This window comes from Streptomyces sp. NPDC048481 (genome assembly GCF_043200075.1).
Classification (GTDB): Bacteria; Actinomycetota; Actinomycetes; order Streptomycetales; family Streptomycetaceae; genus Streptomyces.
Genome location: NZ_JBICXC010000001.1, coordinates 458,650 through 689,335, shown reverse-complemented (window position 1 = coordinate 689,335; position 230,686 = coordinate 458,650). Strand labels below are relative to the sequence as shown.

Genomic DNA, 230,686 nt, shown 5'->3' with positions numbered 1-230,686 from the left:
CCCGAGCGGGCCGCCGACGCCGTCCGCGCCCTGCACGACGCCGGCGCCGGGACGGTCGTCCTGCGCGTCGTCGGACCCGGACCGCTGGACCAGCTCACGGCGCTGCTGACGCGGATCAGGTGCTGATCGCGCGGTTGCGGAACCCCCGGGCCGCGCCCGGACGTTCCCCTGCGGGCCGTCGGGGGCAGGAACGGCCCGTGCGCATCGGTGCACGCCGGCTCATGCCGGTGCACGTCCTACCGGGAAGAGCGGGTGAGGCATGGCGCGCGTACTGGTCGTCGGCGGGGGGATCGCCGGCACGGCGGCGGCCCTGGCGCTGAGGAAGGCGGGGCAGGAGGTCGCCGTGTACGAGGCGCACCCGGACTCCGCCGAGGACATCGGCGCGTTCCTCACCCTGGCGGGCAACGGACTGCGGGCGCTGGCGCAGATCGACGCCGTCGAGGCGGTGACCTCGGTCGGGTTCCCGCTCACCTCGATGCGCGTCGTGGACGCGACCGGCGCCGAGACGGCCCATGTCCCGCTCGGCGAGGCCGCCGACCCGCTGCTGCGCCACCGGTGCCTGCGCCGCGGCGAGCTGAACGCGGCCCTCCAGGCGGAGGCCGCCCGCCGCGGCGTCCCGGTCGTCCACGGCGCCCGCCTGACCGCCGTCGAGCACCTGCCGGACACCGGGGACGGCGGCGGCACACGCGACGCCCACGGCTCCCCCGCCGGGCCCGGCGCCCCCGGCTCCGTCGTCGCGCGATTCGCCGACGGGAGTTGCGCCGTCGGCGACCTGTTGCTGGGGGCCGACGGGCTGAACTCCACGGTCCGCCGGCTGACCGCTCCCGACGCTCGGCCGCGTCACGCGGGTCAGCGCGTCTTCTACGGGTACACCACCGACGCGCCGGCGAGCGGCGTCGACGAGTCGGCGTGCATCACGATGACCCGGGGCAGCGCGGCCGCCTTCGGCCATATGACGTCCCCCCGGGGGGAGACCTTCTGGTTCGCCCGGGTCGGCGCCGACGAGCCCCTCACCGCCGACGAGATCGCGCACGCCGGCCCCGGCCACTGGCGTGACCTGCTCGTCGCGTTGCTGCGCGCGGACCGCACGGCCGCCGCTGGGATCGTCGCGGCCACCGAGGCCCCCGTCCTGGTCACCGACGCGACCGAGATGCCCAACGGCACCCCCTGGCGCTCCGGCCGCACCCTGCTGATCGGCGACGCGGCGCACGCGGCCTCCCCGGCGACCGGCCAGGGCGCGTCGATGGCCCTGGAGGACGCGGTGATCCTCGCGAAGTGCCTGCGCGACATCCCCGGCCTCCCGGCCGCGCTCGCCCGCTACGAGGCGCTGCGCCGCCCCCGCGTGGAACACAACACCACCGTCAGCGGAAACATCTCCCGTGGCGTGCACACCCCCGGGCCCCGGCCGTCCGGCGGCCCGCCCCCGGCCCGGCCGGGCGACGCCGAGCTGACCGGCCTGCTGGAGTGGGGCACGCCCGTCGGCCATGACGACGGCTCCGGCTGAGGGAGCGCCGGGGGTCAGCCCGTCGTCGTCCGGCCCGGCTCGCCGGGCGTCCAGGTCCTGTCGTCGGGGGCGTCGGGGCGCGTCGCCTCGAGGTGGGCGCGCAGGGCGGCGAGGGCGGGGTGCGCGTTGTCGCGGCGCCAGACAAGTGAGTGCGGGTACACGGGCGTCGGGTCGTGCACGACGATCCGCCGCAGGTCGTAGTGGGCGGGCCAGACGAGCCGGTCGTGCTCACCGACGAAGGTCGCCAGCGCCGGGGAACCGGCGAGCGACTCCAGAAGGGCGTCCGAGCCGAAGTTGGGACCGGTCGCGTCGATGACCAGCCCGAACTCGGCGGCGAGCCGGTCGTAGTAGGCGGTCCACTCGGTTCCGGCGGCGTTGCCGGGCATCCAGATCCGCCGGCCGGCGAGTGCGGCGAGGGGGACCGCCCCGGCCCTGGCGAGTTCATGGGCCGGACCGGTGAGGAGGCGCAGGGGGTCGTCGAGGACGCGGGCGGTCGCGATGTCGTCGGGGAGCCGTCGCGGGAGCGGGGCGACGGCCCGGAAGGACGCGTCGATCGTGCCGTCCCGGACGGCGGCGACGGCGGTCTCGGCGTCGAAGAGCGTGACGACGTCCAGTTCCGTCTCCGGGTGCGCGTGGTGGAAGCCGCGCAGCAGGGCCGCCGGGGCGATCCGCCGGTTGATCACGTCGACGCGCAGGGCGCGGCGGCCGGGACGCACCGAGTCGGCCGCCCGCTCCTCGGCCCGCAGGAGGTCGCGGGCGTGGGGCAGGAACGCCTGCCCGTCGACGGTGAGCCGGGCCCCGCGCGCCGTGCGGGTGAACAGCCGCACGGCTAGGTCCTTCTCCAGCGCGGCGACGCGCTTGGAGACCGCCTGCTGGGTGATCGCCAGATCGGCGGCCGCCTCCTGGAAGCGGCCCGCGTCCGCGACGGCGACGAAGGTGCGTACGGCTTCGAGATCCACGCCGACGCACCCTAATTCACAACCGGTGGTTGTGCCCCGGGGGCGCCGCGGTTGTTTGACCTGCCGTCCCTCCGCTCGCTTAGCTCTCCCCCACGGGCCGGACCGGGCACGGGCCGCTCGGCGCGGGCCGGTCGGCGCGGGCCGGGGCCGAGGGGTTCGGACGGGACGCGGAGGGGGTGCGCCGGCATGGTGGGCGGACGGTCGTTGGGCCGGAGGTTCGGGTGGCTGTGGGCCGCGTACGCGGTCAGCGCGTTCGGCACCCGGCTCGCGTTCGACGCGTTCGCCCTGATCGCGATCCTGGTGCTGCACGCCTCACCGGCCGAGGTGTCGGCGCTCGCCGCCACGGGGCTCGCGGTGGGGGCCGTGGTGGCGGTGCCGCTCGGGCCGTGGGTGGAGTTCCGCCGCAAGCGGCCGGTGATGATCGCGATGGACCTGACCCGGTGCGCCGCGCTGCTGAGCGTCCCCGCCGCCTACGCGGCCGGTCTGCTGACCTTCGCCCAGCTGCTGGTGGTGTCCGTGGTCGTGGGGGCGGCCGACATCGCCTTCAACGCGGCGAGCGGCGCGTTCCTGAAGGCGCTCGTGCGACCGGAGGACCTGGTCGTCGCGAACAGCCGGTTCGAGTCGACCGGCTGGACCGCCACACTGCTCGGACCGCCGGCCGGGACGGCCGCGATGGGGCTGCTCGGCCCGGTGACGACCGTCCTCGCCGACGCGGTCAGCTATCTGCTGTCGGCCGCGGGCATCCGCGCCGCCGGCGGTGACGAGCCACGGCCGGCGCGCCCCGAGGGATCCGGCGGGTCCGGCGCGCGGATCCGTCCGCGCGATCTGCTCGAAGGGTGGCGGTTCGTGCTGGCCCACCCCACTCTGCGGCCGCTGTTCTTCAACACGGTGCTGGTCAGCGGCCTGATCATGGCGACCTCGCCGCTGCTGGCCGTCCTCATGCTCGGCGATCTCGGCTTCGCGCCCTGGCAGTACGGCCTGGCCTTCGGCCTGCCGTGCCTCGGCGGCATCCTCGGCTCGCGGCTGGCCCGCCCGCTCGTGTCCCGCTTCGGGCGGCACCGGGTCGTGCGCACCGCGGGGACGCTGCGGGCGTGCTGGTCGGTGTGGCTGGCCTTCGTCGGGCCGGGCGCGGCCGGCCTCGTCCTGGTCGTCGTCGTCGAGTTCGGGCTGATCGCCTGCATGGGCGTGTTCACCCCGGTGTTCGCCGCCTACCGGCTCGACCGGACGCCGTCGGACCGCGTCGCCCGCACGCTGTCGGCGTGGTCGGTCACCGGCAAGGCGACCATCGCGGCCCTGACCGGGCTGTGGGGCCTGCTCGCCGTCGCCGTCGGCCCCCGTGCGGCGATCGCCGTCGCCGGCGTCCTCATGCTGGCCACCCCCGTCCTGCTGCCCCGGCACGACCCCGCCCCGTGGCAGGAAGCCGAGCGGGCGCCGGCCCCCAGCCGGACCTGACCCGCCGGGCCCGGCGCCCCGGCCCCTGCCCTCCTCCCCTGCCCGACGCCCCGCCCTCCGCCGCTCCCCACGCATGCCGCCCGGCGTGCGCGCCCGGCGGCCGGAACGGATTGCGTACCGTCAACCCCCGGCAATGTGCGGCCCGTTGCCCTACCTTGGGCCCATGGCGCTGCATCACCACAGTGACCGTCCGTGGCGCGTGAGGGTGGACGACGCGGCAGGCGACCCCTGCGGCGCGGGAGTGCTGCTCGACGACCGGCATGTGCTGACCTGCGCCCATGTGGTCCGCTACGCCGGGGCCGCGCCCGGCTCCGGCGCCGTGCCGGGGGTGCGGGTCAGCAGCGTGGCGTGCCGCCCGGAGTGGACCCGCACCGCGCGGGTGGCCCCGGGCACGTGGGTGCACGACCACGACACCCAGCGCGGCGACGTGGCGCTGCTCGAACTCGACGAACCGGCCGGCTGCGGCACCCGGACCACGCTGTGGAAGGCCCCCATCTCCGGCGGCACGGTCCAGGTGTACGGCTTCCCGCAGGACGAGCCGTTCGGCATGGGGGCGGACGCCCGGCTGGCGGGATCCGGTCACCGGCAGGGCGAGTGGGGCCTGCTCAAGCGGATGCGCGAGGGCGACCCGTGGATCGAGCGCGGGTACTCGGGCGCCGGCGCGATGGCGGTGGGCGGCGAGTTCGACGGGCGCGTCATCGGCATCGTCGTGGCCGACTACGTCCACGGCGACGCGAAGGCGGCCTGGATGCTGCCGACGGAGACGATCCTCACGTACCTGCCGCGGATCGAGGAGTTCACCGGCGGCGACCGCAACGACGAACTGGGGCCCTCGCGGGGCGAGTTGCCCGGCGACGTACTGGGCGACCCGCTGCGGCTCGCGCTGACGCAGGAGCTGACCCGGCTGCTGGACAGCGGCTGGTGCGGGACCGTCGTCGTCGGCACGGGCGGCACGACCGCGGTGGGCGACTCCTGGCTCGTCCGGCTGGTGCGCACGGCCGATCCGGCGGCGCGGGCCACCGTCAGCGACGCCGAGCTGACCGGCGCGCCCGGGGACACCGTGCTCGGACTCGGCACCATCGACGCCGCCTACGACGCGCGTGGCCGCTCGGCCGCCGACCTCTCCGGCTACCTCACACGCCGGTTCGGGCTCCCCGGCGGGGACCCTGGCGAGGTGGCGCGGCAGCTGCTGCGCCGCAGGCCGCCCGCCTGTCTGGTGGTGGCCGGCGTCGACCGCGCCCAGGACCCGGAGGCGCTCGTCGGGGAGCTGCTGGGGCCGCTGGCCCGCCGGGCCCGGTCGCGCGGCGTGCGCCTGGTCCTCGGCTTCGAGGGCGTCACACCGGCCGGGCTGGCCCACGACGTGTCGCTCGACCCGGAACCGCTGCGCGGGGACGCCACCCGCACCGTGACCGCCGCGGTGGTCCACACGGTCGTCGGACAGCTCGCCGCGGAGGAGGACGCGGCCGCCGCGCTGCACCAGGAGCGCGGGATGCGGTTCTTCGCCGCGCCCCGGCCGCCGCCCCGCGCCGCGCCCCGGCTGCGGGTCCGGCTGGCCGTGGCCCGGGCGACGGAGCCCAACCCCGAACTCGCCGTGATCCACGAGCGGGCCGAGGCCGCCCGCTCGGTCCTGGCCCGGTTCGACCGCGACCTGCGCCGGCTCCTGTCGGCGCACGAGGACCTCACCGCCCGCCTGGAACTGCACCGGGTGCGGGCCGCGCGCTACTTCGGCGACGAGGACCGGCGCCTCGCCGACCGGCACGCCCCGGCGTTCCGCGCGCTGAAGGTGGAACCGATCGACCTCGGCGCGGCCCGCACCCTCGTCGCGCACTACATCGACGAGGTCGCCCGCCGACTGGACGAAAGACGACCGGACGCCGCCGGGCAGCCGGACGGCAGGCTGCCCGACGACGACCGCCGGCCGGACGGCAGACCGGCGGACGACCACAGACCGGCGGACGACGACAGAGACCTGGACGTCGGCAGACAGCCCGACGGCAGACAGCCGGACCACGGACGGCCGGACGGCACACGGCCGGACGGCGGACGCGCGGGCGACGACCGACAGCCGGACGGTGCGCGGCCGGACGCCGGCGGACAGCCGGACCACCGACAGCCGGACGACGCACGACCGGACGGCGCGCGGCCGGGCGGCGGCCGGCCCTACGGCGATCGCCGGACGGCGGTGGACGGTCGGAGGGAAGGTGACTGGCGGGGATGAGCGCTAGCGCTCCCGTGTGCAACCGCCCCGACTGCGGGCGCGGCCGGATCGACGACCAGGGCTTCTGCCCGGCCTGCGACCGGCCGCCGCTGCCGCGGGACGACACGGCGCCGCCGCGACCGGGCCGCCCGGAGCCGGATCCGCCGGCGCGGGCCGCGGCGGGCGTCGGTGTGGCGCACGTGCGGCCGGATCCCTGGTACGGCCTCGGCCTGGCCGGCTCCGACCAGCCTCCGGAGGTGCCGCCGAGCCCGTCGGGCCCGGTCGCCGAGGAGCACCGGTTCTGCGCCCACTCCCCCTGCGGGCTGCCGGTCGGCCGGGGGCGGGGCGGCGAACCGGGCCGGATCGAGGGTTTCTGCACGGCCTGCGGCACCCACTACGACTTCGCCCAGCCCAACGGCCTGGTCATCGCCGGGCGGTACGAGGTCGAACGCGTCCTCGGCTCCGGGGCGTACGGCGCGGCCTATCTGGCCCACGACCGCAATCTCGCCACCCGGGTCGTCCTCAAGGCGCTGCACAGGTCGGTGGCCAAGACCGCCCGGCACGAGCGGGACGTGCTGGTCGGGCTCCGGCACGACAGCATCGTGCGCATCCTGGGCTACGAGCCGGAGGGGCCGCACCTCGTCCTGGAGTACGTGCCGGGCGAACCGCTCTCGGCCCGTGACGGCGACCGGCTGGAGACGCTCCTCGCGCACGGTGTGCGCGTCCTTCAGGCGCTCGACTACCTGCACGCGCGGGGCCTGCTGCACTGCGACGTCAAGCCGCTGAACATCATCCGGTTCCGGGAGGAGGGCCCGGCGGGCGCGCTCGACCGGGTGCGGCTCATCGACTTCGGCTCGGTGCGCAGCCACACGAAGGACACCGGCAGGGTCGTGGCGTACACGGAGGCCTACGCGCCGCCGAAGACCGACCCGGAGCATCTGCGCCCCACCCCCGGCTTCGACCTGTTCGGGCTGGGCATGACGCTGCGCGAGGTGTGCCGTTCACGCTGGACGGACCGCTCCGTGCCGGGCGTCGACTCGCTGCACCTGCTGCTGGAGCGGGCCACGGACCCGGAACGGCCGTGGTGGCGGTTCGTGTCGGCCCGGCAGTTCGCCGAGCAGCTCAGCGGTGTGATCCGGCAGGTCGTGGCGGCTCCGCCGACGGGCCGTCAGGTGGCGCGGCCGTCGGCCCTGTTCGGGTCGATGGCCGGTGCGCTGCACGGCGGTCTGGGCGAGGCGCGGCCCCTCGCGCACTGGGTGGCGGCGCGGCCGGACGGGCGGGGCCTGCTGGGCATGCCCGCGCCGTTCTTTGCGCCGGATCCGGGCGACATCGCCGCCGCTCTGCCGGCCCCCCTGTCCGATCCCGACCAGCCGGCGGTCACGGCCACGGCCGGGGGCACGCTGGCGGAGATCCGGCTCGCCCTGCGCGGCCAGGACGCGAAGGCGGCGGCGGCGCATCTGCGGGCGGCGGCCCTGCCCGACTGGCACTGGCTGTCGGACTGGTACTGCGCTCTCGTCGCGCTGGCCGACGGCTGTCCGCGGCGGGCCGCCGTGGTGCTCGGGCAGGTGCGCAGGGCCCTGCCCGGCGAGCTGCTCCCGCTCCTCGGTCTCGGTCTGTGCGCCGAGTTGCGCGGGGACCGGACGCTGGCGCGGTCGCACTACGGGATGGTGTTCGGCACCACTCCCGCGCTCGGTGCGGCGGGCTTCGGTCTGGCCCGCGTCCTGCTGCTGGCCGGGGAGCGGGCGAGGGCGGTGGCGGTCGCCGAGCAGCTGGCCGGCGAGTTCCGCTACGAGCGCGAGGCGCGCGTGGCGGCCGTCCGGCTGCGCGTCATGGTCGTCCCGGAACACGGCCATCCGGCGCCGACCGAGGAGGACGTGGCGCGGGCGCGGGCGGCCCTGCCCGGCCTCGGCGTGGACGAGGCGGCGGCGGCCGCCCTGCGGGCCGAGATCCAGTACGCGGAGTTCCTGCGCACCCGGGACCGGCTGAAGCTGTCCGACGCGGTCCGCGCGCTGGGCCCGCACGCGCCGACGGAACGCGAGTACGTGGCGCTGGTGGACCTGGCCAACGGGCTGCGTCCGGCGCTGACTTGGGGGTGGCGCGGAAAGCGTGCGGAACGGTCCGTTCCCGTGTCGGAGCGGCGCCCGGCGGGCTAAGCTCCCTTGCACGTTCCGTCGTGAACGCGTGCACGCACCGTAAGGGACGCAGTCGGCGAGGCGAACGGATGGTGCCGGTGGGGGACAGGTCGCCGTTGGGGCTCGGTTTCGCCCTGGAAGTGGACGCGCCCACGGATCTGCCCTACGACGAGCGGCGCGCGGACGCCCTGATCACCGTGACCGCGGACTCCGCCGCCGGCCCGTCCGCGCGGGCGCCGGGGGCCGAGATCCTCATCATGGACCGCTCGTTGTCGATGACGGGCCACAAGCTGGACGAGGCGAAGCGCGCGATGTGGGCGGCCATCGACACGCTGCGGGACGGAACGCTGCTGGCCGTGGTCGCGGGCAACCATGAGGCGGAGGTGGTCTTCCCGGTGACGGGCGGTCTGGCCCGGGTCGACGCGCGCAGCCGGGAGGACGCCAAGCTGCGGGTGGCCGGCCAGCTCCCGGAGGGCGGTACGGCGATCGGCCGGTGGCTGGAGCGGGCCCGCGGCCTGTTCGCGACGGTGGAGTCCCCGGCCACGGTGCGCCACGCGGTGCTGTACACCGACGGCAAGGACGAGCACGAGACGCCCGAGCAGCTCGGCGAGGTCCTCGCGGCCTGCACCGACCACTTCGTCTGCGACGCCCGCGGCCTGGGCGACGACTGGCGCTACACCGAACTCCTGCGCGTCACGCAGGCCTTGCACGGCTCCGCGGAGGCCGTCGTCACCATCTCCGACCTGACCGGCGACTTCACCCGGCTGATGCGCGAGGCGCAGCGCGTCGTCGTGCCCCGCGTGTATCTGGGCCTGCGCCTCAACAGCCGTTTCCAGCTCTCCTTCGTACGGCAGACCCGTCCCGTCGAAGCGGAGTTGACGGCTCGTCAGCTACGGGGCGAGGAGACGCACGTGCCGCTCGGCGCGTGGGCTCCGGAGACCCGTCAGTACCAGGTCTCGCTGAGCGTCGACCCTCACAGCCTGACCGTGGACGAGACCCTGCGCGCCGCCCGCATCACCCTGCACGCCGAGTTCCCCGACGGGACGCGCCGCCCGTGCGCCGAGAGCGCCGCCCTGGTCGTACGCCGCCGCTCGACGCCCGGCTTCGGCATCGCCCGCTCCCCCGACCTGACCCGCGTCGAGAACGAACGCGAACTCGGCATGGCCATGCGCGCCTGCGCGGACGCCCATCTGCGCGGGGACCTCGAACGCGCCGACCGTGAACTGCGCCTCGCGCTCGATCTCGCGCGGTCCCTCGGGGACACCGCGCGTCTGCGGTCGCTGCAAGCGGTCGCCGCCGAAGGCCCCGACGGGCGGCCGCGGATGCGGCGGGACGTCGCCCGCGGCCGGATCCTCGGGCTCGGCCTGGACTCGACGAAGACCGCGAGACGGCCGGCCGAGCGGCACGACCGGCCGCCCGGGGAAACGCCGTCGCCCCGCGCGTGCCCCCGGTGCCTGTCGACGTCCACGTCGCCCAGGGCCAGGTTCTGCGAGGAGTGCGGGCACCGGCTCGGCGACCCGGACGCGGCCGGCGAGCCGAGGGACGTCCTGTGACCGTGACCGGGAGACGGCCGCGCCCGTCCCATCCGGTCGTGGTGCTGCGCCGGCTCAGGGCTGCCGTGCTGGGCGTGCTGGCCGTGACGACGCTGCTGTGCCTGGTGGTGGAGGACCGCGCCGGGGACCAGATGGCCGCCTCCGAGCGCACCCGCGGGGCCATGGACGACCTCCTGCGTGCGCACGAGCAGGCCGTGCGGGCGAGGACCGCGCTGGACGCCGTCGCCCGGGTCAGGGACCCCGTGTCGATCGCGCTGACCGGCACCGGCGCGGACTTCGCCAACGCCGCCGCCCGCATCAGCTCCCATCTCACGTCGGCGACGGAGGGCAACGGGGCGGGGAAGCGGGGACTGAGCCACATCCAGTTCGTGCAGGGCCAGTTGGCGACGACCGTGAAGATGGCCAACGCGGCGGTCCTCGACGGGGCCCCGGCCGTCGGCAAGGTCGGCGAGGCGCTGCGCGCCGGGCCGGAGCGCGCGGGGAAGCGTCCCGTCCGGTTCACCGGCGGCCTCGAACAGTCCCTCCTGGATCTCCGGCAGGTGGAGAGCGACGCCCGCGAGGTCCAGCTGGACTCGGACTGGCGCGACCACCGTCTGCTCTGGCCGCTGTTCATGACGCCTCTCGCGGTCCTGCTGCTCCTCGTCCGGGCCACCGGACGCGTCGTCGCCCGGCGCTTCCGGCGGTATCCCAGCCCGGCGCTCGCCCTGGCCCTGTCCGCCACCGCGACGGTCGACGTCCTGATGTGCGTGCTGCGCCCGCTCGACGCGGTGATCGCCCTGCCCGTGCTGGCCGCCGCCGGAGCCCTGGCCCACCTGGCCTACCGCCCGCGCCTCGCCGAATACCGGTTCCCGCGCCCATGAGAAGACCGACGGCCCTCCTCGTGCGCGGCGCCCTGGCCCTCGGGCTGCTCGCGGCGGCCCTCGCGTGCGGCGGTCCCGGCAGGAGCAAGGTGACGATCATGGTCCCCTGGTCCGGCAAGGAGTTCCAGGCCTTCTACGCGGTCGTCGAGGCCTTCGAGAAGAGCCACCCCGGCATCGACGTCGAACCCGAGGTCACCCGCGCCCTGAACGAGCAGCTCGACGCGGCCGTGGCCGCCGACGCGGAACCCGACCTGGCGGTGCTGCCCAGCGTGGGGGCGATCGCCAAGTACCAGAAGGACGGGGCGCTGCGAAGGCTCGACGTCGACACGGGCGACTACGTGCAGCCGTTCCGGGGACTCGGCACGACCGGCGGTGACGGCGTGACCGGCGAGGGCGGCGACGTGTACGCCATCCCGGTGAAGGCCGACGTCAAGAGCCTCGTCTGGTACGACGTCCACGCCATGCCCGACCCGCCGAGGAGCTGGGCGGATCTGCCCGCCCGCCACGACAGGTGGTGCCTGGGGCTGGAGTCCGGTCCGACCTCCGGCTGGCCGGGCGCCGACTGGATAGCGGACCTCCTGCTCGCCCGCTACGGCCACGACGCCTACACGGCATGGGCGTCGGGGGCCGCGCACTGGGACCGGGGCCCCGTGCACCGGGCGTGGACCGCGTGGGGGGACCTCATGGGCGACGCCCTCGAAGGCGCCGCCAAGACCGGTTTCAGGGACGCCGCCGGGAAGATGCCGGCGTGCACCATGGGCCACGGCACCCTCGCCGCGATGGACTTCGACGCGGACCGGGTGAAGAGGGGCGGATACCGGTACGTGCCTCCCCCCGGCAGGACGCTTCAGGTCTCGGCGGACTTCGTCGGGAAGTTCACCGGCAACGGCGGCGCCGACGAGTTCATCGCCTACCTGGCGAGCACCGAGGCCCAGCGGCTGTGGGTGAACCGGCCCGGCTTCGCGCTCTCCGCCGACAGGCGGGTCACGGTGGCGGACTACACCGACCGCGTCCAGGGCCGGATCGCCGCGATGCTCCACACCCCCGCGAACACCCTCTGCTTCAGCGCCGCCGACGCGATGGACCCCGACGTCTCGGCCGCCTTCTACCGGGCGGTCCTGGACTACGCGAACGGCACGGCACTGGGTCCGCTCCTGAAGGCGCTCGACAAGGTCCAGACCGCGCTGGGCCCCGCCCGCCCGAAGTCCGCGCCGCCCCTGTGCGGCACCCCCTGAACCCTGCCCCGAACCCCGCCCCGACCCGTTCCGGACACCTCCAGGAGTCGCCATGCCCGACGCCGTGCAGTTCACCCTCGACGACGGCAGCGTCGTCCTCGTGTCCCCGGCGGCCCGCACCGGCACCGGCGCCGTGGGCCTCGGCACCCGCCTGGAGAGCGCGGCCACCGGTCTGCGGGAGGCCCTCGCGCCGATCACCACCGCCGCCTCCGAGGTGATCGGCCAGTTCCGTGACGCCACCCGGCGGCCCGACGAGGTGGAGGTCACCTTCGGCGTCGTCCTGGACGCCAAGCTCGGCGCGGTCCTGACGAGCGCGAGCGTCGGCGCCCACCTCGACGTCACCCTGCGCTGGAGCGGCGCGGAACCGACGCCGCCGAGCTGAACCCGGGCGGGCCGGCGCCCGGCCCGGCCCTCCCCCGAGCGGCCTACGCCGGGCGCGTCTTCGTGGCGCGCACGCCCGGGACCAGCAGGACGGCCGTGTCGCCCGGCCGGGGCCGCAGCGGCCGGCCCTCGGTGACCGGGTCGAGGCGGCCGTCGCCGCGCACCAGGAACAGCAGCTCGCTGCCGGGCCGCGGGACCTCGTCGGCCGGCCGCGCCAGGACGGCCGCCCCGGCCTCGTAGCCGCGGGCGAACACCGGCCGGGTCAGCCGCGGCCCGAACAGCACCTCGCCGCCGATGAACGGCGCCACCGCGCCCTGGCTGTCGGCCGGTGCGTCGAGCCGGTGGACCGTGCCCTCGACGCTGCCGCGCAGCAGCAGTGCCGCCAGCGCGTTGAAGTCGTCCTCGCCGGTGAGGAGGTACACGGCCGTGATGCCCTCCAGCTCCGCGGCCCCGCCGGTGGCGGCGCCCAGCAGTTCACCGGGCGCGGGCTCGATCCCGGCCCGCCGGATGCGTTCGCGCTGCTCCTCCTCGCCCGCCCACATCAGGACCTCCAGCCCGGCCCGCTTCAGGGCCACGCCCAGATCGACCACCCAGGGGTCGCCGCCGACCAGCAGGGGCCGCGAGCGCGACGGGCGTACCACGCCGAGCCGCCGGGCGACGGGCGAGGCGGTCAGCCCGTACAGCGTCACGGTCGCCACGATGACCACGAACGTCGTCGGAAGGATCTTCGCGGCGCCGTCGATGTCCTCGGCCACCAGCCCGGCCGAGAACGTCGAGGCGGTGGCGGCGGCCACGATGCCGCGCGGCGCCATCCAGCCGACGAAGCCGCGTTCGGCGCGGGTCAGCCCGGTGCCGAGGGTGGACACGAGCGCGACCAGCGGCCGGACGACCAGCACCAGGAACGCGGCGAGCCCGAGCGCGGGCAGCCACACGTGGCGCAGCGAGTGCGGGGTGACGGTGGCCGAGATCGAGACGAAGAGCAGCCCGAGGATCAGGCTGACCAGGGTCTCGAAGAAGGGCCGGCGCGCGGGCACGTCCATGCCGCGCAGGTTGGCGACGGCCAGGCCCATCAGCACGGCGGCGATGAGCCCGGTGTCGTCGCGCAGGACGTCGCAGAACGCGGACACCGCGACCACCGCGGCGAGCTGCGCCGTGGTGCCGAGGACCTCGCCCGGCCGCAGCACCCGGAACAGCACCCACAGCACGGCCGCACCGACCGCGCCGCCCGCCACCCCGACGCCCGTGCTGGCGAGGAAGTGCGCCATCCCGCCGCCGAGGCGGTGGCGCGAGCCGGACACGACCGCGTGGAACACCAGGGCCCCCAGCACGCCGCCGACCGGGTCGATGAGGGAGCCCTCCCACACCAGGATGTGCTGGAGACGGTCCTTCGGCCGCACGAAGGCGAGCAGCGGTCCCACGACCGTGGGCCCCGAGACGACGAGGATCGCGCCGGTCATGACGGCCGCCCGCGCGGACATCCCCATCAGCGGCACGGCGAGCAGCGCGGCGAGCAGTCCGGTGACGGGGACGCCGACGCAGATCAGCCGGACGACGACCCGGCGGGTGTGGCCCTTCAGCCTCGACAGGTCCAGCCCGAGGCCCGCGTCGTAGAGGATCACGGCGACGGCCGTCGACACCAGCGGCGAGAACGCCGGCCCGAGGAGTTGTTCGGGCGCGACGTCGTCGCTGAGCGCGCCGGCGGCGAAGCCGACCGGCAGCAGGACGATGAGGGCGGGGACGCGCAGCCGGGCGGCCAGGATCTGCGACCCGACCGCCAGGACCACGATCAGGCCCATGCCGGTCAGCACCTGGTTCGTCGTCATGGGCGGCCCTTTCGGTGCGGGACGGGGGCCGGCGGCGCGCTCGCCGGTCGCGGCGCCCGCGCCGGAGCCCGCCGGGCGGGCGCCTCCGCGGCTTCCGTCAGTAACGCCCGGCGGCCGGGCGTCGGCAAGCCGGGTGCGCTGCCCGGGCGCCGAACCGCCGGGCGTCGGAGCAGACGTCCGGGTCCGTCACACGGCCGGGCTGGATGTGCCGTCCCGAACAGGCGGCTCGAAGCTGAGCGCCAAAGAAGTGAACGAAAGGGACATATCGCACGTATTCCCCTACGGGTCCGCCCCAGGACGGGTCCGCGGACCAGCCCCGCCGCCCGACGCCGGCCCGAGCGGCCCCAGCGGCCCCAGCGGCCCCAGCGGAAAGGTCGAGAAGAAGCCCCGAAGAAGCCGAACCCGGAAGAAGCCCGGAAGAATCCCAGCGGAAAGAGGAACGCCATGCACCGCGCCGCCACCCTCGCCGTGGCCGCGACCGCCGTCGCGGCCTTCGCCGCCGGATGCACAAGCTCCGGCGGCTCAGGCTCCTCGCCCTCCCCCACCGGCCCGCCGCCGGCCGGCAGCTCGACGCCCGCCGCCGGCGGATCCGGCACGCTGCAGACGCGCGACACCTCACTCGGCAAGATCCTCGTCGACGGATCGGGCCGGACCCTGTACCTGTTCGAGGCCGACACGGGCGCCACCTCGCACTGCTACGGCGGCTGCGCCCAGGCCTGGCCGCCCGACACCACCACGGGCCGGCCCGGCGCCCACGGCCTGGACGCCTCCCTGGTCGCCACGACTCCCCGCGACGACCACACCACCCAGGTCACCTACGCCGGACATCCCCTGTACCGCTTCGCCGAGGACACCCGGCCCGGCGACACGGCGGGCCAGGGCAGCACGGCCTACGGCGGCGCCTGGTACGTCCTCGGGGCCGACGGCTCCCCGATCACCGGGGCCGCACCCGGCTCCTCCACCGGCGGGCCGGGCGGCGGCAACGGTTACTGACGCCACGCCGACAGCGGCCTGACGACCGCCGGGTACGACGGCCGTCGGACCGCGCGCCTCCCGGGGATGCCGGCGGAGGCGGATCCCGTCGCTCAGATGACGCGGTACGGTCCCCAGCCGGTGCCGGCCTGGCGGCGGGGGCCGAAGGCGGTCGTGCCGGGCCTGCCGGTGCCCGGGTAGACCCACAGCGTGCCGTCGGACGCCTGGCGGGAGAGCACGTCGGTGAGGCCGTCGCCGTTGAAGTCCCCGGGACGGATGACGTCCTGGCTCTTCCACCCCGTGCCGACCTGGTAGCGGGTGCCGAGGGTGCCCATGCCGGGCCTGCCGGTGCCCGGGTAGACCCACAGCGTGCCGTCGGACGCCTGACGGGTGAGCACGTCGGTGCGGCCGTCGTTGTCGAGGTCCCCGGCGGTGACGACGTCCTGGCTCTTCCAGCCGGTGCCGACCTGGTAGCGGGTGCCGAAGGTGGTCATGCCGGTCTTCCCCGTGCCGGGGTAGACCCACAGCGTGCCGTCGGACGCCTGCCGGGAGAGCACGTCGGTGAGACCGTCGTCGTTGAGGTCGCCGGTGCGGATGACGTCCTGGCTCTTCCAGCCGGTGCCGACCTGGTAGCGGGTGGCGAAGGTCTCCATGCCGGTCTTCCCGCTGTTGGGATACACCCACAGCGTGCCGTCGGACGCCTGCCGGGACAGGAGGTCGCCGAGGCCGTCGTTGTCCAGGTCGCCGATGGTGACGGCGTCCTGGCTCTGCCAGCTGGTGCCGGCCTGGAAGCGGGTGCCGAACGTGCTGCCGGTCGCCTTTCCGGTGCCCGGGTAGATCCACAGGATGCCGTCGTCCTTGACGGCCGCGATGTCGGCGTTGCCGTCCCCGGTGACGTCGTCCGGGTTGCGGGAGAGGGCGTGTCCGACCCAGTCGCCGAGGTCGTCGACCCGGGTGTCGACGGCGCCGGTGCGCGTCTCGGCCGGGTCGATGCCGAGGCATCCGCCCTGCCAGGAACGGGAGTTGACGGCGACGAGTTCCGTGACGCCGTCGACGGTGCGCAGGGCGGGGCCGCCGGCGTCGCCCTGGCAGACGGTGGCGTCCGCGGAGCCGTCGAGGTCGACGGTCGTGGCCGCGGTGGCGGCGACGGTGAAGGCGCCGGTGTGGAGCTTGTCGGGCACCCATTCCGTCCTGGTGCGTCCGAATCCGGCGCTCTCCAGCCTCTCGCCCGCGGCGGCGGGCGTGGTGGCCAGCCGGACGGGCGTCACGGCCGGGTCGACGACCTTGGCGGCGAGCTTGACGAGCACCAGGTCGCGGTCGGCGTGCGGAACGAGCCGGACGGCCGAAAGGACGGCGCCGCCGGTCTGGGTCAGGTCGGTGCGGCCGACGGTGACGGTGGTGGGGACGAGGGGTCTGCCCGCGGGGGGCTTGCCGTCGGCGGCGAAGCAGGTGGCCGCCGTCAGGACCCACTGCGGGTCGACGAGCGTGCCGGTGCAGGCGCTCCGCTCACCGACGTTGATCTTCGCGACGTAGTTCAGCCGGGCCGGAGCCTCGGGTCCGGCGAGCGCGTGGGCGGGGGCGGAGGTCAGCACGAACGGGGCCGCGACGAGGCCGGCGGCCAGCACGCAGAGACGGGGGCGTCCGGAGAGGTACATGAACGTGGGGCTCCTGGTCACGAGGGCCGCGCGGCCGGCCGGCGCCGGTCCGTGCGGCGGGCGAGTCGGGTCGGCGTGCGGTTACTTGGAGGAGCGGATCTCGACGAGCACGTGCTCGCGCCCCTCCGGGTCCGCGGTCTCGCCCACCGCCGTCCAGGTGTTCTTGGCGACGTCGAACGACTTCTCCTCGGTGCCCACGGTCATGTCGACGGCGGTCGTGTAGTCGTTGCCCTTGATCGCGTAGACCGCGGGGACCTCCAGGGTCAGCCACCCGGAGTTGCCGGCCACCTTGAAGCAGATCCGGTCGGTCCTGTTGCGGGCCATGATCTCCAGCAGGCCGGTCCCGCCCGCGCAGTCGGCCAGGGTGATGTGCCCGTCGCCGCGCTTGAGGACGATCTTCTTCTCGGCCAGGATCTTGTCCGCCTGCGGGTAGTCGAAGTTCTCCACCGCGTAGCCGGGAGCCCCGTCCACGACCAGTTCGGTGGGGCTCTTGTGCTTCGGCGAGCCGCCGGGGACGCCCGCGGCCACCGCGATCCCCGCCACGGCGCAGACCACGGCCACGCCCAGTGCGCGCCGCGCGAGCCGCCCCCGCCGCGGCTTGACGGGCGTGTTGCTGAATTTCCTCATCGCATCCCCAAGTTCGTCGCTGACGGCCGGACGTTCATCACCGGACTCGAATTCGGGTGCGCAGGAAGGCGATATCGACATCGCTCCGCGGGGAATGCCCCAACTCCCTTGTGGAACAGTCCCCTTACCTCTCGAAGTCGAGAGGTCCCCCGGCTCGGTAAGTGTCGTCCGCTTCGCCATACCAACATGAAGCGACTGCGGGGTCGAGTGAATAAAACCACGCGTTCCGCGACATTCCGCATGAGGATCCAGTGACCTCCGTCACATGCGGCAAAGGTTGCCCGGAAGAATGTGGAGGTCGTGCGGATAGTCCCTGATGTACGGTCAAGAGTCTTTCAGCCAGAGGCTGTTGAAGTGTCGACTTGCACAACTGGCTTTTTTTCACAGAGCAGTTGATATGGTCCGGCATTACAATTGGCGCCGCCCACAGGCCACTTCGCACTCCATGGCACTCCATCCCACGGGTACGTCGGAAATGCCCTCGCACTGAGGTCCGGCACGCCTGTCGACAGCCCACGAGGACGACTCTCCTATGCAGACAGTTTTCTGGAGCCGGCGCCGCGTGCTCGGTGCGCTCGCCGCCACCGCCGCCGCAGCCTCCACGCCTTCGCTGCTCGTCGCCCCGGTCGCCGCCGCGGCGGAGGGCACGCCGCCGGACCCGGTCCCGCTGCCGGACACCGACCGGGCGAGAGCCGTCAAGGCCTGGATATCGGGCGGTTCCGGCGTCAAGGCCGCGGCCGCCCTGGCCCTGGCGGGCACCGAGGGCGAGATCCGGACGTTCCTGGCCGAGACGCTTCCGGCCCAGACCGTGCAGGACAACCGCGTCGCCATCGTCAGCAGCCTGGACCGGGCGGGCAAGGGCCTGCGCCGTGCGGCGGTCGCCGCCCTCGACAACGGCGACGCCGCCATCGCCGACTTCCTGAAGGACGGCTTCAAACCGGCCGTCCTCGAAGACCTCCAGGTGGCCACCACCATCGTGTCGGGCACCGGCGACAAGGCGGTCCAGCGAGCCGCCACCGCCGCCCTGAACACCGGCACCGAGTCGACCCTGATCCAGTTCCTCACCGACACCCAGTACGACGCCCGCCTCGAGGACGCCCGGGTCCAGGTCACCGCCATGCTGACCCAGGCCGGCCCGGAGGTGCGGAAGTACGCCGACCGCGCCCTCGGCGGCACCGCCTCCGACGTCGAGTGGTTCATCGAGACCGGGCAGCACATCGCCCGGGCCCGGGACCAGGAGTCGGCCACGATCGAGGAACTCGTCGCCGTCGTCGTACGGGAGGGCAAGCGCGCCGAGCGCGAGACGAACCTGGCCGTCGAGGCCTCCGCACGCGCCCAGACCGCCGCGGGGAAGGCGAAGGAGGCGGCCGAGAAGGCCGCCGCCGAGGCCTCCGCCGCCAAGGAGGACGTGCAGAAGTCCGGGGCCGCGGCCCGCAAGGCGGCATCCGCCGCCAAGGGCGCGGCCGACGCCGCCCGCAACGCCATCAACGCCTCCAACGCCGCCGTGTCGGCGTCCCGTCGCGCCTCCTGGGCCGCCACCGGCGCCGCCCAGGCCGCCGCGAACGCCGGCAGCGCCGCGGCCCGCGCCTACAACGCCGCGATCGGCGCCTCCAAGGACGCCGGCAAGGCCGAGGCCGCCAAGAACGCGGCCGTCGCCGCCCGCAACGCCGCCGCCAAGGCGCGCACCGCCGCCAAGGCGGCCGACCAGGCGGCCGTCGCCGGCACCAAGGCCGCCGCCGCCGGTTCCGCCGCCGCCGGAGCTGCCCGCAACGCGGCCGCCGCCGCGAACGCCGCCGCCCAGGCAGGCGCCGCCGCGGGGGCCGCGCAGTCGGAGGCCGCGGAGGCCAAGCGTCAGGCCGCGATCGCGTCCAGCGCCGCGAACCGGGCCACGAACGCCGCGTCCACCGCACAGGCCCTCGCCAACACCGCGGCGGCGGCCGCCCGCACCGCCCGGGACGCCGCCAACTCCGCGGCCGACCACGCGGACAAGGCGGCGGCCGCGGCCGAGGAAGCCGTCAAGTACGCCGGCAAGGCCGTCGACTACGCCAACCGCTCCACCGCCTCCGCCGCGGCCGCCGTACTGGCCGCCAACACGGCCACCAAGGCCGTCTCGGACGCCCTGGTGGTGGAGCAGAACGCGCGCAACGCCGAGGCGGAGACCCTCGAACAGGACAAACTCCAGGCCATCGAGGAGGTCAGGCAGCTCGCGGAGATCGAGGCGAAGGAGCTGGCCGCCTATCAGAACAAGATCGCCCAGGCCCAGCAGACCGACCAGGCGACCAAGGACCTGATAGCCGGGGCCGAACAGGCCCTGGCGGCAGGGGACATGCCGGCCGCGGCGGTCCTGGGGCGCAAGGCGGCCATCGCCCTGCTCGACTCCCGGGGCGCCTGGACCCGGCAGGCGGCCCAGTTCGCCCTCTCCGGCTCGGACGACGACGTGTACGCCTGGATCGACCTCGACCGGGTGCTGGCCCAGGGGCAGGACGACCGGGAGACCACGCTCCACGTGGCCACGATCGCCGGTCCCAAGATCGCCGAAGCGGCGCTGGACGCCCTGGAGAGCCCCTCGTCCAAGGCGGTCGGCGACTTCCTCACCAGCGGCATGAAGAAGGCCTCCGACGAGGACAACCGGGTGGCGATCGGGCGCATCCTGGGCTCGAACCCCGGCAAGGCCGTCAAGGCCGCCGCGAACAAGGCCCTCGACCTCAACACCACCGAGGCGCTCCAGAACTTCTTCGACCACGACTACCCCGAGGCGGTACGGGAGGACGACGCCGTCCTCACCCTCACGCTGATGAACACCGGGGGCGCCTTCACCAAGGCGTACGCAGAGGTGGCCATGGAGGGGCCCACCTGGATGCGCCGCAACTTCGTCTCCCTGGTGCAGTACCGCACGGCCCAGCTCGACCACGACACCGCCACCCATGTCGCCGCGATCCGCGGCGCCATCGCGGCCGCCGCGAAGATCGCCGAGAAGGCGCAGGAGAACGCCGCCCTCGCCTCGAAGGCCGCCGCCGACGCCCGCAACGCCGCCGCCGAGGCCAAGCAGTGGGCGGCCAAGGCGCTCGACTCCGCGGCCAAGGCCGACGACTACGCCGACGAGGCCCGCCGCAACGCGGACGCCGCCGACAAGTCCGCCGCCGACGCCAAGGCGTCCGCGAACCAGGCGAGCACGGCTGCGGCGACCGCCCGCGGCGCCGCCCGTTCGGCGAACTACTCGGCGAACAAGGCCATGGACTCCGCGCGCGCCGCCCTGCGGTCGTCGTACAGCGCCCAGGCCTCGGCCGCCGCCGCCCGCGCCTCCTCGATCGAGGCGGGCAAGGACGCTGCGACCGCGGCCGCCGCTGCCACCGAGGCCCGGCAGATCGCCGCGACCAAGCGCCAGGCCGAGGTCAAGGCGGCGGCCGAGGCGGCCTTGGAGAAGGCCCGCCGCGAGCGGGAGCAGCGGATCAACCCGGCCGACAAGGACACCAACGACCAGATCAACCCCAACGGCACCGGCGGGGACACCGACGAGTGGTGGAACGACGCCGGCTGGTACGCCGACGCGTTCAACGCGATCAGCGTCGGCGCAGGGTTCCTGGCCGCCGGCTGCGCCCTGGCCGCCTTCGTGTTCCCCCCGGCGGCCGCGGCGGCCGGCTTCTTCTCCGCGGTCTCGATGGGCGCCGGCGCCCTCGGCACCCTCTTCACCGGCATCGAACACGGCTTCACCAGCAGCCAGTTCATCGAATCCGCCTTGGGCACCGGCCTGAGCCTGGTCACCTTCGGCCAGTCCAAGTGGATCGGCGCCGCGGACAAGGCCGTCGGCGGCAAGCTCATCAAGCCCGTCGTCGGCAAGATCGCCGACGTCGGCGAGGACGTCGTCTCCGGGGCCACCAAGGTCCTGTCGTCCATCTTCTGACCCGCGTCACGGCCCGCGCCCGGCGTCCGGAACGGCCCCGCGCGAGAGGGCGCCGCCCCGGACGACCGCGGCCCGGGCCCCCGGCGGCGCGGGCCCGACGCCGGCGCACCCACGGGCCGGACGGGCCCCCGCGGGCCGGCCGGTCCTCCCCCGCACGACCGCCCGGCCCGTAAGGGCCGGACACCGCCTGACACCCGCAAGCGCCCGGCACCCCCGCGCGTCCGACGCACGCACGCCTGGCACGCCCATCCCGCACACGCACGTCCCGCACACACGCCAGCCCTCGACGTGCCGGTCCCCGAACCCCGGCCGCCCGCCAGCGACCCGCCGCACGAGAGGGTCGCCGAACCGGCGCACCCCCCACCCCCCACCCCTCACGCCCCCACCCCCAGCCCTCCATCCCCCCACCACCCCGAACCACCGAGTCGTCGGCGCAGTGAGCCGGCGGCGATCCACGCCACGAGGAGAGGTAGGACGAGCATGCCTGCGATACGACCCGGACGGCCCGTACGAAGACGAGCCCGGTCGACCGCGCTGGCCCTGGTGACCATGGCCGCGCTGGGGCTCACCACGACCGGCATGAGCCCGGCACAGCCGCAGACCGCCGCGCAGAAGCCGCAGGGCGCGCCCGCGGCCGCCGCCGCGGACCTGCCGGCCGGCGCGCCCCTCACCCGGACCACCGCGCTCCGGACGGACGGGGAGCACTGCGAGCCCACCCTGGCCGGGTCGAAGGAACGCCGGGCGGGGGCCGCGCAGGCGTGTGTGAGCACCAGCCCGGCCGTCGCGGCGCCCCGGCGAAGCCGCTCCGCGGTCGCGGCGGCGGCCGACACCTGCGGCATCACCAGCCCCGGCTCGTACACCTACAACCGCTTCGAGTACTGCGTGACGGGGGTGAACGTCCTCTACGTCCTGCGCGACGCCAACGGCAAGGAGATCGGGCGCGGCACCGTGCAGGTCTCGACGAGCGCCACCCTTCCCGCGAAGGGCACCGCCTGGCAGGAGCAGATCACCGCGCGGATGACGAGCGCGAGCGGCGACGTCACCGCCCTCAACGCCAAGTTCCGCGCCTCCTGCACGAGCGGCTGCACGACGACGAAGACCGCGCCCTGGTACGGCGGCGATCTGGTCCCGGGCCAGTCCGTCAGCGGCTCCGTCGCCTACTCCTCGTCGCCCGCCGCCGGCACCGCCGTGCAGTTCACCACCTCGTACAAGATGTACGTGACGTCGCCGGGCGCCACGGCCGTCGACCCGAACGCCTCGTGGGACAACCCCCGCAAGCTCCGCTGCGACGACGACGTCCGCGACACCACCGGCGCCGGCACCCCGTCGCCGGGCTGCGTCGTCCCCTCCGTCACCCCCGTCGTGCCGATGCGCGCGCAGGGTTCGCAGCCGGGCGGCGCGGTGGCCGCCTATGAGTGGGCCCAGCAGCGCTTCGACGACGGCTGGGGCCAGAAGAAGCTGCTGACCCGGCAGAAGAGCGGCGTCGCCGACCGTACGGGCCGCACCTGCGGAAGCTTCGACCCCAACACGGACCTCGTCGAGAACGACACCTGCGGTGAGTTCCCCTTCGCCGAGGCCAAGGAGGGCGGCATCGACGGCGCCCGGTGCGTCGAGTTGATCCCGAACGCCAGCAGCGGCGGCTGGGACACCTACGTCCTCGGCGACAGCCGGGACCTGGACCCGGCCACACCCTGCGTGCGCGCCCATGTCCCGCCCGCCGACAAGCAGTTCGCCGACGCGCAGCTCACGGAGGGCTTCACGGCCCAGCGCGTCGTCGACGGCGAGCAGTTCAAGGTGGCGTTCACGACGCCGGACGCCGTCCCCCAGGCGCCGTGCCTGGCGAACCCGCCCACCACCGACGGCGCGCGCCCCTCAGGCAGCGGCTGGATCAGGAACACCACCGAACCGGTCCCGCACGTCAACAAGACCATCACCCCGATGGGCCCGCCCGGCACCCGGCCGTCGACGGCGCAGGCCTGTCTGAGCCGGCCGCTCGGCACCGGCAAGCCGGCCAGCGGAGACATCACCGGCTGGCAGGACGCGCAGAAGTTCGAGGGCAACGTGCCCAAGACCGAGCAGGCCCGGTGTCACCTGATCGCGAACATTCTCGGCGGGCCGGGGCAGATCAGGGACGGCGGGCAGAACAACCTCGTCCCGTGCTGGCAGGCGGGCATGAACACCGGCACGCCCAGCATGCGGACCTACGAGGCCATGGCGCAGAACAAGGTGAAGGAGGGGAGCTTCGGGCCGAACGACGCGATCTTCTACCAGGTGACGCCCGTCTTCCGGGACGCCACCAGCACCATCCCGACCGGCGTCACGATGACCGCTACCATCGAGCGCGCGAACGGGACGACCGAGGAGCTGTTCCCCAGCGTGTACGTCCCCAACACCAAGGCGGACACCGGGCTGCTCAACCTCGGAAACTGATCACCACCACCGGTTAGTGCCTTCGGGAGCCAGTATGAGTTTCACGACCCCGCCGCGGCCGTTCGACGTCACCGCGCTCTTCCCTCGACTGGCCCCGCTGGCACGCACGGCGACCCGGTTGCATCCGCGGCCCGGGTCGCCCACGCCGCACGACAGCTCCGTCGGCGGGCCACTGCTCTGGCCCGCCGGCGAACCCTGGCCGCACTGCGCGGGACCGCACGCCTGGGACGGAGTGACCCCGCCCCTGGCGCCGGAGGACGAGCGGCAGTTGCGCCGCAACCGTGCGGCGGCGGAGAGCCGGCGGCGGCGCGGCCCCCAGGAGCCCTGGGCCACGCCCGAGGAACTGGAGGCCGAGAAGCGCCTGTCGGCCGGCCGACCGTGGCCCGAGGGCCCGGTCGCCATGCTGCCGGTCGCCCAGTTGTACGTGCGCGATGTCCCGCTCCTGCGCCCTCCGGGCGGGTCCGGAGCCGATCTGCTCCAGGTCCTGTGGTGTCCCTTCGACCACCCGGAGCACCCGAGCACGGCCCTGTTCTGGCGGACCGCCGCGTCCGTGACCGACGTCCTCGGCGCACCGCCCGAGCCACCCGCCATGCGGTTCGGCGACTACCTCCCGGAGCCGTGCCTGCTCGCGCCGGAGCAGGTCACCGAGTATCCCAACCCCATGGAGCTGGACAAGGAGCTGCGGGAGGAACTGAACGACTGGAGCAAGTGGCAGGCGGCCGGCCCGGAACTGGACGCCTCCTACGAGGTCGCCCCGGACGAGCTGTACCTGGACCAGCTCTCCGTCTCCCCCGGCTGGAAGGCCGGCGGCTGGACCAGCTGGGGCCTCACCGACCCGGTCCCCCGCATCTGCTCCGAGTGCGGCGCCGAGGCCGTCCCGCTGCTGACGATCGCCAGCACCGAATGGGACGGCGGCACCGAGAGCTGGATCCCCGAGGAGGAGCGGGCGAACCCGACACCCACCCTGCCCGGCCAGCCCCCGGCCAACTTCACCATGCTGGTGATCGCCGGCGGCTACCGTCTCCAGCTCCACACCTGCCCGGCCTCCCCGGACCACCCGCACATCGAACTGATCCAGTGAGAGCCCCCTCCGGGCGCGAAATGCCTCACGCCGGATCCCCGACGCCTGACGCCTGACACCTGACGCCTCAACGGTCGATCGTGGTCGCCTGCTGATGGATCTGCAGCGGGACGAAGAGCGGCACCGGGTCCGTCGTGCCGGTCATGGACGACCTGAGATTGGCCCGGATCACCGCCGCCCGGGGATGGGCCGGGCCGTAGGAGGCCTCGGCAGCCGCGACCGCCCGTCCGAAGTGGGCGGCCATCACGGAAGCGGCGGCGCCGGACGATTCCAGCCAGGCCAGCCAGCCGAGGTTGTTCTCGATCACGGCGATGCGGTTGTGGCCGCTGCCGTAGACGCGTTCGGAGTCCGCCAGCGCCTGTGCGGCCTGTGCCCGCGCCGAAGGGAAGTCGCCGCCGCGGCCGAGCAGCAGTGCCCATGTGCTCCGCACGGCGGCTACCCGCGGGTGGCACTTCCCGTACAGCTTGACCGCCGCTGCCAACGCCGTTTCCGCGAGGCCGCCCGCTCTGTCCAACTCGTCGGTGCGCTCCAGCGTCGCCGCGGCGTTCGCGGCGATCACCACCATTCGGGGATGGCTCGCTTCGTGCAGGCCGCGGCCCGCACTCAGAGCCTCGTCATGTCGCATCCGGGCGCCGGACAGGTCGCCGTCGTCGTGGCAGAGGGAGCCCAGACCAGTGCTGATCATGGCGATGCGCAGGTCATCGGGGAGTGCCAGTCCTTCACAGATGGCTCGGGCGTGCTCGTACTGCTGCCTGGCCCGTGGATACTCGCCCAGAGCGTGCAGCGCGGTCCCGAGGTTGAGCCGCACGGCGACCGTTCGGTCGTGATCGCGTCCGTAGACGTCTTCGAGCGTGGTCAGCGCGATGGACAACTGCTCTCGCGCCTCCGTCACCCGTCCGGCCAGGTGCAGGGCTCCGGCCAGGTTGTTGCGACGCAGGGCGACTCGGCTGTCCCGGAGGCCGAACTCCCCGATGCTGAGCGCCAGCGCATCCTCGTATGCGCTGCGGGCCTCGTGGATGTTGCCCAAGTCCTGCTGGATCCGCCCGAGGATGCCCTCGGCTCTGGCCCGGTCGCCGACCGGGGCCTCGAATCGGGCCATCAGGTCCAGGGCCTCCTGGATCCGCTCTCTCGCCGGCCCCAGAAGGCCTTCCTCCTGCAGCAGCCGGCCCATGTCGATCAGCACCATCGCCAGCAACGGCGCCGCCGCTGCCGGCCCGCTGCGCGCCGATGCCTCGATCTCCTCGTAGGCCGCGCGCGCTCCAGCCACCTGGCCGAGTTCCTGGAGCAGCCGCCCGTGACCCATCTGGAGGCGGATCCGGAAGGGGTCCGCTTGCGGCAGCCTCCGCCCGATCTCCCAGGCCGTCTCGAACAGGTCGCGTGATGCCGCCAGCCTGGCCTGGGCGTGCAGGAAGACGGCGGCCCTCTCCAGCAGGACCGCGAGGTCCCCGCGCGGGGCGTCGTATTCGGCGGCGCGGTCGCGGACCGCCAGGACGTGGGGAAGCAGGGCTTCACACAACGCGGCGTTCTCCAGCTCACCGCTTTCCACCGGGAAGACCTGGAGCAGCCAGGCGACGGCGTCCTCCACCACGTGGGCGGGCGACCAGCCGAACCCCGCTGCACGCTGCCGCACCACCCACTGGACCAGGCGGTGCAGCGAGATCTCCTCGCTCGACGTGGTGATCAGGGAGTAGCGCCGCAGATGCATCACCGCTGCCTGATAGCGCGCCTTCGATCCCACGACAGCACCCAGATGCGGCGGCAGCGCCAGGTGACTGGTGGCCAGCAGCCTGCGCGGGATCATGTCCGGCCCGAGGAAAGCGCAGAAGGTGAGCAGCCGGTACCCGTCCGGTGACAGCTTCTTGATCTGTTCCAGGGACAGCATCCAGGTATCGGCCACGCTGCGTGAGTAGCCCAGGGGAGGCTTTGCGGCAAGGGCGTCCGCGGCGCTCTCGCCGAGGAGTGCGAGGTAGTCCCCTACGGTGATGTCCGCCGCGTCGACGTAGGCCGCCGCCTGCTCCAGCGCCAGCGGCAGGCGACCGAGTCGCCTCGCGAGATCCCTGATCTCCTGAGTTCCTTCGACGGCTGCGCTGCGGATCCTCTTGGTCAGGAAGGCCTCCGCCTCCGGCCCGGACAGGACGTCCAGCGCGATCGTGGCCGCCACGGCTTCCCAGTTGGGGTTGCGGGACGTGATCAGGACATGGCCGCCACTCGGCAAGGGGTAGACGTCGTCGGGTTGCTCGGCGTTGTCGTAGACGAGCAACCAGCGACCGCGCCTCTTCAGCTCCCTGAACAGGGCATCCCGCAGGCCCGGCTGACTGGTGGTCATGCCGATTCCGAGCTCCTCGGCGAGCCGCGCGTAGCCGGACTGCATGATGGCCGGCTTCTCGGCCGGCAGCCACCAGACAAGGTCGTACGAGGCGGCGTTGCGATACGAGTACTCCGTGGCGATCTGTGACTTGCCGATGCCGCCCAGGCCGTACAGCGCCGCCTGGACCACGGTCACCGAGTCGGTCAGCTGCTTCTGCAGTCTGGCCAAGGATCCCAGCCGGCCGGTGAAGTGATGGTTGCGCGGCGGGACTTCGAAGATCCGGGGGAGTTCGGCCGGGAATCGGAGCAGCCCGGCCGAGGTGTCCCGGGCGCCTGGATACGTCACGGAAGCGGGCCGCGAACGTCCGGTGGCCACCCCTCGCCGCAAAGCCGCCAGTGCCATGACCTCATCGAGTCCGACGAGGTCGACCATGCCCAGCGGCCGCAGCAGGGCGGGAAGATCGCAGTCCTCGACGCGCAGGCACAGGAGGCGACCGCGATCCTCCTCGTTCTGCAGGAAGGCCGCGGTCCATTCCTGCCTGGATATGGGAGCGGTGAGGTACGCGTGACCGACGACGGCCAGGATACGCCGGCAGGTCTCGAGCGCCTGGTTCTTGCGCTCGATCAAATCCTCGCCCGGCTTGAAATCCCAGTCCTGGACGATGACAGAGTACGAGCTGCTTTCAAGTTTCGAGCCGATCCATTCGGCCCATTGCCTGTTGGCGGCGTGGTAACTGATGAAGAAATCTGCTCGACAGTCCGAGTCCATGGCGGAAGCCCCCGCAAGCGCCTTTTCAGACCACCAGAACCATCTGCCTCATGGTCCAGATGACAGGTAGATCCATCCTTCCCGACGCGGCCAGGTCCAAACGCTGCTGGAGTCTCTCCAGCCATTCGGTTCCGAACTCCTCGACCAGAAAGGGATCATCTCTCCACACTCGGAGATTCAGCGCGAACATACGGCCCACCTGACGGGACGTAGGGCGGACTTCGGCCACATGGTCCTCGCGCAGTACGGTGCCGGGCGGGTCCGGCATCGTACTGAGCACGCGGCCGACGTCCAGCCGTTGGCCGTTCTCCCGAAGCATCGCCTCGACCACCCGCTGGTAGTCCATGGCGACGGGATGGTCGCTCTCGACACTGTCGACCTCGTCCAGAAGCAGTCTTCCGTTCGGGGCGAGCGCCCCCACCCAGCGCCCCACCACCGACGCGGTGTCGCGCAGATGGGAGAGCAACAGCCGCGCGTAGAGGAGATCCGGCCCCGCCACCGGGAAGGGCGTGGTCGTGACGTCGTGTCTGCGGAACGCCACCGGGAGGCCGTCACCCGCCTCGGCGCGGGCGAGGAACGTCACGGACCGGTCCAGCCCCACGACACATTCCGCGCGCACTTCCTCGGCGATCAGTCTCGTCGAATGCCCCGGCCCGCAGCCCAGGTCCACCGCGAGCCTCACCGGTACGGGAACGCAGCGGGAGAGGAACGACCTGCTGCTCTCGGCAAAGACCTCGGCGACCGTGGAAAGCCGTTGAGCGGCAATGTCACTGTCCCCGAACTTGTAATCCGCGCCTGAGGGTTGCCTGCCGGCGGGAACCAAGTGGACCATGGTGAGACACCCTTGAGTCGACAAGGACCGGAACGGCTGTTCCGCTCACTGCACGGCCTGACGATACTTGCCCGGGTGGACGACTGTCCCGGATTGCTTCGAAGGAGTGATGCCTTGACATCTGGAGCGGACCGGGAGCGATCAAGATTCTTCATCAGCTTCGCCGAACCAGACCGGGGCTGGGCGGAGTGGACGGCCTGGCAACTGGAGGCACACGGCTTTCGGGTGGAATTCCGGTCCCGGGACTGGGCCGCGGGCGACAATGCCGTACTGCGGCTCAACAAAGCGCTGGATCAGGGAATGGTCGTGGCGCTGTTCTCCCGGGCCTACTTCGACGAGTCGGACGGCAACAGCCGCGACTGGTCCGCGCTGCTGGCGGCGGACCGGCCCCTGATTCCCCTTCGCATCGACGACTCCACTCCCCCCACGCTGCTCCGCCCTCTGGTCGCTCCCTCCCTTTGCGGACTGGATCAGCGTGAGGCCGGGGCGGAACTGCTGCGCGCCGTCGACGGGACGCGGCGCCCCCTCCCGGAACCACCTTTCCCGGGAGTGCGGAGAGCATCGACCCCGATCTCCGCAGCGTCCCCGGCGGCCCCTCAGGTGGTTCGACCAGCGGCCGGACCTCAGTGGCGGGACGCGTGCGCCGTGCTCGTCGGCGTGGACGCCTACGATCACCTCCGCCCCGTGCCGGCGATCGCCGACAACGTCCGCGACCTCGGTGCGCTGCTGCGGTCGGCGGCATTCGGCCTGCCCGAACATCACTGCCGTCTGCTCCGCAACCCACGGGACCCCCGCCTCGTGCTGCGGGCACTGGAGTGGGCCGGGCAGATCACGGCCCGGAGCGGTGGCACCCTGCTCTTCTATTACAGCGGTCACGGCGCCCAGGACCCCGAGAGCGGACGCCTGCTGCTCTCCGGTGCGGATTCACTGCCGCACACCCCCTACACCTACCTTCATTTCGACCGCGTCCGTGAGCAGATCACGCTCAGCCCCGCTGTACGGCGGCTGGTCGTGCTCGACACCTGCTACAGCGGCGCGGCCCTGGACCTCCTGGACGACGCCTTGCCCGTGCCCAGCGTCGAAGGCAGTTTCGTGATGGCCTCGTCGGGGGCGACGGAACCTTCCCGCGAGGCGAGAGGCCGGCGGCACACCGCCTTCACGGGGACGCTGCTGGAGATCCTGGCGAACGGCCTCCCTGGCGGTCCTCCGATGCTGGACGCCGAGGCCGTCTTCGAAGGCGCCCGGTCCGCCTGCGAGACGGCGGGGTGGCCGACACCGCGCCGCCAGGTGCGGAACTCGGGGAGCAGGATCCCCGTCGTCGCCAACCGCTGGGCGGGCGATCGGCGCTGACCCTCCACCCCCGCAGGAACAGGAGACCGTGCGTTGACCGAGAACACTGCGATCGAAACCAGCACCAAGAGTCCGCCGGCGACCCGCCGGTTGTACCGCTGGCTGACACACGACGAGTCCCTCAGGCCGGGCGTCCAGGTGAGGCTGCGGAGCCGGGCCGACTCGGCGGAGCCGCTCGACGACCTGGGCGACACGATGGAGATCATCAGCGTCGTCGTGGCGAGCGTTCTGGCGCTGCCGCCCTTCATCGCCAGCGTCCGCCGTTGGTTCAGGGACCAACCGCCGCCCGCGCCCGCACCCGTGGTGCTCCGGCACGGGGACATCGCGGTCGAAATTCCGACCGACACCGACGCCGCCGTCATCTCCGCCCTGACCGCCGCACTGGCGACCCGGCCGGACCCGCCGTCCGATCCCGTGTCCGAGTGAGCAGACTCCAACAGCCCGTCCAGCCGGCCGGACGGCACGAACCGGGACGTGCCCGACGGCGGGACCTCGGCCTCGACAGAGGCTTCTCGCGTCAGGCGCAGTGGATGGCCCGGCACCCACAGAAGAACGTTTCCGCAGGTCAAAGACCTGCAAAGGTGGGGCGGGTGGGACTCGAACCCACGGCCGACGGATTATGAGTCCGCTGCTCTAACCGGCTGAGCTACCGCCCCATAGCGGCGTGTCGCGTACATGTGTGCGCGCCGTCTGCCGCAGCATAGCCGCTCATACGATCTCACGCTCCGGCTGGCCCGCCTTGCCGCGGCCGCGAGGACAGCGCCTCTGGCCTGCGCGGTTCCACCGGCGTGACACCACATGAAAAAGGACCCTCATGGGGTCCTCGTTCACGATGCTCCCCCGACTGGACTCGAACCAGTAACCTGCCGGTTAACAGCCGGCTGCTCTGCCAATTGAGCTACAGGGGACCGAGCTCCCCCGACTGGACTCGAACCAGTAACCTGCCGGTTAACAGCCGGCTGCTCTGCCAATTGAGCTACAGGGGAATGCCTCGTTGCATCGATCGCGGCTACCTGGGTATTCGCCAGGGGGCGCGCGCTCGCTGCGACACATACATTAGCGCAAGCAGGGGGGTGCTCCGCCAATCGGTTCCCTCCGGCGCCGTGCCAGGGACCTACACGAGGGAAGGGTGGCAGTCATGCGCTACAAGCTCACGTTCGTCGTCGGGCTGGCTGTGGGTTACGTGCTGGGCACGCGGGCCGGGCGCGAGCGCTACGAGAAGCTGAAGAAGTCCGCCCGGCAGGTCGCCCAGAACCCCGCCGTGCGCAACACCGCCGAGACCGCCGCCCAGCAGGGCAGGCAGTACGCGGGCAAGGCCTACCACGCGGTCAGCGACAAGGTCGGCGACCGCATGCCCGAGTCGGTGTCCAGCCGGGTGCGCTCGCTGAAGGACCGCAGCGCCCACAACGGCGGGGCCGACGACTGGGGCAGCAGCAACACCTGAGGCCCTGGCGGCGACGTCCGCGACGGCGACACCCGGCAGCAGCGCCCGGCGGCGGATCCCGCGGCCGGGCCGGTGTCATGTGTGGCCCATGTGTCCATGGCCCGGCCCTCGGCGTCCGCCCCAGGTCGCCACGTGACCGCCCGCCCCGCTCGTCCGTCCGCCCTCCTCGTCGCCGCGCGAACGCCGCGCCCTCAGCAGTCTCCGAGGGCGCGGCGAGCCGTGTCACCTGGCACGACAGGGGCGCGCCGGCCCCGCGCCCGGCGTCCCGCGCCGCCCGACGGGCGGACCCGGGCGAAGAGTGCGGCAGAATTTTCGGCATGGGGATAGTCGCCGGGTTGGACAGTTCGCCCGATTTCACTCGTATCGTCGTCTGCGACGCGGACACCGGAGCCGTGCTCCGGCAGGGATACGCGCCGCATCCGGTGGAGGGCGCCGAGGGCGGCGGGCGGCCTTCCGACGTCGATCCGCAGGCCTGGCTGCTGTCCCTGGGCGAGGCCGCGGGCGGCGGTCTGCTGGAGGGGGTGCAGGCCATCGGCGTGTCCTCGCAGCAGAACGCCGTCGTCCCCCTGGACTCGCAGGGCAACACCGTGCGGCCCGCGATGGTCGGCGGGGACAAACGGGCCCAGGTCGCGGCGGCGGACCTGGTGGACGCTCTCGGCGGGCGCGAGGCGTGGGCGCAGGCCGTGGGATGCGTGCCGCAGGCCGCCCAGCCGGTGACCAAGCTGCGCTGGCTGGCGAAGAACGAGCCCGAGGCCGCCGCGCGGACCGCGGTGCTGCTCCAGGCCCACGACTGGCTGGTGTGGCAGTTGCTCGGACGGCCCGTGAGACGGACCACCGACCGCGGCGGGGCCTCCGGGACCGGTTACTGGTCGGCCGCCACCGGCGGTTACCGGCCCGAGCTGGTGGAGCTGGCGCTCGGTCACCAGGCGATGCTGCCGGAGGTGATCGGTCCCTCCGACGCGGCCGGCACCACGCCCGAAGGGCTGCTGATCTCCGCCGGGACGGGCGAGACGATGGCCGCGGCCCTGGGGCTGGGCATCGGGCGGGGCGACGCCGTGGTGTCCCTCGGCGCGTCCGGCTCCGTCATGGCCGTGCACCCCGAGGCGCTGGTCGACCAGAGCGGGATGATCACCTCCCTGGCCGACGCGACGGGGATGCATCTGCCCGTCGTCACCACGCTGAACGCGGTGCGGACCCTGCGCGGGGCCGCGGAGCTGGTGGGGGCGCCCGATCTGGAGGCGCTGTCGGATCTGGCGATGAAGTCGACGCCCGGCTCGCACGGCCTCGTCATGCTGCCCTACCTGGAGGGCGAGCGGACCCCGAACCTGCCGCACACCGCCGGGACGCTGGCCGGGCTGCGGCGCGAGTCGATGAAGCCGGAGCACTTCGCGCGGGCCGCGTTCGAGGGGATGCTGTGCGGGCTCGCGGACGCGCTGGACGTGCTGCGCGGCCGGGGTGTGGACGTCCGGCGGATCTTCCTGCTCGGGGCCGCGGCCGAGCTGCCCGCGGTGCAGGCGGCGGCGCCCGCGCTGTTCGGGGCCCAGGTGGTCGTTCCGCAGCCCGCGGACTACGCGGCGATCGGGGCGGCCCGGCAGGCCGCTTGGGCGCTCGGCGCCTCGCAGGGCACGCTCGACCCGCGGACCCCGCCGGCCTGGCAGGGCGCGGCGGCGCAGGTGCTGGACCCGGGCGAGGAACTGGCCGTGGGGCAGGCGGTGCGGCAGCAGTTCGTCTCGGTGCGGGAGCAGACGCATCCGGGGGCGTTCCGCGCGTAGGGGTTCCTGCCCGTTCCTTCTCTCATGCCCTCACCGGGAAGGGCGGGGCGCACCGGAGTGCACGGGGCGCGTCGGGGTCACCGGGCGCGTCCGGGTGTCGCCGTGCGCGGCCGAAAGGCCGGGAACGCACTGCTGTCGGCTAAATCGGTTGAGGTAACGCGGGGGGAGTGTCCGACGATAGGGGCCAGGGGCAACCAATGCCTCTCCCCGCCGACTCCGAGAGACATAGCGTGCTCATACGACTGCTGAGGACCTACCTCAGGCCCTACCGAAAACCCATCAGCCTGCTGGTGCTCCTGCAACTGCTGCAGACCTGCGCCACCCTGTACCTGCCCACGCTGAACGCGGACATCATCGACGACGGCGTCGTCAAGGGGGACACCGGCTACATCGTGTCCTTCGGCGGCGTGATGATCGCCGTCTCGCTCGCGCAGGTCGTGTGCAACATCGGCGCCGTCTACTACGGCGCGAGGACGGCCTCCGCGATCGGCCGCGACATCCGGGGGGCGGTGTTCGACAGGGTGCAGTCCTTCTCCGCCCGCGAGGTCGGCCAGTTCGGCGCGCCCTCGCTGATCACCCGGACCACCAACGACGTCCAGCAGATCCAGATGCTGGCCCTGATGACGTTCACGCTGATGGTGTCGGCGCCCATCATGTGCGTGGGCGGGATCGTGCTGGCGCTCGGCCTCGACGTGCCGCTGTCCGGGGTGCTGGTCGCCGTGGTGCCGACCCTGGGCATCTGCGTGACGCTGATCGTGCGGCGGCTGCGCCCGCTGTTCCGGTCCATGCAGACGCGGCTGGACACCGTGAACCGGGTGCTGCGCGAGCAGATCACCGGCAACCGGGTGATCCGCGCCTTCGTCCGGGACGAGTACGAGCAGCAGCGGTTCCGCAAGGCCAACGCCGACCTCACCGACATGTCGCTGAGGACCGGCAATCTGCTGGCCCTGATGTTCCCGGTGGTCATGACGACGGTGAACCTGTCGTCGATCGCGGTCGTCTGGTTCGGTGCGCACCGCATCGACAGCGGCGGGATGCAGATCGGCGACCTGACCGCGTTCCTGGCCTACCTGATGCAGATCGTCATGTCCGTGATGATGGCCACCTTCATGTTCATGATGGTGCCGCGCGCGGAGGTGTGCGCGGAGCGCGTCCAGGAGGTGCTGGACACCTCGTCGTCGGTGGTGCCGCCGCTCGCGCCGGTCACCGAGCTGCGCCGGCACGGGCACCTGGAGATCCGGGGGGCCGGGTTCCGCTACCCGGGGGCCGAGGAGCCCGTCCTCAAGGGCATCGACCTGGTGGCCCGACCCGGTGAGACGACGGCCGTGATCGGCTCGACCGGCAGCGGCAAGTCCACACTGCTGGGGATGGTCCCGCGGCTGTTCGACGCCACCGAGGGCGAGGTCCTCGTCGACGGCGTCCCGGTGGCCGACGTCGAGCCCACGCTGCTGGCGAGGACCGTCGGGCTCGTACCGCAGAAGCCGTACCTGTTCGCGGGCACGGTGGCGACCAACCTGCGCTACGGCAATCCGGACGCCACCGACGAGGAGCTGTGGCACGCGCTGGAGGTGGCGCAGGCCAAGGACTTCGTCAGCAAGCTGGAGAACGGGCTCGACTCCCCCATCGCGCAGGGCGGCACGAACGTCTCCGGCGGCCAGCGGCAGCGGCTCGCGATCGCCCGCACGCTCGTGCAGCGGCCGGAGATCTACCTGTTCGACGACTCCTTCTCCGCCCTCGACTACGCCACCGACGCGGCGCTGCGGGCGGCGCTGGGCCGGGAGACGGCCGAGGCGACCGTGGTGATCGTCGCCCAGCGGGTGGCGACCATCCGCGACGCCGACCGGATCGTCGTCCTCGACGAGGGCCGGGTCGTCGGCGTGGGCTCGCACCACGAGCTGATGGCGGACAACGAGACCTACCGGGAGATCGTGCTCTCCCAGCTCACGGAAGCGGAGGCAGCCTGATGGCCGGGCCCATGGGGCGCATGATGGCCGGCGGCGGTCCCGAGAGCCGCACGCTGGACTTCAAGGTGTCCGGCAGGCGGCTGCTCGCCCGGTTCAAGCCGGAGCGGCTGACCCTCTACGCGATGCTGGCCTGCGTCGTCCTGAGCGTCGGTCTCAACGTGGTCGGGCCGAAGATCCTCGGCCGGGCCACCGACCTGGTGTTCGCGGGCATCGTCGGACGGCAGATGCCGGCCGGCGCGAGCAAGGAGCAGGTCCTCGACTCGATGCGCGAGCGCGGCGACGGCGGTGTCGCCGACATGCTCGGGGGCACCGACTTCACTCCCGGCCAGGGCATCGACTTCGACGCGGTCGGCCGGGTCCTGCTGTTCGCGCTCGGGGTCTTCCTGATCGCCGGCCTGCTGATGGCGGTGGCGACGCGCCTGGTCAACAAGGCCGTCAACCGGACGATGTTCCGGATGCGCGAGGACGTGCAGACGAAGCTGTCGCGGCTGCCGCTGTCGTACTTCGACAAGCGCCAGCGCGGCGAGGTCCTCTCCCGCGCGACGAACGACATCGACAACATCGGGCAGACGCTCCAGCAGTCGATGGGCCAGCTGATCAACTCGCTGCTGACCGTCATCGGCGTGCTGGCGATGATGTTCTGGGTGTCGTGGGTCCTGGCGCTCGTCGCGCTGGTGACGGTGCCGCTGTCGGCGCTGGTCGCCACGCGCGTGGGCAAGCGGTCGCAGCCGCACTTCGTGCAGCAGTGGCGCACCACCGGCAAGCTCAACGCCCACATCGAGGAGATGTACACCGGCCACACGCTGGTGAAGGTGTTCGGCCGCCAGGACGAGTCGGCGGCGCAGTTCGCCGAGCAGAACGACGCGCTGTACGAGGCCGGGTTCAAGGCGCAGTTCAACAGCGGGGTCATGCAGCCGCTGATGATGTTCGTGTCGAACATCAACTACGTGCTGGTCGCGGTGGTCGGCGGGCTGCGCGTCGCGTCGGGTTCCCTGTCCATCGGTGACGTGCAGGCGTTCATCCAGTACTCGCGCCAGTTCTCCATGCCGCTGACGCAGCTCGCGTCGATGGCGAACCTGGTGCAGTCGGGCGTCGCCTCGGCCGAGCGGGTCTTCGAGCTCCTCGACGCCGACGAGCAGGAGGCCGACCCGGCGGCGGAGCGGCCCGCGGAGCTGCGCGGGCGGGTGGCGCTGGAGGGCGTGTCCTTCCGCTACGACCCGCAGAAGCCGCTGATCGAGGACCTGTCGCTGACGGTGGAGCCCGGCCACACGGTCGCCATCGTCGGGCCGACGGGCGCCGGCAAGACGACGCTGGTGAACCTGCTCATGCGGTTCTACGACGTGTCGGGCGGGCGCATCACGCTCGACGGCGTGGACATCGCGCGGATGTCCCGCGACGAACTGCGCGCCGGGATCGGCATGGTGCTCCAGGACACGTGGCTGTTCGGCGGCACCATCGCGGAGAACATCGCCTACGGCGCGTCGCGGGACGTCACCCGGGGCGAGATCGAGGAGGCGGCGCGGGCCGCGCACGCGGACCGGTTCGTGCGCACCCTGCCCGACGGCTACGACACCGTGATCGACGACGAGGGCAGCGGGGTCAGCGCCGGTGAGAAGCAGCTGATCACCATCGCGCGGGCGTTCCTGTCCGATCCCGTGATCCTCGTGCTCGACGAGGCCACCAGCTCCGTCGACACCCGTACCGAGGTGCTGATCCAGAAGGCCATGGCCAAGCTGGCGCACGGGCGTACGTCGTTCGTCATCGCGCACCGGCTGTCGACCATCCGGGACGCCGACACGATCCTGGTGATGGAGAACGGCTCGATCGTCGAGCAGGGCGCGCACACCGAGCTGCTCGCGGCCGGCGGCGCCTACGCGCGGCTGTACCAGGCGCAGTTCGCCCAGGCGGTGGCCGAGGTGGACTAGGGGGCGCCGGGAGGCCGGGGTCGGGGCGGGGCCGCTCGGGTCGGGGGACGGCGAGCGGCTCCGCGGGTCGCCCGGTTCAGTCCAGGTAGCCGCGGAGCTGGTCCGCGAAGGCGTGGTCCCTCAGCTTGTTCAGCGTCTTCGACTCGATCTGGCGGATCCGCTCGCGGGTCACGCCGAAGATGCGGCCGATCTCCTCCAGGGTGCGTGGCCGGCCGTCGGCCAGTCCGTAGCGGAGCTGGACGACCTTGCGCTCGCGTTCGCCGAGCGTGGAGAGCACGGCGTCGAGGTGCTCGCGCAGCAGCAGGAAGGCGGCCGACTCGACGGGGCTGGCCGCGTCGCCGTCCTCGATGAGGTCGCCGAGGGCGACGTCGTCCTCCTCGCCCACCGGGGCGTGCAGGGAGACCGGCTCCTGGGCCAGGCGCAGCACTTCGCCGACGCGCTCGGGCGGGAGGTCCAGCTGGCCGGCGACCTCTTCGGCGGTGGGCTCGTAACCGCGTTCCTGGAGCATGCGGCGCTGGACGCGGACGACCCGGTTGATCAGCTCGACGACGTGCACCGGGACGCGGATGGTGCGGGCCTGGTCGGCCAGCGCGCGGGACATGGCCTGCCGGATCCACCAGGTGGCGTAGGTGGAGAACTTGTAGCCGCGGGCGTAGTCGAACTTCTCGACGGCGCGGATGAGGCCGAGGTTGCCCTCCTGCACGAGGTCGAGCATGGTGAGCCCGCGGCCGACGTAGCGCTTGGCGACGGAGACGACGAGGCGGAGGTTCGCCTCGATGAGGCGGCGTTTGGCCATCCGGCCCATGACGACGAGCCGGTCGAGGTCCAGGGCCAGTTCGCTGTCGAGGTCGGACGCGCCGGTGAGCCTCTCCTCGGCGAACAGGCCCGCCTCCACCCGTCGGGCGAGGTCGACCTCCTCGGCCGCGGTGAGCAGCGGGATCCGGCCTATCTCGCGCAGGTACTGGCGGAACAGGTCGGAGGAGGGGCCGGCGCTGTCGGTGGTGCGGGTGCGCGGCGGGGTCTCCACGGGTTCCGGTTCCGGTCCCTCTTCGAGGGCTTCGGCGGGCGGGTCCGCGGGCCCGGCGCCGGGCTCGGCGCCGGGCTCGGCCTCTGCGCCGGGTTCCGGTTGCGCGTCGGGGTCCGTCCCGGCCACGGGTCCGGGACCGGTCTCGGGGTGGTGCGCGGCGCGTTGCTGCGGCGGGACCGCGGCCAGGGCGTCGGCGTCGGCGTCCGGTTCCGCGGTGTCGCTCGGGCTGTCGGCGGTGCGGTCGGTCTGGGTCAGGGTCTGGGTCTGCACGGGGGCGACCTCCAGGATGATCGCTGCTGAGGTGAGCGGCGGCGCTACTCCGGGGGGCCGCTCCGAGGACTCAGGCACCGGGACCAGTGTGGGGTACGACACAACCTCGCCACGAGGGGCGTGCGGTGACTTTTTGCGTTCGTCCGGTGACCGTCGCGTCGTCGCGCCCGGAAACCCGGATGCCCGCGCCCGTCGTGTTCTGCGACGATGCGCCGGTGTCCGCTTCCCTGTACGAAACGCATGTGACGGTGCGCTGCACCGGCCCCGACGAGCCGCGACGGCTGAACCGTTGGGCGGCGGCGGCCGGTCTCGGGCTGACCCACATCGTGCTGGCGCGGGGCCGGATGCGCGAACAGCCCATGCTCACCCTGTCCGGTGGCCGGACGTTCGCCGAGGCGTCGGCCGGGGCGCGGGACGTGGTGGCACGGCTGATCGAGGACGGCTTCGACCCCGTGCGCGTGAAGACGGAGTCGGCGCCGTGGGCTCCGGAGGTGCCGTCGCTGCCGTGCGCGGACGGGCGGTACTTCGAGCACCATGTGAAGCTGCGGCTAGCCGCCGACGCGGACCTGCCCGCGCTGGCCGCGCGGGTGACGCCGCACGGCGCCCATCTGTCGTGGAACGCGCGGCGGGTGACGGGCCGGGGATGTCACGAGCGGTTCGTGACGCAGCGGTGCCGCGGGGTGGACGCCGAGGGCGCGGAGCGCGCTCTGGAGCGGCTGCTGACCGAGCTGACGGGTTGCGAAGTGCTGTGCGTGGAAAGGGAGTTCGTTCTCCACGACAGTGATGTGTCGGTGGACGACGGCTGGATCGAGGAGACGGTGGCGGCTTCCGGAGCGGGCCGATGAGCGGGACCTGGCGCGGTTTCGGGTGGCGTTCGGACGACATCCCGCGTGTTCCGCTGGACGAGGCCAGCCGCGCGCGGGCGGACCTGCCGAGGACGTTGCAGTGGGTGGCGGGGGACGACGTGCGGCAGCGCCCGGTCTTCGACCCGGCGATGAAGCACCACTCCAACGCCTACCGCGCGACCGACCCGAGCTTCGCCGATCCGGCCCGCGGCGAGGCCTGGCGGGCGGCCCGTCGCCGGGCGCTGGATCTCGTGCTCGCCGCGATCGCCTCGTCGCCGTGGGTGGAGTCGCTGGTGCTGCGCGGCAGTGTGCTGATGTCCGCCTGGTTCGGCGGGGCCGCCCGCGAGCCCGGGGACCTGGACTTCGTCGTCGTTCCCCACACCTGGAAGATCACCCACGAGCGCACCGGCCGGATGCTGGCGGAGATCGCGCGGGCGGCGCGGGAGACGGCCGACGCGCACGGGGAGGGCGTCACCATCTCGGCGGACGGCGCGGTGGTCGAGGACATCTGGACCTACGAGCGGGTGCCCGGGCGGCGCATGATCCTGCCGTGGAGCGCGCCGGGGCTGCCCGGCGGCCATGTCCAGCTCGACTTCGTCTTCGACGAGCGGCTGCCCGTGGAGCCGGAACCGGCCGAGCCGGCGCCCGGCGTGGTCGTGTGGGCGGCGACGCCGGAGCTGTCGCTGGCCTGGAAGCTGATGTGGATCGTCAACGACACCTACGCGCAGGGCAAGGACCTGTACGACGCCGTGCTACTGGCCGAACGGCACCCGCTTCGCCGGGACGTGCTGCACGAGGTGTTCCGCCTCGGCGGCGAGTGGCCGGACCGGCGCCGGGAGGAGATCCTGCTGGAGGACGTCGTGGAGGCGGTCGGGTACGTCGAGTGGAACCACTTCGTCACCGAGTACCCGCGGTTCGCCGACGACGAGCGGGAGTTCGCGCGGCGGCTGGTGCGGGCCGTGACGCCGACGTTCGAAGGGCCCTCACAGGGCGGCGGCGCCGTGCTCCCGTAGCGTCTGGTCGTACTGCTGAAGCACCCACAGCTCGTTCTGCACGGCGGCCACCTGCGCGGGGTCGTCGCCCGCGCCCAGCCGGGTCAGCTGGGACTGGACGTCGCGGATGCGGCGCTCGACGGCGCGGCGGCGGACCGTGACCAGCTGGGCGCCGGCGTACATCTCGTCCACCGTCTTGCGCATGATCGCCTCGACGGCGAGTTCGGTGACCATCGCCCGTACCGCGTCGTCGGGGGCGGCCTCCCGGACCCGGACGAGGTACTCCGGGCCGTCCTGGACGCCCCACTCGGCGCCGCCCGCGTCCATGATGGCCTGGCGCACAGCGGCGTAGGGGGCGGCGGTGAACTCGTCGACGCCGTACGCGTCGAACGCCGGGGAGACCAGTTCGGGGCGTTGCAGGGCCAGTTTGAGCAGCTCGCGCTCGGTGGCGTAGACGGCGTTGCGCAGGTTGAGGGCGGGCCCGCCGGCGGCGGACCGGGGGGCGGCGTCGTAGGGCTGGGGGCCGCGGCCGGCCGGCGCGGGGCCCTTGCCGCCGCGGTCGCGCGCCCAACGGGCCAGCTGGGCCACGCGCTTGACGACGAACTGGGTGTCCAGGATGCCGAGCATCCCGGCGAGCTGGACGGCGACCTCGTGCTGGGCCCCGCTGTTCTTGATGCGGGCGACGATCGGGGCGGCCTCGTCGAGGGCCGCGGCGCGGCCCGCCGGGGTGTCGAGGTCGTAGCGCACGACGATCTGGCGGAGCGCGAACTCGAAGAGGGGGGTGCGGGGTTCGACGAGGTCGGCGACGGCCTCGTCGCCCTTGGCGAGGCGCAGGTCGCAGGGGTCCATGTTGTCCGGCGCGATGGCGATGTACGTCTCGGCGGCGAACTTCTGGTCGTCCTCGAAGGCGCGCAGGGCCGCTTTCTGGCCGGCGGCGTCGCCGTCGAAGGTGAAGATCACGCGGGCGCTGCCGTTGTCCATCAGCAGCCGGCGCAGGATCTTGATGTGGTCGCCGCCGAAGGCCGTGCCGCAGGTCGCGATGGCGGTGGTGACGCCCGCGAGGTGGCAGGCCATGACGTCGGTGTAGCCCTCGACGACGACCGCGCGGGACGACTTGGCGATGTCCTTCTTCGCCAGGTCGATGCCGTAGAGGACCTGGGACTTCTTGTAGATCGCGGTGTCGGGCGTGTTGAGGTACTTCGGCCCGTTGTCGGCCTCGTACAGCTTGCGCGCTCCGAAGCCGACGACCTCGCCGCCGATGTCGCGGATGGGCCACATCAGACGGCCCCGGAAGCGGTCGATCGGCCCCCGGCGGCCTTCCTGGGCGAGCCCCGACAGCAGGATCTCCTTGTCGGAGAAGCCCTTGCCGCGCAGGAAGCGGGTGAGGTGGTCCCAGCCCTGGGGGCTGTAGCCGACGCCGAAGTGGACGGCGGCCGCCTGGTCGAAACCGCGCTCGGCGAGGAAGACCCGGCCGGTCTCGGCCTCGGGACTCAGCGCGAGCTGTTCGGCGTACCAGTCGGCGGCGACCTTGTGGGCCTCGACCAGGCGGATGCGTTCGCCGCGCTGGTGGGAGGGGTTGTAGCCGCCCTCCTCGTAGCGCAGGGTGATGCCGGCCTGGGCGGCGAGGCGCTCGACGGCCTCGGAGAAGGTGAGGTGGTCGACCTTCATCACGAACGTGATGGTGTCGCCGCCCTCCTGGCAGCCGAAGCAGTGGAAGAGGCCCTTGGCGGGGCTCACCTGGAAGGACGGCGACTTCTCGTCGTGGAAGGGGCACAGGCCCTTGAGGTTGCCGCCGCCCGCGTTGCGCAGCTGGAGGTACTCGGACACCACGGCGTCGATCGGGACCGCGTCCCGAACAGCCTTCACGTCCTCGTCGTTGATCCGTCCTGCCACGTGGTGATTCTACGGGGGTGCGCCGACATCCCCGGCGAACGGCGACCGGGGCGCGGGCGGGAGCGGGGGCCGGGGCGGGCACGGCACGGGGGCGGGGGCCGGCACGGGAGCGGGGTCCCGCGCCCGCCCCGGGCGCCCGCCCCCCGCCCCGGTCCTAGCCTCCGAGGGTTTCCAGCGGCACGTGGGGGTCGGCCAGGGCCTCGGTGTCCACGGCCGTCCCCGAGGCGATCAGTTTCTGGATCGGCGCTGTGACGTCCCACACGTTCACGTTCATTCCGGCGAGGACGCGTCCCTCCTTGACCCAGAACGCGATGAACTCGCGCTTTCCCGCGTCGCCGCGGATGACGACCTCGTCGTACGTGCCCGGCGGGGCCCATCCGCTGTACTCCATGCCCAGGTCGTACTGGTCGGAGAAGAAGTAGGGCACGCGGTCGTAGGAGACGGTCCTGCCCAGCATCGCGCGGGCGGCCGCCGGTCCGCCGTTGAGGGCGTTGGCCCAGTGCTCCACCCGCAGCCGGGTGTCGAAGAGAGCGTGCGGGAACGACGCGACGTCGCCGGCCGCGTACACGTGCGGGTCGGAGGTGCGCAGCGAGGCGTCGACGGCCACGCCGCCGCCGTGGGCGCGGTCGGCGATCTCCAGTCCGGCCGCCTCCGCGAGCGCGGTGCGCGGGGCCGCGCCGATCGCCGCGAGGACGTCGTGGGCGGGGTGCTCCTCGCCGTCGTCGGTGCGGGCGGCGAGGACCATGCCGTCCTGGCCGACGATCTCCGTGAGGCGGGCGCCGAAGTGGAAGCGGACGCCGTGCTCGCGGTGCAGGTCGGCGAAGAGCGCGCCCAGCTCCGGGCCGAGCACGCCGTGCAGCGGGGTGGGCTCCGGTTCGACGACGGTGACCTCGGCTCCGTACTCGCGGGCCGCGGCCGCGACCTCCAGGCCGATCCAGCCGCCGCCGGCGATCACCAGGTGCCCGTTGTCGCGGCCGAGGGCGGCCAGGACGCCCTTGAGGCGCTCGGCGTGCGCGAGCCGGCGCAGATGGTGCACGCCCGCGAGGTCGGTGCCGGGGACGTCCAGCCGGCGCGGTTCGGCGCCGGTGGCCAGGAGCAGCTTGTCGTAGTGGGCGAGCGTGCCGTCGTCCCCGAAGCGGACCGTTCTGGCGGCGCGGTCGATCGCGTCGACGGTCTGCCCCAGGTGCAGCTCGACGTCGTTTCGCGCGTACCAGGCGGGCTCGTGCACGAAGACGCTCTCGCGCGCGTCCTTGCCGAGCAGGTACCCCTTGGACAGCGGTGGCCGCTCGTAGGGGTGCTCGCGTTCGTCGCAGATCAGTATCACGCGGCCGGTGAAGCCCTCCGCCCGCAGCGTCTCGGCCGCCTTGGCGCCGGTCAGGCCTCCTCCGACGATGACGAATGTCTGATCCGCGTCGACCACGTGATGCCTCCTACCCGGGGATCTGGGGAGTGTCCCCCAGATGACACTGTGCTTGTCGCCTCATGCGAGCGTCCCGCACGGAGCGGGGCGGGGGAAGGGGGACGTGCCCGATCACGGCGCGCGGGCGCTCGTTCGGGCCCGTTCGGGCGTACCGCGCGCGCCCTCGGCCGCGGCCCCGCCGCGTCCAGCCCGCGGTCCCGGCGACGCCCCCGGTCACGGTCCGGTGCGCCCCGTGAGGCGGGCGTGCAGCGAGCGCGCCGAGGCGTCGGTGAGGGACGCGATCTGGTCCACGACGACGCGCTTGCGGGCGCGGTCGTCGGCGGCCCCCTCGAACAGGGCGCGGAACTGGGGGTCGAGGCCGTCGGGGGCGCGCACGGTGAGGGCGTCGGCCAGCTCGCTGATGACGACGCGCTGGTCGGCGCGCAGCAGCGCCTGTTCGGCGCGCTGCATGACGTACCGGTCGGCGACCGCCTTGAGGACCGCGCACTCCAGGCGCGTCTCGTACGGGACGACGAGTTCCGCGTCGTAGCGGGTCAGGGGGCCGGTGCCGTGCCGCGCGCGGGTGGCGCCCTCGGCGGCGAGGCAGAAACGGCCGATGAGCTGACTGGTGGCGTCCTTCAGGCGGGCCTGGGCGGCCGCCGTGCCGTCGTAGCCGTGCGGCCACCACGGCTGGTCCTGGAGCCGGTCGAGGGCGGCCGCGAGTTCGGCCGGATCGGTGCCGGCGGGCACGTAGCGGCCGACGGCGACCCGGAAGACCTCCTCCCGCTCGGGCCCGGCGTGCAGGCAGTCGGGATCGATGTGCCCCGCGTGCAGGCCGTCCTCCACGTCGTGCACCGAGTACGCGACGTCGTCCGCCCAGTCCATGACCTGCGCCTCGAAGCAGGTGCGGGCGCCGGGGGCCTCCTTGCGGACCCAGTCGAAGACGGGCCGGTCGTCCTCGTAGACGCCGAACTTCGGCGAGGCGGGGTCGGTGGGGTGCGCGCCGCGGGCCCAGGGGTACTTGGTGGCGGCGTCGAGAGCGGCCCGGGTGAGGTTGAGGCCCACCGACCCCTCGGGCGTGAAGCGCTTCGGCTCGATGCGGGTGAGGAGCCTCAGCGACTGCGCGTTGCCCTCGAAGCCGCCGCAGTCGCGCGCGAAGTCGTTGAGCGCCTGCTCGCCGTTGTGCCCGAACGGGGGGTGACCGAGGTCGTGGGAGAGACAGGCAGCCTCGACCAGATCGGGGTCGCAGCCCAGGGCCGCGCCGAGTTCCCGCCCGACCTGGGCGCACTCCAGGGAGTGGGTGAGGCGGGTGCGCGGGGTGGCGTCCCAGGCGTCCGTGCGGGTGCCGGGCGTCACCACCTGGGTCTTGCCGGCGAGTCTCCTGAGCGCCGAGGAGTGCAGGATGCGGGCGCGGTCGCGCTGGAAGGCGGTGCGGCCGGGCCGCTTGTCGGGCTCCGCCGCCCAGCGTTCCGTTGACGGCAAGTCGTAGGGCATGCCTCGACAGTAAGCGGCCGCACCGACAATCGGGCGCCGCTCGGCCGCGGGGGCGGTGGCGGTGGCACGCCGGCCGGATTCCGGGGGCGTACCGGTTCGGGGGCCGGGTGCGGTGTCCGGGCGGGGCGTGGTCGCCTACCGGGTGCGGTGCCGGGGCGGCGTACCCGTGGGACGCACGGTGCGGGGGGGGTGAGTCGTGTGCGGTGGCTGCGGTCGCTCGTCCGCGCGCGGTGGAACCGCTGGACGGGAGCGGGGCGACGCCCAGTCGGAGGCGCGGGGCACAGGGCGCGGTCCACGGGGCGCGGGGCACGGGACGCACGGCGCAGGGGCGGCGCCGTTGCGCGCCGCCGTCCGGGCCGGCGTCCCGTCAGGCCGCGCTGCTCTCGGTCCCGGCCGCGAGCGCCCGGTCGTAGCGGTGGAGCAGCAGGTCGGCCATCGCGGGGTGGGTGCCCAGGGGGGCCGACGCGATCCAGGGCGCCGCTTGCGCGCACTCCGTCGCGAAGCGGCCGGGAGCGGTGAAGCAGGAGGCGACCGCCACCCTGTCACGGCCCCGCGCCGCCAGGGCGCGCAGCGCCGTCGTGACCGTCGGGGCCGCCGTCGACGCGTAGGCGGGGACGACCGGGACGCCGAGCCGTCCGGCCAGCAGCCGGGCCGTGCGGCGGGTGTCGAGGGCCGAGTCGGGATCGCGCGATCCCGCGGCGGCGAGGACGACCGCGCTCGCGGCGCGCTCCGCCGGTGTCATGTCGGTGCGCCAGCCCGCCTCGACGAGCCGGGCGAGCAGGGCCTCGGCGAGCAGGGGGTGCGGGCCCAGCGGCGCGGCCACGCGCGTGCGTACCCGGACCGCCGCGGCCGCCTCGGGGATGTCCCGCTTGACGTGGTGGCCGCGGGCCAGGAGCAGGGGCGCCAGGACGGCGTCCGCGGTGCCGCGGGCGTCGAGGTCGGCGAGGGTGTCCGTCAGCAGCGGCTCGTTCAGCTCGATGTGGCCCAGGCGGACCGGCAGGCCGGGGCGGCGGGCGCGCACCTCGTCCAGCAGGGCGCGGACGGTGCTCAGGGCGCGCGGGTCGCGGCTGCCGTGGGCGACGACCACCAGCGTGGGCCGGCAGGCGTTCCGGCGGGCGTCGAGCTGCACGAGGCTTGACTGGCTCATGTCTCCATCCTGGCGGCACGAGGTTGCACCCCCGTTGCCTGACCGTCACGAGTGTTTTCCGGCGGTTCACGGCGGCCCCGGCCCCGGTGTGAGACGGCGGCGCGGGAGCGGGGGTCGAGAGGGGCGCACGGCACGGGTGCACGACGAGGGCGCGCGGGTGCGCGGTGCGGCGCGGGGTGTGACGTGCGGCGCGGGCGCGAACCGGATCACCGCCGGACGCGTCTTCCCGGACCGAAGGGCCGTTCGGCCCGCCGGAGCGCCACACCCTGGGGGACGCCGTATGAACATCCGTCGGCCGCGGTTGCCGCGCACGCGCGCGGGCCGGCGTCGCTCGGTGCAGGCCGTGATGGCCGGGTGCGTGCTGGCGCTGCTGCCGGCCACCTGGCTGTACGTGTCCACGGCCGGACGGCTGGGCACCACCGCGGACGCGCCGCGCACCGAGGTCGCCGTGGTCTTCGGCGCCGGGCTGTGGGACGGCGAGCCGTCGCCCTACCTCGCCCACCGGCTGGACGCGGCGGCGAAGCTGTACCGCGCGGGGCGCATCCGGGTCGTTCTCGTCACCGGCGACAACAGCCGTGAGGACTACGACGAGCCCGACGCGATGCGCGCCTATCTCACCCGGCACGGCGTGCCCGACGAGCGGATCGTCAGCGACTACGCCGGGTTCGACACCTGGGACTCCTGTGTGCGCGCCAAGAAGATCTTCGGCGTGGACCGGGCCGTGCTGATCAGCCAGGGGTTCCACATCCGGCGCGCCGTCGCACTGTGCGAGGCGGCGGGGGTGGCGTCCTACGGCGTCGGGGTCGAGGCGAAACACGACGTGACCTGGTACTACGGGGGCGCCCGCGAGATCCTCGCGGCCGGCAAGGCGGCGCTGGACGCGGTGTTCGAGCCGGACCCGCGCTTCCTCGGTCCGAAGGAGGAGGGCGTGGCCCGGGCCCTCGGCTCCGCCGGGTGACCCGCTGCCCGGCGCAGGAGGGGCGTGCGGGACGGAGAGAGCGACGGGGACGGCGACGGCACCTCACGAGGGCCGGGAGGCGGCGGGGAGGGCACCACCACACCGCCGTAACAGCAGACGGCACAGGGCGTAACACGGCCGACGCACGCTGAAGCGCATGCGGACCGCCTCGACGCCCACCCACTGCCCGTACTGCGCCCTGCAGTGCGGGATGGCCCTGTCGCCTCTGCCCACGGGTGGCGTCGAGGTGGTCGAGCGGCCCGACTTCCCGGTGAACCGCGGCGCGCTGTGCGGCAAGGGCCGCACGGCGCCCGCGGTGCTCTCCTCCGCGGTGCGCCTGACCTCGCCCCTGGTGCGCTCGGACGGCTCGCTGCGGCCGGCCTCCTGGGAGGAGGCCCTGGACCGGATCGCCTCGGGGCTGGGCCGGATCCGGGACGAGCACGGGGCCGACGCGCTCGGCGTGTTCGGCGGGGGCGGGCTCACCAACGAGAAGGCGTACACGCTCGGCAAGTTCGCGCGGGTGGTCCTCGGCACCTCGCAGATCGACTACAACGGCCGCTTCTGCATGTCGTCCGCCGCGGCGGCCGGCGTCAGGGCGTTCGGGCTGGACCGGGGCCTCCCCTTCCCTCTGGAGGACATCCCGAGGACGGGGTGCGTGATCCTCGTCGGATCCAACCTCGCCGAGACCATGCCGCCCGCTCTGCGGTTCTTCGGCGAACTGCGCGACAACGGCGGCACGTTGATCGTGATCGATCCGCGCCGCACCAGGACCGCCGAACAGGCCGACCTGCATCTCGCGCCCCGGCCGGGCACCGATCTCGCGCTGGCGCTCGGCCTGCTGCACCTGATCGTGGCCGAGGGGCGGGTCGACGAGGAGTACGTGCGCGAGCGGACCGTGGGCTGGGAGGAGGCCCGCGCCGCCGCCATGGCCCACTGGCCGGAGTACGTGGAGCGGATCACGGGGGTGTCCGTTCCGCAACTGCGGGAGACGGTACGGATGTTCTGCGAGCCCGAGGCCGCGATGGTGCTCACCGCGCGCGGGCCCGAGCAGCAGTCCAAGGGCACCGACACGGTCGGCGCGTGGATCAACCTGTGCCTGGCGACGGGCAGGGCGGGGCGGCCGCTCAGCGGCTACGGCTGCCTGACCGGCCAGGGCAACGGACAGGGCGGACGCGAGCACGGCCAGAAGGCCGACCAGCTCCCCGGCTACCGCAGACTCGACGACCCGGCGGCGCGGGCGCACGTGGCCGGGGTGTGGGGCGTGGACCCCGGCTCGCTGCCCGGCCCGGGGCGCAGCGCCTACGAGATGCTGGACGCGCTGGGCACGGACATCCGCGCGCTGCTGCTCATGGGATCGAACCCGGTGGTGTCCGCGCCGCACGCCGCGCACGTCGAGGAACGCCTCGGCTCACTGGACTTCCTCGCCGTCTGCGACGTCGTCCTGTCGGAGACGGCGGCCCTCGCGGACGTCGTCCTGCCGGTCACCCAGTGGGCGGAGGAGACGGGGACGACCACCAGCCTGGAGGGCAGGGTCCTGCTGCGCCGGCAGGCGGTCGACGCCCCGGACGGCGTGCGCAGCGACCTGGAGGTGCTGCACGAACTCGCGGCCCGGCTGGGCGTGGAGAAGGGCTTCCCGGTAGATCCCGAGGAGGTCTTCGAGGAACTGCGGCGGGCCAGCGCGGGCGGCGCCGCCGACTACTCGGGGATCAGCTACCGCCGGCTCGCCGAGGAGAACGGCGTCTTCTGGCCCTGCCCGGCCCGGGGCGACGAGCCCGCGCCCGGCACGCCCCGGCTCTTCCTCGACCGGTTCGCCACACCGGACGGCCGGGCCCGCTTCGTCCCGGTCGTCCACCGCCCGAACGCCGAGGAGCCGGACGACGACTACCCCGTGCTGCTCACCACCGGCCGGGTCGTGGCGCAGTACCAGTCCGGCGCGCAGACCCGGCGGGTGGACGAGCTGAACGCCGCCGCCCCCGGCCCGTTCGTGGAGCTGCATCCCCGGCTCGCCGCGCGGCTCGGAGCGGCCGAGGGCGACCGGCTGGCGGTCGTCTCCCGGCGCGGGCGCGCCGTCGCCCCGGCCCGGATCACCGCGGGCATCCGCCCGGACACCGTCTTCATGCCGTTCCACTGGCCGGGCGAGGGCCGCGCCAACACCCTGACCAACCCCGCCCTGGACCCCACCTCCCGCATGCCGGAGTTCAAGTCCTGCGCGGTACGCGTCGAACTGGCCGACTAGACAGTCCCGTTGGGGCCGACGGCGATCGGCTGCGGTGTGCCGGCGGACGGGGGTTTCGGTCGGGTCACGGTTCGCGCCCTCCGTCCGGGAAGACCTGTACGCCGCCCGGCCCGCGTGATCTTCTCGGATCTCATGCACAAGCGGCCTCTGGGGAGGGGCCGCCGGGGGAGGGGGGAGCGCCGCCGTGCGCTCTGTCGAGAAGCAGCAGCAGTCGTGTCCGCAGTGCGCCGCCGTCGTCGAGGCGGACCCCAGGTTCGTCACCTGGTGTCCCGCGTGCGACTGGAATCTGGACCCGCGGCCGAAACAGCCGGACCCGGACCGGCTGCACAGGGCCCGCCGGGCGCTGGCCCGCAGACACGGCGAGAGACTCCTCGCCACGGTGACGGCGGGCCACAGCCTGCGCGCCCGGCGGGACGCCTCCTCCCTCCTCGGCTATGCGATCGCGCTCGCCGTGCACGGCCTGACCGCGGCCGTGGCCCTCGCCGGGGTCTGGTGCCTGGTGCGGGGGTGGGGCGGTTTCGCGATGGCGCCGGGAGCGGTCCTTCTCGTCATCGCCTGGGCCCTCAGGCCCCGGACGGCGAAACCGGCCGGCACGGGACCGGTCCTGCTGCGCGAGGACGCGCCCGCGCTCTACGCGCTGATCGACGAGATCGCCGCCGACGTGGGAACGCGCGGGGTGGAGCTGATCACGGTCGGGACGGACGTCAACGCGGCGGTCCTGCCCGTCGGTCTTCGCGGCCGCAGAACCCTTCAACTCGGCCTGCCACTGTGGGAGATGCTCGCACCGCAGCAGAAGGTGGCGCTGCTCGGCCACGAACTCGGGCACTACGCCAACGGCGACACCCGGCACGGTCTCGTCGTGGCCACGGCCTACCGCTCGCTCACCACCTGGTACTACTTCGTCGCGCCGGCCCTCTCGCCGACCCCGGTCGAGATGGCCGTCAACCTGCTGTACGCGGGACCGCGCCTGCTGCTGCGCGGAGTGCTGTTCGTGCTGGACCGCCTGATGCTCCAGGCGAGTCAGCGGGCCGAGTACCTGGCCGACCGCACGGCGGCGCACGCCGGGTCCACGGCGGCGGCGGTCGGACTCATGGACCGGCTTCTGGTGACGGACTCGGTCGGGCTTCTCCTGCGCCGCGAGGCCAACCGGGCGGCGATGGCCGGCGGAAGAGGCGTCCGCGAGGCCCAGGCTGGCGCGGACGGGATGTGGGAGCGGCTCACCGCCTACATGGCGTCCATCCCCGAGAGCGAGTACGAGCGGCAGCGCCGGGTCGGCGCCCTGCGCGGACACAGCGTCGACTCGACCCATCCGCCCACGCACCTCAGGCGCACGTCGCTGACGGCGGGCCCGTCGGCGCCGGCCGCGGTGGTGATGGACGCCGACCGGGAACGCCTCGTCGCCGCCGAACTGGCCGCCGCGCGCACCGCGGTGGCCCGTCGCATAGTCCGGGACGGCTACGGCGGCTGACACGGGGCACCCGCCAGGGGCAGCCGCCCGTCCGGGGCAGCGGCACGTCCCGGGCAGGCGAGCGCCGGCGGCAGGGCGGGTGTCGACGGCACGGCGGCCGTCCGTCACCGGCGGACGGCCGTCACCCGGCGCTCGTGCGTCAGGCGCCCGTCGTCCAGCCCGGGATGGTGGGGAGGACCTTTTGCGCGATGCGCAGCAGTGCCGCGTCGTCCGGGCGCATGCGGTCCTGGCGCCAGACGGTCAGCTCGTAGGAGCCGCCGCGGTCCTTGGGGTCGGGGGCGATGACGAGGGCCCGGGCGATGCCGCCGGGGCCGGACTCGGACTTGCCGCCGCCGAGGTTGAAGCGGATGGCGATGGTCTGGGTCGAGTAGAGCACCGCGGGGTGGCCCGCGATCGTCTGCGGCTGCGCCTCGCTCAGCAGGTCCGCCATCCCGCCGATCGGCATGCGGTCGTAGGACCGCGTCAACTGGACGGTGTAGGTGTCCAGTCGGACGGTCGCCTCGGGCGTCGGGATCTGCCTGCCGCCCGAGCCGACCGAACCGTCGCTGCCGTAGGCCGTCTGCGCGTGCTCGCCCGGCGTGCCGAGGAGCACCGGCAGGTCCGCACGGTTCAGGGCCCCGCACAGTTGCGTCCCGGAGACGCGGTGCGCCGCCTTGGCGACCGCGTCGGCCTTCTTGTCCGCCTCGGAGGCCGAGCAGGCCGCCGGTTCGTCCGCCGCCTTGGCGTCGTTCTTCTGGAGCACGAACAGCGCGCCCCCCAGCGCGCCGACCACCACCAGCGCCGCTATCGCCTGAGCCCACGGGTTCGGACCCTTTTCGGGCGCGGCAACTTCTTCGCTCATGTCCCCCACTGTCCCCATTGCCCCGGTGCTCCCGGCAACCCGGGACCCCCTGCTCGCGCCGGATGCGCGCGGAGGGAGCGTAACGGGTGCTCAGGCCGCGGGGAAGCGGGATTCCGCACCCCCGGCCGGGCGGGGCCGGGAGCGGAGCCCGAGGGAGAGGCGGAAGCCGCCCGCCCCCGGGCGGGGGACCGGGCCCGCTCCGGCCTGCGGCGTTTGGGGACGCTCCCCCGGGCGCCGCAGGCCGGCTCCGCTCGCGTCCGCGGGTCAGTTCACGTTGACGGCGCTCCAGGCCGCCGCGACCGTGTTGTACTCCGTGCTGCCCGCGCCGTAGAGGTCCTTGGCCGCGTTCAGGGTGGCCGCCCTGGCCCCGGCGTAGTTCGTCGAGGACGTCATGTAGACGGTCAGGGCCCGGTACCAGATCGCGCCGAGCTTGTCGCGGCCGATGCCGGTGATCGTGGAGCCGTTGGACGTCGGGGAGTTGTAGGAGACGCCGTTGACGGTCTTGGCCCCGCTGCCCTCGGCGAGGAGGTAGGCGAAGTGGTTGGCGACGCCGGAGGAGTAGTGGACGTCGAGGTTGCCGACCGAACTGCTCCAGTTGTCCGCGGACTTGCCGTCCCTGCTCGGCTTGTCCATGTAGCGCAGGGCGTCTTTTCCGAAGCCGGAGCGGACGATCTTCTCGCCGATGAGGTAGTCACCGACGTCCTGGCTGTTGGCCGCGTGGAACTCGACCAGCGAGCCGAAGATGTCGGACGTCGCCTCGTTGAGGCCGCCCGACTCGCCCGAGTAGGTCAGCTTGGCGGTCTTCGAGGTCACGCCGTGGGACATCTCGTGTCCGGCCACGTCCAGGGCGACCAGCGGGCCCATCTGGGTGCCGTCGCCGTCCCCGTAGGTCATGCAGAAGCAACTGTCGTCCCAGAAGGCGTTGTTGTAGCTGTTGCCGTAGTGGACGCGGTTGTAGGAGCCCTTGCCGTCGTTGCCGATGCCGTTGCGGCCGTGCACGTTCTTGTAGTAGTCCCAGGTCGCGTCGGTGCCGTACTGGGCGTCGACGGCCGCGGTGGAGCGGTCCGCGGCCGCGCCGGTGCCCCAGTGGTTGTCCGCGTCGGTGAACAGGGTCGCGGGGGCGCGGCTGAAGCAGATGCCGAAGATGCACAGGTCGGTCTTGTTGGCCGCGTCGCCGGTGTAGGTGTTGCCGCGCGTGGGGTCCTTGAGCTGGTACGTCGATCCCGAGGCGGTCGTCTCCAGCGGTACCGTGCCGCCGTACAGGGACTTGCCGTCGCCGGTGGCCGTCTCGATGGTGTCCCAGGCGTCGATCTGGGCGCCGGTGCGGGCGTCGGTGAGCACCGCGCGGGCGACCGGGTTGCCCAGCGAGTCGAGGCCGACGGCGTTCGTGCGCCAGGCCAGCCTCGGGGCGCCGTGCAGGGCGTCGACGACCAGTTCCGGCTTGGCCTTCACCTGCTTCAGCGATTCGCCCAGGTTGGCCGCGCGCAGGGCGTTGACGGCGACGTCGGCGGCCTTGGGCGCGGACACCTTCGGGGTGATGGTGGCCAGCGAGATCGCCGCCCTCGTCGCCCGGTCGGCGCTGCGGAACGCGCCGTCGCGGCCGAGGTGGACGACGAAGTCGCCCCCAAGGACCGGCAGCTGACGGTAGGTCCGGTCGTAGCGCACGTGCTGGGCGCCGTCCTTGTCGACGATCACGTCCCGCACGGACGTGCCCTGCACGGAGCTGAGGCCCAGGGCCGCCGCATGGTCGGCGAGGGCCGTCGCCGCGTTGTCGAGCGCGGTCGCCCTGGTCGGTCTGGCGGCCGCGTCGGCGGCCGGGGAGAGTACGGCGGCCAGGAGCGTGGCCGTGGTGGCGGCGATGCCGGCGGTGGCGAGACGGGAACCTCGGACGTGCAGCCGTATCCGACTCATCAGTGTCTCGGTCTCCTCGGGAAGGCGCCGTGGGGGGCGCGTGTGGGGCCGGCCCGTGACCGGGCCGGTGGAGGTGGCGCTGATGTCGTCCTGGCATTTAAGGGGGCATGACATGTCATGTCCATAGCGCATGCGCAACGGACCGGTGAGGAGCCCGTGAGGGGAGAGAATCGTTTCCGTGATCGCCCCCGAACTCCCCTTCTTCGTCTACGGCACGCTCCGCCCCGGCGAGGCCAACCACGACCTCCTCCTGCGCGGCCGCACCCTGCGCGAGGAACCGGCCCGGTTCACGGGCGCGCTGCTGTACGACGGACCGGGCTACCCCTACGCCGTCGAGGCGCCGGGCGCGGCGGGTACGACGGTCTCCGGGGAACTCGTGACGGCCCGCCCCGAGGAGTACGCCCGGCTGCTCGCCGACCTCGACCGGCTGGAGGAGTACACGCCGGGCGACCCGCGCAACCTCTACGACCGCGTCGCGCGCGAGGTGGTCCGCGTGGACGGCTCCGCGTCCGTGCGCGCCTGGGTGTACGTCGCCGCACCGGCCGTCGCCGCCGAGCTGCGGGCCCGCGGCAGGCCCATCGAGGGCGGGGACTGGCTGACCCGGCGGTGAGCACGGGCGGGGACCGGCTCCCCCGGCGGTGAGCACGGGCGGCGACCGGCTGACCCGGCGGCGGGCGCGGGCGGGGGCGGCCGGCGGTCGCCTCACCCGTTCAACCGCCCCGCGGAAACTTTTCCGCGCTCGGGTGCCGGTACGCCGGTGACCTGCTGAAACAGCGGCGCGGGAGGTCCGGGCTCCGCTGGACCTGACACCCATTCATCCCATTCCTGACACACCCTCAGCAAGCGCGCTAGCCGCGCGGCGACTTACCTCGGAAGGGCAGGGATTCCCGAACAGCTCGGAGGAGCACCGATGCGACGACGTACCGTCCGGCACACCCCCCGCCGTACCGCCCGTCGTCCGCTCCCCCGCACCGCCCGCCGCTCCGCCCGCCCGGCCGGCGTCCGCACGGCCCGCGTGCTGGCCGGCGCCGCGCTCGCCGTCGTCGCGGCGGCCGGGTTCGCCGCGCCCGCACAGGCCTCCGGCGTCCGCGCCGCCTCCCCCGGCGGGCAGCTGGAGGTCTACCCCGCCACCGCCGTGCCCGGCGGGCAGGTCTCGGTGAACACCGCGGCCTGCGGGGACGGCGGTTCGGCGGCGGGCGACGCCGGGGCGGTGGGCGCCGGCCGCTTCACGCTCGCGCCCGCCACGCACGAGGGCGAGGCCGTCGGACGGTTCCTGGTGCCGCCGAGCGCGCAGCCGGGCACCTACGAGCTCGTCGCGCAGTGCGCCGGTGACGGACGGCGGATCACCGGAGACCTGGTGGTCGTGCTGGCCTCGGACCGGCAGCCGGTCGCCCCGCGCGGAAGTGTCAAGACGGGGGTCGGCGGCGCTCTGGGCCCCGACCCCGCTCAGACCGCGGCCGGTGTGGCGGCTCTCGCCGTCGCCGCCGCGGGCGGTACCTGGCTCCTGCATCGCCGGGCGAGAGGCGACGGGATCTGACGGGCACCCTCCGCCGTCCGTCAGCCGGTACCGCATGTCCCCTCCCCCTCCGGGCCCGACGCCCCTCGCGGCCCGGAGGGGGCATGGGCCCCGTCCGACCCCACCACCGGCCTTCGGGAGCGAAGGCCGCGCACTCCCGGACCGGGAGCCATGCGGACGGGGAGACACACGCAGACCTCGGGACCACGCAGACGGGAGCGGCATGCGCAGGGTCGGCAACACCGCCATAGCGGCCGTCACCGCGGTCTCCCTGTGCTGCGGGGCATGGCTGCTGCACAGCGGCGCCGAGACGCACGCCCCGCCGCAGCCCTCCGCGGCCCAGGCCCGCTCCGACGGCCCGCAGCGGCCCGGCCGGTCCGCGCCGGCGCTGCCGCCCTCCGCGCCCGACCGCGTCCGCATCCCCGCCATCCACGTGGACGCCCCCCTGACGGGCCTCGCCCTCACCGCCTCCGGCAGCCTCGACGTCCCGCCCGCCGAGAAGGAGAACCTCGCCGGCTGGTACGAGGCCGGCACCACCCCCGGCGAGACGGGCACCGCGATCATCGCCGGCCACGTCGACAACGCCGACGGCCCCGCCGTCTTCTACGACCTGGGCGCCCTGCGCAAGGGCAGCACCGTGGAGGTGGGCCGGCGCGACGGAACGACCGCGGTGTTCACCGTGGACGCCGTCGAGGTCTACGGGACCCGCGACTTCCCCGACGCGAAGGTGTACGGGGCGGCGGACCGGCCCGAGTTGCGGGTGATCACCTGCGGCGGGGGCTATGCGAAGGCGACCGGCTACCAGGGCAACGTGGTCGTGTTCGCCCATCTCACCGGCAGCCGCTGAGGACCGCCCACCGATCGGCCGGAACCCTCACACCTGCGCCGGGGCCCTGCTGAGGGCAGCGTTCCTCGCGGGAAACAACGGTGATGCGGCCGGGTAACCTCCGCACCGCACGCTCCTGGACATGACCTCGAATTCGCGTGTGGTGGTGCTCGGCGCCGGCCTCGCGGGCGTACGTCTCGCCCGCCGGCTCGGCGAGCTGGGCGTGCCCGCGCTGCTCGTCGGCGACGAGGAGCACCGGCCCTACAACCGGGTCCTGCTCGCCGAGGTGCTGGCCGGCCGCTACTCCCCCGACGTCATCGCGCTGCCCGCGCCGCCCGGAGCCGTCCGCGCCAAGGTCACCGGCATCGACCGCGACCGGCGCGTCCTCGCCTGCGCGGACGGCTCGGAGATCGCCTACGGCACGCTCGTCCTCGCGACCGGCTCCAACCCGGTCCTGCCGCCCCTGCGCGGCCTGTTCACCCCCGACCACGTCCTGCCGGAGGGCGTCCACGCCTTCCGCACCATGGACGACTGCCTCGGCCTGTCGAAGGCGGTACGGCCGGGCGTACGGGCGGTCGTCATCGGCGGCGGGCTCCTCGGCGTCTCCGCGGCCCGCGCGCTCGCGGTGCGCGGCGCCCAGGTCGTCCTCGCCCAGCAGGCCGAGCGCCTCATGGAACGCCAGCTCGACCCCGGCGCCTCCCGGCTGGTGCGGCGGCATCTCACCGACCTCGGCGTCGAGGTGCACACCGAGTGCCGGGTGCGCGACGTGCGCTGCCTCGGCGGCGCCGTCCGGTCGGTCGAGATGGCCGACGGCTACGCCCTCGACGCCGATCTGGTGGTGCTGGCCTGCGGGGTCTCTCCGCGCGCCGGACTCGCCAGGGACGCCGGGATCGCCGTCCACAAGGGCGTCCTCGTCGACGACGAACTGCGCACGTCGGACCCGCACGTGCGGGCGGTCGGCGACTGCGCGCAGCACGACGGGACCGTGTACGGTCTCGCCGCCCCCGCGCTGGAACAGGCCGACGTGCTCGCCGCGTCCCTGGCCGGCGACCCGGACGCCCGCTACACCGGCACCCGCGCCCTCACCCGGCTCACCCTGGCCGGGGGCGGCGCCCTGGGCCCCGCCGGGAACAGCGCCTTCGACCTCGCCGCGTTCGGCGAGACCGAGCCCCGCCCGGGCGACGACGTCGTGCAGCTCGCCGACGCCACCCGCGGCACCTACCGCAAGGTCGTCGTCCGCGACGACCGCCTGGTCGGCGGGGTCCTCGTCGGCGAACTCGGCACCGTCGGCGCGCTGGCGCGCGCCTGGGAGGGAGCAGAGCCGCTCCCCTCCGACGGCGGCCCCCTGCTCCACCTGCTCACCAACGACGGAGGCACCTGATGACCGCCACTGAGGGGGCCACCCCCACGATCGTGCTCGTCGGCCACGGCATGGTCGGCCAGCGCTTCCTCGAAGCGATCGCCGAGCGCGGCCTGACCGCCACCCACCGCGTGGTCGTGCTGTGCGAGGAACCACGGCCCGCATACGACCGCGTGGCGCTGACCTCGTACTTCTCGGGCAGGACGGCCGAGGATCTGTCGATGACCGACATGGCGTTCATCGAGACGCACGGCATCGAGCTGTACGTCGGCGACCCGGCCGAGACCGTCGACCGCGAGGCGCGGAAGGTCGTCGCCCGCTCCGGGCGGGTCTTCGCGTACGACACGCTCGTCCTCGCCACCGGCTCCTTCCCCTTCGTCCCGCCCGTCCCCAACAAGGACGCCGAGGGCTGCTTCGTCTACCGCACCATCGACGACCTGCTGGCCATCGAGAAGTACGCCGAGACCGCGACGACCGGCGCCGTGGTCGGCGGCGGACTGCTCGGCCTGGAGGCCGCGGGCGCCCTCAAGGGCCTCGGACTGACCTCCCACATCGTGGAGTTCGCGCCCCGCCTGATGCCCGTCCAGGTCGACGCGGGCGGCGGCGCGGCCCTGCTGCGCACCATCGAGGACATGGGCCTGACCGTCCACACGGGCGTGGGCACCCAGGAGATCGTGGTCGGCGAGTCCGGCGCGGTCACCGGCATGCGCCTCTCCGACGGCTCCGAACTCGCCACCGACCTCGTCGTGTTCAGCGCCGGCGTCCGCCCCCGCGACCAGCTCGCCCGCGACTGCGGCCTGACCGTGGGCGAACGCGGCGGCATCACCGTCGACGAGCAGTGCCGCACCGTCACCGACCCGCACGTCTTCGCCATCGGCGAGTGCGCCCTGGCCGCCGACGGACGCGTCTACGGCCTCGTCGCCCCCGGCTACGAGCAGGCCGAGACGGCCGCCGCGGCCATCGCCGACGACGAGTCGGAGCAGCTGACCTTCACCGGCGCCGACCTCTCCACCAAGCTCAAGCTGCTCGGCGTGGACGTCGCCTCCTTCGGCGACGCGCACGGCACCGCCGAGGACTGCCTGGACGTCGTCTACTCCGACTCCCGCGCCGGCCTGTACAAGAAGCTGGTCATCGGCCGCGACGGCACCCTGCTCGGCGGCATCCTGGTCGGCGACGCCGACGCCTACGGCACCCTGCGCGCCTTCACCGGATCCGTGCCGCCCGTCGCCCCCGAATCGCTCGTCCTGCCGGCCGGCGCGGGAGAGTCCGTGCAGCTCGGCCCGTCCGCGCTGCCCGACGAGGCGATCGTCTGCTCCTGTCACAACGTGTCGAAGGGCACGATCCGCGGCGCCGTCACCGAGCACTCCTGCACGACCGTGCCCGAGGTGAAGAAGTGCACCAAGGCCGGTACCGGCTGCGGCAGTTGCGTCAAGGTCCTCGGCCAGCTGGTCACCGCCGAGCTGGAGGCGAGCGGCGTCCAGGTCGACAAGGGCCTGTGCGGCTGCTTCTCGCAGACCCGCGAGGAGCTGTACGAGATCGTCCTCGCCCTGCGCATCAACACCTACCAGGACCTGCTGGACCGCTACGGCCGCGACGGCGCCCGCGGCGGCGACGGCTGCGACGTCTGCAAGCCCGCGATCGGCTCGATCATCGCGTCCCTCGCCCCGAGCATCGGCGCGAGCGGCTACGTCCTGGACGGCGAGCAGGCCGCGCTCCAGGAGACCAACGACCACTTCCTCGCCAACCTCCAGAAGAACGGCTCCTACTCGGTCGTGCCGCGCATCCCCGGCGGCGAGATCACCCCCGAGGGTCTGATCGTGATCGGCGAGATCGCCCGCGACTTCGGTCTCTACACGAAGATCACCGGCGGTCAGCGCATCGACATGTTCGGCGCACGCGTCGAGCAGCTCCCGCTGATCTGGACCCGCTTGGTGGACGCCGGCTTCGAGTCGGGCCACGCCTACGGCAAGTCGCTGCGCACGGTGAAGTCCTGCGTCGGCCAGACCTGGTGCCGCTACGGCGTCCAGGACTCCGTCCGCATGGCCATCGACCTGGAGCTGCGCTACCGCGGGCTGCGCTCCCCGCACAAGCTCAAGTCCGCGGTCTCCGGCTGCGCCCGCGAGTGCGCCGAGGCCCAGTCGAAGGACTTCGGCGTCATCGCCACCTCCAACGGCTGGAACCTCTACGTCGGCGGCAACGGCGGCGCCACCCCGCGCCACGCCGACCTCCTCGCCCAGGACCTTTCGGACGCCGAACTCATCCGCCTGATCGACCGGTTCCTGATGTTCTACATCCGCACCGCCGACCGCCTGGAGCGCACCTCGACCTGGCTGGAGCGCATCCCCGGCGGCCTCGACCACGTCCGCGACGTGGTGGTGGAGGACTCACTCGGCATCTGCGAGGAGCTGGAGTCCCTGATGACGACGCACGTCGCGCACTACGCCGACGAATGGGCGACCACCATCAACGACCCCGAGAAGCTGGCCCGGTTCGTGTCCTTCGTCAACGCCCCGGACACCCCCGACCCCGTCGTCGGCTTCGTCCCCGAACGCGAGCAGATCAAGCCCGACCTGCCGCTGCTGACCATCGGCCACCGTCCCCTGGAAGGGAGCGCCCAGCGATGACCCTGGCACCCGAGACCACCGACCTGAAGGTCCAGCTCCGGCTGGAGGAGGGCGGACCGGACTGGTTCACGGTCTGCGACCTGAGCCGGCTCGTCCCCGGCCGCGGCGTGGCCGCCCTGCTGCCCGACGGCCGTCAGGTCGCCCTCTTCCGCGACCGCTCCGGCACGCTGTACGCCGTCGACAACCGCGACCCGTTCACCGGCGCGGCGGTCCTCTCCCGGGGCCTGACCGGCACCCACCAGGGCCGCCCGTTCGTCGCCTCCCCGCTCCTCAAGCAGCGGTTCGACCTGGTGAGCGGGGAGTGCCTGGACGACGACACGGTGCGCGTCGCCGTCTACGAGGTACGCACCGCGGACCACACCCCCGCGCCCGCGCTCAGCGCGTGAGGGCGTCGTAGGACACGCCGGTCAGCTGCTCGGAGGCGGTCCACAGCCGTCGCCCCGCCCGGTCGTCGAGGGTCCAGGGCGCCCGCCACGACGGTGCGGGCGCCCCGCGCCACATCGCGACCGACGGCCCGGTGAACGAGTCCGGGCGGACACCGGGCGCGGTCGCCGCGTAGAGCGTGGGCAGCGCCCCGGCCTCGGCGGGCTGGGCCACCACCCTGTTCCCGAGCGCCATCAGCCGCTCGGCGCCCCGACGCCCCTCCGCGAGCGGCCCGGCCGTCTGGAGGTTCGTGGCCGCGTACCCCGGGTGCGCGGCCGCCGCGACGATCTCCGCCCCGGCCGCCTCGATCCTGCGCGCCAGTTCGTGCGTGAAGAGCAGGTTGGCCGTCTTGGACCGCCCGTAGGCCCCCCAACGCCGGTACCGCCGCTCGGAGTTGAGATCACGCGGATCGATGTTGCCGAGCAGGTGCGCCATGCTTGAGACGGTCACCACGCGCGCCCCTTCCGGGCCCTTCGCGGCTTCGAGCAGCGCCGGCAGCAGCAGTCCCGTGAGGGCGAAGTGCCCGAGGTGGTTCACCCCGAACTGCGTCTCGAACCCGTCGGCGGTGGAACCGTACGGCATGGCCATGACCCCGGCGTTGTTGACGAGCAGGTCGAGCCGCTCGCACGGCAGCGCGTTCGCGAACTCCCGCACGGAGGCGAGATCCCCGAGATCCAGCCGCCCGAACTCCACCTCCGCGCCGGGCACCTCCTCCCGCAACCGCGCCACGGCCTCCGACCCCCGCGCCTCGCTGCGACAGGCGAGCACGACCCGCGCACCCCTGCGGGCCAGCTCCCGCGAAGTGACGTACCCGAGCCCGCTGTTGGCGCCGGTGACGACGGCGACACGACCGCCCTGATCCGGCATGTCACGCACGCTCCAGCCCGCCATGGCCGGACTCCCTCCGCAGTCTGCGGTGCAGCCTACGACCCCCTCCCCACACCGAACGGGCCGCCACCCCCGCCCCCGCCCTCACTCAGTCCCGCCGGATCAACTCGGGATCGATCCGCCGCCCGACCAGGGGCAAAGACCCCAGAGCAGCGACGACAACCACCCCAAGAGCACTGACCAGCAACAGGGGCACCCCGTCCCCATCCCAGAAGACAGCCCCGCCACCGGTTACGAGGTAGCTGGACTCGGCCATCTTCCCTGTCACCACGGCGAGCACGAGACCCATGGCCAACGGCAGCACCACTTGGACGACTTGCACGGTCCGCAGCGTCCGGGACCTGGCACCGAGCAAGGAGAGAGCCGTGACCTGCGGCCGCCGTTCCACCCCACGGTCGGTCGCGGCTACGAGGTAGGCGGCCAAGCCGATGACCAGCCCGAGGATCATGCCCACGGCGAGGAGGGTTTTGATGACGGTGATCTGCTGGAGCGCCGTGGCGTCCAGGGCGTCCGTCTCGACCTCGATCGTGGGATCGACTCCCGCGATGCCTTCCAGCACGGCGCGCACGGCGTCGGGAGCCGAGCTGCCGACAAGGGCGAGAGTGGCCCTTCCCTCCGGGCGGAACCCGGTCGGGAAGACAGAGGGGGGAAGCAGCACGGTTCCGCTGAGGGGAATCTGCCCGGGCGTTTCGTCGCGATACTGGATGGTGGCAGCCGGCACCCGGACATCGACGAACCGGCTCTTCCCTTCCGTATTCCGCAGGCGAAACGGGTAGCTCTTCCCCGGTTCGCTGAATTCGTCATAGGTGAAGCCCGAGATCATCAGCCGCGCGGGACGTCCTTCCACGCAGTTCTTCACCATCGACGCCATACGGCGCAATTGCTCGCAGGTCGCGATCACCGCGTTGATGCTTCTCGGCACCTCTTCACGCTCGGGATCAGTCCACGAATCCACGAGAACGGCATGCCCTTGGACTCCCGGAACCTTCGTGACTGCTTCTTCCGTCTCACGAGTCATGCCATCGAGGGCCATCGAGTACAGCTGAACCGGCGCGGTGTTCTTCGACACCTGGTCCAGCTCGATGAGCACGCCCTGCGTGAGCGAGGCAGCGTAGACCAGCAGAACCAGCCCGGTCGCGACGCGAAGAGCCCCGCCGGGTTCCACCTCGTTGCGGCGCATCGCCAGACCCAAGGACAGCGAACTCGCGGTTCGCGCAACCCTGCGGGCCAGTAGGCGCGAGAGGATCGGCAGGGAGAGCACCAGGCCCGCGCCCACCAGCACGACAGCGAGCGGCATCAGAATCGCCGAGAACGAGGTGTCCGTGGGAACGTGCCCGGTCGCTCCTGCGACGCAGTACCCGAAGACGATGCCCAGCCCCGGAAGGAGGGGCAGCAATCCCCAGAGGCGGGGCGGCTTCTCCGCCGCGCTACGCCGCACCGCCAGGGGGTTCGCGGCCGCCTTCCTTGCGCTGGCCCTACCCACGAACCAAGCGAGCGCCGGACAACCGACCAGGCAGACGAGGAAGGTTCTGAAGGAGAGCGAACCGTCTTCCGGGTACCACTTGAAGCCGGGCAACCCTGCCCGTGAAACCAATTGGTTGACGACCCAGTAGCCACCGAGGCCAAGAACTGCGCCCAGGAGAGCGGCAGCAACTGTCTCGGCAGCATTGACCCGCTGTACGCCTTTGCGGCTCAAACCGAGCAGGCGCAGTGCGGCGAGTCGCCTCATGCGCGAAGCGGCGGACAGCCGGGCGCATACGGACAAGAACACGGCCAACGGAAGCAGGACGACGCCGGCGAGCGTGAAGCGGAGGATGTCGAGGGTTGACGGTTCTACTGTCGGGAATCGGGTTTCTTTTTTCCCGAACTCTGACAGATGGCCACCTCCCTTGAGCGCTTCTCGACTGGCACCTACATACGCATACAGCTCATCGGGATGAGCTAGCCCTTCGGGGCCGATCACACCTGCCTCGCGGCCAGGGAGGAGATGGGCCAGGCCTGAATTCGCACGGAGGAGGTCGTGCAGCCTGGGGGAAACAATCATCTCGCCAGCGCCAGGTAGGGCACGCAGGCCCGGCGGTGCGGAAATCGGCGCGGCTCCTGTCGCCACGAAGATTCGAGTGAGCGGCTCCAGCCCATACGGATCCACCCTTGTCAGGGCCAGACCGCTCCCAGACTGCGACGCACAGATACCCAACCCATTTGAACAGTCCGGTTCACGAGCCGCCTTACGGGTATCTTGCGCGGCCAAAATGCCAGGAATCGTGAGAATTACCGCAAGGCAACACACTCCGATGGCGCTGCCCATTGCCATAAGGAGAAATCGTGCGCGGTTTCCTCGACCGCTGCCCAGCAGGAGCCTCAGCCCGAGAAGGAGTTCGTTCACGAGGCTTCACGCACCTGTTCCGTGAGCTCACCATCGCGCATGACGTACCGATTGTCGGCGCGGGCTGCAACCTGAGAATCGTGAGTAACGAGCACGACGGCCGTTCCTTGCGAGCGGGCCAAGCCGAGGAATTCATCCAGTACCGCTGAAGCATTGGCACTATCGAGGGATCCAGTTGGCTCATCGGCGAACACGACGGCAGGATTGTGCACCAACGCCCGCGCAACAGCAACACGTTGACATTGGCCGCCTGACACCTGCGAGGGGCGCCGCTGTCGGAGTTTTGCTAGGCCAAGCCTGTCCAGCACCTCACCGGCGGCAGCGAAGGCCTGAGCTTTCCGCTGCCCGGCCAGTCGCAGCGGCAGCGCCGCATTTTCCTCGATGGTCAGTTCAGGCAGCAACTCCCCGTACTGAAATACGAAGCCAAACCGCTCTCGACGGAGCGAACTGAGCTCCTCATCGCCGAGACCACCGAGAGAACGCCCCTCAAAAGAAACCTCACCGCGAGCCACGGGAAGAACACCCGCGAGACAGTACAGCAGGGACGACTTCCCGGAACCACTTTGTCCGGTGATCGCCACAACTTCGCCCCGCCCGAGGGAGATCTCGGCATTACGGACGGCCATTGTCTGACCGTACAGGAGATCCACCCCCCTGGCTGACAGAACCTCTGACGTATTGATTTCGTTCCCCAATCCTGGAGCCCGAGCCCAGTGCAACCTGGGCTCGGGATGTCAGACGGTCCTTAGCCGCGGTCCCAGTTGTAGTTGAGCAACTTGGATTGCAGACAGTTGTCGGGCCGCAAGGTGCCACGGTCACGACAAGCCCGCAACCGAGCCTCACCGGTATACCGCTGAGCGCCATTCCAGTTGGAATGGTGCAGCTTTACAGAACTCCGCTGCTTTCCGTAGTAGCGCAGCCAGTCGTGACCCTGAGCCTTCACTTCGACATAGACGTTGTGCCGGTCCGCGGCGACCGTGTCCCGCAGCCACCCCGACCACTCAAATGCGCCGTGATTGACTGTTGGCCTGTTGAACACGTACCTCCCTCCGGTGAACGCCACCCCTGTAGCCTCAAGATCCGGAATGGCGCCTTTCACCGGCGAAGCAAACGCCGCCACCGCCCCGCTGAACACCAGACCGAGCGCCGCCAGGCCGAGCACTGCCCTCTTCACACGCACCTCCGTAACCGATGGCGACGTCGTCATCGCCATGAGTAACGGACTGTAGCGGTGCGAAAGTTGACAGAAACGATCTAGCAGCCCATATCCACCACATCAGGTGATCGACTTCCGGCCAGCCACCCACCGGCCAATCCCGACGCGCCCCCACAACGAGAAGACGGCACCCCCCGCACAGGGGTGCCGTCTTTTCGTGGGCCGGGGCCGTTGCCGATCGGTGAGGGTCGGGGACCGGTAACGGCTCCGGGGTTCAGGTGTGGCCGGAGGCGGGGGCGGGGCTCAGCGGTGGTCGCTGCCCGTCGACTGGGTCGCCGCGCGGCCCGCCTCCAGTCGGGCGACCGGGATGCGGAACGGGGAGCAGGAGACGTAGTCCAGGCCCACCTCGTGGAAGAAGTGCACGGACTCCGGGTCGCCGCCGTGTTCGCCGCAGACGCCGAGCTTCAGGTCGGGTCGGGTGGCCCGGCCGGCCTCCGCCGCGGACTTGACGAGGGAGCCGACGCCGTCCCGGTCGATGGTCTCGAAGGGGCTGACGCCGAAGATGCCCTTCTCCAGGTAGGCCGTGAAGAAGGAGGCTTCCACGTCGTCGCGGCTGAAGCCCCAGACCGTCTGGGTGAGGTCGTTCGTGCCGAAGGAGAAGAACTCCGCCGCCTCGGCGATCTGGCCGGCGGTGAGGGCCGCCCGCGGGAGTTCGATCATCGTGCCGATCGCCAGCTTCAGCTCGACGCCGGTGGCCGCCTCGACCTCGGCGATGACCTGGTCGGCCTCCTCGCGGACGATCTCCAGCTCCTGCACGGTGCCGACGAGCGGGATCATGATCTCGGCGCGCGGGTCGCCCTTGGCGTTGCGGCGCTCGGCCGCGGCCTCGGCGATGGCGCGGACCTGCATCGTGAACAGGCCGGGGATGACGAGGCCGAGCCGCACACCGCGCAGGCCGAGCATGGGGTTCTGCTCGTGCAGGCGGTGCACGGCCTGGAGCAGGCGCAGGTCGTTCTCGTGGGACTCCTGGCGGGACTCGGCGAGCGCCACGCGCACCGACAGCTCGGTGATGTCGGGCAGGAACTCGTGCAGCGGCGGGTCGAGGAGACGGACCGTCACCGGGAGGCCGTCCATGGCCTCGAAGAGCTCGACGAAGTCCTTCTTCTGGAGCGGGAGCAGCTGCTTGAGGGACTCCTCGCGCTCCTCCTGCGTGTCCGCCAGGATCAGGCGCTCGACCTGTTCGCGGCGGTCGCCGAGGAACATGTGCTCGGTCCGGCACAGGCCGATGCCCTGGGCGCCGAAGCGGCGGGCGCGCAGCGCGTCCTCGGCGTTGTCGGCGTTGGCGCGCACGCGCAGCCGGCGCTTGCGGTCGGCGAAGGCCATGATGCGGTGGACGGCCTCGACGAGTTCGTCGGCGTCGTCGGCGCCCGCGTGCATGCGTCCCTCGAAGTACTCGACGACCGGGGACGGTACGACGGGTACCTCGCCCAGGTAGACCTTGCCGGAGGAGCCGTCGATGGAGATGACGTCGCCCTCCTCCACCACGTGGCCGCCGGGGACCGTCATGCGGCGGCGCTTGGTGTCGACCTCGAGTTCCTCCGCGCCGCAGACGCAGGTCTTGCCCATGCCGCGGGCGACGACCGCCGCGTGGGAGGTCTTGCCGCCGCGGCTGGTCAGGATGCCCTCGGCGGCGATCATGCCGTCGAGGTCGTCGGGGTTGGTCTCGCGGCGGACGAGGATGACCTTCTCGCCCGAGCGGGACCACTTGACGGCGGTGTAGGAGTCGAAGACGGCCTTGCCGACGGCCGCGCCGGGCGAGGCGGCGATGCCCCGGCCGACCTTCTCGACCTTCGCGTCCTCGTCGAAGCGGGGGAACATCAGCTGGGCGAGCTGGGCTCCGGTGACGCGCTGGAGCGCCTCGGTCTCGTCGATGAGGCCCTGGTCGACGAGCTGGGTGGCGATGCGGAAGGCCGCGCCCGCGGTGCGCTTGCCGACGCGGGTCTGGAGCATCCACAGCTGGCCGCGCTCGATGGTGAACTCGATGTCGCAGAGATCCTTGTAGTGGTTCTCCAGCGTCTCCATGATCTGCATCAGCTGGTCGTAGGACTTCTTGTCGATCTGCTCCAGCTCCGCGAGCGGGACCGTGTTGCGGATGCCCGCCACGACGTCCTCGCCCTGGGCGTTCTGGAGGTAGTCGCCGTAGACGCCCTGGTGGCCGGAGGCGGGGTCGCGGGTGAAGGCGACGCCGGTGCCCGAGTCGGGGCCGAGGTTGCCGAAGACCATGGAGCAGACGTTGACGGCGGTGCCGAGGTCGCCGGGGATGCGCTCCTGGCGGCGGTAGAGCTTCGCGCGGTCGCCGTTCCAGGATTCGAAGACGGCCTTGATGGCCAGGTCCATCTGTTCGCGCGGGTCCTGCGGGAAGTCGCGGCCGGCCTCGGTCTTGACGATCTTCTTGAAGCGGGTGACCAGCTTCTTCAGGTCGGCCGCCTCCAGCTCGGTGTCGACCGTGACCTTCTTCGCGGCCTTGGCGGACTCCAGCGCGTCCTCGAACAGCTCGCCGTCGACGCCGAGGACCGTCTTGCCGAACATCTGGATGAGGCGGCGGTAGGAGTCCCACGCGAAGCGGGCGTCGCCGGCCTGCTCGGCCAGGCCCTGGACCGACTTGTCGGAGAGGCCGATGTTCAGGACGGTGTCCATCATGCCCGGCATGGAGAACTTCGCGCCCGAGCGGACGGAGACGAGGAGGGGGTTGTCCGGCTGGCCGAGCTTCTTGCCCATGCGCTCTTCCAGGGCGACGAGGTGCGCACTCACCTCGTCACGCAGTGCCGCCGGCTCCTCACCGCTGTCGAGGTAGACCTTGCAGGCCTCGGTGGTGATGGTGAAGCCGGGAGGGACCGGGAGGCCGAGGTTGGTCATCTCGGCGAGGTTCGCGCCCTTGCCGCCGAGGAGGTCCTTGAGGTCCTTGTTGCCCTCGGTGAAGTCGTAGACGAACTTCACGCCCTCAACGCTCGTGGCCGGTTCGGCTGCACGGAGATCTTTGTTATCCGACACGGGTCTCGACTCCTCGAGGACGCGGTGGCTGCCCTGACGGCCAGGAACATACCCAGATCGAAGGCTCCTGGGTACGTCCACTTGCGCGTCATGCGCACGTAACCCACCGTCCGCCAGCGGATCGAAAGTCAAGGCTTGGCAAGCGCGGAGCCCTCGGTGTTTTCACTTGTTGAACGGATCAGCGCTCCATGAGCGTCACATGAGCCTCATTCATGCTCGTATGAGCGTAGCGTGACACCTTTGATTTCGATCGATGAACGATCAAGCCATGGCACTGAGTGCCACTCCTTGGAGAAGTGCAGTCGTTCTTGAACCGCTCATCTGAGCACGCTCCTCCTCAGAGGTGGCGAGAATCACGCTGTCGCAGGCCGCCCGCGTTCACCATGCGGACGCCCCGCGGCCCCGCCGGACCAGGCGTCCCTCATCCACCCCGAGCGTCCCTCAGACCCCGAGTGCCAGCAACCGCTCCTCGGCCCGCTCCGGCGCGTACAGGTGCTCCACGACCAGCGCACCCGCCCCCACCAGCCCCGCCCGCTCCCCCAGCCGAGAGGTCACGACGTCGAGGCGGGCGGTGGAGCGGGGCAGCGCGCGCTGGTAGAGCAGCTCGCGCACGCCGGTGAGGAAGGCGGTTCCGGCCAGATCCCCGGCGATCATCAGGACGCCGGGGTTGAGCAGCGTGACGACCGTCGCCAGGACGTCGCCGACGCTGCGCCCCGCCTCGCGGGCCAGCGCGGCCGCCCCGGGGTGACCGGCGGCGAGCAGGTCGCGCACGTCCGAGCCGGAGGAGGCCGGGACGCCCGACTCCGCCAGTCTGCGCGCCACGGCCCCGCCGCTGGCGACGGCCGCCAGGCAGCCGCGCGAGCCGCAGCGGCACGGCGCGTCCGCGCCCACCCGGATGTGCCCGATGTCGCCTGCGCCGCCGTCCACGCCCCGATAGAGCGAGCCGTCGACCACCACGCCCGCGCCGATGCCCGTGGACACCTTGACCAGCACGAACGCGGAGCAGTCGGGATAGCCGGCGCGCTGTTCGCCGTACGCCATCAGGTTGGCGTCGTTGTCCACCAGGACGGGGACCTCCGCCGGGCGCGCCGCCGCCCCGGTTCCCGTACCCGTGCCGGTTCCGGTACCCGTGTCGGTGCGTTCTCTGAAGGCCCGCGCGAGGCGTCCTCTTATGTCGTAGCCGTCCCAGCCGGGCATGATCGGCGGCTGGACGACCCGGCCCGTCTCGCTGTCCACCGGCCCGGGGACGGCGAGGCCGATGCCGCAGACCTCGTCCGGCCGGCGGCCCGCCTCGGACAGCAGGTCGGCGAACCAGCCGCCCAGTTCGCCGAGGACGGCGTCCGGGCCGTCCTCCACGACCAGCGTGCCGCCGTGCTCGGCCAGGATCTCGCCGGTCAGGGTCAGCACGGCCGCGCGCGCGTGCCGCGTGTCCAGGTCCGCCGCGAGGACGACGGCGTGGGCGTCGTCGAACTCCAGGGTGATCGAGGGACGTCCGCCCAGCGGTGAGCCGACCGGTCCGCCCGCGCCCTCGCGCAGCCAGCCCGCCCGGAAGAGGCGGTCAAGGCGTTGGCCCACGGTCGCCCGGGAGAGCCCCGTGGCCTGCTGGAGGGCGCCGCGTGTCGTCGCGCGGCCCTTGCGCACCAGTTCGAGCAGATCACCGGCGCCGGCAGCCTGACCTCGCCCGGTCATGCGCACCCCCTTGTGTTTCTCAACCTTGCATTACATATTGAGTTTTGCGTGTTAAATAGACGTAACTCTACGGTAGCCGCCGCCCGTCCTGGCGGCCTCGTCGTCTTCGGGGAGCCCCGAGTGGACCGGACCGCCCAGCTCAGCGGCCGTACGGCGGACGTCGCCGTCGCCGAGGCCGCCGCACACGCCCCGCACGATCCGCATGCCCCGCACGCTCCGCACGCCGAGACGCTGCGCCGCCGGGCGGTCGCCGTGCTGGACGCCAACTGGACGGGGACGTCCACGGTCCCCTCGCGCGAGCTGTACCCGCACCAGTGGTCGTGGGACTCGGCGTTCATCGCCGTCGGCCTGCGGCACGTCGCGCCGCACCGGGCACAGACGGAGCTGGAGACGCTGCTGGCCGCCCAGTGGGGCGACGGACGCGTGCCGCACATCGTGTTCAACCCCTCCGTGCCGCTCGACGCGTACTTCCCGAGCCCCGACTTCTGGCGCTCCTCGACCGCGGGGCGCACCGCGGGCGCCCCGCGCACCGTACAGACCTCCGGCATCGTGCAGCCACCGGTGCACGCGCTCGCGGCCTGGCTCGTGCACCGGGCCGACCCGGTGCTGTCCCGCGCGCGTGGCTTCCTGGCCCGGGTGTATCCGCGGCTGGCCGCCTGGCACCGCTATCTGCTGCACCGGCGGGACCTGGGCGGCGGCGGGCTGGTGTCCGTCGTCCACCCGTGGGAGCAGGGCATGGACAACGCCCCCAGCTGGGACGTCCCCCTCGCCCGGATCGCCCCCGCCCCGGCCCGCTCCTTCCGCCGCGCCGACCTCGACCACGGGTCGGCCGAGGACCGGCCGACGGACCTGGACTACGGGCGGTACGTACGGCTGGCGGCGCAGTATCGGGACGGCGGATACGCCGACGGGCGCGGGGAGTTCGCCGTCGAGGACCCCTCGTTCAACGCGCTGCTCATCGCCTCCGAGCACGCGCTCGCGCACATCGCGCACGAGCTGGGCGCGTCGGGCGCGGCCCGTCACGCCCGTGCGGAACGGCTCACCGCCGCGCTCGTGGAGCGCCTGTGGGACCCGGCCGGGGGCATGTTCTTCTGCCGGGACCTGCGCGGCGGGGGCCTCGTGACCGAGCGGGGGGTGTCCGGTCTGGTGCCGCTGCTGCTGCCCGGTCTGCCGGGCGAAACCGTGGACGCGCTCGTGCGGACGCTGCGCGGCCCGCACTTCGGCCTGGGCGGCGTGACCCGGCTGGCGCCCAGCTACGACCTGCTCGGCGAGGCCTTCGACCCGCACCGCTACTGGCGCGGCCCGGCCTGGTTCAACACGAGCTGGCTGCTCCAGCGCGGTCTGCGGCTGCACGGCCGCCGGGCCGAGGCGGGGGCGCTGCGCCGGGCCGTCCTGGACATCGCCGGCCGCTCGGACTTCGCGGAGTACGTCGATCCGTACACCGGAGCGGCCTGCGGCGCGACCGGGTTCGGCTGGACGGCGGCGCTCACGCTCGACCTCGTCCATCAGGGCATGTCAGGCAGCGGTACCGAGGGAGGGGACCTGGGATGACGGACCGGCATCATCTGCTCGTGTTCGGCGGGACGTTCGCGGCCGTGGGCGACAACGGGGACATCAGCGGCGTACGGGGGCCGGGGCCGGCCTGCGGGTCGCCCGAGGGGCTGTTCGTGCGCGACGCCCGCCACCTCAGCCGCTGGCAGCTGACCGTCGACGGCGCGGTCCCGGAGGCGCTCTCGCCGGTCGAGGACGGGGACACCGCGTGCTGCGTGCTCGTCCCGCGCGGCGGCCGCGACGAGCCGCCGTCCTGCACGATCCTGCGGGAACAGGCCGTCGGCGACAGCTCGTTCGTGGAGTCGCTGCGGATCGTGTGCAACCGGCCGGTGCCCACCACGGTGCGCCTCGCGCTCACCGCCGACGCCGACTTCACCGACCAGTTCGAACTGCGCTCCGACCACCGCACCTACGCCAAGACCGGGGTCGTCCGCCGCCGCGAGATCCTCGACGACGGCGTGGAGTTCGCCTACCGGCGCGGCGAGTGGACGTCCCGTACGACGGTGACGGCCGAGCCCGCGCCGGACGCCGTCGAGGAGACGGGCACCGGCGCCCGCCGCCTGGTGTGGCGGCTGGAGCTGGAGCCGCACGGGTCGGCCGAGCTGACCCTGCGGGTGACGGCCCGGCCGCACGGCGAGCGGCGGACGCTGCGGGTACCCCGCTCGCCGGCCTCGGTCGTCGGGCGGCTGCGGGAGCGGGAGGCCGAGTTCGCGGAGGGGGTGGCGTTGCCCGCCGGGTGGCCGGAGCTGACGGCCGCCTGTGCGCGCGGTCTGTCGGACCTGGCCGCATTGCAGGTGCCGGCGACCGGCCCGGACGGCGAGGATCTGCGCGTGCCGGCGGCGGGCGCTCCCTGGTTCCTGACCCTGCTGGGGCGCGACGCGCTCCTCGCCTCTCTGTTCGCGCTGCCCTACCGTCCCCGTCCGGCCGCCGCGACGCTCCTCGCGCTGGCCGCGGCCCAGGCCACCGGGGCGGACCCTCGGACGGTGGCACAGCCCGGCAAGATCGTGCACGAGGTGCGGCACGGCGAACTCGCCCACTTCGGGCAGGTCCCGTACGGCCGCTACTACGGTTCGGTGGACGCGACGCCGCTGTTCCTCGTCGTCCTGGGCGCGTACGTCGAGCAGACCGGCGACGCTGCGCTGGCCCGCCGTCTGGAGCCGCACGCGCGGGCGGCCGTCGGCTGGATGCTGGACCACGGCGGCCTCACCTCGCGCGGCTACCTGGTCTACCGGGCCGACCGGGGCGGCCTGGCCAACCAGAACTGGAAGGACTCCCCCGGCGCCGTCTGCTCCGCGGACGGCGTCCGCCCGACCGGGGCGGTGATGGCGGCGGGCGCCCAGGGGTACGCGTACGACGCGCTGCGCCGCACGGCGTGGACGGCCCGCACGGTGTGGGAGGACGAGAAGTACGCGGCGCTGCTCGAACAGGCCGCCGCCGACCTGCGCGAGCGCTTCCAGCGTGACTTCTGGATGCCGGACCGCGCCTTCCCGGCGCTCGCGCTGGACGGCGAGGGCCGGCAGGTCGACGCGCTCGCCTCGGACGCCGGTCATCTGCTCTGGTCCGGGCTGCTGGACAAGGAGTACGGGGAGACCGTCGGCCGGCGGCTGCTGGAGGCGGACTTCTTCTCCGGGTGGGGCGTGCGCACGCTGGCGGCCGGGCAGCCCGCGTACCACCCGCTGTCCCGTCACCGGGGTTCGGTGTGGCCGCACGACAACGCGCTGATCGCGCTGGGTCTCGCGCGCTACGGGCTGCACGACGAGGCCCGCACGGTGGCCCGCGCGCTCATCGACGCGGCGGCCGCGACCGGTCATCGTCTCCCCGAGGTCCTCGCGGGTTACGGCCGCGACACCCACGGGCGGCCGGTGCCGTACCCGCACGCTTGCGTCCGGGAATCCCGGTCGGCGGCGGCTCCGTTGGCGCTGCTCACGGCGGTCGGGGGCGCGTGACCGCTGCGTCCGCCCGGCCGGCTGCGGCGGTTTGGCGTGACGTTTGCGCGGTGTTTGCCGAGCACTGGCCCGGGGGGCTGAACGCGGGCCGGGAGCAGGCCGTACGAAACTGTGGCGGATCCGGCCCGCATCGGATCCGCCGAACCGCCGGGCTTCGTACGGAAGGACCCTCGGGTGCCAGTCACCACGCGCTCATCCCAGCAGGCTGAATCGAAGGACCCCGAGGACGACACCGCGACCACCGCGGAACCCGCGCGGACGCCCCCCACCGCGGACGGCGCGGACACGGCGACCGGGACGGACACGGCGGCGACGACCGGGACCGAGGGGACCACCGGGTCCGCTCAACCCGATGCGGCCGCCGGAACCGCTGAACCCGATGAGGCCGCCGGTACCGCCGAACCCGATGCGGCCGCCGGAACCGCTGAACCCGATGAGGCCGACGCGACCCCCGTGCCCCGGGCCGACGGCGAGGCGTCCGCGGCCGGCCCCGAGGCCGAGGCGGAAACCCCCGACGCCGCCGGACCCACCCAGACCCCCGAAGCCGAGCCCGAGTCCGCCCCGGAGTCCGAGGGGGTTCCCTCGCCCCGGGGGCTGCGGGCTCGTCTCGCGTATCTGCGGGCCTGGCGGGGGAGGCATCCGCGGGCCGCGCGGGTGGTGTGGTGGACGGCGACGGTGCTGTCGCTGGTCCTCGTGCTCGGATCGCTGCTGCTGCCGAACCGGATCAGCGGGCTCCAGGTCAACCGGTTCACGCGGCTGCCCGTCGAGGCGATCCTGGGCGCGTCCCTGCTGCTGGCGCTGCCCCGGCGGCCGCGGATCGTCGCCGCGGCGCTGGGCGGGGTGCTCCTCGGCGCGCTGACCGTGATCGATCTGCTCGACATGGGCTTCGTGGAGTACCTGGGACGGGACTTCAACCTCGTCCTGGACTGGGGGCTGCTGGACGACGCGCAGTCCTTCGTCGCGGACTCGTTCGGGCGCGCGACGGCCGTCGGGGCCGCGATCGGCCTCGTCGTGCTGATCGTCGCCCTGTTCGCGGTGATGGCCCTGGCGACGGTCCGGCTGAGCAACCTGCTGGTGCTGGACAGCCGGCGGGCGAGCCACGTGACGCTGCTCGCGGCGACCGTGTGGGTGACGTGCTCGGTGGTGGGCCTTCAGAACGCCGGGGTGCCCGTCGCCTCCTACCGGGCCGGGGACGCCCTGCTCAACAAGGGCCGGCAGGTGCGCCAGACCCTCGCGGACGAGGCCGCGTTCGGCAAGGAGGCCCGCTACGACACGTTCGGGGCCACGCCGCCCGCCCAGCTCGTGCCGGACCTGCGGGGCAAGGACATGATCTTCACGTTCATCGAGAGCTACGGCCGCAGCGCCGTGGAGGACCCGATCATGGCGCCGGGCGTCGACGCGACCCTCGCCGCCCGGACGCAGGCCCTGGCGAAGGCGGGCTTCCACGCCAAGAGCGGCTGGCTGACGTCGGCGACCTACGGCGGCAGCAGCTGGCTCGGCCACTCCACCACCTTGTCGGGCCTGTGGGTGGACAACCAGCAGCGCTACAGCACGGTGATGGCCAGCGACCACCTGTCCCTGACCAAGGCGTTCCGCAAGAGCGGCGGGTGGGACACCGTCGGCGTCATGCCGGGCGTGCAGAAGGCGTGGCCGGAGTCGAGGTTCTACGGCCTGGACAAGGTCTACAACGCGTTCCAGATGGGCTATCAGGGGCCGAAGTTCAGCTGGTCGACGATGCCCGACCAGTACGCCCTCGAAGCGTTCCAGCGCCTGGAGCACGGCCGCACGGGGCGCGACAAGCCGCTGATGTCGGAGATCATCCTCACCTCCAGCCACCAGCCGTGGGCGCCGATCCCGAAGATGGTCGGCTGGGACGACCTCGGCGACGGCTCGGTCTTCAAGGGCGTCCAGGCGGCGGGCAGGAAGGCGTCCGACGTCGTCGCCGACGGCACCGCGTCCAAGGAGGAGTACGGCAAGTCCATCGCGTACTCGGTGACCGCGCTCACCGAGTGGCTGGAGCGCTACGGCACCGACGACACGGTCCTGGTCTTCCTCGGCGACCACCAGCCCATCGCCCGGGTCAGCGGCGAGAACGCGAGCCGGGACGTGCCGATCTCGATCGTCGCCAAGGACCCGAAGGTGCTCGACAGGATCTCTTCGTGGAAGTGGACCGACGGTCTGAGGCCCGCGCACGACGCGCCGGTGTGGAAGATGAGTTCGTTCCGCGACAGGTTCCTCACCGCGTACGGCTCGACCCCGCACCCGTCGAAGGGCTGACGCCCCGCGCGCTCACGGCCCCCGCCCGCAAGCACCGGCGAGGGCCGTCGGGCGTGCCGTCAGCCGCCGGAGGTGTCCTGTTCGGCTTCCTCGTCGACGCCCGCGCAGTCGTAGGGGTCCTTCAGCCAGCCGTCGGGCAGGACGACCCGGTTGTTGCCGGAGGTGCGGCCGCGGGGGCCGTCGGCTCCGGCGGGCCAGGGCTGGCCGAGGTCCAGCTCGTCGAGGCCGGCGCGGAGTTCGGCGAGCGAGGAGGTGATCGCGAGGCGCTTGCGCATCTCGCTGCCGACGGCGAAGCCCTTGAGGTACCAGGCGACGTGCTTGCGGAAGTCGACGACCCCCTTGGACTCGTCGCCGATCCACTCGCCGAGGAGGGTGGCGTGGCGGACCATGACGTCGGCGACCTCGCGCAGGGAGGGCCGTGCGACGTCGTCGGGGCGGCCCTCGAAGGCGGCGACGAGATCGGCGAACAGCCACGGCCGGCCGAGGCAGCCGCGGCCGACGACGACGCCGTCGCAGCCGGTCTCGCGCACCATCCGCAGCGCGTCCTGGGCCGACCAGATGTCGCCGTTGCCGAGGACCGGGATCTCGGGGACGTGTTCCTTGAGGCGGGCGATGGCCTCCCAGTCGGCCGTGCCGCCGTAGTGCTGGGCGGCGGTGCGGCCGTGCAGGGCGATGGACGTCACGCCCTCCTCGACGGCGATGCGGCCGGCGTCGAGGTAGGTGAGGTGGTCGTCGTCGATGCCCTTGCGCATCTTCATCGTCACCGGGAGGTCGCCGGCGCCGCTCACCGCCTCGCGCAGGATGGCGCGCAGCAGGTTGCGCTTGTAGGGCAGGGCGGAGCCGCCGCCCTTGCGCGTCACCTTGGGGACCGGGCAGCCGAAGTTGAGGTCGATGTGGTCGGCGAGGCCCTCCTCCGCGATCATGCGGACGGCCTTGCCGACGGTGGCCGGGTCGACGCCGTACAGCTGGATCGAGCGCGGGTCCTCGCTCGCGTCGAAGCGGATCAGCTGCATGGTCTTGTCGTTGCGCTCGACCAGCGCCCGCGTGGTGATCATCTCGCTGACGAACAGGCCCTTGCCGCCGCTGAACTCCCTGCACAGGGTGCGGAAGGGCGCGTTCGTGATCCCGGCCATGGGGGCCAGGACGACGGGCGGCCGGACGGTGTGGGGGCCGATCTGCAAGGGGGTCACGGGCGTGGGCATCGCTCCATTGTCGCGTATGCGCGGAGGTGCCCGGCCGCCTGCCCGCCGCTCCCCGGCGGATCATGCATCACTCATTAGTTAGACGCACTATTGATGTCGGCGTACGATGAAACCCATGCCCGAGCTCAGCCCCCGCCGACGCCTCCTGGTCCTCGCGATCTGCTGCATGAGCCTGCTGATCGTGAGCCTGGACGTCACGGTCCTCAATGTCGCACTGCCGTCGATGCAGAGCGACCTGCACGCGTCGACCTCCGGCCTCCAGTGGACGATCGACGCCTACACGCTGGTCCTGGCCTCGCTGCTGATGCTCGCGGGCTCGACCGCCGACCGGATCGGCCGCAAGAAGGTCTTCCTGTCCGGCCTGGTCGTGTTCGCGGCCGGCTCCCTGCTCTGTTCCCTCGCCCCGAGCCTGAACCTGCTGATCGCGGCCCGCATGATCCAGGCCGTGGGCGGCTCGATGCTGAACCCGGTCGCCATGTCGATCATCACCAACACCTTCACCGACCCGCGCGAGCGGGCCCGGGCGATCGGGGTGTGGGGCGCGGTCGTGGGCATATCGATGGCCGCCGGCCCGCTGCTGGGCGGACTGCTCGTGGAGTCCGTGGGCTGGCGCTCGATCTTCTGGCTCAACCTGCCCGTCGGCCTGGTGGCCCTGCTGGCGACGTTGCGCTTCGTCCCCGAGTCCCGCGCGCCGAAGGCGCGGCGCCCCGACCCGGTCGGACAGCTGCTCGTCATCGCGCTGTTCGGCTCGCTGACCTACGCCATCATCGAGGCGCCGGAGGCGGGCGCGGCGACCAGCGTCCCCTTCGCCGCCGTCGCGCTCGCGTCCCTGCTGGGCCTGCTGTGGTACGAACCGCGTCGCGACGAACCCCTCATCGACCTGCGGTTCTTCCGCTCGGTGCCGTTCAGCGGCGCGACGGTGGTGGCGATCAGCGCGTTCGCCGCGCTGGGCGGCTTCCTCTTCCTGTCGACCCTGTACCTGCAGAACGTGCGCGGCCTGGACGCCCTGCACGCCGGGCTGTGGATGCTGCCGATGGCCGTGCCGACGTTCCTGTGCGCGCCGGTGTCCGGGCGGCTCGTGGGCAACCGGGGCCCGCGGCTGCCGCTGCTGATCGCCGGACTCGCCATCACGACGAGCGGGGTGCTGTTCGCCGCGTTCGACGCCGAGTCGTCCGACGCGACGCTGTTCCTCGGGTACGCGCTGTTCGGGGTGGGCTTCGGGTTCGTGAACGCGCCGATCACCAACACGGCGGTGTCGGGCATGCCGCGCAGCCAGGCGGGGGTGGCGGCGGCGGTCGCCTCCACGAGCCGGCAGCTGGGTCAGACGCTGGGCGTCGCGGTGATCGGCGCGGTCCTGGCGGCGGGCGTGAACGCGTCGTCGTACCGTGACACCTTCGCCTCCGCGGCCGTGCCCGGCTGGTGGATCCTGACCGGCTGCGGCGCGGTCGTCCTCGTCCTCGGCGCGCTGACGACGGGCCCGTGGGCCCGGCGGACGGCGGAGCGGACCGCGCAGCGCCTGGAGGCGCCGGACGTGCGGGAGGCCGCGGGCGTCAGCGCCTGAGCCGCCGGGCCGAAGGGGGCGGGGGTCAGCCGGCGTGGGGCCCGGCGCCGGCGCTCAGCGCGTGCGCGTACAGCTTCTCCAGCCGCTCGCGGGTCTGCGCGTCCTGCGGTGCGTAGGTCACCATGCGGGCCCCGTGCTCCGGGCTCAGCCACAGGTCGGTGTGGGTGAGCGTGAGGAGGCCGACGTGCGGGTTGCGGAACTCCTTGACCTTGCTGCGGCCGACGACGACCTCGTAGCGCTCCCAGTTCTCACGGAACTCCGGTGACTCCGTCTGAAGTCGCTTGACCAGCATCTTCCAGGCGGGCTCGGTGAGGTGACCGGCCATGGAGGCGCGGAGCTTGGCGGCCATCAGGCGCATCGACTCGTCGAGGTGGACGACCGACTCGCGCCACTGCGGATGGGTGTGGATGAGCACTATGCAGTTGCGGTCCTCGGGCGGGATCGCGTCGAGGTCGCACAGCAGGTGGGCGTAGGTGCGGTTGTAGGCCAGGATGTCGTAGCGGCTGTTCTGGACGCACGCGGGCAGCGGGTCGAGCTGGTCCAGCAGCTCGCGTACGGCGTCGGTGACGCCGGTGCAGGACGAGGCGGGGGTCGGGTCGGTCGCGCCGGCCAGCTGGAAGAGGTGGGCCCGCTCGCTCGGGTCGAGCAGCAGGGTGCGGGCCAGGGCGTCCAGGACCTGCACCGAGACGTGGATGTCCCGGGACTGTTCGAGCCAGGTGTACCAGGTGACGCCGACCGCGGAGAGATGGGCGACCTCCTCGCGGCGCAGCCCCGGCGTGCGGCGGCGCGCTCCGCGCGGGAGCCCCACCTGCTCGGGCGTGATGCGTTCGCGGCGGCTGCGCAGGAACGCGGCCAGTTCGTGCCGCCTGATCTCGGAGCCGCCGGGCGCCGCGGCCTCCGCGGTCGTCCCGGCCGTCGCGGTCGCCGCCTTCGTGGCGGTCGTCGCGGTCGTCGCGGTCGTCGCGGCGGGCAGCGTCTGCCGGACCATCGTCGTCATGCCTCCAGCCTGCCGCCTCGCGCATCCTGTTGCCAGGTACTCCTTCTACCAGGATAAGGAGACTCTGGTACCCGTCTGACGGGCGGCGCAGGCTCGGTGGCGTGACCCAGACAACCACGACCACCACGACGGCCACCGCTGCCGCCGCCTCCGCCCCGGGCCCGGTCCCGCAGGGCGCCGGGGCCGCGGAGCCGGCCCACTCCCTCGGCCCGCTGGGCCTGTTCACGGTGCTGCTCGGCGCGGCGCTGCCCCTCATCGACTTCTTCATCGTCAACGTCGCCCTGCCCACCATGGGCCGCGATCTCGCCGCGAGCGAGACCGTCCTCGAACTCGTCGTGGCCGGGTACGGGCTCGCCTACGCGGTGCTCCTCGTCCTCGGCGGCCGGCTCGGCGACCTGTTCGGCCGGCGGCGGCTCTTCCTGGGCGGGATGGCGGCCTTCGGCCTGACCTCGCTGGCCTGCGGACTCGCGCCCGACGCCTGGACGCTGGTGGCGGCCCGCGTCGCGCAGGGCGCGTCGGCCGCCGCGATGGTCCCGCAGGTGCTGGCCACCATCCAGTCCGCCACCGCGGGCACGCGCCGCGCCAAGGCGATGAGCCTGTACGGAGCGACCGCCGGACTGTCCATGGTGGCGGGCCAGATCCTGGGCGGCGTGCTCGTCGCCGCCGACATCGCCGGCAGCGGCTGGCGGTCGGTGTTCCTGGTCAACGTGCCGTTCGTGATCGTCGGCCTGCTCCTGGCCGTGCGCACCGTCCCGGAGACCCGCTCGCAGCGTCCGGAGCCGATGGACGGACCCGGCACCGTGCTCCTGGCCGCCGCGCTGCTGGCCCTGCTCGCGCCGCTCACCGAGGGCCGGGCCGCGGGCTGGCCGCTGTGGACGTGGCTGTCGCTGGCCGCGTTCCCGCTGCTCACGGGCGCGTTCTACTGGGTGGAGCGGCGGGCCGACCGACAGGGCCGTACGCCGCTGGTGCCGCCGAGCCTGTTCGCGCTCACCACGCTGCGGCGCGGGCTGACGATCATGGGTCCGCTCGCGGTGGGCTTCAGCGGGTTCATGTTCGTCATCGCCGTGGCCCTGCAGGGCGGGGCGGGACTGGGCCCGGTGCAGGCCGGTCTCACCCTCGCGCCGATGGCCCTGGCGTTCTTCCTCGCCTCGCTCGCCGGGCCCCGGCTGGTGACCCGCTTCGGAGCACGCGTGGTGACCTCCGGCGCGGTCCTCCAGGGCATCGGCGTCGTGCTCATCGTGCTGGCGGTGCGCGCCGACTGGCCGGACGTCGGCTTCGTCGAGCTGCTGCCGGGCACGGCGGTCGCCGGTGCGGGGCAGGCGCTCCAGCTGCCCGTCGTCATGCGGATCGTGATGTCCGAGGTGCCGCCGGCCCGCGCGGGCGTCGGCAGCGGTGTCATGGTGACCACCCAGCAGGCCTCGCTCGCCCTGGGCGTGGCCACGCTCGGCACCCTGTTCCTCTCCCTGGTCCCGGGCTCGGGCATGCGGGACGCCCTCGTCGTCACGCTGGTCGTGCAGCTGGCCGGGGTGGTCCTGACCGGCCTGCTCAGCCTCCGGCTGCCCCGCAAGGTGGGGTGAGCGCGGGGACGCGCCGGGGGGGGCGGCGGCCCTGTGCCGCGGGCCGCGATGACTTTCCGGCGTCCGGACGGTCGTACCGGTGAGCGGTGTCCCTGAACCGAGAAGCAGCAGCCCCACCGGAAGGCCGACGATGAGCGCACTGAGCGAGACCCTCCAGCGATACGTCGACGACGGCGCCGTGCCCGGAGCCGTGGGCCTGGTGGCCCGCGGCGACGAGGTGGAGGCGGTGAGCGTCGGCTCGCGGGACGCCGACGGCACGGCGCCGATGACCCGCGACTCCCTGTTCCGGATCGCCTCGATCACCAAGCCGGTCACGGCGGCCGCGCTGCTGACGCTGGTCGAGGAGGGGACGATCGGCCTCGACGCGCCGGTCGCCGAGTGGCTGCCCGAGCTGGGGGAGCCGATGGTGGTCCGCACGCCGTCCGCGGACGTCGACGACGTGGTCCCGGCGGCGCGCCCGATCACCGTCGAGGACCTGCTCAGCTCGCGCCCCGGCTGGGGCTTTCCGCCGGACTTCTCCCTCCCCGCCGTCCAGGCCCTCTTCGGGGTGCAGAAGGACGGCCGCGCCCCGCAGGCGTATCCCGAGCCGGACGTCTGGCTGGCCGACCTGGCGCGCGTCCCTCTGCTGCACCAGCCGGGCGAGGCCTGGCTTTACGGCACGGCGTCCGATCTTCAGGGCGTGCTGATCGCGCGGGCCTCGGGCCGCGCCCTCCCCGCGTTCCTGGCGGAGCGGATCTTCGAGCCGCTGGGCATGCGGGACACGGCGTTCGAGGTCCCGAAGGAGAAGCGGGACCGTTTCACCACCGCGTACCGCCCCGACGGCGCGGGCGGGCTGGAGCTCGCGGACACCCCCGACGGCGAGTGGAGCGGCGTGCCGAGGTTCCCGTCGGGCGGCGGCGGCCTGGCGTCCACGGCCGACGACTGGCTGGCGTTCGCCCGCATGCTGCTGCACGGGGGCGAGGCCGACGGTCACCGCGTCCTGTCGCCCGCCTCGGTGAGCCGGATGACCGCGAACCACCTGACGCCGGCCCAGCGCGAGAACGGCGCGCTGTTCCTGGAGGGCCAGGGCTGGGGCTACGGCGGCAGCGTCGACGTCGAACCGCTCGACCCGTGGAACGTCCCGGGCCGCTACGGCTGGGTCGGCGGCACGGGCACGACGGCGCACGTCGTCCCGCGGACGGGCACGGTCACCATCCTCCTCACCCAGACGGCGATGACGAGCCCGACGCCGACCCCGCTGATGCGGGACTTCTGGCGGTGCACGGCGGGACAGGCGGAGTAATCCGGCAGGAAACCGGCGAAAGGCCGCTTTACGCTCCGAATATGCAGCCTTCACGTGCCCGGCTCGGCATCATGGCGTCGCTCCTCGGTCTGGTGGCGGTCCTCGGGGCGGTGTGGCTGGTCCGCTCGGCCACGACGGACAGCCAGAGCACCGCCAGCAGCGACGGGACGACCGGCTCCGCCCAGCAGTCGAACGCCACGGGGGACGCGGACGGCGACGCGGACGTCACGGCCGACGGCGGAAGATCCCGCCCCGGGGAGGCGTCGAACGGTGCGGACGGCCACACACCGGGTGGGGGTAAGCCGGGGAAAGGGGGGCAGCGATCCGTCACCTACAACGGCCTGCATCTGGACGGCGACGCTCATGGCTTCGGCTGCCTGACGGTCATCAACGGGACGGGCACCACCGCCCTCATCAAAAACGTCTCGTTCCGGGTGTCCCCGGCGGCGTCGATCCACTCCGACAACGCTGCGCACTGTCACGACGGCGAAGGCGGCAACGCTCCGCCCTGCAACGGCAAGCGACTGGCGAAGGACCAGGGATGCCTGGCCGGCGGAGTCCTCGCGCCGGACACCCCTCCGGACTACTACACGATCACGGCCGTGGTCGAGTACGACTTCCTGTGCGACAACGTCAAGATCACGCCATGCGACGTTCTCAAGAAACGGGGCGGTCCGCCGCCGACGCCACGAGATCCGGTGCGGCTCGTCGGGACGACGTCCGACCTGCCCCAAGCCACGGTCCTCATCGACGAAAGCAACTCACCCAGCACCTCGCCCTCACCGAAGAGCCCCTCCCCGCCCGACGAGGTTTCGCCGCCGCCGGTCTCGCCTTCCCCCAAGTCGCCGCATGACAGCTCACCCGCCTCGGAGGAGGGATGACGGACGAGCCGTCGCCGCAACGCGAGCCTCCCGCACCTCCCGCCGACGACGCGTCGGCCGTTCCGGCGCGGTTGCGGCGGCTCGCCGAGGCACTCGGGCCCGCGACCCTCGCGACCGCGCTGCTGCTGTACTTCGGCTACATCGCCACCCGCGCGCGGTACGCCTACTTCGGCGTCCCCGTGGAGATGACCGGCCGCTCCAACCAGGATCTGATGCTGGACGGCATGGAGGTCGTCTTCGTGCCGGCGGCGATGATCTTCCTGGGTGTCATGCTGCTGGTCGCGATCCACGCCCTCACCCTGTGGGTCCTCTCCCGCGACACCGCCACCGGGGACGAGACCTCGGCGGCCGCCTTCCTCGCGTACGGCTTCGTCCTCGTCGGCGTCCTGCTGATCGGCAGGGCGCTGATCGGCATGTTCGTCCAGGGCTCGGACGTCAGCGTGGTGTTCGGCACCACCCCGCTGTCACTGGCCTTCGGGCCGGCGGCGGTGGCGTACGGCGTCTGGATCTACGGCCGTCAGCGAGGACGCCCCCTGCTCTCCTCTCGCCTGGCCCGCAACGGCGTCATGTGCGCGGTCGCGCTGGGCGTCTTCGGGCTGTTCTGGGGGTCGACGCAGCTGGCGTGGGCGTACGGGAAGGGGCGGGGCGAGGGCGACGTGAAGGGGCTCGGCAAGCGTCCCGAGGTCGTCGTCGACACCAAGGAGCCGCTCGACGCCCTGCCCACCGGCGTGCGCGAGAACCGCCTCGGCGGCGACGGGCGGGGCGGCCGGACCTACCTCTACCGCTACCGGGGCTTCCGGCTGCTCATGGCGTCGGGCGGGCGGCTGTTCCTGGTCACGCCGCAGTGGCGGGCCGGCCGGGACCAGACCGTCGTGCTGCCCTACGGCGACGACATCCGGGTGCAGCTCGTCGCTCAGCAGGACGCGGACTGAGCGCGCAGTCCCCGCAGCAGCAGGTCCACGACCGCCGTGAAGTCGTCCTCGACCCCCGGCCGCTCCCAGACCTCGAAGTAGCCGGGGTCGTGGAAACGGCCGGTGGCGTGGAAGACGGCACGGGCGGACGCCGCCGGGTCGGCCGTCGCGAAGGCCCCGGACGCCACGCCCGCCTCGACGATGGAGGTCAGCTGGCCGGTGAGGTCGGCGAGGTGGTCGCCGACCGCCGTGCCGCTCTCCGCGGTCAGCACCATGTACGTGGCGAACAGTTCGGGGTCGTCGCCCGCCTTGCGCCGCTTGGCCTCGAAGAGCGCCGCGAGCCAGTCCCGCAGCCGGGTCTCCGGGGGGCGGCCCTCGTCGGCGGTGATGCCGGACAGGGTCCGCGACGTGTAGTCCAGCCAGCGCTTGGTGACCGCCTCCCGCAGCGCCGCCTTGGTGCGGAAGTGGCGGTAGACGCTGCCGTGACTGACGCCGAGCGCGCGGGCCACGTCGACCACGGTCGCCTTGGCCGGGCCGTGCCGGCGCAGCACCTCCTCGGTCGCCTCGAGGATGCGTTCGGCGGTCAGGGTCTCGGAGGTCTGCGGTGCCATGGGGAGACGGTACCCGGCGGCCCGGTCAGCGCTCGCTGTCGAGGTGCTCCATGGCCGCGGCCGGGTAGCGCTCGCCGGCCGCCGCGTCGGCGGGCACGGCCGCCTCGATCGCCGCGAGGTCGCCGTCGTCGAGGACGACGTCCAGCGCGCCCAGCGACTCCGCGAGCCGCTCGCGGGTGCGGGCGCCGACCAGCGGGACGATGTCCTCGCCCCGGCCCAGCACCCAGGCGATCGCGAGCTGCGCCACGGTGACGCCCTTGCCCTCGGCGATCTTCCGCAGCGCGTCCACGAGGGTCAGGTTGTGCCGGAGGTTGTCGCCCTGGAAGCGGGGCGAGTGCGCCCGGAAGTCGTTCGCGGCGAGTTCGCGGTCGGCGGTGAAGTGCCCGGAGATCAGGCCGCGGGAGAGGACCCCGTACGCGGTGATCGAGATGCCCAGCTCACGGGTGGTCGGCACGATGGACCGCTCGACGCCCCGGCTGATCAGGCCGTACTCGATCTGGAGGTCGGAGATCGGCGCGGTGGCGGCGGCCCTGCGGATCGTCTGCGCTCCGACCTCGCTGAGGCCGATGTGCCGGACGTACCCCTGCTCGACCAGTTCGGCGATCGCGCCGACCGTCTCCTCGATCGGGACGTCCGGGTCGACGCGGGCGATCCGGTAGACGTCGATGTGGTCGACGCCGAGACGCTGGAGCGAGTAGGAGACGAAGTTCCTCACGGCGGCGGGCCGGCCGTCGTACCCGGCCCAGGAGCCGTCGGGCCCGCGCAGCGCGCCGAACTTCACGCTGGTCAGCGCCTGGTCGCGCAGCGCGGGCGGCGCGGTGCGCAGGGCCTCGCCGATCAGCAGCTCGTTGTGGCCCATGCCGTAGAAGTCGCCGGTGTCGAGCAGGGTGACGCCGGCCTCCAGCGCCGCGTGGATGGTCGCGATGGCCTCATCGCGGTCCGCTTCTCCGTAGAGGGCGCTCATGCCCATGCAGCCGAGGCCGAGGGCGGAGACCTGGGGTCCGGTGCGGCCGAGGGTACGTGTATTCGTCGTCATGCCCTCCAGCTTGGCATGACGAATGACAGATTTCAATATCTGTCAGCTGTCACCCTTCACCGCGCTGACGAAGGCCGCCCAGGCGGAGGCCGGGAAGAGGAGCGGCGCGAGATGAGGAGCCTTGCTGTCCCGCACAGGGACGAGGGAGGGGACGCCGTCGGCGACTTCGAGGCAGTTGCCGCCGTCCGTATTGCTGTAGCTGCTCTTGCGCCATGTCACGCTGCTCAGATCGGTGGCTCGCATGGCAAATCCTCCAACGTACGCAAGATGAACGACTGCGACTCGGCAGGGCCCAACGCCAGGTCACGCACCGCATCATATGTGCGGTGCAAACGCTCAACCCTGCTCGACTCCTCGATCAGTTCACCGCGCACATCGTTTTCGGCGTAGGCCACCATGCGACCGTCCCACAGCCTCAGGAACATCGTGTCCGTGTTCATCAGGCCGTGCGGGCCGGTGCCGAACGGCAACACGTGAAGCGTGATGTTGCCACGCCCGGAAGCCTCCAACAGGAACTCCAACTGCCGCTTCCACTCAGGCAGTTCACGTAACGAGTTGCGCAACACAGCCTCGGACAGGATCGCCCGGAACGGCGGAGCCTCCTCCCCTTCGAGCAGCTTCCGCCGACTCGTACGCGCCTCGATCTGCTGCTCCAGTTCCTCGCCTTTGAGGCCACCTGCCATCAGCGCCTCACGCGCGTACCCGTCCGCCTGGAGGAGACCCGGCGGGGCACTCACCGAGTACTGCCACAGACCGACCGCCTCCGCCTCCAGCAGCATGTACCGCCGATACTGCTCCTTGAACTGCGAAGGGTCGGCGACCGCCAGCTCCCACAGCGTGAGCAGCATGGAGCCGGTGCCGTAGTGCTGGTCGAGGGCCTCCACGACCTCCGGGCTTCCCAGGCTCTGGCCGCCCTCCATCTTGCCGAAGGTGGACGCGGTCCAGCCCAGCACCTCCTCCAGCTGCCGCAGGCTGTCCCCCTTGGCCGCCCGCAGCAGGCGCAGCTCCTCCGCGAACCGCCGCCGGGGTTCCTGGCTCCGCCCTGTGACCACCCGCCTCGCCGGCATCCCGTCCCGCCCCTTCCGCATTTGTGGAATTTGCGCCGCCGAACGACCACGAACCGCTCGTCGACGGCGTGTCCGCCCTCCCCGGAAGGCATCCTGACGTCAACCCCCCACCACCCAGAGTATCCCAACCTTCACATTCAGTAAGAAAGTTGGGTAAAAGGAGCGGACGACATGGAGCACGAACCCGGCACCGTCCTCTACGACCCGGCCACGGACCGGGTCGGCGAGTACCAGGACCGCTCCGGCCCCTACGCGATGCTGCGTCCGGTCGGCGGCGGCCGGGAGTGGCAGGCCGATCCGGCCGGGCTGCGGCCGGCGACCGAGCGCGAGCGGCTGCGCGCCGGGGTGCGGGCGGTGAACGCGCGGGCGCGCACCGACGGGCCGTTCATGCTGGGCCTGCGCCGTCCGCCGCGGCCGGTCCCGGACTGTCCGGAGTGCGACGGGCTCGCGTCGGCCCGGGCGAAGGCGCGCGCGGCGCACGACTACAGCGCGGAGACCGACGCCGACGTCCTGCTCAGGGCCCATCTGCGGGAGCGGCACCCCGAGGCATGACGCGAGGCCGGCCCCGACGGAAGTCCGTCGGGGCCGGCCTCGGTCTGTCGCCGGACGCGGTGGGCGGTTACGCGCCGACCAGGCGGGCGGCCAGGTAGCCCTCGATCTGGTCGAGGGAGACGCGCTCCTGCTTCATCGAGTCGCGCTCGCGGACGGTGACCGCGTTGTCGTCGAGGGTGTCGAAGTCGACCGTGACGCAGAACGGCGTGCCGATCTCGTCCTGGCGGCGGTAGCGGCGGCCGATCGCGCCGGCGTCGTCGAACTCGATGTTCCAGTTCTGGCGCAGCGCGGCGGCGAGGCCCTTGGCCTTCGGCGACAGCTCGGGGTTGCGGGAGAGCGGCAGGACCGCGACCTTCACCGGGGCGAGGCGGTGGTCGAGGCGCAGGACCGTGCGCTTCTCCAGCTTGCCCTTGGCGTTGGGGGCCTCGTCCTCGATGTAGGCGTCGAGGAGGAACGCCAGCATCGCGCGGCCGACACCGGCCGCGGGCTCGATGACGTACGGCGTCCAGCGCTCGCCGGCCTCCTGGTCGAAGTAGGAGAGGTCCTGGCCGGAGGCCTTGGCGTGGGCGGAGAGGTCGTAGTCGGTGCGGTTGGCGACGCCCTCCAGTTCACCCCACTCGTTGCCGCCGAACTGGAAGCGGTACTCGATGTCGGCGGTGCGCTTGGAGTAGTGGGAGAGCTTCTCCTTGGGGTGGTCGTACCACCGCATGTTCTCCTCGCGCATGCCCAGGCCGGTGTACCAGTTCCAGCGCTGCTCCATCCAGTACTCCTGCCACTTCTCGTCCTCGCCCGGCTTGACGAAGAACTCCATCTCCATCTGCTCGAACTCGCGGGTGCGGAAGATGAAGTTGCCGGGCGTGATCTCGTTGCGGAAGGACTTGCCCATCTGGGCGATGCCGAACGGGGGCTTGCGGCGCGAAGTGGTCTGCACCTGGGCGAAGTTGGTGAAGATGCCCTGGGCGGTCTCGGGGCGCAGGTAGGCGATGGAGCCGGTGTCCTGCGTGGGGCCGAGGTGGGTGGAGAGCAGGCCCGAGAACTGCTTGGGCTCGGTGAACTGGCCCTTGTTGCCGCAGTTGGGGCAGTTCACGTCCGCCAGGCCGTTGGCCGGCGGGCGGTTGTGCTTGGCCTCGTACGCCTCTTCCAGGTGGTCCGCGCGGAACCGCTTGTGGCAGGAGGTGCACTCGGTCAGCGGGTCGGAGAAGGTGGCGACGTGACCGGAGGCCACCCAGACCTCGGGGGCCAGGATGACGGACGAGTCGATGCCGACCACGTCCTCGCGCGACGTCACCATGTAGCGCCACCACTGGCGCTTCAGGTTCTCCTTGAGCTCGACACCCAGCGGTCCGTAGTCCCAGGCGGCCTTCTGGCCGCCGTAGATCTCACTGCACGGGAATACGAAGCCACGGCGCTTGCTCAGGCTGACGATGGTGTCGATCTTGTCGGCGGCCACGGTGCTCTCTTCATAACGACGACGGGCGACGAAGCGAGGTGCTTCCAGCGAAGACTTCAGGGTACCGGCGGGGACTCCCCCTCGACCAAATCGGGCCCCCGCTCGCGGGGGCCATACCGCAGCCCTTCGGGCTTACCGGGTCGATCCCCCTCCCCTGCCGCCGCCCCTTGCCGGCCGCTTGCCGGTCTCTTGCCGGCCAGCTTGTTGACAACGGTTTCCATATTTGTTGAAAATGAGTGTCATGAACGTACGGCGACTCATATCCGGCACGGCCGTCGCGGCGGCCACCGCCCTCGGCCTCGGCTCCCTCTCCGCGTGCTCCTCCGACAGCGCGTCCGCGGCCGGCACGGACAAGTTCGACGTCGTCGCGTCGTTCTACCCGATGGCCTTCCTCGCCGAGCGCATAGGCGGCGACCACGTCCACGTCACCAGCCTCACCGAACCCGGCCAGGAACCGCACGACCTGGAGATCAGCGCCAAGCAGACCGCCGCCCTCCAGGAGTCCGACGCGGTCCTCTACCTCAAGAACCTCCAGCCCTCCGTCGACGACGCCGTGGCCCAGTCCGGCGTCAAGACCAAGATCGACGCCGCCTCCCTCACCACGCTGGAGAAGCACGGCAACGAGGTCGGCGGCCACGCGGCCGAGCACGACGACCACGAGAACGAGGAGCTGTCCGGCCTCGACCCGCACATCTGGCTCGACCCCGTGCGGTACTCGCAGGTCGCCGAGGGCGTCGGCAAGGCCTTCGAGAAGGCCGACCCCGGCCACGCGGCCGACTACAAGGCCAACACCGCGGCCCTGGTCGAGCAACTCGGCGACCTGAACACCGAGTTCGAGAAGGGCCTCGCGAACACGCGGACCAAGGTCTTCGTCACCACCCACGCCGCCTTCGGCTACCTCGCCGAGCGCTACGGTCTGACCGAGGAGGCCATCAACGGCCTCGACCCCGAGTCGGAGCCCAGCGCCGCCCGCGTCAGGGAGCTCGAGAAGATGACCAGGGCCGACGGCGTCACCACCGTGTTCTACGAGACGCTCGTCAGCGACAAGACCGCGAAGACCATCGCCGGCGACGCCGGACTGAAGACGGACGTCCTCGACCCGATCGAGGGCATCACGGACAAGTCCCGCGGCAAGGACTACTTCTCGGTCCAGCGGGCGAACCTCAAGGCGCTCCAGACGGCCCTGGGAACCAAATGACCACCACGGAGGGCGTCATGGACGCGAAGGCCGAGCCCGTCATCTCCCTGCGCGGGGTCCGCGCCGAGCTGGGCTCGCGCCCCGTCCTGCGGGGAGTCGACCTCACCGTGCGGCGCGGCGAGGTCGTCGCCCTGCTCGGCGCGAACGGCTCCGGCAAGTCGACCGCCGTGCGCAGCGTCATCGGGCAGGTGGCGATCGGCGCGGGCGAGATCGAGCTGTTCGGCGTCCCGCACCGCCGGTTCCGGCAGTGGGCGCGGATCGGATACGTCCCGCAGCGCACCACGGCCGCGGGCGGCGTCCCCGCCACGGTGACCGAGGTCGTCTCCTCGGGCCGCCTGTCGCGCACCCGCTTCGGCGTCTTCCGCAAGGCCGACCGCGCGGCCGTCCGGCACGCCCTCGAACTGGTCGGCATGGCGGACCGGGCCGGGGACGGCGTCGACTCCCTCTCCGGCGGCCAGCACCAGCGCGTGCTGATCGCCCGCGCGCTCGCCGCCGAACCCGAACTGCTGATCATGGACGAGCCGATGGCCGGCGTCGACCTGGCCAGCCAGGAAGTCCTGGCGCACACCCTGCGCGAACAGGTCGCGGCCGGCACGACCGTCCTGCTGGTCCTGCACGAACTGGGCCCCCTGGAGCCCCTCATCGACCGGGCCGTCGTCCTGCGCGACGGCTGCGTGCTGCACGACGGGCCGCCCCCGCGTGCCGTCGGACAGCACGCCCTCCCCGGCCACGACCATGTGCACCCGCACGCACCCGCGGGCGCCGAACCGATCCGCACGGGACTGCTGAGCTGATGGACCTCCTGAACTACGCCTTCATGCAGCGGGCGCTGCTCGCCGCGGTCCTGGTCGGCATCACCGCCCCCGCCGTCGGCATCTACCTCGTCCAGCGCCGCCAGGCCCTCATGGGCGACGGCATCGGCCACGTCGCCATGACCGGCGTCGGCCTCGGCTTCCTGCTCTCCTGGTCCCCGGTCTGGATGGCCACGGCCGTCTCCGTCCTGGGCGCGGTGATCATGGAACTCATCCGCTGGTACGGCAGGACCCGCGGCGACATCGCCCTCGCCATGCTCTTCTACGGCGGAATGGCCGGCGGCGTGATGTTCATCAACCTCGCGCCGGGCGGCTCCAACGCCAACCTGACCTCGTACCTCTTCGGCTCGCTGTCCACGGTGTCGGAGTCGGACGTCACGGCGATCTGCCTGCTCGCGGCCTTCGTCGTCCTCGTCACCCTCGGCCTGCGCCGCCAGCTGTTCGCCGTCAGCCAGGACGAGGAGTTCGCGCGCGTGACCGGCCTGCCCGTGCGCGCCCTGAACCTGCTGACCGCGGTCACCGCGGCGGTGACGGTCACCGTGGCGATGCGCGTGGTGGGCCTGCTGCTGGTGTCGGCCCTGATGGTCGTCCCGGTCGCCGCGGCCCAGCAGCTCAGCCGCAGCTTCGCCGCCACCTTCGCCGTCGCCGTCGCCATCGGCGTGACGGTCACCATCGGCGGCACGGTCACCTCGTACTACCAGGACGTCCCGCCCGGCGCCACGATCGTGCTGCTGACCATCGCCGCGTTCGTCGCGCTGAGCGTGCTGGCCGCCCCGCTGGCCCGCCGCCGCGCCCGCGCGCTGGCCGCGGCGCAGCCCGCGGGCGACCCCGCCGAGTGCGCGATTCCGGCCACCCGCGCCCCCGGCGACGAAGTCGGCGTCTGACCGCGCACAGGCCGGGCTGGCACAATGGCCCGGCAAGCCGCAGACGTGAGGAGACAACGGTGACGACCGCTGGACCGCCCGTGAAGGGCCGCGCCACCCGGCAGCGCGCCGCCGTGGCGGCGGCGCTCGACGAGGTGGACGAGTTCCGCAGCGCGCAGGATCTGCACGACATGCTCAAGCACAAGGGCGACTCGGTCGGCCTGACCACCGTCTACCGCACCTTGCAGTCCCTCGCCGACGCGGGCGAGGTGGACGTCCTGCGCACCTCGGACGGCGAGTCCGTGTACCGGCGCTGCTCCACCGGCGAGCACCACCACCACCTCGTCTGCCGGGTCTGCGGCAAGGCCGTGGAGGTGGAGGGCCCGGCGGTCGAGAAGTGGGCCGAGGCCATCGCCGCCGAGCACGGCTACGTGAACGTGGCCCACACCGTGGAGATCTTCGGCACCTGCGCGGACTGCGCGGCGACCCCCACGGCCTGACCCCGGCACCGGTCGGGCGGTTCGGTCGGCCCGGTGGTCAGACGCGGCGCAGCCGGCCGTCCAGCAGGGCGCGCAGGCGGTCGACGTCCTGCGGGGTGCGGGCGCCCCGCTTGACCAGGACGATCGCGCAGTGGCCGGCCTTGTCGGGGCTGCGCAGGGCGAAGACCCGCGCCGACTCCGCGTAGCTGCCGTAGTTGGCCCAGCCCATGCGCAGGTCGGCGTGGGCGCTCAGCGTGCGGACGCCCTCCGGGCCGACGGTGACCTGGATCCGGCCGTGGTGCCGGTTCGCCCTCAGCAGCTGCCCGGCCGACAGACGCGGCGCGAAGTACATCAGCACCGGCCACAGCGTGAACATCACGCCGAACGACACCCCGCCCGCGTCGTCGCCGCGCACGCCCAGGGCGAGGACGGCGATTCCGGCCAGCGCCACGCACGCCAGGAAGACCGGCCGGTGGATCAGACCCACCCGGCCGTTCTTGCGGGACACCAGCCGGACGGCGTCCTCCATGTCCGCGAGAGCGTGCTCGTACTCCAGCACCACCGTCTCCTCGCGCACGCCGACGCCCTGCTCCTCGCCCATGGCCCCTCCCCGGTCCCGCGATGACGAGCCGTGATCGTAACGGCCGGGCGCAGGGCCGCCGCGCGCGGGGCGGGCCCCCGCCGCCCCGCGCGTGACCTGCCGCGGGACTTCAGGAGCCGGCGCCCTGCTCCGAAGAGTTCCCCTCCAGGGACAGCAGCACCTCGTTGGGGGTGGCGCCGCCGAAACGGCGGTCCCGGGAGGCGAACTCCACGCACGCGCGCCACAGATCGCGGCGGTCGAAATCCGGCCACAGGACGTCCTGGAAGACCATCTCCGCGTACGCGCTCTGCCAGATCAGGTAGTTGGAGGTGCGCTGCTCGCCGCTCGGCCGCAGGAACAGGTCGACGTCCGGCATGTCCGGGTAGTACAGGTACTTCGCGAGGGTCTTCTCGGTGACCTTGGACGGGTCGAGCCGGCCCGCCTTCACGTCCTCCGCGAGCGCCTGCGCGGCGTCCGCGATCTCCGCCCGCCCGCCGTAGTTCATGCAGAAGTACAGGGTGAGGCGGTCGTTGTCCTTGGTCTGCTCCTGGGCGACCTGGAGCTCCTTGGCGACCGACTTCCACAGCTTGGGCATCCGGCCCACCCAGCGCACCCGGATGCCCAGCTCGTCGAGGGTGTCGCGGGTCTTGCGGATGAAGTCGCGGTTGAAGTTCATCAGGAAGCGGACCTCGTCGGGCGAGCGCTTCCAGTTCTCGGTGGAGAAGGCGTACAGCGAGATGTTGCGCACCCCCATCTCCACCGCGCCCTGGAGCACGTCGAGGACCTGCTCGGCGCCGACCTTGTGGCCCTCGGTGCGCGGCAGCCCGCGCTCCTTGGCCCAGCGGCCGTTGCCGTCCATGACGATCGCCACGTGCTCGGGGACCAGCTCGCCGGGAAGCTTGGGCGGGCGAGCACCCGACGGGTGCGGCTCCGGAGTCCTGTACTCCCGACGCTGCCGCCCCAGGAACCCGCGTACCACCATGTGCCTCTCGTCTCCTTCGACTTCCGCTTGCCTATTTCTCGACGTACCGAAGGGAGCGCAGTCCGCGCTCCAGATGCCAGTGCAGATACGCGGACACCAGTCCGCTGCCCTCCCGGACGTGGCGGGCCTCGCACGCGTCCGCCGTCTCCCAGTCTCCCGTGAGCAGCGCGCCCAGGAGAACCAGGGTCTGCGGCGAGGGCACCACGCTGCCGGCCACCCGGCAGTCGGCGCAGACGGAGCCGCCGGCGGCGACGGAGAAGAACCGGTTCGGCCCGGGCATCCCGCACCTGGCGCAGTCGCCGAAGCTGGGCGCGTACCCGTTGACGGCCAGCGACCGCAGCAGGAACGCGTCCAGGACGAGGTGGGGGGCGTGCTCGCCGCGGGCGAGGGTGCGCAGGGCGCCCACGAGCAGCAGGTACTGCTGCACGGCCGGCTCGCCCTCGTGGTCGGTGAACCGCTCGGCGGTCTCCAGCATGGCCGTGCCCGCCGTGTAGCGGGCGTAGTCGGTCACGATGCCGCCGCCGTAGGGGGCGATGATCTCGCTCTGCGTGCACAGCGGCAGCCCGCGGCCGACCAGCTCGCTGCTGCCCCGCGCGAAGAACTGCACGTCGACGTGGGAGAACGGTTCGAGACGGGCCCCGAACTTCGACTTCGTGCGCCGCACCCCCCGCGCCACGGCCCGCACGCGCCCGTGCCCGCGCGTCAGCAGCGTGATGATGCGGTCGGCCTCGCCCAGCTTCTGGGTGCGCAGGACGATGCCGTCGTCCCGGAAGAGACTCATCGCACACCCCCGCCGGGGGCCCGCCGGGGCCGCCGGCCGCCGCCGGGACGCGGCAGGGCGCGCCCTGCCTCCCCCGGGTGCCGGGGGCACGGCACGGCGCCGTCGTCGCGGAACAGGCTCATGGCCCCATTCTCGCCTACGCCGGGAGGGTGGTGTGCCCGCCCGCGGCGGGCACGCGCAACCGGAGGTGCGGGCCGGGGCGTCCGTGTACAGGGAAACGACTTCTGTGTTCCCGACGGACGGAGAGAACGATCTCAGCCTCGACCACCCGCCGCACCCTGCTCACCGCCGGCGCGGGCGCCGGAGCCGCCCTGCTGGCCGCCGCCCCCGCACGGGCCGCTGCCGGTCCCGGCCACCCCGCCGGCCCCGTCGCCTCCCGTCTGCGCGACCTGGAGACCCGGCACGGCGCCCGGCTCGGCGTCTTCGCCTACAACGTCCGCACCCGCCGCCAGGTCCGCCACCGCGCCGACGAGCTCTTCCCGGTCTGCTCCCTGTTCAAGACGCTGGCGGTGGCGGCCGTCCTGCGGGACCTGCCCGCGTCGGCGCTGGACCGGCGCGTCCACTACACGGCCGACGACGTCGTGGAGAACTCGGAGATCACCAAGGACCACGTGGCCGACGGCATGACGATCGCCGAGCTGTCCGCCGCGGCGATCCAGCACAGCGACAACACGGCGGGCAACCTGCTGCTGCGCGAGCTGGGCGGCCCCGCCGCGGTCACCCGCTTCGCCCGCTCGGTCGGCGACCACGTCACCCGCCTCGACCGCTGGGAGCCCGACCTCAACTCGGCCGAGCCCGGCCGGATCACGGACACCACGAGCCCGTACGCCATCGCGCGCACCTACGCCCGGCTGGTCCTCGGCGACGTCCTGTCCGGCCCCGACCGGCGCCGTCTGACCGACTGGATGCTCGGCACGGTCACCAGCGCCAACCGCTTCCGCGCCGGCCTCCCCCCGACCTGGACGATCGCCGACAAGACCGGCGGCGGCTCCTACGGCGCGAACAACGACGCCGGCATCGCCTGGACCCCGGACGGCACCCCGATCGTCCTCGCCGTCCAACTCACCAAGCCCACCCCCGACGCCCCCTACGACCACACCCTGATCGTGGAGACGGCGGGGGTGGTGGCGGGGGCGCTGGGCTGAGAGGCAGGCGCGGGCCGGTGAACCGTTCCGGTCACTGCGCCGGCGACCGTCGGTAGGATCGCATCGGCTTGGGGAGCAGGGCCGTCGAAGGCGCACGGGGGCTGTCGCCCTCCTGCGTCGCCGGACGCAGCGAGGGGGCGCGGTCGGAGTGGGCGCATTATCGACCCGGAAGGCGCAGGCAGGCGATCTTCCGGCAGTCGCAGGGTTGTTGACGGAGACCTGCGATGCCGCGGACGTGCTGCCGTCGGCCCTGCTGACCGAGTCGATCGCCGCGGACCTGGTCCGCGTGGCGGAGTCGGACGGCGAGATCGTGGGATGTGCCGTGGCGGAGCGGCCCGCACCGGGCCACGTCCGCCTTTCGGTGATCGCCGTCCGCGCGGACCTGCGCCGGCGGGGGTTGGCCCTTCGTCTCCTGGACGCACTGTCACAGCGGATCTCGGAACTGCCGGGCCCGGTACCGCTGTTCTCGGCCGTGGTCGACACAGCCGAGCCGGCCCTGTCGCAACTCCTGCTGCGGAGCGGCTTCATCGGCACGCGCGTCATGCGCACCAGCCGGGAGCCCGACGGTATCTGTCTGCACTACCAGCACAAGAGCCGGGTCGAGTACGTCGACCCCGACACACGCTATTTGGTGCCCTTACGGGCGCGGACGCAGCTGATCGAGTCCCTCGCGCCCCGCGACCAGGCCGTGACCGCCCTGGTGTCCCTGCGCGGAGAGCCGGCGGTGGAGGTCACCCGCTTCGAACAGGACGACCCCGCGACCCTCCAGTCCGGTGAGGCGGCGGCCGGCATAGCCTTCTCCGGGTCGATCCTGGCGGCCATCACCTTCCTCCTCGGCTTCGCCTTCACCTCGACGCGCTTCCCCGACGACGTGCGTCTCCTGCTGATCGGCGCGACGTTCAGCACCGTGTTGTCCCTGATCGTCTACGCCAGCGCCTCGGGAGAACTGGCACGCATCCACTCGAACACGTTCGGGAAGATCATGAAGTACGGCAACGTCCTCTCCGAATACGGCGGCGTGCTGCCCTTCCTCATCTCCCTGCCCGTGACCTACGCCCAGGCCAGCGGAGATCCCAGGACGACCATGGTCCTCGCCGCGCTGCTGAGCGCGGGCCTCGCCTGGTACGAGTGGTCCGAGTTCTCCATCGCCCACCGCTTCCGCCGGAGTCCGGCCGAGGTCGCCCTCATGGCGTTCACCGCGGCCTCGCCGCTCATCGGCGCGGCGATCATCGCGACGAAGACCACCAGTTGGCCGTGGACGGCGGCCCTTGCCTGCGCACTGGCGGCGCGGACCTGGCTGTATCTCTACCGGCGAGGTCCCGAAGCGGGGACGGCCGGGCGCAGGCAGTGGCAGATCCGCGAGTGAGCCGGGGCGGCTACTCGGCCGCGCGGAGCAGATCGGCGGCCTCGGCGGCACATCCCCAGGACAGGGTGAGTCCGGCGCCGCCGTGACCGTAGTTGTGCAGCAGCAGCGCGCCGCCGCGGGGCTCCGTCTCCAGCCGGACCTCTGACCGCACCGGCCTGAGCCCCACACGGTGTCCGACCACCCGTGCCCCGGCCAGGGAGGGTTCGACCTCAACACAGCGCCGGACGATCTCCCGGGCGGCCGCCGGGTCGGGACGCAGCTCCCAGCTGCCCCAGTCCGAGGTGCCGCCCAGGACCACCACGTCGGCCTGGGGGTAGAGGTAGGTGAGTTCCTCGGCGTCGGGGGTGTCGTCGCAGAAGAAGGCCCGGATACCGGGATTCTCGACGACGACGAGCTGGCCCCGCACGGCCTGGACCGACGGATCGCCGGCCAGGTCGCGCGAGCCGGTTCCCGTGCAGTTCACGACGACGGGCGCCTCCGTCAGCGCCTCGTCGAGCGAGGCGTGCCGGTACCGGCGCAGCCGGCCGCCGGCGGCGGTCAACCGGTCGACGAGGTAGGCCAGATAGGCGGGCATGTCGACGACGGGAGCGCGGTAGCGCCATCCCTCGGCGTATCCCGGTCGCAGCTCGCCCGGATCGCACGGCACGGCGTCCACCCAGGGGGCCCAGGCGGGCACGTCCCGCGGCACACGCGATTCGTGCGTGCCCTCGACGAGGCGGACACCCGTCCGGGCGTCGGCGCCGAGCTCCACGAGGACTCGGAGCGTCTCCCTGCTCCAGCGCTCCACCAGGTCGGCGGGTTCGGCCAGGAACGGGTCCCAGGAGGCGCCCGCGGCGGCCGAGGTCGTGTCGGCGGGGAGCAGTTCTGCGTCGACCCGCACGTCATGGCCCGCTTCCGCGAGGAGCACCGCCGTGGTGAGTCCGATCACGCCCGCGCCGATCACTACCACTGGTGCCGGCACGCCGCCTCCTCGGGTCGGGGCCGCGGCCCCCGCATCCGCCGCGTCCGCGGGACGGCAGTCTAACCGCGGCCCGTGCCGTCGCCGGAAAGGCCGAACCGCCGCACATACCCCCGCTGCCAGGGCGTCTCCACCGCGCGGGGGTGGTAGTTGTCGCGGACGAAGCGCACTGCCCTCTCGGGCGGTACGCCGTCCAGTACCGCCAGGCAGGCGAGGGCCGTGCCGGTGCGGCCGCGGCCTCCGTGGCAGGCGATCTCCACGCGTTCGCCGGCCGCGCGGCGCCAGGCCTCGGTGAGGGCCGCGCGGGCGTCCCGGCGGTCGGCGGGGAGGCGGAAGTCGGGCCAGCGCAGCCAGCGGGACTCCCACGGGGCGTGTTCGGGGCGGGCGCCGAGCAGGTAGAGGCCGTACGCCGGGGCCGGCGCCGTCGGGTCCAGCGGGTGGCGCAGGCCGCGGCCGCGGACCAGCCGGCCGGACGGCAGTTCCAGCACTCCGGGGTCGCCGGCGCACCAGGCCCACGCGTGGTTCTCCATCACTCCATTCGAACATCGTGACGGGGGCCGGGCAACCGATTCCGTCCGACCGGTGGTCTGGAGGGCGAGGAGGGTGCTTGATGCAGGCCGAACAAGAGGACCGGTTCCAGGAGTTCGTCAGAGCGCGTTGGTCCCGGCTCGTGCGGACCGCGTATCTGCTCACGGGCGACGTCCACCACGCGGAGGACCTGACGCAGACCGCGCTGGCGAAGGCGTACCGGTCGTGGCGGCGGATATCGCGCAGTGACAACCCGGAGGCCTACGTCCGGCGGATGCTGGTCAGCTGCAACAGCGACCGGTTCCGCAAGCGCAGGGTCGTCGAGGCGCTGACCGCGGCGCCGCCCGAGCGGGCGGGCCGGGACGAGGGCGCGGGACGGGTCGAGGAGCGGGGCTCCCTGATGGCGGGGCTGGCCCAGCTCCCGCCGAAGCAGCGGGCGGTGGTGGTGCTCCGGTACTGGGAGGACCTGTCGGAGGCGGAGGTGGCCGAGGTGCTGGGCTGCTCGCAGGGGACGGTCAAGAGCCAGGCGTCGAAGGGGCTGGCGAAGCTGCGCTCGTATCCGGGGCTGACCGCCGGCCGCACCGCGTCCGGCAGCCGGACGCAGCAGCCCCCGCCCGAGCCGCGGCCCCAACCCCGGCCCAGGCCCCGGCCGCAGCAGCCGCAGCCGCAGGGAGGCAGCAGGTGAACAAGCCTTACGAACACCCTGAGTTGGAGGAGCTGATGCGTGAGATGCTCGCGCAGGACGCGTACACGATCCAGCCCGCCCCGGCGCCCTATCAGGCGATCCGCCGGCGTGGACTGGCCGAGCGGCGGCGGCGCGTGGCGGTGACCGGGGCGGCGCTGGCGGTGCTGGCCGCGGTGCCGGTGGGGGCGTACGCCGTGAACGGCGGGGGCGGGCGCGGTGACGCCGACACGGCCGCGCCGCACCCGTCGGTGAGCGCCCCGCACGACCGGGCGGCGAGCCCGTCCCCGGCGCCGGACGGCCCGGCGCGGCCCGCCACGAAGGGGCAGTTGCTCGACGGGATCACCTTCGAGCAGGCCGCTGACGGGCTGAAGGAGTGCCTGCGGGCCGAGGGCGGGCACGCGGGCGGCGCCCGTGGTCTGGGCAGCGCGAACGACTACCGGATCGTCCTGGCGCTCAGGAGCACCGGGGACTCCAACAGCCCCGGCGACGGCGTCGACGTCGTCGCGGTGAAGGCGAAGCCGGCCGGTTTCCGGGTGGTGTGCACCCTCGAGGACGGGGTGGCCTCGGGCATCAGCGTCAGTTCGAGCGACGCCGGGCCGCCGGACGCGGGCCCGGTCCTGCCCGACGTCAACGGCGGCAAGCTGTACCAGCAGTCGTTCATCGACAAGGGGCACTGGAAGCTGCCGTTCCGCTGGGGGGTCATCGGCACGGTGGAGCCGTCGGTCGCCAAGGTGACCGTCTCCTACGGGGACACCCGTACGACGGCCGTCCTGGACGGAGAGTGGTTTGTCGCCGCGGGCACGCTGAACCGTCAGGTCACCCTCGCCCCGCACATCAAGGGCTACGACACGGCGGGCAGGCTCGTCTACGACTCCGACACGGACAGCACGTACCAGCGGACGCTGCCGTAGGGCGGCGGGGGCAGCCGGAGAGCCGGACAGGCCGGCAGGCAGTCGGTGACGCGGTCGTGCTGGACGTCGGCCGGTTTCGCGGCGAACGGCGAGGCGAGCGCGAGCACGCCCGCCCACAGCGCGAGCACCAGCCAGGGGATGCTCTTCCTTGTCCCGGCCCCCAAGAGACGGGTCCTCCCTTCGTCGCTGTCGTCCGGAGGCGACGGGGGTGCGGGAGGGGCGGGGCCGGTGCGCGGGGGCGGGCGGGGTCAGAACGGTGTTCCCACCGGGGTCAGGACGGTGTTCCGGCGGCGGCGAGGAGGCGGGTCACGTCGTCCGCGCAGATCGTCAGGGCCGCGCCCACGGTGGTGAGGGCCTCGCGTTCGGCCGGGGTGTAGGGGCCGTCGGCCAGGGCGATGCGGGCACCCGTCAGCAGGATCGATTCGCGGCCGGCCGGGGCGAGGTGGGCCGCGAGCGGGTCGAGGGCCTCGTGCAGCTCTATGGCGAGACCGGGGCCGTAGGACGGGCCGTAGTTGCGGCCGGTGTCGGAGGCGAGGGCCTCGACGAGCGCGGAGAGCTGTTCCTCGGTGCAGTCGGTGAAGCCGGCCGCGCGCACCGCGCCCGCGGCGGTCTCCAGGGAAGTGCGGGAGCAGGCGCCGGCGGAGAGGACCGCGAGGGCGACCGTGTGGACGGCGTCGCGCAGCATCGCCGAGAAGCGCACGGTGGTGGGGTGGTCGAGGACGTCGGTGCCGAAGTGGCGGCGGCAGGCGGCGCACTCGACGACCGGGCCGGTCCCGCCGCGCGGCACGAGCGGCACGCCGAGGACGGTGAAGCGGCGCTGTCCGGTCAGTCGCAGGTAGTTGCGGTCGCCGCCGCAGCCCGGGCAGAAGAACTCGCCGTCGCCGACGGGCGTCCACGCGGTGCGGGTGCCCATGATGTGGGCAAGCCGGGTGACACGGCCGTCTCGTCCCCGTTCTGGCAGCACGTCGCACCTCCGTAACCCCGTGGCAACATCGCCACGTCTGCGTGATGTTAGCCACAGGGGACAGGTGTAGTCAGCACTCTGGACGAGACCTTTCCGTGACCTCCACCGGAGAGTGGCCGAAAACGGCGGGACCCCGCTCGCCGGTGTCGGCGAACGGGGTCCTCAAACCGCCGGTCGGGATGGTCAGCGCGTCGCGCGGTTGACGGCCGAGACGACCGCCTTCAGCGACGCACGCGTCGTGTTCGCGTCGATGCCGATGCCCCACAGGACCTTGTCGCCGATGGCGCACTCGATGTACGAGGCGGCCTGCGCGGAGGCGCCCTCACTCATCGTGTGCTCCTGGTAGTCCAGCAGCCGTACGTCGATGCCGACGGACTGCAGGGCGTCGAAGAAGGCCGAGATCGGACCATTGCCGGAGCCGGTCAGCACGGTGTCCACGCCGTCGACGGTGGCCTCGACCTTGAGGGTGTCCACGCCGTCGGTGTCGGTGGTCGACTGGCCGTTCCTGACCTGGATGCGACCCCAGGGGTTCTCGGGGTTGGGCAGGTACTCGTCCTGGAAGACGGACCAGATGGCGTTGCCGGTGACCTCGCCGCCCTCGGCGTCCGTCTTGGCCTGGATGAGCTTGGAGAACTCGATCTGCATCCGGCGGGGCAGGTCCAGCTTGTGGTCGTTCTTCAGGACGTACGCGATGCCGCCCTTGCCGGACTGCGAGTTGACGCGGATGACGGCCTCGTAGGAGCGGCCGACGTCCTTCGGGTCGATCGGCAGGTACGGGACCGCCCACTCGATGTCGTCGACGGTGACGCCCTTGGCGGCCGCGTCGGCCTCCATGGCGTCGAAGCCCTTCTTGATGGCGTCCTGGTGGGAGCCGGAGAAGGACGTGTAGACCAGGTCGCCCACGTACGGGTGGCGCGGGTGGACCTCCATCTGGTTGCAGTACTCCCACGTGCGACGGATCTCGTCGATGTCGGAGAAGTCGATCTGCGGGTCGACGCCCTGGGAGAACAGGTTCATGCCCAGGGTGACCAGGTCGACGTTGCCGGTGCGCTCGCCCTGCCCGAACAGGCAGCCCTCGACGCGGTCGGCGCCGGCCATCAGCGCCAGCTCGGCGGCGGCCACGGCGGTGCCGCGGTCGTTGTGCGGGTGGACGGAGACGCAGACGTGCTCGCGGCGGGAGAGGTTGCGGCTCATCCACTCGAAGCGGTCGGCGTGGGTGGAGGGGGTGGAGCGCTCGACGGTGGCCGGCAGGTTCAGGATGATCTCGCGGCCCGGGCCGGGCTGGTAGACGTCCATGACCGCCTCGCAGACCTCCAGGGCGAAGTCCAGCTCGGTGTCGGTGAAGATCTCCGGGCTGTACTGGTACCCGAACTCGGTCTCGGGGCCCAGCAGTTTCTCCGCGTACTCCATCACCAGGCGGGTGCCGTCGACGGCGATCTGCTTGATGTCGTCCCGGGAGCCGCGGAAGACCACGCGGCGGAAGACGGGGGCCGTGGCGTTGTACAGGTGGACGGTCGCCCGCCGGGCGCCCTTCAGGGACTCCACGGTCCGCTCGATCAGGTCCTCACGGGCCTGGGTCAGTACGGAGATGGTGACGTCGTCCGGGATCGCGCCCTCTTCCTCGATGATCGAGCGCACGAAGTCGAAGTCGGTCTGGCCGGAGGCCGGGAAGCCGACCTCGATCTCCTTGTAGCCCATCTTGACCAGCTGGTCGAACATCCGGCGCTTGCGCTCGGGCGACATGGGGTCGATCAGGGCCTGGTTGCCGTCGCGCAGGTCGGTGGAGAGCCAGCGGGGGGCGGCGGTGATCCGGTTGTTCGGCCAGGTGCGGTCGGGGATGTCGACCTGGTCGTACTGCCCGTACTTGTGGATCGGCATCTGGCTGGGCTGCTGGCGGTTCGCCATGGGGCGTGGGCTCCTCGGGGTGACCGGAGACTCTCCGGACGGAAGGACGGCCGACGCGCAACACCAAGCACCGCGGGGAGGGGGTCGGCCTCGACTACAGGCCCTCGCCGCGGCAGCTAAGGAGAAGCAGCCCGAAACGCATAGTGCTCCGCAGCCTAGCCGAGCCGCTCCGGTTGCGCGGGTCCGTATCAGTATGCGGGACCACCGAAGACAGGTACAGGGAAATCGTGAGAAAGGGGACGAAACGTGTCCCATACCACTCGCCGCCGGTGATCTGCCGCGTTTGTCACCGTTTTTCACCGATCATGGTTGCCTGTAGTGACAGGTGGGTAACGCAGTGCAAGGGTGCGGACATGACGACTCACGGGGGCTCCGAGCCCGTCTTCTGCACCGTCGTACCGCCGCACCTCCTCGACCGGCTGGCGCGCAACGACGACCCCGCGCTCTCCGGTCCCGCCCGGCGCACCCTGCTGCGCGACAGCGAGCTGCGCGGCCGCCGCCGGGTGACGGCCGAGTTCCGCCTGGCCGCCGCACCGGCCGTGAAGGCGCCGTCGGACCAGCCGCTGCGGACGGTCTACGACTGCGCCCACGGCACCGACCTGCCCGGCGCCAAGGTCCGCTCCGAGGGCCAGGACCCGGGCCGGGACGCGACCGTCAACCGCGCCTACTCCGGCCTCGGCGCCACCTTCGACCTCTACCTCAAGGCCTACCGGCGTCACTCCATCGACGACGACGGCCTGCCCCTGGACGCCAGCGTCCACTACGACGAGGGCTACAACAACGCCTTCTGGAACGGCGAGCAGATGGTGTTCGGCGACGGCGACGGCGAGATCTTCCTCGACTTCACCAACTCCGTCGACGTCATCGGGCACGAGCTGACCCACGGCGTCACCCAGTACACGGCGAACCTGACCTACTACGGCCAGCCGGGCGCGCTCAACGAGTCGATGTCCGACGTGTTCGGCTCGCTCATCAAGCAGTACTCGCTCGGCCAGACGGCCGCGGAGGCGGACTGGCTGATCGGCGCGGGCCTGCTCGCCCCGGACGTCACCGGCTCCGCCCTGCGCTCGATGAAGGCCCCGGGAACCGCCTACGACGACGACGTCCTCGGCAAGGACCCGCAGCCCGCGACGATGGACGGCTACGTCCGCACCGGCCGCGACAACGGCGGTGTCCACATCAACTCGGGCATCCCCAACCACGCGTTCTACCTCGTCGCCACCGCCCTGGGCGGTCACGCCTGGGAGAAGGCGGGTCAGATCTGGTACAACGTGCTGACCGGCGGCGAACTCGGGGAGAGGGCCTTCTTCAACGACTTCGCGGGGCTCACCGTCAAGGCCGCGCGCGAACGGTTCGGCGACGGCGGCGACGAGTCCCAGGCCGTCAAGAAGGCCTGGGAACAGGTCGGGGTGCGGATCCTGTAGTTCCGTACTACACAGGGACCATGCGTATTCAGGTGAGGCGCACGGGCGGGTTCGCGGGCATCGAGCGCAAAGCCGAGGTCGACACGGCGGGGCGGCCCGACGCCGGCGAATGGCACGCCCTGGCCGAGCAGGCGGTGGCCGGCGGCCGGGGCGCGCCTCCGGCCGTGGTTCCGGACGGCTTCAGCTACGAGATCACCGTGGACGGCGAGCGGGTCTACGCGGCCGACCCCCGGCTCACCGCGGAGCAGCGCACGCTGATCTCGCGGGTGCTGCGGGAAGGGGCGTGAAGGGGTGTGGACGGCCGCGGGAACTCCCTTTTCACGCCGGGGCGTTGACTTCCTTACCCAGCGGTAAGGATGATCCCGCCCATGGAGAGAGATCCGCGTGCCGCGGCCCACCCGATCCCTGCGTTCCCGGCGGACTTCCTCTGGGGCGTGTCCACCTCCGCCCACCAGATCGAGGGCGCGGCCGACGCGCGCGAGCCGTCCGTCTGGGACGCCTTCACCGCCGAGCCGGGCCGGGTCAAGGACGGCTCCACGGCCGCGGTGGCCTGCGACCACTTCCACCGGTATCCGCAGGACGTGGCGCTCCTGTCGGGGCTCGGCGTGGACGCGTACCGCTTCTCCGTCTCCTGGCCGAGGGTGAACTCCCCCGGCGGGCTGGACTTCTACGACCGTCTCGTCGACGAACTGCTCGCCGCGGGCGTGCGACCGGTCCCCACCCTGTTCCACTGGGACCTGCCGGCGGACCTGGACTGGCTGGAACGCGACACCGCGTCCCGGTTCGCGGAGTACGTCTCGACGGTCGTGGGCCGCCTGGGCGACCGCGTCACCAAGTGGATCACCCTCAACGAGCCCGCCGAGCACACCCTGCTCGGCCACGCGCTCGGCACCCACGCCCCCGGCAGGCAGTTGCTCTTCGACGCGCTGCCGGTCGCCCACCACCAGCTCCTCGCCCACGGCCTGGCCGTGCAGGCGCTGCGCGCGGCGGGCGCCGCCGACATCGGCATCGCCAACTCCCACGGCCCGACCTGGCCCGCGTCCCGGGAGCCGGCCGACCTGGAGGCGGCGGCGTTCTACGACGTCCTGCTGAACCGCCTGTTCGCCGAACCGCTGCTGCTGGGCGAGTACCCGGAGGGACTCGGCGAGCTGATGCCGGGCGACGTGGCGGCCGACCTGAAGGTGATCTCCGAGCCGCTCGACTGGTACGGCGTCAACTACTACGCGCCCACCCGGGTCGGCGCCCCGCAGGGCACGGAGATCGAGTTCGGCGGGATCACCATGCCGGCCGAACTGCCCTTCTCCGTCCAGGAGATCGAGGGCGTGCCGGTGACGGACTTCGGCTGGCCGGTGGTCCCCGAGGGCCTCACCGAGCTGCTGACGACCTTCAGGGACCGCTACGGCGACCGCCTTCCGCCCGTCGTCATCACCGAGAACGGCTGCTCCTACGAGGGCCTCGACGACCAGGCCCGCATCGACTACCTGGACGGCCACGTCCGCGCCCTGCACCGGGCGCTGGAGGCGGGCGTCGACGTACGCGGCTACTTCGTGTGGTCGCTGCTGGACAACTTCGAGTGGGCGGAAGGGTACGCGCGCCGCTTCGGCCTGGTCCACGTCGACTTCGCGACGCAGCGGCGGACCCCGAAGGCGTCGTACGCGTGGCTGCGGGACGTGCTGCGCGCGCAGCGCGCGCGGGCCCGGGGATGACGACGGCGGACAGCGTCCCGGCGGCCGCGCTGGCCGAGCCCGTCGAACGGGTGGGCCGGGGCTGGACGTCGGCCCTGTCGCTGGCCAACGGGGCGATCTGGGTGGGCTGGTACGGCCCGCTGCAGATCCTGCTTGCCTCCCAGGCCGAGGACTTCGCGCCCGGCTCGGGCATGTCGAAGGAGACGATGCTGGCCTGGGTGACGGGCGTCGGCGCGGTCGTCTCGCTGGCCGCCAATCCGGTCTTCGGCGCCCTGTCGGACCGGACGACGTCCCGCCGGGGCCGGCGCACCCCGTGGATCGTGGCCGGGGCGGCGGGCGGCGCGCTGTCGCTGCTGCTGCTCGCGGGTGTGGGCGGGGTGTGGACGATGGCGCTGGGCTGGTGCCTGGTCCAGCTGACCCTGAACGCGTCCTTCGCCGCGGTGACGGCGGCCGTGCCCGACCAGGTGCCCCGGCTCCAGCGGGGCTCGGTGGGCGGCTGGCTGGGCGCGGCGCAGATCCTCGGCGTGGTCGGCGGCACCGGGCTCGCCACGGTCGCCGGGGGCGTCGGTTCGGGGTACGCGGCCTGCGCGGTGTTCACGCTGGCCGGCGTGCTGCCCTACGTCGTGCGGTACGAGGATCTGCGGCTGGCGGAGGCGGACCGGCCGCCCTGGTCGTGGCGGGGTTTCGCGGCCGGGTTCTGGCTGAGCCCGCGCCGCCATCCCGACCTCGGCTGGGCCTGGCTGACCCGCTTCCTGATGAACCTGAGCAACGCGCTGGTGCTGCTGTACCTCCTGTACTACCTGCGCGACCGCCTGCACCACGCCGACCCCGAGCAGGGCGTGCTGGTCCTGACGGCGGTGAACGGGCTGACGCTGCTGGCCACGGTCGTCGTCGGCGGCGTCTGGTCGGACCGGGTGGGACGGCGCAAGCCGTTCGTGATCTGGTCCGGCGTGCTGATGGCGGTGGCGACGGCCGCGCTGGCGGTCTGGCAGACCTGGCCGGGGGCGATCGTCGCCGCGGCGGTGCTGGGGATCGGGTTCGGCGTGTTCACCTCGGTCGACTTCGCGCTGATGACGGACGTGCTGCCGGCGGCCGGGGACCGCGGCAAGGACCTCGGCGTCATCAACGTGGCCAACTCCCTCCCCCAGGTCGCGGCCCCCGCCCTCGCCGCCCCGATCGTGACCTACCTGGGGGGCTACCGGACGCTGTACCTGGTGGCCGCGGCCGTCGGGCTCGCGGGGGCGGTGCTGGTGCGGCGGATCAGAGGGGTGGACTGAGACACCGGCCACGGTCGCCATATCGCGGTATGTGACCGCATGGCCAGCCGCGCCGCATGACCTCCGTCGTCAGTCTGGTTCTCGACTCCGAAGGCCTCTCCGCCTGGATCGACGAGCACCGCGGAGTCGGGGCGATCATCGACTCCGCGCAGCGGGACCACACCGATCTCGTCGTCTGCGCCCACACGATCATCGAGGTCCCCCACGGCCGGACGCCCATGCCCCGGTTGCTCTCGCGCGTCAAGGTCGAACCCGTCACGGAGCGGACGGCCGAGGCCGCCGCGCTGCTGCTCGAGGACACCGGACTGCACGGCCACGAGTACGCGATCGACGCCACGGTGGCTGTGACGGCACTCGCCCAGCCCGGTCCCGTCGCGATCCTCACGTCGGACGCCGACGACATCGGGAAGCTGTGCGGACCGCGGGTCCGGGTCATCCCCCTCTGACGACGCCGGGGCCTTGACCGCCTGCGAGCCCGCGCAGCCCCTCAGCCCCCCTCAGAACCCCAGCTTGCGCAGCTGCTTGGGGTCGCGCTGCCAGTCCTTGGCGACCTTCACGTGCAGGTCCAGGAAGACGGGCGTGCCGAGCAGGGCCTCGATCTGCTTGCGGGACTTGATGCCGACGTCCTTCAGGCGCTTGCCCTTGGGGCCGATGATGATGCCCTTCTGGCTGGGGCGCTCGATGTAGATGTTGGCGTGGATGTCCAGCAGCGGCTTGTCGGCGGGACGGTCCTCGCGCGGGAGCATCTCCTCGACGACGACCGCGATGGAGTGCGGCAGCTCGTCGCGGACGCCCTCCAGCGCCGCCTCGCGGATCAGCTCGGCGACCATCACCTGCTCGGGCTCGTCCGTCAGGTCGCCCTCGGGGTACAGCGGCGGGCTGTCCGGCAGCATCGGGATCAGCAGGTCGGCGAGCAGCTCGACCTGCTCCCCCGCGACGGCCGACACCGGCACGATCTGCGCCCACTCGATGCCCAGCTCCTTGCCGAGCTGGTCGATGGCGATGAGCTGCTCGGCGAGCGCCTTGGAGTCCACCAGGTCCGTCTTGGTGACGACGGCGATCTTCGGGGTGCGCTTGATCCCGGCGAGCTCCTTGGCGATGAACCGGTCGCCGGGGCCCAGCTTCTCGTTGGCCGGCAGGCAGAAACCGATGACGTCGACCTCGGCCCAGGTGGCGCGCACGACGTCGTTCAGCCGCTCGCCGAGCAGCGTGCGCGGCTTGTGCAGACCGGGGGTGTCCACCAGGATCAGCTGGGCCTCGGGGCGGTGCACGATGCCCCGGACCGTGTGCCGGGTGGTCTGCGGACGGTTCGAGGTGATCGCCACCTTCTTCCCGACCAGAGCGTTCGTGAGGGTGGACTTGCCCGCGTTGGGGCGGCCCACGAAGCAGGCGAAGCCGGCACGGTGGGCGGACTCGGCCGACTGCTCGGATGACAGGTTGCGAACGCTCATGGCCCCCATTCTCCCTGATTCACGAAGCCCCGCCGTACACACGAGCGCCAGGACCCCCTCCGGTGAGCTCCCGGAAACCTCCACGCAACGAAACGTCACGGAAACATGTCCGTGCACAACCGGAAACGCGGGGCGGTGACCCTCTGACGAGCCCCCGCACCGTTGGAGACCCCGTGACTCTGGCCGCCGCCCACGCGAACACCGGTGACACCGCCTGGCTGCTCGCCGCCACCGCCCTCGTCCTGCTGATGACGCCGGGTCTGGCGCTCTTCTACGGCGGCATGGTCCGCACGAAGAGCGTCCTCAACATGCTCATGATGAGTTTCGTGTCGATCGCTCTGGTCACCGTGGTGTGGCTGGCGGCCGGCTACTCCCTCGCCTTCGGCGACGATGTCGCCGACGGGCTGATCGGCGGCCTGGACCACGCCGGCATGGCGGGACTGGGCCCGGACAGCCTCCACGGCACCGTCCCCACCCTCCTGTTCGCCACCTTCCAGCTCACCTTCGCGATCATCACCGCCGCCCTGATCAGCGGCGCGATCGCGGACCGGGCGAAATTCGGGGCGTGGCTGGTCTTCGTGCCCGTGTGGACGCTCCTCGTATACGTTCCCGTCGCGCACTGGGTCTGGGGCCCCGGCGGCTGGATCCTGGAGCGGCTCGGCGCGCTGGACTTCGCCGGCGGCCTCCCGGTCGAGATCACCTCCGGCGCCTCCGGTCTGGCCCTGTGCCTGGTCCTCGGCCCGCGCCTGGGCTTCAAGAAGGACGCGATGCGCCCGCACAACCTGCCCATGGTGATGCTGGGCGCGGGTCTGCTCTGGTTCGGCTGGTTCGGCTTCAACGCGGGCTCCGCCCTGGGCGCCAACGGCCTGGCGGCCGCCGCCTTCCTCAACACCCTCGCCGCCGGCTGCACCGGCCTGCTGGGCTGGCTCTTCGTCGAGCAGAAGCGCGACGGCCATCCCACGACGCTGGGCGCGGCCTCCGGAGCGGTCGCGGGCCTGGTGGCGATCACCCCGTCGTGCGGGACCGTCTCGCTGCTCGGCGCGCTGGTCGTGGGCCTGGCCGCCGGCGTCGTCTGCTCGTACGCCGTGGGATGGAAGTTCAAGCTGAACTACGACGACTCCCTCGACGTGGTCGGCGTGCACCTGGTCGGCGGCGTCATCGGCACGCTGCTGATCGGCGTCTTCGCGGTGGACACCATGACCGGCGGCGCACAGGGCCTGCTGTACGGCGGCGGGCTCGCCCAGCTGGGCCGGCAGCTGGTCGCTGTGGCCGTCGTGGCCGTGTACGCCTTCACCGTGACCTACGGCATCGGCAGACTGCTCGACGCGGTGATCGGACTGCGGGCGGACGAGGACCACGAGCACACCGGCCTGGACCTTACGGTGCACGCCGAGACGGCATACGATCACGGCGTCCTGGGCCATGGCGCCCCGGTCTCCGCGCACTCCGTCCTCTCCGCCCAGAAGGTCAAGCCACAGGAATGAAGCTCATCACCGCGATCGTCAAGCCCTACCGCCTCGACGAGGTGAAGACGGCCCTTCAGGAGCTGGGCGTGCACGGTCTGACCGTGACCGAGGCCAGCGGCTACGGCCGGCAGCGCGGCCACACCGAGGTGTACCGGGGCGCCGAGTACCAGGTCGACCTCGTGCCCAAGGTCCGGATCGAGGTCGTCGTCGAGGACGCCGAGTCCGAGCCCGTCATCGACGCGATCGTGCGCGCCGCGCACACCGGCAAGATCGGCGACGGCAAGGTGTGGGCGGTGCCGGTCGAGACGGTCGTACGGGTGCGCACCGGCGAGCGGGGGCCGGACGCGCTCTAGCGTCAGCCTCCGGCAGGCAGGCCGGCCTTCGACTGCGGCTGCGCGGGGGCGGCCCGCGCCGTTCCCCGCGCCCTCCAGAGGCTCTGTCCTCCGGGTTCTCGCCGCCCTCGCCGCCGTCTGATCAGGAATCCCGCCCCGGCCGCGATCGCCGCCACCACGACCCCCGCCACCAGCCACGGCACCGCCACGAAGGACGCCGTCGCCGACTCGTTCGTGTTCGCGGCGGTCGCCGTCAGCCTGACGTCGGTCCGGTCGAGCTGGGGGGCGCCGGCCCAGCGTTCGGTGAGGCGCACGCGCTGGCCCGGAAGCAGCTGGGAGGGGACCTTCTTCAGGTCCCGGCTGAGGAGGGTGCGGCCGAACAGGCCGCGCGCCGTCAGGCGGACGGCCGGTTCCAGCGTGACGTTGCCCGTGTTGTGCAGTGTGTAGGAGATCGTCGCCGTGCTCTCCCCGGTACCGGGGATCACCGGCTGGTGGTGGTCGACCGCCACGTTCTCGACGGCCAGGGCGGGCAGGGTGGGACCGCCGACCTGGAGGTGGACGCGGGCGCCGACCGCCCGCTGCACGCCGAGCGCCAGGGAGCCGCCGCCGTCGTCGATCCGCTCGTCGAGGGCGACGATCGCCCCCGGGTGGTCGCCGGGCTCGGCGCCCTCGGGCACCACGACGGTGAACGGCACGGTGACGGCCTTGCCGCCGGGGACGGTGACCCGGTCCCGCGAGAGCCGCGCCCACGCGCCCACGCCCCGCATCCGCTCGCCCGGCGACTTCACGGCGAACCCGCCGTCGCGCGCGGTGTTGTAGGCGTCGGCCGCGTACAGCCGGAACGACAGGGGCCGGGCCGTCTTGTTGGCGACGACGACCTTGTCCTCGATGGTCTGCCCGGGGTCGGCGGAGACGTAGAAGTAGGGCCGCGCGGCGACGGCCGAGGAGACGGGGTAGACGGACCAGCTGCCGTTGTCCGCGGCCCGGGCCGGCCCGGCGGGCAGGAGGCAGAGCGCGAACGCGAGCAGGGACAGCACGGACAGCGAGGGCAAGGCGGACAGGCGGGGCGGGTGGGGCAGGAGGAGGGCGTGCGGCTTGCGCATGGGTGCGGACCCCTCACCGACTGGGCGGACGGGCGGGTGCGGCCCCTTGCGGGGCGCCCGGCCGCCGGTGGACGTGATGCGTACGCTCAGGTGAGCGTCAGGGTCAGGACCGCGGCGTAGCTGCCCGCGGGCGTGAACGCCGGTACGTCGAGGGACAGTCGCGCGTCGGCGGTGAACTCGCCGCCGGTGGCCGTGCCGTCGGGCGTGGACGCGAGGGTCGCCCCCGCGGAGCCGACGGCGCCCGCGGAACCGGCCTGACAGGTGCTCGGGCTGCCCGCCTTGGTCGTGCACGCGGGCGTCCAGCTCAGCTTGCCGGCGTCGATCTTCGCGCCGGGTCCGCTGAAGTCGGTGACCTTGCCGGTCAGGGACCAGCCCGCGGGTCCGCCGCGGAAGTCCTTGACCGTGACGGTCTGAAGGGCGCCGGTCGAGGCGCCGCCCTGCCCGAACTGGACCGCGGACAGCTGGACGGCGTCCCCGGCCTGGGACATCGACAGCGTGCCCGCCCGGACCGTGGTGGTCACCTTCTGGCTGCCCGCCGGCACGGGATGGTCGTCGATCACGACGTACGCGACCGGCCCCGCGCCGAGGTCCGCGCTCCACGCGCCGCCCTCGTACGCCACCACACCGGTCGTGGTGAGGTCGTTGACGACGAGCGAGCCGGAGATCGCGCCCTGGGCGTTCGCGGTCACGGTCGCCGTGTCCGAGGTCTGGGCCGCCCCGGAGCGCCCGGCGAGCGTCACCGACGCGCCCGGGGTGAAGCCGCTGCCGGTGACGGCGACGGCCGCGCCGGGACCGCCGGACGCCGAACCCAGCGAGATGGCGCGGGCGTTGGCGGGCGGGTCGTCGGCCGCCGTGACCGTCTCCGACACCGGGGCCGGCGGGTCGGTCACCGTGCAGGGCGTGTCCAGTTCCAGGATGTAGCTGGTGTGGATGTTGTAGTCGCCGGGCGAGAGGGAGATCGCGCCGGGCGCGGTGACCGTGAACGTGCCGGTCATGGAGAACGACGGGAAGACGCCCTTGCCGGGCACCGGCTCGTTCTTCTTCGGGCCGGTGACGGTGACGCTGCCGGTCTGCGCGCCGCCCAGGGTCACCTTGCCCGTGGGCGTCATGATGTCGGCCGGCAGGGCGAGATCGGTGGGGTTGTTGGCGGCGGGCGTGACCACCGTGTACGTCACGGTGACGGTGTCGCCGACCTTGGCACTCGTCTTGTCCGCGGTGACCTTCGCGGTGGTGGTGCCGTCGATCGGCGGGAGGCCCGCGATCGCGGGCGGGATGCAGTGCGTGGGGAAACTGACGTCGGTCGCGGCGCCGGCGGGGCACGCCAGCGCGCCCCCCGCGGTCAGCGCGAGCGCGGTGACCCCGAGCAGCGACGCCCAGCGCCGTCTTCGCGAACCTCGGGTACTTCGGGACCTCAGGGGTGAAGCCATGGTTGCCCCCTCCTCCGGGGAGTGCGGGCGCAGCGGCTCTTCTGCGCCGACAGGGGGCATTGAGATGCCCGCCGCACGAGAAGTCAATGGAGACGGCGCGGTCAACTGATGGACCGTCAGCTTCCTGTTGCGGCAGGAAGCCGGCAGGAAGCTGACGGTCCCATGGCGCTGTTCCCGGGAGCGATCGGTCAGAACACGAACGGTCCGGGCGCCTGCGGCCCGGACGACGTACAGGTGACGGTGATCCCGAAGACGACCATCTTCAGGGAGCCCTTGTAGAAGTCGAGGCTGTCACCGGCGGCCACGGTCCCGTTGAGCGGCCCGACCACGATCGGGGCGCCGGTGGGCATGGCGGGGTTGACCGTGCCGCTGAAGACGCGGGCGGCGCCGGTCGAGTTCGCCATGGTGAGCGTCGAGCTGATGCTGTTCGCGCCGATCGGGATCGGCGCGGTGATCGCGGTGGAGGACAGGGTGAGGGTGGCCGCGGTGCCGCTCTGGGTGGCCGTGAGGGTGGCGGCGCCGCCACCGAACAGAGCGCAGTTCGCGGTCGTGGTCGCCGTCGTCGGCGTGACGGCGGCGGCAGAGGGCGCGAACGCCAGCCCGGTGACCGCGAGGGCCCCGGCCAGCAGTGCCGCACCTGGTCCGATTCGTTTGCCTCTCATGATGTTTCCGGCTCCTTCCCGGATGTGGGGAGACGGACGGCCGAAAACGGGACGGGTGGGTGCGGGCACCGGTGCCGGTGGGGATGATCTGACGGTCCGTCGGAAACGTACGGTCTCATTGACGCGGGACGGACCGGGCGACGGCAAGGCCGATTTCCGGCCTAGTTACGACGCCCGGCCCGAGAGGTCGCCCTTGTGCCCGTGCCGGTGGTCCCGCCGAGTGAGGCGGCCGCTCCGGGAGTTCAGCCGGCCGAGAGGGTGCGGCGGATCGTGCCGTCCGGTGCGGCGAGCAGGACCGGGGTTCCCGGGCCGCCGAGATCGCGCACGGCGGCGAGATCGTCCTCGGCCGCTTCCTGCGACGCCGTCACCACCGCCGCCGCCTCCAGCGACCCCGCGCCGGACGCCACCGCCATAGCCACCGCCGTCCGCAGCGCGCTCAGCCGCAACGAGGGCAGGTCCACCGTCGCGGCGACATAGGTGCGTCCCGTGTCGTCCCGCACGGCGGCGCCCTCCGGCACGCCGTTGCGGGCCCGCGCGGAACGGGCCAGGGTGACGATCTTGCGGTCCTCGGGGTCGAGCGCGTTGCTGTCGGTCATGCCCCGAGCATACGAAGGGACGGGCCGCCCGCCCGGACGCGGGGTGGGCGGGCCCCCGCCGGACGGCGTCGCGTCACGACCGGTCCAGGCGCAGCCGCTCGGCCCGCGGCAGACCCGCCACCACCAGGTCGTAGGAGTCCTCGATCAGCTCCCTGACCAGCCGGTCCGGGAGACCGCCGTCGACCGTGACGGTGTTCCAGTGGCGTTTGTTCATGTGGTAGCCGGGGCCGATCAGGTCCGGATGGTCCGCGCGCAGCCGCACCGCGTCCTCGGGATCGCACTTGAGGTTGACCTTCAGCGGCCGCTCGCCCGCCCAGCTCAGCGCGAACATCCTGCCCAGGACCTTGAAGACCGGGATCTCCGGGCGGAAGGGGAACTCCTCGGTGACCGCGTTGAAGGACAGGCAGAAGGACCGCAGCTCCTGGGGCGTCACTCGGGACTCGTCTCCTCCTCCGGCGGATCCACCGGATCGACCGGCTCCACCAGCACCGTCACGATCTTGTTGCGGCGGCCGGCCGCGGCCTCCGCCGTCAGCCGCAGCTTGCGCCCGTCGGGCAGCTCCACCTCGGAGGACGCCCCGGCGATCGGCACCCGGCCCAAGGCCTTGGCCAGCAGTCCGCCGACGGTCTCCACGTCCTCGTCGTCGTACTCCTCCAGGCCGTACAGCTCGCCCAGGTCGGTGATGTCGAGGCGGGCGGTGACCCGGTAGCGGTCGTCGCCCAGCTCCTCCACCGGCGGCAGCTCGCGGTCGTACTCGTCGGTGATCTCGCCGACGATCTCCTCCAGGATGTCCTCGATGGTGACGATGCCGGCCGTGCCGCCGTACTCGTCGATGACGACGGCGACGTGGTTGCGGTCCTGCTGCATCTCCCGCAGCAGGTCGCCGGCGTTCTTGGTGTCGGGCACGAACGCGGCGGGCCGCATCGCCGTCGACACCAGCTCGCCCTCGGCGTCGCGGCTGATGTGCGTCTTGCGGACCAGGTCCTTCAGATACACGATGCCGACGATGTCGTCCTCGTTCTCGCCGGTCACCGGTATCCGGGAGAACCCGGAGCGCAGGGCGAGGGTCAGGGCCTGGCGGATGGTCTTGAACCGCTCGATGACCACGAGGTCGGTGCGCGGGACCATGACCTCGCGCACCAGGGTGTCGCCCAGCTCGAAGACGGAGTGCACCATGCGGCGCTCGTCGTCCTCGATCAGCGACTCCTTCTCGGCGAGGTCGACCAGCGCGCGCAGCTCCGCCTCGGAGGCGAAGGGACCGCGACGGAAGCCCTTGCCGGGGGTCAGCGCGTTGCCGATGAGGATCAGCAGCGACGGGATCGGGCCCATGATCCGGGCCAGCGGGAGCAGCACGTACGCGGCCGCCGTCGCGGTGTTCAGCGGATGCTGGCGGCCGATGGTCCGCGGGGACACGCCGACGGCGACGTACGAGACGAGGACCATCACGCCGATCGCCGCGAGCAGCGCCGGGGCGGTGCCGTCGATCTGCCGCAGGCAGGCGTAGGTGACCAGCGCCGCTGCCGCCATCTCGCACGCGACCCGGACCAGCAGCGCCACGTTGAGGTAGCGGGTCGGGTCGGCGGCGATCTGCGCGAGCTTGGCGCTGCCCCGCCGCCCGGAGCGCACGGCCTCCTCGGCGCGGAAGCTGGAGACGCGCGCGAGGCCCGCCTCCGCGCAGGCGGCGAGCCAGGCGACGACGACCAGGGCGATGGCGCCGGCGACGAGGGTGGGGCTCATGAGACGGTCGGGGCCGGGGAGGGCCCGGTCAGACCCTTCTCCGCACGCCAGCCGTCCACGATGGCGGCCTGGAGGCCGAACATCTCGGCCTTCTCGTCGGGCTCCTCGTGGTCGTAGCCGAGCAGGTGCAGCACTCCGTGGACGGTGAGCAGTTGCAGCTCCTCGTCCATGGAGTGCTCCGTGGGCGCCTCCTTGCCCTGCCGCTCGGCGACCTCGGGGCACAGCACGATGTCGCCGAGGAGTCCCTGCGGGGGTTCGTCGTCGTCCTTGGACGGCGGCCGCAGCTCGTCCATCGGGAAGGACATGACGTCCGTCGGGCCGGGCAGGTCCATCCACTGGATGTGCAGCTGCTCCATGGCGTCGGCGTCCACGACGATCACCGACAGCTCGGAGAGCGGGTGGATGCGCATCCGCGCGAGCGCGTAGCGGGCGATGTCGAGGATCGCCTGCTCGTCGACCTCGGTTCCGGACTCGTTGTTGACGTCGATCGACATGGTGCTGTCTTGTCTACTTCCGCTTGGTGCGGCCGCCCTTGTGGGCGCCGTTCTCCGTACCGTTGTCGCTGTCGTACTTCTCGTACGCGTCGACGATACGGCCGACCAGCTTGTGCCGGACGACGTCCTGGGACGACAGGCGGGAGAAGTGCACGTCGTCGAGGCCTTCGAGGATGTCCTGGACCTGCCGCAGACCCGACTTGGCGCCGCCCGGCAGGTCGACCTGCGTGACGTCGCCGGTGATCACGATCTTCGAGTCGAAGCCGAGCCGGGTGAGGAACATCTTCATCTGCTCGGGGCTCGTGTTCTGGGCCTCGTCCAGGATGATGAAGGCGTCATTGAGCGTACGACCCCTCATGTACGCCAGCGGCGCGACCTCGATGGTTCCCGCCGCCATCAGCTTCGGGATCGAGTCCGGGTCGAGCATGTCGTGCAGGGCGTCGTACAGGGGGCGCAGGTAGGGGTCGATCTTCTCGTACAGGGTGCCGGGGAGGAAGCCGAGGCGTTCGCCGGCCTCGACCGCGGGGCGGGTCAGGATGATGCGGTTGACCTGCTTGGACTGGAGGGCCTGGACCGCCTTGGCCATGGCCAGGTAGGTCTTGCCGGTGCCCGCGGGGCCGATGCCGAACACGATCGTGTGCTTGTCGATCGCGTCGACGTACCGCTTCTGGTTGAGGGTCTTGGGTCTGATGGTGCGGCCGCGTGAGGACAGGATGTTCTGCGTCAGAACCTCGGCCGGGGTCTCCTGGCCGTCACTCGTCCCGTTCTCACTCGCCCGCAGCATGGCGATCGAGCGTTCCACTGCGTCCTCCGTCATCGGCTGCCCGGTGCGGAGCACCAGCATCATCTCGTCGAACAGGCGCTGGACGAGGGCGACTTCCCGCACGTCGCCGGTCGCGCTGATCTCGTTGCCCCGGACGTGGATGTCGGCCGCCGGGAAGGCCGTCTCGATCACGCGCAGGAGGGAGTCGCCGGATCCCAGCACGGTCACCATGGGGTGCTGGGCGGGAACGGTGAACTGTGCTCTCGCCTTGCCCTGCGCGGGCGTCTGAGCTGTGGGTGTCTCAGTCATAGACCGGCCCGAAGGCCTCTGCGTCCTCCCGGATGCGTCTCGCTCGCCACGAGGGCGGCCTGGCGAGTTCAAGGGTACGCCAGGGGGCTGACAACGCCGTAGTGGTTTTGTCATGCCCGCTCGGCCGAACCGGCGGCTATGCCGAGCGGCCGAAACCGATCGTCGGAACGGCCCGGCGCAGGGGCCAGGGGGCGGTGTCCTGCGTCTTCGGGAGCAGTTCCGGCAGCAGGCGGTCCAGGAAGGCGTACCGTCGCAGCGCCTCGGGGTCCTGGCCCGCGACCGACTGGACCTTGCGCCACCAGGCGGCGATCTCGGACCAGCCGGGGGCGGAGAGGGAGCCGCCGAACTCCTGGACGGAGAGGGCGGCGGTGAGGCCGGCGAAGGCGAGGCGGTCGGCGAGCGGCCAGTCGGCCAGGGTGCCGGTGACGAAGCCGGCCACGAAGACGTCCCCGGCGCCGGTGGGGTCGAGTGCCTCGACGGCGATGGCCGGGACCTCGGCGGACTCGCCGGTGCGCCGGTCGACCGCGTACGCGCCGTCCGCGCCGAGCGTGACGACCGCGAGCGGCACATGGGCGGTGAGGGCGTGGGCGGCGGCGCGGGGGCAGGTGGCGCCGGTGTAGCGCATGGCCTCCTCCGCGTTCGGCAGGAAGGCCTCGCAGTGCGCGAGGTCGGTGAGGCCGGCCAGGTCCCAGGCGCCGGTGTCGTCCCAGCCGACGTCGGCGAAGACGCGGGTGCCGCGGCTCGCCGCCTGGGCGATCCAGGGGGCGCTGCGGCCGGGGGTGAGGGAGGCGACGGCGGCGCGGGCGTGCGGGGGGAACTCGGGCGCGGGTTCCTCGGGGGGCGGTTCGTGGCCGTGCGAGACCATGGTGCGCTCGCCCTCGTAGGCCATGGAGACGGTGACGGAGGAGTGCCAGCCGGGGACCGTGCGCGAGGTGCTGAGGTCGATGCCCTCGCCGTGTTCGAGGGCGTCCCAGCAGTACTCGCCGTAGTGGTCGTCGCCGAAGGCGGCGGCGAGGGAGGTGCGCAGGCCGAGGCGGGCGAGGGCGGTGGCCATGTTGGCGACGCCGCCGGGGCTCGATCCCATGCCGCGCGCCCAGGACTCGGTGCCGCGCACGGGGGCGGAGTCGAGGCCGGTGAAGACGATGTCGAGGAAGACGTCACCGGTGAGGTAGACGTCCCAGGGCGGATCGTCGGGGGTGCGCCGGGCGGCCAGCGGGTCGACCGGGGCGGCCGGGCGGTTCTGGCCGGTGCGGCGGTGGTGTCCCTCTCCGACGGACGCGTATGACGCGGTCACGGTGCGCTCCCTGACGTGGTGCCGATCTGGCCAGTGTGCACCACGGGGCCGACAGCGGGCGGTGCGTCACGCCGGGGGCGGCCGGGCTCGGGGCCCGGCCGCCCCCGGCGGCCGGCGTCACGGTGCGGGAGGGCGTGCGGGGCGGTGGCGGGTCACCAGCGGGGGACGGCGGGGGTGACCCATCCGGGTTCGGCGGCGCGCATGGCGGCGGCGTCGTCGCGTTCCCGCAGCGCGCCGTCGTCGTCCAGCCAGCGGCGGTGCAGGAGGCCGAGCCGGTCCCGGTCGAGTTCGACGCCGAGGCCGGGCGCGTCGGAGACGGCGACCCTGCCGTCGTCGAAGACGAGCCGTTCGGTGAGGACGTCCTCGGACTGCCAGGGGTAGTGGGAGTCGCAGGCGTGGTGGAGGTCGGGGACGGTGGCGGCGACGTGGGTCATCGCGGCCAGCGAGATCCCGAGATGGGTGTTGGAGTGCATGGAGACGGCCACGCCGAACGTGCGGCAGACGGCGGCGAGTTCGCGGGTGTTGCGCAGGCCGCCCCAGTAGTGGTGGTCGGAGAGGACGACCTGGACGGCGTCGCGGGCGAAGGCCTCCGGGATCTCGGCGAACGTGGTCACGCACATGTTGGTGGCGAGCGGCACGTCGGTGCGGGCGGCGACCTCGGCCATGGCCGGGGTGCCGAGCGCGGGGTCCTCCAGGTATTCGAGGAGGTGGCCGATCTCGCGGGCGACGCGCAGCGAGGTGTCCACGGACCAGGCGCCGTTGGGGTCCAGGCGCAGGGGATGGCCGGGGAAGGCCTCGGCGAGGGCGCGGACGGCGGCGATCTCCTCGTCGGGCGCGAAGACGCCGCCCTTGAGCTTGAAGGAGGTGAAGCCGTGGCGCTCCTTGAAGCGGCGGGCCTGCTCGACCACGGAGGCCGGGTCGAGGGCGGCGCCCCAGTCGTCCTTCTCGGCGGGGACGCCTTCGGGGTGGGCGGCCCATTTGTAGAAGAGGTAGGCGCTGTACTCGACGGCGTCGCGCACCTTGCCGCCGAGCAGGGCGTGCACGGGCAGGCCGAGCGCCTTGCCGAGGGCGTCGAGGCAGGCGACCTCGAAGGCGGAGACGACGGACAGGCGCAGCTTGTCGGCGGTCTGCACGCCGCGCAGTCCGCCGACGTCGACCTGGGAGGAGGTCCGGGATCCGTCGACGCCGACGCCGTCGGCGATCGTGAACAGGCCGTTCAGGTCGCTGACCTGGCGTCCTGTCAGGCGTCGGGCGAAGGGGCGGGCCAGTTCCAGGTACTTGGTGTCGCCGTAGGTCTCGCCGACGCCGGTGACGCCGGCCGCGGTGACGACCTCGACGATCAGGCGGGGGGTGTAGGGCTGGTGGACGCCCTGGGTGTTGAGCAGGGGCGGGTCGGCGACCAGGATCGGGGTGAGGCGGACGTCGGTGATCGTGAGGTCGGGGCTCACAGGGTGGCTCCCACGAGGTCGAGGCCGGTTTCCAGGAGGGCTCCGAGGTCGGCCAGGTCGGCGGGCGAGGGCTCGGTGAGCGGGGCGCGGACGGGGCCGACGGGGCGGCCGCGCAGCCGGGCCGCCGCCTTGACCAGGGACACGGCGTAGCCGGGCACGCGGTCGCGGAGTTCGACGAGGGGGACGTAGAAGTCGCGCAGCAGCCGTTCCACCGGCTTGCCGTGAGCCCCCTCGCCGTCGCGCAGGGCGGTGAAGAAGGCGTCGGCGATCTCGGGGGCGAAGGCGTGGACGGCGGAGGAGTAGGCGGGGACGCCGACGGCGGCGTAGGCGCGGGCCTGGATCTCGGCGGTGGCGGCGCCGTTGAAGAAGAGGAAGCCGTCGGGGGCGGCGAGGGTGAGGCGCTGGAGCCGGTCGAGGTCGCTGTGGCCGTCCTTGAGGCCGATGACGTTCGGGATGCGGGCGATGCGTCTCAGGGACGCGGCGGTGTAGGCGACCTGGCCGCGCTGGTAGGCGATGAGGGGCAGCCGGGTGCGGGCGGCGAGCTGTTCCAGCTGGGCGACGAGGCCGTCCTGCGGGGCGGCGACGAGGTAGTGCGGCAGGACGAGGAGGGCGTCGGCGCCGGCCTCTTCGGCGATGCGGGCGAAGCGGGCGGCCTGGGCCCAGCCGTATCCGACGCCGGCGACGACGGGGAGGCGGCCGCCGGCCTCCTCGACGGCGACCGTGACGACCTGCCGGTACTCGTCCTCGTCGAGGGAGAAGAACTCGCCGGTGCCGCAGGCGGGGAAGAGGGCGCCGGGGGCGGTGGCGATCTGGGCCGCGACATGGGCGCGGAAGCCGTCGGGGTCGAGGGAGCCGTCGTCGTGGAAGCTGGTGAGCGGGAAGGACAGGACCCCGCGGGCCATGCCGTCCCGCAGGCGCCGGACCGTGTCCCGGACCGGCTCGCCGGTCGCGTCTCTTTCGGGGGTCACCCTCGCCATCTCCCTATGTAGACGTCATCCATGTATGGAAATGGAGGTTAGATACACGAACGGCGCTCGTCAATGCGGCCACTCCCGCCCTTACCATCGGCGCATGTCGGAGACAGGGGGCGTGCGCGAGGTGAAGTCCGCGGCGCGCACGGTCGAGCTGCTGGAACTGCTCGCGGCGCGCGCGGACCGGCCCGCGCGGCTGCAGGAGCTGGCCGACGAGCTGGGGGTGCCGCGCAGCTCGATGTACGCGCTGCTCCAGACCCTGATCGGACGGGGCTGGGTGCGCACGGACGTCACCGGCTCGCTCTACGGCATCGGCATCCACGCCCTGCTCACCGGCACCGGCTACCTCGACTCCGATCCCCGCGTGCGCCTGGTGCGGCCCTTCCTCGACGAGGCGTCCGAGGCGCTGGGCGAGACGATCCACCTCGGGCGGCTCGACGGCCGGGGGGTGGCCTATCTGGCGACGCGCGAGTCGCACGAATACCGGCGCACGCTCAGCCGGGTCGGACGGCGGCTGCCCGCGCACGCCGGCGCGCTCGGCAAGGCGCTGCTGGCGGAACGCCCGGACGGCGAACTGCCCGAGGGCCCCTACGAGGCGCTCACCCCGCACACCCGCACCAGCCGGGAGGCCCTGCTGGCCGACCTCGCCGAGGTGCGGGCGCGCGGCCACTCCGTGGACCGCGAGGAGGGCGTCCCCGGCATCGTGGGCTTCGGCTTCGCCCTGCGCTACGACGTCCCCGCCCAGGACGCGATCAGCTGCTCGGTGCCGGTGTCCCGGCTGACGCCCGGGCACGAGGAGCGGATCGTCGCGGTGATGCGGGAGATCAGGACCGCGATCGAGGCGACGGCGCCCGGCTCCGGCGGCGGCGCGGACTGGCGATAGCCGGGACCGGGCCCCGGGGGCCCATGGCGGGCTGTCCGGCCGGGTCAGAACGTGTAGGCGTCGACCTCGGCGAGACACCGGGCCCGGCGTTCCTCGTCGTCCTCCAGGAACGAGGCGACGAAGGAGTTGCGGGCCAGTTCGCGCAGCCGCTCCTCGCTCAGGCCGAGACTCGCGCGGACGGCGTCGAAGTTGTCGTCGGCGTAGCCGCCGAAGTAGGCGGGGTCGTCCGAGTTGACGGTGCAGACGAGTCCCGCGTCGAGCATGGCCGGCAGCGGGTGCTCGGCGAGGACGTCGACGGTGCGCAGCCGGACGTTGGACAGCGGGCACAGGGTCAGCGGGATCCGCTCCCGCACCAGGCGCTCCACCAGCGCCGGGTCCTCCATGCAGCGCAGGCCGTGGTCGACGCGCTCGACGCCGAGGACGTCCAGCGCCTCGGTGATGTACCGCGGCGGCCCCTCCTCGCCGGCGTGCGCCACCCGCCGCAGCCCGAGCGCTGCGGCCGCCTCGTACACCTCGCGGAACTTCGCCGGCGGATGCCCGACCTCGGCGGAGTCCAGCCCGACGCCGGTGATCCGGTCGAGGTAGGGCTTCGCCGCGTCCAGCGTCTCCAGCGCCGACTCGGCGGACTCGTCGCGCAGGAAGCACAGGATCAGCCGGGTGGAGACGCCGTGGACGTCCTCGCTGCGACCCAGCGCCCGCCACAGCCCCTCCACGACCGTGCCCATGCCGACGCCGCGCGCGAGGTGGGCCTGCGGGTCGAAGAAGATCTCGGCGTGCCGCACGCCCTGGGCGGCCGCCCGGGCCAGGTAGGCGTTCGCGAGGTCCTCGAAGTCCCGCTCGGTGCGCAGCACCGCCATCAGCTCGTAGTACAGGTTCAGGAAGGACTGGAGGTCCTCGAACCGGTACGCCTCCCGGAGCGCCTCGGTGTCGGCGTACGGCAGCGCGACCCCGTTGCGGGCGGCCAGCTCGAAGGCCAGCTCGGGCTCCAGGGTGCCTTCGATGTGCAGGTGCAGTTCAGCTTTGGGGATGGGCATCAGAGCATCGTACGGCCGCTTCAGCTGCGTTTCGGAACCGGCACCCGTTGGAGGTCGTGCGCCACGGTCAGTTCTCCCTCGAAGCCGGCCGCGCGCGCCTGCCGCTCGAACTCCGCGGGCTCGGAGTAGCGCTGGCTGAAGTGCGTGAGGACCAGGTGCCGCACTCCCGCGTCCCGTGCCGCCCGGGCCGCCTGACCGGCGGTCAGATGCCCGTGGTCGACGGCGAGCCGCTCGTCCTCGTCGAGGAAGGTCGACTCGACGACGAGCAGGTCGGCGCCCTCGGCGAGGGCGTGCACCCCCTCGCAGAGCCGGGTGTCCATGACGAACGCGAACCGCTGTCCGCGGCGCACCTCGCTGACGTCGTCGAGCGACACCCCGCCGACCGAGCCCTCCCGCTGTATTCGGCCCACGTCCGGCCCCCGCACGCCGTGCGCGGCGAGCAGTTCGGGCAGCATGCGGCGCCCGTCGGGCTCGACGAGCCGGTAGCCGTACGACTCGACGGGGTGCGAGAGCAGGGCGGCCTCCAGGCGGTACGAGGAGGCGGTCGCCAGGACGCCGTCGCCGTCCACCGGGGCCTCGGTGACGCCGACGGTCTCGCGGTAGGCGGTGGAGTAGCGCAGCCGGTCGAAGAAGCGCTGCCCGGAACGCGGGTAGTGCGCGGTGACCGGGTGCGGGACCCGGTCGAGGTTGATCCGCTGGATGACCCCGGCCAGGCCGAGGGCGTGGTCGCCGTGGAAGTGGGTGACGCAGATCCGGTGGATGTCGTGCGCGGCGACGCCGGCGCGCACCATCTGGCGCTGGGTGCCCTCGCCCGGGTCGAAGAGGATGCCCTCGCCGTCCCAGCGCAGGAAGTAGCCGTTGTGGTTGCGGTGCCGGGTGGGGACCTGGCTGGCGGTGCCGAGGACGACGAGTTCGCGTACGGACACGACGGCCTATCCGGGGGGCCAGTGCAGGCCGCGGCCGCCGAGGACGTGCGCGTGGGCGTGCCAGACCGTCTGCCCGGCGCCGGCGCCGGTGTTGAAGACGGTGCGGTAGCTCTCCAGCTTCTCCTCCCGCGCGACCTCCCGGGTCTCGCGCAGCACGTCGGCGGCGAGTTCCGGGGCCTCGGCGGCGAGGGCGGCGGCGTCCTGGTGATGCGCCTTCGGGATCACCAGGACATGGGTGGGCGCCTGCGGGTTGATGTCCCGGAAGGCGACGGTCGTGCCGGTCTCCCGCACGATCGTCGCGGGGATCGTCCCCGAGACGATCTTGCAGAACAGGCAGTCGTCCTGCGGTTCCCCTGCCATGCGGGTCCTCCTCGGACAGTCGGTCGATCGGTACGGGGCATCGTATCCGGGGGCCGCGGCGGTCAGGGCAGCTCGGGGGGCGTCATGGCGGGCGTGGTCTCCAGCGCGGCCAGCGCCAGTGACACCGCCTCGTCCAGCTGGACGTCCCGGCCGGCCGCGTGGTCCTGGGGGGCGCAGACGACCTCGACGTCCGGGTCGACGCCGTGGTTCTCCACGCCCCAGCCGGGCCCCTCCAGCCAGATCGCGTACTTGGGCTGGGTGACGAGCGTGCCGTCGACCAGCCGGTAGCGGCTGTCGATCCCGACCGTCCCGCCCCAGGTGCGCGTGCCCACCACCGGACCGATCCCGAGCGCCTTGATCGCCGCGTTGACGATGTCCCCGTCGGACCCGGAGAACTCGTTGGCGACGGCGACCACGGGCCCCCGGGGCGCGTCCTCCGGGTAGCTGGAGGCGCGCACGCCGCGCGGGACGTCCCAGCCGACGACGCGCCGGGCCAGTTTCTCCACGACGAGCTGGGAGGTGTGGCCGCCCCGGTTCTCGCGCACGTCCACGATCAGCCCCTCGCGCACGACCTCGACCCGCAGGTCCCGGTGGATCTGGGCCCAGCCCGGCGCCTGCATGTCGGGCACGTGCAGATACCCCAGCCGGCCGTCCGAGATCTCGTGCACGTACGCGCGGCGGTCGGCGACCCACGCGTGGTAGCGCAGCGCCTCCTCGTCCGCGACGGGCACGACCACGGCGTGCCGGGGCTCGCCGCCGCCGGACGGCGAGACGGTCAGCTCCACGACCCTGCCCGCGGCGCCGACGAGCAGCGGCCCGGGTCCGGTGACCGGGTCGACCGGCTGCCCGCCGACGGCGAGGATCGCGTCGCCGGCCCGCACGGCGACGCCGGGCGCGGCGAGCGGGGAGCGGGCGTCGGGGTCGGAGGTCTCCGAGGGCAGGACCCGGTCGATGCGCCAGGAGCCGTCCTCGTGCCGGGAGAGGTCCGCGCCCAGCAGGCCCTGCCGGGCGCCGCGGCCTCGGCCGCCGCGCGGCATGACGTAGGCGTGCGAGGTGCCGAGTTCGCCGTGCACCTCCCAGAGCAGGTCGACGAGGTCGTCGTGGGTCGCGACGCGCTCCAGCACGGGCCGGTAGCGGTCCAGGACGCCGTCCCAGTCGACCCCGCCGAGATCGGGCCGCCAGAAGTTGTCCCGCATGATGCGGCCGTTCTCGTCGTACATCTGCCGCCACTCGGCGGCGGGGTCGACGACGCGGCGGACGCGGCCGAGGTCGACGGTGACGTTGCCGTCGCCGTCCTCGTCGCCCGGGGCGCGCCGGTCGCTGGGGACGACCTTGAGCTTGCCGTCGGTCCACAGCAGCAGCCGCTTGCCGTCGCCGCTGACCTCGAAGCCGTCGGCGTCGGCGGCCAGGTGCTCGACGCGCCGCTGGACGAGGTCGTAGCGCTCCAGCTCGGTGTGCGGGTCGGGGTCGTCCGGGGTGGCCCGGGAGGCGCCGAGGACGCCGCGGACGGGGTGACGCAGCCACAGGACGCCGTCCCGCGCCGCGGCGAGCCCCGAGTACCGGCCGGCCTCGACCGGGAAGGGCACGATCCGGTCGGCGAGGCCTTCGAGGTCGATCCGGGTGGCCGGGGCGCCCTCGCTGTCGGGCGTCTCGTCCTTGTCGGGCGCCTCGAACGGCCTGCCGTGCCGCTGCGGGCCGAAGGGGGACGGGGTCGTCGCGGCGAGGGTGATCAGGTGCGGGCGGGCGCCGGCCACGAACGACAGGTCGAAGACGTGCTCGTCGTAGACCGGGTCGAAGGCGCGGGCGGACAGGAACGCGAGGTGCTTGCCGTCGAGGGTGAAGGCGGGCGCGTAGTCCCGGAAGCGCAGCGGGGTGGCCTCGGTGACCGACAGGTCGGTGACGTTGGCGAGCCTGAGCTGGCTGAGCGGGCGCGGGCCGGGGTGCGACCAGGCCAGCCAGGCCGAGTCGGGCGAGAAGACCAGGCCGGACACCTCGCCGTCGGGGCTGGCGTCGACCTCGCGGACCTCGCCGCTCTCCCGCTCGACGAGCAGCAGCCGTCCGTCGTGCGCGGCGACGGCGGCCCGGCTGCCGTCGGGCGCCATGGCGAGCTCCAGGACCCGGCCGAGCCGTCCTGCGGCGAGCCGGCGCGGTGCGGCGCCCGGGATCCGTCCGGTGGCGGGGGCGAACTCCAGCGCGTCCTCGCCCTCCGCGTCGGTCACCCAGACCGCCCACTCCTCGCCCTCGGTGCGGAAGGCGCGCGGCAGCCGGGCGCGGACGCCGGGTTCGGCGGCGAGCGCGCGGGCGGGCCCGCTGCGGTGGGTGACCCAGTGGACGGCCCCGCGCACCTCGACGACGCTGCCGCGCGCGGTGTGGTCGGGGGCGGCGCCGCCCAGCCAGCGGGAGGCGGCGACCGGGTGGGGGCGGCGGTCGGCGCGCTGGCCGCCGAGGCGGACGTCGAGCCGGCGCGGCTCGGCGCCGTCCAGGTCGTCCAGCAGCCACAGTTCGCCCGCCGACATGTACACGATGCGGCTGCCGTCGCCGGCGGCCTGGCGGGCGTAGAAGTCCCCGAGCGGCGTGTGGCGGCGCAGGTCGGAACCGTCTGCGAGAGAGGAGTAGAGGGCTCCGGCGCCTTCGTGGTCGGAGAGGAACGCGATCCGGCCGCCCGCCCACACCGGGCACTCGATGTTGCCGTCGAGGTCCTCGTGGAGCCGGACGAACTCCCCGTCGCCGTCCCGGTCGATCCACAGCTTGCCCGCCGTGCCGCCCCGGTAGCGCTTCCAGTGGGCGGCCTCGCGGCCCATCGGCGCGGACTGAAGCACGGTGTGCGGGCCGTGGGCGACGGCGCCGACGGGCCCGTACGGCAGGGTCTCTGCCGGGCCGCCGTCGACGGGGACGGCGCGGGCCCAGGTGCGGCGCAGGGTGGCCTGGTCGTGACTGCTGACGGCGAGCACCCGACCGTCCGGGGTCCAGCCGCGCACCCGGGTCTGCCAACTCCCCCAGTACGTCAGGCGGGTGGAGGGGCCGCCGTCGACGGGGGCGATGTGCACCTCGGGGGCGCCGTCGCGGGTGGAGGTCCAGGCGACGGTGGTCCCGTCGGGCGAGATGCGCGGCCAGGAGACGGGCACGTTGTCGGCGCTGACCCGCCAGGCGCGGCCGCCGTCGAGGGGCGCGAGCCAGATGTCGTCCTCGGCGGCGAAGGCCACCGACTCGCCGTGCAGGTGCGGGAATCTGAGGTACGCGCCGGGCGTCGCGGGCTGGGTCACCGCTTCACTGTAGGCAACGGCGGGGCGGCTGGTCAGGGGTTTGGATCACTTCCCGACAGCGCCCGCGCGCACGGTCTCGGTGACGGTCACCGTGACGGTGACCGTGGGCCGTACGTCCGGGCGCGCGGTTTTGGCGGGCCGGCCGGGCGACTGGCCCACCGGGGAGGGCGTGGCGTCGCGGCAGTCGCCGAGCCCGCTCACCCGGAACAGCTGTTTCCTGCCCACGACGGCGGTGAGGTCCCCGCGCACACAGGCCCCGTCGACGGCCCGGCCGACCTTCCCGGTGACGGTGATGTCCCGCCCGTCGCCGGTCTCGCCCTGGCAGTCGACGGAGGCGACGGCCCCCGGCCTGCCCTGGTTCTCGTAGCGTGCCGTGCAGGTCAGCCAGCGCACCTTCACGTCCCGCCGCTGGATCTCCGCGGTCGCCGCCTGGTCGGTGGTGTACGCGATGGACATGCTGCTGAGCCCGCCCGGTTCGCAGGCCACGACGCCCAGCGCGGCCGCGGCCACCGCCGGGAGAAGCCAAATCCGCCTCAAAGCCCCCATGGAGGGCAGCGTGCCACTCCGGCAGCCGGTCCGACAGCCCGAATGCGGTCATGTTCCGCCGTGCTCGGCCGAGTTGCCTCGCACAAACCGGGTTCCGGCCGGCTCCGTGCACGGCCTACCGTGTGGGCATGAGCGACCGCCGCCGCAGAACCCTCGTCGTGGACGCGACGACCGCCTACGTGTGGACGGTCCGCCACCGCCACGGGGACGGGCTGCCGTGCCGGGAGATCCTCACCCTCGGCCGGGACGGCAGGCGCACCCGCATCGTCTTCCCCGACGGCGAGGGGCGCTCCTCGGGGGGCGGCGGGTACGGGCACAGCGGCGGGGTGAGCGACCGCGAGCACTACCTCAACCTGCACGAGCCCGGCGTGGTGCGCGCCTTCGTCGACGAGGCCGTCCGGCGGGGACTGCTCGGGCAGGGCGGCGAGCTGGACGGCTGGGAGCTGTTCCCGGCGGTCGTCGAGGCGGTGGCGCTCAGCCGCGCAGCAGCAGCCACTCCTGGAGCTCCACCAGATTGCCCTCCGGGTCCTTGAGGTGGGCGACGCGCATCCGGTCGGTCATCGGCGCGGGCCCCCGCAGCAGGACCGCGCCCCGGCCGGTGATCCGCGCGCAGTACGCGTCCAGGTCGTCGACGCGCAGCACGACCAGGGAGCGGTGCCCGCTCGCCGTGTCGCCCACTTCGCCGAGGACGGCGGCCATCATCGCCCGGTCCTGAAGCGCGATGCCCGCCGAGCCGGTGACGGGGCTGAACTTCTCGTACGGCCCGTCCACCGCGCCCGACTGCGGCTTGAGGCCGAGGACGTCGGCGTAGAAGCGGTAACAGGCGGCGAAGTCGGTGACGAGCAGCCGGACTTGGGCGAGTTCCACGGTGTCCCCCCGAGGTCAGGACCAGCGGCCGGTGCGGCCGAGCAGCAGGGCGGTGGCCGCCGTGCCGGCGGTCGAGGTGCGCAACACGCTGCGACCGAGGCGGTGGGCCTTCGCGCCCGCCTCCTCGAACAGCGTCAACTCCTCGGGGGAGACCCCGCCTTCGGGACCCACGACGAGCACGATCTCGCCCGAGGCGGGGAGTTCGGCGGTTGCCAGGGCCGCGCTGGGGTAGTCGCGGTCCTCGTGCAGGACGGCGGCGAAGTCGGCCCGCGCCAGGAGGGCAGCCACCTGCTTGGTCGTCGCCGCATCGGCGATCTCGGGGAAGCGGACCCGGCGGGACTGCTTGCCGGCCTCGCGGGCGGTGGCCCGCCACTTGGCGAGCGCCTTCAGTCCGCGCTCGCCCCTCCACTGGGTGATGCAGCGCGAGGCCGCCCAGGGCACGATCGCGTCGACGCCGGTCTCGGTCATCGTCTCGACGGCCAGCTCGCCCCGGTCGCCCTTGGGCAGTGCCTGGACGACGGTGATCCGGGGCGACCCGGCGGGCTCCTCGGCCACCTCCGCGAGGCGCACCACCAGCCGGTCCCTGCCCTCGGCCGCGACGACCTCGCCGCGCGCCCAGCGTCCGGCGCCGTCGGTGAGGACGACCTCCTCGCCGGCGTGCAGCCGCTTCACGGAGACGGCGTGCCGGCCCTCGGGACCGTCGAGCACGAACGCGGGCTGCGGACCGGGGAGTTCGCCGACGACGAAGACGGGGGCGGTCATGAGCGGCCCCCGTCCCCGGCCGGGAACCGCGACAACGCTGTCCGGGCCTCGGCGAGTTCGGCCGCCAGGACCTCCACGAGCCGCCCCGCGGGCATTTCGCGGGCCATCCGGTGCCCCTGTCCGGCCCACAGCGCCATGCCCTGCGCGTCGCCCGCCGCGGCCGCCGCCTTGCGCAGCGGCGCGGTCAGGTGGTGGACCTCCGGGTAGGCGGCGGGCGCGTAGGGGCCGTGCTCGCGCAGGAAGCGGTTGACCAGGGCGCGGGCCGGGCGGCCGGAGAACGCGCGGGTCAGCTCGGTGCGCACGAAGAGCGGGTTGGTCAGGGCCTGCTTGTGCACGGCGTGCGCGCCGGACTCGGGCGTGGCGAGGAACGCGGTGCCCAGCTGGGCCGCGCTCGCGCCCGCCGCGAGAACGGCGGCGATCTGGCTGCCGCGCATCAGACCGCCGGCGGCGACGACCGGCAGCCGCACCGACTCGCGGACCTGGGCGACCAGGGAGAGCAGCCCGACGCCGCAGCCGTCGGTCTCCGGGTTGTCGCGGTGGGCGCCCTGGTGACCGCCGGCCTCCACGCCCTGCACGATCACCGCGTCCGCGCCGGCCCGCTCCACCGCGACGGCCTCCTCGACCGTGGTCACCGTGACCAGGGTGAACGTGCCGCCGCGCCGCAGGGCCTCCAGGGTGTCGCCGCCGGGGACGCCGAAGTGGAACGAGACGACCGGCACCGGGTTGTCCAGGAGCACGGCGAGCTTGGCGTCGTAGCCGTCGTCGCGGCCGCTGTCCGGGTCGCCCAGCTCGGTCTCGTACCAGGCGGCCTCGCCGGCCAGCTGATGGGCGTAGACCTCTATGGCGCCGGCGGCGGGGAGGGGGGCGCCGGGCGCCGCCTGGGAGCCGGGGTTCGCGCCGGGGTGGTCGGGCTGCGGCATGAAGAGGTTCACGCCGAAGGGACGGCCGGTCAGGCTCCGCAGCTGTTTGATCTCCTGGTACATGCCGTCGGCCGTCTTGTACCCGGCCGCGAGGAAACCGAGTCCGCCGGCCTCGGCCACGGCGGCGGCGAGCCGGGGCACGGAGACACCGCCCGCCATGGGGGCCTGCACGATCGGGTGCGGGAGGAGATCGGTCAGTGCGGAGGACATGACGGCATGTTGTCACGTCCTTTGAACAAGTCCGAATCGGCCCCGCGCCCCGCCCGCGCGGGCGCCGGGACAGTGTTCCCGACGCCCTCGCGGCACCGCTCAGCGCCCGTTGAAGGCGTCCTTCAGCCGGGAGAACAGACCCTGCTGGCCGGGCTGGAACTGGCCCGTGGGCCGCTCCTCGCCGCGCAGCTTGGCCAGCTCGCGCAAGAGCCGCTCCTGCTCCGGGTCCAGCTTCGTCGGCGTCTGCACCTCGACGTGCACGATGAGGTCGCCGCGGCCGCCGCCCCGCAGATGCGTGACGCCCCGGCCGTGCAGCGGGATCGACTGGCCGGACTGGGTGCCGGGCCGGATGTCGACCTCCTCCAGGCCGTCCAGCGTCTCCAGCGGCACCTTCGTGCCGAGGGAGGCCGCCGTCATCGGCAGGGTCACCGTGCAGTGGAGGTCGTCGCCGCGCCGCTGGAACTGCGCGTGCGGCAGCTCGTGGATCTCCACGTACAGGTCGCCGGCGGGGCCGCCGCCGGGGCCGACCTCGCCCTCGCCCGCGAGCTGGATGCGGGTGCCGTTGTCGACGCCGGCCGGGATCTTCACCGTCAGCGTGCGACGCGAGCGGACCCGCCCGTCGCCCGCGCACTCCGGGCACGGGGTCGGCACGACGGTGCCGAAGCCCTGGCACTGCGGACACGGCCGCGAGGTCATGACCTGACCCAGGAAGGACCGGGTCACCTGCGACACCTCGCCGCGGCCGCGGCACATGTCGCACGTCTGGGCCGTCGTCCCCGGCGCCGCGCCCTCACCGCTGCACGTGGTGCAGACGATCGCCGTGTCGACCTGGATGTCCTTGGTCGTGCCGAAGGCCGCCTCTTCGAGGTCGATCTCCAGCCGGATCATGGCGTCCTGGCCGCGGCGGGTGCGCGAGCGCGGGCCGCGCTGGGACGCCGTGCCGAAGAAGGCGTCCATGATGTCGGAGAAGTTCCCGAAGCCGCCGGCCCCGAAGCCGCCGGCGCCACCGCCGCCCGACTGGGACAGCGGATCGCCGCCGAGGTCGTAGACCTGCTTCTTCTGCGGGTCCGACAGCACCTCGTAAGCGGCGTTGATCTCCTTGAACCGCTCCTGGGTCTTCGGGTCCGGGTTCACATCCGGGTGCAGCTCGCGCGCGAGCCGCCGGAAGGCCTTCTTGATCTCTTCCTGCGACGCATCGCGGCGCACGCCGAGGACGGCGTAGTAGTCCGTGGCCACTTACGACTCCGCCAGGATCTGTCCGACGTACCGTGCCACCGCTCGTACCGCTCCCATCGTTCCCGGGTAATCCATGCGGGTCGGTCCGACCACGCCCAGTTTGGCGACTGCCTCGCCGCCCGAACCGTAGCCCACCGACACCACGGAAGTGGAGTTGAGCCCCTCGTGGGCGATCTCGTGACCGATGCGAACGGTCATGCCCGAATCCCCCGCCTCACCAAGGAGCTTGAGGAGCACGACCTGCTCCTCCAGCGCCTCCAGGACGGGCCGGATGGTGAGGGGAAAGTCATGTCCGAAGCGGGTGAGATTGGCGGTGCCGCCGATCATCAACCGCTCCTCGTTCTCTTCGACGAGCGTCTCCAGCAGGGTGGAGAGCACCGTCGTGACCGTGCCGCGGTCCTCCGCCTCGAAGGCGTCCGGCAGATCCTCCACCAGACGCGGCACGTCGGAGAACCGGCGGCCCGCGACCCGGCTGTTGAGCCGCGCGCGCAGGTCCGCCAGGGAGGACTCGCCGAAGGGCGCCGGGCAGTCCACCATCCGCTGCTCGACCCGCCCGGTGTCCGTGATCAGCACGAGCATCAGGCGCGCGGGCGCGAGCGAGAGAAGCTCCACATGCCGCACGGTCGAACGGGTCAGGGACGGGTACTGCACGACGGCGACCTGACGGGTGAGCTGTGCGAGCAGCCGTACCGTGCGGGCCACGACGTCGTCGAGGTCGACGGCGCCGTCGAGGAAGTTCTGGATGGCCCGGCGCTCCGGGCCGGTCATCGGCTTGACGCCGGCCAGCTTGTCGACGAACAGCCGGTAGCCCTTGTCCGTGGGGATGCGCCCGGCGCTGGTGTGCGGCTGGGCGATGTACCCCTCGTCCTCCAGGGCGGCCATGTCGTTGCGGACCGTCGCCGGGGACACGCCGAGGTTGTGACGCTCGGTGAGCGCCTTCGACCCCACGGGCTCCTCGGTGCCGACGTAGTCCTGGACGATGGCGCGCAGGACCTGAAGTCTGCGTTCACTCAGCATCCGCGCGCACCTCCAAGATCTCGTCCCCCAGTCCCCTGGGCGTCTCGTCTGGCACTCTTCACATCCGAGTGCCAGCGTTCCCCGGCCCAGTGTACGGCTGTGGGGTACACCCAGGGCAAGGTCGGCCCCTCCGGGGGCGTTGTGCAGCTAGCGTCGCGGTATGACGGTGACTTGGGAAGAGCTCGGATGGGAGCGGCTCGCGGAGGGTGTCGGCCGGGTGCGGCTGCCGGGCTGGGACTGCACCGCGGGGCTGGTCGTCGGGGCGGGCGCGGTGCTGATGGTGGACGCCGGATCCAGCCTGGCGGAAGGGGCGCGGCTGCGCGCCGAGGCCGAGGAGCTGACGGGTGCGCGTGTGACTCATCTCGCGCTCACCCACCCCCATTTCGACCACGTGTTCGGGGCGGCGGCGTTCGCGGGCGCGGAGGTCTACGGGGCGGTGGGCGCGGACGCCGTGCCGCGCGAGGAGCTGCGGGCGGACGCGGTGCGCAACGGCCTCGACGAGACGGCGGCTTCCGAGGCCGTCGACACCCTCGTGCGGCCCCGCCATCCGGTCTGCGGCGAGTGGACCCTCGGCCTCGGCGACGGCCGCCAGGTCCTGCTCGCCAACGTCGGCCCCGCCCACAGCGCCCACGACCTGGTGGTCCTCGTCCCCGGAGCCGCCGGCTCGCCGGAGGTGGTGTTCTGCGGCGATCTGGTCGAGGAGTCCGGCGAACCGCAGGCCGGGCCGGACGCCGTCCCCGGCCGCTGGCCCGCCGCCCTCGACCGCCTCCTGGAGCTCGGCGGCGAGGACGCGCTGTACGTGCCCGGCCACGGGGCGACGGTGGACGCCGCGTTCGTACGGGCCCAACGCGACGCCCTCGCGGCCCGTTTCGGCGTGTCGCGCTGACCCTGTGCCCCGCGTCCCGCGGCTTCTCCTATCGTCATCCGAATGCGCGAGTACTCCACCGACCTGACCCCCTCCTGGAAGAAGCCGAAGCCCGTCCCCGAGGTCCCGGCGGACCCCGGTCTGGTCGTGGAGGAGCCCGGCACCGGGTTCTGCGGCGCGGTGACCGGCTGCGAGGCGGGCACGGTGACCCTGGAGGACCGCTTCGGCAAGCACCGCGTGTTCCCGCTGGAGCCCGGGGGCTTCCTGCTGGAGGGCCGCACGGTCACCCTCGTCAGACCCGCCTCGGGGCCGGCGCGCCCCTCCCGCACCGCCTCCGGCTCCGTCGCCGTCCCCGGCGCCCGCGCCCGGGTCGCCCGCGCCGGACGCATCTACGTCGAGGGCCGGCACGACGCCGAACTGGTCGAGAAGGTGTGGGGCGACGACCTGCGCGTCGAGGGCGTCGTCGTGGAGTACCTGGAGGGCGTCGACGACCTGCCGTCGATCGTCGCGGAGTTCGCGCCGGGCCCGGACGCGCGGCTCGGGATCCTCGTCGACCACCTCGTGCCCGGCACCAAGGAATGGCGCATCGCCCGATCCGTGACCAGCGAACACGCCCTGGTCGTCGGCCACCCCTACATCGACGTCTGGGAAGCCGTGAAGCCCGCCTCCCTGGGCATCGAGTCCTGGCCGCGCGTGCCGCACGGGCAGGACTGGAAGACGGGGGTGTGCCGGGCCCTGGGCTGGCCGTCGGAGAACACGGGCGCGGTGTGGCAGGCGATCCTCAAGCGGGTCGGCTCCTACAAGGACCTGGAACCGGAACTGCTGGGCCGCGTGGAAGAACTGATCGACTTCGTCACCGCCCCGGCCGGCTGACCTCCGGCACCGGCAACCGCCCGAGCCGGGGACGGGGCCGGGGTCCGGGCCCGTCCGTCCTCCCGCCCGCCGCGCGGTGCTGCGAACGGCCCGCCCTGCCTAGTCCACCAGGTCGCGCACCACCGCGTCGGCCAGCAGTCGCCCGCGCAGGGTCAGCACCGCCCGCCCCTCGTCGTAGGCGTCGCGCAGGAGCAGGCCCTCGCCGAGCGCCCGGCGGGACGCCGCGAGGCCGTCGGGCCGCAGCAGCGCGAGCGGCGCGCCCTCCCGCAGCCGCAGCTCCAGCAGGATCCGCTCGACCCGGCGGTCCTCGTCCGAGAGCACCTCGCGCCCGGCGCCCGGCGAGCGCCCGCCCGCGAGTGCCGCCGCGTACGCGCCGGGATGCTTGACGTTCCACCAGCGCACCCCGCCCACGTGCGAGTGCGCCCCCGGCCCCGCGCCCCACCAGTCGGCGCCCCGCCAGTACAGCTCGTTGTGCAGGCAGCGGGCCGCCGGCGAGGCAGCCCAGTTGGAGACCTCGTACCAGTCGAGACCCGCCGCCGACATCACCTCGTCCGCGATCAGATAGCGGTCCGCGTGGACGTCGTCGTCGGTCATCGGCACCTCGCCGCGGCGGATGCGGCGGGCGAGGCCGGTCCCTTCCTCGACGATCAGGGCGTACGCCGAGACATGGTCGGGGCCCGCGCCCAGCGCCGCCTCCAGGGACGCCCGCCAGTCGTCGTCCGACTCGCCGGGGGTTCCGTAGATCAGGTCGAGGTTGACGTGTTCGAAGCCCTCGGCCCGCGCCTCCGCCACGCACTCCTCGGGGCGTCCCGGGGTGTGGGTGCGGTCGAGGACCTTCAGGACGTGCTGCCGGGCGCTCTGCATGCCGAAGGAGACACGGTTGAAGCCGCCCGCGCGCAGGGCCGCCAGATACGCCGGGTCCACGGACTCCGGGTTCGCCTCCGTCGTCACCTCCGCGTCCGCCGCCAGCCCGAACTCGTCGCGGATCGCGCCCAGCATCCGGACCAGGTCGGACGCGCCCAGCAGCGTCGGAGTGCCGCCGCCGACGAAGACCGTGCGGACCTCGCGCGGGTCGTCGCCGAGGACCTTGCGGGCCAGCCGGATCTCGTCGATCAGGGTGTCCGCGTAATTGTCACGGGAGGCGAGGACGCCGCCGGTGCCGCGCAGCTCGGTCGCCGTGTAGGTGTTGAAGTCGCAGTACCCGCAGCGGGTCGCGCAGTACGGGACGTGCAGGTAGAACCCGAGGGGACGGTCGGCGGCGCCGGCGAGCGCGTGCGCCGGGAGCGCGCCGTCGTCGGGGACCGGCTCACCGTCGGGAAGTGCGGAAGGCATGTCGCCCATTGTCCCGCACGCCGACGCGTACCCGCGTAGGCGCCGGACCCCGGGGCCGGGCGCGGGCGCGGCCCCGGGGGGAGCGGCCGAGGGATTCGGCCGGGTTTCGGCCGGGGGATTCGGCCGGGGCAAGGTCTCAGGACAGGAGGTCCGCTCCCAGGGGGCGGTCCGGGCCGGCGCCCGGCAGGACGTAGGCCAGCGCCGAGCCCCGCGTCTCGGTGAACCCGCTCAGCTCGTCCTGGGTCGCCATCCGCCGCTGCACCCGGGTGAACAGGGCGGGGTCCCGCATGAAGGCGAGGAACAGCAGACCCTGGTCGGTGGGGCCGTCGGCGTAGGAGTAGCAGCGGCGCAGCATCCTGGCCCCGGCGTCGTGCTGGGGACCGACCACGCCGACGTGGGAACGCGCCGGGGTGAGGAGGCGGCCCTTCGGGGACTTGGCGAAGACGTCGACGTCGGCGTGCTCGGGGCCGCCGGACAGCGGGCCGCCCGTCGAGCGGCGCCTGCCGACGATCTCCTCCTGGCGGTGCACCGCGAGCCGGGCGAAGTCCTCCACCCGCAGGTGGATCCGCCGGACGACGAGGTAGGTGGCGTCGCCCGACCACACCCAGCGCTCGCACTCCTCCGCGTCCGGATTGGCGCTGCCGTTCTTGAAGCCGAGCAGGTCGCGCGGGGTGCCGCCGTCGTCCGGGGGCGGCGGCAGGAAGCCGGACTGCCGCCAGCGCGGGCGCAGGGTCTCCCCGGCCAGCCGGGTGAGGGCCTCGGCGCTCTCCTCGGCCGTGTCCGAGTCGTCGGCGCACAGCTGCACGAGCACGTCGCCGCCGCAGCGGGCCGGATCGAGGCGGTCGCCGGGGAACGCAGGCAGCTCCCGCAGGGCCGCGGGGGCGGTCACGCCGAGACGGGCGGGCAGGCGCGGTCCGACGCCGACGGTGGCGGTGAGCCGGTCCTGCGGGGAACCGTCCGCCTCCTCCCCGGCCTCGGCGAGCGCGTCGGTCCACGCGCCGAGCACCTCCTTCAGCGCCCGCACGCCCGCCGCTCCGCGCACGGCGGGACCGAGGTCGTAGGCCAGGAGCAGCGCGGTGGCCTGCTGGGGCGTCGTCACACCGGCCTGGCGCACGCCGCGGGCGCCGTGACCGCCGGGACCCGGACGGGAGCCGGAGCCGGCGGCGGGCCCGGGGGCGCCGTGGTGCGGCGGACCGGCCGCCCGGGTACAGGCGGTCGCGCTCAGCCCGAGACCGGCGCCGGCGCCGGCGATCAGAACGCGTCGACGCGGAGGCGCGTCGATGGGGACATTCGTTGCCTTCGGCACGAACCGGACGATACATCCGCAGGGGCGGACAGCCGCCTTCCCTCGCCCGCCCCCCGCCGCCGCCCCGGCGAGCGCTACTCCGCCTGGAGCACCAGCAGGGCCAGGTCGTCCTCCGGGGGGTGCTCGCCGAAGGCGTGGACCAGGCCCCGGATCCGCTCCGCGATCAGGTCCGCGTCGAGGCCGGCACAGCCCGCGAGCGCGGCGGCGAGACCCGCGTCGTCGTCGAACTGCCGCGGGCCGGACCGCCGCTCGGTGACGCCGTCGGTCACGCACAGCAGCGTGTCGCCCGGCCGCAGCCGCAGGCTGTCGCACGTGTAGGCGACGTCCTCGATGACTCCCAGCAGGGTCTGCGGATGCCCCGCCGTGGCGACCGAGCCGTCCGCGCCGAGCAGCAGCGGCAGCGGGTGCCCGGCGGAGGCGAGGGTGCAGCGCACCCCGCCCTCGAACGGGGCCAGCTCGCCGTAGAGGAGGGAGAGGAAGCGGGTCTGTGGCCCCTCGCCCGGAACGACGGGCCCCACGAAGGCCCGGGCGGCCGCGTCGGCGGCCTCGGTCGCGTCGTCGAGGAGCAACTGGTTGAGACGGTCCAGGACGTCGGCCACGCCATAGCCCTCGCGGGCCAGGAGCCGGAGCCAGGGCCGCGCCAGACCGATGACCACGGCCGCCTCCGGCCCCTTTCCCTGCACGTCGCCCACCGCGAAGCACCAGCGGCCGTCCCCCGCCGGGAACAGGTCGTAGAAATCGCCGCTCGGCCCGCCCTGCTCGCGCGGCTCGTAGACGAGAGCGCTGCGCAGGCCGGGGATCTCGGCGACCGCACCGGGGAGCAGCCCGCGCTGGAGGACGGCGCTGATGGTGGCCTGGCGGGCGTACTGACGGGCCGCCCCGATGGCCAGCGCCACCCGGCGGCCCAGGTCCTCGACGAGTCCGGTCACCTCGTCGGGGAAGGCCTCCGGCCCGGCGCGCCCGATCACCAGCGTGCCCAGCGGGCGGCCGCCCGCGATCAGCCGGTAGGCGAGCGACGCGCCGTCCGGGCCGAGCGCCGCGCCGGGCCAGGGGAACGGCTCGGGCCCGGAGCGCGGACCGCCGTCGGGCGGACACGGCGGCTCCTTCTCCAGGGCCCGGCGCAGCTCCTCGATGCGGTTCTCGCTGGCATGCCAGACCCGGGCCAGTCGCGGTCCCGGCCCGCCGGCCCACTCGCCGCGTCCGCTGACCTCGTCCTCCAGCCACACCGCGCACCAGTCGGCGAGACGCGGTACGAGCAGCTGACCGGTCAGCGCCGCCACCAGGTCCTCGTCGAGCTGCCCGGCGAGCAGGTCGGACGCCTCGGCGAGGAAGGAGAGCGCGCCCCGGTTGAGCCACTCCCGGTCCCCCCGGACGATCGGCTCCCGCTGCGTCTGGGAAGGGAGGCGCGGGTGGGCGTGAGGCTGCGCGGGGGCGTGGGGGTGCGGCTGGGGAGAGGGGTGCGGGTGAGGACCGCCGTGGCCGAGGGCGACGGGATCGGGGAGGGCGTCGTGGCCGGGCCCCGCCGGGCCGCGCCCGCCGCCGCCCGAACGGGAAGCCGGATCCAGGCCCACCGCCGCCGCTTCAGGGCTCACGGCGCGGTCGAGCCCCGCGGCCCGGTCGGGCCCGACAGCTCGGTCGAGGCCCACGGCTCGGCCCGGAGCCACAGCCCGGTCGAGCACCGGGCCCTGCGCGGAAGCCGCCGGGCCGGATCCAGGGGCCGCCGGGTCGAAGGCCGGGACCGGGAGCATGGCCGTGGGCAGCAGTCGCGCCCAGACGGTCTTCGTGCCCTTGCGGTACGTCACTCCCCAGGCGTCGGCCAGGGCGGCGACCAGCCGCAGGCCGCGCCCGTACTCGGGGATCTCGCACGGGGTCTCGCCAGTACCCTCGCGCGGCGCACGAGTGGGGTGACGGTCGCCGACCTCGACGACGACCCCCGGGCAGCCGCCCGTACGGCCGGGCCCCTCCTCCAGCCGGCACACCAGCTCCAGATCGGTGCCGGCGTGCACGACGGCGTTGGTGACCAGTTCGCTGACGACGAGCACCGCGTCCTGGGCGAGCGCCTCGCCGGACTCCTCGGCCAGCGGCCGGCCCGGTGCCGCCCACTCCGACAGCGCGGCACGCACCAGGTCGCGGGCGGCGCCGGGCGCCAGGGGGCTCCCGGCGAGCGCGGCGCGCACGGACGGGAGCCCGGGCGCGTGCGCGGGCGCGCCGCCGGTCCGGGAAACGGTCTCCCGTTGCATCGGAATGGCCCCCATGCGCAGCTCCCCGGACGGTTCGGATGCCCACAGGGTGACAGACCGGGGCCGGTCGTGAGCACCGGGTCACCGAAGTGGGCCGTCCTGGGCGCGAAGCGGGCCGCGCGGGTGCACGCACGTGTACGCCTGTGTTCGATGACGCACGGTTGAGGGGCGGAATCCGAGCATGCGGACTCCGCCCCGGCCCGCGCCCGCGCGCTACGCCTCGCGCGCTCCGGCGTACATCTCGTCGATGAGGTGCTTGTACTCCCGCTCCACGACCGGCCGCTTCAGCTTCAGGCTCGGCGTGATCTCGCCGTGCTCGACGTCCAGGTCACGGGGCAGCAGCCGGAACTTCTTGATGGTCTGCCAGCGCTGGAGGCCCTCGTTGAGCTGCTTGACGTAGCCGTCGACCATCTCGACCGTCGCGGGGGCGGCGACGACCTCTTCGTACGACTTCCCGGCCAGTCCGTTCTCCTGCGCCCAGTCGAGGATCGACGGCTCGTCCAGCGCGATGAGCGCCGTGCAGTAGTTCCGGTCGGCGCCGTGCACCAGGATGTTGGAGACGTACGGGCACACCGCCTTGAACTGTCCCTCGACCTCGGCGGGCGCGATGTACTTGCCGCCGGACGTCTTGATCAGGTCCTTCTTGCGGTCCGTGATGCGCAGGTACCCGTCGGGCGACAGCTCGCCGATGTCACCGGTGTGGAACCAGCCGTCGGCCTCCAGGACCTCGGCGGTCTTCTCGGGGAGCTTGTGGTAGCCCTCCATGATGCCGGGGCCGCGCAGCAGGATCTCGCCGTCCTCGGCGATGCGCACCTCCGTGCCGGGCAGCGGCTTGCCGACCGTGCCGGTGCGGTAGGCCTCGCCGGGATTGACGAAGGAGGCCGCCGAGGACTCCGTCAGGCCGTAGCCCTCCAGGACGTGGATGCCGGCCCCGGCGAAGAAGTAGCCGATCTCCGGGGCGAGGGCGGCGGATCCGGAGACGCAGGCGCGCAGGTTGCCGCCGAAGGCCTCGCGGATCTTGGCGAAGACCAGCGCGTCGGCCACCTTGTGCCGGGCGCCCAGCCCGAAGGGGACGGACATGCTGCCGGTGCGCCGGAAGTTGTCCTGGGCGGCCTTGGCGTACTCGCGGGAGACCTCGGCGGCCCACTGGAAGATCTTGTACTTGGCGCCGCCGCCCGCGCGGGCCTTGGCGGCGACCCCGTTGTAGACCTTCTCGAAGATGCGCGGCACGGCCGCCATGTACGTGGGCCGGACGACCGGCAGATTCTCGATGATCTTGTCGACGCGGCCGTCGACGGCGGTGACGTGCCCGACCTCGATCTGCCCGGAGGTGAGGACCTTGCCGAAGACGTGCGCGAGCGGCAGCCACAGGTACTGCACGTCGTCGCCGCTGATCAGGCCGGTCGCGGCGATCGCCTTCGCCATGTACGACCAGTTGTCGTGCGGCAGGCGCACGCCCTTGGGGCGGCCGGTGGTGCCGGAGGTGTAGATGAGGGTGGCGAGTTGGTCGGAGGTGATCGCGGCCACGCGGTCCTTGATGAGGCCGGGGTCCTTCTCCAGCCGGGCCGCGCCGCGCTTCTCCAGCTCGTCGAGGGTGAGGATCCAGTCGGCGCTCTCCACGCCGGCGGGGTCGATCACGACCACATGGGTGAGCGCGGGCAGCTCGGCGCGCTTCTCCACCGCCTTGGCGAGCTGGGCCGCGTTCTCGGCGATCAGCACCCGGCTCTCGGAGTCCGACAGGATGAACGCCGACTCCTCGGCGTTGGTCTGCGGATAGACCGTGGTCGTGGCCGCGCCCGCGCACATGATGCCGAGGTCGGCGAGGATCCACTCGATCCGCGTCGAAGCGGCCAGCGCGACCCGCTGCTCGGCCTGCACCCCCAGTTCGATGAGGCCCGCGGCGATCGCGTAGACCCGCTCGGCGGACTGCGCCCAGGTCAGCGACTTCCAGTCGTCCGGGCCCTCCCCGGACGCCGCCGGCACCGGGTAGCGGTAGGCCTCCGCGTCGGGCGTGGCCGCCACGCGGTCCAGGAAGAGGCCCGCGACGGACGGCGGACGGTTCTCGATCAGTGTCTGTGTGTCGCTCACGACATCCTCCGGGGCCCGCGACGGTGCGGCTGGCTCGTTTGCGGCGTCGTTCGACGCGGCTGCTGTTGACGGTGGCTGTTGTTGACCGCGGCTGTTGTTTAACTCACGAGTAACTACCGAGCAGGGACAGAGTAGAGGGCGACTGGCCAGCGCGTAAGGGGCTCCGGACCGCCACTTTCTCCTGGATACAGCGACAGGGCCCGCCGCGCTCACGCACGACGGGCCCCGGACTCCTGCGCCGAACGGGCTATTTCTTGCCCTTGCCGCTTCCCGCGCTGTCGTCGCTGCTCAGGACGGCGATGAAGGCCTCCTGCGGAACCTCCACGGAACCCACCATCTTCATCCGCTTCTTGCCTTCCTTCTGCTTCTCCAGCAGCTTGCGCTTACGGGAGATGTCGCCGCCGTAGCACTTGGCGAGGACGTCCTTGCGGATGGCGCGGATGGTCTCGCGGGCGATGACCCGGGAGCCGATGGCCGCCTGGATGGGCACCTCGAACGCCTGGCGCGGGATGAGCTCGCGCAACTTGGCGACCAGCCGCACACCGTAGGCGTACGCGGCGTCCTTGTGGGTGATGGCCGAAAACGCGTCGACCTTGTCGCCGTGCAGCAGGATGTCGACCTTGACCAGGCTGGACGTCTGCTCGCCGGTGGGCTCGTAGTCGAGCGAGGCGTAGCCGCGGGTCTTGGACTTCAGCTGGTCGAAGAAGTCGAAGACGATCTCCGCGAGGGGAAGCGTGTAGCGGATCTCCACGCGGTCCTCGGAGAGGTAGTCCATGCCGAGCAGCACACCGCGCCGGGTCTGGCACAGCTCCATGATCGAACCGATGAACTCGCTCGGCGCCAGGATCGTGGCGCGCACGACCGGCTCGTACACCTCCGAGAGCTTCCCCTCGGGGAACTCGCTCGGGTTGGTGACGACGTGCTCGGAGCCGTCCTCCATGAGCACCCGGTAGACCACGTTCGGCGCGGTGGCGATGAGGTCGAGGCCGAACTCGCGCTCCAGCCGCTCACGGATCACGTCGAGGTGCAGCAGGCCGAGGAAGCCGACGCGGAACCCGAAGCCCAGCGCGGCCGACGTCTCCGGCTCGTAGACCAGCGCGGCATCGTTGAGCTGGAGCTTGTCGAGGGCCTCGCGCAGCTCGGGGTAGTCGGAGCCGTCCAGCGGATACAGACCCGAGAAGACCATCGGCTTGGGGTCCTTGTAGCCGCCGAGCGCCTCCGTCGCGCCCTTGTGCAGCGTGGTGATGGTGTCGCCGACCTTGGACTGGCGGACGTCCTTCACGCCGGTGATCAGATACCCCACCTCGCCCACGCCGAGGCCGTCCGCGGAGAGCATCTCGGGCGAGTTGGTGCCGATCTCCAGCAGCTCGTGCGTGGCGTTCGTCGACATCATGCGGATGCGCTCGCGCTTGTTGAGCTGGCCGTCGATGACACGGACGTACGTCACGACACCGCGGTAGGAGTCGTAGACCGAGTCGAAGATCATGGCGCGGGCGGGGGCGTCCGCGACGCCGACCGGCGCCGGGATCTCCTTGACGACCTTGTCGAGCAGCGCGTCGACGCCGAGGCCCGTCTTGGCGGACACCCGCAGCACGTCGTCCGGATCGCAGCCGACCAGGTTGGCGAGCTCCTCGGCGAACTTCTCGGGCTGCGCGGCCGGCAGGTCGATCTTGTTCAGCACGGGGATGATCGTGAGGTCGTTCTCCATCGCCAGGTACAGGTTGGCGAGGGTCTGGGCCTCGATGCCCTGGGCGGCGTCGACGAGGAGGACGGTCCCCTCACAGGCCGCGAGCGACCGCGAGACCTCGTACGTGAAGTCGACGTGCCCCGGGGTGTCGATCATGTTGAGGATGTGCGTGTTGCCCGGATCCTGAGTCGGGGCCCAGGGCAGACGCACGGCCTGGGACTTGATCGTGATTCCGCGCTCGCGCTCGATGTCCATCCGGTCGAGGTACTGAGCGCGCATCTGCCGCTGCTCGACCACACCGGTCAGCTGGAGCATCCGGTCGGCGAGCGTGGACTTGCCGTGGTCGATGTGCGCGATGATGCAGAAATTACGGATCAGAGCCGGGGCGGTACGGCTCGGCTCGGGCACATTCTTAGGGGTCGCGGGCACGCAGGGTCCTGTCTCTTGAGGCGCCTTATGCCTCGGGTCGGATCGATACGTAGGCTCCATGGTCCCACGGGCGGCGACCGGGGACCGGTTTGGGCCACTCGCGGCACCACTGGTAGTCTGGGCAGCTGTGTCTCATGCCCTCTCAGCGCGAGGCACACCTAGGAAAAATCACCTGGCCCGGGACCTTCACGGCCCCGCGCCTGAACCTGCAAAGGCTCATTCGTGGCGAACATCAAGTCCCAGATCAAGCGGATCAAGACCAACGAGAAGGCCCGGCTGCGCAACAAGGCCGTCAAGTCCTCCCTGAAGACCGCGATCCGCAAGGCCCGCGAGGCTGCTGCCGCGGGTGACGTCGAGAAGGCCACCGAGTACCAGCGCGCTGCCGCGCGTCAGCTCGACAAGGCCGTCTCCAAGGGCGTCATCCACAAGAACCAGGCCGCCAACAAGAAGTCGGCGCTTGCTTCCAAGGTCGAGACCCTCAAGGGCTGAACCCCTCAACTGATCTGAACGCCGGAGGGGTCCAGAGCGGGCCCTCTCTCATCCGCTCCCGTCCGGCACCCCGAGCCTGTACGCGGCCTGCGTTCGCCACGCGGGTACGGGCTCACCAGCAGAACAGGCAAGACCAGGCACATTCCGGCCTGTAAAGATGCATGGACCGCATGCGTCGAACGGATTGCATCGAAGGCCCCGGCCCTCGCCCTTCCCCAGGGCGCGAGCCGGGGCCTTCGGCATACCTCACTCATGACACGGACAGCACGGACAGCACGGACAGCAGGGACGGCCGGACAGCACCACGGACAGCAGGGACGGCACGGCGGGGAGCTCGACAAGGCCGACGTCATGACAGGACGGAGAGCCCGACCGGGCCGGACGTCACGACCAGAAGTCGTTGCTCGCATCCATGTCCCGCACGCACTCGTCGAGATCCGTGATCTTGTCGCCGACGATCCGGAAGACGATGCAGCCGTCCTCCTCCAGGTGCCTGCCCTTGCGGTCGGCGGTGGAGCGGTGCATCGCCACGGCGTGCCCCCGGCCGTCGACGAACACCGCGCGCAACTCGACACGCATCGTCCCGGCCGTCTCCGAGAAGAGCCTGCCGTACATGTCCGTGATCGCGTCCAGGCCCTTGAAGTCTCCCGAGAGCGGGTGGGACCCGGGCACGTGATGCGTGCAGTCGCCCGTCATCATCCCGCGCAGGGCGTCCATGTCCCCGCGGGAGAAGGCGTCGTAACCCCTGCGGATCAGGTCCGCGTGCGGGTGTTCAGCCATGTCGATCGCCACCTTTCGCATACACCGGCGACATGCGGCTGGTAGCTCCGATTCTCCTCCCCCGGGGAGGAAGAGCCAGTGGATCAGCGCGGGGCCGAGGGGGGGGTGGCTCCTAGCCGCGGCCGCCTGAGCGCGCGGCTCGGGCGATGGTCACGACCGCCTTCTCCAGGGCGTACTCGGGATCGTCGCCGCCGCCCTTCACCCCGGCGTCCGCCTCGGCGACCGCGCGCAGTGCGACGGCCACCCCGTCCGGCGTCCAGCCGCGCATCTGCTGCCGGACCCGGTCGATCTTCCAGGGCGGCATGCCGAGTTCACGCGCGAGGTCGGCAGGGCGGCCGCCGCGCGCGGACGACAGCTTGCCGATGGCCCGCACGCCCTGAGCGAGCGCGCTGGTGATCAGCACAGGCGCCACGCCCGTGGCCAGCGACCAGCGCAGCGCCTCCAACGCCTCCGCGGCCCGCCCTTCCACCGCCCGGTCGGCCACGGTGAAGCTCGACGCCTCCGCCCGCCCGGTGTAGTACCGGCCGACCACAGCCTCGTCGATGGTCCCCTCGACGTCGGCGACCAGCTGGGACACCGCCGACGCCAGCTCCCGCAGATCGCTGCCGATCGCGTCGACCAGCGCCTGGAAGGCCTCGGGCGTGGCCGATCTCCCGGTCGCCCGGAACTCCTGTCGGACGAAGGCCAGCCGGTCGGCCGGCTTGGTCATCTTCGGGCAGGCCACCTCACGTGCGCCCGCCTTGCGCGCCGCGTCCAGCAGGCCCTTGCCCTTGGCTCCGCCCGCGTGCAGCAGCACGAGCGTGATCTCCTCGGCGGGCGCCCCCAGATACGCCTTGACGTCCTTGATCGTCTCCGCCGAAAGATCCTGCGCGTTGCGCACGACCACGACCTTGCGCTCCGCGAACAGCGACGGGCTCGTCAGCTCGGCCAGGGTCCCGGGCTGCAACTGGTCCGAACTCAGATCCCGTACGTCCGTGTCGGCGTCGGCGGCCCTGGCGGCGGCCACCACCTCCCGCACGGCACGGTCGAGCAGCAGGTCCTCCTGGCCCACGGCAAGCGTCACCGAGGCGAGAGGGTCGTCGTTCGCAGTCTTCCTGGCCATCCCCGAAAGCATCCCACGCCGCACTGACAACCCACCCCCACCGCCTCCTCCCCACCCCGTCGACGAGGCTGACGCGTGGAGCCCGGCTCGACGCTGACGCGTGGAGCCCGGCCGCCCGACTTCACCCGGACCGCAGCCCTGCTCCCGTAGGGGCGGGCGCGACGCGGGCACGGTGCGGACAGCGCGGGCATGGGCGGGCATGGGCATGCGGGCGGCGCGGCGTGATGCGGGCGCGGGTGGCGCGGGCTCGATGCCGGCCTGGCGCGTGCGCGATGCCGACGCGGATGCGGGGAGGCGGCACCGCGCGTGAGTCGTCGAGCGGGCCTACGGATCCTCGCGCCACCCTTCCCACTCCGCCGCGAACCCGTCCAGCGCCGACACGTCGAGCCTCTGCTCCTCGTCGTGCAGCAGGACGAGCCACTGCGCGTCCTCCGCGTCGTCCTCGCCGGCCAGGGCGTCCCGGACGATCCGCGGCTCCTCGCTCACCCCGAACCGCTCCCCGAGCGCCTGGGCCACCGCTTCCGCCGCCTCGCGATCGGGCAGCACCAGCACATGTCGCACGTCACTCACACGGCCATCTTCCGACATGTGCGCGGAGTACCGAACCTCGGGTCCGGAAAACCCCGCAGCAGACAGGTCCGGGCGCCACCCGGACTCCGAACCCGGGGGGACCCCGGATCCCGGCCCTCGGCACCCAGCCCCTGGGCCGCCACGCCTCCCGCTGCCCGTCTCCCGTCCGCCGCCCGTCGCCTCCCGCCTGCGCCGCCTGCGGTCTGCCGTCTGCCGTCTGCCGCACGATCACCGCTGCCGCGCTGCCGCCTCCCGCACTGTCGGCACCTGCTCCAGCGTGATCCCGAACCGCTCGCGATACGCCTCCAGCACCTCCTCGTCCTTGGCCAGTTCGCTCTCCCGGCTGGTTCCGTCGGCGGCCGTCGCCTTCAGCCGACGCCCGCTGAGCGTGATCCTCCCGCCGTCCTCGGTGAGCCGGGAGCAGATCAGCGACCTCGTGAAATGCGACTCCGGCGACGACCTGTGCCACCAGGCTCCCGCCACGAAGTCCCGCAACACCCGCGGCCGCGTCTCCAGTCGGTACACCGGCGTCCCGTTCACCACCACGTCGAGATCCCGCTCCGCCGCCGAACCGGCTCCGCTCCCGGCCCCCAGCGGATACGGGCCGGCCTCGACGAGCCTGAAGACCCCGCCGGGATCCGGCTGCTCATCCCTACGTCCCCACTCCAGCGGTTGGTGACTGTGCGCCCCGAACCCGACGTCCGCCAGCCACTCCCCCGCGTCCGCCGTCCTCACCAACAGCGCGACATGGTCGTAGGGAATGCCGAGCCGTCCCTCCTCCCCGTACACCCGTGCCGCCAGCAACGTGACCTCGAACCCCAGCGCCCCGAGCAGCGCCCCGAACGCCCCGTTCAACTCGTAGCAGAACCCTCCCCTGCGCTCCTGGACGACCTTCTCCACCAACCTCCTCTCCTCCAGGACGATCTCGTCGCCGAGATGCACCGAGAGGTTCTCGAACGGCACGGCCCGCAGATGCCGCAGGTGCAGTTCGCGCAACAGTTCGACCGTGGGTGCCGGGCGAACGGGGCTGCCCCCGGAACCGAGCCCGAGGCGTCGCAGGTAGGCATCGGCCAGACGAGCGTCGAGCCCCGAACGCCCTTGGAGAGGACGATCCTCCGACTGCCCCGCACCGAAACCGGATCCGGAACCAAGACCAGGGGCGGATGCGGCACCAGCACCAGCACTGGCGCTGGCGTCGGCGTCGGCGTCGGCGTCGGACGGGGAGACGGCGTCGGGTGGCTGGGCGGCTGGGAGACGGCGGGCGGAAGGCTCGGGAACGTCGGGAGCGTCTCGGTGGGCCTTTGCGGGATCCATGCCCTCAGTCTCGCGCTACCCGTATGCCCCCGTCCTCATCCGTGACGACGGCCAGCGCCCCGTCACGGTCCGTCCGCATGACGACCGCGCCTCCCGCACGCAGCGCCGCCACCGTGCCGGGCGCCGGGTGACCGTACGGATTGTCTTCGCCGCACGAAATCAGCGCGAGCCGTGGCGCGACCGTCCGTATGAGGTCGGGGTCCTGGTAGGCCGAGCCGTGATGGGCCACCTTCAGCACATCGACTCCACGCACCAGCGCGGCCGCCGGTGATCGCGACAGTGCCCGCTGTGCCGGGGGTTCGAGATCCCCGAGCAGCAGCATCCGCAGGCCCGCCGAACGCACGAGCAGCGTCACGCTCGCGTCGTTCGGCCCATCCGGTTCCGGCGCCAGTGCCGGTGGCGGCCAGAGCACATCCCAGCTGAGAGCACCGACCCTGCGCCGTTCCCCCGCCGCGGCCCGCACCACGGGGACGTTCCGCGCCCGCGCCTCCTTCCGCACGAACTCCACCTGTTCCCGGGGCTCCTCGAAGCCCGTCGTCTCGATCGCCCCCACCGCCCGTCCACGCAGCACCCCCGGCAGCCCGGCCACGTGATCGGCGTGGAAGTGGGTGAGCACGACGAGAGGCACCCGGGTGACGCCCAGCGTGCGCAGACACTGGTCGACCAGCCTGGGGTCGGGTCCGGCGTCCACCACCACGCCCGCGCCTCCCCCGGCCGCGAGGACGGTCGCGTCCCCCTGCCCGACGTCGCACATCGCGAGTCGCCAGCCCGGCGGCGGCCATCCCGTGAGCACCCTCGTCAGCGGCGGCGGCTGCACCACCACGAGCAGCAGCAGCGCCCCGCAGAGCCCGCACAGCCACGGGTGTCCCAGCAACCGTCGCCCGAGCATCACCGCCACCGCAGTGGCGAGCGCGAGCAACAGGGCCCCGGCCCAGCTCCCCGGCCAGTCCACACCCGCACCGGGCAGCGCCGCCCCGGTCCGTGCCACAGCGGCGATCCAGCCGGCCGGCCAACTCGCGAACCAGGCCAGCGGCTTGGCCACGGGCATCGCCACGGGCGCCGTCGCCAGCACGGCGAAGCCCAGGACCGTGGCCGGCGCGACCGCGAACTCCACCAGGAGATTGCAGGGCACCGCCACCAGACTCACCCGCGCCGACAGCACCGCGACGACCGGCGCGCACACGGCCTGGGCGGCTCCCGCCGCCGCCAGCGCCTCCGCGAGCCGCGGGGGCACCCGGCGCCGGCGCAGCGAGGCGCTCCACCTCGGCGCCAGGGTCAACAGCGCCCCGGTGGCCAGGACCGACAGCAGGAACCCGTAGCTGCGGGCCAGCCAGGGGTCGTAGAGCACCAGCAGCAGAACCGCCGCCGCCAACGCCGGGATGAGGGACCTGCGTCGGCCGGTCGCGAGCGCGACCAGCACGATCGCTCCGCAGGCCGCCGCGCGCAGCACGCTGGGGTCGGGACGGCACACGACCACGAACCCGAGCGTGAGCGCCCCGCCCAGCAGCGCGGTCGTCCGCAGGGACACACCCAGCCGCGGCGCCAGGCCGCGTCGCTCGACCTGCTGCGCCAGAGCCGGCGGGCCGAGGAGCAACGCGAGAATGATCGTGAGATTGCTTCCGGAGACGGCCAGGGTGTGGGTCAGATCCGTGGCCTTGAAGGCCTCGTCCAGCTCGGGGGTGATGCGCGAGGTGTCCCCGACCACCAGCCCTGGAAGCAGCGCCCGCGCGTCCGCCGGCAGTCCGTCGGTGGCCGACCGCAGTCCCGCCCGCAGCCGGCCCGCCAGCCGCTGCACGGCCGTGGGCTCCCCCACCGTCATCGGCACTGCGTGGTCGCGCACCCGCAGGACCGCCGCGATCCGGTCGCCTCCGGCCAACGGAAGGGCCAGCCGCCCGGTCACCCGCACTCGGGTCGACGGCAGCAGCTTCAGCCACGCTGCCCCAGCGCTCTCCCCGACGTTCCCGAGGCCACCGCCCCGGACCCTGCCCCGGCCCCGATCACCTCCCACGTCCCCGCTTCCGGCTCCCTCCCTTCCGTCGAACCCTGCCGTCCCACCGAACCTGGCCCTTCCATCGAAGCTCGCCCCTCCGCCGAGCCCCGCCCTCGGCCCCTGCCGACCCCGGTCCGATCGGACGTCCACGATCACCAGCACCGGTGCCCGAGTCGCCACCGTCGTCCGCGTCGGCCCCTCGACGCTGCGCACCTCCGCCTCGACCAGAACGGAATCGGGGGTGAGGTGATCGCCTCTGACTCTCGGCCGGGCTCGCCGGGGATCGGAAGTGATCTCCACCTCTGCGGTGACAGTCGCGTACTCCCGTGCCAGTGCAGGCACCGGCCCCCGTCGCAGGTCGGCGCCGTGCAGCCCGGCCGACGCGGCAGCCGCCGCCACACACAGCAGCGAGGCGGCGACCGTGACCCGAGGCCAGGCCCTCTTGCCGCTGGCCGTGGGCTCCGCCGATTGATCCACCCAACCGGACCCGTCGCGGTGCCCGTCATCCTCTGCTCGCCGCCGCCGACCGGCCGGCAGCAGGACGCCGGCGCTCAGCAGACAGACGGCCACGAGGCAGCCGACAAGCTCCGCAGAGGCGCCCAGCGTCGACGCCGCCGTCGCCCAGGCCGCCAACGCGGGCGGTACGAGCCGTAGATCCAGCGGCCCCTCCTGCCGCGGGTGGGCCTCACCCAGCCGCTTGCCTGAGGCAGCGTGCACCGACCGACGGGCGTCGGGTCCGCGCGCTGCCCGCACATGATCGTCCAAGACCGCCCGCTGTCCTCTGCGCGGGCCCATAGCTCCTGCCCTGCCCAGCCCTCCTGCCATGTGCTCGCCGTTCTCGCCACTCCCGCGGTTGCCACCGCTCTCCCCCCTTTCGCCGCTCCCGCCCCTCTCGCCGCCCTCGCGGTGCTCGCGCCTCACGGCCGCACGAGATTTCGCAGGTCGGCGAAGCGTCGCTCGCCGATGCCGTTGACCTCGCGCAACTCGTCCACCGACCTGAAGCCTCCGTGCTGTGCGCGGTAGTCGACGATGTGCTGCGCGAGCACGGGCCCCACACCGGGCAGGGTGTCGAGCTGCTCCACGGTTGCCGTGTTGAGGGAGACGGGAGCCGCGGGTCCCGATCCAGCCGCCGGACCCGCCCCGACTCCGACCCCGGCCCCCACCCCTGTGCTTCCGGGCGGGGCCGGTACTCCTACGACGACCTGTTCTCCGTCGACGAGGAAGCGCGCGCGGTTGAGCCCGTCGGTGTCGGCTCCCGGCCGAACACCACCAGCCGCGCTCAGCGCATCGACCACCCGTGAACCGGCAGGGAGTCGATGGATGCCGGGCTTCCGCACTTTGCCGCTGACGTCCACCACGATCTCGGCCCCGGCTCCGGCACCGGCCGTGCCACCGGGGACCGGTGATCCCGTGCTACCCGGTGACTCGGCCGACGGGTTCTGCCGACCTGCCTCATAAGGAGTCGCCGCCCGTACCACCTCCGGCGCCCGGACCTGCTGGGCCCGGCCGACCCAGAAATGCAGAAAGGCGAACGCAGCGGCGGTGACCAACAGCACCGTGAGCACGAACACGCTCCTGCGTTCCAGCCCACAGCGCGTCTGCAACCACACGGGCATCCGCTCCCGCAGAGCAAGTCCCGCCCGCTCTCGCCACAGGACCACCCCACGGGAAGCAGGACGGCTGCCAAGAACACGACCCTCAGCGTCAAGAGCCGTGTCGGTGCCGGCGAGCAGTGCGTCACTGCCGTGAACTTCGGCACCGGCGTAGAGCGCGGTACCGCTACCGACTACGCCACCGGCACCGGCACGAACGCGGGCACTGGCCAGAGCACCAGCACCGCCCGTGCCCGCGACGGCTCCGCTTCCACCCTCTCCCCTTCCTTCACCCTCGTCCTCGCGCACCTCTTCCTCGCGCACCTCTTCCTCGCGCACCTCGGCATCCGCGTCCGCCTCAGCCGCCTGAGCGTCCGCGCCGACCCTGTGCCGCCATCCACCCGAGCCCACGCCCGGCCCCGGCCCCGCCCCCACAGCCGGAGTCACAGCCACGGCCACACTGGCGCTTCCTCCGCTGCTTCCACCGCCTCCACCCCCGCGATCGCCACCGCCACTCACACCGTCGCCAAACGCACCCGGCGGCGTGTCCCTGTCCATGTCCCTTTGCCTGCGGGCCCGTTCGGCGAAGAGCGCCTCCGCGCGGCGCAGGTTTTCCTCCGCCGAGGCCTGGGCGTGCCGGTGTCCGCCTCGGCCGCCGCCTGGTGAACGGCGTCGTGGGGAACGGCCGTCGGAGCCGGGAGGCCGGCCGGGGCCGCTGGTCGCGTTCGTGTCGCTTGAGCGTGATCGAAGTGCCATGCGTCGAGGATCGGGCACTTCACCGAACCGCGATGATCTTGATGGTTTTCCGGGGAAAACCGGCGGGTTGTGGATAACTCGGCCACCCGTGCGGGTGGGGACGGCGGGGGCGGCCCTACTTCGGGGAGACCACGACTCCCAGCAACCCAGGTCCGGTGTGCGCCCCGATCACCGCGCCGACCTCGCTCACGTGCAGATCGACAAGTGCGGGCACGCGAGATCGCAGACGGTCCGCGAGCGCGGATGCCCGGTCGGGAGCGGCGAGATGGTGGACGGCGATGTCGACCGGCGCGCTGCCGGCCCGGTCGGCAGCGATCTCCTCCAGGCGGGCGATCGCCTTCGACGCCGTGCGCACCTTCTCCAGGAGGTCGATGCGGCCCCCCTCCAGCTGGAGCAGCGGTTTCACGGCGAGCGCGGAGCCCAACAGGGCTTGGGCGGTGCCGATTCGGCCGCCGCGGCGCAGGTAATCGAGGGTGTCGACGTAGAAGTAGGCGGAGGTACCGGCGGCCCGCTTCTCGGCAGCCGTGACCGCCTCGTCGACGGTGCCACCCGACTCGGCGGTCTCCGCGGCCGCGAGCGCGCAGAAGCCGAGCGCCATCGCGACCATGCCCGTGTCCACCACTCGCACCGGCACGGGCGCCTCACGCGCCGCGACGACGGCCGCGTCGTAGGTGCCGGACAACTCGGCGGAGAGGTGGAGGGAGACGATGCCGGTGGCCCCGGACTCGGCGACCTTGCGGTAGGTCTCGGCGAAGACCTGGGGGCTGGGGCGCGAGGTGGTGACGGGGCGTCGCTTCTGCAGGGCCTGGGCGAGGGAGCGGGTGGAGATCTCGCTGCCTTCTTCAAGGGCCTGGTCGCCGAGGACGACGGTCAGCGGCACCGAGGTGATGCCGTGGCGCTCCATCGTCCGCTGCGGCAGATAGGCCGTTGAATCCGTGACGATAGCGACATGGCGGGACATGACCTGGAGGTTACCTGGCGTAGCCTCCGTGCGGCAGCCCGGCCCCTGGCAGCCGGACCGCCCTTGACCGAATCAAATGCCACACCTGGCGACCCCGAAACCTCGCGTCCGCGCAGCCCTCGTCAGGTGGTGCTCTCGGGGCGCGGCTTCTTCTGCCAGGGGTAGGAGGGGCGCGGCGCCGCGGGGGTGATGGCGGGCCGGGTGGGCTCCTGCGCGGTGCGGGCATCGGGAGCCTCCGGCCAGGCCTGTCCCTGCGCCGCCCCGTCGGCGGCGGCCGCCTCGGGCCACGGCGGTGTGGTGGGTGAAGTCCGGGAGGCGGGCTGCGGGGAGGGATCCGATGTGGTCCAGTGCCGCAGGGCGCCCGCCTCGACGTCGATCTGGGTGCTGAGGGAGTCGAGATCGTCCTCGGCGAAGCGGCGGGCCCGGTCGCGGGCCGCCCAGCGCAGTGAGTCCGCGGATGTCGTGATGCGCTCGGTGCGCTCCCGCAAGGAGGGAAGGCGCTGGGCGAGAGCGGCCCGGTCAGGTTCGGACTCCAGGCGCTTGAGTTCGGCGTCCAGTTCCTGCCCGTGCGCACTGAGCCGCCGGAACAGGCCGAGGGACTCCTTGAGCGACTCGTCCTCGGCGACCCCCGCGTGCAGGGCGTCCTGTGTGGCCCGCATGGAGGTGCGCAGCGCGAGCCGCAGCTGGGCGATCTCGCCGGCCGGACCGAGCTGCGCGAAGGACTTGGCTCGCAGGGTGTGGTCCTCGACCGTGCGACGGGCCTGGGTGATGGTGCGGTCGACGCCTCGCTTGGCGGCGCCGACGACCTTCACCGTGGCGTAGACGCCGAGCGCCACGAAGAGCACGAAGAGCAGGGCGACGATCGTGATCACTGCTTCCACCAGCTCCTCCTCCGGCCCGCCAGGTCTCGTCCGGCGCTCCGAGGACGCGCCGCACTTCAAACGGTAAACGAGACGGGCAGGCCCGGAGTTCCAGAGGAACCCCGAACCTGCCCGCACGTATCCCCTAGGGGCCCGGGACGTCTCAGGCCTTCAGCGCCTGAGATCCCGGACGGGGCCGGCACTCGCGAGCCCCGGCTTGCGGGCCTACGAGCCGCGGCCGTCCGTCTCAGGCCGGGACGATGTTCACCAGCTTCGGCGCGCGCACGATCACCTTGCGGATGCCGGCCCCGCCCAGCGCCTTCACGACGGCCTCGTCGGCCAGCGCGGCCTTCTCCAGTTCCTCGTCGGAGATGGCCGGGGAGACCTCCAGGCGTGCCTTGACCTTGCCCTTGATCTGCACGACGCAGGTGACGCTCTCGTCCACGACGAACGCGGGGTCGGCGACCGGCAGGTCCTGGTGGACCACCGAGTCGGTGTGGCCCAGGCGGCGCCACAGCTCCTCGGCGATGTGCGGGGCCAGCGGCGCGACCAGCAGCACCAGGTCCTCGGCGACCGTGCGCGGCACCGGCCCGCCCGCCTTGGTCAGGTGGTTGTTCAGCTCGGTGATCTTGGCGATGGCGGTGTTGAAGCGCAGGCCCTCCAGGTCCTGGCGCACGCCGTCGATCGCCTTGTGCAGCGCCCGCAGGGTGTCCACGTCGATGTCGGCGTCCGCGACGTCGACCACGCTCACCTCGCCGGTGGTCTCGTCGACGACGTTGCGCCACAGCCGCTGCAGCAGCCGGTACTGGCCGACGACCGCGCGGGTGTCCCACGGGCGTGAGACGTCCAGCGGGCCCATCGCCATCTCGTACAGGCGCAGGGTGTCGGCGCCGTACTCGGCGCAGATCTCGTCGGGGGTGACCGCGTTCTTCAGGGACTTGCCCATCTTGCCCAGCAGCCGGGAGACCTTCTCGCCCTGGTAGTAGTAGGCGCCGTCGCGCTCCTCCACCTCGGCGGCGGGTACCGCGATGCCGCGGGCGTCGCGGTAGACGTAGGCCTGGATCATGCCCTGGTTGAACAGCTTGTGGAACGGCTCCACCGAGGAGACGTGCCCCAGGTCGAACAGGACCTTCGACCAGAAGCGCGCGTACAGCAGGTGCAGCACGGCGTGCTCGGCCCCGCCGACGTACAGGTCGACGCCGCCGTGCGGCTGCCCTTCGCGGGGGCCCATCCAGTACTGCTCGATCTCCGGGTCGACCAGCTTCTCGCTGTTGTGCGGGTCCAGGTAGCGCAGTTCGTACCAGCAGGAGCCGGCCCAGTTGGGCATGGTGTTGGTCTCGCGGCGGTACTTCCGGGGGCCGTCGCCCAGGTCCAGGGTGACGTTCACCCAGTCCTCGTTGCGCGACAGCGGCGTCTCCGGGGAGGTGTTCGCGTCGTCCGGGTCGAAGGTGCGCGGCGAGTAGTCCTCGACCTCCGGCAGCTCCAGGGGCAGCATCGACTCGGGCAGCGGGTGGGCGACGCCGTCCTCGTCGTAGACGATCGGGAAGGGCTCGCCCCAGTAGCGCTGGCGGCTGAACAGCCAGTCACGCAGACGGAAGTTGACGGTGCCCTCGCCGATGCCCTTGCGCTCCAGCCACTGCGTGATGCGCGCCTTGGCCTCGACGACGCCCAGGCCGTCCAGAACGATGTCGTCGTGGGCGGAGTTGACGATCTTCGCGTCGTAGGAGGCGAAGGCGTCGTCCCAGGTGGAGGTGTCGGTGCTGCGGCCGTCGGTCGGCTCGACCACGCAGGTGATCGGCAGCTCGAAGGCGCGCGCGAACGCGAAGTCACGTGTGTCGTGCGCCGGGACGGCCATGATCGCGCCGGTGCCGTAGCCCATCAGGACGTAGTCGGCGATGAAGACGGGGACCTTCTCGCCGTTGACCGGGTTGGTCGCGTACACGCCGGTGAAGACGCCGGTCTTGTCCTTGGCCTCCGCCTGGCGCTCGACGTCGGACTTGGAGGCGGCCTGCGCGCGGTACGCGGCGACGGCCTCGGCCGGGGTCGCGTGACCGCCGGTCCATACGTCGTGGGTCCCCTCGGGCCAGGCGTCCGGGGTGAACTTGTCGGCCAGCGGGTGCTCGGGGGCCAGCACCATGTAGGTCGCGCCGAACAGGGTGTCCGGGCGGGTGGTGAAGACGGTGATCCGCTCGCCGTCCACGGGGAAGTCGACGCGGGCGCCTTCGGAGCGGCCGATCCAGTTGCGCTGCTGCAGCTTGATCGCCTCGGGCCAGTCCAGGGCGTCCAGGTCGTCCAGCAGGCGGTCCGCGTAGGCGGTGATGCGCATGTTCCACTGGCGCAGCTTGGCCTTGAAGACGGGGAAGTTGCCGCGCTCGGAACGGCCGTCGGCGGTGACCTCCTCGTTGGCCAGAACGGTTCCCAGGCCGGGGCACCAGTTGACCGGCGCGTCGGAGGCGTAGGCCAGGCGGAAGCCGCTCAGGACGTCGGCGCGCTCGGCGGCGGTCAGCTCGCCCCACGCGCGCGTGTGCCCCGGCACGGCGCGCTCACCGGACTCGAACTGGGCGACCAGGTCGGCGATCGGACGTGCCTTGTCCGCGTCGGTGTCGTACCAGGAGTTGAAGATCTGCAGGAAGATCCACTGGGTCCACTTGTAGTAGTCCGGGTCGATCGTCGCGAACGACCGGCGCTTGTCGTGGCCCAGGCCCAGCCGGCGCAGCTGGGCCTTCATGTTCTCGATGTTGGCCTCGGTGGACACACGCGGGTGCGTGCCGGTCTGCACGGCGTACTGCTCGGCGGGCAGGCCGAAGGCGTCGAAGCCCAGGGTGTGCAGCACGTTGTGGCCGGTCATGCGCTGGAAGCGCGCGAAGACGTCGGTCGCGATGTAGCCCAGGGGGTGGCCGACGTGCAGGCCCGCACCGGAGGGGTACGGGAACATGTCCATGATGAACTTCTTGGGCCGGGCGACCAGCTCGGGGTCGCCGGCCAGGTCACCCTCGGGGTTCGGCGCCGCGTAGGTGCCTTCCGCGTCCCAGAAGTCCTGCCAGCGTGCCTCGATCTCGGCGGCCATGGCAGCCGTGTAGCGGTGCGGCGCGGCCTCTGCCGGGACAGCGGCGGCAGCGGGGTTCGTCTCGCTCATGGTCCTCAAAGCTCCATCGATCGTCTCTGCCAGCGGGTTGTCGTCCAGGAAACGAAAAATCCCCTCGCACAGGAGGGGACGCCGCGCCGATTCCGAACCGTCCGTTCACCGGCGGTCGGGACTGATCAGCGCGGCTCGCTAAGCAGAAGGCGTACAGCACGCATGGCGTTAGGGTACCGCAGGCCTTGAGCAGGCTGCGACGAACTTACGTATGCATGGTCGCGACAACGTTGAGGAGGCGAGAACGGGGGGTCGAAGCTGAGCCAAGGCCAATGGTTACTTCGCGTAACAGCCGCTATAGGACATCACACCAGCCACATTGTCGTTTCATAACAACGCAATAACTCAAACCTCGTACCCATCGGTATGGAGCCACTTAGAGTTCGGCAGCGGGACCGCTTTCCCGAAACTGCTCGGAGTTGCCCCCATGAACCCTCGTCCTAGTTACAGCTCGCTCCCCAAGCCCGGCCGGTCGGCCTACGGGTTGGCGACGGCTGTCGTCCTGGTCCTCATACCCGTGGTCGTGCTGGTCGGCGGCGACCAGGTGCAGGCCTTCCTCAACTTCGGTGCGGGCGTCCTGTCGCTGGTATGCCTGACCTGCTCGGTCATCTGGGGCCTCGTCGCCCAGGACCGGCTCATCCTCAACACGCGTCAGCGGATCCTGGCCCAGGGCGTCCACCGCGTGACCGCCGTGGGCTCCATCGCGTTCCTCGTGGTGCACATCACCGTCAAGCTGGCCCTGGAGCACACCGTCCTGATCGCCGCGCTGATCCCCTTCAGCCTGGGCGTCAAGGGCAGCGCCGGCCTCATCGGCCTCGGCTCCCTGGCCGCGCTCCTCATGATCTTCGTGGGCATCACCGGCGCGCTGCGCAACCAGTTCGCCGCACCGGCCGAGGTCGCCGCCCGCTGGCGCGCGATGCACATGCTGGCCTACCCGGCACTGTGCGCGGCCCTCATCCACGGCCTGTACGCGGGCCGCGCGGCCAAGCCGTTCTTCATGATCTCCTACGAGCTCTGCCTGGTGGGCGTCATGGCCGCCCTCGCGCTGCGCGCCGCCCCGCGCCCGTTCAAGCGCAAGGTCGCCGACCGCATCACCGGCCTTCTGGGGACGCAGGACCGCTACGAGATGGACGGTCTCGAGGCGTCACGCGCGCGCGTGGCGGAGACCGGGTCCTCCTCGCTGCCCGGCTACGAGGGCCGCTCAGGCCGCTCGCCGCTGACCGACACCATGAGCTCCACGCGCATGTCGCCGCCGGCGTCGCCCATGTACGACACCCCCGCCACCCCGGAGCCCGCCAACGGCTTCGCGGCCGCCTACCGCGCCGTCAACACGCCGCCGCGCGCTCAGCAGCAGCCCTACGTGGCCGACCAGACGGCAAGCATGGGCATGCCCTTCGATCTCCAGCAGGCCACCGAGGCGATCCCGCGGACCGACAACGGTGGCAGCACCTCGGGCAGTTGGCCGATTCCGTCCCCGCCGCCGGTCGGCGAGGCCCCGCCGTCCGCCTACGACCCCCTCCAGGACACGGGATTCAACATCCCGGTCTATGGCAATTCGGGCGCCGGCGGCTACGGCTCACGTGACGTGTACGACACCGGTGAGACGAATCAGGCTTACGGCGCGTACAACCAGAACGACACGTACAACAGCGGTCCCGCCAGTGAACCATCGCCCGGCGCGTCCTTCGACGCTCCGGGTTCGGGCGAACCTTGGAACACGCCTTCCGGAGGCTATAGGTGAACGAGGCCCTGCCCGACGTCCCAGAAGTCCGCGTGGTCGGCCTTCCGCAGCTCACGTCGGGCTTCGACCTTGTCGAACGACTGGATCTGCCCATGCACCTCAAGGTGCACGGGCCGCTCGAACCCCTGGGCGGAGAGGCCCTCGCGAAGCTCTCCGAGAACATCAACCTGAAGGGCCGCGGCGGCGCGGGCTTCCCCTTCCACAAGAAGCTGCGCTCGGTCGCCGAGGCCGCGATCAAGCGCGGCGTCCGCCCGGTCGTCGTCGTCAACGGCAGCGAGGACGAACCGGCCTGCCGCAAGGACACGGTGCTGATCAACCGTGCCCCGCATCTCATCCTGGACGGCGCGCTGCTGGTCGCGGAGGCGCTGGGAGCCCGCACGCTCGTGGTGGGGGTCACCCGCGAATCCACCCAGCGGTCCATGGAGGCCGCCCTCGCCGAACGCGGCCTCAGCAACGGCCGCAGATCGGCGCTGAAGGCATTCGTCCAGCGCAACCCCATCCGCATGGTCACCGGCGCCGCGGCGTCGCTGGTCCGCTCCATCGACGGCGGCCCGCCGATCCCGCCCGGCCGCAAGGTCAGCGCCTCGCAGAACGGCGTCGGGGGCGCGCCGACGCTGCTGTCCAACGCCGAGACGTTCGCGCAGCTGGCCATCGCCGCCCGCATCGGCCCCGAGCGCTACGGCAACACCGGCCTCTACGACGAGCCGGGCACCGTCATGCTGACGGTCTCCGGCGCCGTCGCCCGCCCGATGGTGATCGAGGTCCCCACCGGCGTCCCGCTGCGTTACGTCCTGCAACTCGCCGGCGCCCCGCCGGTGCCCCAGGGCGTGCTCACCGGCGGGTACCACGGCAAGTGGATCGACGCGGCGACGGTCAACGAGGCGATCGTCTCCCGCAACTCCCTGGACGCGGTGGGCGGGGCGCTCGGCGCCGGCGCGATCCTGCCGATCAGCCAGGAGACCTGCCCCCTGGGCGAGTCGCTGCGCGTGGCCCAGTGGCTGGCCGACGAGAGCGCGGGCCAGTGCGGTCCCTGCTACCTGGGTCTGCCCGCCGCCGCGCGCGGGATGGAGGACATCCTCAACGGAGGCGGCCCCGCCGCCCTGGAGGCGCTCAAGCAGGTCGCCAAGAACGTCAAGCGACGCGGGGCCTGCTCGCATCCGGACGGTTCCGCGATGTTCCTCGAGTCGACCATCAAGGCGTTCACCGACGACCTGGCCGCGCATGTCCTCGGCAACGGCTGCGGACGGCCCGTGGAGGGCGTTCTGCCGCTCTTCGAGGCGGGCATGGCCCCGGCGGGCATCACGAGCGGCAACGCGCCGGAGGAGAGCGGCTCCAGCCGCCAGAAGATCTTCGTGGACTGGACGCTGTGCCGCGGGCACGGCCTGTGCGCCGACATCCTCCCGGAGGTCTTCCAGCTCGGCGCGGACGGCTTCCCGACGGTGGCCCAGGCCAAGGTGCCGCAGTACGCCGAGGCCAAGGCTCTACGCGCGGTGCGTCGCTGTCCGGCGCTGGCCCTGCGCATCGAGGAGGACACGCGCGCGCAGGCGCCGGCCCGCAACCTCCCGGTCCTCTCCCAGGGCCGCGGCCGACGGGCCCTGGGCCGCTGAGCGGTACACCCCGCCACGACTGAGAGCCGGGGACGAAGGACGAGGGCCGCACGCGTGTGGGGGCCGCCTGACAACAGGCGGCCCCCACACGCGTGTGTCAACGGCCCCTGAACGCAAAAAAGATCCCGCCGGATCGCATCCGATCCGGCGGGATCTGCTGTGGAGCTAAGGAGAATTGAACTCCTGACCTCCTGCATGCCATGCAGGCGCTCTACCAACTGAGCTATAGCCCCTCATGGTCGAACGGCGAAGCCGTTCATCGACCGTGTCGCCCGGTTTCCCCGGCGGCGACGCCAACATTACCGGTACGACGGGTGGAGCACCAAATCGTTTCCACCCTGCCCGATTTCGCCCTGCATGACCGTTCTGCGGCGCGGATTCCCGCAGAAGGCCGTCAGGCGGTGACGAACGAATAGAAGCGCTTGAGCGTGCAGTGCTCCTCCAGCAGACGCCCGTAGATCGGCTCGCCCTCCAGTTCCCGGTAGGTCTCGATCGGGTCGCCCTTTATGATCAGCGCCCGCGCGCATTCCTCGCACCAGTACTGGTAGTCGGGGTTGACCGGCTCCATGTCACGGACGATCGGGGTGCCGCTGCCGCACCAGTCGCACTTTCGCCTGTGTGCACCCATCGATCAGCTCCAGCTGTGGCCGCAGGCCGTGCACACGTAGGAAGTCCCGCCGTTGTCGCCGAGCACCAGGGCCACATGACCGGAACCGCAGGAGGGGCAGCTGAGCCGGGTGGCCTTGTCCCGTGTCAACGCCGCTTCGGAGAGATGGCCGACCTCTCCGAGGATGCTCGCAGGCATCGCTACTCCCTCCCGTCGGGCCGCGCCCCCTTCCGGCCGTTTGATTCTGCCACGGCCGGAGCAATACGGTCAGCGACGCCTCAGTACCAGTCCGGACACGGCACCGAGGACTGCTGTCGTAGCGAGCGCGAACATGCATGTGAGAAGCGCTTCCGCAGAGGTATACGCCGCCGGGGCCCCAAGTGACTCAAGCCGGTTGAAGAACAGTGTGCCGAAGACCGCCACACCGATCAGCTGCCCCAGCTGGGTCACCGTGGCGAGCAGCCCGCTGGCGTCCGCCGCGTCCTCGGGCCGCACCGCCGCCAGCGCCCCGGTCAGCGTCGGGCCGAAGGCGAGCGCGAGTCCGGCGCCCACGCCGGCGTACGCGACGAACAGCCACGCGCCCCCGTGGTCGCCGCCCTCGAAGGCCAGACCCACACCGGTCACCGACAGCGCGGTGAGCACGAAACCGACCGTGGCCGGCGACCGCCGCCAGGGTTCGGGCCACCTGCGCCAGGTCAGCCCGACCACCCCGAAGACGACCGCGGTCGGCGCGAACGTGAGCCCGGCGCGCAGCGCGCTGTAGCCGAGGCCGCCCTGGACGTGCAGCGTCAGCACGAAGAGGAAGCCGCCGTTGACCGCCATCACCGCCATGACGCGCAGCACGGCCAGGCCCATCCCCGGGTGGCGCAGCACTCGCGGTGCGATCAACGGGGAACCGCCGCGCCGGGCCAGTCGCACCTCGTAGCCGCAGAAGGCGACGAACACGAGCGCGCCGACGGCCAGCGACAGCCAGGACCACCACGGCCAGCCCTCGTCCTGCCCGAGCACCAGCGGCACCGTGACCAGCGACACGGCCGCGCCCAGGAGCACGAGACCGGGCCAGTCCGACCCGCGCGCCCCTTCGCGCGCCGCTCGCCCCACCGACTCCCGCCCCACGCCCCCGCCCCGCGGCAGTACGCGCCTGCCGACGGCCAGCAGGACGAGGCCCACCGGCACGTTGACGAGGAACACCGGCCGCCAGCCGGCGCCCAGCAGGTCGGCGCTGACCAGCACGCCGCCCACCACCTGCCCGGCCGCCGCGCCGACGGCGATCACCGCCGAGTAGACGCCCAGCGCCCGCACCCGGGCCTCGCCCGTGAACGTGCGCTGTATCAGGCTGAGCACCTGCGGGATCATCACCGCCGACCCGGCGCCCTGCACCAGCCGGAACACGATCAGCTCGGTGCTCCCGCCGGCCAGTCCGCAGGCCAGCGACGCCGCGGTGAACAGCGCGAGCCCGACCAGGTGGACCCGGCCGTGCCCGAACCGGTCGCCGAGGCGCGCGCCGGTGATCAGCAGCACCGAGTAGGTGATGGCGTAGCCGGCGACGACCAGTTGCAGGTCCGCGCCGGAGGCGTTCAGGTCGGAACCGATCGTGGGGGCCGCGACGTTCACGATGAAGACGTCGAGCAGTGCCATGAACTGGGCCGCCAGCACGACCGCCAGCAACCGCCGGGGCCGATTGTCAGTGGCGGGGGCTTTACTGGCGACAGGACGTGAAACGGGTGGAACGGGTGCGGGGACCGGGCTCGTCCCGGAAGTCGTCGTCATGCCGTCGAGCGTGACGAGGATCCGGTACGGGTGCCGAGAGCCCGCCGATGCTGGTACTGACAGCACCTGGCAGACGCCGGACGGGGGATCGACCATGGGGGACGTGGGGAACGTGACGACGGGGAACGGCATGGCGGGAAGCGTGACGCCGCGCATCGTGGCGACGGTGGCGTGGGCGGGCCCGGAGGCGGGGATCGCCGGGAAGCCGAGGACGGCGGCCGGAGCAGGAGGAGAGACCGGGCACCCGCCCGGCGCGGGCCGGGCACATCGCCGCAGGCCCGAGCTGGCCGCCTTCCTGCGCGGCAGGCGCGCCCGCGTGACACCGGGCGACGTCGGGATGCCGCCCGGTCTGCGGCGGCGCACACCGGGACTGCGGCGCGAGGAGGTCGCCCAGCTCTCGGGGGTGGGCGTCACCTGGTACACGTGGCTGGAGCAGGGGCGGCCGATCAATGCCTCCGCGCAGGTCCTCGACGCCGTGGCACGCACCCTGCGCCTCGACCCGCCGGAGCGGGAGCATCTGTACCACCTGGCGGAGGTGCCCTTCGCGTCTCCTCCCGAGGCGCTGGTGCAGAGCGTGGGTGCGGAGATCCGGGGCATCATCGACGCCCTGGCGCCCCGCCCGGCGGTGGTCTACAACTCGCGTTACGACATCCTGGCCGCCAACGCCGTCTACCGCGACCTGTTCATCGCGCCGACGGCCGGGGCGGCCGCACGGGTGCCGGCGAACGCCATGTGGCGGCTGTTCACCGTGCCGGAGGAGGACTGCCCGCTGCTCTTCCGGGACCGTGAGCTGCGGATGATGGTGGCCACCCTGCGGGCGTCGTACGGGCTGCATGCGGGCGAGCCCGCCTGGGAGGGCTTCATAGCCGAGCTGGCGCAGGCCAGTCCCCATTTCGCGCAGCTGTGGGCCTCCGGCGACGTGGCGGAGCCGGGCCGACGCGTGAAGGCCTTCCGGCACGGGACGGTGGGCGAGCTGCGGATGACGTCCACGTCCCTGTCGATCGACGGGATGCCGGAGTGCCGGATCGTCGTCTACACGCCGGACGACGAGGAGACGGCCCGCCGCACGGCCCTGCTGCGGAGGGAGACGACAAAAAATCCCGCCCCCTGAGGGACGGGATCTTCGTGAACCGGTCTCGGCCGGCTCTCACCGGCTCCATCGATCTTTGACAACTCAACAGAGTGTCCATCGACTGATCGAACCGATCGATCTGTGGAGCTAAGGAGAATTGAACTCCTGACCTCCTGCATGCCATGCAGGCGCTCTACCAACTGAGCTATAGCCCCTTGCGTTCTTCCCGCTCCGCGGTGCGAACAAGAAGAACTTTAGCCTGCGACCTGCCGGAAAGTGAAATCCGGCCCCCGCGGGCCGAGCGGCCGCTCAGTCGTCGTCGCCGAGCACCGGCTCGGGCAGGGTGCCGGCGTTGTGCTCCAGCAGACGCCAGCCGCGCGCGCCCTCGCCGAGGACCGACCAGCAGCAGTTGGAGAGGCCGCCGAGGCTCTCCCAGTTGTGCGCCTCCAGGCCGAGGAGGCGGCCGATGGTGGTGCGGATGGTGCCGCCGTGGCTGACGACGACGAGCGTGCCGTCCTCGGGCAGCTTCTCGGCGTGCCGCAGCACGACCGGGGCGGCGCGGTCGGCCACCTCGGTCTCCAGCTCCCCGCCGCCGCGGCGGACCGGCTCACCGCGCTTCCACGCGGTGTACTCCGCACCGTGGCGGGCGATGATCTCCTCGTGCGTCAGCCCCTGCCAGGAACCCGCGTACGTCTCGCGCAGGGCTTCGTCGTGGGTGACTGCGAGCCCGGTGAGCGCGGCCAGCTCGGCGGCCGTGTTCGCGGCGCGGGACAGGTCCGAGGCGACGATCGCGTCGGGCTGGAGGGAGGCCAGCAGCCGGGCGGAGCGGCGGGCCTGGGCCACGCCGGTCTCGGTCAGTGCGACGTCGGTCGTGCCCTGGAAGCGGCGCTCCACGTTCCAGGCGGTCTGGCCGTGCCGCCAGAGGATGACGCGACGGCCGCGCCCCGGCTCGCGGGACGCGGCGCTCCGGGCGCGGGCAGTCACCGCAGGTCCCCGAATCCGGCGTCGGCGTCCTCCTCGGCCTGCAGCTCGGCGTGCTCCTGGGCCTTGCCGCGGGTCGCCTGGGCGTCGGCGGGCAGCTCCAGCTCGGGGCAGTCCTTCCACAGGCGCTCGAGGGCGTAGAAGACGCGCTCCTCGCTGTGCTGGACGTGGACGACGATGTCGACGTAGTCGAGCAGGATCCAGCGGGCGTCGCGGTCGCCCTCACGGCGTACCGGCTTGGCGCCGAGTTCCTTCTGGAGGCGCTCCTCGATCTCGTCGACGATCGACTTGACCTGGCGGTCGTTGGGGGCGGAGGCCAGCAGGAAGGCATCCGTGATCGACAGCACGTCGCTGACGTCGTAGGCGATGATGTCGTGCGCGAGCTTGTCGGCGGCCGCCTGCGCGGCGGTCTGGATGAGCTCGATGGAGCGGTCGGTGGCGGTCACTACGTGGCTTTCCGTCGGCGGACACTTGTCCTCAAGGGTCTCACGGACCGCCGACGCCACCCCACGCGATGAGCGGACCGCGCGGACAGGCGCCCGACTCCGGCCCCACCCGGCCCTCTCCCCCAGCCCTCTTCCCCGGCCCGCAGGGCGCGGACCAGGGGGACGGCCGGTCGGCTCACCCGGTCGCGGAGGGCTTGTAGTCCTCGCCCAGGACGACCGCCACGTCCGCGTTCCCGGAGACGGCGCCCTTCTTCACGGCGCCGGCGTCCAGGCCCAGGGTCTTGGCGACCTCGGTGGCGTTCTCCTTGTCGGCGGGGTCGGAGTACAGCACCCGGGAGGCGGCCTCGGTGCCCGACGGGGTGCCGGCGTCCAGGAAGGTGAAGCCGCCGTTGAGGAGGACCACGCGCGCGTCCTCGGTGTCGGCCTTGTCGCCGCTGGCGTTCTGGACGGACACGCTGACGGCGGCGCCCTTGTCCGGGCTCTTCGCGGTGCCGCCGAGGACGTCCTTGACGACGCTCGCGCTGGCCGCCGCGCTGAGGGTGCCGTCGTTCTGGACGGGGAGCAGGGCGGTCTTGTAGTCGCCGCCCTTGGCGAGTTCGGCCAGCCGGGCGAGGAAGGCGCCGAGGTCCTTGTCCGTCAGGGAGGGATCGAGGATCTGGGCCAGCGTCTGGACCGTGACGGTCGCGCCCTGCGCGTCGGAGGACACCTTGCGCAGCACGCCCTGCATGACCTGGCCGAACCGCTGCAACTGGGCGTTCTGGGGCTCCCCCGGGGCGCGGTAGGTGGCGTAGGCGACGGCCATCTTGCCGCTGAGGGTCTGGTCCCCGCCCTTGGGGACGAGCGGAGCCTGGCCCTTCTTTGCGGCCGGGTCGGGCACGGCCGCGTCGGTGTCGACCTCGATGTTGCCGACGAGGTCGACGAGGTTCTGCAGATACGGGGTGTCGAGCCGCCAGGTGCCCTCGATGCTGGTGCCCAGCACCGTGTCCAGCGCCTCGCGCGTCCCGGCGGAGCCGTCGTCGTCGACGGACTTGGCGAGTGTGGTCGTGGCGCCGTCGTCGTTCGTGAGGACGAGGGAGTTGGGCAGCAGGACCGTGGTGGCCTGCTTGGTCGTGGCGTTGTCGACGAGCAGCACCGTGGAGGTGCTCCCGCCCGCGGTGTTGTGCAGGTGGACGACGACCACGTCACGCTTCTGCGCACCGGCGGCGGCGGTCTTGGCGTCCGGGTCCGAGGACGACGACAGGCCGGGCAGCTTGCCGGCGAACCAGAGGTAGCCCACTCCCCCGACGGCGACCAGCGCCAGTACCACGGCGAGGGCCACGACGCGGCTGCGGGCGCGGCGCTTGGCCTCCTCGCGGCGCTCGGTGCGGTTCTCGGTGAAGTTCAGCCAGTCGATGACGTCCTCGGAGTCACCGGCCTGCTCCTCCACGAACGCGAACTGCTCGGTGCGGTAGTCCGGTTGGTCCCCCGAGGGGGCGTCGGCCCTCCCGCGGGCCCGGTCCGGGTCACCGGCTTCGCGACCGGCGTCGAAAGCCCCGGCTTCGGATTCCCCTGCCTCCGGGGTCTCCGTCGCGAAGGACCCGGTGTCAAAGGCGCCGGTGTCAAAGGACCCGGTCTCGGCGGGACCGGCCTGCTGGGGGATGTACGCGGTCTGTTCGGCGGTACGGGGCTGCTCGCCCCGGGGCTGCTGTCCGCCGGCGGCGGTCTGGCCGTAGGGGTCGTACGGCGTCTGGGTGGCGGCGCCGTACGGGTCGTAGCCGGCGGGGGCCTGGCCGCCCGTGTCGTAACCGGACGCGGCCGGCTGACGACCGGTCTCGTAGGAGCCGTACGGGTCGTGGGCGGGCGTCTGCTGCTGTCCGCCCGTGGCGTACAGGTCGTAGCCGTACGGCTGTTGGCCCTGCTGCCCCTGCTGCGCCTGTCCCGCGTACCCCCGCTGCTGCCCCTGGCGGTCCTGCGGGCCCGGGTAGCCCTGGTGTCCCTGCCCGCCGTCGCCGTAGGACTGTTGCGGCATCTGCCGGGGCGGGACCTGCGGGATCTGGCGGTAGACGGGCTGTCCGTACTCGTCGTAGCCGACGAGTTCGTACTGGCCGTCCCCGTATCCCGCGTCGTGTCGGTCGTTCACCGGTACCCCTCTCGGCTCACTCGCCGCGGTACAGCTCGCGCTTGTCGATGTAGCGCACGACTCCGTCGGGCACCAGATACCAGACGGGGTCGCCCTTGGCGACTCTCGCACGGCAGTCCGTCGAGGAGATGGCGAGCGCGGGGACCTCGACGAGCGAGACGCCGCCCTCGGGCAGGCCGGGGTCCATGAGGTTGTGCCCGGGCCGGGTGACGCCGACGAAGTGCGCGAGGGCGAACAGTTCCTCGCTGTCCCGCCAGGTCAGGATCTGGCCCAGGGCGTCGGCGCCGGTGATGAAGAACAGGTCCGTGTCGGGATTGAGGGCCCGCAGGTCGCGGAGGGTGTCCACGGTGTAGGTGGGGCCGCCGCGGTCGATGTCGATGCGGCTGACCGAGAACTGCGGATTCTCGGCGGTCGCGATGACCGTCATCAGATAGCGGTCCTCGGCCGGGGAGACACTGCGGTGGCTCTTCTGCCACGGCTGCCCGGTCGGCACGAACACGACCTCGTCCAGGTGGAACTGCGCGGCGACCTCACTGGCCGCCACGAGGTGTCCGTGGTGGATCGGATCGAACGTTCCGCCCATGACGCCGAGGCGGCGCTTGCCCGGATTCCTCGGGCCGGTAGGCATGTCCTGCTCTCCCATGCGTGCAGACCCTACCGGCCCGTTTCCGGGGCTCCGGCCGGCGCCTGTCCGGAGCGTCCCGCTATGCCGTGCTGCCCGTCGCTCAACACGCGTCGTCTCAGCGGTCGCGGTTGAAGCGGGTGGTGATCCACAGCAGGAGCAGCAGGATGAGGAACGCGCTGCCACCGGTGACCAGGGGGCTGAGGCTCTCGTGGTTGCCACCGTGCTCCTCGCCCTCGGCGGCGAGGGTGACCAACTGGGCAGCGGCGCTGTGAAGGCTCATCTTCGGCAGGACCTATCCGATGGAGGTCCCCCCGCTCGGCCGGGACCGAGAGTGGGGGAAGGCGGGAAAGACGTCGGCCCATGGTAAGCGTGAGGCTCGGCGGCGATCACGCCGACTCCGCCATTGGGAACCTTCGCGACAGCTCAGTCGTCCTTCCGCTTGTAGCCCCGCAGCAGAAACCACGCGGTGAGCACACAGCCCAGAATCATCACGATCAGTACGACGCGGAGCAGATTCCCCGCCCCCTGCTGCTGGGCGGCGACGGCGGCTTGGCCGAACCAGGCGGCTGCGGGGTGGTGCTCCATGGCGCGGGACTCCTTAGGTGTGGTGCCCGTCCACGGTAACGCCGCCGGGGCCGGGTTCCGCTCGGGGGGCGCAAAGGGCCGCACAAGGGTCCGCAAAGGGTCAGGTAAGGCCATACAGACGCACTGGGGGAAGACATGTCGGACGAAGGCCACGAGCAGCACGGCGCCGGTCACGAGAAGGCGCCGAGCAGGCGGCGCAGGCGCTTCCCCGGGATCTCCTCGCGCGCGTACGAGCACCCCGCGGACCGCTCCGCGCTGGTGGCGCTGCGCAAGCTCAGCGGCTTCGACACGGTGTTCAAGGCGCTCAGCGGGCTGCTGCCGGAGCGCAGTCTGAGACTGCTGTTCCTGTCGGACTCGGTGCGGGTGTCCGACCAGCAGTTCACGCATCTCAACGACATGCTGCGGGACGCCTGCTACATCCTGGACCTGGAGAAGGTCCCGCCCATGTACGTCAACCAGGATCCGCAGCCCAACGCGATGTGCATCGGCCTGGACGAGCCGATCATCGTCGTCACCACCGGTCTCGTCGAGCTGCTGGACGAGGAGGAGATGCGCGCGGTCGTCGGGCACGAGGTGGGCCACGCCCTGTCCGGGCACGCCGTGTACCGCACGATCCTGCTGTTCCTGACGAACCTGGCCATCCGGGTCGCCTGGATCCCGCTGGGCAACCTCGCGATCATGGCGATCGTGACGGCGCTGCGCGAGTGGTTCCGCAAGTCGGAGCTGTCCGCCGACCGCGCGGGTCTCCTCGTCGGCCAGGACCTGAAGGCGTCGATGCGCGGCCTCATGAAGATCGCCGGCGGCAACCACCTGCACGAGATGAACGTGGACGCGTTTCTCCAGCAGGCGGAGGAGTACGAGTCCGCCGGTGACCTGCGCGATTCGGTGCTGAAGATCCTCAACGTGCTGCCCCGCACCCACCCCTTCTCGACGGTGCGCGCCGCCGAGCTGAAGAAGTGGGCGGAGTCCCGCGACCACCAGCGGATCATGGACGGCCACTACCCGCGGCGCGGCGAGGACAAGAACACCTCGGTGACGGACTCGTTCCGGGAGTCGGCCGCCCACTACGCGACCAGCGTGAAGAGTTCCAAGGATCCGCTGATGAAGCTGGTCAGCGACATAGCCGGCGGGGCGGGGGACCTGGGCGGCAGGGTGCGGCGCGGTTTCGGCGGTTTCACCGGCCCGGCTCCGTCGGACGACGCCTCGCCGCGCAACGGCTCGAAGGGCGGTGGCACCGACGGCGAGGACGGCACGGGCGGGTCGGACGGCACCGACGGTCCTTCGCAGACGCCTCCGCGCGACGCCACCTGAGGGCGGGCGCGGGCCGGCGGTGCCGGGCGGTCGCCCGGCCGCGCGGGCCGACCGCCGCCCCCCGCCCGGCACCGGACCGCCCCCGGGATGGCCACACCTTGGCACCGACCCCGGGCAGGTCACACCTTGGGCTGGGCGCTCGTCGCCAGGGCGCCGCACAGGGCTGTCGCGTCGTCGGTCGCGTAGGGGTCCGTACCGGCCGGGCCGCCCGCCTTCGCAGTCTGGCCGGCGAGCAGGGGCCGCAGGTGGTTCGTGGAGTCCTCGGCGCAGGAGAGCGGGCCGGCCTGGACGTAGGACACGCTCAGCTGGAGCTGGTGGGTGCGCAGGTCGACGCGGTCGAAGCGGAAGTGCAGCTCGCGTCGGACGGTGAAGAGGGAGGCCTCGGCGCCCGTCTGCGCGCCAGTGGGGCGCAGGGCATACACGAAGGTGTGGTCGGCGGTCACTTCGAGGGTGGCGGAGTCGGTCTCGGCGGCGCTCAGGGTCCCCTGGACGCGGATCCGGGTGTCGGCCAGCTGCACCCGGGCGGGGTCGAAGCGGACCAGCCAGCCGGTCGGCGCGTGCCGTCCGTCGGCGGTCGGGCGGCTGAAGCTCTCGTCGAACTGGTCGAGCTGGTCGGCGTCCACCAGGGCGCGCACGGGCCGGACCTGCTGCCCGGTGAGCACCTCCGGGTAGAGGGAGGAGTGCACGAGGTAGTCCTTGGCCGTGGTCAGGGCGGTGACAACCTGGCTGTCGGAGAAGTGCGCGGTCCGCCGGGAGGCGGGCAGCGGGATGCCTTCGGCGCCGATGCGGAACTGTGCGGCGGGGCTGTGGGCGAACAGCGCCTCCGGGGTGGCCGCCCCGGGCACGACGCCCTGCGGCGAGAGGGGGATGACCGTCATCCGCAAGGGCTCGACGGACCGGCGCAGCGCCTGGTTCTGGTAAGGACTGCGCAGGCCCATGTAGACGGCCGTGCCGAAGGCGACGGCGATCAGCAGGACGAGGATCAGCGCCTGCCGCGACAGTCCCCGGCGCAGGGGGGGGCGGCGGCGGACGGCGGGGGCGTGGTCGCTCAGGCGTTCCTCTGCCGAGTACTCCTGGATACGGGCAGCGCGGACGAACGATTCGTCGAAGACGACGGATCGATACTCGTCCTCTGCGTTTCCGGAAGTGCCGTCGGGTGTCCCCTCCGGTGGGTCTCCAGGCCCGGCCATACTTTCAGAGTAGGTCGCGTGGAGCTCGGGTAAACGCCCCGCCATACCGCAACTTCTGACAGGTACTCACCAGCATTACCGCTCTGCCGTCACCGCTCTGCGCAGCGCCTTCGCACAGCCCTGCGTCGCACAGGTGTTCAGGGGGTGCGGGGGGCCGCGGAGACGGGTGGCCGGAAAGAGTCGGCGGATGCGGAGGGGGGCGGCACACTCCCCTGTTCGAGGCCGGTCGTGGCGGGCCCCGGCACCTGGTCCCGGCTGTCCGAGGAGCCGCCCCGGTAGACCGCGGCGAAGGCCAGCGCGACCATGCCGATGCCCATCACGACGGCGAGCATCCAGGCCACCGCGCGGTGCCAGCGGATCTGCTTGCCGTATGCGCCGGGCATGCCGTAGCCGCGCTCCCAGGCTTCGGGGAGGTCGGCGTCGTCCGGGTCGTCGAGGTCGGGATCATGGCCGAAACCGCCGGTCCCGTAGGGGTCGTCGTAGCGGTCGCCTCGCGCGCGGGCTCTGCGGGCCTCGGCCTCGGAGGCCCTCGCTCTCGCCTCGGCGGCGGCCAGGAGACGTTCGACGGCGGTCGGCTCGTGCACCACGGCCGCCTGTACGAAGGCCTCGTCGAAGACCACGGAGGCGAACTCTTCGTCCGACACCCCGCGGTCGTGATCGTCGTCGGGCTCCCAGCCGTCAGGGAACGGCATACCCCCCACGTCCTCCGGCACGGTTCCAGAGTAGACCTGGGGGGTCAATTTGGGCAGGCGGTAGGGAAATTCGTCCGCCGGATGAGACGCCTGTCACGACCTTCGGGGACCGGGTCCTGCGGTCTCCGCGAGGCGGGCGCGGCGGGCCCGGTCAGCGCCGTACGTGCCCGTCGCCGGTGACGATGTACTTGGTGCTGGTCAGCTCCGGCAGGCCCATCGGGCCCCGGGCGTGCAGCTTCTGGGTGGAGATGCCGATCTCCGCGCCGAAGCCGAACTGACCGCCGTCGGTGAAGCGCGTGGAGGCGTTCACGGCAACGGTGGTGGAATCCACCAACTGGGTGAATCGGCGGGCCGCCTGCTGCGAGGTGGTGACGATGGCCTCGGTGTGACCGGAGGTCCACAGCCGGATGTGCTCGACGGCCCGGTCCAGCGAATCGACGACGGCGGCGGCGATGTCGTAGGAGAGGTACTCGGTCTCCCAGTCCTCGGGGGTGGCTTCCACGACCGTCGCCTTGGAGTCCTCGGCGTACGCCAGGACACGCTCGTCGGCGTGGACGGTCACACCCGCCTCGGCGAGGGCGTCGAGGGCACGCGGCAGGAACGCGGGGGCGATGTCCTGGTGCACCAGGAGGGTCTCGGCGGCGTTGCAGACGCTGACCCGGTGCGCCTTGGAGTTGATCAGGATGTCGATCGCCATGTCGAGGTCGGCGTGGGCGTCGACGTAGACGTGGCAGTTGCCGGTGCCGGTCTCGATGACCGGGACGGTGGACTCCGTGACCACGGTCCGGATCAGCGACGCGCCGCCGCGCGGGATGAGGACGTCGACCAGTCCGCGGGCGCGCATCAGCTCGCCGACGCTCTCGCGGCCCTCGCCGGGCACCAGCTGGACGGCGTCGGCGGGCAGCCCGGCCCCGCCGACGGCGTCACGGAGCACCCTGACCAGGGCGGTGTTCGACTCGTAGGCGGAGGACGAGCCGCGCAGCAGCACCGCGTTGCCCGACTTCAGGCAGAGGGCGGCGGCGTCCACGGTGACGTTCGGGCGGGCCTCGTAGATGATGCCGACGACGCCGAGCGGGACCCGGACCTGGCGCAGGTCGATGCCGTTGGGGAGGGTGGAGCCCCGGACGACCTCGCCGACGGGGTCGGGCAGGGCGACGACGTCACGGACGTCCGAGGCGATGGCCCGCACCCGCTCCGGGGTGAGGGTCAGCCGGTCGACGATGGCCTCGCTGGTGCCGGCCTCCCGGGCCTTGGCGATGTCCTTGGCGTTGGCCTCGACGATTTCGCTCGTGCGGACCTCCAGCGCGTCCGCGATGGCGAGCAGCGCGTCGTCCTTCACGGCACGCGGCAGCGGCGCGAGGTCGGCGGCGGCCGCCTTGGCGCGGTAGGCGGCGCGGGTGACCGGGGACATGGAGTCGTACGGCGAGAGCGTGGTCATAAGGGAAGGGTAGTGCGCCGCACCGGCCGCTTCCCGGCTCGTTCCACACCCCGAGACATCCCGAGACCTCGCGGGGGCCGAGACGTCCGGGACCCCGAGATATCCGGGAGCCGCTCGAGACGTCCCGCGGCACCCGAGGCCCCCGCCCCCGGGGCCCTCCCGGCCCGCTGGCCACCTGGCCCCCGGCCGGCGGCCTTGGCCCCTTAAGCCGTGAGCACCACCTTGCGCCCCTGAGGCACGTCCGGGGCGCCCCCGACGGGGACGGGCACGCGCACAGACGTCGGAGCGACGCCATCCGCCGGAGGCCCCGGAGACGGCAACCGACGAGATGGATCACTGGCGTGGCCGCAGGCCCATGGGGCATCGGCCCTGCGCCAGGGGCTCCCTACCCCGGGCTCCGGGCTGCGTCCACGCATCAGGGGCTCCGGGTCCCGAGCCCCCAGGACACGAGTCCCAGGCCATGAACGCCAGGCGGCGGAGGACCGCTCGACCGGGCACGCGGTCAGCAGGGTTTCGGTGGGGGTTCGGTAGGGGGCCAGAACGGGTTCAGTACGGGTGGACCCCTACCGGGGTTGCCGGGGCCGGGCCGTAGCCCTCGGCGATGCGCTGGTGGTAGGTCTGGCGGTCGATGACCTCCAGGCCGACGATCTCCCACGGGGGCAGTCCGGCGGTCTGGCGGTGCTCGCCCCACAGGCGCAGGGCGACGGCGGCCGCGTCGTGCAGGTCGCGGGCCTCCTCCCAGTACCGGATCTCGGCGTGGTCGCCCGCGTATCTGCTGGTCAGGAGGAAGGGGTGGTCGTGAGCGAGCTGTTCGAGAGCGCGCCGGACCTCCTTCAGCGGGGCCCGCTCACCCGAGACGCTGAGGGTCACGTGCCACAGCCGGGGGACGTCCACGGGCTGCCCGCCCTTCGGCTCGGCGCTCTCCCGGGCCCGGTACGTCTCGCCGGCGGCCACGCTGGTCAGGGCTCGCTCCTCGCCGGGCGCACGCGCCGGCGCGCCCGCCGTGCGCGACGCCGTCCCGCCGGCCCCGCCGGTACTCCCACGGGTCGCTGCCACCCCAGGGCGCACTCGTCTCACGACGGCCTCCTTCACGCAGCGCTCGTGCGGTCGTGTGCCGCGTGCGCCCACCGGACTCGCGCGGCCTGTCCCCGTGACGGACCCGTGGTCCGCCCCTGAGAACAAAGTTGAGCAGGCCGCACGGCTCCGTGGGGCGGTTTCACGGAACGTCCCCCACCGGTACGTTCCGTTCGAGCGGGTTTACGGGTGGAGGATCACCAGGTCGTCCCGGTGGACGACCTCGCGCTCGTACTCGGCGCCCAGTTCCCGCGCCAGTTCCCTGGTCGACCGCCCGATCAGCTGAGGGATCTCCTTGGCGTCGAAGTTGACGAGCCCGCGGGCGACCGCGCGCCCCCGGACGTCGCGCAGCTCGACGGGGTCGCCCGCGCTGAACTCGCCCTCGACGGAGGCGATCCCGGCCGGCAGCAGCGAGGTGCGCCGTTCGACGACCGCGCGCACCGCGCCGTCGTCCAGGGTCAGCGATCCCTGGGGGGTGGAGGCGTGCTGGAGCCACAGCAGCCGGTCGGCCGAGCGTTTGCCGGTGGCGTGGAAGAAGGTGCCGGTGTCCCCGCCGGCGAAGGCCTCGGCGGCGTGGACGGCGCTGGTGAGGACCACGGGGATGCCGGCGGCGGCCGCGATCCGGGCGGCCTCGACCTTGGTGACCATGCCGCCGGTCCCGACGCCCGCCTTGCCGGCACTGCCGATCTCCACGTGGGCGAGGTCCTGCGGTGTCCGTACCTCGGCGATCCGCGAGGTGCCCGGCCTGCTGGGGTCACCGTCGTAGACGCCGTCGACGTCGGACAGCAGGACCAGCAGGTCGGCGTGTACGAGGTGGGCGACGAGGGCGGCGAGCCGGTCGTTGTCGCCGAAGCGGATCTCGTCGGTGGCGACGGTGTCGTTCTCGTTGACGACCGGGAACGCGCCCATCGCGAGCAGTTCGTCGAGAGTGCGGGAGGCGTTGCGGTGGTGGGCGCGCCGGCTCATGTCGTCGCTGGTCAGCAGCACCTGTCCGACGCGGACGCCGTAGCGGGCGAAGGAGGCGGTGTAGCGGGCCACGAGCAGTCCCTGGCCGACGCTGGCGGCGGCCTGCTGGCGGGCGAGGTCCTTGGGGCGGCGGCGCAGGCCCAGCGGCGCGAGTCCGGCGGCGATGGCGCCGGACGAGACGAGGACGACCTCCTTCTCCCCTCCGCTGCGGCTCTTGGCGAGGACGTCGACGAGCGCGTCGACCCGGTCGGCGTCCAGGCCGCCGGCGGCGGTGGTCAGCGACGAGGAGCCGACCTTGACGACGATCCTGTGGGCCTCGCTCACAGCCTGCCTTGCCCCTGCCACCTTGTTCTGCGCTCCTCGCGATAGGCCACGGACGTCCGCGGCGCCATGGCTGTACATGGCTGTCCATGCCTGTCCACGGCTGCCTTTCCGGCAATCTACGCGAACGGGGGCGCGGGTCGCGCGGCGGTTTCACTGCCCGGACGGGGCCGCCCGGGTAACGGTTCGCTCACGCTTTGCGTACGGCAAAGAGAAGGTGCCGGTTCCCCATGTGATTTGAAGAGAAGACAAATTTATTTTGAAGTTTGCGTGACCTACAGTTCGGCTTGTGACGCGCATACTCCTCCGATCGGGGAAGAGCCCCTTCGACGTCGTTCCGGTGGAGGAAGCCCTCCACCGCGACGTGATCGCCACCAACGCGGGCAACCTGATCTTCAGCGACGCCGCCCACAAGATCCTCCAGGCGCCGGACACCGAGGTCGTCTCGAACGGCATGCGGACGGACGTGAGCGCGGCGGCCCGGATCAACGAGGAGTACGACGCGTTCGTCGTGCCCCTCGCCAACGCCTTCCGGCCGACCTTCGAGCCGTCGCTTCAGCGGCTGACCAGGCTGATCGGGAAGCTGCGGATCCCGGTCGTGGTGCTCGGGGTCGGCGCGCAGGCCCCCCTGGGGCCGATCCCGGAGCGGCTGAAGGCGATGGAGCCCAGCGTGCGGGCGTTCTGCGCGGCCGTGCTGGACCACAGCGCCTCCATCGGCGTGCGCGGCGAGTTCACCGAGAAGTACCTCAACGAAATGGGCTTTCGCGACGTCGAGGTCATCGGGTGCCCGTCGATGTTCCTGTACGGCGACCGCCTCCCCGTGGAGAAGAAGACGCCGGCGCTGACGGAGCAGTCGAGGATCGCCGTCAACGGCTCGCACACCGCGGTGCGCGGCGGCGGCCTGCACCGGATCATCGGCCACGCCCACGCGCGGTATCCGAACCTGCGCTACATAGGCCAGAACCTCACCGACGCGCGGCAGCTGCACTGGCGGGACGTGGACTCGCCGGCCGGCCGGATGACGCAGATGCCGACGCATCCGGACCACCCGATGTACCGCGAGGACAAGGTCCGGGTCTACGTGGACCCGTCGACCTGGATCGACGACCTGCGGGAGTTCGACTTCTCGTTCGGCTCGCGCATCCACGGCAACATCGCGGCGCTCCTGGCCGGGACGCCCGCCACCGTCCTCGCCTTCGACTCCCGCACGCTGGAGCTGTGCCGCTACTTCGAGATACCGCACCGCCTGCTCAGCGAGGCGCCCGAGGACCTCGACCCGGCGGCACTGTACGAGGAGTCCGACTTCAGCGCCCTCACCGGCAACCACAAGGGCCGCTTCGACCGGTTCACGGCGTTCCTCGACCGGAACGGGCTGCGGAACACCTTCACCCATGGTGACGGCGGGGCCGCCTTCGACAAGCGGCTGCGTTCGCTGTCCTTCCCGCCGGGCGTGCGCCCCTGGAACGACGCCGACCTGGCCTCGCTGACCAGCCGGTTCGGCTGGCTTCAGCAGCGCATCGCCGAACTGGACTCCCACAACGCCCAGTTGAAGCGCGACCTGGCCAGGAGCCGGTCCGGCGCGAAGGGAGTCGCGGGCATTCCCGCCCCCTCGATCTACCGGCGCGCCCGACGGGTCGTGGGCGGTCCGCTGCGCCGCGCCCTGAAGCCCGCCAAGTAGGACGCCGGGCCGGACGCCCGGTGGACGGCCCGAGGAGCGGGCCGTCCACCGGGCGGCGCCTCAGACGGCCGCCGTGCCGCCCGGACGCGCCGGGCGGCGCATACGGCGCACCCTGCGGCGGACCTTGCGGACGAAGCCGCGCACGAAGGTCTCGGTGCCGTTCTTGCGCCATCCGGGGTAGGCCTTGGCCTCGCGGGGCTCGGCCAGATAGATCCGGTCGGGGACGCCGGCCTCCGCGGAGCCGTAGTGCGGATAGGCCAGGTAGAGCTGGGTGCCGCGCTTCTTCAGGACGGGCTCCGGGGTGCTCTTGGCACGGATGAACTCCAGGACGTCCACGAGGAGGTCGGCGCGCCCGCGGGCCACCAGCTCCAGGCGCAGCCGTTCGTGGACCAGGAGGCGCTGGGCGACCCCCTCGTTCCAGTAGGCGTCCATCAGCGGCCTGGCCAGCTCCAGCTTGGTGCGCCGGGTCTCCTCGTCGTTTCTGAGGAAGACGGGCCCGAACTGCGGCAGCACGGTGACTAGGAACGGGCGCACCATGAGCACGTCACGCTTGGGGCCGGGCGGGACGAGCCGTTCCAGCAGGCCCATCAGGGCGCGCGCGGAGTCGAAGCGCAGGGTGTAGCTGCCGCTCTTCGTCACGTGCTTGCCGTCGGTGCGGCCCACCAGGTAGTAGCAGGTGTAGTCGGCGACCACGGAGACGCCGTCGGCCCGCAGATAGGCCTCCATGGTGAACAGGGCGTCCTCGCCGGTCCACAGCGACTCGTCGAAGCGCATGCCGTGCCGCTCCAGGAACTCCCGGCGGAACAGCTTCTGCGCGCTGAGCGTGAACTTGATGTTGGACGAGTAGACGTCGGTGCGGTCGAGGGTCTCGCCCCACATCGACCGGGGCGGCTTGCGGTTGATGCCCTCGACCCGGCCGAGGACCACGTCCGTGCCGTTGCGGTCGGCCATGGCGACCATGCGCTCCAGAGCCTCGGCGCCCAGGCGGTCGTCGGCGTCGAGGAAGAAGACGTAGCGCCCGGTGGCCTTGGACAGGCCGACGTTGCGCGGGCCGCTGGGGCCGCCGGAGTTGTCCTGGCGGATCACGGTGACGGCCATCGGGACGCGGGCGGCGAACTCCTCGAGGCAGTCCCCGGTGCCGTCCTGCGACCCGTCGTCGACGGCTATGACCTCTATGCGCGCCGGGTCCAGGGTCTGGGCTTCGACCGATGCCAGGCAGTCCACCAGATAGGGCATCGCTTCGTACGCCCCGATGACCACCGTGACGTCAGGCTGCGCAACGGTCACTGTTCCCTCTCATCACGCAACGGTTTCCCGGCACGGAAACGCTTTGGACACCCGGAAGACGACGGGTGGGCGGGACGGGTTGCCTGGCTTGCGACACGTGTTCCACATCACAGGATGCATCAAAGGTCGGGGCCCCGGAGAGTTCTCTCCGGGGCCCGAGGCGATGCGCTGCGGGGCGGTGCGCTGTCAGGCGGTGGTGACGTCCTTGGTCCGTGCGGCCTCGGCGTCCTTGTCGGCGTCCGTCTCACCGTCCGGCATGTCGTCCGGCGCGACCTGGAGGGACGCCTGACCGACGTTGCGGGCCTCGGCCTTCAGCGCGAGATCGGTGACGGCGGTGTCGAACCGTTCGCGCGAGGTGGGCTCGTCGGGCCCGAGCAGGTACTCCTTCAGCTCCTTGCGGTCCTTCGCCAGCGGGTCGCCGGCGGGGTCGCGGACGGCGTCCAGGAGCCGGTCGAGCCCGGCGGCGTCGTTGCCGAGGATCACGGCGGCGCGCACGGCGGTGTTCTGCCGCCTGAACTCCTCCGCGCCCAGCTCGGCGGAGTCCGTGACCGCGTACGGCTTGCCGCTCGCGATGAAGTCGGAGACCACGCTGGAGATGTCGGAGACCATCGCCTCGGACGCGTTGAAGCAGTCGTACAGACGCGGCGAGTCGCCGGTGATCACCCGGTGCTCGTAGGAGGGGAAGGAGCGCCAGTAGGTCTCGTTCCACTCGGCGCGCAGCCGGGCCGCCTCCTGGTGCCTGCGGACGTCGACGATGCCGTCGCGGCTGGTCACCGCCTCGTCGGCCCGCTCGTCGAAGGCGAGCGAGAGGGCGTCCAGGCGGGCCTTGAGGCGGTTCAGCTCGGCCTTGGCCCGGGACTGGGAGGCCGGGTCCGCGGTGAAGCGGGGGTCGCTCGCGCGCTGGGCGGCGGCCTTCTTGATCAGGGCGACGATCCGGCGGTGGGCGGCGCCGGCCTTGGCGTTGCGGGTGCCGGTGAAGGGGTGCGGCTTGTACAGGACGCGGACCGGAGGGTCGGCCGCGACCAGTTTCCGCACGATGTTCTCGCCGGCCAGCAGCAGCGAGGTGTTGCCCGGGTTGTCGTCCCAGCCCTCCCAGGTGGGCGCGTACAGCACGGTCGGGATCCGGTCGGCGGGCACGCCGGCGCCCGGCCTGATGGACGCCAGCTGCGGGCGGCCGACCTCGACGACGTCCTCGTCGCGGATGCCGACGTCGGCGATGGCGTAGCGGTCGCGGCCCGCGCGGCCGGCGACCCACACCTCGTCGTAGACCTTGCTGAACGGGTTGACGCTGGCGGCCTTGTCGCTGTCGCCGTGGCCGATGAAGACGTGCTTCATGGTCGGCACGCGCAGCAGGTGGATGTTCTTGCCGACGTTCGCGCAGTACAGCGCGACCCGCACCATGGACAGGTCCAGGTTCATCAGGTGCACCCCGCCGGGCACGCAGACGACCGGGACCGACGTGGGCGCCATGTTCTCCAGGATGGCGCGCTCGCGCAGGATCACCAGCGGCCGCGCCTCCATCTGCTCCATGGTCTCCAGCCACATGTTGACCTGGTAGGCGGAGTCGTCGGAGCCGGAGAAGTACAGGACCGTCTCGGGCCGGTACTCGCGCAGCCAGGCGCTGACGGCGGCCAGCACCTTGGGGGCCTTGGGCGGGAGCCGCCTGGCCCGCAGGTACGGCACCAGCGCGAGGACGTACAGCCCGCCGAGGCCGAGGGTGACGGCGATGCCGGCGAAGCCGGGGCGCACCGAGTCGGCCATCGCGACGATCAGCAGGCCCACGACGGCCGCGAGGTCGAGGTGGAGCATCTTGACCGTGGCGCGGTTGAGCAGCAGGCGCGGCGGGGCGTCCGGGATGCGCAGCCGGGAGGCCAGGTCGACGTTCCTCGTCGCGACCGGCATCTGGCGGCGCTTGCCGATCAGGGTGACCAGCGCGCCGTGCGGGGCCTGAAGGCCGAAGAACACCGTGAAGCACGCGATCGCGGCGTAGAAGACCGGTTCCTGTGAGAGGTCGAGTCTCGCCAGCAGCAGGATCAGCAGCAGCTCGCGCACCAGGAACCGGGTGGACACACCGGCTCGCACCTTGGACAGCAGTCCGATGAGACGGCTGCGCCTGCGGTGGAGATAGAGGTCCGCCAGGTAGGTCACGGCGGCCGCGACGGCGAAGGCGGGAGCGCTCGGGACGAGCGCGGTCGCCATGAGGCCGGGGTAGCCCAGCATCATGAGGACCGCTGCGGCCAGTTCGGCCGCGCTGCCCACCCGGGCTACGCGAATAGCGGTGGATATCACGGAGAAACCTGCTCTGGGAGGGGGCCGGTCATAGGTGCCTGAAAGTCCGGAAAATCCTTTTTGAAGGTTTCGGGAGTTTTACGGATTCAGGCCTCTGTGAATTCTCCGTAAATCGGGAACCACAGAGGCCTGAAAAATCGATGGCTATTTGGCCTCGATTATGCCACGCCGTCCTGTCGGTCGAGCACCCCGGCAAGAGCCTGCTCGAAGTCGGAGGCCTTGCCGGCGGCGGCCGTCGGGTCCTGCTGGCGGACGTCGACGACATGCCCGGTGAGCTCGGAAAGCAGCACGTCGAGGGAGGTGCGGGCGACGGCTTCGGAGGACAGCAGGCTGCCCGCGGGCTCCTGCCCGAAGGCCTTCGTACGCATCGGGGTCGCGGTGCGTTCGGGGTTGACGCAGTTCACCCGGATGCCGTCACCGGCCCACTCGTCGGACAGGGCCTGGGTGAGATTCACCATGGCCGCCTTGGTCGAGGAGTACAGGCTGTACTCGGCCCGGCCGCGGGTGTAGCTGCTGGAGGTGTAGAGCAGCAATTGGCCCTTGGTCTCCGCCAGGTACTTGTAAGCCGAACGTGCGATCTGAACCGGCGCCAGGTAGTTGACCTTCAGCGCTTCCTCGATGGTCGCGTTGTCGGTCTCCGCCAGCTTGCCGATGCGCAGCACTCCGGCGGTGTTGACGACGTAGTCGACGCGGCCGGTCTCGCTGTAGGCCTTGGACAGGGCGTCGTCGACCTCCTCCGGGTTCTCCACGTGCGTACCGGTGGTGGAGCGGCCGAGGGCGTAGACCCGGGCGCCGTAGGACTCGGCGAGTTCGGCGATGTCCTTGCCGATGCCGTACGAGCCGCCGAAGACGACCACGGTCCTGCCGGTGAGCAGCTCGCGGTAGACCTCCTCGCCCTTCTGCTCGGGGGTGGCGGAGGAGGCGAGCTGGAAGAGCTTGTCGGCGATGAAGACGTCGACGGGCTGAGTCACCTTCATGTTGTACTCGTCGCCCGCGACGACGTGGATCGGCACGTCCGGCAGGTAGCGCAGGACGACCGTGCAGTCGTCGGTGGCCTGGAAGTTGGGGTCGCCCGCGGCCACCTCGTAGGCCCGCCGGATGGTGGACAGCTTGAACGCCTGCGGAGTCTGGCCGCGGCGCAGCCGGGAGCGGTCCGGGATCTCGGTGATGAACTCGCCGTCCTCGCCGTGCGTGCGCGTGACGATGATGGTGTCCGCGGACGGAATGGCCACGTCGACGGCCTGGTAGCGCTCCAGGGCGGTGACGCAGTCGTCGATGACGCGCTGCGAGAGCAGGGGGCGCACGGCGTCGTGGAAGAGGACGTTGAGGTCCTCGCCCTCGGCCAGTCCCTCGCCCAGGGCGGCGATGGCGCGCTCGGTGGTCTCGTTCCGCGTGGAACCGCCCTCGATGATCGCCCGGACCTTCGTGAACCCGGCCTTGGCGACGATCTTCTCGACGTCGGGGACATAGCCGGGCGCCATCAGCACGATGATGTCGTCGACCGAGGCCGCCTTCTCGAAGGTGGTCAGCGTGTGCTCGATGACTGCCTTGCCGGCGATCTTCAGCAGCTGCTTGGGGATCGACAGACCCACGCGCTGGCCGGTGCCACCGGCCAGGATCACTGCGGTGGTACGGGGCTTGGCTATGTGCTGGGACACAGGGGACCTACCTTGGGGCGACAGGGACGGGGAAATGGTCCCACTTGCGGTTACCGCGATGCAAGGTGAGCGCCGTTCGCTGCAAATGTGCCCGCAACCCGGCATTCACCTTGCGACGCTGACGATTGTCGAGGCATCGGCGCGGCTTCCCGCGGATGCCCCTGGGAAATCCTGTGAGTTACTCCACAGAAGTAACGCATTGCCGATGCCGGGGGTGACGGGTGTGACTCTAACGGTCCCCGAGGGGTGCCCCTGCCACCGCGACCGCCCGCGGCGGCGGCGACGGTGCGCCGCAGCGGGCCTCGTCGTCGGCCCTCGGCGTGGCGGGCTCCGGCAGACGGTTCCGAAGACGGTTTGGGATCTTCACGTCCCGGCCGACGGTGCTGCACCTGTCCTTCATATGCATGACACTCCACGCCACTCCCCGGCGGACCACCCCGGAATTGGACGGGTTCCGCCGGAGGCCGATATCAGTGAATTCCCTGTCGGAATTCCTGGGAATTCCTGTGCCGGCGCCGTCCGTGATAACGCCGGGCGTTCGGGGCACGCGGATCGCCGGAAAACGCCCTCGTCCCCCTCCCGTGGCGGCGGGCCGGCGCGGTGGTCGGGCGGGAAAGCGTCGAGGCAGGCGCCCGGGGCCGGGTGCCTGCCTCGACGGTGAAGACGCGGAGCGGGGAGCGGGGATCAGAAGGGCTCGAAGCCCTCGAACTCCTGGGCCGCCTCGTCGCGTTCGGCCTGCTTGTCCCGGCGGCGCTGGGTCGCCGGACGCGGCGCCTCGAAGCGGTGGTCCTCGCCCCGGCGGCCGAGCATCTCGGCGCCGGCCGTGACCGACGGCTCCCAGTCGAAGACGACCGCGTTGTCCTCGGGGCCGATGGCGACGCCGTCGCCGCCGCGGGCGCCCGCCTTCATCAGCGCGTCCTCCACGCCGAGCCGGTTGAGCCGGTCGGCGAGGTAGCCCACGGCCTCGTCGTTGTTGAAGTCGGTCTGGCGCACCCAGCGTTCGGGCTTCTCGCCCCGGACGCGGAACAGGCCGTCCTCCTCCAGCGAGACGGTGAAGCCGGTGTCGTCGACCGCCTTCGGACGGATGACGACCCGGGTCGCCTCCTCCTTCGGCTTGGCCGCGCGTGTCGCGGCCACCATCTCGGCGATCGCGAACGACAGTTCCTTCAGGCCCATGTGGGCGACCGCGGACACCTCGAAGACGCGGTACCCGCGCGCCTCCAGGTCCGGGCGGACCATCTCTGCGAGGTCCTTGCCGTCCGGCACGTCGATCTTGTTGAGCACCACGAGCCGCGGCCGGTTGCCGAGGCCGCCGTACTGCTTGAGCTCCTCCTCGATGATGTCGAGGTCGGAGAGCGGGTCGCGCTCGGACTCCAGGGTCGCGGTGTCCAGCACGTGCACCAGGACGCTGCACCGCTCGACGTGGCGCAGGAACTCCAGGCCCAGCCCCTTGCCCTGGCTGGCGCCCGGGATCAGGCCCGGCACGTCGGCGATGGTGTAGACCGTGGAGCCGGCCGTGACCACGCCCAGGTTCGGGACGAGGGTGGTGAACGGATAGTCCGCGATCTTCGGCTTGGCGGCGGACAGGACGGAGATCAGCGAGGACTTGCCGGCGCTCGGGTAGCCGACGAGGGCCACGTCCGCGACCGTCTTCAGCTCCAGCACGATGTCCTGGAGGCCGCCGGGCTCGCCGAGCAGCGCGAAGCCGGGCGCCTTACGGCGGGCCGAGGCCAGCGCCGCGTTGCCGAGGCCGCCGCGGCCGCCCTGGGCGGCGATGTACGAGGTGCCGTGACCGACCAGGTCGGCCAGCACGTTGCCGTCCTTGTCCTGGACGACGGTGCCGTCCGGGACGGGCAGGATCAGGTCCTGGCCGTCCTTGCCGGACCTGTTGCCGCCCTCGCCGGGCTTGCCGTTGGTGGCGCTGCGGTGGGGCTTGTGGTGGTAGTCGAGGAGCGTGGTGACCGACTGGTCCACGACCAGGATCACATCGCCGCCACGGCCGCCGTTGCCCCCGTCGGGGCCACCGAGCGGCTTGAACTTCTCACGGTGGACGGAGGCACAGCCGTGGCCTCCGTTACCCGCGGCGACATGCAGTTCGACGCGGTCCACGAAGGTGGTCATCTGGGTGCCTCCAGCACTGGCTACAAAACGGAACGTACGTATCTGTCTACTGCGTAACACGCGAAAGGCGGACCCGCCTTCCCGCACGGGAAGTGAGGTCCGCCTCGCGAAAGCTTCCGATCAGGCGACCGGAACGATGTTCACGACCTTGCGGCCACGGTGCGTGCCGAACTCCACCGCACCGGCGTTCAGCGCGAACAGCGTGTCGTCGCCGCCACGGCCGACGCCCGCGCCGGGGTGGAAGTGCGTGCCGCGCTGGCGGACCAGGATCTCACCCGCGTTGACGACCTGACCGCCGAAGCGCTTCACGCCGAGCCGCTGGGCATTGGAGTCGCGACCGTTCCGGGTGGACGATGCGCCCTTCTTGTGTGCCATGTCTCCTCAGTCCCTTACTTCGCAGCCGCGGGGATCTCAGTGACCTTGATCGCCGTGTACTGCTGGCGGTGGCCCTGACGACGGCGGTAACCGGTCTTGTTCTTGTAGCGAAGGATGTCGATCTTGACGCCCTTGTGGTGGTCCACGACCTCGGCCTGGACCTTGATGCCGGCCAGCACCCACGGGTCGCTGGTCACAGCGTCGCCGTCGACAACGAGCAGGGTCGAGAGCTCGACCGTGTCGCCAACCTTGGCAGTGGAAATCTTGTCAACCTCAACGATGTCGCCGACAGCAACCTTGTGCTGGCGACCACCGCTGCGCACGATGGCGTACACGCGGATCTCACTCTCTCGCTCTGGGACGGCATCCCCGCAGTCCAGCCACCCGGGAACGAACACGGACGGCCTCTCCCGGCCACCTAGGTACCGGTACCCGGGAGGAAGAGGGTTTACGGAGATGTGGCGCGCCACTCGACACGCCGATGGTCAAGGCTACGGGGCCCGGCTTGAGGGGTCAAACCGGGCCCCGCGGCGATCCTCACCCCGTCGGCATCGCGGGCCAGGGGTCAAGCCCTGGATCCGAGTAGAGGCAGATCAGCGGGCGGTTGGCGCAGATCGCCAGTTCCAGAGCCGCCTCGACCGTGGCGCCGAGCTCCCAGATCCAGCCCATTCCCGTGGCGATCACCCTGCCGCCGGCCTCGACGAAGACGCTGGAGTAGCTGAGCCATTCGCCGATGGGAAAGTACGACCCGCCCAGAATGCCCTCCACCTCCTCCGCTGTACCGCGCTGGCCCGCTCCGGCCTCCAGTGGGTCGAACGTGAGGGGATCCTCATTGGTGAAGTTCGGTCCGACCCGGTTGCCCGGCTCGACCGTGAGGCCTCCCAAAGAAGCGAGGATCTCCCCGGCGAGCGGGTGGGCCCGAAACCCCTCGCTCTGGAGGGGCTCCAACCACTGAGCGGTGGAAACCTTCCTGTCGGGGGACCATCCTGCTTGGCGAAGCGCCGTCAGGGCGTCGGGGTGCAACGACGCGAAATCGATGGCGGACATCAGTAATCGATCTCCTGGTCGTCCAGCAGTCGCTTGCAGCGAGCACAGGGCTCGGCCACCTTGCCATGCTCCGCGGTGTTCGACGTTGGCATCTGATTGTTCCGCGTTTTCACCGTCCGCATTGAACCACCCCGGATGGCCTCCGGTCCCTCCGCCCGCTGAGCGTTGACGAGGCATTCCACTTCGGAGCATCCGCCGTGGTGGCCGGCGTCGTCCACCGCCTGCTTGAGCGGTCCGGTGATGTCCTGGCCGTGTCTGTTCTTCCCGTAGTACTTCTCGCCCGAGGGCGAGGTGTACTCGGAGGCGAACTTCGCACCCTGGTCGTTGCGCACATTGTCGGCGTGGACCTGCAGGGGGTCGCAAGGGGTGGTGTTGTGCACAAGCACCGGCACTGTCCCGGCGAACACGTAATACGTGTGAACGTCGCTGACGGTGAGGTCGTGCGTGACCTGGCGCCTGTCGAAGGAACGGACGCCTGTGAGGACGACCGTGTCCCCGACCGACGTGTGAAGGCGCATACCGGGTCTGAGAGCACCGGCCTCGACCCACGCCTGCTCGGAATCCACCCAGAACGGGTGGGTCGTCGTCGAGACGAGAGCTTCGGCCTTACCGGACTTTCCCTTGACCTTCAGGTCGACGAAGTGCTTGTCGTCCTTGGTGACGATCGTGCCGACGACCTCGCGCACCTTCGTGCCGCCGGTTCGCGGGTCGGTCACGACGACCTTGTCGCCGAGAGCCACCTTCTCTATCGGCTTGCCCTTGCCGTTGGCCAGAAGGACCCGTGTGCCCGGCAGGAAGCTGTGCGTCGGGACCGGGCAGGAACTGGCCTGCTTCTTCTTGAGGGCCGCCGCGGCCTTCTTTCTGACCTCGGCGAGTTTCTCCGCCGCCTTGGACAGGCCCAACTTGGCCCGGCCCACCGCCTTGTTGGCGTTCCACAGGCCCTTGACCCCGCCGATCATGTCCTTGACCAGGCCGGTGACCCGCTTGGCGAGCTTGATGCCCTTGGCCCACTTCCAGGGCGCCCCGTACTTGGCGAGGATCTTGCCCGCCAGGCCGCCCGCGAAGCTTCCGGCGATGTTGAGCAGGGTCTCGCCGCAGGCGCCGACGTCGCCGCTGGAGATGCAGTCCAGGGCCGCGTCCACGCCCAGGATGTCCCGGGCGATCTTGATCAGGGCCTTGCCCGCGGACTTGATGCGCTGCCGGGCGGACGCCTGCTGCTGCTGCGCCACCGCGACGTCACTGGACGCCTTGCTGACGTCGGACTGCGCCTTGGAGACTTCCGGGTCGGCATTGGTGACCGGCATTCCGCCGCGGCACTCGATCAAGCCCTCACGGCACTCCGGGATGATCATGCCGCTGGGGTCGGCGTGCGTGACCGGGGAGTTGTTGGCGTAGGCGTAGCCGTTGATCTGCTGCGGCTGGGTGTAGTCGATGACCGGGTCCACCGAGATGAACTTGCCGATCGCCGAGTCGTACTCCCGCGCTCCGAGGTGGGTCAGGCCGGTAGAGGCGTCGATGGTGCCGCCGACGTACCCCTTCTCCCCCGGCCAGACACCGGTCTTCTCGCCGCGGTCGACGCCGAACGGGTCGAAGCGGCGCTGCGAGATCGCACCGGTCACGGAGTCGATCGCCAGCTCACCGGTGCCGTGGTGGTCGGAGGCGACGAACGAGACCTTCGCCGCGGTGCGGACCGCGACGGTCTGCCCGGCGTACTCGTAGTAGCGCGTGGCCTCCTTCTTGGTGCCGTCGGCCGACAGCTTCAGTTCGGTTCCGGGCAGGTAGACCGTGGTCCCCGAGGGGTCCTTGCGCTGCACCCGGCTGCCGGCCGCGTCGTACAGGTAGCCGGTCTCCGCGCCGCTCGCCTCGGTGACCTTGCTCAGCGCCCCGGAGTCGTCCCAGGCGAGGGCCTGGGCGTTGCCGCCGATGGTGCGCTTGGTGGTGTTGCCCGCGTCGTCGTACTCGTACGACGACTGCCTCGTCCCGGTCGGGAGGGTCTCGGTGACCTTGGTGACCTGGTGCGGGCCGTCGCCGAGGGCGCCGGCGCCGCCGTACTCATAGCTGCGGGTGATGTTGTTCGCCGCGTTCAGACCGGTGTCGTGGTTGACCTCGGAGACGCGGTTGCCGATGGCGTCGGTCTCGTACGACTTCCAGTACGGGGCGGGGCCGCCGAGCGAGGTGGAACCGGCGGCGGAGTCGCACGCCGTGGGACCCGTGCCGTTGACCGGCGTCGTGGAGCCGCGGCTGCCGGAGCCGGCCGCGGTCGCCGCGGTGGCCGAGGGCGTCCAGGCGTCCTGGAGCCGTTGCCGGCTGTCGTAGGCGAAGCACTGCACGTCCGGCGTGGCGGAGTTCGCGGCGTCCGCGATGGACAGGACGTTGCCGGCCTGGTCGTAGGAGTAGGTGGAGTCCTTCGCCGGGGCGGTCGCGCCGTAGACGTCGACCAGCGACCGGGTCAGCCGGTCGGTGCCGGTCTCGTAGCCGTAGGTCTGCCAGACCTTCTTGCCGCTGCCGCCTGTGAACAGCTCCAGCTGCTGCAGCTGGCTGTTCCTGTTGTAGACGGTGTCGGTGACGTAGGAATCGCTGGTGCCCTTCATCGTCTTGGGACGCTGCAACGCGTCGTACGTGTAGGTCAGCACCTCCGCCGGCAGGTCGCCGATGGCGGGCAGACCGGTGGTCTGGAGCGTGCCGTCCCGGTTGTACGTCTGGGTGTACACGTACGTGCCGGCCAGGGATCCCTGGGAGGCGGGCACCTGGTAGGCCGTCTTCAGCGGCCGGTAGAACTCGTCCATCGACTGGACGGCCGTGGCGAAGTACTCCGTCGGCGAGGTGTAGCTCAGCGTGCCGTAGGCCTGGCCCAGCCAGCCCGCCTTGTCGTACTTGGTCTCCGTCAGCTTGGTGCCGGTGTCGGCGTCGCCCTGCCAGGTGGTGCTGACGCGGCCGAGCTTGTCGTAGACCGTGGTCGACTTCTTGTTGCGGCCGTCATAGGTGACGACCGGCCGGTCGAGTTCGTCGTACTCCGTGCGGGAGGTGCCCGCGTCGGGGTCGACGGACTTGGTCTTGCGGCCGAGCTGGTCGTACTCGTAGCGCCACACGTTGCTCTTGGCGTCGGTGACCGTCTCCAGCAGGCCGGCCGTGTTGTAGGTGTACTTGGTCGAGTCGTACGGGACGCCGGCGCCCGGCGAGGCTCCGCGGTAGTGGCGGATCTCGGAGAGGTTGCCCTGGTTGTCGGTGATCGTCGTCGTGGGCACGCCGCCGACCGGCGGGTCGACGTTCGTGAGCTCGCCGTCGTACGAGGTCGTCGTGCGCCACTGCTCGGCGCCCGAGACCGCGGAGATCTGGGCGGTGGCGCGGCCCAGGCCGTCGTACTCCAGCAGGCTCTGCGCGCCGACCTGGCTGTTGCTCACCAGCAGCAGTTCGTCCGAGGCGGCGCCGTCGGCGTTGTACGTGGAGTTGGTCTTCTTGATGTTGCCGGTGCCGTCGTACCAGGTGTCGGCGACCATGCGGGTGCCGTCGGGGCCCTCGGTCTGGATCTGACGGGAACGCAGCATGCTGTCGTACAGCTGGTACTCGGCGCCGTACGAGCCGTCGTTCTCGATCTTCTCCGTCTTGATCGCGGTGACCTTGTCCTTGCGGACGTTGTACGAGTACTTGATGCTCGGCGTCTGAGTGGAGGCCCGGTCCGCCAGCCACACCGAGGTCAGCCGGCCCAGCGCGTCGTAGGCGAGGTCCGTCCGCTTGCCGTTGGGGTCGGTCTGTCCCGCCGACATGCCCCAGGCGGGGGCGTAGTCGGTGACGGTGTTGTGCCCGAGGGCGTTGGTGACGGTCGTCCTGGTCAGCAGGCCGTTGGTCTCGACGTAGACGGTCTTCGTCTGGTCCGCCGTGCCGTACTGCTTGGCGTCCTGCTGGGACTTCGGACGGCCGTAGACGTCGTAGGTCGTCGCGCCGGTGACCTGGTAGGTCGCCGTGGTGCCGTCGTGCGCCGTCAGCCGCTCGGTCTTGGTGGCGTCACCCTTGGTGGGCGCGGCGCCGAACGCGCCGCCGTCGTACGAGGTGCGCTCGTCGCCCAGGACCTGCGTCTTGCGGTCCGGGGTCGTGGCGCACTTGACGGACACGACCTCGCTGCGGGCCGGCAGCGACAGGATGTTCTTCGCCGCGTTGTCCGCGTAGGTGGTGCGGGTGCAGGTGTCGTCCTTGGCGGTGGAGACGTCGCCCTGGTCGTCGACGGTCAGTGTGCGGCCGGTGCCGTTCGCCGTGTCGAACGTCGTCGTGGACTTCGTCTCGCTCCAGGTGCCGTCCGACTTCAGGCTGAAGCCGCGGCCGGTCTGGGTGCGCACGATCACCGCGTTGGAGGTGCCCCAACTGCGCTTCTGCGTAGCGGTGTTGTACTTCCAGGGAACGTTGATGGTCTTCGCGACGAGCTTGGGGCCGTCGTAGGTGGCCACCTCCAGCTCCTGGCCGGTGAACTCCTTTTCGTCGTCGTACGACGCTCCCGTGGAGTCCTTGACCGACACCGAGCGCGTGTTGCCGTCGGCGTCCTTGTCGCCGTTCATGCCCTGGAGGAACGTGTAGTCGACCCGTGTCTTCTGCTGGTCGGCGGTGCCGCTGGTGACCTTGACCTTGCCGTAGCCCTGCCAGCCGCCCCAGGTGAGGTACTTGTCGTCGGTGATGCCGTCCGGCTCGGCCTTCCGCCAGGCCGCGTCGCCCTGGTAGTCGTAGCGGGTGACCATGCCGTCGCTGCCGCCCGTGCGGTCGGTCTCGATGACGGCCGAGACCACGTACTTGTGGAACCAGTCCGTGATCGGGTCGACATAGCCCGGCGGGGCCCACTTGACCGGGTAGCAGCGCCTCTTCGACTCGCCGGGCCGGGGCAGCGTGGCCTTGGTGCACTCGGTGGGCGCGTAGGTGACGTCGAGCTGGGCGCCGGTCTCGCTGAGGACCATCGACAGACGGAAGCGGTAGAACGGGGCGATGTTGTCGCCGACCGCGTCGACGCGGTTGGCGAGCTGCTCGCCGAAGAGGTCGACGGAGGGCAGCTTCACGGCGGTGCCGACGCGTCCCTCGTGCTCGATCTTCGACAGCCACAGGGTCTTGGAGTCGTCGCCGTTGTCCGTGAACAGGTGCGTGAGGAGCCAGGCGTCCACGTCCTGGTAGTTCGTGGCGTCCTTGCGCATCTGCGTGACGACCGACGTCAGACGCTTCGTCGTGAAGAACGTCTGCACCGGCGAGGTGCACTTGGTGGCGGACTTGCACTCCTGGTCGACCGGGACGTCCGGCCAGTGCGAGGCGTTCGCCTTGGTGCGCTTGCTCTCGGCGCAGTCGAAATCGGAGGTCGTCAGGCAGCGTTCGGCGGTGTTGAAGACGACCCGGGCCGGGGCCTTGGCGGCGTAGACGCTGCCGTCGCGCTGGCCGTAGTCGATGCGCTTGAGCCAGCCGCCGCGGTGATAGGCGGTGCCGTTGACGTCCGTCTTGCCGTTGAGGGCGTAGTAGTTGGTCTCGCGGTCGTAGAAGTACGACATCACGTTGCCGTGCGTGTCCCGGACGTGGTCCAGGCTCCAGCGCCACGCCTGCTGGCAGTAGGCGCTGGTGAACGTGGCGTTGTAACAGGGCTCACCGGAGTCGTCGCCGAAGACCGGGGCGGTCCAGACCGAGTTGGTCTCCTCGTTGCCCGTGGCCCAGCCGGGCAGCCGGTTCAGGCCGAAGAAGTACTCGGTGCCGTCGGAGGTCGTGACCTTCCAGTGCTCGCCCTTGTCGTCGGCGCCGCCGTCGTCGCCGTTGACGGCGCCCGTCAGCCGCTCGACCTTGGAGCCGTCGTCGGACGACATGTGCCACTTGCCGGTGGTGTCGTCCTTGACCAGCTCGCCGGAGGAGCCGTTGAGCATGATCGTGGCGTTCTCGAACGCCCAGCACTGCTCGCCGGAGCCGGAATGACCGTCGTCGGAACAGGGCTTGTAACGGCGCTCGATGTAGCCGGGGTCGTAGGAGAAGCCCTCGCCCACCCAGGAGCCCTGGTTGTTCGTCGCCGAGGTGCGGCCGTCCGCCGACTGGGAGGAGTAGCCGAGGCCCACGGTGGGGGACAGACCGCCCGGGGTCGGAACCGTGTTCAGCGGGTAGTTCCAGTTGAACGCGCCGGAGGAGGTGGCGACGCTCCAGCTCGCCGACGGCGAGAGGGCCGTCGCCTTGTACGTGCCCTGGGCGCCGGAGGGGCCCGCGGCGACGGCGACCAGGGAGGTCGCGGTGCCCGCCATCGTGGAGACGCCCTCGGCGGCGGCCGGCGCGGCGGTGACGTCGGCGGAGACGGTGCCCGCCTTCACGTCGTTCACCGTGGGCAGCGCCCTGGGCAGCTCGGGGCAGGCCTTGCTGCCGGGGGTGGCGGTCGTGGCGCAGGCCGGGAGCTGGACCAGTTGCAGCCGGGAGGCGTAGGAGCCGCCGAAGCCCTCGGCGAACTCGGAGTAGTCGACGGTGAGGCGGACCTTCGCGGAGCGGTCGGCCCCGTCGGCGCGCTCGACGCCCAGGAGCACACCGGCGCCGAGTTTCGCGGCGCGCCGGGGGTCGAGGACGTCGACGCGCACCTTGCCGGCGGCCTGTGACGCCGTGGCCTTCGCCCGCGCCCTGCCGACCTTGACGGGCAGGCCGCCCGCCTCTGCGGTGGCCCCGAGCTTCACCTCTGCGCCGCCCTGGTGGGGCCACACGGCCTTGTCGAGGCCCTTGACCGCGGCCTTGCGCGCGGGGTCGGAGGGGCGGGACTTCGCTTTCGCGGCGGATCCCCTGGCGGGATCCCCGTCGTCCTGGACGCCGGGGCGGCTGGTGCGGCCCCGGTCGCCGTCGTCGAGCGCCAATGCCTGCACCGACGACGCGGACAGCGCGAGCGTGAGCCCGAGCACTGTCGCGGCGACCGCCGGTCTGGGCATGCGGCGGCTCAGTGAGCGGCCACGGAAGAACATTCGGCAACTTCCTGATCGGAGGAGGACGTCGTGAGACGTCATGGGAGGGACAGGTAAGGGAGGAGAGGGTGCGGGGCCGGAGGCGGACCAGGGCGCCGGGACAGGGCGCCGGGACAGGTGTGCCGGGACAGGTGTGCCGGGCCTCGAAGGACCCGGCACACGTCAGAACCGACGGACTGTCACAGCTCGGGGACGGCCGTCAACGCCGCCATCTGCTGCACCGTGACCGGGTCGGCGGCTCCGCTGTAGACGCGGACCTCGTCGATCGCCCCGGCGAAGTACTCGCTCGCCCCGCGCAGCGAACGGCCCACCTGGAGACCGCCGGTGGCGGGCCACAGGGTGTCGTCCGTGCCGTAGGCGCCGGCGACGAGCTGGCCCTCCACGTACAGGCGCAGCGAGTTGGCGAACGCGTCGTACACGACCGCCAGGTGCTGGCCGGAGCCGCCGGTGTCGGGCAGTTCCTGGTCGTCGGTGAAGGTGACGACCGCGGGGGCGGCCACGTCCGACTTGGCGACGGCCAGCTCCCACTGGCCGGTGGTCGCCTGGTAGCGGACCTGGACACGGTTGGCGTTGGCTCCCGGCAGGGACAGCACCGTCTGCGACTTCTCCGGGTCCAGCGAGGTGAGCTGGGCCCGGGCGGTCACGGTGAAGCTGCTGTTGCCGGTGACCGGGGCGGTGGCGGTGGACGCGTAGTCCCCGTCGCCGTCCAGGACAAGGTTGCCGTCGCCGACGAGGGCCGCCGTGTCGAACAGCGGGTCGGCGGGGCGGTAGATGGACGCGTTGCCGGCCAGCGTGAGCGCCTGGCCGCCGCCGGTCTCGGCGGCCGCGCCGCCCGCGGCGTCGTCGAGCTGCCAGTAGCCCTTGCGGGCCGGCTTGACGGTCAGCAGCTCGGCGACCTCGGCCGGCAGGACGACGCGGTCGAAGACGCGGACCTCGGCGAGGTCACCGGTGAAGTTGTCGCGGTAGCCGCTCTTGGCCGTGGCGCGGCCGATCTGCAGCGGTCCGTACGACTTCCAGGTGGAGCGGCGGCCCGCGGAGGCCTTCAGGTCCTTGTTGACGTACAGCTGGAGCAGCGGGCCGCCGGTCTTCTGCGCGTCGTACACGCCGGTCAGCAGCACCCACTGGTCCTTGACGACCGACAGACCGGTGGAGACGGCCTTCCACTCGCCGAGCGAGTCGACGTCGTTGACCGGGACGGAGAACTTCCAGGTCTGCGCGGACGCGTCGTAGCCGAGGGTGAAGCCGGGCTCGCCGGTGCCGTCCTGGCTGATCACGGCCATGTCCTTGTCCAGCGCGGTGGGCCGGACCCAGGCGCTGACGCTGAAGGACTTGGCGGAGTCGAGCACGGTCTCGTCGGCGTCGAGGTAGGACTCGGCACTGCCGTCGAAGCGGGCGGCCTTGTCGGCCCGGCCGCCGGGGCCGTCCACGCCGAAGGTGACGGCGCTGCCCGCGGTCGCCGAGTACTCACCGCTCTCGTCGTGCGCCTCGCCGCCGGACTCGTCGGCGAGGTTCCACTGGCCGACGACCGGCCGGCCCTCGGCCACCAGGAAGTCGTAGGAGTTGCTGGAGGCGTGCGCCGCCTTGTCGAGGGCGATCACCTCGAGCACGTGCCGCCCGGCCCTGGTGGGCACCCACTGCGCGGTGACGGAGCCGCCGCCGGTGGTCGGGGTGAGCGGCGTCAGCGCGGCGCCGTCGAAGGAGTACTGGTACTTGACGACGTCGGTGTCCGCGATCTTGTCGTTCGGGTTGGGCGAGAAGGTGAAGCTGCCGTAGGTGCCCACGCCGTCGTGGTACACGGTGTCCGAGGGGTACTGCTTGGACATCACGAGGGGCTTGCCCGGCCATGTCGCGTCGTAGACGAACTCGCAGCGCTGGGCCGGGTCGCCGTCCGAGCTCCACGGCCCGTTCCCGTCGCCGTCGTTGGCGCGGGCGCTCCAGTAGATGACGGTGTTCTGCGGAATGCTCGACTTGACGGTGTGCTCGAACTTGGTGTTGGCCGTCGGGGAGAGCGCGTCCTTGGTGATGTACGTGTAGGAGCCGGGCGTGGTGCCGCCCCACTCGACCTTGAACTCGACCTTCACCTTGTCGGTCTGACCGTTGCCGTGGTCGGGGTCGCTCGCGATGGCCCGCAGCTTGGGCGGGGTGTCCACGGTGGGACGGCTCGCGCCCCACTTGCACACGCCACCGGGATCGGTGGACATGTCGGACGTCTTGATCTGCCGCGGCAGAGTGTTGTACGAGATGGACAGGTAGGCGTTTCCGCAGATCCGCTTCCACTCGGCGAAGCGGGACTCGTCGGACGCGCGCAGGCCCAGCGTCATCGAGCTCCAGCCGTCGGCCGCGGCCGTCTTGATCTCACTGGTCAGCTCCCCGGTCGCACCGCTTTCGAAGTGCAGGTTGGCCGGGCTTGAGCAGGAGGTCGGGGAGATCGCCTTGTCGACGGTCTGGAGGTAGTCGTCCCAGTCGTCCGAGGTGTTGGACCAGTTGCTGGACGAGGTCAGCGAGTAGTTCTTGCCGCCGATCCGGTAGAGCTTGATGGGCTCGGCGGTCGGCGAGGCGCTGTAGATGTGCTCGACCCGGGCGGAGAACGTCGCGCCCAGGATCTGCTTCCCCTTGTAGAAGGAGAGCGGCATCGTGAACATCACGCGACGGGTGCCGACGCCGTTGCAGGAGACCGGGTTGTAGTCGGTGGGGCACTTGCCGACGCCCGCGCTGCCCGAGTACTTCCAGTCCTGCTCGCTCGGCATCCCGGACATCACGCCGGTCCAGGAGGTGCGCGAGGTGGTGTGCTGGATCGGGTCGATGACGACGGGGAAGACGGTGGCCGCGCCCTTGAGGAGCTTCTGGTCGGGGACGAGCCGCAGCTTGCCCTTGCCGACCTCGACGCCGAGCGGGGCGACGCGCCCGCCGCCGCCCGGTCCCTCCAGCGCGGCCTCCGGCGCCGTCTGCGGGCCGGGGGCCGTGGTGGGCGCGGCGGACGAGCCGGCCGTGGCGGACGCGTCGTCGCCGGCGGTGGTGACGGCCGCCGCGGCGGACTTCAGCGCCTTCGCGACGGCCTTGGGGCCCTGCTTGCGGGAGGCGGCCTCCTGGACGGCGGCCGAGTCCCACATCGCGGGCTTGCCCGCCTCGAAGACGTTGCCGCCGACGACCGCGTCCTGCGCGACGATCGCCCCGGTGGCGTTCTCGGTGACCTTGAGGCCGTCCGTGGTCATGCCCAGGTCGAGCTGCGCCAGTCTCGGATCGGCCGCGGCCTGCGGCGTCTTGACGACGAGCAGGTGACCGAAGCCGTCGGGCTCGGCCCGCACCGTGAGGTCCACGCCGGGCAGGACGTCCGCATAGGTGGCGGTCTCGCCCTCGACCGTCGGCGCGGGCAGCTTGCCGTACGGCCAGGTCAGGGCGAACTCGCGGCCCGCCCGGCGCATCGTCACGAACGGCTTGCCCGCCTGGCCCGCCGAAAAGCTGAGGTCGACGGTGGCGGCCTTCGGGCCCCAGCTGCCGTCGGCCCGCTTCACCAGCGTGGCGTCGACCTTGACCCACTTGCCGCCCTGCACCGTGCGCACCGGCTCGGTGTACTCGCGGGCGGTGAAGGTGCCGTCGGGCTCGGCGAAGATCTCGCGGCGCTCGGTGCGCAGGCCGACGACCTCCGTCTTCTTTCCGCTGTCCTTCGCGGCCGCCATGGCCTGCTGCTCGGTCGCCATGGGCTGTCCGGCGGCGACCGGCGCAGGTCCGGCCGGGGCGCCGCCCGGCAGGACCGCGAGGGTCCCGGCCGTCACCGCGCCGGCGACGGCGGCCGCGACGGCGGCACGCAGCAGCACGCCACGCCGTATCGGTCTCTGTGTGTCTGCGGACACGCGTCCACTCTCCCGTTGGGTCAATTCGGTTGCGTCGGGTTGTCTGCGGGATGCCGGTGCCGGTCCTCGGTCGCGCGCGGTCATCGGACCGCCGCCCCGAAGGCGCCCGCACCGGCGGGGATGCCGCCCTCACCGGGCTTCCACGTCTGGGTCGGCGCCCCGCCCGAGGCGACGTTCCACGGGAAGCCGTGGACCGCGCGCCCGCCGGCCGGCCCGTAGGGCACGCCCACGTACAGCAGCGCCGGGCTCGATCCGAGGCCGATGCCGGCGTACGTCCGGGCCGAGGGTCCCGAGGGAATGCCGTCCCCCGGCCCGATCCAGGCGTCCGAGGCGCCGGGGGCGCCGATCATCGGAAGGATCTGGACGCCGCCGGCCTCGGGGGCGTCCTCGCCGGCCTCCTCGCCGGGAACGCCCACCGCCAGGCGCACCGTCGCCGCCGTGCTCACCACGTTGGTGGCGGTGTTGGCGGCCGTGAGCCGCTGGCCGAAGAAGTCGCCGGCCTCGGCGTCGCCCTCGACGCCCTCGACGTTCTGGTCGATCCAGTTGAGGAGGGCGACGGAGCCGTCGGCCTTGACGTGGTAGACGTGCACCGCCCCGGCGTCGACCGTCGTGCCGAGGTCCTCTCCGGGAACGCCGACGGCGAGGAGCGAGTCCGTGACGGTGGCCGCTCCCGTCGGCCGGTAGGGAGCCATCGCGAGGGCGGCGCCGTACCGGTCGTCGGTCTGTGCGGCGAGGTCCGGGTTCGAGCCGACGGTCCGTGCCTGTCCCATGCCGAAGAGCGGGTCGGGCACGCCGTTGGAGTTGATCGACGGCCGGAAGGCCACCACGCCGCCGGCGAAGGCGGCCGTGCCGAGGCTCTCGCCGGGGGCGCCGACGACGAAGTGCCGGTCGGTAGCGGCGATCGAGGCGCCGAAGCGGTCGTAGGGCTCGGCCTCCTCCCACACCCCGGTGGTGTCCTGGCCCACGGACGCGGCCTGGTAGTCGGTGCCGTAGACGTAGCCGAACAGGCCGATGTCCGCGCCGGCCGCGCCGTCCTCACCCGGGACGCCGATGACCAGGAAGGGGAAGCCGGTGGGGGAGGTGCCGGCCGCGACCGCGTAGCCGAGCCAGTCCTCGGCCTCGGGTCCGCCGCCCAGCGGCTGGTTCTCGCCCTGGACGAACCCCCTGCTGTTGAACTCCGAGCCCACCGCGGTCGCCGATCCGTAGATCACCTGGACGTAGCCCGCGTCCTTGACGGTGCCGACGTCCTCGTACGGGATGCCGACGGCCAGGTCGCTGCAGCCGTCCTTGTTGGCGTCGTAGACCGCCAGCGAGAATCCGAACCGGTCGCCCGTCTCGGCCGCGTCGGCGACGTTGGCGGTGTCCTGCGAGATCTCGACGACCCCTTTGCCGCCGCCCAGCACGATGTGGACGAGCCCGGCCCGCTCATGGCCCGAGACGGTCGCGTCGGGGTCGGCGATGGCCGTGTCCCGCACGCCGTCGCCGTTGAAGTCGGACGACGTGCCGGCCGTGCAGGCGGCCGCGGCCGCTGCCGGGGTGCTCCCGCCGGTCAGGCCCAGCAGGAGCAGCGCCGCCGCGATCGCCCCGGCGACGGCAGGCGCCGGGCGTCTTCGGCCGGACGGCCGGCGGCGAGCCGTCTGGTCCGCCGCCCGGTGGCTGCTTGCGGGCATGGGTGTTCCTCCCCGGTGGGCCAAGTGAGCGAGAGCTGGGTGCGCGGTCGCCGCCGCCGTGCCCGGGGCGCCCGGGCACGGCGGCGAACCGCTGCGAGAGGGAAAGGCGGTGCAGGAGGGGTGCGGCGGTCAGCGGATGACCGCGCCGAAGGCGACGCCGGTGGCCGGCACTCCGCCCACGCCGGGTTTTATCGTCTGGGTCGGTGCCCCGCCGGAGGCCACGTTCCACGGGAAGCCGTAGACCGCGCGGGTCTCCGCCGGGCCGTAGGGCACGCCCACGTAGAGCAGCGAGGGGGTGGCGGCCAGGGAGATGCCGGCCAGCATGCGCGGCGCCGGTGCGGGCCCGATGCCGTAACCGGGGTCGATCCACTGGTCGGAGGCGCCGGCGGCGCCGACGAGCGGGACGATCTGCACGCCGCCCTTCTCCGGGTTGTCCTCGTCCGACTCCTCACCGGGCACGCCGATCGCGAGCCGGGTGGTGGTGGCGGTCGAGGTGGCGTTCGGCGAGGAGTTGACGGCCGCGAGTCGCTTGCCGAAGAAGTCGCCGGCCTCCGCCTCCTGGTCCACGTCGGCCGTGTTCTGGTCGATCCAGGCGGTCTGGGTGAAGGTGCCGTTGGCGGCCAGCCTGAAGACCTGGACGGCGCCCGCGTCGACGGTCGTGGTCAGGTCCTCGCCCGGTACGCCGACGGCGAGGAGCGACTCGGTGGTCGAGGTCGCGCCGGAGGCCCGGTAGGGGACCATGGCGAGCGCCGCGCCGAACTGGTCGCCCACCTCCTCCGCCCCGGAGATCACGTCCTGGTCCTGGCCGAGTCCGCCGAGGGGCTTCGGCGAGTTGGAGGTGAGCGCGTGGCTGAAGTAGGCCACCCCGCCCGCGAAGGCCACGGTGCCGAGCGCCTCGCCCGGCGCGCCGACGGCGAAGTGGGTCGGGGTGGCGGCGAGCGAGGAGCCGAAACGGTCGTCCTGCTCGGCGGTGCCGGGCACGGCGCCCGCTACCTCGGTGTCCTGGCTGACGAAGACGACCGTCTGGGCGGTGCCGCCGACGTAGTAGAAGGCGCCGGCGTCCTCGACGGTGCCGACCGACTCGCCGGGGCTGCCGATCAGCAGGTAGGGCGCGCCGGCGGAGGTCTTGCCGGCCGCCACGGCGTAACCCACCCAGTCGTCGGTCTCCGGAGCGCCGCCCAGGGCCTTGTCGGTTCCCTGGTAGAACTCCTTGACGGGCTTGGCGCCGGCGTTGAGTCCGCTGGTGGAGCCGTAGACGACGTGGACGAACCCGGCGTCGACCACCGTGCCGATGTCCTCGTAGGGCGCGCCGACGACCAGGTCGCTGCACCCGTCGAGGTCGGCGTCGTACACCGCGAGCGACTCGCCGTAGCGGTCGCCCGTCTCGGGTGCTCCGGGGATGCTGTCGAGGGCCTGCGAGAGGGTGAGGACGCCCTTTCCGCCGCCGTAGACGATCTGCACCTCGCCCGCCTCGGCCACACCGTCGACGGTGGCCTCGGGGTCGGCGATCGCCGTGTCCCTGACCCCGTCACCGTTGAAATCCGACTCGACGCCCGAGGGGCATGCGACGGCGGCCACGGCGGGCGTCCCGCCGATTCCGAGCCCCCAGGTCAGCAGTGCCCCTGCCACGACGGTGACAGCGCCACGCCGCCACCCTTTCCCCACCCTTGACACAGACGCCCCGTAAATAAAGAGGAATTAAAGAAGGTCAACGGATCATCCCTTTACGTGAAGTGCACATGCAACATGTGTCCGCCACGCAGAATGTGACATGAGCCACGGCGAAAAGGCGTCACATTCCCAGCTGTCGGCATATGCCGGACGGCTCGATCCGACCCGCCCGCGGCGACGGGCGCAACGAGTCCGAACCCCCGGACGCATGACGAGGGATGGCCTGATCGGGAGGCAGGGAGCCCGGGTGGCGCCACCGCCGGACCAGAGCCCCACGCCGCCAGGACGACCCCAACGACCCGCCACTCAGCAAGAGTTGGGCAGTGCGAGCGCGGCGATGCCCGTCACCGCCCGCAAGGGCTCTCTTCGCCTCGCCCCATACACATGTCCGACATGAACACATCACACCATCACGGTTCCATCACGAAAATTCCTCAGGACCGGCGGATTGGGCCCTCTCGCACCGTTATGAACGCATTTACGTCCCACCGCCGTCGGATGAACTTCTGTCTTTGGGAAAAGGCCGCAAGGACACTGCGCTGCGCGCGGGATCCCGTCGCGTCCGCCGTGCTCCGGCGGGCCCCGGGAAGACCCGCCGCGCCGTTCTCCCTGCGACCCGTCAACACCCGTGGGGGGTAGGCAAGTTCATGGCTGGAAAAAGACGTGTCGAGCTGGGGCGCAGGCGGTTCATGCGGGTGGCCGGCGGTTCGGTCGCCGGGGCGGCCGTGGTGGGTGGGGGAACCTTCACCGCGCTGGCCACGGGAATCCTCGACTCGCCCCCCAAGGACCTGATCGACGGTGTGCCGCGCTCGCTGGTGCTGAGCCTTCCCGACGCCCCCGGCAGCGTCCAGCCGCCGGCGCCTGAGCTGCCGGACCAGCTCGCGGACGGTGTGATCAAGCCGCCGAGCCCGGGCACCCGGATCCCCTACACCGGCGGCACTCCGGACCCCGACGAGGGCTCCGTTCCGACCAAGCTGCCGTTCGACTTCAAGACCTCCGGCTACCAGCTCGACCACGAACTGCCGGAGTACATGCGGCCCTGGCGCGACCGGCCCACCACCTGGTCGAACGTCACGCCCAACACCGAGAACGTGTACCTCGACGCCGAGGGCGCGGTCCAGTACCGGCCCGACCGCAACACCCCGGGCTACGACCAGCCCGTCACCCAGATCCAGTTCGGGCTCGGCTGCGTCTCCAGTTACCGCACCGCGACCGACCCCACCCGCAAGGCGCTGTTCCTGGAGCGCGCCAAGGCGCAGGCGAAGCGGCTCATCGACAAGCGCGTGGAGACGCGCGGCGCCTGGTACTTCCCGTATCCCTTCGACTGGTTCCACCCCGAGCACAGCGGCGTGACCTACAAGGCGCCCTGGTACTCCGGGATGGCGCAGGGCGAGTCGATCAGCCTGTTCATCCAGCTGTCGCAGCTGGACGGGGTGACCGAGGAGGAGCGCAAGCTCTACCGGGCCGCGGCGGACGGCGCGTTCGCCTCGCTGCTGCGCGGCGACAACGCCAAGCCGTGGGTGGTGAACCGGGACAAGGACGGTTACCTGTGGATCCAGGAGTACCCGGGCGCCACCCCCGGCACCGGTGACTACACGTTCAACGGGATGATCTTCGCCACGTTCGGCGTCTGGGACTACTACATGGCCACCGGCAACGAGCTGGCCCTCAAGCTCTACGACGGCGCCGTCACCACCATCCGCGACCACTTCCCGCGGCTGCGTCAGGCGAAGTGGCTCTCGTACTACTGCAACACCCACCGCGTGCCGACCAAGGGCTACCACCAGCACCACATCAACCTGTTCCGCCAGCTCCACTGGCAGACCGGCAGTCCCGCCTTCGCCGACCGGCAGGACACGCTGATCAACGACTACCCCTCGGCCCAGAACCTCCCGGCCGGCTCGGTCGTCGCGTTCGCGGCGGGCACGCACTCCCTCTACCAGCTGAAGACGCAGGGCGCCCCCCTGTACGGCTGGTCGCCGACGATGAACGACGCCCAGAAGGCGACCAAGAAGGTGACCTTCACCAAGGCCACCCAGGCTCCCGTGGACGTCCGCCGCCGCATCTACGGGCGGGGCATCTACTACCGCATCAGCGCCGGCGCCTACGCGGGCTGGTGGGTCGGGGAGTACTACCCGAACGTGTTCCTGCGCGGGGTGCACCTGCCGACCACCTACCGGCCGAACCGCACGGCCACCTTCCCGGCCAACGTCTCCATCACCGCGATCAAGTTCGGCAGCGACGGCAAGACGGGCACCACGAAGACCGTGAAGTTCGCGAAGAGCTCCAAGGCCCCCTTCGACCAGCGGGCCATCGTCAACGGGCGGCCCATGCTGCGCATCACGGCCGGTGGACTGACCGGGTACTGGGTGCCGAACGGGCCGGTGCTGGCCGACAGCTGACCGGGCGGGCGCACCGGACGGCACGGCTGCCGTCCGGTGCGCCCGCGCGTGGGCCGCGGTTCCGTCTTACCGGCCGCCCGGCCCGCGCGCGGCTCTCGTCCCCCGGGCCCCGTATGCTCGCCGGGCGAAGCCCCACACCGGAAGGCGAAGAAGTGAACTACAGGGTCCAGCCCAGCGCGCAGGTCGACGACAGTGCCGAGATCGGCGCCGGGAGCAGCGTCTGGGACCTCGCTCAGATCCGCGAGGGCGCGCGCCTCGGCGAGGGCTGTGTGATCGGCCGGGGCGCCTACGTCGGCTCGGGCGTGCACATGGGCGACAACTGCAAGCTGCAGAACTACGCGCTGGTCTACGAGCCGGCCGAGCTGGGCGACGGTGTCTTCATCGGTCCGGCCGTGGTGCTCACCAACGACCACAACCCGCGTTCCGTGGACCCGGACGGCAAGCAGAAGCGCGGCGGCGACTGGGAGGCCGTCGGCGTGAAGATCTCGGACGGCGCGTCCATCGGGGCCCGCGCCGTGTGCGTGGCACCGATCACCATCGGCCGCTGGGCGATGGTCGCCGCCGGCGCCGTCGTCACCAAGGACGTGCCGGACTTCGGCCTGGTCGTCGGCGTCCCCGCGCGGCAGGTCGGCTGGGTCGGCAAGGCCGGCGTCAAGCTGGTCGAGCGCGCGGGCGGGTCCGGTGTGTGGGAGTGCCCGCGCAGCGGCGAGCTGTACGACGAGAAGGACGGCGTGCTGGTGGAGCGCGACGCCCGCTAGGGCTGCTCGCTGCTCCCCCGCGCGGCGGCGGGCCATGGCTCTCCCCCGGCTCTCCCCGGCTCTTCCGCCGGGCTCCGGCCCCCTGCCTTTCGTCGCCGCCGCCTCCGTACCGTACGGAAAAAGGTTTCGGCCGCGTCCAACAGGACGCGGCCGAAACCTTTTTCCGTACAGAGGCGACGCTACGCCTTCTCGCCCAGCAGCAGCCGGTCGAACTCCCGGCTCACCACCGACCAGTCCCACCTCTCCAGCGTGTGCTCGGCGGCCGGCTCCGTCGCCGCGCGCCAGGCGTCCTCGGTGGCCGTGAGCTTGAGGATCCGCTCGGCGGCCTCCTCCGGCGTCGAGACGACCCACTCGCCCGGGAACAGCGTGCGGGGCCCGTTCTCCAGCGAGGCGAAGAACGGCCAGTCGCGCACGACCGGCAGCGCGCCGCTGGCCGTGCCCTCGACCAGACCGCAGTGGAAGCTCTCACGGACCGAGCTGCTCAGGATGACGCCGACCTCGGTGAGCGCCGCCGGCACGTCGTCCGTCTGGCCCACCAGATGCACGGCGCCTGCCGCCTCCAGCTCCGCCAGATCCGCCTGGAGCAGGTCGTCGTAGGCGCGGACGGCCGCGCCCGCCTTGCGGGGCAGGCCCTCGCCGATGACGACGAGACGGTAGCGCTCGTCCTTCTCGCGCAGCAGCCGCAGCACCCGCACCGCCCAGCGCGGGTCCTTGGCCACGGCGCTGACGCCGACCAGGCCGAGGTTGAAGCGGGCTTCGGGGCCGGTCTTCGGCCGTTTGAACGGCACGAGATCCATGGCGTTGGGGACGACGTGCGTGGTGGCGGTGTCCGGTCCGGCCAGCTGCGGCAGGACCTTCTCCACCACCTCGCGCAGGTGCTCGCTGACCAGGATCAGATCGTCGACGCGGGTGAAGTCCACCACGTGCGGCCAGAAGGCGAACGCCTCGTAGCTGTGCAGGCGGACGACCATGCGGGTGGTGCCGGGGTCCACGGCGGTGAAGATGCCCGCCGCGTTGGTGCACCAGTCGACGAAGACGGTGTCCGCCCAGTCCAGGTGGGGCCGCAGCGCCTCCTCGACCTTGTCGTGGAAGGCGGGCTGGCCGCCCAGCGCGTGCTCCATGATCCGCTTGATGCCGCGGACCAGCGGCCGCAGCTTCTCGTCCTCGTTGACGTCGAGGTAGCGGATCTCGACGTCTGGGTGGTTCTCGTAGCGGTCCCGGATCGCCTTCAGGAAGGCCGCGTTGGCGTACGTGGTGACCAGCAGCCGCAGCGGACGGCCGGCCGGCGCCTCGGCGGCCGGGAGCGCGCGTCCGCGCGGCGCGGACAGCGCCTTGAACGCGGCGTTCTCGCGGAACGGCGCCAGGTAGGCGTCGGGGTCTTCGGCCATCGGCGAGGACACGCCGTCGAAGTGCAGACCGCGGTTGAACGCGAGGGCGAACGCCGTGGAGAGCTGGTCGGCGGCCGCCGAGAGGTCCTTCTTCTTGAACCGCTGCTCGGCGATGGCCAGGGCGGCCCCGATCGCCTTGTTGCGCAGCTTGGGGTCGTCGTGGCCGCGGGCCAGGTCGGCGCGGGCGGCGTCCGCCAGCAGGGCCGCGCTGAGCTTGCGGTTGTTGATCCGCTCGGCGGCCTGGTTCAGCACCATGGTGGCGCCGGTCTTGCGGCCGCCCTTGGCCATGCTCAGGCTGACCCGGCGGGCCAGCTTGGCGCGCATCGCGTCCGGCACGCGCGGCGCCACGACCGCGGTCCGCCACGCCTTGGCGCCGATCGAGGTGCGCATCACGGCGGGCGACGAGGCCCGGCGCAGTACGGCGCCCGCGCTGTGCCGCACGCCGCGCTTGGTGGAGCGCAGGGTGACGGCCGGGGACGGGACGGTGCGGACGGCGTCGCGCAGCACGTAGTGCACCGGGCGCTCGCCGCGGGCCTGGAGGGCGCGCAGGCCGGGTGCGACGCCGAAGACGGCGTCGGCGCGCCGGTTGCGCTCGGCGAGCCGCCAGACGGTGTAGACGCCGTGCGCGTCGAGCGCGACCAGCACCTGCGACCTGCGGGCGTTGCGCAGGACCCAGCGGTTGCGTTCCGCGCTCGCCCAAGTGCGGCGGGCGGGGGGCAGCTTGGCGACGCGCTTGGCGAAGGCGTCGCCCCGCTCGGCGGCCGACTCGGTGAGCGAGCAGACGTCGGCGGCGTCGAGGACGCCGTCCACCGCCTCACGGTCGAAGTAGCCGGCCAGCCGCACCGTCGCTCCCGCGGCCCGGAACTGTTCGACGGCGGCTTTCAGCATCGAGAGCGTCGGCGCCGTGCCGGCGATCAGGAGTACGTGGGTCATGCGAGGAGGTCCTCCACCTGTTCTGCGTTCCGTGCGAGGGACGTGCTGTGCGCGTCGGTCCGGCGAGGGGCGGTGTCACGCCCCTGCGCCGGACCGTCGCCGTGGGTCACAGCAGTGCCGTCACGCGGTCTTCCCGTCGCCGGGCAGCAGCCGGCTGTAGATCTGGTCCAGGACCACGGCCTGGGCCTCCCAGGTCCACTTCTCCAGCAGCCCCGGGTCGTCGTAGGCGGCCCGGTAGCGGTCCGGATTGGCGAGGACGGCCTTGACGGCGCGTACGTAGTCCTCGGTGTCCTGGGCCTTGAAGATCTCGCCCTGGCCGGTCTTCTCGACCATCTCGGCCATGGTGCGGATGTCGCTGACCACCAGCGGGAGCCGGGCCTGGGAGTACTCGAAGAACTTGTTGCTCAGGGCCAGTTCGTGGTTGGGCAGGTGGTGCAGCGGGCTGACCGCCGCGTCCGCCGTGGACAGGAACTCGGGCACCTGCCAGTGCGGCACGAAGGGCAGGATGTGGACGCGGTCGCCCACGCCCAGCTCCTCGATCAGCTCGATGATCTTCTTGGTGGCCGGGAAGTGCTTGCCCGACGGCGGCAGGGACACCAGCGCGACGTGCACGTCGGGCATCAGGGTGAGGCCCTCGATGATCGTCTCGACGCCGCGCACGGGGTTGATGCCGCCGCAGTACGCGAGCAGCGGGGTGTCCGCGTCGACGCCGCACAGCTCGCGCAGGTCGGGGACCGGGTCGACGTCGGCCACCTCGTCCGCGGCCGGCTTCATGACCGGGGCGTTGAGGACGACGTACGGGGTCTCCTTGAGCTTGTGGCCCTTGACCAGCAGCTCGGCGAGCGACGGGGAGACGGTGATCACCGCGTCGGAGAAGACCGCGTGCTCCTTCTCCCACGCCACGTGACCGGGGATCCAGCGGTCGTGGTGGGAGTGCAGGCCGGGCACGAACTCGTGGGCGTCCCAGACCAGCTTGACCGGGTGGCCCGCGGCCCGCAGCCGGACCGCCGAGCGGGCGGCCACGCCCAGCATGCGGAAGTCGTGCGCGTGGATGATGTCGGGCTTGAGCTCGTCGATGTGCGGGCCGAAGGCCAGCTCGAAGTCCCACAGGTACGGCAGCAGCCGGCGCCAGGCGCGCTGGCCCATGGTGATCTGCCAGAACTTGATCTGCAGCTTGTCCAGCGGCGTGTCGAACTTCGAGCGCTTGCGCTTGGCGCGGCCGGTCATGCGCGAGCGCACCGACACCCACTTGCTCGTCAGCTTCGCGGCGGCCTTGGGCACGACCAGGCGGGCGGCGGCGCCGCTGGCGCTGGGACGGCCGGGGCCGCCGGCCTTGGCGGCGGCGGCGCGGAAGCGCAGGTCCGCGCGCCAGGCCTTCACCTGCTGCTTGCGGTACTTGGCGATCTGGGGCGTGCGATACGCGAGCGGGCTGCGCCAGCGCAGTCCGTGCCTGTCCTGACGGCTGGGGCCCAGCGGGCTCGGCTTGGGCACCAGGCGGACCTCGGCGTCGCCGATGTTCCAGGTCTGGATCTCGGGAGCGGGTGAGATGCCGAAAAGGACGACCTCCCAGCCGGCCTCGGCAGCGGAACGAGCCGACTTCTGGACACGCGAGTCATTTCGGACACCGTTGTCGACCAGCATCACAACGCGGCCGCGGGAGGCCTTGGGCCTTCTCTGGCCCTCGGTGCTGTCGAGCTCCATGAATGTGTGCCTTTCCTGATCTGAAACTTCTGGCACGTTGCAGGAGCCCGCAAGGATGATCGAGCTCGCACACCAGTTCCGTCCAAAGCGGGTGTCTCGTGCAGTGCACTTGGGTGCTGACGGCACGGCTACATAACCCGATAACCCGGCGCATCAAAGCATACCGTCAGCGACGGACCGCCCAGCGGCCCGGCCCGCGCCGTTGCCGGGCCGTTGCAGGGCTGTCGCCTGGCTGTCGCCGGGGCGTCGCCCGGGCGCGGCGACGGCCGCCGCCACGCCCGTATGATCTGGGTTCGGCCGTCCATACGTTTATTCAGTAGGAGCAGCGCACGTGAAGGTCATCAGTGTCGTGGGCGCACGCCCCCAGTTGGTCAAGCTCGCGCCCATCGCGGCCGCATTCGCCGACACCCCTCACGAGCACGTCATCGTGCACACGGGCCAGCACTACGACGCGGACCTCTCCGATGTCTTCTTCTCCGGCCTCGGCATCCCGGACCCCGACGTGCACCTCGGCGTCGGCTCCGGCGGCCACGGCGAGCAGACCGGCGCGGTGCTCGCCGCCATGGACAAGGTGCTGGAGACGGAGAAGCCCGACTGGGTCCTGGTCTACGGCGACACGAACTCGACGGTCGCCGGCGCGCTCTCCGCGGTGAAGCTGCACTACCGGGTCGCGCACCTGGAGGCGGGCCTGCGCTCCTTCAACCGGCGGATGCCCGAGGAGCACAACCGCGTCCTCACCGACCACGCCGCCGACCTGCTGCTCGCGCCGACCGAGGAGGCCATGCGCCACCTGTCGAACGAGGGCCTGGCGCACCGCTCCACCCTCGTCGGCGACGTCATGGTCGACGTCTGCCTGCGCATCCGCGACGCCGTCCTGGCCGGCGAGCACCCGCGTCCGGAGCTGCCCGAGGGCATCGACGCCGACGCGCCCTACCTGGTGTCGACGCTGCACCGCCCGGACAACACCGACGACCCGGAGCGGCTCGCCGCCATCATCGGCTCGCTGGCCGCGCTGCCCGTCCCGGTGGCGCTGCTGGCCCACCCGCGTCTGGTGGCCCGTGCCGAGCAGCACGGCATCGAGCTGAACCAGGGCGCCGTGCGCGTCGGCCGTCCGCTGCCCTACGCCGGCCTCGTGGGCGCCGTCCTGGGCTCCGCCGGTGTGGTCACCGACTCCGGCGGCCTGCAGAAGGAGACCTTCCTGCTGGGCCGCGCCTGCACCACCGTGCGTCCCGAGACCGAGTGGGTCGAGACGCTCGAGGGCGGCTGGAACCACCTCGTGCCGGACCCGCACGAGACCCCCGACTTCACCGCGCTCGCCACCCGTCCGGCGCCCGAGACCCCGCGCGGCACGCCGTACGGTGACGGGAACGCCGCCGTGCGCGCCGTACAGGCCATCGTCGAGGCCTGAGCCGGCCGCCGCTCTCGCCACCGTTCCATCAGTCTCCCGGAGCACCCCTTGCGAAACGTGATCAAGCGTCCCAGGACGACGGGCCCGCGGCCCGACGGAGTCCGCCCGCACATGATCTACCTGGCCATCGGCTTCCCGCCGGCGGCGAAGAGCTGTGCGTACCGGATGCGCGAGACGGCGAACAAGTTCGTCGAGCTCGGCTGGGACGTGACCGTGCTCACCATCGCGGAGGAGTCCTGGGAGCGGGAGTACGGTCTCGACCACACGCTCTCCGACCCGGTGGACCCGCGGGTGCGGATCGTCGAACTCCCGCTGGCCCGTGAGGACCTGGAGACCGACATCCGGCTGTTCACCGAGGACCGGGCGCTGAACCCGATCCGCTGGATGCAGCGCGAGCGCGACCGGCACCTGGAGCACTTCCCCGAGCCGGTGTTCGGCGGCTGGCGCTCGGCCCTGGAGCAGGGCGTGGTCGACATCCACCGCGAGTTCCCGGCCGACCTGCTGCTGGCGAGCTGCGCCCCGTACGTCAACCTGGCGGCCGCGTGGAAGCTGTGGGAGACGCACAAGGTCCCGTACGCGATCGACTTCCGCGACGGCTGGTCCGTCGACGTGATCGGCGGCGGCGAGGCGTTCACCCGCGACTCCGAGTCGGGCGAGTGGGAGTCCAAGGTCCTCTCGCAGGCCGTGGCGATCTGGTGCGTCAACGATCCCATCGCGGACTTCTACCGCGACCGCTACCCGCAGCTCGCCGAGCGGGTGCACGTCGTACGCAACGGCTTCGACCCGGACAGCGTGCCCGAGGTGCACGGCAGGCCCGACCCGGACAAGGGCCTGACCTTCGGTTACCTGGGCTCGGTGAACTTCAAGCCCGCCTTCCTCGCCACCGTCCTGGACGGCTGGCGGGCGGCCCGGGAGCGCGACCCGCTGGTCGCCCGGTCCCGGTTCGAGATCCGCGGGCACATCGGCGCGGGCGCCAGCCGCGAGGCCAACGCCCATATGACGCTCATCCGGCAGGCCGAGCCCGACGGCGTCCTGTTCGGCGGCCCGGTGGCCAAGGCCGAGGTCGGCGCGACCTACGGCCGCTGGGACGCCCTGGTGCTGATGCTCGTCGGCGGCCGCTTCGTGACCTCGGGCAAGGTGTACGAGTTCATGGCGTCCGGGCTGCCGGTGGTCTCCGCCCACGAGGTGGACCACGACGCCTCCGCCGTGCTGGCCGGGCACCCGCTGTGGACCGGGGCCTGCGGCCTGGACGCCGAGGGCATCGCCGACTCCTTCGTCAAGGCGGCCCGGATGGCCGTCGAGACGACGCCCGAGCAGCGGGCAGAGGCGCGCGCCCACGCCGCCCGCTTCACCCGCGGCCTGCTGATGGCCCCCGCGGCCCAGCACCTGAGCGACACCGTCCGCTCCGCGCTCACCGGGAGCCGATCGGCATGACGGCCAAACGGGGGATCACACGGCTGCCCGGCGCGGTGGCCCGGCGCGCACTGCACCCGAGCGTGCTGCGGACCGGAGCGGGCGCGCGCGCCTGGCGGCTCGTGGTGGCGGCTCCGGGACTGCCGGACTCGCTGCGCTTCCGCATCGCCCAGCGCGTGCGGGACGGCCTGGACAAGGCCAACCGGCCCGAGGGCGCGGTACTCACGCTGAGTTCCGCGGCCCGCCGCACGACCAGCGCGCGGCACCGGGCGGACCTGCTCGGCGACGCCGCGCGCCTCGAACTGGGGCGCGGCAAGGCCCCACGGGCCCTGACCGACGCCGTCACCGCCGAACTCGCCTACGCCGACGACCGGTTGGCCGAGGGCGACGCCGGCGCGGCGGCCGCGTCCGCGGTCCGGGCGCTGCAACTGGCCTTCCACCGGGTGCTGCACTTCGACCGGACGACGTCGCCGCTCGCCCAGGACCCCGCCGGGTATCTGGCGCAGGTGCACGCCGCGGCGTCCGTCCGGGCGCTGACCGAGGGCGCGGGCCGCACCGCCGAACCCGCCGCGCCGCCCGCCGGCCGGCCGCTGCGGCTGCTGTTCGTCACCCGGGGCAACGCGAACTTCCTCGGGGAGATCCGCGACCACTACACGGAGCACCCCGGCGTCGAGGTCCGCTCCCTGGACCTGAAGGACGAGCCGGAGCTCGACAAGCTGGCCGGCTCCCTCACCGCGCTGGCGGCCCACCGGCTGGGCGAGGACGAGGAGTTCGGCCGGCAGGCCGAGAAGCTCCTGCGGCCCCACCTGGACTGGGCGGACACCGTCTTCGTCGACTGGTGCGTCGGACCGGCCGCGCTGCTGACCTCCGTCGACCCCGGCGACACCCGGATCGTCGTGCGCCTGCACAGCGCCGAGACGTTCAGCCCCTGGCCCTTCCTGGTCGACTTCAGCCGCGTCGACGACCTGGTGTTCGTCGGCGCTCATCTGCGGGACCTGACGGTGGCCGTGGCGCCCGGTCTGACGGCGGAGCCCGGGCGGCGCACGCCCCGGCTGCACGTCATCGCCAACGCCATGGACCTGGCCGCGCAGGTGCGCCCCAAGCCGGACGACGCCCGCTTCACCCTCGGCCTGACGGGGATCTCGTCGGTCGCCAAGGACCCGCGCTGGGCGATCGAGGTGCTGCGGATCCTGCGCGCGCAGGACTCCCGCTACCGGCTCCTGCTGATCGGCGAGGACGTCGACGCCAAGCTCAGCGCCGCCGCCCGCGCCTACGCCCGCCTCTACCGGGGCGACCTGGCCGAGCTGGAGCCGTCGGGGGCCGTCCGCAGGCTCGGCCAGCTGGACGACGTCCCGGCGGCGCTGACGGACGTCGGCGTCATCCTCAGCGCCTCCGTGCGGGAGAGCTTCCACTGCGGGTTCGTGGAGGGCGCCGCGAGCGGTGCCGTCCCCGTGGGCCGCGACTGGCCGTTCTTCGCGGGCAAGGCCAACGGGGCGCGCACCCTGTTCCCCGCCGACTGGGTCGTCGCCTCGCCACAGGAGGCGGCGGAACGCATCCTGAAGGTCACCGCGGACCCGGACACCTGGCGCCGAACCGGCGAGGCGGCTTCCGCGCACGCCCTGGCATCATGGGACTGGCCGGTCGTCTGCGAGGAGTTCGACCGCCTTCTGCTTCCCTGATGGTGAAGGACCCCTTGTGACCTCGATACCCGGGCCCGGCCGCGACCGACTCCCGTCGTTGACCGGGCTTCGTTTCTGGGCGGCCCTGCTGGTCGTCCTGTATCACCTCTCCCGTCAGGTCGGCACCGTCCCGTTCCTGAGCGAAGCCGTGTGGTACGGGCGCAGCGGCGTGACCTTCTTCTTCGTCCTGTCCGGTGTCGTCCTGGCCTGGACGTACGACGGCGCCCGCGTCCCGGCGAAGGTCTTCCTGTGGCGGCGCTTCGCCCGGATCTGGCCGCTGCTCGCGGTCAGCGTCGGGGTGTCGGTCGCCGTGTGGGCCGTCATGGATCACCCTGTGTCGCTCAAGGCGGTGGCGGCGACCCTGCTGGCGGTGCACGCATGGTTCCCGCAGCCGGTGATGTTCACCGGAGGCAACCCGGCGGCCTGGTCGCTCAGCGACGAGGCCTTCTTCTATCTGCTCTTCCCCGCGCTGCTGGCCCTGCTGGCGGGGCGCCGCGCCCGCGTATGGCTGTGGACGGCCGTCGCCGTGACCGGTGCCGCCCTGGTGCTGTGGCCGTCCCTGTCCGGCCTGTCGCCGGCCACGCGCGGCTGGGCGCTCGACTACCTGCCGCTGACGCGTGCGCTGCAGTTCGTGCTGGGCGTGGTGGCCGGTCTGGCGCTCAAGCGCGGCTGGCGGCCGCCGCTGCCGCTGTGGGCCGCCGCGTCGCTCGTCATGGGCTGGCACCTGGCCCTGATCCCGTGGTCGCACGCGGTCCCGGACGCGCTCTGGTACAGCCCCTACACGGCCTCGCAGTGGCTGTCGGCCCCGATCTTCGCGGCGCTGATCTGCGCGGCCGCACGGGCCGACCTGGACGGCCGGCGCACCGGGCTCGGCGGGGCCTGGATGATCAGGCTCGGACACTGGTCGTTCGCCTGGTATCTGCTCCACGAGATCGTGATCCGTGCCGCCGTCTTCACGTGGGGCAGGCCCGCCCCCGGCGACGCGACGCTGCTGTTCTGGGCGGGCGTGCTGGCCGTGAGCCTGACCGCCGCGGCCGCCGCCTACCACGGGGTGGAGCACCCGGCCGAGCGTCGCCTGCGCCGCGCCGGCCCCTCCGTGCCACGCCCGGACCGGCCGGAGCACCCGGAGCCCCGAGCATCAGTGGGCGCGCGCTGACACTTTCGTCCCAAACCTCCTCAGGGACGCCGAGGTGCTCGACGGCCGCCCGGCACATACGTCGACAAGGGACGGCCGGCCCCGCCGTCGACGACCCCTTACGTGCGTCGCCCCCACCGCAGGGCGGGGAGCGCGCCGACGTCAGCGCACGGCTCAGCGCCACAAGCCCCACGCAATCGGCCCCTGTTCCCGGCCCCGCGATCGGGCCAGCGCCGCCACCGTCCCACGACGCCCCGGGGCCACCCCGCCGTGGAGCCGGGCGAGGCAGCCCGGATACGGGACTTTCTCCCGCGCCTTCGTCGCCCTTGCTGACCGCCGCCCGCGACCACACCCGACCGGGCCTGCCATCGGTCCAGCGGACGGCCGTCCGCGCCGGACAGCCGCGCCTCGCCTCGACCGATCAGCGCAGCCGCGTCTGCTCCGCGCACGTGGGCCTCGGCGTGCAAACCGCTCCGGCCCCCGCCTCGTGAGTACGAGACAGGGGCCGGAGGCGGTGCGGCGCGAGGCGGCGCTCAGCCGCCGATGACCACGCGGCGGACGCCCTTCCAGGCCTCCGGGTCGGTGGTGCGGCGGCCGTCGACCAGGACGGTGACGTCCGGCAGGTCGGCCGGGGTCAGCGTGCGGTACTCGGCGTGGTCGGCCTGGAGGATCGCCGCGGTGACCTTCTCGCCCGCGTGCGGGGTGAGGCCGTGCGCGAGGAGCTCGGCGTCGGTGTACATCGGGTCCGAGACGAAGGGGACCGCGCCACGCGCCTTGAGGGCCTCGACGGTCGGGAAGACGCCCGAGAACGCCGTCTCCTTCACGCCGCCACGGTAGGCGGCGCCCAGCACCAGCACGTTCACGCCGGTCAGGTCGCCGTACGCGGCGGCCAGCAGGTCGACGGCGTACTCGGGCATCGCGGCGTTGGCCTCACGCGCGGAGCGCACGACGGTCGCGGCCGGGTCGTTCCACAGGTACATCCGCGGGTAGATCGGGATGCAGTGGCCGCCGACGGCGATGCCCGGCTGGTGGATGTGGCTGTAGGGCTGCGAGTTGCAGGCCTCGATGACCTTCTTGACGTCGATGCCGTTGCTGTCGGCGAAGCGCGCGAACTGGTTCGCCAGGCCGATGTTGACGTCGCGGTAGGTGGTCTCGGCGAGCTTGGCCAGCTCGGAGGCCTCGGCGGTGCCCAGGTCCCAGACGCCGTTCGGCTGGGGCAGGTCGTCGCGCGCGTCGAAGTCGAGGACGGCCTCGTAGAACTCGACACCACGGGCCGCGGACGCCTCGTCGATGCCGCCGACCAGCTTGGGATAGCGGCGCAGGTCGGAGAAGACCCGGCCGGTCAGGACGCGCTCCGGGGAGAAGACGAGGTGGAAGTCCTCGCCCGCGGTCAGGCCGGAGCCCTCCGCCAGCATCGGCGCCCAGCGGGTGCGGGTGGTGCCGACCGGGAGGGTCGTCTCGTACGAGACCAGCGTGCCGGGCTTGAGGCCCTGCGCGATGGCCTTCGTCGCGGAGTCCATCCAGCCGAAGTCCGGGGTGCCCTCGGCGTCCACGAACAGCGGGACGACGACGACGACGGCCTCGGACTCGGCGACCGCGGACGCGGTGTCGGTCGTCGCGCTGAGCAGCCCGGCGTCGACGGCCTGCTTCAGCTTGACGTCGAGGTCGTGCTCGCCGGGGAACGGCTCGACGCCGGCGTTGACCAGCTCGACGACCTTCTCGTTGACGTCCGCGCCGATGACCCGGTGGCCCTTGGAGGCGAACTGCACGGCGAGCGGCAGGCCGATCTTGCCGAGTGCTACTACACAGATGTTCATGGAGGGTCGCTACTTCCTTTTGGAACCGGTCGGCTTCTTGAAACCGGCGGACTTCAACTTTCTGACGCCGGCCGCCCTGACGCGGACGGCCAGGGACTTCAGCTTCCGTACGGGAGCTGACAGCGCGCTGATGACCAGAGCGCTCTTGGGCGGGAACATCCGAGCCGTGTCGACGACGACACGCCCCTTGTCGTTGACGATGGCCGACGCCCGGTAGGGGTCCCCCTCCCGGCCCCACCGGCGGGCCAGCGGCATGGGCAGGTCGGTGCCCCGCACGGGGACCTCGTACGTGGCGCCGGCCACGTCCAGGTACACCCGCACACCGCGCTTGGCGGTGACGTACTCCAGCGGGACGCGGGCGTGCAGCACGGTGGCCGCGCCGTCCTCGGCGGGCTTCACCACCTGCTCGCCCACGGGCGCCGGTGTCTTGTGGTTCGGCTTCAGCTTCCGGGCGCCGTTCTTGTCGGCCGACTTGGGCATGGCGCCCTTGGTGAGCCGCAGGGTCATCCCCTCGGCCACGCCGACCACGGGCACCCGCACGGAAGCGGTGTAGGTGAGGCCGTCGCCCTGCTGCTCCCAGTCGGAGGCCAGCAGCCGGACGCCCGGGGCGAGGTGGGCGGCGACCGAGTCGCCGTCCAGCACCTCGTAGACACGGTCGGCGAGGCCGATGCGCGGATCCCGGAAGCCGGCGTAGCGCGCGAACGTGCGGTCGTCCTCGACCACGAACGTGACGCCGTCGCGGGGCTCCGAGACGATCGCCTCGCACAGCTCGTCGACCGCGCCGGCCTGGGCCAGGGCGATGCGCACCCGCCGCCTGACGTCCATGGCGTCGCGGATGCCGTCGGTGAAGTAGGCGTCCGCGAGCCGCGCTATGCCCGCGCAGATCTTCTCGCGCCGCTCGCGGTCCAGGGCCGGGAAGTCGTCCTGGACGAGCTTGGCCAGCTCCCAGGTGAAGTGCCGGCGCAACAGGGCGTCGCGCTGCGGGCCCGCCTCGATGAGACCGGCCGCGAAGTTCATCATCTCGGCGGTGCACTCGAGCCGGGAGAGGTGGTCGGCGCGGTAGGTGATGTTGCTGGCGTCGCCGCGCTTGACCGCGTAGTAGCAGGTGTAGTCCGCCACCACCGAGATCTTGCGGGCCCGCACGAGCGCCTCGATGGTGAACGGCTGGTCGCTGCCCACCGCCATGTGCTCGGGGAAGCGCAGCTTGTGCTTCTCCACCATCTCGCGGCGGAACAGCTTGGTGTTGGCCAGGGTGAACGGCACCCCCGGCTCGTCCAGCGGCACGTCCCGGTCGCCGTGCTGGAACAGCGCCTGGTGGACGTAGCGCCCGTTGGTGCCGACCATCTTGCCGACGACCACGTCCGAGTCGTGCTTGTCGGCGTACTTCACCATGCGCTCCAACGCCTCCTCGCCGAGGTAGTCGTCGGAGCCGATGAAGTACACGTACCGGCCGGTCGCCACCTCCAGCGCCCGGTTGCTGGGCGCGGCGGGGCCGCCGGAGTTGGGCTGGTGGATCACCTTGACGGTGTCCGGGTACAGGGCCGCGAACCGGTCGAGTTCGCGGCCGCTGTCGTCGGTGGAGCCGTCGTCGACGGCGACGATCTCCAGCCGCTCGCGTCCGATGGTCTGCCCGACCAGGGAGTTCAGGCACTCCGTCAGGTACGGCATCGTGTTGTACACCGCCACGACGACGCTGACGTCAGGCGCAGCACTCATGCTCGGGCTCCTGGTCTCCGCCGGCCGGGCCGGCTTGGTCCTGCGGGGAAAGTCTCACAGAACGTAGGAGTCCCGCCGAGCACGCACCGTTCCCCCGATGTGTGATGCTCAGCTGCCATGGACGGCCAGGTCCTCCACCGGAAGCGTAACGCTGGTGTTGTTCGTGGCCGATTCCAGGAGCGCAGCGGCCACCTCGACGGTGCGCATGCCCTGGCGCAGGGTGCAGATGTCGACGGGCTTGCCGAGGACCGCGTCCCGGAAGAGCTCGTGCTCGACCTGGAGCGGCTCGCGCTTCGGGATCGCGTAGCGGATCATGTCGCCCTCGGACACGCCGCGGAAGGCCCGCAGGGCTTCCCACTCGGTGGTGACCGCCGCGTTGGAGTGGAACGTGAGGTCGGCGGTGAGGGTGTCGGCGATGAAGCAGCCGCGCTCGCCGGTGACCGAGGTGAACCGCTCCTTGAGCGGGCTCAGCCAGTTCACCAGGTGGTTGACCATGGTGCCGTCGTCGAGGCGGCCCACCGCGGAGACCATGTCCTCGTGCTCACGGCCGCTCTTGGAGACGGTGTGCGCGGCGATGGACACGTACTGACGCCCGGTCACCCAGCCGGTCAGGTCGATGTCGTGCGTGGCGAGGTCCTTGACGACGCCGACGTCCGCGATGCGGTGCGGGAAGGGACCCTGGCGGCGGGTGACGACCTGGTAGACGTCGCCGAGCTCGCCGGCCTCCAGGCGGGCCCGCAGCGAGAGCAGCGCGGGGTTGCACCGCTCGATGTGACCGACGCCGGCCACGAGCCCCTTGGACTCGAACGCCTCGACGAGCCGGCGGGCGCCCTCCACGGACTCCGCCACCGGCTTCTCGATGAGCGCGCAGACGCCGGCGTCGGCGAGCGCCAGGCCGACCTCTTCGTGCAGATGCGTCGGGCAGGCCACCACGGCGTAGTCCACGCCGAGGGCGATCAGCTCCTCGACGGTGTTCAGGATCGGCGCGCCCTGGGCGGCGCCGAACTTGTCCCCCATCGGGTCGACGACGCCGACGAGGTCGACGGCGTCCAGACCCGACAGGACACGGGCGTGGTGACGCCCCATGGAACCGAGGCCGACGAGTCCCGCTCGCAGCGACTTCCCGGTGCTCACAGCTGCTCCCCCAGAGCATTGACGGCGGTGACGATCCGCTCCAGGTCCTGCGTGGACAGGGCCGGGTGGACGGGCAGGGAGACGACCTCGGCGGCCGCCCGGTCCGTCTCGGGCAGGTCCCAGGTGCGGCCCGCCTTCTGGTCCGGCTCCCAGTACGGCTTCAGCCGGTGGATGGGAGTCGGGTAGTACACGGCGTTGCCGATGCCGGCCTCGGTGAGCCGGGCCATGGCGGCGTCGCGGTCGCCCTGGATGCGGACCGTGTACTGGTGGAAGATGTGCCGGGCGCCGTCGGCGGTCTTCGGCGTGATCACGTTCGGCGCCGTGATGTGCTCGCTGAGGTAGGCGGCGTTGGCGATGCGCTGCTCGGTCCAGCCGTCCAGCTTGCGGCGCTGCACGCGGCCGATGGCGGCCGAGACGTCCGTCATGCGCACGTTGGCGCCGACGATCTCGTTGGCGTAGCGCTTCTCCATGCCCTGGTTGCGCAGCAGGCGCAGGGTCCGCGCGGTCTCCGCGTCACCCGTGGAGATCATGCCGCCCTCGAGGCTGTGCATGTTCTTCGTCGGGTAGAAGCTGAACGTGCCCACGGCGCCGAAGGCGCCGACGGGGGTGCCGTTCAGCGCGGCCGCGTGGGCCTGGCAGGCGTCCTCGACGACGGCGAGTCCGTGCTGCCGGGCGATCGCCATGATCTTGTCCATGGCGGCCGGGTGACCGTACAGGTGAACCGGCATGATCGCGGCGGTGCGCGGCGACAGGGCGGCCTCGACCGCGGCCGGGTCCAGGCAGTACGTCTCCGGGTCGACGTCGGCGAAGACGACGTCCGCGCCGACGAGCCGCACCGCGTTGGCGGAGGCGGCGAAGGAGAACGACGGCACGATGACCTCGTCGCCCGGGCCGAGGCCCAGGGCGAGGAGCGACAGGTGCAGCGCTGAGGTGCCGGAGTTGACCGCGACGCAGTGACGTCCCTCGACGAGCTCCGAGAACTCCTCCTCGAAGGCGGCCACCTCGGGCCCCTGGACGACCATGCCGCTGCGCAGCACGCGCACGGCGGCTTCGATCTCCTCCTCGCCGATCACTGGTTTGGCGGCCGGTATGAACTCATGGGCGTCGGTCATCGACATCCCCTCCTCTACGGCGACCTCGAAGGCGCACCACGTCATGCATGGTCGGGAAGGGACCGTGTCGATGCACAGCACGGCCGCATCCCTGGTTGTCCGCCGGCGCCTGTGGGCGGGCGGACGGCTTGTACACAGGACCCCGCCCCGTGAGGGTTCCTTGCGGGAAGTCAGCCGTGTCCGGGCCGGAGGACCGGATGTGCTCATCGGCTGTGGTCACGGTGTGCATGTCTTTGGCCACCGGGACCAGAGTGCACGTTACCAGCCTGGAGACGACGAACTTGCCCAGGGTCATCACCCCGAAACCCATGGCGCGGGTGCGCTCTCTCACAAGAGAGACACAGAGTAACTCCCCGGTGAACGCACGGCGACGCGAGCACGGGGGGCGGGCGAAACGTCGGTGCGGGCGCCCGGATGCTCCGGACGCCCGCACCGTGTCTGTCCGCGCCGGGCGGGTCAGTCCTCCGTCGAGGCCGTGACGGACGGCACACTCTGCTCGGCCGCCGCGGTCTTCTTCGAGACCGACTTGGCCGCCTTCTTGGCCGTCGCCTTCTTCGCGGCGGTCTTCTTCGCGGCCGTCGTCTTGGCCGCCGCCGTCTTCTTGGTGGCGGCCTTCTTCGCCGTGGCCTTCTTCGCCGTCTTGCGGGCGGCCGTCTTCTTCGCCGGGGCGGCCGTGTCCTCGGCGGGCGCGGCGGCCCCCTCGGACGTGGCCTCGGCCGCGCCCTCGGTCACGGACCCGGCCGTGGCCTCCGCCGCGACCGACGGGACGACCACGACGGCCGTCTCCTCGGAGGCGGTCGGCGCGGTGGCCTTGCGCACGGCCCGGCGCCGCGGGCGGGCCGGGGCCGCGCTCTCGGCGACGGGCTCGGCGGCGGGTCCGCCGGCCTGTCCGGCCTCCGGCTGCTCGACCGGGGCGGCCTCGGCGGCCGCGGCCGGAACCGGGGCCGGGGCGGCCGGGGTCTCGGCGACCGTGACCACGGCGGCCTCGGCGCCGGCGGGCGATCCGGCCGGCGCGGACACCTTGCGGGTGGCGCGGCGGCGCGTACGGCCCTTGGGCGCGGCCTCCTCGATGGCCGGCGTGTCGGCGGCGGACGCCTCGACGACCGGGTCCTCGACGGCGGCCGGCTCCGTGTGCGCGGTGGCTGTCGCGGCCGGCTGCACCGGGCGCTCGGTCTCCGCCTCGACGGTGACGTCCTGCGCGGTGGGCGCCTCGACGGCCTCCTCCGCGGTACCGGCCGACAGCTCCGAGACGAACGCCTCGGACCCGCCCGCGCGGCGCGACCCGCCTCGCGGCGCGCCCGCCGGAGCGGACGCCCGGCGGCTCGACCGACGTCGGCCGCGGCCGCGCGTGGCGGCCGCCTCCGCCTCGGCGACGCTGCTGTACAGCTCCTCGTCCACGGCGAAGTCGGGTGCGGCCAGGGCGACCGGCTCGGCCACCTCGGCGGTCACCTCGGCCTCGCTCTCCGTCTCCGGCTCGGCGTCCGCGTACGGCTCGGCGGTCTCGGCCGCCGCCGTCTCGTGCTCATGCTCGTGGTCGTGGCCCTGTCCGTCGCCGCCGCGGCCGCGCTTCTTGCGCTTGCCGCCGCCACCGGCGGACGTCGGCTGCTCCATGTGGACGATGACGCCGCGGCCGTTGCAGTGCACGCAGGTCTCGGAGAACGACTCCAGCAGGCCCTGGCCGACCCGCTTGCGGGTCATCTGCACCAGGCCCAGCGAGGTGACCTCGGCGACCTGGTGCTTGGTGCGGTCGCGGCCCAGGCACTCCAGCAGACGCCGCAGCACCAGGTCCCGGTTGGACTCCAGCACCATGTCGATGAAGTCGATCACGATGATGCCGCCGAGGTCGCGCAGCCGCAGCTGGCGCACGATCTCCTCGGCCGCCTCCAGGTTGTTCCTGGTGACCGTCTCCTCGAGGTTGCCGCCCTGCCCGGTGAACTTGCCGGTGTTGACGTCGACCACGACCATGGCCTCGGTCCGGTCGATCACCAGCGAGCCGCCGCTGGGCAGCCAGACCTTGCGGTCCAGCGCCTTGGCGAGCTGCTCGTCGATCCGGTAGGTGGCGAAGACGTCGACCTCGGAGGTCCACTTCGACAGCCGTCCGGCGAGGTCGGGGGCGACGTGCGAGACGTAGCCGTGGATCGTCGACCAGGCCTCGTCACCGCTGACGATGACCTTCGTGAAGTCCTCGTTGAAGATGTCGCGCACGACGCGGACGGTCATGTCCGGCTCGCCGTACAGCAGCGTCGGCGCGTTGGAGCCGCCGCCGTTCTTCGCCTTCTTCTGGATGTCCTCCCACTGGCCCTGAAGCCGCTCGACGTCGCGGCGCAGCTCGTCCTCGCTCGCGCCCTCGGCCGCGGTGCGCACGATGACGCCCGCGTCCTCGGGGACGATCTTCTTGAGGATCGTCTTGAGGCGGGCCCGCTCGGTGTCGGGCAGCTTGCGGCTGATGCCGGTCATCGAGCCCTCGGGCACGTACACGAGGTAGCGGCCCGGGAGGGAGACCTGGCTGGTCAGACGGGCGCCCTTGTGGCCGATCGGGTCCTTCGTCACCTGGACGAGGACGGACTGGCCCGACTTCAGGGCGGCCTCGATGCGGCGCGGCCCGTTGGCCATGCCGAGCGCCTCGAAGTTCACCTCGCCGGCGTACAGGACGGCGTTGCGCCCCTTGCCGATGTCGATGAAGGCGGCCTCCATCGACGGCAGGACGTTCTGCACCTTGCCCAGGTACACGTTGCCGACGTACGAGGTGGCCTGCTCCTTGTTGACGTAGTGCTCGACGAGCACGTTGTCTTCCAGGACGCCGATCTGGGTGCGCTCGCCGCTCTGGCGGACGACCATCACGCGCTCGACGGCCTCGCGGCGGGCCAGGAACTCGGCCTCGGTGATGATCGGGACGCGTCGGCGGCCCTGCTCGCGGCCTTCCCGGCGGCGCTGCTTCTTGGCCTCCAGACGGGTCGAGCCCTTGATGGACTGCACCTCGTCGGACGGCTCGGAGGGCTTGCGCGGCTCGCGGACCTTGACGACCGTGCGCTCGGGGTCGCCGTCCACGGGCTCGGCCTCGGTGGAGGCGTCCCCGGCGCGGCGGCGACGGCGGCGGCGCCGGCGGCTGCCGGCGGTGGAACCGCCCGCGTCCTCGTCGTCGGCGTGCTCGTCCTCGGCGTCGTCCTGCTCGGCGGCGTCCTCGGTGTCCCGGGCGCTCTGCCCGGCGGCGTCGTCGGAGTCGGAGTCGGCGTCGCCGGACTCGCCCTCTCCGTCGGCCGCGTCGCCCCGGCGGCGACGGCGGCCGCCGCGGCGGCGACGGCGGCGCGAACCGGTCTCCTCGCCGTCGTCGTCACCGTCGGCGAGGTCCTCGGCGGCCTCGTCGGCCTCCTCCGGCTCGCTCTCCGGCTCGTCCTCGGCGACGGGCGCCACGCTCTCGGCGGCGGGTGCGGCGGGGCGGCCGGAGTCGGTGTCCTCACCGGCGACGGCGGCCCTGCGGCGACGGCGGCGGCGCGTGCCGGCGGGCTCCTCTGCGGGCTCCGGGGCGCTCTGGACCTCCTCGGGCTCCTCGGCCTCGACGGTGTCCGCCTCGGCGGCGGCGGCCTCGGCCGCGGCCCGCTGCGGGGTCTGGAACTGGGGCTCGGCGAACACGGGCGCCTGGAAGACGGCGACCGCGGGCCGCGCCGGACGGCGCGGAGCGTCGTCCTCGCCCTTCACGGGCTCGGGCGCGGAGAAGCCGCCCGCGGCCCGGCGGACCACCCGGCGGCGACCGCGGCGCGGACCGGCCTCGTCCTCGTCGGCGGGGGCCTCGGCGGCCTTCGGCTCCTCGACGGCGGCAGGCGCGGCCGGCTGCACGGCCGGCTCGGGCTCCTGGGACGCCTGCGGCTCAGCGACCTCGACGGTCTCGGGGGTCTCCGGGGTCTCGGCGACGGGCGTGGAGACGCGACGGGTGGCACGACGACGGGAGCGCGGAGCAGCCGGCTCGGCCGCCTCCTCCGTCGCGACGGGCGCCTCGGCCTCGGCGGGGGCGGTCGCTTCGGCGGGCGCGGCGGCCTCCGGCGTGGCGGCCGGGGCGGTCACCCGACGGGTGGCGCGGCGCCGGGTGCGCGGAGCGGCCTCTGCGGGCTCCTCCTCGGCAGCCGGGGCTGCCTGGGTGACCGGCTCGGGCGCGGCGGCAGGCTCCACGGCGGACTCCACGATCTCGGCCGGGGCCTCCGTGGGCGTCGTCACGCGGCGCGTGGCGCGACGGCGGGAGCGGCGGGGAGCCGCTTCCTCGGCCGTCGCCTCCTCGGCGGCGGCCTCGTCGACGGCCGGGACGCTCGCCTCGGCGGCGGCCGGCACGACGGCCTCGGCCGCCTCGGCGGCAGCCGGGGCGCCGGCGGGCGCGGAGGCCCGGCGGGTGGCCCGGCGGCGGGTGCGCGGAGCGGCCTCGGCGGCCTCCGCGGGCTGGTCGGCCGCGGCGGCGACGGTGTTCGCGTCCTGGACGGTGTCGTCCGTGACGTCGTCCTCCGCCGGTTCCTCGACGGACTCCACGGCCGGTATGGCCGGCGTGGTGATCTCGGCGGGGGCGTCGGCGGCGGCCCCGGACGGCGGACCCGCCGGCCGGGAAGCGGCACGGCGCCGACGTCGCGGCGGCAGGGTGTCGCTGGGGGTGTTCGCTTCGGAGTCCTTCACGGACTCTGCGGATTCGGTTGGCTCGAGCATGCGGGCGTTTCTCCCGTCAGGCTCCCGGGCGCCGCGCCTGGTCCGGCGGCGATCACGAGGGATCGACCGCCGTTGACGTCCGCGGCTCGCGCGATGCGCGGTGCCGCCGTCCGGGGCGCGGGCGCCGCACGGGAGCTCTCTGTGTCCTGTCTCGCCGGTTCCGTACGCCGAATGCGTACGGCCTGGCGAAAGTCTTCTGGTCGGTGCGCTGCCCGACCCAGGTGGCTCCCGAGTACGAGGGCGGCGCTACGACGTACGTTCCTTCGCGGGACCTTCCCTACGCGGGCGCCTTCGCGGCGGCAGCGGGATCGGCCGTTGTGAGGGCCTGAGCTGCCTCGCGGTCGGGCGCGAGCGGGTCGGTCACCGTGCCGGTCTCTTCATCGAACAGCCCCTGCGCCAGCCTGGTCACCGCAGCGGGGACCGGCGGCGCCAGGTCGGCCACGGCGCGGAGACCGGACAGGACGTCGTCGGGTCGTACGGCAGGCGTCACGTGCCGAACAACCAGCCGCAGTATCGCACAGGGCTGGTCGGTCGGCCTATCAGCAGGTTCACCGTGCGTTTCCAGACTGACGACCGCGGCCCGGGTGTCGAAGGTGCGAACGCCGTTCTTGGTCGTGCGCTGGACCTCCACGGCGTCGGCCCGGTTGAAGGCCTCCACCGCGCGGTCGGCGTCGGCCCGGTCCACGCCCACCAGCCGCAGCTCCCACACGGAGGCCGTCAGCCGGTCGGCCAGACCGGAGGTCCGGGCCTCGACCGCGTCGACGACGTCGAGCCCGGTGGGCAGCGACTCGTCGAGCAGAGCTCTCAGCTTCTCCGGATCACGCGCCGCCGTCAGCGCGATCTCCAGGTACTCCGCCTCACTGCCCGTGCCGGTGGGTGCGGCATTGGCGTACGACACCTTCGGGTGCGGCGTGAACCCCGCCGAGTACGCCATCGGCACCTCGGCACGGCGCAACGCGCGCTCGAAGGCACGCTGGAAGTCACGGTGGCTGGTGAACCGGAGGCGGCCGCGCTTGGTGTAGCGCAGACGGATGCGCTGCACCGCGGGTGCGGGCGGCGGGCCTTCGGGCTGTCGCTTGCCCAGTGTCGTTCAGTCCTTCGTGAGAGCGGTCGTACTGCTACCAAGAGTACGTGCCTCGCCCGCCGATGGTTCCCGGCGGGCGACCGCCTCCCGCGCAGCGGGCTCCCCGAAGAGCATGCGGCGCACGTCGGCGCGGGTCCGGCGGGCCGTCTCCCGGGCGGCGGCGAGGGCCTGCCGGGACGCCCTGCCCACGCTGCGGGCGGCCTGCGCCGCCGGGCGCAGCACGGCGTCCCGGACGACGTGCCCGACCGGGGTGAGCACGGTCCGGTACGCCCAGCGCACGGGCTCCACGAAGGTCCACCTCAGGACGGTGGCGAGGAACCGGCCGACGGCGAGCGACATGCGGCCGGCGATCCGCCAGGCGTGCCCGAGAGCGTCTCCCACCTCCCGCGCGACGACGGCCAGGACGCGGCAGGCGGGGGCCAGCACCCAGCGCCACAGGGCGAGCGCGGGCAGCACCAGCAGGATCCTGGCGGTCCAGTAGAGGACGAGGCCGATCCCGCCGGCCAGCAGTTCCAGGAGCCGCCACACCCCTCGCGCGCACCAGGCGAGCGCCCGCCCGGCCGGTGCGATCGACCATGTGTACAGCCAGCGGGCGGGCACGACGACGAGGTACCCGACCAGCCACGCTCCCGCGCCGTACAGGCCGGAGCAGACGGCCGCGGCCACCGCGCCGATCCCCCGCAGCAGCCGGAGAACGGCGTGCCCGACCGGCGTGAGCACGCGCGCGTACACCCGTTCCGCGCCGGCTCCCACTCCCCGCGCCAGCCACATGAGGCCGTGCCCGACCGGGGTGAGGAGCCCGCGGTAGAGCCAGATCGCGGGCACGACGAGCAGCATGTGTCCGAGCCAGGCGAGCGCGCGGCCCACAGGGGTGACGACGTACCGCCACAGGCCGATCAGCGGCCAGACGAACAGCGCCTTCCCCAGCCAGAGCAGGGCCCGCCCGAAGGGCCTCAGGACCGTGTCCCGCAGGAGGCGTCCGCCGACGACGAGCGCGTCCCACGCCATGCGCACCGGCACGACCAGCACGAGCACCACGATGCGCACGGGCAGCCGGATCGCCACGACGAGACACCCCTCGGGCGCCTGCCCGGACGGCCGGCCCGCCGGTGGCGCGGGCGACGGGGCTGCGGGCTGTTTCTGCAGGTCCATATGGACGTAGACGCTACAGCCGGCCGAGCGGATGCACGCACGCCGGGACGGCTGCCGACGCCCGTGCGGTGACGTGTTCCTGAGGGCATGTCAGGGGCGTCCCGCCGTCCGCGTTCCCGTCCGCTTTCCCGGAGAAACAGCCCGGGCGACGGTCCCGACGCACGGGCTCAGACCGTGCCCGCAAGGCGCTCACCGGTCGCGGCGTCGACCGTCACGTGCCGCGGGCCGCCCCCGACGACCCAGACCGGCCGCCACTCGCCCCGCACCCGCCGGGCATCGATCGAACCGAGCCCGGCTGCCGTCCCGGCAGGCGCGTGGCGTCGGGCTCCCCCCTCAGGGGTGCGCCGCCGCCCGGCCGGCCGGGTCGGGGTCCGGGGGCGCGCGCCGCTCAGTGACCGTGGGCGTGGCCGCTGCCCGCGGGCTGCTTCACCGTCAGGGGAAGGAGCTTCTTGCCCGTGGGGCCGATCTGGATGTGGGTGTCCATCGCCGGGCACACCCCGCAGTCGAAGCAGGGCGTCCAGCGGCAGTCCTCGACCTCGGTCTCGTCGAGGGCGTCCTGCCAGTCCTCCCAGAGCCAGTCCTTGTCGAGGCCCGAGTCCAGGTGGTCCCAGGGCAGGACCTCCTCGTACGTCTTCTCGCGCGTCGTGTACCAGTCGACGTCCACGCCGAACGCGGGCAGCGTCTTGTCGGCGCAGGCCATCCAGCGGTCGTAGGAGAAGTGCTCGCGCCAGCCGTCGAAGCGGCCGCCGTCCTCGTAGACGGCCCGGATGACCGCGCCGATGCGGCGGTCGCCGCGCGAGAGGAGGCCCTCGACGATGCCGGGCTTGCCGTCGTGGTAGCGGAAGCCGATCGAGCGGCCGTACTTCTTGTCGCCGCGGATCTTGTCCCGGAGCTTCTGCAGACGGGCGTCCGTCTCCTCGGCGGAGAGCTGGGGGGCCCACTGGAAGGGGGTGTGCGGCTTGGGCACGAACCCGCCGATGGAGACGGTGCAGCGGATGTCGTTCTGGCCGGAGACCTTGCGGCCCTCGGCGATCACGTTCATCGCCATGTCGGCGATCTGGAGGACGTCCTCGTCGGTCTCCGTGGGCAGGCCGCACATGAAGTACAGCTTCACCTGGCGCCAGCCGTTGCCGTAGGCGGTGGAGACGGTCCTGATCAGGTCCTCTTCCGAGACCATCTTGTTGATGACCTTGCGCATGCGCTCCGAGCCGCCCTCGGGCGCGAAGGTCAGGCCCGAACGGCGGCCGTTGCGGGTCAGCTCGTTCGCCAGGTCCACGTTGAAGGCGTCCACGCGGGTCGAGGGGAGGGACAGGCCGATCTTGTCCTGCTCGTAGCGGTCCGCGAGGCCCTTGGCGACCTCGCCGATCTCGCTGTGGTCGGCGCTCGACAGGGAGAGCAGTCCGACCTCCTCGAAGCCGGTCGCCTTGAGGCCCTTCTCGACCATGTCGCCGATGCCGGTGATCGACCGCTCGCGCACCGGGCGGGTGATCATGCCGGCCTGGCAGAAGCGGCAGCCGCGGGTGCAGCCGCGGAAGATCTCCACCGACATGCGCTCGTGGACCGTCTCGGCGAGCGGGACCAGCGGCTGCTTGGGGTAGGGCCACTCGTCGAGGTCCATGACCGTGTGCTTGGACACCCGCCACGGCACGCCCGACCGGTTCGGCACGACGCGCGCGATCCGGCCGTCCGGCAGGTACTCGACGTCGTAGAACCGCGGGACGTACACCGCGCCCGTCTTCGCGAGGCGGAAGAGGACCTCCTCGCGGCCGCCGGGCCGGCCCTCCGCCTTCCACTCGCGGATGATCTTCGTCATGTCGAGCACGGCCTGCTCGCCGTCGCCGATGACCGCCGCGTCGATGAAGTCGGCGATCGGCTCGGGGTTGAAGGCGGCGTGGCCGCCGGCCAGCACGATCGGGTCGTCGAGACCGCGGTCGCGGGCTTCCAGCGGGATCCCGGCCAGGTCGAGGGCGGCCAGCATGTTGGTGTAGCCCAGCTCCGTGGAGAAGGACAGGCCGAAGACGTCGAAGGCCTTCACCGGGCGGTGGCTGTCCACGGTGAACTGCGGGACGGCGTGCTCCCGCATCAGCGCCTCCAGGTCCGGCCACACGCTGTAGGTGCGCTCGGCGAGGACGCCCTCCTGCTCGTTGAGCACCTCGTAGAGGATCATGACGCCCTGGTTGGGCAGACCGACCTCGTACGCGTCCGGGTACATCAGCGCCCAGCGGACGTCGCACGCCTCCCAGGGCTTGACCGTGGAGTTGAGTTCGCCGCCCACGTACTGGATCGGCTTCTGCACATGCGGGAGCAGTGCTTCGAGCTGCGGGAAGACCGACTCGACAGACATCGCGGGGGCACCTTCGTGAGCTGACCGGGGATCCCCCCGGCGCGGGGCTCGGGGGAGGGTGACCATCTAGCGTAACCCGACCGGAGGCATCCCCCGCCCGCGAGACGTCCCGCGCGGCCGCTCCTCACACCTCCATCTGCTGGCAGACCCGCTTCCAGACGTCGGGCAGCGCCTCCTCCGCCAGCCCGGCCCGCCCTTCCTCCCGCCCGTAGAGCACCCCGTAGGTGAACGCGCTCTCGCCCGCCGCGTGCGCCACGGCGGACAGCTCGCGCAGGGTCCGGCGGGCCATGACGCTGTCCTGGTGGTCGCCGAGCAGACTCTGCAGCGACTTCATGGACTTGGCGAGCGCCTTGGCGGAGCCGCCGAGGGCGGGGCCCGCGGTCTCCGCCGCGTAACGGGTCCGCTTGGTCTTCTTGCGCGCCTCGTGCAGGCCGACGTCCCGTGCCCGGCCGGGCGGCTGTTCCAGGGCCCGGTCGATCAGCGCGGACACCTTCCGGAAGTCCTTGCGCACGGCCTTGGCCAGCACCTTGGCCGGCTTGCCCCCGGCGGCCTCCAGCAGCGGCGGGTCGGCGACGAGGGCGTCCAGCGCGTCGAGGAGGGTCAGATGGCGCGGCGAGTCCAGGACCCCGAGCAGCCGGCGGCGCGCGTCATGGTGGCGGGCCTGCGCCCAGGCCCGCAGCCGCGCCTGCACCGGGCCGGAGACGAGGGTGCGGGGCAGGTCGTCGAGGGCGGCCGTCAGGCGCTCGTCGAGCACCTCCTGATCGCGGCCGGCGCCCAGTTCGCCCGCGAGCCACTTCAGCTCGTCGGCGACCGGGCCGGTGACGGCCGGGTCCAGGACCTTGCGGAAGGTGCGGAAGGTACTGCGCAGCCGCCGGGTCGCGACGCGCATGTCGTGCACGGAGTCGGGGGCCTCCTGGCGGACGGCCGGGTCGAGGGCGACGATCGCGTCCCGCTGGGCGCGCACATACGCGAGGACATGGTCGCCCGCGGTCACGGGATCCCCCGCGCCGGCCTTCTCCCCCACCCGCTCGTTCTGCGCCCGCTTCTCCTGCGCCCGCTTCTTCTTCGACGCCGTCTCGCTCAGCGCCCGCGCCAGTTTGGAGGACGACGCCGACGGGCGGACGCCGGCCTTGCGCAGCCGCTTGTCGACCTTGTCGAGGAAGGCCGGATCGGCGCCGTCGGCCAGCTCCACCTCGATCTCGGTCCACCGGGCGCTGCCCTCGCCGCCGAACAGCCGGTCGGCGCGCACGGCGTCCACGCTGGCCTCGGCGAGCGGCCGGCCCTTGCCGTCGACGAGTTCCCGCACGTCCCGGCTGGAGCGCAGCCGCACCACCGGCACCAGCCGGCCCTCGCGGACCCGCGAGCGGACGAGCCGGACGAGTTCCTCGGGCACGGTGTCCGAGAGCGGTGACCTGATCTCGTCGCGGACGCCGGTCTCGACGGGGAGCTTCAGGTGCCAGCCCGCGTCGGAGCCGCCGGTGCGCCGGCGCAGGGTGATCGAGGCCGCGGCCAGCCGCAGGTCGGAGGTGTCGTAGTAGGTCGCGTCCAGCTCGACGACGCCCTTGTCGAGGACGGTGGCGATTCCTGCGACCCCGGTCAGGTCGGGCAGCCCGCCCTCGTCGGATTCGTACTTGCGCTCGATCTCGCGTTTCGTCTCCGCCATGAACCGAATCTAGTCGCACCCGGGTCCGGGCGTCAGTGCGCGCCGGACCCGGAGCGCGGCCCGCGGCGGGACCCACGGAGGCAAACGACGAGGTGCCGCGGGGTGCCGAGGCGGCTCAGGCCGACATCGGCCGTTGCACCCGGATGGACTGAAGCAGCCCCACCGCCACCCACACCGCGAACATCGACGTGCCTCCGTAGGACACGAACGGCAGCGGCAGGCCCGTCACCGGCATGATCCCCAGGGTCATGCCGATGTTCTCGAACGACTGGAAGGCGAACCAGGCCACGATGCCCGCGGCGACGATCGTGCCGTACAGCTCCGTCGTCTCCCGCGCTATGCGGCAGGCCCGCCACAGGACCACGCCGAGCAGGACGATGATCAGGCCCGCGCCCATGAAGCCGAGTTCCTCGCCCGCGACGGTGAAGACGAAGTCGGTCTGCTGCTCGGGCACGAACTGACCCGTGGTCTGCGAGCCGTGGAACAGTCCGGCGCCGGTCAGGCCGCCGGAGCCGATCGCGATCCGCGCCTGGTTGGTGTTGTAGCCCACGCCGGCCGGGTCGAGGCTGGGGTTGGCGAAGGCGGCGAAGCGGGCGATCTGGTACTCGTCGAGGATGT

General features: G+C 72.4%; 177 protein-coding genes and 5 tRNA genes (2 of these 182 running past the window's edge). 70 read left to right on the top strand and 112 right to left on the bottom strand.

Annotation, left to right across the window (positions count from 1 at the left end; translation table 11 throughout):
- Together ACGFSH_RS02855 and ACGFSH_RS02850 are read left to right on the top strand one after the other, a co-directional pair.
- On the top strand, positions 1 to 126 hold the end of the coding sequence (locus ACGFSH_RS02855) for an LLM class flavin-dependent oxidoreductase (protein WP_393344297.1). 756 nt of this gene lie to the left of the window's left edge; 126 of the gene's 882 nt are visible here — the last part of the coding sequence; the start codon falls outside the window, past its left edge; its stop codon occupies positions 124 to 126.
- Between the two features lie 133 nt (positions 127 to 259).
- Positions 260 to 1,504: an FAD-dependent oxidoreductase gene (locus tag ACGFSH_RS02850; RefSeq protein ID WP_393344295.1), complete on the top strand. Its 1,245-nt coding sequence runs from the start codon at positions 260 to 262 to the stop codon at positions 1,502 to 1,504.
- 14 nt (positions 1,505 to 1,518) lie between these two features.
- Here ACGFSH_RS02850 and ACGFSH_RS02845 read toward each other — a convergent pair whose 3' ends face one another.
- Positions 1,519 to 2,463, bottom strand: a complete 945-nt coding sequence (locus tag ACGFSH_RS02845) for a LysR family transcriptional regulator (RefSeq protein ID WP_393344293.1) — start codon at positions 2,461 to 2,463, stop codon at positions 1,519 to 1,521.
- Between the two features lie 186 nt (positions 2,464 to 2,649).
- Here ACGFSH_RS02845 and ACGFSH_RS02840 point away from each other — a divergent pair, with 186 nt between their 5' ends.
- From ACGFSH_RS02840 to ACGFSH_RS02810, 7 genes are all read left to right on the top strand, one after another.
- Positions 2,650 to 3,915, top strand: a complete 1,266-nt coding sequence (locus tag ACGFSH_RS02840; protein ID WP_393344291.1) for an MFS transporter — start codon at positions 2,650 to 2,652, stop codon at positions 3,913 to 3,915.
- 163 nt (positions 3,916 to 4,078) lie between these two features.
- Entirely contained in the window at positions 4,079 to 6,133 is a 2,055-nt protein-coding gene (locus ACGFSH_RS02835) for a trypsin-like peptidase domain-containing protein (RefSeq protein WP_393344289.1), read from the top strand.
- On the top strand, positions 6,130 to 8,265 hold the full coding sequence (locus tag ACGFSH_RS02830; RefSeq protein WP_393344287.1) for a serine/threonine protein kinase: 2,136 nt from the start codon (positions 6,130 to 6,132) through the stop codon (positions 8,263 to 8,265). The genes ACGFSH_RS02835 and ACGFSH_RS02830 overlap by 4 nt, the downstream gene beginning before the upstream one ends.
- Positions 8,266 to 8,342: 77 nt before the next feature.
- On the top strand, positions 8,343 to 9,797 hold the full coding sequence (locus ACGFSH_RS02825; protein ID WP_393344285.1) for a VWA domain-containing protein: 1,455 nt from the start codon (positions 8,343 to 8,345) through the stop codon (positions 9,795 to 9,797).
- Positions 9,798 to 9,799: 2 nt separating this feature from the next.
- Entirely contained in the window at positions 9,800 to 10,657 is an 858-nt protein-coding gene (locus ACGFSH_RS02820; protein ID WP_393344283.1) for a hypothetical protein, read from the top strand.
- Positions 10,654 to 11,892 (top strand): extracellular solute-binding protein, encoded by a 1,239-nt coding sequence (locus ACGFSH_RS02815; protein WP_393344281.1) that lies wholly within the window; start codon positions 10,654 to 10,656, stop codon positions 11,890 to 11,892. The genes ACGFSH_RS02820 and ACGFSH_RS02815 overlap by 4 nt, the downstream gene beginning before the upstream one ends.
- 52 nt (positions 11,893 to 11,944) lie before the next feature.
- On the top strand, positions 11,945 to 12,274 hold the full coding sequence (locus ACGFSH_RS02810; protein ID WP_393344279.1) for a CU044_2847 family protein: 330 nt from the start codon (positions 11,945 to 11,947) through the stop codon (positions 12,272 to 12,274).
- 43 nt (positions 12,275 to 12,317) lie between these two features.
- Here the strand turns inward: ACGFSH_RS02810 and ACGFSH_RS02805 are convergent, their stop codons facing one another.
- On the bottom strand, positions 12,318 to 14,096 hold the full coding sequence (locus ACGFSH_RS02805) for a cation:proton antiporter (protein ID WP_393344277.1): 1,779 nt from the start codon (positions 14,094 to 14,096) through the stop codon (positions 12,318 to 12,320).
- A 444-nt stretch (positions 14,097 to 14,540) separates the two neighbouring features.
- Here ACGFSH_RS02805 and ACGFSH_RS02800 point away from each other — a divergent pair, with 444 nt between their 5' ends.
- Positions 14,541 to 15,089, top strand: a complete 549-nt coding sequence (locus ACGFSH_RS02800; RefSeq protein WP_393344275.1) for a hypothetical protein — start codon at positions 14,541 to 14,543, stop codon at positions 15,087 to 15,089.
- Between the two features lie 92 nt (positions 15,090 to 15,181).
- Here the strand turns inward: ACGFSH_RS02800 and ACGFSH_RS02795 are convergent, their stop codons facing one another.
- Together ACGFSH_RS02795 and ACGFSH_RS02790 are read right to left on the bottom strand one after the other, a co-directional pair.
- The gene (locus tag ACGFSH_RS02795; RefSeq protein WP_393344273.1) at positions 15,182 to 16,723 is read right to left on the bottom strand and encodes an FG-GAP-like repeat-containing protein; all 1,542 of its coding nucleotides are present in this window, start codon (positions 16,721 to 16,723) and stop codon (positions 15,182 to 15,184) included.
- 81 nt (positions 16,724 to 16,804) lie between these two features.
- A complete protein-coding gene (locus ACGFSH_RS02790; protein WP_393344271.1) occupies positions 16,805 to 17,350 on the bottom strand; it encodes a hypothetical protein in 546 nt (181 codons plus the stop codon).
- A 532-nt stretch (positions 17,351 to 17,882) separates the two neighbouring features.
- Between ACGFSH_RS02790 and ACGFSH_RS02785 the strand changes: the two genes are divergently transcribed.
- The 3 genes from ACGFSH_RS02785 to ACGFSH_RS02775 all read left to right on the top strand — a co-directional run bounded on the left by ACGFSH_RS02785 (position 17,883) and on the right by ACGFSH_RS02775 (position 24,762).
- A complete protein-coding gene (locus ACGFSH_RS02785) occupies positions 17,883 to 21,251 on the top strand; it encodes an ALF repeat-containing protein (RefSeq protein ID WP_393344269.1) in 3,369 nt (1,122 codons plus the stop codon).
- Between the two features lie 480 nt (positions 21,252 to 21,731).
- Positions 21,732 to 23,681, top strand: coding sequence for a DNA/RNA non-specific endonuclease (locus ACGFSH_RS02780; RefSeq protein WP_393344267.1), 1,950 nt, complete (start codon positions 21,732 to 21,734; stop codon positions 23,679 to 23,681).
- A gap of 34 nt (positions 23,682 to 23,715) precedes the next feature.
- The gene (locus ACGFSH_RS02775; protein ID WP_393344265.1) at positions 23,716 to 24,762 is read left to right on the top strand and encodes a hypothetical protein; all 1,047 of its coding nucleotides are present in this window, start codon (positions 23,716 to 23,718) and stop codon (positions 24,760 to 24,762) included.
- Between the two features lie 67 nt (positions 24,763 to 24,829).
- On the opposite strand, the gene fxsT is transcribed toward ACGFSH_RS02775, so the two are convergent.
- Positions 24,830 to 27,838 (bottom strand): FxSxx-COOH system tetratricopeptide repeat protein, encoded by a 3,009-nt coding sequence (gene fxsT / locus ACGFSH_RS02770; protein ID WP_393344263.1) that lies wholly within the window; start codon positions 27,836 to 27,838, stop codon positions 24,830 to 24,832.
- Between the two features lie 25 nt (positions 27,839 to 27,863).
- Positions 27,864 to 28,670 (bottom strand): class I SAM-dependent methyltransferase, encoded by an 807-nt coding sequence (locus ACGFSH_RS02765; RefSeq protein WP_393344261.1) that lies wholly within the window; start codon positions 28,668 to 28,670, stop codon positions 27,864 to 27,866.
- A gap of 114 nt (positions 28,671 to 28,784) precedes the next feature.
- On the opposite strand from ACGFSH_RS02765, the gene ACGFSH_RS02760 reads away from it, so the two are divergent.
- Both ACGFSH_RS02760 and ACGFSH_RS02755 read left to right on the top strand, forming a co-directional pair.
- Positions 28,785 to 30,020 (top strand): TIR domain-containing protein, encoded by a 1,236-nt coding sequence (locus ACGFSH_RS02760; RefSeq protein ID WP_393344259.1) that lies wholly within the window; start codon positions 28,785 to 28,787, stop codon positions 30,018 to 30,020.
- A 33-nt stretch (positions 30,021 to 30,053) separates the two neighbouring features.
- On the top strand, positions 30,054 to 30,446 hold the full coding sequence (locus ACGFSH_RS02755) for a hypothetical protein (RefSeq protein ID WP_393344257.1): 393 nt from the start codon (positions 30,054 to 30,056) through the stop codon (positions 30,444 to 30,446).
- A gap of 156 nt (positions 30,447 to 30,602) precedes the next feature.
- Here the strand turns inward: ACGFSH_RS02755 and ACGFSH_RS02750 are convergent.
- From ACGFSH_RS02750 to ACGFSH_RS02740, 3 genes are all read right to left on the bottom strand, one after another.
- A tRNA-Ile gene (locus ACGFSH_RS02750) sits at positions 30,603 to 30,676 on the bottom strand.
- A gap of 179 nt (positions 30,677 to 30,855) precedes the next feature.
- A tRNA-Asn gene (locus ACGFSH_RS02745) sits at positions 30,856 to 30,928 on the bottom strand.
- 5 nt (positions 30,929 to 30,933) lie between these two features.
- A tRNA-Asn gene (locus ACGFSH_RS02740) sits at positions 30,934 to 31,006 on the bottom strand.
- Positions 31,007 to 31,158: 152 nt separating this feature from the next.
- On the opposite strand from ACGFSH_RS02740, the gene ACGFSH_RS02735 reads away from it, so the two are divergent.
- The 4 genes from ACGFSH_RS02735 (at position 31,159) to ACGFSH_RS02720 (ending at position 37,125) form a co-directional block, all read left to right on the top strand.
- Entirely contained in the window at positions 31,159 to 31,464 is a 306-nt protein-coding gene (locus ACGFSH_RS02735) for a YtxH domain-containing protein (protein WP_393344255.1), read from the top strand.
- Positions 31,465 to 31,781: 317 nt separating this feature from the next.
- Positions 31,782 to 33,236 carry an FGGY-family carbohydrate kinase gene (locus tag ACGFSH_RS02730; protein ID WP_393344253.1) on the top strand — a complete coding sequence of 485 codons (1,455 nt, stop codon included), beginning with the start codon at positions 31,782 to 31,784 and terminating at the stop codon, positions 33,234 to 33,236.
- A gap of 230 nt (positions 33,237 to 33,466) precedes the next feature.
- Complete coding sequence (locus ACGFSH_RS02725; RefSeq protein WP_393344251.1) at positions 33,467 to 35,200, top strand: ABC transporter ATP-binding protein; 1,734 nt, start codon at positions 33,467 to 33,469, stop codon at positions 35,198 to 35,200.
- Positions 35,200 to 37,125, top strand: a complete 1,926-nt coding sequence (locus ACGFSH_RS02720) for an ABC transporter ATP-binding protein (protein ID WP_393344249.1) — start codon at positions 35,200 to 35,202, stop codon at positions 37,123 to 37,125. The genes ACGFSH_RS02725 and ACGFSH_RS02720 overlap by 1 nt, the downstream gene beginning before the upstream one ends.
- Positions 37,126 to 37,201: 76 nt before the next feature.
- On the opposite strand, the gene ACGFSH_RS02715 is transcribed toward ACGFSH_RS02720, so the two are convergent.
- The gene (locus ACGFSH_RS02715; protein ID WP_393344247.1) at positions 37,202 to 38,500 is read right to left on the bottom strand and encodes a sigma-70 family RNA polymerase sigma factor; all 1,299 of its coding nucleotides are present in this window, start codon (positions 38,498 to 38,500) and stop codon (positions 37,202 to 37,204) included.
- A 101-nt stretch (positions 38,501 to 38,601) separates the two neighbouring features.
- Between ACGFSH_RS02715 and ACGFSH_RS02710 the strand changes: the two genes are divergently transcribed.
- On the top strand, positions 38,602 to 39,267 hold the full coding sequence (locus ACGFSH_RS02710; protein ID WP_393344245.1) for a hypothetical protein: 666 nt from the start codon (positions 38,602 to 38,604) through the stop codon (positions 39,265 to 39,267).
- A complete protein-coding gene (locus ACGFSH_RS02705; RefSeq protein WP_393344243.1) occupies positions 39,264 to 40,280 on the top strand; it encodes a nucleotidyl transferase AbiEii/AbiGii toxin family protein in 1,017 nt (338 codons plus the stop codon). Before ACGFSH_RS02710 ends, ACGFSH_RS02705 begins: the two co-directional genes overlap by 4 nt.
- On the opposite strand, the gene dnaG is transcribed toward ACGFSH_RS02705, so the two are convergent.
- The 4 genes from dnaG to ACGFSH_RS02685 all read right to left on the bottom strand — a co-directional run bounded on the left by dnaG (position 40,251) and on the right by ACGFSH_RS02685 (position 46,192).
- A complete protein-coding gene (gene dnaG, locus ACGFSH_RS02700; RefSeq protein ID WP_393344241.1) occupies positions 40,251 to 42,152 on the bottom strand; it encodes a DNA primase in 1,902 nt (633 codons plus the stop codon). The genes ACGFSH_RS02705 and dnaG overlap by 30 nt on opposite strands.
- 154 nt (positions 42,153 to 42,306) lie before the next feature.
- Positions 42,307 to 43,572, bottom strand: a complete 1,266-nt coding sequence (locus ACGFSH_RS02695; RefSeq protein WP_393344239.1) for an NAD(P)/FAD-dependent oxidoreductase — start codon at positions 43,570 to 43,572, stop codon at positions 42,307 to 42,309.
- A 213-nt stretch (positions 43,573 to 43,785) separates the two neighbouring features.
- Positions 43,786 to 45,045 (bottom strand): deoxyguanosinetriphosphate triphosphohydrolase, encoded by a 1,260-nt coding sequence (locus tag ACGFSH_RS02690; protein WP_393344237.1) that lies wholly within the window; start codon positions 45,043 to 45,045, stop codon positions 43,786 to 43,788.
- A gap of 367 nt (positions 45,046 to 45,412) precedes the next feature.
- Positions 45,413 to 46,192 (bottom strand): sirohydrochlorin chelatase, encoded by a 780-nt coding sequence (locus ACGFSH_RS02685; protein WP_393344235.1) that lies wholly within the window; start codon positions 46,190 to 46,192, stop codon positions 45,413 to 45,415.
- Between the two features lie 280 nt (positions 46,193 to 46,472).
- On the opposite strand from ACGFSH_RS02685, the gene ACGFSH_RS02680 reads away from it, so the two are divergent.
- The 3 genes from ACGFSH_RS02680 (at position 46,473) to ACGFSH_RS02670 (ending at position 50,854) form a co-directional block, all read left to right on the top strand.
- Positions 46,473 to 47,150 carry a vancomycin high temperature exclusion protein gene (locus ACGFSH_RS02680; RefSeq protein WP_393344233.1) on the top strand — a complete coding sequence of 226 codons (678 nt, stop codon included), beginning with the start codon at positions 46,473 to 46,475 and terminating at the stop codon, positions 47,148 to 47,150.
- Between the two features lie 157 nt (positions 47,151 to 47,307).
- Entirely contained in the window at positions 47,308 to 49,386 is a 2,079-nt protein-coding gene (locus ACGFSH_RS02675) for a molybdopterin oxidoreductase family protein (protein WP_393344231.1), read from the top strand.
- 184 nt (positions 49,387 to 49,570) lie between these two features.
- On the top strand, positions 49,571 to 50,854 hold the full coding sequence (locus ACGFSH_RS02670; RefSeq protein ID WP_393344229.1) for a M48 family metallopeptidase: 1,284 nt from the start codon (positions 49,571 to 49,573) through the stop codon (positions 50,852 to 50,854).
- Positions 50,855 to 50,993: 139 nt separating this feature from the next.
- Here ACGFSH_RS02670 and ACGFSH_RS02665 read toward each other — a convergent pair whose 3' ends face one another.
- Positions 50,994 to 51,695 (bottom strand): DUF6215 domain-containing protein, encoded by a 702-nt coding sequence (locus ACGFSH_RS02665; RefSeq protein ID WP_393344227.1) that lies wholly within the window; start codon positions 51,693 to 51,695, stop codon positions 50,994 to 50,996.
- 264 nt (positions 51,696 to 51,959) lie between these two features.
- A complete protein-coding gene (locus ACGFSH_RS02660) occupies positions 51,960 to 53,606 on the bottom strand; it encodes a M4 family metallopeptidase (protein ID WP_393344225.1) in 1,647 nt (548 codons plus the stop codon).
- A gap of 178 nt (positions 53,607 to 53,784) precedes the next feature.
- On the opposite strand from ACGFSH_RS02660, the gene ACGFSH_RS02655 reads away from it, so the two are divergent.
- From ACGFSH_RS02655 to nirD, 6 genes are all read left to right on the top strand, one after another.
- Positions 53,785 to 54,216, top strand: a complete 432-nt coding sequence (locus tag ACGFSH_RS02655; protein WP_393344223.1) for a gamma-glutamylcyclotransferase family protein — start codon at positions 53,785 to 53,787, stop codon at positions 54,214 to 54,216.
- A gap of 300 nt (positions 54,217 to 54,516) precedes the next feature.
- Positions 54,517 to 55,143, top strand: a complete 627-nt coding sequence (locus ACGFSH_RS02650; RefSeq protein ID WP_393344221.1) for a hypothetical protein — start codon at positions 54,517 to 54,519, stop codon at positions 55,141 to 55,143.
- A 202-nt stretch (positions 55,144 to 55,345) separates the two neighbouring features.
- Complete coding sequence (locus tag ACGFSH_RS02645; protein ID WP_393344219.1) at positions 55,346 to 55,969, top strand: class F sortase; 624 nt, start codon at positions 55,346 to 55,348, stop codon at positions 55,967 to 55,969.
- A gap of 121 nt (positions 55,970 to 56,090) precedes the next feature.
- Positions 56,091 to 57,329 carry an NAD(P)/FAD-dependent oxidoreductase gene (locus tag ACGFSH_RS02640; protein ID WP_393344217.1) on the top strand — a complete coding sequence of 413 codons (1,239 nt, stop codon included), beginning with the start codon at positions 56,091 to 56,093 and terminating at the stop codon, positions 57,327 to 57,329.
- A complete protein-coding gene (nirB, locus tag ACGFSH_RS02635) occupies positions 57,329 to 59,932 on the top strand; it encodes a nitrite reductase large subunit NirB (protein ID WP_393344215.1) in 2,604 nt (867 codons plus the stop codon). Before ACGFSH_RS02640 ends, nirB begins: the two co-directional genes overlap by 1 nt.
- The gene (nirD, locus tag ACGFSH_RS02630; protein ID WP_393344213.1) at positions 59,929 to 60,318 is read left to right on the top strand and encodes a nitrite reductase small subunit NirD; all 390 of its coding nucleotides are present in this window, start codon (positions 59,929 to 59,931) and stop codon (positions 60,316 to 60,318) included. Before nirB ends, nirD begins: the two co-directional genes overlap by 4 nt.
- Here the strand turns inward: nirD and ACGFSH_RS02625 are convergent.
- From ACGFSH_RS02625 to ACGFSH_RS02600, 6 genes are all read right to left on the bottom strand, one after another.
- Positions 60,308 to 61,246, bottom strand: a complete 939-nt coding sequence (locus ACGFSH_RS02625) for an oxidoreductase (protein WP_393344211.1) — start codon at positions 61,244 to 61,246, stop codon at positions 60,308 to 60,310. The two genes, nirD and ACGFSH_RS02625, sit on opposite strands and share 11 nt — an antisense overlap.
- A gap of 85 nt (positions 61,247 to 61,331) precedes the next feature.
- Positions 61,332 to 63,629, bottom strand: coding sequence for an FtsX-like permease family protein (locus tag ACGFSH_RS02620; RefSeq protein WP_393344209.1), 2,298 nt, complete (start codon positions 63,627 to 63,629; stop codon positions 61,332 to 61,334).
- Entirely contained in the window at positions 63,626 to 64,255 is a 630-nt protein-coding gene (locus ACGFSH_RS02615) for an ABC transporter ATP-binding protein (protein WP_393344207.1), read from the bottom strand. The genes ACGFSH_RS02620 and ACGFSH_RS02615 overlap by 4 nt, the downstream gene beginning before the upstream one ends.
- A 119-nt stretch (positions 64,256 to 64,374) precedes the next feature.
- Positions 64,375 to 64,842, bottom strand: coding sequence for a hypothetical protein (locus ACGFSH_RS02610; protein WP_393344205.1), 468 nt, complete (start codon positions 64,840 to 64,842; stop codon positions 64,375 to 64,377).
- A 246-nt stretch (positions 64,843 to 65,088) separates the two neighbouring features.
- Complete coding sequence (ppdK, locus tag ACGFSH_RS02605; RefSeq protein ID WP_393344203.1) at positions 65,089 to 67,836, bottom strand: pyruvate, phosphate dikinase; 2,748 nt, start codon at positions 67,834 to 67,836, stop codon at positions 65,089 to 65,091.
- A gap of 441 nt (positions 67,837 to 68,277) precedes the next feature.
- Positions 68,278 to 69,525 carry an ROK family protein gene (locus ACGFSH_RS02600; protein ID WP_393344201.1) on the bottom strand — a complete coding sequence of 416 codons (1,248 nt, stop codon included), beginning with the start codon at positions 69,523 to 69,525 and terminating at the stop codon, positions 68,278 to 68,280.
- Positions 69,526 to 69,645: 120 nt separating this feature from the next.
- On the opposite strand from ACGFSH_RS02600, the gene ACGFSH_RS02595 reads away from it, so the two are divergent.
- The 3 genes from ACGFSH_RS02595 to ACGFSH_RS02585 all read left to right on the top strand — a co-directional run bounded on the left by ACGFSH_RS02595 (position 69,646) and on the right by ACGFSH_RS02585 (position 75,299).
- On the top strand, positions 69,646 to 71,076 hold the full coding sequence (locus tag ACGFSH_RS02595) for a hypothetical protein (protein ID WP_393344199.1): 1,431 nt from the start codon (positions 69,646 to 69,648) through the stop codon (positions 71,074 to 71,076).
- Positions 71,073 to 73,022: a glycogen debranching N-terminal domain-containing protein gene (locus ACGFSH_RS02590; protein ID WP_393344197.1), complete on the top strand. Its 1,950-nt coding sequence runs from the start codon at positions 71,073 to 71,075 to the stop codon at positions 73,020 to 73,022. The genes ACGFSH_RS02595 and ACGFSH_RS02590 overlap by 4 nt, the downstream gene beginning before the upstream one ends.
- Before the next feature lie 174 nt (positions 73,023 to 73,196).
- A complete protein-coding gene (locus tag ACGFSH_RS02585; protein ID WP_393344195.1) occupies positions 73,197 to 75,299 on the top strand; it encodes a CDP-alcohol phosphatidyltransferase in 2,103 nt (700 codons plus the stop codon).
- Positions 75,300 to 75,358: 59 nt separating this feature from the next.
- On the opposite strand, the gene dusB is transcribed toward ACGFSH_RS02585, so the two are convergent.
- The gene (dusB, locus tag ACGFSH_RS02580; protein WP_393344193.1) at positions 75,359 to 76,501 is read right to left on the bottom strand and encodes a tRNA dihydrouridine synthase DusB; all 1,143 of its coding nucleotides are present in this window, start codon (positions 76,499 to 76,501) and stop codon (positions 75,359 to 75,361) included.
- Positions 76,502 to 76,616: 115 nt separating this feature from the next.
- On the opposite strand from dusB, the gene ACGFSH_RS02575 reads away from it, so the two are divergent.
- On the top strand, positions 76,617 to 78,062 hold the full coding sequence (locus ACGFSH_RS02575; RefSeq protein WP_393344191.1) for an MFS transporter: 1,446 nt from the start codon (positions 76,617 to 76,619) through the stop codon (positions 78,060 to 78,062).
- Between the two features lie 25 nt (positions 78,063 to 78,087).
- On the opposite strand, the gene ACGFSH_RS02570 is transcribed toward ACGFSH_RS02575, so the two are convergent.
- A complete protein-coding gene (locus tag ACGFSH_RS02570; protein WP_393344189.1) occupies positions 78,088 to 79,059 on the bottom strand; it encodes a helix-turn-helix transcriptional regulator in 972 nt (323 codons plus the stop codon).
- 101 nt (positions 79,060 to 79,160) lie between these two features.
- Between ACGFSH_RS02570 and ACGFSH_RS02565 the strand changes: the two genes are divergently transcribed.
- From ACGFSH_RS02565 to ACGFSH_RS02550, 4 genes are all read left to right on the top strand, one after another.
- A complete protein-coding gene (locus ACGFSH_RS02565; protein ID WP_393344187.1) occupies positions 79,161 to 80,636 on the top strand; it encodes an MFS transporter in 1,476 nt (491 codons plus the stop codon).
- A gap of 130 nt (positions 80,637 to 80,766) precedes the next feature.
- Positions 80,767 to 81,918: a serine hydrolase domain-containing protein gene (locus ACGFSH_RS02560; protein ID WP_393344185.1), complete on the top strand. Its 1,152-nt coding sequence runs from the start codon at positions 80,767 to 80,769 to the stop codon at positions 81,916 to 81,918.
- 41 nt (positions 81,919 to 81,959) lie between these two features.
- The gene (locus ACGFSH_RS02555) at positions 81,960 to 82,799 is read left to right on the top strand and encodes a hypothetical protein (RefSeq protein WP_393344183.1); all 840 of its coding nucleotides are present in this window, start codon (positions 81,960 to 81,962) and stop codon (positions 82,797 to 82,799) included.
- Positions 82,796 to 83,731 carry a hypothetical protein gene (locus tag ACGFSH_RS02550; protein ID WP_393344181.1) on the top strand — a complete coding sequence of 312 codons (936 nt, stop codon included), beginning with the start codon at positions 82,796 to 82,798 and terminating at the stop codon, positions 83,729 to 83,731. The genes ACGFSH_RS02555 and ACGFSH_RS02550 overlap by 4 nt, the downstream gene beginning before the upstream one ends.
- Here the strand turns inward: ACGFSH_RS02550 and ACGFSH_RS02545 are convergent.
- From ACGFSH_RS02545 to ACGFSH_RS02530, 4 genes are read right to left on the bottom strand one after another with little or no spacing between them, the layout of a single operon-like run.
- Positions 83,713 to 84,321: a TetR family transcriptional regulator gene (locus ACGFSH_RS02545; RefSeq protein ID WP_393344179.1), complete on the bottom strand. Its 609-nt coding sequence runs from the start codon at positions 84,319 to 84,321 to the stop codon at positions 83,713 to 83,715. The two genes, ACGFSH_RS02550 and ACGFSH_RS02545, sit on opposite strands and share 19 nt — an antisense overlap.
- 25 nt (positions 84,322 to 84,346) lie before the next feature.
- The gene (locus tag ACGFSH_RS02540; protein ID WP_393344177.1) at positions 84,347 to 85,357 is read right to left on the bottom strand and encodes an aldo/keto reductase; all 1,011 of its coding nucleotides are present in this window, start codon (positions 85,355 to 85,357) and stop codon (positions 84,347 to 84,349) included.
- 42 nt (positions 85,358 to 85,399) lie between these two features.
- Positions 85,400 to 85,600 carry a DUF397 domain-containing protein gene (locus tag ACGFSH_RS02535; RefSeq protein ID WP_393344175.1) on the bottom strand — a complete coding sequence of 67 codons (201 nt, stop codon included), beginning with the start codon at positions 85,598 to 85,600 and terminating at the stop codon, positions 85,400 to 85,402.
- On the bottom strand, positions 85,582 to 86,424 hold the full coding sequence (locus tag ACGFSH_RS02530) for a helix-turn-helix domain-containing protein (RefSeq protein ID WP_393345454.1): 843 nt from the start codon (positions 86,422 to 86,424) through the stop codon (positions 85,582 to 85,584). Before ACGFSH_RS02530 ends, ACGFSH_RS02535 begins: the two co-directional genes overlap by 19 nt.
- 171 nt (positions 86,425 to 86,595) lie before the next feature.
- Between ACGFSH_RS02530 and ACGFSH_RS02525 the strand changes: the two genes are divergently transcribed.
- Complete coding sequence (locus ACGFSH_RS02525; RefSeq protein ID WP_393344173.1) at positions 86,596 to 86,976, top strand: hypothetical protein; 381 nt, start codon at positions 86,596 to 86,598, stop codon at positions 86,974 to 86,976.
- Positions 86,977 to 87,043: 67 nt separating this feature from the next.
- On the opposite strand, the gene ACGFSH_RS02520 is transcribed toward ACGFSH_RS02525, so the two are convergent.
- Positions 87,044 to 88,426: a glycine--tRNA ligase gene (locus tag ACGFSH_RS02520; protein ID WP_329409665.1), complete on the bottom strand. Its 1,383-nt coding sequence runs from the start codon at positions 88,424 to 88,426 to the stop codon at positions 87,044 to 87,046.
- Between the two features lie 241 nt (positions 88,427 to 88,667).
- Here ACGFSH_RS02520 and ACGFSH_RS02515 point away from each other — a divergent pair, with 241 nt between their 5' ends.
- The 4 genes from ACGFSH_RS02515 to ACGFSH_RS02500 are packed head-to-tail and all read left to right on the top strand — an operon-like array spanning position 88,668 to position 91,799.
- Positions 88,668 to 89,624: a metal ABC transporter substrate-binding protein gene (locus ACGFSH_RS02515; protein WP_393344170.1), complete on the top strand. Its 957-nt coding sequence runs from the start codon at positions 88,668 to 88,670 to the stop codon at positions 89,622 to 89,624.
- On the top strand, positions 89,621 to 90,418 hold the full coding sequence (locus ACGFSH_RS02510; protein ID WP_393344168.1) for a metal ABC transporter ATP-binding protein: 798 nt from the start codon (positions 89,621 to 89,623) through the stop codon (positions 90,416 to 90,418). Before ACGFSH_RS02515 ends, ACGFSH_RS02510 begins: the two co-directional genes overlap by 4 nt.
- Complete coding sequence (locus ACGFSH_RS02505; RefSeq protein ID WP_393344166.1) at positions 90,418 to 91,320, top strand: metal ABC transporter permease; 903 nt, start codon at positions 90,418 to 90,420, stop codon at positions 91,318 to 91,320. Before ACGFSH_RS02510 ends, ACGFSH_RS02505 begins: the two co-directional genes overlap by 1 nt.
- 59 nt (positions 91,321 to 91,379) lie before the next feature.
- Entirely contained in the window at positions 91,380 to 91,799 is a 420-nt protein-coding gene (locus tag ACGFSH_RS02500; protein WP_329409673.1) for a transcriptional repressor, read from the top strand.
- 37 nt (positions 91,800 to 91,836) lie between these two features.
- Here the strand turns inward: ACGFSH_RS02500 and ACGFSH_RS02495 are convergent, their stop codons facing one another.
- The 3 genes from ACGFSH_RS02495 to recO all read right to left on the bottom strand — a co-directional run bounded on the left by ACGFSH_RS02495 (position 91,837) and on the right by recO (position 94,121).
- Positions 91,837 to 92,379: a hypothetical protein gene (locus ACGFSH_RS02495; protein WP_393344163.1), complete on the bottom strand. Its 543-nt coding sequence runs from the start codon at positions 92,377 to 92,379 to the stop codon at positions 91,837 to 91,839.
- A gap of 109 nt (positions 92,380 to 92,488) precedes the next feature.
- A complete protein-coding gene (locus tag ACGFSH_RS02490) occupies positions 92,489 to 93,340 on the bottom strand; it encodes an isoprenyl transferase (RefSeq protein ID WP_393344161.1) in 852 nt (283 codons plus the stop codon).
- A gap of 31 nt (positions 93,341 to 93,371) precedes the next feature.
- On the bottom strand, positions 93,372 to 94,121 hold the full coding sequence (gene recO, locus ACGFSH_RS02485; protein WP_393344159.1) for a DNA repair protein RecO: 750 nt from the start codon (positions 94,119 to 94,121) through the stop codon (positions 93,372 to 93,374).
- A 251-nt stretch (positions 94,122 to 94,372) separates the two neighbouring features.
- Between recO and bla the strand changes: the two genes are divergently transcribed.
- A complete protein-coding gene (gene bla, locus ACGFSH_RS02480; RefSeq protein WP_393345452.1) occupies positions 94,373 to 95,266 on the top strand; it encodes a class A beta-lactamase in 894 nt (297 codons plus the stop codon).
- A gap of 208 nt (positions 95,267 to 95,474) precedes the next feature.
- Entirely contained in the window at positions 95,475 to 96,632 is a 1,158-nt protein-coding gene (locus ACGFSH_RS02475; RefSeq protein WP_393344157.1) for a GNAT family N-acetyltransferase, read from the top strand.
- A 10-nt stretch (positions 96,633 to 96,642) separates the two neighbouring features.
- Here ACGFSH_RS02475 and ACGFSH_RS02470 read toward each other — a convergent pair whose 3' ends face one another.
- Positions 96,643 to 97,593, bottom strand: a complete 951-nt coding sequence (locus ACGFSH_RS02470; RefSeq protein ID WP_393344155.1) for an FAD-dependent oxidoreductase — start codon at positions 97,591 to 97,593, stop codon at positions 96,643 to 96,645.
- Between the two features lie 59 nt (positions 97,594 to 97,652).
- Positions 97,653 to 98,120 (bottom strand): protein phosphatase, encoded by a 468-nt coding sequence (locus tag ACGFSH_RS02465; protein WP_393344153.1) that lies wholly within the window; start codon positions 98,118 to 98,120, stop codon positions 97,653 to 97,655.
- Positions 98,121 to 98,200: 80 nt separating this feature from the next.
- Between ACGFSH_RS02465 and ACGFSH_RS02460 the strand changes: the two genes are divergently transcribed.
- A complete protein-coding gene (locus tag ACGFSH_RS02460) occupies positions 98,201 to 98,803 on the top strand; it encodes a SigE family RNA polymerase sigma factor (RefSeq protein ID WP_393344151.1) in 603 nt (200 codons plus the stop codon).
- A complete protein-coding gene (locus ACGFSH_RS02455) occupies positions 98,800 to 99,714 on the top strand; it encodes a hypothetical protein (RefSeq protein WP_393344149.1) in 915 nt (304 codons plus the stop codon). Before ACGFSH_RS02460 ends, ACGFSH_RS02455 begins: the two co-directional genes overlap by 4 nt.
- Here ACGFSH_RS02455 and ACGFSH_RS02450 read toward each other — a convergent pair.
- From ACGFSH_RS02450 to leuA, 3 genes are all read right to left on the bottom strand, one after another.
- The gene (locus tag ACGFSH_RS02450; protein WP_393344147.1) at positions 99,669 to 99,878 is read right to left on the bottom strand and encodes a hypothetical protein; all 210 of its coding nucleotides are present in this window, start codon (positions 99,876 to 99,878) and stop codon (positions 99,669 to 99,671) included. The genes ACGFSH_RS02455 and ACGFSH_RS02450 overlap by 46 nt on opposite strands.
- A gap of 107 nt (positions 99,879 to 99,985) precedes the next feature.
- A complete protein-coding gene (locus ACGFSH_RS02445) occupies positions 99,986 to 100,678 on the bottom strand; it encodes a TerB family tellurite resistance protein (protein WP_393344145.1) in 693 nt (230 codons plus the stop codon).
- 183 nt (positions 100,679 to 100,861) lie between these two features.
- Positions 100,862 to 102,583: a 2-isopropylmalate synthase gene (gene leuA, locus ACGFSH_RS02440; protein ID WP_393344143.1), complete on the bottom strand. Its 1,722-nt coding sequence runs from the start codon at positions 102,581 to 102,583 to the stop codon at positions 100,862 to 100,864.
- Positions 102,584 to 102,936: 353 nt separating this feature from the next.
- Between leuA and ACGFSH_RS02435 the strand changes: the two genes are divergently transcribed.
- From ACGFSH_RS02435 to ACGFSH_RS02415, 5 genes are all read left to right on the top strand, one after another.
- Positions 102,937 to 104,007: a M4 family metallopeptidase gene (locus ACGFSH_RS02435; protein ID WP_393344141.1), complete on the top strand. Its 1,071-nt coding sequence runs from the start codon at positions 102,937 to 102,939 to the stop codon at positions 104,005 to 104,007.
- A gap of 20 nt (positions 104,008 to 104,027) precedes the next feature.
- Positions 104,028 to 104,294, top strand: a complete 267-nt coding sequence (locus ACGFSH_RS02430; RefSeq protein ID WP_393344139.1) for a protealysin inhibitor emfourin — start codon at positions 104,028 to 104,030, stop codon at positions 104,292 to 104,294.
- Positions 104,295 to 104,375: 81 nt separating this feature from the next.
- Positions 104,376 to 105,713: a GH1 family beta-glucosidase gene (locus tag ACGFSH_RS02425; protein WP_393344137.1), complete on the top strand. Its 1,338-nt coding sequence runs from the start codon at positions 104,376 to 104,378 to the stop codon at positions 105,711 to 105,713.
- The gene (locus ACGFSH_RS02420) at positions 105,710 to 106,969 is read left to right on the top strand and encodes an MFS transporter (RefSeq protein WP_393344135.1); all 1,260 of its coding nucleotides are present in this window, start codon (positions 105,710 to 105,712) and stop codon (positions 106,967 to 106,969) included. The genes ACGFSH_RS02425 and ACGFSH_RS02420 overlap by 4 nt, the downstream gene beginning before the upstream one ends.
- A 56-nt stretch (positions 106,970 to 107,025) precedes the next feature.
- Positions 107,026 to 107,415 (top strand): DNA-binding protein, encoded by a 390-nt coding sequence (locus ACGFSH_RS02415; RefSeq protein ID WP_393344133.1) that lies wholly within the window; start codon positions 107,026 to 107,028, stop codon positions 107,413 to 107,415.
- A 51-nt stretch (positions 107,416 to 107,466) separates the two neighbouring features.
- On the opposite strand, the gene era is transcribed toward ACGFSH_RS02415, so the two are convergent.
- Entirely contained in the window at positions 107,467 to 108,420 is a 954-nt protein-coding gene (gene era / locus ACGFSH_RS02410) for a GTPase Era (protein ID WP_393344131.1), read from the bottom strand.
- Positions 108,421 to 108,593: 173 nt separating this feature from the next.
- Between era and ACGFSH_RS02405 the strand changes: the two genes are divergently transcribed.
- On the top strand, positions 108,594 to 109,904 hold the full coding sequence (locus ACGFSH_RS02405; protein WP_393344129.1) for an ammonium transporter: 1,311 nt from the start codon (positions 108,594 to 108,596) through the stop codon (positions 109,902 to 109,904).
- Positions 109,901 to 110,239: a P-II family nitrogen regulator gene (locus ACGFSH_RS02400; RefSeq protein WP_329409708.1), complete on the top strand. Its 339-nt coding sequence runs from the start codon at positions 109,901 to 109,903 to the stop codon at positions 110,237 to 110,239. Before ACGFSH_RS02405 ends, ACGFSH_RS02400 begins: the two co-directional genes overlap by 4 nt.
- Before the next feature lie 2 nt (positions 110,240 to 110,241).
- Here the strand turns inward: ACGFSH_RS02400 and ACGFSH_RS02395 are convergent, their stop codons facing one another.
- The 11 genes from ACGFSH_RS02395 to ACGFSH_RS02345 form a co-directional block, all read right to left on the bottom strand.
- Positions 110,242 to 111,321, bottom strand: a complete 1,080-nt coding sequence (locus tag ACGFSH_RS02395; RefSeq protein ID WP_393344127.1) for a DUF916 domain-containing protein — start codon at positions 111,319 to 111,321, stop codon at positions 110,242 to 110,244.
- An 86-nt stretch (positions 111,322 to 111,407) separates the two neighbouring features.
- Positions 111,408 to 112,748, bottom strand: a complete 1,341-nt coding sequence (locus ACGFSH_RS02390) for a beta-xylosidase (RefSeq protein ID WP_393344125.1) — start codon at positions 112,746 to 112,748, stop codon at positions 111,408 to 111,410.
- Positions 112,749 to 112,936: 188 nt separating this feature from the next.
- Complete coding sequence (locus ACGFSH_RS02385; protein WP_393344123.1) at positions 112,937 to 113,410, bottom strand: hypothetical protein; 474 nt, start codon at positions 113,408 to 113,410, stop codon at positions 112,937 to 112,939.
- A 242-nt stretch (positions 113,411 to 113,652) separates the two neighbouring features.
- The gene (locus ACGFSH_RS02380) at positions 113,653 to 114,006 is read right to left on the bottom strand and encodes a cytidine deaminase (protein ID WP_393344121.1); all 354 of its coding nucleotides are present in this window, start codon (positions 114,004 to 114,006) and stop codon (positions 113,653 to 113,655) included.
- 73 nt (positions 114,007 to 114,079) lie between these two features.
- Positions 114,080 to 114,439 (bottom strand): MmcQ/YjbR family DNA-binding protein, encoded by a 360-nt coding sequence (locus ACGFSH_RS02375; protein WP_329409715.1) that lies wholly within the window; start codon positions 114,437 to 114,439, stop codon positions 114,080 to 114,082.
- The gene (locus ACGFSH_RS02370; protein WP_393344119.1) at positions 114,436 to 115,743 is read right to left on the bottom strand and encodes a hemolysin family protein; all 1,308 of its coding nucleotides are present in this window, start codon (positions 115,741 to 115,743) and stop codon (positions 114,436 to 114,438) included. Before ACGFSH_RS02370 ends, ACGFSH_RS02375 begins: the two co-directional genes overlap by 4 nt.
- Positions 115,740 to 116,237, bottom strand: coding sequence for an rRNA maturation RNase YbeY (gene ybeY / locus ACGFSH_RS02365; protein WP_069767699.1), 498 nt, complete (start codon positions 116,235 to 116,237; stop codon positions 115,740 to 115,742). Before ybeY ends, ACGFSH_RS02370 begins: the two co-directional genes overlap by 4 nt.
- A gap of 13 nt (positions 116,238 to 116,250) precedes the next feature.
- Positions 116,251 to 117,309, bottom strand: coding sequence for a PhoH family protein (locus tag ACGFSH_RS02360; RefSeq protein ID WP_393344116.1), 1,059 nt, complete (start codon positions 117,307 to 117,309; stop codon positions 116,251 to 116,253).
- A gap of 136 nt (positions 117,310 to 117,445) precedes the next feature.
- A complete protein-coding gene (locus tag ACGFSH_RS02355) occupies positions 117,446 to 118,603 on the bottom strand; it encodes a carbohydrate kinase family protein (protein WP_393344114.1) in 1,158 nt (385 codons plus the stop codon).
- Positions 118,604 to 118,755: 152 nt separating this feature from the next.
- A complete protein-coding gene (locus ACGFSH_RS02350; RefSeq protein WP_393344112.1) occupies positions 118,756 to 120,051 on the bottom strand; it encodes a glucarate dehydratase family protein in 1,296 nt (431 codons plus the stop codon).
- Positions 120,048 to 121,028, bottom strand: a complete 981-nt coding sequence (locus ACGFSH_RS02345; RefSeq protein WP_393344110.1) for a 5-dehydro-4-deoxyglucarate dehydratase — start codon at positions 121,026 to 121,028, stop codon at positions 120,048 to 120,050. The genes ACGFSH_RS02350 and ACGFSH_RS02345 overlap by 4 nt, the downstream gene beginning before the upstream one ends.
- A 94-nt stretch (positions 121,029 to 121,122) precedes the next feature.
- On the opposite strand from ACGFSH_RS02345, the gene ACGFSH_RS02340 reads away from it, so the two are divergent.
- Positions 121,123 to 121,905, top strand: coding sequence for an IclR family transcriptional regulator (locus tag ACGFSH_RS02340; RefSeq protein WP_393344108.1), 783 nt, complete (start codon positions 121,123 to 121,125; stop codon positions 121,903 to 121,905).
- A gap of 44 nt (positions 121,906 to 121,949) precedes the next feature.
- On the opposite strand, the gene ACGFSH_RS02335 is transcribed toward ACGFSH_RS02340, so the two are convergent.
- The 5 genes from ACGFSH_RS02335 to ACGFSH_RS02315 form a co-directional block, all read right to left on the bottom strand.
- Positions 121,950 to 122,939, bottom strand: a complete 990-nt coding sequence (locus ACGFSH_RS02335; protein ID WP_393344106.1) for an adenosine deaminase — start codon at positions 122,937 to 122,939, stop codon at positions 121,950 to 121,952.
- Positions 122,940 to 122,959: 20 nt separating this feature from the next.
- Entirely contained in the window at positions 122,960 to 123,865 is a 906-nt protein-coding gene (locus tag ACGFSH_RS02330; protein WP_393344104.1) for a ribonuclease Z, read from the bottom strand.
- 6 nt (positions 123,866 to 123,871) lie between these two features.
- Complete coding sequence (locus ACGFSH_RS02325) at positions 123,872 to 124,225, bottom strand: histidine triad nucleotide-binding protein (RefSeq protein WP_393344103.1); 354 nt, start codon at positions 124,223 to 124,225, stop codon at positions 123,872 to 123,874.
- A 62-nt stretch (positions 124,226 to 124,287) separates the two neighbouring features.
- Complete coding sequence (locus ACGFSH_RS02320; protein ID WP_393344101.1) at positions 124,288 to 127,488, bottom strand: S41 family peptidase; 3,201 nt, start codon at positions 127,486 to 127,488, stop codon at positions 124,288 to 124,290.
- 45 nt (positions 127,489 to 127,533) lie between these two features.
- Positions 127,534 to 128,034, bottom strand: a complete 501-nt coding sequence (locus ACGFSH_RS02315; RefSeq protein ID WP_393344099.1) for a hypothetical protein — start codon at positions 128,032 to 128,034, stop codon at positions 127,534 to 127,536.
- 128 nt (positions 128,035 to 128,162) lie between these two features.
- On the opposite strand from ACGFSH_RS02315, the gene ACGFSH_RS02310 reads away from it, so the two are divergent.
- Entirely contained in the window at positions 128,163 to 128,567 is a 405-nt protein-coding gene (locus ACGFSH_RS02310; RefSeq protein WP_393344097.1) for a hypothetical protein, read from the top strand.
- On the opposite strand, the gene ACGFSH_RS02305 is transcribed toward ACGFSH_RS02310, so the two are convergent.
- From ACGFSH_RS02305 to hrcA, 5 genes are all read right to left on the bottom strand, one after another.
- A complete protein-coding gene (locus ACGFSH_RS02305) occupies positions 128,509 to 128,901 on the bottom strand; it encodes a VOC family protein (RefSeq protein ID WP_393344095.1) in 393 nt (130 codons plus the stop codon). The genes ACGFSH_RS02310 and ACGFSH_RS02305 overlap by 59 nt on opposite strands.
- Positions 128,902 to 128,916: 15 nt before the next feature.
- The gene (locus ACGFSH_RS02300; protein WP_393344093.1) at positions 128,917 to 129,663 is read right to left on the bottom strand and encodes a 16S rRNA (uracil(1498)-N(3))-methyltransferase; all 747 of its coding nucleotides are present in this window, start codon (positions 129,661 to 129,663) and stop codon (positions 128,917 to 128,919) included.
- Entirely contained in the window at positions 129,660 to 130,793 is a 1,134-nt protein-coding gene (locus ACGFSH_RS02295) for a nitronate monooxygenase (protein ID WP_393344091.1), read from the bottom strand. Before ACGFSH_RS02295 ends, ACGFSH_RS02300 begins: the two co-directional genes overlap by 4 nt.
- 99 nt (positions 130,794 to 130,892) lie before the next feature.
- Positions 130,893 to 132,029, bottom strand: a complete 1,137-nt coding sequence (gene dnaJ, locus ACGFSH_RS02290; RefSeq protein WP_351358621.1) for a molecular chaperone DnaJ — start codon at positions 132,027 to 132,029, stop codon at positions 130,893 to 130,895.
- Entirely contained in the window at positions 132,030 to 133,046 is a 1,017-nt protein-coding gene (hrcA, locus tag ACGFSH_RS02285; RefSeq protein ID WP_329409747.1) for a heat-inducible transcriptional repressor HrcA, read from the bottom strand. It lies immediately after the preceding gene.
- 160 nt (positions 133,047 to 133,206) lie between these two features.
- On the opposite strand from hrcA, the gene ACGFSH_RS02280 reads away from it, so the two are divergent.
- Positions 133,207 to 133,932: an MBL fold metallo-hydrolase gene (locus ACGFSH_RS02280; RefSeq protein WP_393344089.1), complete on the top strand. Its 726-nt coding sequence runs from the start codon at positions 133,207 to 133,209 to the stop codon at positions 133,930 to 133,932.
- Between the two features lie 42 nt (positions 133,933 to 133,974).
- Positions 133,975 to 134,784, top strand: coding sequence for a DUF3097 domain-containing protein (locus ACGFSH_RS02275; RefSeq protein WP_393344087.1), 810 nt, complete (start codon positions 133,975 to 133,977; stop codon positions 134,782 to 134,784).
- Between the two features lie 99 nt (positions 134,785 to 134,883).
- On the opposite strand, the gene hemW is transcribed toward ACGFSH_RS02275, so the two are convergent.
- From hemW to lepA, 5 genes are all read right to left on the bottom strand, one after another.
- Entirely contained in the window at positions 134,884 to 136,116 is a 1,233-nt protein-coding gene (gene hemW / locus ACGFSH_RS02270) for a radical SAM family heme chaperone HemW (protein ID WP_393344085.1), read from the bottom strand.
- A gap of 136 nt (positions 136,117 to 136,252) precedes the next feature.
- Positions 136,253 to 137,422 carry a Dyp-type peroxidase gene (locus ACGFSH_RS02265; protein ID WP_393344083.1) on the bottom strand — a complete coding sequence of 390 codons (1,170 nt, stop codon included), beginning with the start codon at positions 137,420 to 137,422 and terminating at the stop codon, positions 136,253 to 136,255.
- A gap of 74 nt (positions 137,423 to 137,496) precedes the next feature.
- Complete coding sequence (locus ACGFSH_RS02260) at positions 137,497 to 139,677, bottom strand: SpoIIE family protein phosphatase (protein WP_393344081.1); 2,181 nt, start codon at positions 139,675 to 139,677, stop codon at positions 137,497 to 137,499.
- A gap of 198 nt (positions 139,678 to 139,875) precedes the next feature.
- The gene (locus ACGFSH_RS02255) at positions 139,876 to 141,750 is read right to left on the bottom strand and encodes an AMP-dependent synthetase/ligase (protein ID WP_393344079.1); all 1,875 of its coding nucleotides are present in this window, start codon (positions 141,748 to 141,750) and stop codon (positions 139,876 to 139,878) included.
- Positions 141,751 to 141,997: 247 nt separating this feature from the next.
- Positions 141,998 to 143,866: a translation elongation factor 4 gene (gene lepA, locus ACGFSH_RS02250; protein WP_393344076.1), complete on the bottom strand. Its 1,869-nt coding sequence runs from the start codon at positions 143,864 to 143,866 to the stop codon at positions 141,998 to 142,000.
- Positions 143,867 to 144,088: 222 nt separating this feature from the next.
- On the opposite strand from lepA, the gene rpsT reads away from it, so the two are divergent.
- Complete coding sequence (gene rpsT, locus ACGFSH_RS02245) at positions 144,089 to 144,355, top strand: 30S ribosomal protein S20 (protein ID WP_020127768.1); 267 nt, start codon at positions 144,089 to 144,091, stop codon at positions 144,353 to 144,355.
- Positions 144,356 to 144,739: 384 nt separating this feature from the next.
- On the opposite strand, the gene ACGFSH_RS02240 is transcribed toward rpsT, so the two are convergent.
- From ACGFSH_RS02240 to leuS, 9 genes are all read right to left on the bottom strand, one after another.
- Positions 144,740 to 145,135, bottom strand: coding sequence for a nuclear transport factor 2 family protein (locus tag ACGFSH_RS02240; RefSeq protein WP_393344074.1), 396 nt, complete (start codon positions 145,133 to 145,135; stop codon positions 144,740 to 144,742).
- 112 nt (positions 145,136 to 145,247) lie between these two features.
- Positions 145,248 to 146,237: a DNA polymerase III subunit delta gene (gene holA, locus ACGFSH_RS02235; protein WP_393344072.1), complete on the bottom strand. Its 990-nt coding sequence runs from the start codon at positions 146,235 to 146,237 to the stop codon at positions 145,248 to 145,250.
- A 324-nt stretch (positions 146,238 to 146,561) separates the two neighbouring features.
- Positions 146,562 to 146,807: a hypothetical protein gene (locus tag ACGFSH_RS02230; RefSeq protein WP_393344070.1), complete on the bottom strand. Its 246-nt coding sequence runs from the start codon at positions 146,805 to 146,807 to the stop codon at positions 146,562 to 146,564.
- A 228-nt stretch (positions 146,808 to 147,035) separates the two neighbouring features.
- Positions 147,036 to 147,881 (bottom strand): arylamine N-acetyltransferase, encoded by an 846-nt coding sequence (locus ACGFSH_RS02225; protein WP_393345450.1) that lies wholly within the window; start codon positions 147,879 to 147,881, stop codon positions 147,036 to 147,038.
- A 244-nt stretch (positions 147,882 to 148,125) separates the two neighbouring features.
- Positions 148,126 to 150,906 (bottom strand): ComEC/Rec2 family competence protein, encoded by a 2,781-nt coding sequence (locus ACGFSH_RS02220; protein WP_393344068.1) that lies wholly within the window; start codon positions 150,904 to 150,906, stop codon positions 148,126 to 148,128.
- A gap of 122 nt (positions 150,907 to 151,028) precedes the next feature.
- Positions 151,029 to 152,042, bottom strand: coding sequence for a helix-hairpin-helix domain-containing protein (locus tag ACGFSH_RS02215; RefSeq protein ID WP_393344066.1), 1,014 nt, complete (start codon positions 152,040 to 152,042; stop codon positions 151,029 to 151,031).
- Positions 152,043 to 152,574: 532 nt separating this feature from the next.
- Positions 152,575 to 153,420: a DegV family protein gene (locus ACGFSH_RS02210; RefSeq protein WP_393344064.1), complete on the bottom strand. Its 846-nt coding sequence runs from the start codon at positions 153,418 to 153,420 to the stop codon at positions 152,575 to 152,577.
- 122 nt (positions 153,421 to 153,542) lie between these two features.
- Positions 153,543 to 154,301: a hypothetical protein gene (locus ACGFSH_RS02205; RefSeq protein WP_393344062.1), complete on the bottom strand. Its 759-nt coding sequence runs from the start codon at positions 154,299 to 154,301 to the stop codon at positions 153,543 to 153,545.
- Positions 154,302 to 154,527: 226 nt separating this feature from the next.
- Entirely contained in the window at positions 154,528 to 157,416 is a 2,889-nt protein-coding gene (gene leuS / locus ACGFSH_RS02200; RefSeq protein ID WP_393344060.1) for a leucine--tRNA ligase, read from the bottom strand.
- 427 nt (positions 157,417 to 157,843) lie between these two features.
- Between leuS and ACGFSH_RS02195 the strand changes: the two genes are divergently transcribed.
- Together ACGFSH_RS02195 and ACGFSH_RS02190 are read left to right on the top strand one after the other, a co-directional pair.
- Positions 157,844 to 159,157, top strand: coding sequence for a cytochrome b/b6 domain-containing protein (locus tag ACGFSH_RS02195; protein WP_393344058.1), 1,314 nt, complete (start codon positions 157,844 to 157,846; stop codon positions 159,155 to 159,157).
- Positions 159,154 to 160,764 carry an NADH-ubiquinone oxidoreductase-F iron-sulfur binding region domain-containing protein gene (locus tag ACGFSH_RS02190; protein ID WP_393344056.1) on the top strand — a complete coding sequence of 537 codons (1,611 nt, stop codon included), beginning with the start codon at positions 159,154 to 159,156 and terminating at the stop codon, positions 160,762 to 160,764. The genes ACGFSH_RS02195 and ACGFSH_RS02190 overlap by 4 nt, the downstream gene beginning before the upstream one ends.
- 160 nt (positions 160,765 to 160,924) lie before the next feature.
- Here ACGFSH_RS02190 and ACGFSH_RS02185 read toward each other — a convergent pair.
- From ACGFSH_RS02185 to ACGFSH_RS02170, 4 genes are all read right to left on the bottom strand, one after another.
- A tRNA-Ala gene (locus tag ACGFSH_RS02185) sits at positions 160,925 to 160,997 on the bottom strand.
- A 161-nt stretch (positions 160,998 to 161,158) separates the two neighbouring features.
- On the bottom strand, positions 161,159 to 161,392 hold the full coding sequence (locus ACGFSH_RS02180; protein ID WP_003976229.1) for a hypothetical protein: 234 nt from the start codon (positions 161,390 to 161,392) through the stop codon (positions 161,159 to 161,161).
- A 3-nt stretch (positions 161,393 to 161,395) separates the two neighbouring features.
- Complete coding sequence (locus ACGFSH_RS02175; RefSeq protein ID WP_256914421.1) at positions 161,396 to 161,569, bottom strand: hypothetical protein; 174 nt, start codon at positions 161,567 to 161,569, stop codon at positions 161,396 to 161,398.
- 69 nt (positions 161,570 to 161,638) lie between these two features.
- Entirely contained in the window at positions 161,639 to 163,141 is a 1,503-nt protein-coding gene (locus ACGFSH_RS02170) for an MFS transporter (RefSeq protein WP_393344054.1), read from the bottom strand.
- Positions 163,142 to 163,478: 337 nt separating this feature from the next.
- Here ACGFSH_RS02170 and ACGFSH_RS02165 point away from each other — a divergent pair, with 337 nt between their 5' ends.
- Positions 163,479 to 164,252: a helix-turn-helix transcriptional regulator gene (locus ACGFSH_RS02165; RefSeq protein ID WP_393345448.1), complete on the top strand. Its 774-nt coding sequence runs from the start codon at positions 163,479 to 163,481 to the stop codon at positions 164,250 to 164,252.
- A 103-nt stretch (positions 164,253 to 164,355) separates the two neighbouring features.
- On the opposite strand, the gene ACGFSH_RS02160 is transcribed toward ACGFSH_RS02165, so the two are convergent.
- The 7 genes from ACGFSH_RS02160 to ACGFSH_RS02130 form a co-directional block, all read right to left on the bottom strand.
- Positions 164,356 to 164,428 (bottom strand) — tRNA-Ala (locus tag ACGFSH_RS02160).
- A gap of 94 nt (positions 164,429 to 164,522) precedes the next feature.
- Positions 164,523 to 165,197, bottom strand: coding sequence for a histidine phosphatase family protein (locus ACGFSH_RS02155; RefSeq protein ID WP_393344052.1), 675 nt, complete (start codon positions 165,195 to 165,197; stop codon positions 164,523 to 164,525).
- Positions 165,194 to 165,640 (bottom strand): ribosome silencing factor, encoded by a 447-nt coding sequence (gene rsfS, locus ACGFSH_RS02150; protein WP_393344050.1) that lies wholly within the window; start codon positions 165,638 to 165,640, stop codon positions 165,194 to 165,196. Before rsfS ends, ACGFSH_RS02155 begins: the two co-directional genes overlap by 4 nt.
- Positions 165,641 to 165,815: 175 nt before the next feature.
- Complete coding sequence (locus ACGFSH_RS02145; protein ID WP_393344048.1) at positions 165,816 to 167,759, bottom strand: LytR C-terminal domain-containing protein; 1,944 nt, start codon at positions 167,757 to 167,759, stop codon at positions 165,816 to 165,818.
- 16 nt (positions 167,760 to 167,775) lie between these two features.
- On the bottom strand, positions 167,776 to 168,402 hold the full coding sequence (nadD, locus tag ACGFSH_RS02140) for a nicotinate-nucleotide adenylyltransferase (RefSeq protein ID WP_329409786.1): 627 nt from the start codon (positions 168,400 to 168,402) through the stop codon (positions 167,776 to 167,778).
- 97 nt (positions 168,403 to 168,499) lie between these two features.
- Positions 168,500 to 168,664, bottom strand: coding sequence for a hypothetical protein (locus ACGFSH_RS02135; RefSeq protein ID WP_107450361.1), 165 nt, complete (start codon positions 168,662 to 168,664; stop codon positions 168,500 to 168,502).
- A gap of 143 nt (positions 168,665 to 168,807) precedes the next feature.
- Complete coding sequence (locus ACGFSH_RS02130) at positions 168,808 to 168,969, bottom strand: hypothetical protein (protein WP_393344045.1); 162 nt, start codon at positions 168,967 to 168,969, stop codon at positions 168,808 to 168,810.
- A gap of 135 nt (positions 168,970 to 169,104) precedes the next feature.
- Here ACGFSH_RS02130 and ACGFSH_RS02125 point away from each other — a divergent pair, with 135 nt between their 5' ends.
- Positions 169,105 to 170,280, top strand: coding sequence for a M48 family metallopeptidase (locus ACGFSH_RS02125; RefSeq protein WP_393344043.1), 1,176 nt, complete (start codon positions 169,105 to 169,107; stop codon positions 170,278 to 170,280).
- A 119-nt stretch (positions 170,281 to 170,399) separates the two neighbouring features.
- On the opposite strand, the gene ACGFSH_RS02120 is transcribed toward ACGFSH_RS02125, so the two are convergent.
- The 5 genes from ACGFSH_RS02120 to proB form a co-directional block, all read right to left on the bottom strand.
- Complete coding sequence (locus ACGFSH_RS02120) at positions 170,400 to 171,470, bottom strand: hypothetical protein (RefSeq protein WP_393344041.1); 1,071 nt, start codon at positions 171,468 to 171,470, stop codon at positions 170,400 to 170,402.
- 137 nt (positions 171,471 to 171,607) lie between these two features.
- Positions 171,608 to 172,183: a hypothetical protein gene (locus ACGFSH_RS02115; protein WP_393344039.1), complete on the bottom strand. Its 576-nt coding sequence runs from the start codon at positions 172,181 to 172,183 to the stop codon at positions 171,608 to 171,610.
- A 130-nt stretch (positions 172,184 to 172,313) separates the two neighbouring features.
- Positions 172,314 to 173,600 carry a glutamate-5-semialdehyde dehydrogenase gene (locus tag ACGFSH_RS02110; protein ID WP_393344037.1) on the bottom strand — a complete coding sequence of 429 codons (1,287 nt, stop codon included), beginning with the start codon at positions 173,598 to 173,600 and terminating at the stop codon, positions 172,314 to 172,316.
- 546 nt (positions 173,601 to 174,146) lie between these two features.
- Entirely contained in the window at positions 174,147 to 174,677 is a 531-nt protein-coding gene (locus tag ACGFSH_RS02105) for a hypothetical protein (RefSeq protein WP_393344035.1), read from the bottom strand.
- 180 nt (positions 174,678 to 174,857) lie between these two features.
- The gene (gene proB / locus ACGFSH_RS02100) at positions 174,858 to 175,964 is read right to left on the bottom strand and encodes a glutamate 5-kinase (protein ID WP_393344033.1); all 1,107 of its coding nucleotides are present in this window, start codon (positions 175,962 to 175,964) and stop codon (positions 174,858 to 174,860) included.
- 286 nt (positions 175,965 to 176,250) lie between these two features.
- On the opposite strand from proB, the gene ACGFSH_RS02095 reads away from it, so the two are divergent.
- Positions 176,251 to 177,639, top strand: coding sequence for a polysaccharide pyruvyl transferase family protein (locus ACGFSH_RS02095; RefSeq protein WP_393344031.1), 1,389 nt, complete (start codon positions 176,251 to 176,253; stop codon positions 177,637 to 177,639).
- 60 nt (positions 177,640 to 177,699) lie between these two features.
- On the opposite strand, the gene ACGFSH_RS02090 is transcribed toward ACGFSH_RS02095, so the two are convergent.
- The 11 genes from ACGFSH_RS02090 to ACGFSH_RS02040 form a co-directional block, all read right to left on the bottom strand.
- Positions 177,700 to 178,926: a glycosyltransferase family 2 protein gene (locus ACGFSH_RS02090; protein ID WP_393344029.1), complete on the bottom strand. Its 1,227-nt coding sequence runs from the start codon at positions 178,924 to 178,926 to the stop codon at positions 177,700 to 177,702.
- A gap of 186 nt (positions 178,927 to 179,112) precedes the next feature.
- Positions 179,113 to 181,215: a hypothetical protein gene (locus ACGFSH_RS02085; RefSeq protein ID WP_393344027.1), complete on the bottom strand. Its 2,103-nt coding sequence runs from the start codon at positions 181,213 to 181,215 to the stop codon at positions 179,113 to 179,115.
- 158 nt (positions 181,216 to 181,373) lie between these two features.
- Positions 181,374 to 182,873 (bottom strand): SDR family NAD(P)-dependent oxidoreductase, encoded by a 1,500-nt coding sequence (locus ACGFSH_RS02080; RefSeq protein ID WP_393344025.1) that lies wholly within the window; start codon positions 182,871 to 182,873, stop codon positions 181,374 to 181,376.
- Positions 182,874 to 183,557: 684 nt separating this feature from the next.
- Positions 183,558 to 184,994 (bottom strand): GTPase ObgE, encoded by a 1,437-nt coding sequence (obgE, locus tag ACGFSH_RS02075; RefSeq protein WP_393344023.1) that lies wholly within the window; start codon positions 184,992 to 184,994, stop codon positions 183,558 to 183,560.
- A gap of 120 nt (positions 184,995 to 185,114) precedes the next feature.
- Positions 185,115 to 185,369, bottom strand: a complete 255-nt coding sequence (gene rpmA, locus ACGFSH_RS02070; RefSeq protein WP_007381992.1) for a 50S ribosomal protein L27 — start codon at positions 185,367 to 185,369, stop codon at positions 185,115 to 185,117.
- A gap of 14 nt (positions 185,370 to 185,383) precedes the next feature.
- Positions 185,384 to 185,704, bottom strand: a complete 321-nt coding sequence (rplU, locus tag ACGFSH_RS02065) for a 50S ribosomal protein L21 (protein ID WP_007381993.1) — start codon at positions 185,702 to 185,704, stop codon at positions 185,384 to 185,386.
- 202 nt (positions 185,705 to 185,906) lie between these two features.
- A complete protein-coding gene (locus ACGFSH_RS02060) occupies positions 185,907 to 186,416 on the bottom strand; it encodes an SUKH-3 domain-containing protein (RefSeq protein ID WP_393344021.1) in 510 nt (169 codons plus the stop codon).
- Complete coding sequence (locus ACGFSH_RS02055; protein WP_393344019.1) at positions 186,416 to 193,321, bottom strand: polymorphic toxin-type HINT domain-containing protein; 6,906 nt, start codon at positions 193,319 to 193,321, stop codon at positions 186,416 to 186,418. The genes ACGFSH_RS02060 and ACGFSH_RS02055 overlap by 1 nt, the downstream gene beginning before the upstream one ends.
- A gap of 212 nt (positions 193,322 to 193,533) precedes the next feature.
- The gene (locus ACGFSH_RS02050; protein ID WP_393344017.1) at positions 193,534 to 197,169 is read right to left on the bottom strand and encodes a LamG domain-containing protein; all 3,636 of its coding nucleotides are present in this window, start codon (positions 197,167 to 197,169) and stop codon (positions 193,534 to 193,536) included.
- Between the two features lie 116 nt (positions 197,170 to 197,285).
- Positions 197,286 to 198,875 carry a VCBS repeat-containing protein gene (locus ACGFSH_RS02045; protein WP_393344015.1) on the bottom strand — a complete coding sequence of 530 codons (1,590 nt, stop codon included), beginning with the start codon at positions 198,873 to 198,875 and terminating at the stop codon, positions 197,286 to 197,288.
- Between the two features lie 129 nt (positions 198,876 to 199,004).
- Entirely contained in the window at positions 199,005 to 200,504 is a 1,500-nt protein-coding gene (locus tag ACGFSH_RS02040; protein ID WP_393344013.1) for a VCBS repeat-containing protein, read from the bottom strand.
- A gap of 689 nt (positions 200,505 to 201,193) precedes the next feature.
- Here ACGFSH_RS02040 and ACGFSH_RS02035 point away from each other — a divergent pair.
- Together ACGFSH_RS02035 and ACGFSH_RS02030 are read left to right on the top strand one after the other, a co-directional pair.
- Positions 201,194 to 202,948 (top strand): D-glucuronyl C5-epimerase family protein, encoded by a 1,755-nt coding sequence (locus tag ACGFSH_RS02035; protein ID WP_393344011.1) that lies wholly within the window; start codon positions 201,194 to 201,196, stop codon positions 202,946 to 202,948.
- A gap of 152 nt (positions 202,949 to 203,100) precedes the next feature.
- Positions 203,101 to 203,706 (top strand): acyltransferase, encoded by a 606-nt coding sequence (locus ACGFSH_RS02030; protein ID WP_393344009.1) that lies wholly within the window; start codon positions 203,101 to 203,103, stop codon positions 203,704 to 203,706.
- A gap of 179 nt (positions 203,707 to 203,885) precedes the next feature.
- Here ACGFSH_RS02030 and ACGFSH_RS02025 read toward each other — a convergent pair whose 3' ends face one another.
- Both ACGFSH_RS02025 and ACGFSH_RS02020 read right to left on the bottom strand, forming a co-directional pair.
- Positions 203,886 to 206,027, bottom strand: coding sequence for a glycosyltransferase (locus ACGFSH_RS02025; RefSeq protein WP_393344007.1), 2,142 nt, complete (start codon positions 206,025 to 206,027; stop codon positions 203,886 to 203,888).
- Positions 206,028 to 206,147: 120 nt separating this feature from the next.
- Positions 206,148 to 207,728 carry a glycosyltransferase family 4 protein gene (locus tag ACGFSH_RS02020; RefSeq protein WP_393344005.1) on the bottom strand — a complete coding sequence of 527 codons (1,581 nt, stop codon included), beginning with the start codon at positions 207,726 to 207,728 and terminating at the stop codon, positions 206,148 to 206,150.
- A gap of 331 nt (positions 207,729 to 208,059) precedes the next feature.
- On the opposite strand from ACGFSH_RS02020, the gene wecB reads away from it, so the two are divergent.
- The 4 genes from wecB (at position 208,060) to ACGFSH_RS02000 (ending at position 213,384) form a co-directional block, all read left to right on the top strand.
- Positions 208,060 to 209,136, top strand: coding sequence for a non-hydrolyzing UDP-N-acetylglucosamine 2-epimerase (gene wecB / locus ACGFSH_RS02015; protein ID WP_393344003.1), 1,077 nt, complete (start codon positions 208,060 to 208,062; stop codon positions 209,134 to 209,136).
- Positions 209,137 to 209,247: 111 nt separating this feature from the next.
- Entirely contained in the window at positions 209,248 to 210,570 is a 1,323-nt protein-coding gene (locus tag ACGFSH_RS02010) for a glycosyltransferase (protein WP_393344001.1), read from the top strand.
- A complete protein-coding gene (locus tag ACGFSH_RS02005; protein ID WP_393343999.1) occupies positions 210,567 to 212,228 on the top strand; it encodes a glycosyltransferase in 1,662 nt (553 codons plus the stop codon). Before ACGFSH_RS02010 ends, ACGFSH_RS02005 begins: the two co-directional genes overlap by 4 nt.
- A 16-nt stretch (positions 212,229 to 212,244) precedes the next feature.
- On the top strand, positions 212,245 to 213,384 hold the full coding sequence (locus ACGFSH_RS02000) for an acyltransferase family protein (RefSeq protein WP_393343997.1): 1,140 nt from the start codon (positions 212,245 to 212,247) through the stop codon (positions 213,382 to 213,384).
- Between the two features lie 512 nt (positions 213,385 to 213,896).
- Here ACGFSH_RS02000 and ACGFSH_RS01995 read toward each other — a convergent pair.
- The 10 genes from ACGFSH_RS01995 to rodA form a co-directional block, all read right to left on the bottom strand.
- The gene (locus ACGFSH_RS01995) at positions 213,897 to 215,180 is read right to left on the bottom strand and encodes a nucleotide sugar dehydrogenase (protein ID WP_393343995.1); all 1,284 of its coding nucleotides are present in this window, start codon (positions 215,178 to 215,180) and stop codon (positions 213,897 to 213,899) included.
- A 9-nt stretch (positions 215,181 to 215,189) separates the two neighbouring features.
- Positions 215,190 to 216,896: a glycosyltransferase family 2 protein gene (locus ACGFSH_RS01990; protein ID WP_393343994.1), complete on the bottom strand. Its 1,707-nt coding sequence runs from the start codon at positions 216,894 to 216,896 to the stop codon at positions 215,190 to 215,192.
- 108 nt (positions 216,897 to 217,004) lie between these two features.
- Positions 217,005 to 218,030, bottom strand: a complete 1,026-nt coding sequence (locus tag ACGFSH_RS01985) for a Gfo/Idh/MocA family oxidoreductase (protein ID WP_351360051.1) — start codon at positions 218,028 to 218,030, stop codon at positions 217,005 to 217,007.
- Positions 218,027 to 219,142 carry a DegT/DnrJ/EryC1/StrS family aminotransferase gene (locus tag ACGFSH_RS01980; protein ID WP_393343993.1) on the bottom strand — a complete coding sequence of 372 codons (1,116 nt, stop codon included), beginning with the start codon at positions 219,140 to 219,142 and terminating at the stop codon, positions 218,027 to 218,029. Before ACGFSH_RS01980 ends, ACGFSH_RS01985 begins: the two co-directional genes overlap by 4 nt.
- A gap of 456 nt (positions 219,143 to 219,598) precedes the next feature.
- A complete protein-coding gene (locus ACGFSH_RS01975; RefSeq protein WP_393343991.1) occupies positions 219,599 to 223,825 on the bottom strand; it encodes an Rne/Rng family ribonuclease in 4,227 nt (1,408 codons plus the stop codon).
- 277 nt (positions 223,826 to 224,102) lie between these two features.
- On the bottom strand, positions 224,103 to 224,867 hold the full coding sequence (locus ACGFSH_RS01970; RefSeq protein ID WP_393343989.1) for a TIGR03936 family radical SAM-associated protein: 765 nt from the start codon (positions 224,865 to 224,867) through the stop codon (positions 224,103 to 224,105).
- A gap of 48 nt (positions 224,868 to 224,915) precedes the next feature.
- The gene (locus tag ACGFSH_RS01965) at positions 224,916 to 226,061 is read right to left on the bottom strand and encodes a hypothetical protein (protein ID WP_393343987.1); all 1,146 of its coding nucleotides are present in this window, start codon (positions 226,059 to 226,061) and stop codon (positions 224,916 to 224,918) included.
- 388 nt (positions 226,062 to 226,449) lie between these two features.
- A complete protein-coding gene (locus tag ACGFSH_RS01960; protein WP_393343985.1) occupies positions 226,450 to 228,405 on the bottom strand; it encodes a TIGR03960 family B12-binding radical SAM protein in 1,956 nt (651 codons plus the stop codon).
- A gap of 124 nt (positions 228,406 to 228,529) precedes the next feature.
- Positions 228,530 to 230,068: a CHAD domain-containing protein gene (locus tag ACGFSH_RS01955; RefSeq protein ID WP_393343983.1), complete on the bottom strand. Its 1,539-nt coding sequence runs from the start codon at positions 230,066 to 230,068 to the stop codon at positions 228,530 to 228,532.
- Positions 230,069 to 230,183: 115 nt separating this feature from the next.
- Positions 230,184 to 230,686, bottom strand: partial view of a rod shape-determining protein RodA gene (rodA, locus tag ACGFSH_RS01950; RefSeq protein ID WP_393343981.1) — the 3' end only. Its footprint extends 697 nt past the window's final position; 503 of the gene's 1,200 nt are visible here — the last part of the coding sequence; its start codon lies off the right edge, out of view; the stop codon is at positions 230,184 to 230,186.

Excerpts from the sequence above, each read along its gene's own strand:
- ACGFSH_RS02395 (WP_393344127.1), bottom strand. The coding sequence starts at position 111,321 with ATGCGCAAGCCGCACGCCCTCCTCCTGCCCCACCCGCCCCGCCTGTCC.
- ACGFSH_RS02795 (WP_393344273.1), bottom strand. The coding sequence starts at position 16,723 with ATGTACCTCTCCGGACGCCCCCGTCTCTGCGTGCTGGCCGCCGGCCTC.
- ACGFSH_RS02625 (WP_393344211.1), bottom strand. The coding sequence starts at position 61,246 with ATGGCGGGCTGGAGCGTGCGTGACATGCCGGATCAGGGCGGTCGTGTC.
- leuA (WP_393344143.1), bottom strand. The coding sequence starts at position 102,583 with ATGGCGAACCGCCAGCAGCCCAGCCAGATGCCGATCCACAAGTACGGG.
- era (WP_393344131.1), bottom strand. The coding sequence starts at position 108,420 with ATGAGCGTTCGCAACCTGTCATCCGAGCAGTCGGCCGAGTCCGCCCAC.
- ACGFSH_RS02650 (WP_393344221.1), top strand. The coding sequence starts at position 54,517 with ATGCGACGACGTACCGTCCGGCACACCCCCCGCCGTACCGCCCGTCGT.
- ACGFSH_RS02360 (WP_393344116.1), bottom strand. The coding sequence starts at position 117,309 with ATGACTGAGACACCCACAGCTCAGACGCCCGCGCAGGGCAAGGCGAGA.
- hrcA (WP_329409747.1), bottom strand. The coding sequence starts at position 133,046 with ATGCTGAGTGAACGCAGACTTCAGGTCCTGCGCGCCATCGTCCAGGAC.
- obgE (WP_393344023.1), bottom strand. The coding sequence starts at position 184,994 with ATGACCACCTTCGTGGACCGCGTCGAACTGCATGTCGCCGCGGGTAAC.
- ACGFSH_RS02180 (WP_003976229.1), bottom strand. The coding sequence starts at position 161,392 with ATGGGTGCACACAGGCGAAAGTGCGACTGGTGCGGCAGCGGCACCCCG.
- ACGFSH_RS02380 (WP_393344121.1), bottom strand. The coding sequence starts at position 114,006 with ATGACCGACAGCAACGCGCTCGACCCCGAGGACCGCAAGATCGTCACC.
- ACGFSH_RS02830 (WP_393344287.1), top strand. The coding sequence starts at position 6,130 with ATGAGCGCTAGCGCTCCCGTGTGCAACCGCCCCGACTGCGGGCGCGGC.
- ACGFSH_RS02640 (WP_393344217.1), top strand. The coding sequence starts at position 56,091 with ATGACCTCGAATTCGCGTGTGGTGGTGCTCGGCGCCGGCCTCGCGGGC.
- ACGFSH_RS02005 (WP_393343999.1), top strand. The coding sequence starts at position 210,567 with ATGACGGCCAAACGGGGGATCACACGGCTGCCCGGCGCGGTGGCCCGG.
- ACGFSH_RS02850 (WP_393344295.1), top strand. The coding sequence starts at position 260 with ATGGCGCGCGTACTGGTCGTCGGCGGGGGGATCGCCGGCACGGCGGCG.
- ACGFSH_RS02315 (WP_393344099.1), bottom strand. The coding sequence starts at position 128,034 with ATGGGGGCTTTGAGGCGGATTTGGCTTCTCCCGGCGGTGGCCGCGGCC.
- hemW (WP_393344085.1), bottom strand. The coding sequence starts at position 136,116 with ATGCCTTCCGCACTTCCCGACGGTGAGCCGGTCCCCGACGACGGCGCG.
- ACGFSH_RS02710 (WP_393344245.1), top strand. The coding sequence starts at position 38,602 with ATGCCCGCGCCCGTCGTGTTCTGCGACGATGCGCCGGTGTCCGCTTCC.
- ACGFSH_RS02685 (WP_393344235.1), bottom strand. The coding sequence starts at position 46,192 with ATGAGCCAGTCAAGCCTCGTGCAGCTCGACGCCCGCCGGAACGCCTGC.
- ACGFSH_RS02690 (WP_393344237.1), bottom strand. The coding sequence starts at position 45,045 with ATGCCCTACGACTTGCCGTCAACGGAACGCTGGGCGGCGGAGCCCGAC.
- ACGFSH_RS02600 (WP_393344201.1), bottom strand. The coding sequence starts at position 69,525 with ATGACCGGGCGAGGTCAGGCTGCCGGCGCCGGTGATCTGCTCGAACTG.
- ACGFSH_RS02175 (WP_256914421.1), bottom strand. The coding sequence starts at position 161,569 with ATGCCTGCGAGCATCCTCGGAGAGGTCGGCCATCTCTCCGAAGCGGCG.
- ACGFSH_RS02390 (WP_393344125.1), bottom strand. The coding sequence starts at position 112,748 with ATGGCTTCACCCCTGAGGTCCCGAAGTACCCGAGGTTCGCGAAGACGG.
- ACGFSH_RS02510 (WP_393344168.1), top strand. The coding sequence starts at position 89,621 with ATGACCACCACGGAGGGCGTCATGGACGCGAAGGCCGAGCCCGTCATC.
- ACGFSH_RS02810 (WP_393344279.1), top strand. The coding sequence starts at position 11,945 with ATGCCCGACGCCGTGCAGTTCACCCTCGACGACGGCAGCGTCGTCCTC.
- leuS (WP_393344060.1), bottom strand. The coding sequence starts at position 157,416 with ATGAGCGAGACGAACCCCGCTGCCGCCGCTGTCCCGGCAGAGGCCGCG.
- ACGFSH_RS02220 (WP_393344068.1), bottom strand. The coding sequence starts at position 150,906 with ATGGGCCCGCGCAGAGGACAGCGGGCGGTCTTGGACGATCATGTGCGG.
- ACGFSH_RS02680 (WP_393344233.1), top strand. The coding sequence starts at position 46,473 with ATGAACATCCGTCGGCCGCGGTTGCCGCGCACGCGCGCGGGCCGGCGT.
- nirD (WP_393344213.1), top strand. The coding sequence starts at position 59,929 with ATGACCCTGGCACCCGAGACCACCGACCTGAAGGTCCAGCTCCGGCTG.
- ACGFSH_RS01955 (WP_393343983.1), bottom strand. The coding sequence starts at position 230,068 with ATGGCGGAGACGAAACGCGAGATCGAGCGCAAGTACGAATCCGACGAG.
- fxsT (WP_393344263.1), bottom strand. The coding sequence starts at position 27,838 with ATGGACTCGGACTGTCGAGCAGATTTCTTCATCAGTTACCACGCCGCC.
- ACGFSH_RS01965 (WP_393343987.1), bottom strand. The coding sequence starts at position 226,061 with ATGGACCTGCAGAAACAGCCCGCAGCCCCGTCGCCCGCGCCACCGGCG.
- ACGFSH_RS02170 (WP_393344054.1), bottom strand. The coding sequence starts at position 163,141 with ATGACGACGACTTCCGGGACGAGCCCGGTCCCCGCACCCGTTCCACCC.
- ACGFSH_RS02295 (WP_393344091.1), bottom strand. The coding sequence starts at position 130,793 with ATGTCCTCCGCACTGACCGATCTCCTCCCGCACCCGATCGTGCAGGCC.
- ACGFSH_RS02260 (WP_393344081.1), bottom strand. The coding sequence starts at position 139,677 with ATGGGGGCCATTCCGATGCAACGGGAGACCGTTTCCCGGACCGGCGGC.
- holA (WP_393344072.1), bottom strand. The coding sequence starts at position 146,237 with ATGGCCAGGAAGACTGCGAACGACGACCCTCTCGCCTCGGTGACGCTT.
- ACGFSH_RS02730 (WP_393344253.1), top strand. The coding sequence starts at position 31,782 with ATGGGGATAGTCGCCGGGTTGGACAGTTCGCCCGATTTCACTCGTATC.
- ACGFSH_RS02735 (WP_393344255.1), top strand. The coding sequence starts at position 31,159 with ATGCGCTACAAGCTCACGTTCGTCGTCGGGCTGGCTGTGGGTTACGTG.
- ACGFSH_RS02310 (WP_393344097.1), top strand. The coding sequence starts at position 128,163 with ATGAGCGACCGCCGCCGCAGAACCCTCGTCGTGGACGCGACGACCGCC.
- ACGFSH_RS02125 (WP_393344043.1), top strand. The coding sequence starts at position 169,105 with ATGTCGGACGAAGGCCACGAGCAGCACGGCGCCGGTCACGAGAAGGCG.
- ACGFSH_RS02525 (WP_393344173.1), top strand. The coding sequence starts at position 86,596 with ATGGAGCACGAACCCGGCACCGTCCTCTACGACCCGGCCACGGACCGG.
- ACGFSH_RS02780 (WP_393344267.1), top strand. The coding sequence starts at position 21,732 with ATGCCTGCGATACGACCCGGACGGCCCGTACGAAGACGAGCCCGGTCG.
- ACGFSH_RS02135 (WP_107450361.1), bottom strand. The coding sequence starts at position 168,664 with ATGAGCCTTCACAGCGCCGCTGCCCAGTTGGTCACCCTCGCCGCCGAG.
- ACGFSH_RS02345 (WP_393344110.1), bottom strand. The coding sequence starts at position 121,028 with ATGGCGAGGGTGACCCCCGAAAGAGACGCGACCGGCGAGCCGGTCCGG.
- ACGFSH_RS02720 (WP_393344249.1), top strand. The coding sequence starts at position 35,200 with ATGGCCGGGCCCATGGGGCGCATGATGGCCGGCGGCGGTCCCGAGAGC.
- ACGFSH_RS02490 (WP_393344161.1), bottom strand. The coding sequence starts at position 93,340 with ATGGTGGTACGCGGGTTCCTGGGGCGGCAGCGTCGGGAGTACAGGACT.
- ACGFSH_RS02660 (WP_393344225.1), bottom strand. The coding sequence starts at position 53,606 with ATGAGTCGGATACGGCTGCACGTCCGAGGTTCCCGTCTCGCCACCGCC.
- ACGFSH_RS02340 (WP_393344108.1), top strand. The coding sequence starts at position 121,123 with ATGTCGGAGACAGGGGGCGTGCGCGAGGTGAAGTCCGCGGCGCGCACG.
- ACGFSH_RS02610 (WP_393344205.1), bottom strand. The coding sequence starts at position 64,842 with ATGGCGATGACGACGTCGCCATCGGTTACGGAGGTGCGTGTGAAGAGG.
- ACGFSH_RS02775 (WP_393344265.1), top strand. The coding sequence starts at position 23,716 with ATGAGTTTCACGACCCCGCCGCGGCCGTTCGACGTCACCGCGCTCTTC.
- ACGFSH_RS02835 (WP_393344289.1), top strand. The coding sequence starts at position 4,079 with ATGGCGCTGCATCACCACAGTGACCGTCCGTGGCGCGTGAGGGTGGAC.
- ACGFSH_RS02300 (WP_393344093.1), bottom strand. The coding sequence starts at position 129,663 with ATGACCGCCCCCGTCTTCGTCGTCGGCGAACTCCCCGGTCCGCAGCCC.
- ACGFSH_RS01975 (WP_393343991.1), bottom strand. The coding sequence starts at position 223,825 with ATGCTCGAGCCAACCGAATCCGCAGAGTCCGTGAAGGACTCCGAAGCG.
- ACGFSH_RS02515 (WP_393344170.1), top strand. The coding sequence starts at position 88,668 with ATGAACGTACGGCGACTCATATCCGGCACGGCCGTCGCGGCGGCCACC.
- ACGFSH_RS02590 (WP_393344197.1), top strand. The coding sequence starts at position 71,073 with ATGACGGACCGGCATCATCTGCTCGTGTTCGGCGGGACGTTCGCGGCC.
- ACGFSH_RS02530 (WP_393345454.1), bottom strand. The coding sequence starts at position 86,424 with ATGCCGGCGAGGCGGGTGGTCACAGGGCGGAGCCAGGAACCCCGGCGG.
- ACGFSH_RS02805 (WP_393344277.1), bottom strand. The coding sequence starts at position 14,096 with ATGACGACGAACCAGGTGCTGACCGGCATGGGCCTGATCGTGGTCCTG.
- ACGFSH_RS02615 (WP_393344207.1), bottom strand. The coding sequence starts at position 64,255 with ATGGCCGTCCGTAATGCCGAGATCTCCCTCGGGCGGGGCGAAGTTGTG.
- nadD (WP_329409786.1), bottom strand. The coding sequence starts at position 168,402 with ATGGGAGAGCAGGACATGCCTACCGGCCCGAGGAATCCGGGCAAGCGC.
- ACGFSH_RS01960 (WP_393343985.1), bottom strand. The coding sequence starts at position 228,405 with ATGTCTGTCGAGTCGGTCTTCCCGCAGCTCGAAGCACTGCTCCCGCAT.
- ACGFSH_RS02420 (WP_393344135.1), top strand. The coding sequence starts at position 105,710 with ATGACGACGGCGGACAGCGTCCCGGCGGCCGCGCTGGCCGAGCCCGTC.
- ACGFSH_RS02575 (WP_393344191.1), top strand. The coding sequence starts at position 76,617 with ATGCCCGAGCTCAGCCCCCGCCGACGCCTCCTGGTCCTCGCGATCTGC.
- ACGFSH_RS02415 (WP_393344133.1), top strand. The coding sequence starts at position 107,026 with ATGACCTCCGTCGTCAGTCTGGTTCTCGACTCCGAAGGCCTCTCCGCC.
- ACGFSH_RS02010 (WP_393344001.1), top strand. The coding sequence starts at position 209,248 with ATGATCTACCTGGCCATCGGCTTCCCGCCGGCGGCGAAGAGCTGTGCG.
- ACGFSH_RS02645 (WP_393344219.1), top strand. The coding sequence starts at position 55,346 with ATGCGCAGGGTCGGCAACACCGCCATAGCGGCCGTCACCGCGGTCTCC.
- ACGFSH_RS02370 (WP_393344119.1), bottom strand. The coding sequence starts at position 115,743 with ATGAGCCCCACCCTCGTCGCCGGCGCCATCGCCCTGGTCGTCGTCGCC.
- ACGFSH_RS02800 (WP_393344275.1), top strand. The coding sequence starts at position 14,541 with ATGCACCGCGCCGCCACCCTCGCCGTGGCCGCGACCGCCGTCGCGGCC.
- ACGFSH_RS02570 (WP_393344189.1), bottom strand. The coding sequence starts at position 79,059 with ATGACGACGATGGTCCGGCAGACGCTGCCCGCCGCGACGACCGCGACG.
- ACGFSH_RS02815 (WP_393344281.1), top strand. The coding sequence starts at position 10,654 with ATGAGAAGACCGACGGCCCTCCTCGTGCGCGGCGCCCTGGCCCTCGGG.
- ACGFSH_RS02275 (WP_393344087.1), top strand. The coding sequence starts at position 133,975 with ATGCGCGAGTACTCCACCGACCTGACCCCCTCCTGGAAGAAGCCGAAG.
- recO (WP_393344159.1), bottom strand. The coding sequence starts at position 94,121 with ATGAGTCTCTTCCGGGACGACGGCATCGTCCTGCGCACCCAGAAGCTG.
- ACGFSH_RS02035 (WP_393344011.1), top strand. The coding sequence starts at position 201,194 with ATGGCTGGAAAAAGACGTGTCGAGCTGGGGCGCAGGCGGTTCATGCGG.
- ACGFSH_RS02335 (WP_393344106.1), bottom strand. The coding sequence starts at position 122,939 with ATGCCCATCCCCAAAGCTGAACTGCACCTGCACATCGAAGGCACCCTG.
- ACGFSH_RS02430 (WP_393344139.1), top strand. The coding sequence starts at position 104,028 with ATGCGTATTCAGGTGAGGCGCACGGGCGGGTTCGCGGGCATCGAGCGC.
- ACGFSH_RS02055 (WP_393344019.1), bottom strand. The coding sequence starts at position 193,321 with ATGCCCAGACCGGCGGTCGCCGCGACAGTGCTCGGGCTCACGCTCGCG.
- dusB (WP_393344193.1), bottom strand. The coding sequence starts at position 76,501 with ATGCCCACGCCCGTGACCCCCTTGCAGATCGGCCCCCACACCGTCCGG.
- ACGFSH_RS02790 (WP_393344271.1), bottom strand. The coding sequence starts at position 17,350 with ATGAGGAAATTCAGCAACACGCCCGTCAAGCCGCGGCGGGGGCGGCTC.
- ACGFSH_RS02195 (WP_393344058.1), top strand. The coding sequence starts at position 157,844 with ATGAACCCTCGTCCTAGTTACAGCTCGCTCCCCAAGCCCGGCCGGTCG.
- ACGFSH_RS02785 (WP_393344269.1), top strand. The coding sequence starts at position 17,883 with ATGCAGACAGTTTTCTGGAGCCGGCGCCGCGTGCTCGGTGCGCTCGCC.
- ACGFSH_RS02545 (WP_393344179.1), bottom strand. The coding sequence starts at position 84,321 with ATGGCACCGCAGACCTCCGAGACCCTGACCGCCGAACGCATCCTCGAG.
- ybeY (WP_069767699.1), bottom strand. The coding sequence starts at position 116,237 with ATGTCGATCGACGTCAACAACGAGTCCGGAACCGAGGTCGACGAGCAG.
- ACGFSH_RS02210 (WP_393344064.1), bottom strand. The coding sequence starts at position 153,420 with ATGTCCCGCCATGTCGCTATCGTCACGGATTCAACGGCCTATCTGCCG.
- ACGFSH_RS02325 (WP_393344103.1), bottom strand. The coding sequence starts at position 124,225 with ATGGCAGGGGAACCGCAGGACGACTGCCTGTTCTGCAAGATCGTCTCG.
- ACGFSH_RS02020 (WP_393344005.1), bottom strand. The coding sequence starts at position 207,728 with ATGGAGCTCGACAGCACCGAGGGCCAGAGAAGGCCCAAGGCCTCCCGC.
- ACGFSH_RS02675 (WP_393344231.1), top strand. The coding sequence starts at position 47,308 with ATGCGGACCGCCTCGACGCCCACCCACTGCCCGTACTGCGCCCTGCAG.
- ACGFSH_RS02560 (WP_393344185.1), top strand. The coding sequence starts at position 80,767 with ATGAGCGCACTGAGCGAGACCCTCCAGCGATACGTCGACGACGGCGCC.
- ACGFSH_RS02120 (WP_393344041.1), bottom strand. The coding sequence starts at position 171,470 with ATGGCCGGGCCTGGAGACCCACCGGAGGGGACACCCGACGGCACTTCC.
- ACGFSH_RS02840 (WP_393344291.1), top strand. The coding sequence starts at position 2,650 with ATGGTGGGCGGACGGTCGTTGGGCCGGAGGTTCGGGTGGCTGTGGGCC.
- ACGFSH_RS02400 (WP_329409708.1), top strand. The coding sequence starts at position 109,901 with ATGAAGCTCATCACCGCGATCGTCAAGCCCTACCGCCTCGACGAGGTG.
- ACGFSH_RS02535 (WP_393344175.1), bottom strand. The coding sequence starts at position 85,600 with ATGCGAGCCACCGATCTGAGCAGCGTGACATGGCGCAAGAGCAGCTAC.
- ACGFSH_RS02435 (WP_393344141.1), top strand. The coding sequence starts at position 102,937 with ATGACGACTCACGGGGGCTCCGAGCCCGTCTTCTGCACCGTCGTACCG.
- ACGFSH_RS02425 (WP_393344137.1), top strand. The coding sequence starts at position 104,376 with ATGGAGAGAGATCCGCGTGCCGCGGCCCACCCGATCCCTGCGTTCCCG.
- ACGFSH_RS02165 (WP_393345448.1), top strand. The coding sequence starts at position 163,479 with ATGCCGCCCGGTCTGCGGCGGCGCACACCGGGACTGCGGCGCGAGGAG.
- ACGFSH_RS02110 (WP_393344037.1), bottom strand. The coding sequence starts at position 173,600 with ATGACCACGCTCTCGCCGTACGACTCCATGTCCCCGGTCACCCGCGCC.
- ACGFSH_RS02555 (WP_393344183.1), top strand. The coding sequence starts at position 81,960 with ATGCAGCCTTCACGTGCCCGGCTCGGCATCATGGCGTCGCTCCTCGGT.
- ACGFSH_RS02505 (WP_393344166.1), top strand. The coding sequence starts at position 90,418 with ATGGACCTCCTGAACTACGCCTTCATGCAGCGGGCGCTGCTCGCCGCG.
- ACGFSH_RS02025 (WP_393344007.1), bottom strand. The coding sequence starts at position 206,027 with ATGACCCACGTACTCCTGATCGCCGGCACGGCGCCGACGCTCTCGATG.
- ACGFSH_RS02495 (WP_393344163.1), bottom strand. The coding sequence starts at position 92,379 with ATGGGCGAGGAGCAGGGCGTCGGCGTGCGCGAGGAGACGGTGGTGCTG.
- ACGFSH_RS02705 (WP_393344243.1), top strand. The coding sequence starts at position 39,264 with ATGAGCGGGACCTGGCGCGGTTTCGGGTGGCGTTCGGACGACATCCCG.
- ACGFSH_RS02280 (WP_393344089.1), top strand. The coding sequence starts at position 133,207 with ATGACGGTGACTTGGGAAGAGCTCGGATGGGAGCGGCTCGCGGAGGGT.
- ACGFSH_RS02045 (WP_393344015.1), bottom strand. The coding sequence starts at position 198,875 with ATGCCCGCAAGCAGCCACCGGGCGGCGGACCAGACGGCTCGCCGCCGG.
- ACGFSH_RS01990 (WP_393343994.1), bottom strand. The coding sequence starts at position 216,896 with ATGAGTGCTGCGCCTGACGTCAGCGTCGTCGTGGCGGTGTACAACACG.
- ACGFSH_RS02540 (WP_393344177.1), bottom strand. The coding sequence starts at position 85,357 with ATGACGACGAATACACGTACCCTCGGCCGCACCGGACCCCAGGTCTCC.
- rpmA (WP_007381992.1), bottom strand. The coding sequence starts at position 185,369 with ATGGCACACAAGAAGGGCGCATCGTCCACCCGGAACGGTCGCGACTCC.
- ACGFSH_RS02060 (WP_393344021.1), bottom strand. The coding sequence starts at position 186,416 with ATGTCCGCCATCGATTTCGCGTCGTTGCACCCCGACGCCCTGACGGCG.
- nirB (WP_393344215.1), top strand. The coding sequence starts at position 57,329 with ATGACCGCCACTGAGGGGGCCACCCCCACGATCGTGCTCGTCGGCCAC.
- ACGFSH_RS02240 (WP_393344074.1), bottom strand. The coding sequence starts at position 145,135 with ATGGCTGAACACCCGCACGCGGACCTGATCCGCAGGGGTTACGACGCC.
- ACGFSH_RS02465 (WP_393344153.1), bottom strand. The coding sequence starts at position 98,120 with ATGGAGAACCACGCGTGGGCCTGGTGCGCCGGCGACCCCGGAGTGCTG.
- ACGFSH_RS02665 (WP_393344227.1), bottom strand. The coding sequence starts at position 51,695 with ATGAGCGAAGAAGTTGCCGCGCCCGAAAAGGGTCCGAACCCGTGGGCT.
- ACGFSH_RS02765 (WP_393344261.1), bottom strand. The coding sequence starts at position 28,670 with ATGGTCCACTTGGTTCCCGCCGGCAGGCAACCCTCAGGCGCGGATTAC.
- ACGFSH_RS02550 (WP_393344181.1), top strand. The coding sequence starts at position 82,796 with ATGACGGACGAGCCGTCGCCGCAACGCGAGCCTCCCGCACCTCCCGCC.
- ACGFSH_RS02385 (WP_393344123.1), bottom strand. The coding sequence starts at position 113,410 with ATGAGAGGCAAACGAATCGGACCAGGTGCGGCACTGCTGGCCGGGGCC.
- ACGFSH_RS02130 (WP_393344045.1), bottom strand. The coding sequence starts at position 168,969 with ATGGAGCACCACCCCGCAGCCGCCTGGTTCGGCCAAGCCGCCGTCGCC.
- ACGFSH_RS01980 (WP_393343993.1), bottom strand. The coding sequence starts at position 219,142 with ATGACCGACGCCCATGAGTTCATACCGGCCGCCAAACCAGTGATCGGC.
- ACGFSH_RS01995 (WP_393343995.1), bottom strand. The coding sequence starts at position 215,180 with ATGAACATCTGTGTAGTAGCACTCGGCAAGATCGGCCTGCCGCTCGCC.
- ACGFSH_RS02460 (WP_393344151.1), top strand. The coding sequence starts at position 98,201 with ATGCAGGCCGAACAAGAGGACCGGTTCCAGGAGTTCGTCAGAGCGCGT.